Source organism: Azospirillum sp. B2RO_4 (genome assembly GCF_051124815.1).
Taxonomy (GTDB): Bacteria; Pseudomonadota; Alphaproteobacteria; order Azospirillales; family Azospirillaceae; genus Azospirillum.
Genome location: NZ_CP118488.1, coordinates 477,501 through 645,000, shown reverse-complemented (window position 1 = coordinate 645,000; position 167,500 = coordinate 477,501). Strand labels below are relative to the sequence as shown.

The following is a 167,500-nucleotide window of genomic DNA, read 5'->3' as shown; positions in this document are numbered from 1 at the left end:
ACATCTAAGTAGCCGGAGGAAAGGACATCAACCGAGACTCCGCTAGTAGTGGCGAGCGAACGCGGACCAGGCCAGTCATCTTGTCTACATAACCGGAACCGTCTGGAAAGTCGGACCACAGTGGGTGATAGTCCCGTATGGATAAACCGGACAAGATGCACGAGTAGGGCGGGGCACGTGAAACCCTGTCTGAACATGGGGGGACCACCCTCCAAGCCTAAGTACTCCTCAGTGACCGATAGTGCACCAGTACCGTGAGGGAAAGGTGAAAAGCACCCCGACAAGGGGAGTGAAACAGTTCCTGAAACCGGATGCCTACAAGCAGTCGGAGCCTCTTCATGGGGTGACGGCGTACCTTTTGTATAATGGGTCAGCGACTTAGAGTATGCAGCGAGCTTAAGCCGGTAGGTGGAGGCGCAGCGAAAGCGAGTCTGAATAGGGCGACCGAGTTGCATGCTTTAGACCCGAAACCTGATGATCTAGCCATGGGCAGGTTGAAGGTGCGGTAACACGCACTGGAGGACCGAACTCACGCCTGTTGAAAAAGTCGGAGATGACCTGTGGCTAGGGGTGAAAGGCCAATCAAATCAGGAAATAGCTGGTTCTCCGCGAAAGCTATTTAGGTAGCGCGTCGGATATCACCTGCGGGGGTAGAGCACTGGATGGGCTAGGGGGGCGCGAGCCTTACCAAACCTAACCAAACTCCGAATACCGCAGAGTGCAGTCCGGCAGACAGACGGTGGGTGCTAAGGTCCATCGTCGAGAGGGAAACAGCCCAGACCGCCAGCTAAGGTCCCCAAATCACGGCTAAGTGGGAAAGGATGTGGGAAGGCCATGACAACCAGGAGGTTGGCTTAGAAGCAGCCATCCTTTAAAGAAAGCGTAATAGCTCACTGGTCTAGTTAAGCCGGCCTGCGCCGAAAATGTATCGGGGCTCAAGCCGTGTACCGAAGCTGCGGATGTGATCTTTGATCACGTGGTAGCGGAGCGTTCCGTAAGCCTGCGAAGGGTGTCCGTGAGGCCGCCTGGAGGTATCGGAAGTGAGAATGCTGACATGAGTAGCGACAAACAGTGTGAGAAACACTGTCGCCGAAAGTCCAAGGGTTCCTGCGCAAGGTTAATCCACGCAGGGTGAGCCGGCCCCTAAGGCGAGGCCGAAAGGCGTAGTCGATGGGAACCACGTTAATATTCGTGGGCCTGGCGGAGGTGACGGATCGGAAAGCGTGTATGTCCTTATCGGATTGGACATGCTGTGGACCGGTTCCAGGAAATAGCCCCGCCGTATAGACCGTACCCCAAACCGACACAGGTGGACTGGTAGAGTATACCCAGGCGCTTGAGAGAATGGTGTTGAAGGAACTCGGCAAATTGCCCTCGTAACTTCGGAAGAAGAGGGCCCCGTTTGGACGCAAGTCCAGGCGGGGGGCACAGACCAGGGGGTAGCGACTGTTTACTAAAAACACAGGGCTCTGCGAAGCCACACAAGGCGACGTATAGGGTCTGACGCCTGCCCGGTGCCGGAAGGTTAAGAGGAGAGGTGCAAGCCTTGAATTGAAGCCCCGGTAAACGGCGGCCGTAACTATAACGGTCCTAAGGTAGCGAAATTCCTTGTCGGGTAAGTTCCGACCTGCACGAATGGCGTAACGACTTCCCCGCTGTCTCCAACACCAACTCAGCGAAATTGAACTCTCCGTGAAGATGCGGAGTTCCCGCGGTCAGACGGAAAGACCCCGTGCACCTTTACTACAGCTTTGCAGTGGTGCTAGGGACTTCATGTGTAGGATAGGTGGGAGGCTTGGAAGCATGGGCGCCAGCTCGTGTGGAGCCATCCTTGAAATACCACCCTTGAAGTCTCTGGCATCTAACCGTGGCCCGTGATCCGGGTCCGGGACCCTGCATGGCGGGTAGTTTGACTGGGGCGGTCGCCTCCCAAAGTGTAACGGAGGCGCGCGATGGTGGGCTCAGAGCGGTCGGAAATCGCTCGTCGAGTGCAATGGCATAAGCCCGCCTGACTGCAAGACTGACAAGTCGAGCAGAGACGAAAGTCGGCCATAGTGATCCGGTGGCTCCACGTGGACGGGCCATCGCTCAACGGATAAAAGGTACGCCGGGGATAACAGGCTGATGACTCCCAAGAGTCCATATCGACGGAGTCGTTTGGCACCTCGATGTCGGCTCATCACATCCTGGGGCTGGAGCAGGTCCCAAGGGTTCGGCTGTTCGCCGATTAAAGTGGTACGTGAGCTGGGTTTAGAACGTCGTGAGACAGTTCGGTCCCTATCTGCCGTGGGTGTCGGAGTTTTGCGAGGATCTGTCCCTAGTACGAGAGGACCGGGATGGACATACCTCTGGTGCACCGGTTGTCACGCCAGTGGCATGGCCGGGTAGCTAAGTATGGACGGGATAACCGCTGAAAGCATCTAAGCGGGAAACCCACCTCTAAACCAGAGCTCCCTTGAGAGCCGTGACAGACCATCACGTCGATAGGAGGCATGTGGACGGGCAGCAATGCCTGAAGCTAAGCCTTACTAATCGCTCGATCGGCTTGATCTCACCCCCACAAACCGCGCCATGCGCAGCAGCAAGCCTGCTCAAAACAGCAAGCTTGACAGCACGCACCGCAGTTCGATACATCCTCCCTCACTTGCACTGAACAAGCGAAGCTTTCGGATAAGCGTCGGTCTTGAGCCTTGGTGACCTGGTGGTCATGGCGAGGTGTCAAACACCCGATCCCATCCCGAACTCGGCCGTGAAAAGCCTCCGCGCCAATGGTACTGCGTCTTAAGACGTGGGAGAGTAGGTCGCCGCCAGGTCACTCAGGCTCAAGAGACGCTAATCCATAAGCACAAGCTTGCATCGTCACCGTCCGTCACCCCATATCAAGAACATCCGCGGGGTGGAGCAGCCCGGTAGCTCGTCAGGCTCATAACCTGAAGGCCGCAGGTTCAAATCCTGCCCCCGCAACCACCGATGCTTGACAGCCCGCCTCCAACGAGGCGGGCTGTCGGCGTTTCGGGTCCGCTTCGGCGCACGCCTCCAGGATTGCCAGCAGGTCGCCATGAAGCTGCGCCTCCAGCCCGGCGCCCGGGGGGGCAGGGGGACAGCACGACGCGGTCGACCATGGACCGGATCATCTCCATCGCGGCCATCCCCTCGTCGCCGTCGCCGAGCACGGACTCGAGCTCTGCGATCTTCCGCCGGTACAACTCCGGCAGGCACCGGGCGGTTGTGACCACCAGATTCTGCAGAGTTCAAAGCGAAGATGGCGCTGGAGGCGATCCGGGGCGAGCTTACGGTATCGCAGTTGGTCTCCAAGCACGGCGTACACCAGACGTTGATCAACGCCTGGAAGAAGCAGGCGAAGGAGGGGATGGCCGGTGTGTTTTCCGGCAAGGCTGAGGCCGCTGAAACCAGCCATCAGGGCGAGGTGGAGAAGCTGCACGCAATGATCGGCCAGTTGGTGGTGGAGCGGGATTTTTTGCGCAAGGCCTCCGGTCGATGAGCATCGGTCGGAGGCGGGAACTGGTCGAGGCGGATCATCCGCGTCTGTCGATCACCCGCCAGTGCGAGCTGGTTTCGATCAGCCGGTCCAGCTACTACGGACCGGCCAAAGGCGAGCCGGCCGCGAACCTGGAGCTGATGCGGCTGATCGACGAGCAGTTCCTGGAAACGCCCTGGTACGGCAGCCGGCAGATGACCCGGCATCTACGCCGGCACGGCCACCAGGTCAACCGCAAGCGGGTTCGCCGCCTGATGGTGCGGATGGGCTTGCAGGCGGTTTACCAGCGCCCGAAGACGACAGTGACACACCCCGAACACAAGATCTGGCCGTACCTGCTGCGCGACCTGACCATCGACCGCCCCGATCAGGTGTGGTGCAGCGACATCACGTACATTCCCATGCGCCGCGGCTTTCTGTACTTGGTGGCGGTGATGGACTGGGCATCACGCCGGGTGCTGGCGTGGCGGCTGTCGAACACCATGGACGTTGAGTTCTGCATCGAGGCCATGGAGGAGGCGATGGCGTGGCACGGCCGGCCGGGCATCTTCAACACCGATCAGGGCAGCCAGTTTACCAGCCCGCGCTTCACCGGGCTCTTGACCGCGGCCGGCATCCGGGTGTCGATGGACGGGCGCGGCCGGTGGATGGACAACGTCTTCATCGAACGGCTCTGGCGATCGATGAGATACGAATGCGTCTACCTCCACGCCTTCGAAACGGGAAGCGAGGCCAGAGCCGGGATCGGCCGCTGGATCGATTACTACAACGCCGAACGCCCACACTTGGCGCTCGGTGGAAGAACCCCTGCAGAGGCCTACGAGGGAACATTGCACCGGGTCAGATTGGCGGCATAACAGAAACCTGAACCAAGCTTATTCCAGCCGCCAAACTGTCCGGGAAACGGGGACCATCTCATGGCAATCTCGCCGACGCCGGTGAGCACCTGCTGACGGTATTAGTTCCAGTTGAGCATCATGGCCCGTGTCTCCCGTTGTCTCGGCGCCGTTGTCGAGCGCGCCGGTTCGGTGTCGCCACGCTATGGTCCGCCGTGGCCGCGATATAGAAGGATGCGTCCGTTTTTGGGACGGCGCTCCGTAAGCGTCAACCGATGCGTTCGATGGCGATGGCCGTGGCCTCTCCACCGCCGATGCACAGCGAGGCCACGCCGCGGGTCAGCCCGCGTGCCGCCAGCGCATGCAGCAGCGTCACGATCAGACGCGCACCGGTGGCACCGATGGGATGGCCGAGCGCGCAGGCCCCGCCATTGACGTTCAGCCGGTCGGTGGCGATGCCCAGGTCGCGCTGTGCCGCCATGGCGACGACGGCGAAGGCTTCGTTGATCTCGAACAGGTCGACGTCGTCCACCGACCAGCCGACCTTGTCCAGCAGCTTGGCGATCGCCGGAATGGGGGCTGTGGTGAACCACGCCGGATCCTGGCTGTGGGTCGCATGGCCGCGGATCTCGGCGAGGATAGGCAGACCGGCGGCTTCGGCGACGGAGCGACGGGTCAGCACCAGCGCCGCCGCACCGTCTGCATTGGCGGACGAACTGGCGGCGGTGATCGTGCCGTCGCGGCGGAAGGCCGGTTTCAGCGCCGGGATCTTTTCGGGCGAGACCTTCAGCGGGTTCTCGTCCTGCTCGACCAGCCGGTCGCCGCCTTTGCCGGGCACGGAGACGGGCACGATCTCCGCCGCGAAGGCGCCGCTTTCCACCGCCGTTCGGGCGCGGGTCAGCGTTTGGGCCGCATAGGCGTCCTGATCGGCGCGGGTGAAACCGTACGCCTCCGCGGTCGCCTCGCCGAAATCGCCCATGGCCCGGCCGCCCTCGTAGGCGTCCTCCAGCCCGTCCAGCATCATGTGGTCCAGCAGCCGGTCATGTCCGATGCGATAGCCGCCACGCGCCTTCGCCAGCAGATAGGGGGCGTTGGTCATCGACTCCATGCCGCCGGCCACCACGATGTCGGCCGACCCGGCACGGATCAGATCATGGGCCAGCATGGTGGCCTTCATGCCCGAACCGCAGACCTTGTTGGTGGTCGTGGCCCCAACCGCATCGGGCAGTCCGGCGCCGCGGGCCGCCTGCCGGGCCGGCGCCTGCCCCTGTCCCGCCGGAAGCACGCAGCCCATCAGCACCTCGCCGACGCTGGCGGGCGGCAGGCCGGCCCGTTCCACCGCCGCGGCGATGGCGCGGGCGCCCAGTGCGGTGGCCGGCAGCGCCCCAAGCTCTCCCTGGAAGCGCCCGAGCGGCGTGCGGACGGCGGACACAATGACGACGGGGTCCTGGCTGGAAAGGGGTGTGGACGGGGTGTGCATGATCTGGTCTCCGGCTCTGCAACCCGACTGGGAAATATTAGATGATGATCGTCATGTTTGCATAATTGATGATGATCGTCATATAATTTGTCAATGGGTCTTCGGACGATTTTCGGAAACGGCACCGGTCATGATCCGGTCACGGAAGGTGCATCATGCGGGTGAGCAAGGAGCAGGCGGCGGAGAACCGGCGCCGGGTCGTGGAGGTGGCGAGCGCGCTGTTCCGCGAGCGGGGATTCAACGGGATCGGTGTCGCCGACCTGATGAAGGAGGCCGGGCTGACCCATGGCGGGTTCTACGGCCAGTTCGCATCCAAGGAGGATCTGGCGGCGGAGGCCTGTGCCCGCGCGATGGAAGTGATGGCGGAACGATGGGACGATGCGGCGGAGACGCCGCCGGGAGACGGGGCGCTCGCGGCAATGCTGGAGGGTTACCTGACGCCGCGTCACCGCGACCACAGCGCCGCCGGCTGTCCCATTGCCGCACTCGGCGTCGATGTGTCCCGGCAGGGCGGGGCGGTGCGCGGCGCCTTCACCCGGGGCCTGCGCCCGTTCATCGACAGGCTGCAGCGGCTGGTGCCGGGCCGCTCGGCGGAGGCGAAGCGCAGGGCCGCCCTCGCCACTTTGTCGGGGATGGTCGGTGCCCTGATCCTATCGCGCGCCGTCGATGATCCCGCCCTGTCGGAGGAGATTCTGGACGCGGCGCGCGAGAGTCTCGGCAGGGCGGGAGCGGCCGGCGAATAGCCGCCCTCTTGTCTCAGGCGATGCGGCGGAGCAGCTCGATCCGCAGCGGTTCGCCCAGCAGCGTGTCGAACTGCGCGGCGAGGCCGGTGAAGGCCGCAGCCTTCGCATGGGTGTCGAGGGCGGCCTGATCCTGCCAGACCTCGTACATCACGATGGTCCCCGGCCGTTCGCGGTCGACATGGGCGGAGTAGGCGAGGCAGCCGGGCTCCTTCAGCACGGCCGGGACGATGGCGGTGATGGCGTCGGCCAATGCCTGCTCCTGACCGGGCTTGGCGACGAGGTAGGCGACGAGTTGCACCTGATCGCTCGGCGGAACGCTCATTGCGGTGTTTCCCTTGTGGGTGGCTGGCGGAACGGCGGCTGCGGCGAGTCTGGCCCATCGACAGGGGATTGGCAACCAGCTGCGGCGACGTGAGACCAAGGGGTATTTCCGGACATCCATCCAGACGAAAACGGACATTCCGCCCGGCGGCGATGGCCGGATTCGTGGTGTCTTTGACATTCCAGACGGAGCGATCGCCGCATAGTCTGTGGTCGGCCGTCACGCTCTTCGGGCTTGCGGCCTGGAAATGGGACAGGGCAGGCGGGGGCGGAGAGGGACATGCTCACCATCGGTTTCGTGGTGTTCGACGATTTCCAGGTGATGGGAATGGCCGCGCTTTCGGCGTTCGAAATGGCGAATCTCGTGCTTGGCCGGCAGGCCTATCAGGTCACCGTCCTGTCGGAGCAGGGTGGTCCGGTGCGCAATTCCCTGGGCTTCGCCGTCGAGACGCAGCCGTTCGGCGAGGGCTTTTTCGACACGACCGTCACCATTGGGTCGCTGCGCGTGAAGCCGTCCACCCCCGACCTGCTGGCCTATCTGCGCGATGCCGCCGCCGCGTCGCGCCGGATCGCCGGCATCTGCACCGGCGCCTATGTGCTGGCGGAGGCCGGCCTGCTCGACGGACGCCGTGCCACCACCCATTGGAGCCATGCCCGGACCCTGCAGCGCCTCTACCCCGCCGTGAAGGTGGAGGAGGACCGCATCTTCAGCATCGACGGCAATGTCTGGACCTCGGCCGGGATGACCGCCGGTCTCGACCTCGCCATGGCGCTGGTGGAGGATGATTTCGGCGCGGAGGTCGCCAAGGCGGTGGCGCGCAAGCTGGTGGTCTATCTGCGCCGGCCCGGTGGGCAATCGCAATTCTCCGCCCTGCTCGACCTGGAACCGCGCTCCGACCGCGTGCGGCGCGCGCTGGTCCATGCCAAGGAGAATCTGAGGAGCGAGCTGTCGGTGGAGGAACTGGCGGAAGCGGCGAACCTCAGCCCGCGCCAGTTCAGCCGCCTGTTCCGCCAGGAGACCGGCCAGACACCGGCCAAGGCGGTCGAGCATCTGCGGCTGGAAGCGGCGCGCGTGATGATGGAGGAGGGACGCCATTCGATGGACGTCATCGCCCGCGAAACCGGCTTCGCCGACCGCGAGCGCATGCGCCGCGCCTTCCTGCGCGCCTATGGCCAGCCGCCGCAGGTGATCCGCCGCTCGGTGGAAAGCGGGCGCGTATCGGCGCTGGACTAGGCATCACCCCGGCCTCGGCCCGGGTTGGAACAGTTAATACCTAGATATGGCTCCGCAGATACTTGGACTGCGGTAGCTTTTCACATCACCAGAAACACGGCGACCGTGGGGAGTATTCGATTTCCCCTGGCGCACCCTCTTGCCCACTTTTCCTATAGAACGGACATCCAGCCATGCAACTCACCGGCAACACCATCTTCATCACCGGCTCAACCTCCGGCATTGGCCGCGGGCTGGCCGAAGCGTTCCACAAGCTGGGCAATCAAGTCATCATCGCCGGCCGGCGCAAGGCCTTGCTGGATGAGGTGACCGCCGCCAATCCCGGCATGAAGGGCATCGAACTGGACATCACCGATCCGGTCAGCATCCAGGCCGCTGCGGAGCGGCTGGTCGCCGAGAATCCGACGCTGAACGTCCTCATCAACAATGCCGGCATCATGCCGTTCGACGACGCGTCCGGCCCGGTGGACGACGCGCAGGCCCAGTCGATCATCACCACCAATCTGCTGGGTCCGATCCGCATGACCTCCGCGCTGATCGAGCATCTGAAGGCGCAGCCGCGGTCTGTGATCGTCAACAACACCTCGGTGCTGGCCTACACGCCGCTGGCGACCACGGCGGTCTATTCGGCCAGCAAGGCGGCGCTGCACAGCTACACGCTGTCCCAGCGCTTCATGCTGCGCAACAGCAGCGTCACGGTGCAGGAAATCGCGCCGCCCTGGGTCAACACCGATCTGATCAAGAAGGGCGACGACCCGCGTGCCATGCCGCTGGATGCCTTCATCGAACAGACGATGGCGGCGCTAGGCACGGACGCCGAGGAAGCCATCGTCGAAAGCGCCCGTCCGATGCGCGACAATGCCGGCCCGAACGAACATGCGCTGGTGATGGGCTTCAACAGCTACATCGCAGAGAACCCGATCCCGGTCTGATCGGCTCCGTCCTCATATCTGCGCGAGGTTCGGCCGCCATGGCGGCCGGACGCTCCAACCCTGGCCTGTCGGTAGTCGTCGGTCTTGCCTACGGGGTATGCCGTCGCAGAGTGTTTGAATGCGTGACAAGAGGCTTTTCCCGCCTGTTGTCCTCGGATCGCCCATCCACGCATTCATCCAACGCCCCAGGAGACCATGGATTTTGTCGAATGCAGCGCGCAAGCGCCCGCAGACCGCCGCGGACGGACGAACCGCCTTTTCACCACCCTGATCTGCCTCATTTTGCTCTGCCTGTCCGTCGTCGCAACGGCAGGCCCTGCCTGCGCGCAGGCAATGCCGGCAGCACCCGCGCCGGAACAGGACCCGAGCCCGAAAGAGATCGGACGCCTGATCGATTCGCTTGAGACCCCGGCCAAGCGCGAGGCGCTTCTCGATCAGCTCAAGGCCTTGCAGCAGGCCGAACAGGCGGTGAAGCCCGACCGCGAGCCGGAGGGGCTCGGCACCCGCCTGCTGACCGTGCTGTCGTCGCGCCTGGATGATTTGGGGGAGGAGGTCCGGACGACCGGCGAGGTGGTCCTGAACGCTCCGCAGGGCATGCGCTGGCTGCAGCGGCAGGCGATGGATCCGGCGCGGCAGGCGACCTGGGCCTGGCTGTTCGCCGAACTTGTCCTGGTCGTTTTGGCGGGGCATGCCGCCCGGCTGGTGGCGACGCGCCTGCTGCGCCGGCCGCGGTCGGTCCTGGCGGCACGGCCGTTCGGTTCGGCCATCGCCAAGATTCCGCTGCTGCTGGTCCGCGCGCTGATGGATCTGGCGCCCATCGCGGCCTTCGCCGTCGCCGGCTTCGGCGTGCTGGTGCTGATCGACCCGCCCGGCACGGTGCGGCTGCTGGGCGTTGCCTTCCTGAACGCCAGCCTGTTCGTGCAGGTGGTGGTCCTGGTGATGCGCGGGCTTCTGTCGCCGCGCTCCACCAACCTGCGGCTGATTCCGATGGATGATGCCGCGGCGCGGCGGCTGCTGGTGTGGAGCCGCGCCATCGCCGTCTCCACCGTCTACGGCCTGTTCGCGGCCGGGACGGCGCGCACGCTGGGACTGCCGGAGCAGTCCTACGACACGCTGGTCAAGCTGGTCGGCCTTGCCGACGCCATCATGCTGATGGCGCTGGTTCTGCAAAGCCGTTCAGCCGTCGCCTCCTGGCTGCGCGGAGAGATTTCGGCCGCTCCCGCGCCGGTGGAGCATGGACAGGGTGCGGTGCCGGCAGCGAAGACGACCCGGCCCGGGCGTCTTCTGCGTGCCGCCGGCCGGCGTCTGGCCAATGTCTGGCATGCCGTCGCCATCCTCTACATCGTCGCGCTGTTCGGCATCTGGGCGCTGGAGGTCGAAGGCGGGCTATGGTTCGTTCTGCGCGCCACCGCCGTGTCGCTGGTCGCGGTGGCGATTGCCCGGATGATCGGGCGCGGGATCGCGCGCGGCTCGACGGCTCTGCGGCTCCGCCTGGACCGCCAGCGATCGACCTGGGGCGACCGGCGGATCAAGCGCTACATCGGGCCCGGCACGCGGGTTCTGCATTGGGTTCTGGCAGGGGTGACCGGGCTGGTCGTGCTGGACGCCTGGGGGCTGGACGTACGCGGGACGCTGGAAACGGCGATGGGCTGGCGGTTCCTGGCCTCCGGCCTCGCCATCCTGTTGGTGGCGGCCATCGCGCTCGCGGTTTGGGAACTGACCAACGCCGTGATCGAGCGGAATCTGGCGACCACCGACCGCTATGGACATGCCATCCAGCGAAGCGCGCGCATCCGCACGCTGCTGCCGTTGCTGCGCAACGCCCTGATGGTGGTGCTGCTCACCTTCGTGACGCTGATCACCCTGTCGGAGCTGGGATTGGACATCGGGCCGCTGCTGGCCGGTGCCGGCGTCGTCGGTCTGGCCGTCGGCTTCGGTGCCCAGACGCTGGTGAAGGACGTCATCACCGGCCTGTTCATCCTGTTCGAGGACACCATCTCGGTCGGCGACGTGGTCAATGTCGGCGGCAAGGGCGGACTGGTGGAGGGCATCACCATCCGCACCATCCGCCTGCGCGATTTCGACGGAACGGTGCACACCGTGCCGTTCAGCGCGGTGACCAGCATCTCCAACATGACCAAGGACTTCAGCTTCTACGTGTTCGACGTCACCGTGGCCTATCGCGAGGATGTCGACCGCGTGGTGTCGGTGCTGCACGAGATCGGGGCGGGAATGCGCGCCGACCAGCGCTTCGCCCCGCTGATCCTGGAACCGCTGGAGGTGCTGGGCGTCGATGCCTTCCAGGACTCCGCCGTCCTGATCAAGGCGCGCATCAAGACCCTGCCGATCCAGCAGTGGAATGTCGGCCGCGAATTCAACGGCCGCATGAAGAAGCGTTTCGACGAACTGGGGATCACCATCCCGTTCCCGCAGCGCACCCTGCACATCGCGCCGGGAAGCCTCGCCAAGGCCAGGGCCTACGGCGAAGCCGCCGAATGACGGTGGTGGGCGTGCATGTCGCACCCGCTCCAGCCTCAAGTGGGCCAACGGGGCCGGGGGCACTGACCGAAAGTACAGGAGTATGCAGCCGTTCGTTGTCGGCTCTGCACCGAAGGCATGTTGCCTTTTTCGCGCGATGACAAGCTTTTTAATTGGAATAATTTAAAGATGAAAAGTTAGCACCTGAACGGTTCAGAGTTCCTCCAATGGAGAGGATCGGCATGTTGCAAATCGTTTTCCGCAGCCAGCTGACGAGGTTGTTATCCTACACTGACATTCAAAGGTTGTGTCTGGTCGCCGCCAGGAACAACAGGAGGGCCGGGGTGACGGGTTTCATGGTCGAATGCGGCGGGGTATTCCTGACGGCTGTCGAAGGGGAAACCCGTGAAGTCGACGAAACGTTCGATCGAATCAGCCGCGACACGCGGCACGACCATATGAAGGTCGTCTATTCGGAAAACGGACTGGAACGGCGACGGTTCGGGGCCTGGTCGATGAACGTGATGTTCCTGGACGATGACGCATTCTGGCAGACGGTGTTCGGGTCTGGCTTCTCCTGCGACGAATTGCTGTCCAACCGCGCACTGGAACCGGCCTTTGCCCTCGGGTTGCTGGCCATGGCCTATCAGTACGCCTGCGCGCAGGCCAAGATGGAACCGCATCCATCGGGCACAAAGCCGGGACGGATTCCACGGATCGGCCACATGTTCCGTCGTTGACGGCGTGAACTCCCGATCTGCGCTTTTTTCTGGTGGGGCGGGCACCGGCAGGATCAGCAGCGCGGCGAAGCCGGCCACCAGCGCGCGACGGTGATGGCGAGCGCCCGCATAAGCGAGCACTGCGCTCGCCAGCCGGTAGATGACCGAGTTGAAGGTCGCCCCGACATTGATCTGGGTGACGAACAGGGCCGAGATGACCGCCCAGGATGCCTGCGGCAATCCCAGGACGGTCATCAGCGCAGAGGAGCCGACGGCGGCGAGGAAGCGGGATGGTGACGGCATGCTGCGTCAACACCACACCGGGCGGTCTGTCCTGCCGCCGGCTCAATCCCCCCCGGAACTTCTGACCATGGTCCAATACGGTGTGCACGAGCATGCGGTGGGCAGCATTCTCGGCATCACGCCGGAACTGGTGGCGGAGGAGGCGCGGGCCCGGCTTTAGCGATCCTCAGATCTCGCGCTTGCCCATCTGGTCGGCGATGTAATCGGCCTGCCGGATCGCCAGCGCGACGATGGTCAGGGTCGGGTTCTCCGACCCGCCGCTGGTGAACTGGCTGCCGTCGGACACGAACAGGTTCTTGACGTCGTGCGCCTGTCCCCACTTGTTGACGACGCCGTCGCGGGCGTTGGCGCTCATGCGGTTGGTGCCGAGATTGTGGGTGGAGGGGTAGGGCGGGGTGTGGATGGTCCGCACCGCCCCCACCGCATCATAGACCGCCGACCCGCGGCCATAGGCGTGGGTGCGCATGGCGATGTCGTTGGGATGGTCGTCGAAATTGACGTTGGGGATGGGCAGGCCGAACTTGTCCTTCTCCGACGCGTGCAGGGTAACGCGGTTGTCCTCTCGGGGCATGTCCTCCCCCACCAGCCACATGCCGGCGATGTGGTCGTAGGCGTCCAGCGCCGAGCTGAAATCGCGGCCCCAGGCACCGGGGTCGAGGAAGGCCGCCATGAAGGGCACGCCCAGCGACAGCGTTTCCATCTCATAGCCGCCGACGAACCCGCGGCGCGGGTCGAAGCGGGATTCGTCGCGGATGATCCCGGCCATGGTGGTGCCGCGATACATGTGAACCGGCTTGTCGAACATCGCATAGACCGAGCCGGTCATGTGCCGCATGTAGTTGCGCCCGACCTGACCCGACGAGTTCGCCAGCCCGTCGGGGAACATCGTCGAGGCCGAGTTCAGCAGCAGGCGCGGGCTTTCGATCGAGTTGCCGGCGACTGCGACGATGCGGGCCTTCTGCCGGTGGATGGCGCCGGTGCTGTCGGCATAGAGCACGGCGTTGACCTTGCCCTTCGCGTCATGCTCGATCTTCAGCACCTGTGCGTCGGGCCGGACCTCGAGGTTGCCGGTGGCCTCGCCCTTGGGAATCTCGGTGTAGAGGGTGGACCATTTCGCACCCGACTTGCAGCCCTGGAAGCAGAAACCGATCTGCTGGCAGGAGCCGCGGCCGTCGCGCGGCTTGCTGTTGATCGACATGTTGCCGGTGTGGAACTCGGCATAGCCCAGCTTCTTGGCGCCGGCCGCCAGCACCTTGTAATTGTTGTTGCCGGGCAGGCGCGGGATGCCGTTGGTGCCGGTCGTTCCCATCTTGAACTCGGCCTTGTCGTAATAGGGCTCCATCTCCGCCAGCGTCACCGGCCAGTCGAGCAGGTTGGCGCCTTCCACCTCGCCATAGGTCGTGCGCGCCTTGAACTCATGCTCCTGAAAGCGCAGCGAGGCGCCGGCCCAATGGATGGTGGAGCCGCCGACCGCCTTGACGATCCAGGCCGGCAGGTTGGGGAAGTCCTTTGCCACCCGCCAGCTGCCGGACGTGGTGCGCTTGTCCAGCCAGGAGATTTGCGAGAAGCTCTTCCATTCGTCATTCACGAAATCCTGGATTTCGTGACGCTTGCCAGCTTCCAGGCAGACGACCTTGATTCCCTTCTGGGCCAGCTCGTTCGACAGGGTGCCGCCGCCGGCACCAGATCCGATCACCACCACGACGCTGTCGTCGTCCATTGCGAATTTCGCGACCATGTCTCGGTCCTCCCCCATTTTTCGGGTATTGAGTGGGCGTTCATTCAGGCCGGCCGCCGGTGCCGTCAGGCGTCCTCGCCGTCAGGCGTCCTTGATCCAGTCGATGTCGTCGAAGCCGCGGTGGATGTAGCCGCCATATTCGGCCGACGCCCCTTCGTAGCCGAGCTTCGCCCACACCTCCGGCTGGTTGTAGAGAGCGACCACCATGTCGCCGCGGACCTTGGCGAAGAAGGGCGTGGTCTCGATCGATTTCAGCACCGAGACGCGATCCGCCTCGGCCTTGACGTCGGCGTAGGGTTTGCCGTGCAGCTTGCGCGCGGCGGCGTCGAGGGCGACCGCACCTTCGTTGAGCTGGCCAGCCAGGGTGGCGTCCTTGGCCGCCGCCTGGTCCATCGAGGCCACCGCCTTTTCGTAATAGGCGTCGCCCAGCCGGTCGTGCGGATAGAGGTCGCGCACCATCACCAGCAAGGTCCTGGCGGCGTCGGGCTTGACGGCGGTCAGGGCCTCGGCCCAGGCCGGTGTCGCGGTGATCGACACCATGCCGCCGGAAACCGCGCCGGCCGCCGCCATCGACGCGGCGGAGGTCTTCAGAAAATTGCGCCGGTTGAGCCGTATCCGTTTGTCGAGAACGCGCATGATCGACGTCTCCTTCCCTTGGTTCGGTTGTTCTTGATGTCCGGATTCAGCGGTAGCGGCCGTGGCGTTGCAGGACCTCGGTCTTGTAGCCGTCCGGATCGGTGATGAAGAAAAAGCGGGCCAGCAGGGTGCCGCCGGGGGCGAACTCCTTCACCGGCGTCACCGGGAACCCCAAGGCCGACAGCCGGGCGTGTTCGCTGTCCAGATCGTCCACCGCCACCGCCATGTGGCCGTAGCCGTCGCCGTGAGTGTAGGGCGCGGTGCGGTCGTGGTTGACCGTCAGTTCCAGTTCCATGTCGTTTTCGGCGTTGCGCAGGTAGATCAGCGTGAAGCCGTCGAACGCCAGCCGCTCGGCCGGTTCGAGCCCGAAGGCCTTGGCGTAGAAGTCCAACGACCGCTGTTCGTCGAGGACGCGCACCATCATGTGGATGATCTTTGCCATGATGTTTCTCGCGAAATCGTTGAGGGACGGCGTTACCCCTTGGTTTTGCTTTCCAGGAACTGGACGATGCCCTTGCGGATGGCGTCATCGTCCTGGCGGTAGTTCATGTAGCTGCCGGGAATGAATTGGTTGGAGTTCGCCAGCCAGCGTTCCAGATGGCCGGCGTCCCAGGCGAAACCCGCACCACGCAGCGCATCCGAATACTCGAAGCCGTTGGCCGTGCCGGCCTTGCGGCCGATGACGCCGTAGAGCGGCGGTCCGGCGCGCGGCCCGTCGTCCTTCTTCACCGAATGACAGGTTCCGCATTGCTGCCGGAACAGCGTCTCGCCATCCGCCGCCGCGGATTTCCGCGTGAAGGGCGAGAAGGGTATGGACAGAAGGAGCAGCAACATCACCCAGCGGTGCGGCGACATCCTCGCGTGCATCGCATGCCTCATCGTTTGAAAATCCTCCCGAAGCGGGGCGCCGGCATTTTGGGCTGGCCGGGGTGCGGACCAGCCGGAGCGGCGCCGTCGATGGGGTAGAGCAAGGGGCATGCCACGCTGTGGAAAGCCGCGCCGGACTGGGCCAGGGCGGGGTGCTCACATCAGGAAATTGGAGCCTACATAAGGAAGCCCGTCATTCCCGCGAAGGCGGGAATCCAGCCGTTTCAGCCATTTCCCACAGGAGTTTCCTGGATCCCCGCCTTCGCGGGGATGACGGGAGGCCCGTCATGGGGACTTGGCTGCCGAATACGATTTCCAAGTGGTTCTGCCAGATCTGCCCGATGCCGACTGTCCCGACTGTTTCATTTTGGGACACCGCGGCGCGACAGATCGTCCTGTATTGAGACAGTGCGTGCTTCAAACCTTCTTTAAAATCGGCGATCCTCGGCGATTCGGGCTTCTGGCACGCCGGTTGCTTTATGGGGCTGGCGATGCGGCTGCCCCGGTTCGGCGGTCGCAGGCGGCCTGAGGCCGCGCACCACATCGTCGCACCGTCACCGTCGCGCCATTGCCGATCCCGCCCTTGGGACAGCCGGTGTCCCGTCATCCGGCATGCGCGGCCGACGCGATCCCTCAGGCCCGATCCATAAGCCCGACCATCGGAACACCATCATCAAAATCATGGGGAGAGACGACATGCCGGATGGATTGACGCTGAACAAGATCACCAGCCAGAAAGGCATCGGCATCAGCGAGGCCGCGCGCCGCGTCGCCGATCTCGGCTGGACGCCGTCCTACGTCAAGGAGGCGATGGCCTTCCCGACCGACTACAAGATCTCCAAGGCGCCGCGCGACCCGATGAAGCAGGTCCTGCGCTCCTACTTCCCGATGCAGGAGGAGAAGGACAACCGCGTCTATGGCGCGCTGGACGCGGCGCTGCGCGGCGACATGTTCCGCAATGTGGAGCCGCGATGGATCGAATGGATGAAGCTGTTCCTGGCGATCATCCCCTTCCCGGAGATCTCGGCGGCGCGGTCGATGGCGACGCTGGGCCAGCTGGCGCCGGGCGACGATCTGCGCACCGGCTTCACCATGCAGATGATCGACGAGTTCCGGCACTCGACGATCCAGATGAACCTCAAGAAATGGTACATGGAGAACTACATCGACCCGGCCGGCTTCGACATCACCGAGAAGGCGTTCGGAAAATGCTACGCCACCACCATCGGCCGGCAGTTCGGTGAGGCCTTCCTGACCGGCGACGCCATCACCGCGTCGAACATCTACCTGCAGGTCGTGGCGGAGACCGCCTTTACCAACACGCTGTTCGTCGCCATGCCGTCGGAGGCGGCGCGCAACGGCGACTATGCCCTGCCCACCGTCTTCCTGTCGGTGCAGAGCGACGAATCCCGTCACATCGGCAACGGCCATTCCATGCTGATGTCGGTGCTGAAGGAGCCGGACAACCACCTGCTGCTGGAACGCGACATCCGCTATTCCTTCTGGCAGAACCACATGATCGTCGACGCCGCCGTCGGCACGATCATCGAATACGGCACCAAGCACCGCGACAAGAACAAGGAATCCTACGCCGAGCTGTGGCACCGCTGGATCTTCGAGGATTACTATCGCACCTACCTGCTGCCGCTGGAGAAGTACGGCATCAAGATCCACCATGACGACGTTCACGAAGCCTTCGACAGCATCGTCAAGAAAAACTACGTCCACAAGATCGCGCAGTTCTTCTCGGCCGGCTGGTGGGCCAATTTCTGGCGCATCGAGGCGATGACCGAACGCGATTTCGAGTGGTTCGAGAGCAAGTATCCGGGCTGGTACGACGAATTCGGCATCTGGTGGGAAAATTACGCCAAGCTCAGCAAGCCCGGCAGCGTGCCGATCACTTTCGCCGACACCGGCTACGTCTATCCGCACCGCTGCTGGTCGAGCCTGGTGCCCTGCGTCATCCGCGAGGATTTCCAGGTCGATGAGGTGGATGGCGAGCTTTACACCTACGCCTCCGAGGTCGACCGCTGGACCCACAAGGAGGCGTTCGCCGCCGAATACCAGGGCCGCCCGACACCCGCGATGGGCCGCTTCTCCGGCCGGCGCCAGTGGGAGGAGGTCTATGACGGCTGGGACCTCGCCGACGCCATCCAGGACATGGGCTTCGTCCGCCCCGACGGGAAGACGCTGGTCGCCCAGCCGCATCTGTCCTTCGAGGAGAAGGACATGTGGACGCTGGACCATGTGCGCGGCCACACCATCCGCAGCCCGCTTCTGGCCCTCCGCGAGATGACGCCGCAACAGCGTCAGGCGCATGTCGAGGAATACCGCAAGGGCTTCAAGATCCGCCGGGTCTGATCCCCGCCCATTCACTCGGGCCCGCCCCGTTTCCTGATCACGTGATGCACGCATCTCCGAGCCTTGGTTGAGCCTCTGGAATCAAGAGAACTCTGCGTCATCCCCGCGAAGGCGGGGATCCAGAAAACTCCGCGGATGGGCCGCTGAGCCGGCTGGATTCCCGCCTTCGCGGGAATGACGACCAAGAAAGTTGTTCAATTTCAGTTCCTTACACAATGCCGAGATGTGTGCATTCCGTCGCCTTTCCCAACCGAAAAGGCGGGAACGGACTTCACAGGCGGACATCACCGCGGAGATCGACAGACCATGACCGCACAAGCGCTGCACAACAGTCCGGCCGTCCACACGGTGCGGCTGGAGCCGGTCGGCATCGAAATGGAGGTCGCGGAGGGGGAAACCATCCTCGACGCGGCCTTCCGCCAAGGCGTCTCGCTGATGCATGGCTGCAAGGAGGGGCAGTGCTCCGCCTGCAAATGCCTGCTGATCGACGGCGACGTGGAGATGCTGAAATACTCCACCTTCGCGCTCTCCGATCCGGAGCGCGACAGCAACCACATCCTGCTCTGCCGCTCGCTGGCCTACAGCGACGTGGCGGTGGAACTGCTGAACTACGACGAGGATCTGCTGTCCCGCTCCATCCCGGTGAAGGACTTCGACGCGCGGCTGGCGGCGGTGGAGCCGCTGACCCACGACATCGTCGCCATTGCGCTGGAGCTGGACCAGCCGATGAAGTTCTGGGCCGGGCAATATGCCGACATCACGCTGCCCGGCATCGGCCTGACCCGCTCCTTCTCGATGGGCAATCCGCCGGCCGACGGCAACCGGCTGGAGTTCATCATCAAGAAATACCCGGACGGCGCCTTTTCCCGCCAGCTGGACGGCGGCCTGTCGGTCGGCGACCGGGTGAGCGTCCGCGGTCCCTACGGCACCTGCTTCCGCCGCGAGGGGCGGGAGGGGCCGATGATCCTGGTCGGCGGCGGGTCGGGCATGGCGCCGCTGCTGTCGATCCTGCGTGATCAGGCTACCAGCGGCGAGACGCGGCCGGTGCGCTTCTTCTACGGCGCCCGCAGCCGCAGGGACCTGTTCCACCTCGATCAGTTCGAGGAGTTCGCCCGCAGCCTGCCGGACTTCGCCTTCATCCCCGCCCTGTCCCATGCGGAAGAGGGCGACGGCTGGACCGGCGAGACCGGCTTCATCCACGAGGTGCTGCGCCGGCACCTGTCCGACATGGGCGACGTGGAGGAGGCCGACGTCTTCTCCTGCGGGCCGCCGCCGATGATCGACGCGGTGCTGCCGGTGCTGCAGATGGCCGGCGTCGATTCCGCGCGCGTCTATTTCGACAAATTCACCCCCGCCACCCGCTGAACCGGGATTTTGCAAATACGGGAGGAAAGATGATGACCATGCAGGAAACCGAAACCAAATCCGCCGCCGCCGGAGCCAAGGCCTTTCCCGGTTCCGACAGCCGCCGTTACAATTACTTCGAGCCGAAGGGCCGCAAGGCGACCCATTACGAGGACGTGACGGTCGACGTCCAGCCCGATCCGGAACGCTATCTGCTCCAGAACTGGATCATCTCCTTCGGCGACGGCACGCCCACATATTCCAAGGACTGGACCGCGCTGAAATGCACGGACTGGCACGGCTTCCGCGCCCCCGACCAGGAATGGGAACGCACCCACTACCAACGCCAGTCCACCATCGTCGGCATGATCCAGAACGTGGTGGAGAACGCGCGCCGCGCCGGTGCGCCCCAGCGCTTCGACAAGGCCTGGGTCGCCGTGCTGCAGAACCATGTCGGTGCCTTCAAGCATGCCGAATATGGGCTGGGCACCGCGCTGATGCGGGCGCAGCGCTACGGCTACACCCAGATGGTGAACAACGCCATCCTGACCAACGCCTCCTACAAGCTGCGCTTCGCTCAGGATCTGACGCTCTATCTGGCTGAGGTCGGCAGCGACATCGGGACATTCGATCTCGACGCCGGCAAGGCGCACTGGCTGGAAGACCCGATCTGGCAGCCCTGCCGCGAGGCGGTGGAGCATATCCGCGCCGCAACCGACTTCCTTGAACAGTATTTCGCCGTCAACCTCGTCTTCGAACCGCTGGTCGGCGAGCTGTTCCGCAGCGGCTTCGTCATGCAGGTGGCCGCGGCGCAGAACGACTTCTCCACCCCGTCGGTCATCTCGGCGGCGGAAGCCGATTATGAACGGAACCTCGCCAACGCGGTGGAGCTGTTCGCCCTGCTGCTGCGTGACCCGGCGCATGGCGAGGACAACCGGACCATGCTGCAGAGCTGGTTCGCCCATCACGGCGGGCTGGCGGTGAAGGCGGCGTTGCAGCTTCAGCCGCTGTGGTCGCTGCCCAGGGTGAAGGCGGCGAGCTTCGCCGACGCCTTCGAGCGGGCGAGAGGCCGCGTCGCCGCCATCGGGCGCGAGATCGGCATCGACACCGACCTGCCGGCCCTGCCGCCGGTCGAGGTCGGGCAGCCGGCCGCCGCTGCGGCCATCACCGACGCCGCGGCCGAGTGATCCTTCCCGCACCTCCGCCACAAGAGGACGAAAACCATGAGCGTCACCACCGTGCAGCAGCTTTTCAAGCCGCTGAAGGACATCACCCAGGACGGCACCATCTCCCACCAGTGCGGCGTGACGATGAACGACAGCGTCGAGGCGCGCTGCATCGCCGAGGTGATGGAGAGCAAGCCCGGCATCACCGTCACCTATCTGCCGGCGATGATCCGCATCGACGGCGAGGGCAAGATCGAGTTCAAGATGAGCGAGATCGGTGAGGCTCTCGGCCGCGAGATGACCCCGCACATCTTCGAGATCTCCACCTCCACCCACTATGGCCGCATGGTCATGATCGATGAGGACACGGTCGTCCTCTTCGGCAACATGGATGACGCGCTGGCCTACGAGTGATGCGTGAGATCTCCCTCTCCCCCCTGGGGAGAGGGTCGGGGTGAGGGGGATGCATTGCGTGGCTATCCCGAGAATCCACGCCGTGTTCCCCCCTCACCCTAACCCTCTCCCCGCTTTCGGCGGACCAAAGGTCCGCCTGTCGCGTCAGCGCAAACGAAGTTTGCGCGTGAGCGGGGGGGAGAGGGGATCCTTTTCAAATCCGCAAAATTAAAAATGGGAGGGACAGACGCCATGCCGAAGATGATGCTGCACCGTGCCGAGGCGCGGGCCGCGCTTGCCCGTGGGGTGGGCAAGCTGGCGCTGGCGGTGCGCGGCACGCTGGGGCCGAAGGGGACGAACGCGATCATCGACCGCCCCATCGGCACGCCGATGATCTCCCGCGACGGCGTCAGCATCGCCGCCGAGATCGAGCTGCCCTGCCGCTTCGAGAATATGGGCGCCCAGGTGGTGCGCGAGGTGTCGAAACAGACCAACGACGTGGCCGGCGACGGCACCACCACCGCCACCGTGCTGGCCGACGCGTTGATCCAGGACGGCGTCGCCGTGCTCGCCGATGGCCATGGTTCGGTCGAACTGGTCGAGGGGATGGAGCGCGCCTGCGGCTTTGTCGTCGACCACCTCCGCGGCATGGCCCGGCCGCTGGAGCGCGATGCGCAGCTGGAGCAGGTGGCGACGGTCGCGGCGACCGATCCGGTGCTGGGCCGGCTGGTGGCGGATGCCCTGCGCCGGGTGGGGCCGGAGGGCGTGATCGACATCGAATACGGCCAGCCGGGCGCACCGACCGCGCTGCATGTGCTGGAGGGCATGGTGCTGGACCGCGGCTTCCTGTCCCATCATATGGCGACCGAGCCGACCGGCCAGACCGCGGTGCTGGAGCGGCCCCGCATCCTGATGACCGACCACAAAATCGTCGATCCGGAACCGCTCCTGCGTCTGATCGACCGCCTTGGCGACAAGCGTCCCCTGTTGGTCGTCGCCGACAGCGTGGCGCCGGAGGTGGTGGCGGCGCTGATGGCGCTGCGCCGTGACGGTCGCGCCACCGCGGTGGCGATCAATCCGCCGGAATTCGGCCATTGGCGTCAGGCGATGATGGAGGACATGGCGATCCTGACCGGCGGGCGTGTGATCGCCCGCGACCTCGGCGGACGCCTCGACAGCGTTACGGCGGAGGATTTGGGGAGCGCCGACCGCATCGAGGTGTCCGCCGGCCGCACCACCCTCCTGCGCGGCCATGGCGATCCGGACGCGCTGGCCGCCCGCCGCGCCCTGGTGCAGCGCCAGTGGGAGGAGGCGCCGCCCAATATCGAGCGGGACAAGCTGTCCCAGCGGCTGGCGAAGCTGACGCACGGCACCGCGCTGATCGAGGTCGGCGGCGCCACGCCGGTGGAACAGAAACGCACCGCCCAGCTTCTGGAGGATTCGCTCGCCGCCGCCCGCGCGGCTTTGGCGGAGGGCGTGGTGCCCGGCGGCGGCACTGCGCTGGCCCGTGTCGCACCGCTGCTCGACCGGCTGGCCGAGGATGTGGGGGAGGGCGAGCGTGCCGGCGTGAAGCTGGTGCAGCGGGCGATGCTGCAGCCCCTGATCTGCATCGCCGAGAATGGCGGGCTGGATGGGTCCGGCGTCGCCGCCCGGATCGCCGAGCTTCCCGAAGGGGCCGGCTTCGACGCCCGCACCGGCCGGTTCGGCGATCTGTTCGCCGCCGGGATCATCGATCCGGTCAAGGTCACCACGCTGGCATTGCTGAACGCGGTGTCGGTCGCCAAGCTGATCCTGACCACCCACACCCTCGTCGCCGACATCCCCGACGACGTCGATCCCACCGCCGGCCCGGCCCGCGGCGGCGGAATGGAGCGGTATGGGCGCAGTTGACCGTGCCTTGCCGTGACGGTTCACCTCCACCTTCGGGGAAAAACACAGGAAAAAGGCCATAGAGTATTCCGCTACTACCGCTCCCGCTTCAGTCCGGCTTATGATTTCTTATACAAACAATCGTGGATGCGGAGCATTTCGGGGCGAGTCTCCGCACCCCCGTTCAAGGACAATCGGCGCCACGGGAAAACCGCGAAAGACGCCGGGAAGCAGGGAGGGGACTGTGTTGGCCAATGAGCAGGTCGGTATCGGCCGTCTGGCCGTTGCTTCGTCCGGTCCGGCGTTCCATGCGCTGGTGGACGGCGAAACGGCGACGATGAAGGCGTGGGAGGATTTCGTCTCCGGGTCCCGGCGGGAAAATCTGCCGGTCCGCGACGTGGTCATCCGATCCTGGGCACGCTGCCAGAGCTTCCTGGTCGATGCGCGGGCGGATGCGGCGCCTGTGGTCGGCAGCGACCTTGTCGAGGCTCTGCGTCGCGACAACCGCGATCTCCTTCAGGCCGCCGCCACGACCCTGGCGGAGGCGGCGAACCTGCTGGCCGGAACGCGGACGGTGATGCTGATCACCGATGCCAACGGCGTGGTGCTGGAGGCCGCCGGCGACCGCGCGACGATGAATGCGGCCCGCGACATCAGCCTTGCCTGCGGCGGCCAGTGGGGCGAGACCTGCGCCGGCACCAACGGCATCGGTACGGCGCTCGCCTCCAAGCAGCCGGTGCTGGTCCAGTCGGCGGAGCATTACTGCGCCGGCATCAAGGGGTGGAGCTGCGCCGGCGCGCCGATCCATGACCCGGTCGACGGATCGGTCGTCGGGCTGCTCGACATCTCCGGCCTGAAACAGAGCTTCAGCGGGCAGGCGCTGGCACTGGCCGTGGTTGCCGCCCGGCAGGTGGAATGGAACCTCGCACGCCAGACGGAGGCGGAGCATGTGCGGCTTCTGGAAGCCTGCCTGGAAGACAGCCAGAAATACGCCGGGGAGGGGTTGATCGCACTGGATGTGCGTGGGCGTCTTCTCTTCGCCAGCCGCAAGGCGGCGCATCTGCTGAAGGCGAGCCTCGGATCGGAGCTGCCGCCGCTGAACCGGGGGACGAAGCTGCCTCTTGTCGGATTGGACGGCGGCGCCGGCGGCCGGCTGCCGGTCCCGTCCGACTGGGTCCGTCCGCTGATGCTGGACGGCGAGCGGCGGGGGACGCTGCTGGTCATTCCCGGTTCGGCGTCGTCCCGCCCCTCCGCCGGGCGCCGGGCGGTGCCGGACGAGTCCGACCACAGCCGCTGCCGCTTCGCGGACATCGTCGGGGCGAGCGACAGCCTGCGTGCCGTGATCGGGCAGGGGGAGCGTCTGGCGCCGCTGCCGGTCCCCATCCTGATCGAGGGCGAGACCGGGGTCGGCAAGGAGCTGTTCGCGCGCGCCGTCCACGGTCACAGCGCGGTGGCCGGCGGCCCCTTCGTGCCGTTCAATTGCGGTGCGGTGTCGCGCGAGATGCTGGGCAGCGAGCTGTTCGGCTATGTGCGCGGCGCCTTCACCGGCGCTGCGGCGGAGGGGCGGATCGGCCGGTTCGAACTGGCGGACGGCGGCACGCTGTGCCTGGACGAGATCGGCGAGCTGCCGCTCGATCTTCAGCCCTATCTGCTGCGGGTGCTGGAGGAGGGGGTGCTGTATCGCATCGGCGACAACGTCCCACGCCGGGTGTCGGTGCGGCTGCTCGCCATGACCAACCGGAACCTGCGGCAGGAGGTCGCCGCCGGCCGGTTCCGCCGCGACTTGTACCACCGCCTTGCCGTGACGGCCCTGCGGGTGCCGCCCTTGCGCGAGCGCCATGGCGATGTTCCGCGCCTGATCTCCCACTTCAACGGCGTGCTGGCGGAGCGGCATGGCCGCGCGCCCGTCCGTTTCACCGCCGATGCGTTGGATCTGCTGCAGGGCCACGACTGGCCGGGCAATGTGCGGGAACTGCGCAATGTGGTGGAGCGTGCGATCCTGCTGTCCACCGGTGGAACCGTCGATGTTCATGATCTGCCGGACGAACTGCGCGACACCTGCGGCTGTCTGGAGACCGGCGGGTGGCCCTCGCCCTATCCGGCGGTTGCGGGGCCGGCAAGCCCGGTGCCTATGTCGCTGACGGTCACCGAGCAGCGGACGATCGAGGATGTGATCGCCGCCACGGGCGGCAACCTGTCGGATGCGGCGGCGGTCCTGGGGATTTCACGCAGCACCCTGTATCGCAAGATGAGCCAGCACGGCATCCAGCGGGGCGCGGTTCGCAGGGGATGAGCCGGCTTCGATGAGGAACAGGTCCATCGTTGGAGGAGTGTCGGCGCATGTGCCAGATCTTTGTCAACACCGACCCGATCCTGTACGAGGCCCGGTCCCGGTCGGTCCGCATCCATGGGATGGTGACCAGCATCCGGCTGGAGAACCTGTTCTGGAACGTCCTGGCCGGCATCGCCGCCGAACAGGGAACCACCACCAACCGCCTGATCGTCACCCTCTATGACGAGGTCGTGGAGGTTCACGGCAGCGTCCAGAACCTCGCCTCCTTCCTGCGGGTCAGCTGCGTGCGCTATTTGACCCTGACCCCCGACGCCGCCGCGGATGACGTCGCCGGAGAAATGAAAGCCGTCGCTGCCGCATCGGGCGGCGATGGCGCATCCGTCGTTGCCCTCCGTCCGGGCCGCGCCCGTTCCCGCTGAAAAGGCCCGGGTGCGGCTCGCAACCGTTGGCGCTCCCAACATCGCTGTTGACCAAAGCTGTATTATCCATCATACAGGTTCCTGTCTGGTGAATAGACAGCCAACGGTTTCCGGTGAAGGGGAGGCGGAGTGCTGTGAAGTCGGCGGTCGAACCCCTGAAGGCGCGCAGGATCTATCTGCTGCTGCGTGACCGTATCGTCGCCGGCGAACTGCCGCCGGGCGGACGCCTGCCGGGCGAACCGACGCTGGCGGCCGAACATGCGGTGTCGCGGGTCACCGTGCGCCGTGCGCTCGACCTTCTGGAAAAGGAAGGGCTAGTGCAGCGCAAGGCCGGCTCCGGCACCTTCGTCCACGACACGCGCGCCGTCCGTCCCATCGTCGCCGATCTGTCGAACGTGCTGTCGCACCTGATCGACATGGGCCGCAGCACGGACGTGAAGCTGCTGTCCTTCGGTTACGGCATTCCTCCTGAATCCATTGCGGAGAGCCTGGGGCTGAAACCCGGCGAACGGGTCCAACGGTCGGTGCGCGTGCGCCTGATCGACGGGGAGCCGTTTTCCTACCTGACCACCCATGTGCCGGAATGGATCGGCCTGACCTATTCGGAGGCGGAACTGGCGGCGCGTCCGCTGCTGGAACTGATCGAACGGTCGGGCGTGTCGACGGAGCGCGCCACCCAGGCGATCAACGCGACGCTTGCCGGCCCCGAAGCGGCGGCGGCACTGGATCTGGAGATCGGATCGCCGCTGCTGACCCTGACCCGTATCGTCTACGAGCCGTCGGGCCGCGGCGTCGAGCATCTGCACGCGCTGTACCGGCCCGACCGCTACAGCTTCCACATGGATTTGGTGCGCACCGGCGGCGACGGCGAACGGCGCTGGAGCCCTGCCCTGGGCTGGCCGCGGACCGATAAAGGCAAGACCGAAAAAAGCAAAACCGACAAAAGCAAACCGGGTGAAAAGCCCACCCGCAGCACGCGGGCAATCAAACAGAGGAGTTGAGCGTTATGGGACGTTCGGTTCAGGACTCCGCGATCTCCGGGATCTCCCGCCGCACGGTGCTGAAGGCCGGCGCCGCGGCAGCCGCTTTCGTCACCGTGCCGGTGGCCGCTCCGTCGATCCTGCGGGCGCAGACTTCGGCGGTGAAGGTCGGCATCCTCCAGCCGGTGACCGGTGCGCTCGCCCATGACGGCGACCTCGGCCGGCTGGGCGCGGAAATCGCCATCAACGAGATCAACGCGGCCGGCGGCATCAAGTCGCTGGGCGGCGCCAAGCTGGAGATGGTGTTCGGCGATGCCCGGTCCATGCCCGAAGCCGGCACGCAGGAGGTGGAGCGCATGCAGGCCGACGGCGTCTGCGCCATCGTCGGCGGCTTCGCCAGCCCGATCTGCCTTGCCGCCTCGCAGGCGGCGGCGCGCTACGACCTGCCCTATCTGGTCGATGTCGGCGTATCCGACCAGATCATGTCGCGCGGCCTGACCAACACCTTCCGTTTCAGCCCCGGCTTCGGCAAGGTCACGCAGGTCGCGCTCGACAATCTGACCGCCATCAACGACAAGGCGGGCAAGCCGGCCAAGACCGTGGTGCTGGTGCATGAGGACGGGCTGTTCGGCTCCGGCCTCGCCAAGCTGCTGCAGGCAGAGTTGCCGAAGCGCGGCTTCGAGGTTCTGGAGACCATCGCCCATCCGACGCCGGCGCGCGACATGTCCAACGTGGCGCTGCGCATCCGCTCGCTGAACCCCGATCTGGTCATTCCGTCCAACTACTATGGCGAGTTCGTGCTGCTCGCCCGCACCATGCAGCAGCAGCGCATCAAGCTGAAGGGCGTCTACGCGATCCTGGGCGGGGCGGCGTCGAACGGCCGCTTCGTCAAGGAATTCCCGCAGGCCGCCCAGAACGTCATCGACTGCAACCACTGGCACGATCCGAAGAACCCGAAGGCGCTGGCCCTGCGCAAGACGGTGGAAGGGCAGGGAAAGTCTTTCGCCTACAATGTCTCGCTGAACTATTCGAACGTGCTGCTTCTGACCGACGCCATCGAGCGGGCCGGCTCCACCGACCGCAAGAAGATCATCGAGGCGCTGAACGCCTCCACCTTCGCCGGCCACATCATGCCCTATGGCCCGACGCAGTTCGTCAACGGCCAGAACCAGGGCGCCACCCCGATCAACACCCAGATCCAGGGTGAGGACATCAAGGTGATCTATCCGGAGGCATTCGCCGAGGCGAAGGCCAACTTCCCGGCGGCCTGATCCATTTTTCGCCGTCGCATCTCCGCATTCCCCCCACCCGCCCGCGACGCCGCAAACCGGCACATCGCGGAGCGGGTGAGGGGACCATTCCCCTCATGCGCGGGCTGCCATGTATTCACCTCAGATCATTCTGGAAGCGTCGCTGAACGGTCTGATGACCGGCGCGGTCTATGCCCTGATCGCGCTTGGCCTGACGCTGATCTACGGCGTGCTCCACATCATCAACTTCGCCCATGGCGCGCTGTTGACCTGCGCGATGTTCGCGGTCTGGATCGCCTGGGCGGTGTTGGGGATGGACCCCTATCTGGCAATCCTGCCGCTGGTGCCGCTGATGTTCGCGCTCGGCTACGGCCTGCAGCGCTTCGTCATCGGGCCGGCCAGCCATGGCGACGACGGCAACATCCTGCTGGTCACGCTGGGCCTGTCCATCGTGCTGGAGAATGTGCTGCTGGCGCTGTTCCAGTCCGACACCCGCACGCTCGACACCGATTATTCCTTCCAGGTGGTGGCGCTGGGGCCGCTGCTGCTCAGCTACCCGCGCCTGATCGGGCTGGGGGTGGCGGTGGTGGTGACGGGGCTGCTGTGGCTGGTGCTGAACCGCACCGACACCGGCAAGGCGATCCGTGCCGTCGCCAAGGAGAAGCTGGGCGCCAATCTGGTCGGCATCGATGTGCCGCATGTCTATGCCGTCACCTTCGGGCTTGGTTGTGCCTGTCTTGCCGTGGCGGCGGGGCTGCTGATGCCGACCTTCTACGTCAACCCGCGCATCGGCGGCGCCTTTGTGCTGGTGGCCTTCACGGTGGTTGTGCTGGGCGGCATGGGATCGATCCCCGGCGCGCTGCTGGGTGGCCTGTTCATCGGCGTGGTGGAAAGCCTGTGCGGCCTGTTCCTGGGCGACAGCCTGGGCCAGATCGGCATCTTCCTGATCTTCATCGCCGTGCTGCTGGTGCGGCCGACCGGCCTGTTCGGAGCCAAGGCATGACCGCGCGCGACCTGATCCCGATCGCCGTCCTCGCCATCCTGGCGGCGTTGCTGCCGCTGGTGGTGACCTCCAGCCCGGTGTTGAACTTCCTGGTCTTCATGCTGATCGTGTCGCTGGGCGCGCAGGGCTGGAATATCCTGGGCGGCTTCGGCGGCCAGTTCAGTTTCGGCCATGCCGCCTTCTTCGGCACCGGCGCCTATGTGACGGCGATCCTGCAACTGCGCTACGGAATCAATGCCTGGGCCGGGCTGGTGCTGGCGACGGTTGCCGGCGGTGTGGTCGGCTGGGTTATCGGCTTCCTCAGCTTCCGGTCGGGCCTGCGCGGCTCCTACTTCGCGCTGGTGACGCTGGCCTTCGCCGAGGTGTTCCGCATCCTCGCCAACGCCGCGTCCTTCACCGGCGGGGCCGCCGGCCTGCTCATCAAGCTGGACGTCCGTGCGGTCAATCTGCAATTCGACGACCGCGCCGTCTTCTATTGGCTGGTGCTGGCCTTCGTTGCCGCGGTGCTGCTGCTGACGCGCTGGATCCAGCGGTCGCGCTTCGGTGCGCAACTTGTGGCGGTGCGCGAGAACGAGGATGCCGCCAAGGCGTTGGGCGTCGACTCCCTGAAGGTGAAGCTGCGCGCCATCGCCCTGTCCGGCGCGGTGACGGCGCTGTCCGGCTGCCTCTATGCCCAATACTTCCTCTACATCGACGCCAACATCGCCTATGGCAGCTGGATTTCGGTGGAGCTTCTGCTGGCCCCGATCATCGGCGGCGTCGGCACCGTCTTCGGCCCGGTGGTGGGCGCGCTGACCCTGCACGGTCTGGGCGAGGTCGCCAAGCAGTTCGCCGGCCGCATTCCCGGCATCGACCTGATCGTCTTCGGCGGCGTGCTGGTGCTGGCCGTGGCCTTTGCCCGCGGCGGCATCCTGGGACTGCTGGAGCGGATGCGCGACCGTGGCCGGGGGATGATGGCGCGCGGACCCAAGGAGGTTTCCCATGCTGGCCGTTGAGAGCGTTTCCAAGCGTTTCGGCGGGCTGATGGCGGTGGACAACGCGACGCTGTCGCTGCAGCCCGGCGGAATCATCGGGCTGATCGGCCCGAACGGCGCCGGCAAGACCACACTGTTCTCAATGATCTCCGGCTTCATCGCTCCGACCGACGGACGCATCCGCTTCGAGGGCGCCGACATCACGGCGGAGGAACCGCATCGCCGGGCCGAGCGCGGTATCGGCCGGACCTTCCAGATCGTCCAGCCCTTCGCCGGGTTGACGGTGTGCGAGAACATCGCGGTCGGCGCCTATCTGCGCCACGCCAAACGGGCCGACGCCACCGCCAAGGCACGCGAGGTGGCGCGCCGGGTGGGCTTGGGTTCCGAGCTGGATCGGCCTGCCGGCGGGTTGACGGTTGCCGGGCGCAAGCGGCTGGAGCTGGCCCGCGCGCTCGCCACCGAGCCGAAGCTGCTGCTGCTGGACGAGGTGCTGGCCGGGCTGAACCCGTCGGAGATCCGCGACATCATCCCGGTGATCCGGGGCATCTGCGACGAAGGGGTGACGATCCTGATGATCGAACACGTCATGCAGGCGGTGATGAACCTGTGCGAGCGCGTCTATGTGCTGGCACAGGGCCGCATGATCGCCGAGGGGCCGCCCGCCGTCGTCTGCGCCGACACCCGGGTGATCGAGGCCTATCTCGGCCACGGCGCCGCCGCCCGGTTGAAGGCAGAGGGGGCGGCCCATGGCTGAGCAGCTTCTGGAAATCCGTGGGCTGAAGACCGGCTATGGCGCCACCGAGGTGCTGCGCGGCATCGACATGGCGGTGCATGCCGGCGAGATCGTCACGGTGCTGGGCTCCAACGGCGTCGGCAAGACGACGCTGAACAAGGTGCTGTCGGGCGTTCTGCCGCCCTGGACGGGCGAGATCCATTTCGGCGGCAAGCGCATCGACGGCAAGTCCGCCGCGCGCATCGTCGAGGAGGGGCTGATCCAGGTGCCGGAAGGCCGCAAGATCTTCCCCAACCTGTCGATCCGCGAGAATCTGGAACTCGGCAGCTACCGCCGGGGCAAGCCGAACCGGGCGCGGAACCTGGAGCGCATCTTCGCGACATTCCCCCGCCTGAAGGAGCGCGAAACACAGTTCGCCGGCACCCTGTCGGGCGGCGAGCAGCAGATGCTGGCAATCGGCCGCGGCATGATGGCGGAACCGCGCCTGCTGATCCTCGACGAACCCTCGCTCGGCCTCTCGCCCCTGGTGGTGGAGGAGATGTTCGGGCTGATCCGCAAGCTGAATGGCGACGGGCTGGCGATCCTGTTGGTCGAGCAGAACGTCGTCCAGTCGCTGGAGGTCGCCCGCCGGGCCTACATCCTCGAAAACGGCGTCTTCGCGCTGTCGGGACCGTCCGACGAAATCGCGCGCGACCCCGAATTGAAACGCACCTATCTGGGACTGTGAGCGATGCCCGCTCCGGCCCTCCCCCGACATCTTCCAACCCTGACCCGGTGGTGCGCGACGGCTTCGCGTTTCGCCGCCGGGGGGAGCGCTTGACATGACCGTCCCCAGCATCAGTTTCCGGGACCGACTGGCCCAGGACCGGGTCGTCCTGGCGCCCGGAGTCTATGACGCCTTCACCGCTTCGATGGCAACCGCAGCCGGGTTCGAGGCGCTGTATCTGTCCGGTGCCGCCATCGCCTACACCCGGCTTGGCCGGCCCGACATCGGGCTGGTCTCGGTCAGCGAGGTGGCCGATACCATCGCCCTGGTGCGCGACCGGGTGCCGACGCCGCTGATCGTCGATGCCGATACCGGATACGGTAACGCGCTGAACGTCCAGCGCACCGTGCGCATGTTCGAACGGGCCGGCGCCACGGCGTTGCAGCTTGAGGACCAGAGCTTCCCCAAGCGTTGCGGCCACCTGACCGACAAGGCGGTGATCCCGGCCGGCGAAATGGCCGGCAAGATCAAGGCGGCGGTCGATGCCCGCATCAGCGAAGACACCCTGATCGTCGCCCGCACCGATGCGGTGGCGGTGGAAGGCGTCCCGGCGGCGCTGGACCGCGCCCGCCTCTATGTCGAGGCCGGTGCCGACGTGCTGTTCGTCGAGGCACCGAAAAGCCGGGAGCAGCTGTCCGCCATCGCCACCGACCTGGGCGGCATCCGCCCGCTGCTGGCGAACATGGTGGAGGGCGGGCAGACGCCGATCAGCTCCGCGTCGGAGTTGGGTGAACTGGGCTATCGGCTGGTGATCTTCCCCGGCGGCATCGTGCGGGCGCTCGCCCGGCAGGCGCAGGACTATTACGGGTCGCTGGCGCAGCACGGCACCACCCAGCCCTTCCGCGACCGCATGTTCGATTTCAACGCGCTGAACGAGCTGATCGGCACGCCGGAAATGCTGGCGCTCGGCGAAACCTACAAGGACTTCACACCCGCCAAGCGGGAGGACGCAGCATGACCATGAAGACCGCCACCATCGACCCCGTCACGCTCGCCGTCCTGAAGGGCCGGCTGGAGCAGATCGCCGACGAGATGGACGCGACGCTCTACCGTTCCGCCTTCAATCCGATCATCGCCGAGGCGCGCGACGCCTGCCACGGCCTGTATCATGCCGAGACCGGCGCCACGCTGGTGCAGGGCACCAACGGCCTGCCGATCTTCGTCGGCGCCATGGCCTTCGCGGTCAAGGCGGTGATCGACAAGGTGGCGCGCGAAGGCGACCTGCATCCCGACGACATCTTCCTGTTCAACGACCCCTATGACGGCGGCACCCACCTGAACGACTTCCGTCTGGTGCGGCCGATCTTCCGCCATGGCCGGCTGTTCTGCTGGATGGCGTCGGTCGGGCACTGGCTCGACATCGGCGGCAACGTGCCGGGCAACTTCAACGCCCGCGCCACCGACAGCTTCCAGGAGGGCGTGCGCATCCCGCCGGTCAAGCTGGTCAAGGCCGGCGTGATGAACCACGACCTGCTGGCGATCCTCGCCGCCAATTCGCGTGTGCCGGTGTCGAACTACGGCGACCTGAACGGGCAGCTGAACGCGCTGGATCTGGGTGTGCGCCGCCTGACCGAACTGCTGGATGAGCATGGCGAGGAGACGGTCGCCGCCGCCTTCGACGCCTTCACCGCGCGGGCCGACGCGCTGATGCGCAGCGCCCTGTCGAAGCTGCCTGACGGCACCTACAGCTTCGAGGACTATCTCGACAACGACGGCATCACGGCGGACCGGCTGCGCATCGCGCTGGACCTGACGATTGCAGGTGACCGGATGACGTTGGACTTCTCCCGCTCGTCGGCTCCCTGCGCCGGGCCGCTGAACATCGCCTATTCGACCGCGGTCGCCTGCTGCTACGTCGCGCTGAAGCATGTCTTCACCGACGTCCCGGCCAATGCCGGCTGCCTCAACCCGATCACCTTCGTCATCCCGGAAAGCACCCTGCTGGCGGTGAAGCCGCCGAAACCGGTCGGCGGATACACCGAGACGATCCTGCGCGTTATCGGCGTGGTGTTCGGCGCGCTGGCGCTCGCCGATCCGGCCCGCGCAACCGCCGCTCCCTTCGGCACCATCAACGCGCTGTCGCTCGCCGGCCACCGCAAGGACGGCTCGCGCTGGGTCATGTTCTCCTTCTTCGGCGGCGGGCTGGGCGGCAATCCGGAGACGGATGGGCTGAACCACGCCAACAACCCGATCTCCACCGCCACCATCCCGCCGGTGGAAATCCTGGAAGCGGCCTATCCGGTCATGTTCACCCAATGGGCGCTGCGCCCGGACTCCGCAGGCGCCGGCCTGCATCGCGGCGGGTTGGGCGCGGTCTATGAGATCGAGGCGCTGACCGATGCCGACGTCTTCCTGCTGGGTGAGCGCGGCGTCTTCGCGCCCTTCGGCGTGGCCGGCGGCAATCCTGCGGCGCTGAACCGCTTCACCTGGCAGAGCGACGATGGCGAGAAGTCGCCGCCGCTCGCCTCCAAGGTCACCGACGTGAAGATCCGCGACGGCCAGCGCGTGCGGCTGGAGACGCCGGGCGGCGGCGGCTGGGGCGATCCGAAGCGGCGCGATGCGGAGGCCGTCGCCCGCGACGTGCGGCTCGGCTATCTCGGCATTGAGGCGGCGCGCAGCGCCTATGGCGTGGCGCTGACCGACGACGGCGGGCTCGACATCGCCGCCACCGCCACACTGCGCGAATCCCCCGCCGCCTGACGAACCCGGAATCAAGACCATGAGCAACGGCATTTCCAAGGGTGCAATCGTCGGCGTCGATGTCGGCGGCACCTTCACCGACCTGTTCCATTACGACGAGGCGCGCGGCAGCTTCCGTACCGCCAAGGTCCCGTCCAACCGTGGCGACGAGGCGGTCGGCTTCCTGGCCGGCCTGCAGAGCTTCGGCCCGGTCGCGGACCTGGGCTCCATCGTCCACGGCACCACCGTCGGCACCAACGCGCTGCTGGAGCGCAAGGGCGCCAAGGTCGGCCTGATCACCACCGCCGGCTTCCGCGACGTGCTTGAAATGCGCCGCCGCGACCGCCGCCACACCTGGGGCCTGTGGGGCGATTTCGTCCCCGTGGTCGACCGCGACATGCGGCTGGAGGTGGCGGAGCGCACGCTGGCGGACGGCACGATCCGCACAGCCATTGACCCGGAGGAGGTCCGCGCCGCCGCCCGCCGGCTGGCCGACCAGGGGGCGGAGGCGCTCGCCATCGTCTTCATCAACGCCTATGCCAACCCGGCCAACGAGCTGGCGGCGCTGGAGGCGGCGCGCGAGGTCTGGTCGAACGCCAACCTCGAATGTTCGTCGCGCATCCTGCCGGAAATCCGCGAGTTCGAGCGCACCTCCACCACGGCGCTGAACGCCTATCTCCAGCCGGTGGTCGGCAGCTATCTCGCCAAGCTCGACAATGCGCTGGCGGGGGAGGGGTTCGGCGGACGTTTCCACATCGTGCAGTCGAACGGCGGCGTGATGTCCACCGACACCGCAAGGCGGCTGCCGGTGCGCACCGCCCTGTCGGGGCCGGCGGCCGGCGTCATCGCCGCGGCGGCGATCTCCAAGGCGGCGGGCTTCCCCAACGTCATCACCGGCGACCTCGGCGGCACCAGCTTCGACGTGTCGCTGGTGGTGGAGGGGCAGACCATGCTGGCCGCCCAGACCACCATCGATTTCGGTCTGGTCGTCCGCACCCCGATGATCGAGATCACCACCATCGGCGCCGGCGGCGGCTCCATCGCCGGGGTCGATCCCGGCGGCATGCTGCAGGTCGGGCCGGAGAGCGCCGGCTCGCGGCCGGGACCGGTCTGCTACGGCCAGGGCAACACCCGCCCGACCCTGACCGACGCCAACGTGCTGCTCGGCCGCATCAATGCCGAGCGTCCAATCGGCGGCAAGCTGGCGCGGCTGGACGTCGAGGCCGCCCGCATCGCCATCGCCAAGCATGTCGCCGAGCCGCTGGGCCTCGACGTCATGGCGGCGGCGGAGGCGGTGGTGCGCATTGCCAACAGCAAGATGGCCGGCGCCATCCGCCTCGTCTCCATCGAGCGCGGCCATGATCCGGCCAAGTTCGCCGCGGTGCCCTTCGGCGGCGGCGGTGCACTGCATGTCGGCGCGCTGATCAAGGAGGTCGGGCTGAAGGCGGCGTTGGTGCCGCGCTTTCCCGGCGTGACCTCGGCGCTCGGCTGCGTCATCGCCGACATCCGCCACGATCAGGTGCAGACGGTCAATCTGCCGCTGGCCGGCATCGACGCCGGATCGCTCGACCGCCGCATGGTGGAGGAGGCCACGGCCGCCCGCGCCGTTGTGGAGTCCGCCGGGCTCAGCGTCGAGCGCATCGACCTCGTCTTCGAACTCGACATGCACTACATCGGCCAGACCCACACGGTCGCCGTGCCGCTGCCGGTGTCGGTCGAGAACGGTAGCACGGGGATCGACGAGGCGACCATCCGTGCCGCCTTCGAGCGTGCCTACCAAGCCTCCTTCAGCCGGCTGCTGCCGGGGGTGGGCGCCAAGATCGTCAATCTGCGCACCGCCGCCATCGGCCGCCGCCCGCATTTCGATCTCTCCGCCCTGGCTCCGGCGGCCGGGACGACGGTGGAGGGCGCCTATGCCGGGTCGCGGCCGGTGTGGTTCGATGGGGCCTGGCACGAGACGGCCGTCTACAACCGGCTGGTGTTGCCGGTCGGCGCCGTGATCCAGGGGCCGGCGATCCTGGAGCAGCCGGACGCCACCACCGTCATCGATCCCGACCTCAGTGCCCGTGTCGACGGCTTCGGCAACGTCATCGTGGAAAGGAGCGCCCGATGAGCCCCGCTGCGGTTCCGATGGAGCGCACCGCGCTTCTGGTCTGCGACCTGCAGAACGACTTCCTGCATCCCGAGGGAGCCTATGGCCGCGCCGGGCAGACGGCGCCGGAGATCCTGGCACTGCCGGAGCGGGTGAAGCCGCTGGCCGATCTGCTGCGCTCACGCGGCGGCTGGGTCATCTCCACCAACTTCACCCTGGTGCCCGGACGCGGTGGGGAGCCGATGATCTCACCGCATCTGAAGGCACTCCGCCCCTTCCTGACCAAGGGCGATTTCATGCCCGGCGGCTGGGGGCATCGCACGGTGGACGCGCTCCAGCCGGTCGATGTGGAGGTGGAGAAGGTCGCCTATTCCGCCTTCTACATGTCGCGGCTGGAATGGGTGCTGGCGAAATGCGGGGTCGAGCGGCTGCTGGTCTGCGGCATCGTCACCAATGGCGGCGTCGCCTCGACCGTGCGCGATGCCCATGTCCGCGATTTCGACACGGTCGTGTTGGAGGACGGCACCGCCGCCTTCTCGCCTCAGTTGCATGAGGTTTCCATCGCCGCCCTGCGCCCGGTCTGCCGGGTTGCGACCGTCGCCGCGATGCTGGAGGAGGTGGCAAGCTCATGAGCCGCATCCTGCCCGCCGACGGTGTGGAGTTCGAATTCACCGTCCCCGTCGTCGTGATCGGCGGCGGAGCGGCCGGCATGATTGCGGCGCTGGCCGCTCATGAAGAGGGAGCCGGTGTGCTGGTGCTGGAACGCGACGCGCTGCCTCAGGGCTCCACCGCCCTGTCGGCCGGTCTGATCCCGGCGCCGGGCACCCGCTGGCAGCGCGACGCTGGGATCGAGGACAGTCCGGAGCGCTTCGCCGCCGACATCATCGCCAAGGCGAAGGGCGAACCGGACCCGGCCAAGGTCGCCCGCGTCGCGCAGGCGGTGGGGCCGGCGCTGGAATGGCTGGCCGACCGCTATGGGCTTCCCTTCTCGGTGGTGGGCAATTTCAGCTATCCCGGCCACAGCGCCCGGCGGATGCATGGTCTGCCCAGCCGGTCTGGGGCGGAACTGATCGACCGCTTGCGTGGGGCCGTCGAGGCCGCCGGCATCGACGTGCTGTGCGAGGCGCATGTCACGGCGCTGTATGCCGATGGCCCGGTGGTGCGAGGTGTGGAAATCACCCGGCCCGACGGCAGTGTGGAGCGGGTCGGCTGCGGCGCGCTGGTTCTCGCCTGCAACGGCTATGGCGGCAACAAGGCGCTGGTTGAGCGCCATGTGCCGGAACTGGCCGATGCGCTCTATTTCGGCCATCCCGGCAACCAGGGCGACGCGCTGCTGTGGGGTGAAGCTTTGGGCGCGGCCACCCGCCATCTGTCGGGGCACCAGGGCCACGGCTCCGTCGCGCATCCGGCTGGGATTCTCGTCACCTGGGCGACCATCACCGAGGGCGGCGTGCAGGTGAATGCCGAGGGCCGGCGCTTCTCCAACGAGGCACAGGGCTATTCGGAACAGGCCGCAATCGTGTTGCGCCAGTCGGACGGCATCGCCTGGACGGTCTTCGACGAGCGGATCGCCGCCATCGCACGCCAGTTCGAGGATTTCCGGCAGGCGGAGGCGATGGGGGCGGTGCTGAGCGCCGACACGCCCGCCGAGCTTGCCCGTCTGATGAAGATCGACGCGGACGCTCTGACTGCGACTCTCGCCGACATCGATCGGCTGAAAGGGGAGGGTGGAACCGACGGCTTCGGCCGCGGTTTCGCCGGTTCGGCGCCGCTGGTTCCGCCTTACCGGGCCGTCCGCGTCACCGGTGCGCTGTTCCACACCCAGGGCGGGCTGGTCGTCGATGATGACGCGCGCGTTTTGGATGCCACGGGGACGCCGCTGCCCAACCTCTATGCCGCCGGTGGGGCCGCCTGCGGCGTATCGGGATCCAAGGCGTCCGGCTATCTGTCCGGCAACGGCCTGCTGACCGCGGTGGCGCTGGGCCGCATCGCCGGGATGGCCGCGGCCGGTGCCGTCGTCAAGGAGAAAACCCAATGACGCAACAGTCACGCAGCCTGTTCGAGAAGGTCTGGGACGCCCATGTCGTGGCGACCCGGCCGGACGGTCAGGCCCTGCTCGCCATCGACCGCCATTTCCTGCATGAGGGCTCCTTCCACGCCTTCGGCATGATCGACCATGCCGGCCGCAAGGTGCGGCGGCCGGAGCTGACCTTCGCCGTCGCCGACCATTACGTGCCGTCGCACAGCCGGTCCAGGCCGATTGCCGATCCCGAGATCGCCAACATGGTGACGATGCTGGAGGCGAATGCCGGCCGCCACGGCCTGCGCCATTTCGGGCTGCACGACCCGGCGCAGGGCATCGTCCATGTGCTGGCGCCGGAACAGGGCCTGACCCTGCCCGGCCTGACCATCGTCTGCGGCGACAGCCACACCTCCACCCACGGCGCCTTCGGCGCGTTGGCCTTCGGCATCGGCGCCACCGAGGTGTCGCATGTGCTGGCGACCCAGACCCTGTGGCAGCGCCGGCCGAAGACCATGCGAGTCACCGTGGACGGCGTGCTCGGGCCGCATGTGACGGCCAAGGACCTGATCCTGGCGGTGATCGCCGCCATCGGCGCCGACGGGGCCGCCGGCCATGTCATCGAATATGCCGGCAGCGCCATCCGCGCCCTGTCGATGGAAGGCCGGCTGACCGTCTGCAACATGTCGATCGAGGCCGGTGCCCGTGCCGGCATGATCGCCCCTGACGACACCACCTTCTCGTGGATCGAGGGGCGGCACTTCGCCCCCAAGGGTGCGCTGTTCGACCGGGCGGTGGAGCATTGGCGGACCCTGCCCAGCGATCCCGGTGCCGTCTTCGACCGCGAGGTGACGCTGGATGCCGCCGCCATAGCGCCGGCCGTGACCTGGGGCACCAGCCCGGAAACAGCGGTTCCGGTGACGGCGGCGATCCCCGATCCCGGTGCCGAGGCCGACCCGGTGCGCGCCGGCCAGATGCGCAAGATGCTGGACTACATGGGCCTCGCCCCCGGCATGCCGCTGGAGGATGTGTCGATCGACCGCGTCTTCATCGGTTCCTGCACCAATGCCCGGCTGGAGGATCTGCGCGCCGCCGCCAATGTGTTGCGCGGCCGGCGCGCCGTGGTGCCGGGGCTGGTGGTTCCCGGCTCGGTTCCGGTGCGTCGGCAGGCGGAGGCGGAGGGGCTGGACCGCGTGTTCATCGACGCCGGGCTGGAATGGGGGGAGCCTGGCTGCTCCATGTGCGTGGGCATCAACGGCGACCTCGTTCCGGCGGGGGAGCGCTGCGCCTCCACCACCAACCGCAACTTCCCCGGCCGCCAGGGGCCGAATGCCCGCACCCATCTGATGAGCCCGGCGATGGCCGCCGCTGCCGCCGCTACCGGCAGGCTTACTGACGTCCGCAAGCTGGGAGCCGTATGAATGGACCCCTTCGTCACGCTGACCGCACCGGCGGTGCCGCTCGACATCGCCAACATCGACACCGACCAGCTTCTGCCGGCCCGCTTCCTGAAGAAGCCGCGCAGCGCCGGCTACGGCAACTTCCTGTTCCATGACGAGCGCAAGCCCGGCTTCCCGCTGGACGATCCGGCCTATGCCGGGGCGGCGGTGATGGTGACCGACCGCAATTTCGGTTGCGGGTCCTCGCGGGAAGGGGCGGTCTATGCGCTGGTGGATGGCGGCTTCCGCTGCGTCGTCGCCCCCAGCTTCGGCGACATCTTCGCCGCCAATGCCGCCAAGAACGGTCTGCTGACCGTCACCCTGCCAGAAGATGCGGTTGCCACCCTGCGCCGCCAGCTTCAGGAAGCGCCGGGCGCCGCAGTCACCGTGGATTTGCCGGCCCAGACCCTGACCGGTCCCGACGGGCGGGCGCTGCCCTTCGCCATCGACGCCTTCAAGAAGGAGTGTCTGATCGAAGGGCTCGACGACGTCGCGCTGACCCTGCGCCACCAGGACGCCATCGACCTCTTCGACCAGCGCGACGCCGAGCGGCGGCCCTGGGTGGTGCCAGGGGTGGTGCCGGGCGTGGTCTGAACGGCGGCGCCTTACCCCTGGCCGCTCCGCTCCTCATCGGAAACGCCGGAAACCGACAGGTCGGGCTCGATGCCCAGCACCTCCGCGGCGATGCGGGCGACATTGCCGTTGACGGGGGGCGGGGCGATGTTCACGCCCTCCTTCAGGGCATTGGTGACGATCTCCAACACCTTGATGCGGGCATGCCATTTGGAGTTCGCCTCCACCGCGTGCCAGGGTGCCTGCGGGGTGGAGGTGCGGTCGAACATCGCCTCCGCCGCCTTGACGTAATCGTCCCATCGGGCGCGGTTGCGCAGGTCCTCCTCCGTCAGCTTCCAGCGCTTATAGGGGTTCTTCATCCGCTCGCGGAAGCGTTCCAGCTGCTCTTCCGGGGTGATGTGCAGGAACAGCTTGATGATGCGCACGCCGTCGTCGGTCAGCAGCCGTTCGAACTCGTTGATCTCGTCATAGGCGCGCTTCCATTGCTCCTTGGTGGCGAATTTCTCCACCCGCTCCACCATGACCCGGCCATACCAGGACCGGTCGAAAATGGCGAAGGTGCCGGCCGCCGGCAGCTTGGTCCAGAAGCGGTACAGGTAATGCTTTCCCTGCTCCTCCGCGGTCGGGGAGGAGATCGGCCAGACATGGAAGCCGCGGGGGTCGAGCGGCTCGGTCATGCGACGAATGGCCCCGCCCTTGCCGGCGGCGTCCCAGCCTTCGAACACCACGATGGCGCGGCGTCTTTCGTGCCAATAGGTCTGCTGGATGTGCAGAAGCTCCTTCTGCAGCTTGCCGAGTCGGCGGTCGTACTCCTCCGCCGTATCGATCCGCACCGTCTTCTGGTCCAGTTTTCCGAGGCGGATTTTCGGGACCTTACCGGACTTCTCGGCCATTAGGTGCATCCTATGCTGGTCATATCGGTTGCGGGTTGCCATATGCGGCAGGCGGAACCTTCACCGCCCCGGCCGGTTACCGGCGGGAGCAAGGTGTCGGCCGCAGTATAGGCATCGGCGCATTCCGAAGGGGAACTGCACCGATGTCGCTTCGTCGATCCCACAACGGGGACCGGCGGCTGTCAACGGAGAAGCAGGCCCAAGGAAGGGGGTTCCATGAGCATCGTCGGACCACGCATCTACAACCTGTTTCCGACCCTGGTCGGCCCGGTCCGCGATTGGGCCGGACACCTTCCACGGATCCAGGGGATGGGATTCGACTGGATCTTCCTGAACCCGATCCATCAGCCGGGATTCTCCGGCAGCCTCTATGCGGTGAAGGATCCTTATCGGCTGCATGACGCGCTCCGCGGCGGCTCGCACGAGAGCGACGACGAACTGCTGCGCCGCTTCATCGGAGAGGCCGGTGCGCATGGCCAGTCGGTGATGATGGACTTCGTCATCAACCACACCTCCCGCGACGCGTTGCAGGTCGATCAGCATCCCGACTGGTACAAGCGCGGCCCCGACGGCGACCTGCACCGTCCTGGCGCCGTCGATCCCAACAACACCGCCAACGTCACGGTGTGGGGCGACCTCGCCTCGCTGGACTATGACCGGGCGGAGTCGCGCGCCGGGCTGATCGGCTACTGGTCCGACTATCTTCGCCACTATATCGGGCTGGGCGTGAAGGGCTTCCGCTGCGACGCCGCCTATCAGGTGCCGGCGGAGGTGTGGAAGAGCCTGATCGACGCCGCCCACGCCGTGAACCCGGAGGTGAAGTTCTTCGCCGAGACGCTGGGCTGCACGGTGGAGCAGGTGCGCGAGCTGTGCGGCGCCGGCTTCGATTTCCTGTTCAACAGCGCCAAATGGTGGGACTTCAAGGCCGACTGGCTGCTGGACCAGTATGACGAGTTCCGCTGGATCGCGCCGTCCATCGCCTTCCCGGAAAGCCACGACACCGACCGGCTGGCGGCGGAGGTCGGCAGCCAGGACGCGGTGCGGCTCGCCGCCCAGTTGAAGATGCATTATCTGTTCGCCGCCAGCTTCTCCACCGGCGTGCTGATGCCGGTCGGCTATGAATACGGCTTCACCCGCAAACTGGACGTGGTGCGGACCAGCCCCGCCGACTGGGAGCAGCCGAAGCTCGACCTGACCGGCTTCATCGGCGCCGTCAACGCCATGAAGGCCGCCACCCCGGCCCTGAACGTCGAGGGGCCGCAGCGCCGCGTGACTTCGCCGCACAGCCCGGTGCTGGGATTGATCCGGCAGGTGGACGGTGCCGCGCTCGACCAGCCCGACGGCTGCGCCATCCTGGTGTTGAACCCGGACGAGAACCGGCCGCACATGCTGGACGTCGGCCCGATCCTGGCCGCCACCGGCGGCACCTATGAGGCGTTCGAGGACGTGACGCCGGAGGCGGAGCCGCTGCCGATGGAACCCGGCGCGCCGATGATGCTGCGGCCGATGGAACTGCGCGTCTTCCGCGCCCGCGCCGCCCGCAGCCACCCGGTCGAACTCCACGACGTGGAAGAGCGGGAATGGATGGATTCCATCGCCGCCGGCCGCATGACCATCGAGAACGTCTATCCGGAACTGGACGGCGGCCGCTTCCCCATCAAGCGCGCGGTCGGCGACGTGATGGAGGTGTGGGCGGACATCTACACCGACGGCACCTTCGTTCTCGCGGCCTCCGTCATGTACAAGGCGGAGGGCGACGAGGAGTGGAGCGAGGCGCCGATGCGCCTGCACGAGAACGACCGCTGGGTCGGCCGCGTGCCGCTGACCCGCAACGCCCGCTACACCTACAGCATCGAGGCGTGGCGCGACGTTTGGGAGAGCTGGCGCGCCGACTTCAAGAAGAAGGTCGACGCCGGCATGGTCGTCGATCTGGAACTGGTGGAGGGCCGCCGCTTCGTCGAGCAGGCGTTGGACCTGAACCATGGTGACGGCCGCGCCGCGCTGGAGGCGGTGATCGAGCGGATGCAGTCGCTGGCCGGTCGCGAGGCCATCGACTACGCCCTGTCGGACGAGCCGCGCCGCGTCATGAAGCAGTATGGCGAGCGGCAGTACAAGTCGCGTTATGTCCGCGAACTGGAAGTCTATGTCGACCGCACTGCCGGCGCCTATTCGGCGTGGTTCGAGATCTTCCCGCGTTCCGCCTCGCCGGATCCGTCGCGGCCGGGCACCTTCGACGATGTGGTGAATTTGCTGCCCATGGTGCGCGACATGGGTTTCGACGTGCTGTATTTCCCGCCGATCCACCCGATCGGCCGCGCCTTCCGCAAGGGCAAGAACAACACGCTGAATCCCGGTCCCGACGATCCCGGCGTGCCCTATGCCATCGGCGCGGAGGAGGGAGGGCACGACGCCATCGACCCGATGATCGGCGACTTCGACAGTTTCCGCCGGCTGGTGCGCGAGGCCAAGCGCCATGGCATCGAGATCGCGCTGGACTTTGCGGTGCAGTGCTCCCCCGACCATCCCTGGGTGAAGGAGCATCCGCACTGGTTCTACTGGCGGCCCGACGGCACCATCCGCTATGCCGAGAATCCGCCGAAGAAGTACCAGGACATCGTCAATGTCAGCTTCTACCGCCAGTCCTACCCGGACCTGTGGTACGCGCTACGCGACGTGGTGCTGATGTGGTGCAAGGAGGGGGTCCGCATCTTCCGCGTCGACAACCCGCACACCAAGCCCTTCCCCTTCTGGGAATGGATGATCCGCGAGGTGCAGGACCGCTACCCCGACGCCCTGTTCCTGGCCGAGGCCTTCACCCGGCCCAAGCTGATGAAGCGGCTGGCCAAGGTCGGCTTCACCCAGTCCTACAGCTACTTCACCTGGCGCACAACCAAGCCGGAGCTGACCGAGTATCTGACGGAACTGACGCAGGGTGAATCGCGCGAGTACATGCGGCCTAACTTCTTCGCCAACACGCCGGACATCCTGCCGCCGATCCTGACCCATGGCGGCCGGCCGGCGCACATGATGCGGGCGGTCCTGGCGGCGACGCTGGCCGGCGTCTACGGCCTCTACGGCCCCTACCTGCTGTGCGAGGCGGAAGCCTATCCCGGCAAGGAGGAATACAACCACTCGGAGAAGTACGAAGTCCGGCACTGGGACTGGGACCAGCCCGGCAACATCCGCGACTACGTCACCGCCATCAATCGGATCCGTCGCGAGAATCCGGCGCTGCAGCAGTTCACCAACCTGCGCTTCTACAACGCCTTCGACGACAACATCCTGCTCTATGGCAAGATGACGGCGGCGAAGGACAATGTGATCCTGATCGCGGTGAACCTCGACCCCCACAACGGCCATGGCGGGACCATCGAGATTCCGCTGTGGGAACTGGGGCTGCCCGACGGCGCCCATGTCCAGGTGGAGGACCTGTTCAGCGGCCACCGCTTCACCTGGATCGGCAAGTTCCAGCATGTCTGGCTCGATCCCCACCGCAACCCTGCGGCGATCTGGCGGATCGTGCCGCCGGGGGTGTGAAGTCACTCACTTGCCCCCACCCCAACCCTCCCCCGCTGGGCGGGGGAGGGAGCAGGTGCTTATGCGGGAGAGTGGCGGCAGTCCCTCCCCCGCCCAGCGGGGGAGGATAGGTGGGGGTCTAACTTCTCCAAAAAGGCAGATAAGAAAAAAGCGGCCCAGCAGGACCGCTTTTTCTCAATCCCGTCCGTCCAGCGACGTCACCGCCGTCGGATCATCGTCACGCCACCGACGGTCTTGTCGAGGAAGGCGATCATGGTGTCCGGCTTCGGCCCGACCGAAGAGGCGGCGAAGGCCATCCACCAGCGCGCCATCGGGGTGGTCCAACCGTATCGGTCGGCGATGACCTGGACATCCATGGTAGAGGACATGGTCGACTGGGCGGTCGTCGGCGCGCGGGGAGCGCCGGACGGAGTAACCTGGGATTCGACGCTTTGCATGGTTCCTCCCAACGGGGACGTTCGGTGTCCGCTTATGCGGTACCTTAGACCTCAACCGCTGAAAGTGGCAGGGTTGCTTTGGTCCTAAGGGGTACTATACCTTTGGCTGCAAAGGTCCCATGCCGCCGAATGCGCCTTTCAGGTAGGCGGAAGCGGCAATCCGCTGGCCCAGGCCACCATCGCCACCAGGGCCGCGCGGTTCGCCGGCCGGAACAGCAGCGCCAGCCGCACCCACAGCGGCGAAACCTTGAATTCCGCAGCCATTTCCTCGACTTCCGCCGCGGACAGCCGCAGTTCGGGAGCGGGGTCTTCACTCAGGGTTTCACGCATTGGCAGCCCTCCGCGAATGCCGCAGGTCACGATGGACAAGAAACAATCCGTCTGACCGGCAATCGCCACGGCTGACTGTGACAAATTGCAGCAGCCCTTTACTTGGCCGCCAGCAGCGCCCTGGGCGCCCTGTCGGCGCCGCTGGCCAGCGGAACCTTGGGGTTTCCGATCCAGGCGATGACGTCGTTGACGACCAGCTTGCCCTTCAGGTCGCGCAGCAGCATGTGGTAGCCGTCGGGATAGACGGCGACGACATGACGCCCGCCGGCCTCGAAGTCTTTCAGCGCGCGCTCCACCGGCCGCGGCGGCAGAACCTCCTCATGCGCGCCGTAGAGCACCAGCGAGGGGGTTTGCAGGCGCTGGCAGGCGTCGAGCGCGGCCCCCATCAGATCGGTCAGCCCCTCCAGCGCATCGACGCGCGAGCCCTTGATGACCATCGGGTCGCGGCCCAGCGCCCGCAGCATCTCGATGTTGTCGGATGGATGGATGCCCAGATCCTGCGGCGGGTGCACCACCATGCCCGGCACGAGGTTGTAGGTGATCCACAGGGCGGCGCGCGGGAAGAAGCCCATCGCCTGCCGGCCCCAGACGGCGGGGGCGACCAGGATGGTGCCGTCGACCTTGGGCGGGTTGGGGCCGGTCATCGCGGTCAGCACCACCGCCCCGCCCATGCTCTCGCCCATCAGATAGACCGGGACGCCGGGATGGCGCCTGCGCACCATCTCCACCGCGGTGCGGGCGTCGCTGACCAGGGTTGGGGTGCCTGCCCAGACGCCGCGTTCGCGGGTGGCGCCGAAGCCGCGCTGGTCATAGGCGTAGGTGGCGATGCCGGCCGCGGCGAAATCGCGGCCGGCTCCGTCGAAGGCGTTGGAATAGTCGTTGTAGCCGTGCAGAGCCACCACCACGGCCCGCACCCGGCCGTCGGTCGGAAGCCAGGAGCGCATCGGCAGCTCGAAGCCGTCGGCGGCGATCAGCACGCGGTCGTTCAGCTGCGGCTGGACAACGGCCGTTCCCATCGGTTGGAAATCCGCGGCACAGCCGCCAAGAAGAAGCCCCAACCCCAGAACAGCCGCCAAGCCGACAGCCGCCGATCCGCTATGCCGCATGGATTACCCCTGTGTCGCTGTGCGCACCACCCGTCAGTTGGAGGAATATATCCTCGAGATCCGATTCCTCGGTCGTGACATCGACGATCCCGATTCCGGAAGCGGCGAGAGCGGACAGGATGGCGCCGGCGCGCTGTCGGCTCGGCTGATAGCGGACGACCAACCGCCGCGGCTCCGGCAGTTCGACAGTATAGCCTTCCAGCGACGGCGGCGGGGCGGTCAGGTCGCGCTCCAGCGTCAGGCACAGCGACTTGTTGTCAACCCGGCGCAGCAGGGTCGTCTTCGGCTCGCACGCAACCACCTGCCCGTGATTGATGATGGCGATGGTGTCGCACAGTTCCTCCGCCTCCTGCAGGTAATGGGTGGTCAGCAGGACGGTCGTGCCGGACTTGTTCAGCGTGCGCACATAGTCCCAGAGCTGGCGGCGCAATTCCACGTCGACGCCGGCGGTCGGCTCGTCGAGGATCAGCACGGGCGGGGTGTGGACCATCGCCTTCGCCACCATCAGGCGGCGCTTCATGCCGCCGGAGAGCGACCGGGCATGGGCATCGGCCTTGTCGGCCAGCCCGACCGCCTCCAGCAGTTCGTCCGTCCGGCGTTCTTTCTTCGGCACGCCGTAGAGGCCGGCCTGAAGCTCCAGCATCTCGCGCGGGGTGAAGAAGGGGTCCATGTTCAGTTCCTGCGGCACCACGCCGATGGAGGCGCGGGCGCGGCGCGGATGCTCCGACACCTCGTGGCCCCAGATGGTGGCGGTGCCGCCGGTCTTGTTCACCAGCCCGGCGAGGATGTTGATCATCGTCGACTTGCCGGCGCCGTTGGGGCCGAGCAGCCCGAACAGCGACCCGCGCGGAATGGCGAGGTCGATGCCCTTCAGCGCATGCTTCGGCCCGGCCTTGCCGGTCGGCTGGTAGATCTTGGTCAGGCCGCGCAGCTCCACGGCGTTGGCCGGAAGCGAGACGGGCGTGGGGGTATCGGAGGGCGCGGCCATTGATCCTGAACCATGATGATTGCGGTTGACGAAAAAGCCCGCGAGTCCGGTGGTTTCCCCCGTTGATCCGCGGCGCGCGATGGGTATCATCCGGCCCGCGCGCGCGGAACCCCGATCGGGGGGCCCGGACAGCGGGCGTGTCCACGATGGCGTGAACCGGCGCGCCTGTCAAAACAGAGGATGACTGCCATGCAGCCGACCGAGACGATCCTTGTAGAAACCTCGACCGTCGGGTGCGACGGCGGCGGCGGCGCGCTGGGCCATCCGCTGGTCTATCTGACGCTGGATCACGAAGGGCAGGTCGAATGCCCCTACTGCTCGCGGCTCTACAAGCTGAAGGAAGGCGCGAAGGTCGCCCACGGCCACTGAGAGCGCTCCGGTCCTGCCGGCGGGCCGATCAGACCCGGCCGGCCAGCAGGACCAGCACCGCCAGCGCCAGCAGTGCCGACAGCCCCTGCCAGAAGGCCAGCGGGTTGCGGTCGACCAGCGGCTGGCGCCGCGTTCCCGCCGCATGCTTGCGCGGGTGGCGCAGGTCGTACAGGAACTCCGACAATTCCTGATAGCGCTTGGCCGGGTCCGGATGGACCGCCTTGCGCAGCACCGCGTCAAGCCACGCCGGGATGTCCCGCTGGTCGCTGAGCGCCGTGCGGTAGACCAGCTTGCGCTGGCGCGCCCGCGTGGTGGCGGTCGCCGCGTCGGCGCCGTAGGGCAGGCGGCCGGTCAGCATCTGATAGGCGATGACCCCCAGCGCATAGAGGTCGGAGGCCGCCGTCCCGCCCTCGCCCAGCAGATATTCCGGGGCGGTGTATTGCAGGGTGCCGAGGATCTCGCCGCGGTCGGCGTCGGGCATGGTCTCCAGAATGCCGGGCACCAGGACCGATCCGAAATCGACGATCTTCACCGTTCCGTTCCGGTCGATCATCACATTGTCGGGCCGCAGATCCTGGTGCAGCATCTCCAGCCGGTGGAAGGCCTGCAGCCCCTTGCCGATCTGCTCTACGATGGCGCGCACGGTGGGCAGGTCCGGGCCGGGGTGGTCATGCATCCATTGGGTCAGCGTCTGCCCCTCCAGATACTCGGTGACGACATAGAGGTGGCGGCGCGGCCGGGTCTGCGGCGGCGCCTTCAGCACGTGCGGGCTGTTGATCCGCCGGGCGATCCACTCCTCCATCAGGAAGCGGCGCAGATGGGCGCGGTCGTCGCGCCGGTCGATGGCCGGCACCTTCAGCGCCACCGCGGGACCGCCTGCGCCGTCCCGGGCCAGATAGACATGGCTGCGGCTGCTGGCGTGCAGTTCGCGCAGGATGCGGTAGCCCTCGAACTCGGTCCCCGGTTCCGGCAGCGGCGGCGGGGGCAGGTCGGACAGCCGGGACAACAGGTCGTCGGCCCCCGCATCGGGGACGGCATCGATTCGCACGATCTGGAGCGTCAGATTGTCGGTGCTGCCCCGCCGCAGCGCCTCCTCCACCGCGAGCCGGGCCGCGCGGTCGAGGTCGTCGGCATGGTCGGCGATGGCGTTGATCAAAAAATCGGCATCGACATGCTCATAGACACCGTCGGTCGCCAGCAGGAAGATGTCGCCGGCCTCCACCGGCAGCTCCCGGCAATCGATTTCCACATGCGGCACCACGCCCATCGCCCGGCCGAGATAGCTGACTTCCGACGACACCACCACCCGGTGGTCGGTGGTCAGCTGTTCCAGCGCGCGGCCGGCGATGCGGTAGATGCGGGAGTCGCCGACATGGAACAGATGCGCGGTGGCCGATTTCAGCACCAGGGCGCTGAGCGTGCAGGCAAAGCCACGGTCCTGGTCGTAACGGTATTCGCTGCGCCGGTTCTGGGCGTGCAGCCAGGAATTGGCCGCCGCCAGCACCCGCTGCGCCGAGGTCCTCACCGACCAGCTTTCCGGTGTGCAGTAATAATCGGTCAGGAAGCTTTTCACCGCCGTTTCGCTGGCGATGTGGCTGACCCGGCTGCTGCTGATGCCGTCGGCCAGCGCCACCGCGATCCCCTTCATGCCCAGCAGCGGCGGCGTCGGGATCAACACCCCGTGGAAATCCTGGTTGGACTCCTTCCGCCCCTTGTCGGAGCACTGGCCGATGGAGATCCGCAGCTTTTTCACGATGTCGGCACTTGGCACGATGTCGGCCCTTGGCAAGAAAAACCCCGGCCCAAGGCGGACCGGGGTGGTGACGGGAGGGCGGGCGGGGCGCCTTATTCGGCGGGCTGCAGACCGGCCTGATGCAGGCGGCGCTTGGGCGCCGTGCGGACATGGGTGGCGTAGAGCGTCAGCCCGGTGAAGGCCAGACCGCCGACCAGGTTGCCAAGCACCGTCGGCAGCTCGTTCCAGATCATGTAGTCCATGATCGAGAACTTGCCGCCCATCAGCATCGCCGAGGGGAACAGGAACATGTTCACCACCGAATGCTCGAAGGTCATGCCGAAGAACAGCATGATCGGCATCCACATGGCGATCACCTTGCCGCTGACCGAGGTGGAGATCATGGCGCCGACGACGCCGGTGGAGACCATCCAGTTGCACAGCATGCCGCGCAGGAAGATGGTCAGCATGCCGGCCGCGCCATACTGGGCATAGCCCAAGGTGCGGTTCTCGCCGATGTGGGAGATGACGGTGCCGACCTTGTCCGGCGGGGTGGAGAAGCCATAGGTGAACACCACCGCCATCATCAGCGCGACCGTCAGCGCCCCCAGGAAGTTGCCGATGAACACCAGCCCCCAGTTGCGCAGAACGCCGCCGATGGTGACGCCCGGCCGCTTGTCGATCAGCGCCAGCGGCGACAGCACGAACACGCCGGTCAGCAGGTCGAAGCCCAGCAGATACAGCATGCAGAAGCCGACCGGGAACAGGATGGCGCCGATGATCGGGAAGCCCGTCTGGACCGTGACCGTGACGGCAAAGACCGCCGCCAGCGCCAGGATCGCCCCGGCCATATAGGCGCGGATGACGGTGTCGCGGGTGGACATGAAAATCTTGGATTCGCCGGCATCCACCATTTTGGTGACGAACTCGGAGGGCACCAGATACGACATGACGTGTCCCCTTGGAACAAGCGCTGCCCTTGGAACAAGCGCAGAAGGAGCGGCACGCAGCGTCCGATGGAGCCCGCGCGGCACCGGTCCGGTGCGGGGCGGGGGAGGAAGGACGCGTTGCGTGTGATTTGGGTGCGGGCCCCGGTCTTTGGCCCCGCGCGGGTCAAACCGCCGTTGGCTTGAACGGGAAGACATGATGCATGGCGTGTGCCAAACGCATGGAGGCCGGCAATCGGCCAATCTGCTGGGTTCCTCCCTCCTCATCGCCCTGAGGTGAACTGCCGCATTGCCCAAAGACTGTGCGGTGTTGAATAAAAATTAATCGTTCGTATAGCAATGACTGTGAGGCTGAACAGATCGGCCGACGGTTCGGGCCCGGCAGTCCGCTCCAAATCTTTCCGTTTTTTAACGTTGCTGCGGCGAACTTCTCTTTCCGTTCAATGCCTTGGCAGCGAATAACAGTCCGGAGTGCCGGCATGGGTCAGGAACGGTTACCTTTTTGTTATATTTTCCCCTCATACTATGAGACAGTGTCGGCGATGTCGCTTGACGGGACTCTCCGAACCGGCGTCTACTTTGCCGCATTGCGGAAAAGTGGAAGTTCCACAATCGTTGTTTGAGTTGCAGGCTTATGTTTTTTCCAGGCGGTTCGGGATTGGCGTCGGATGAGGCGCGCACCATGAGTCACGAGACGGAAGAACAGTATCGCAGCATCTTCGAAAATGCTGTGGAAGGCATCTATCAGACGACGGTCGACGGACGTTACCTGCGGGTCAATCCGGCACTTGCCGATATCTATGGCTATGCTTCGCCCGAAGACCTGATCGCCAACCTCACCGACATCGCCTGCCAGCTCTATGTCGATCCCGGCAAGCGCGAGGCCTTCGCCGACCTGATGGCCCGCCAGGACCGGGTCCACAGTTTCGAGGCGCGCGTCTTCCGCCGCGACGGTTCCATCATCTGGATCGCGGAGAGCGCGCGTTGCGTTCGCGATGCCGCCGGCCGCATCCGCTATTACGAAGGCACCGTCCAGGACATCACCGAGCGCAAGCAGCATGAGGAGAAGATCCGGCTGCTCGCCACCGTGTTCGACAGCGTCGCCGACGGCATCCTGATCGTCGATCCCGAACTGACGGTGCAGGCGATCAACCCGGCCTACGAGATCATGACCGGTTTCCAGCGGGAGGAACTGCTGCGCCGGCCGCTGGTCCTGTTCGCCCCCGGCTCGCACGAGCGGGAATTCATCGATGCCATCTGGACCACCGCGCGGCAGGCCGGGCGCTGGCAGGGGGAGGTCACCAGCTTCCGCCATTCCGGCGACGCCTTCGCCGCCGCCTTGTCGGTGACGTCGGTCCGTGCGCCGAGCGGCGTGCTGGAACATTATGTCCTGACCATCGCCGACATCAGCCAGCGCAAATCGCAGGAACACCAGATCCGCTATCAGGCCAGCTTCGACCGGCTGACCGACCTGCCCAACCGCTGGCTGGTCTGCGAAAGGCTGGAGGAGGCGATCGTCCGAGCCCAGCGCGGCAAGAGCAAGGTTGCCGTCGCCTTCCTCGACCTCAACCGCTTCAAGCAGGTGAACGACACGCTGGGCCACCATGCCGGCGACGAACTGCTGAAGCTGGTGGCCCGACGCCTGCGCAACTGCACCCGCATGACCGACACCGTCGGGCGGCTCGGCGGGGACGAGTTCCTGATCGTCGCCCCGGACGCCGCCGACCGCTCCGCCGGCGCCCGGCTGGTGGAGAAGGTGCTCTATTCGATGGCGGAGCCGTTCAGCGTCCATAACCAGGAGCTGTTCTGCGGCGCGTCCATCGGCATCGCCTTCTACCCCGACGACGGCGAGACGGCGGACCAGCTTCTGCGCAACGCCGATCTGGCGATGTACCATGCCAAGCGCAACCCGGAGCACAAATACGTCTTCTACGACAACGGAATGCGCGAGCGGTCGGGCTTCACCCTGGGGCTGGAGAGCGACCTGCGCCGCGCCAGCGGCGGCGACGAGTTCGAACTGCATTTCCAGCCGAAGATCGACCTTGCCGGCAATCGCACCATCGGGGCGGAGGCGCTGATCCGCTGGCGCCACCCGGTGCGCGGCATGGTCAGCCCGGCGGAGTTCATTCCGCTGGCCGAGGAAACCGGTTTGATCTGGGAAATCGGCGCCTGGACGCTGATCGAATCCTGCCGTCGGCTGGCGGGTTGGATCGAGCGCGGTCTGCCGATCCCGTCGGTGTCGGTGAACCTGTCGCCGCGCCAGTTCCAGGACGCCCGCCTCGTCGGCTTCGTCCGCAGCGTGGTGGAGTCCGCCGGGATCCCGGCCGACCGGCTGGAACTGGAACTGACCGAAGGCGCCATGATCGGCGACATCGAGAAGGCGGTGACGATCCTCAACGGGCTGAAGGACATCGGCGTCCGGTTGTCCATCGACGATTTCGGCACCGGCTATTCCTCGCTGGCCTATCTGAAGCGTTTCCCGATCGACACACTGAAGATCGACCGCAGCTTCGTCCGCGACATCGTCAAGTCGACCACCGATCCGGCCATCGTCGGCACCATCGTCAATCTCGCCGAAAGCCTGGGCTTCGACACCATCGCCGAGGGGGTGGAGACGCAGGAGCAGGCCGACATGCTTCGCCTGCAGCGCTGCACCCGCATCCAGGGCTATCTGATCAGCCGGCCGCTGCCGGTCGACCAGTTCGAAACCTTCCTGACCAACAGCGTGGTGCCGGCCTGAGGCCGGGAAGGCACAGGCGCCGCCATCCTGGCGCCCGTTCCTGTTCCCCGGCGACCTTACGGTGACGTCCTTTCCAGGAAATACTCCATCTCCTGGATGATTCCGCTCTGCGCGGCCCAGAGGGCGGCCTGGGTGCGGTTGCGGACGTTGATGGTCTGCATGATGTGACGGACATGCAGCTTCACCAGATCCTCGGTCATTCCCATTTCGCGCGCGATCTCCTTGTTGCTGCATCCGTCCATGATGAGCTTCAGGATGCGGGCGTGGCGCGGATAGAGGCCGGGATAGCCCAGAAGTTCGCTTTCATGCTGGGCCAGCGCCCCATCCTCTCCGCCCCGGCGGAGCGCCGTGGGGGAGAAATAATCGAAGCACTCCTCCGGCACCACCGGCTCACCGGCATGAATCAGGCGCAGGGACAGCACGAAGGCAGTAGGGGCCATCCGGTTCAGCAAATAGCCGCGCACGCCGAAGCGCAGGGCCATCCGCATGTGGTGGGCGGAGAATTCGTCGGCGATCATCGCCAGCTTGGCCTGCTCGCCGTACCAGCTGCGGAAGTTCCAGGCGTCGGTCTTCAGGGAGGCGAGGTCGAACAGAACGATGTCCGCCGTCCGTTCGGAACTGCCGTTGCCGGCCGGCGGTTCCAGCGTGACCACGGCCCCGCCGGCCGACATGCCGTCGGAATAGCGGTCGGGGACGCCATTGGCCCGGCCGTTCCACGTCGTCTTTGGTGAAAGTCCGGTTGCGAGGCGGCTCTGCGGATCGATGACTTCGAAGCAGTCGTCCAGGATGTTCAGGATGGATTCACGCAGCAATCGGCTTTGATTGTGAACAATCACACGAATGCGATCGGACATGTCCGTCTCCCCCAAGAAATAGACGAATTGGCGGACGGTATCGCGCGGCCGGAAGGCAAGGTTTCCCCCCTGGACGCTTTGCTTCGACGTCGACGGCACCGATGCATGGCAATTCGGATCTGCCGGATTCTCGCGCCCGGCGTACAACCCTCGGCCCCCCGTTCGGGCCGTTGCCACCATAGTCTCCGGTACCTCCGCGCCTGGCCGCGCAATGCCGCATATCCGATGGACGGTGCACGTTGTATCGGTCTGCTCGTGCTCGCCCGTTCGAATTTAGATCAAACTATGATCCGGCACTCACGGCATTGTCTGCTGCACTTCTGGAATGATTCCAGGCTCAGTTGGGTGTGCACTCATACTGTCCGGGCAGAGTCCTTCGTCAGAAGGCCGGCAGTAATAAGTCATCCTTGCGCGCGAATATGGAAGTGATTACCCGGTAAAGAGAGACTGCTCTCCGGCGGATTGCGCCAAGCGGGGAGGGTCCGAAGCAAAGGAAGCCAAACGATATTGCCGTTCAAAGAAGAAAAAGTTCTTTGCGAGACAACTTCTGTTAGAGGCTTCGACTTGAGGTCAATCTGCTCTCGGCCATTTCACTGACGATAATATAGACTCTTAAACAGACTTTGCCAGGACATTTTTCACTGAACATCGAAACGAAAACGGAGCCCCGCCGGAACGGGGCTCCGTTTTCGTTCGACAGCTTGCCGTCGGGCGGCCGCCTTACGCCGCCATGTCGTGGCTGATGGCGAAGACGCCGGTGTCCCAGCGGGCGATGGTGGTGTCGAAGCCGCCGACGCCGTTCACCACGTCGAAGCTCTGCGTGGTGTTGTGGATCAGGTCCTGGACCGTGTAGTGGCCGTTGGCGAGCTGAAGCTCCACATGGGTGTCGACCGCCTTGCGTGCCGCGGTGTCGTTGAAATCGACGCGGTCGGAGGCAACGACGATCAGCCGGTCCTTCTGGTCGTAGAAGCCATAGCCGGTGATCTGGGCGTCCGGATCCTTGTCGGTGAAGGTCAGCGGGTAATGATAGTTCAGCGCCTCGTCGCCGATCAGGACCGGCGCCTTGGCCTTCAGCGCGGCGATTTCGGCGTCGCTGAACAGGTTGTGGCCGTTATAGGTCGCCTGCGGGATGATCCAGGCGCTGGGCGTGCTGGCCTTGGTCATCGACGACAGGGCCGCGTCGCTGACGTAATAGCCGAAGGTCGCGCCGGCATCATGCAGCTTGGTGATCGGCTCCAGCAGTTCGCCGAGATAGGCGTTGCCGATGGAGTTGCCGGCCGGCTCCAGCGCGTTCATCGCCTTTTCGGCATTGGCGCTGTAATAGAGCGCCGGGCCGAAGGGACGGGTCGGCACGATGTCGCGCAGCATGTCCAGCCAGGGCTGCTTCACCTCGCCCCAGTCGTGATAGCTGCGCGACCACTGCTCCGCTGCGCGGCGGACGCCGCCCTGGTCGTCGGCGATCATGGTCCAGCCGCTCTGCAGCCAGGTCTGCTCCAGGCGGCCCCAGCCCAGCTCCTCTCGCACCGTGCCGGTGACGCCGGTGTAGAGGCTGTTCACCGCACCCCAGTAATCATCCTCCGACGAGGACATCATGTGGCCGAAATGGGCGTCGGGCGCGCGGGCGGCATGGATGCCCAGCATCGCCTGCTCGTAGGAGGCCGGCGCCTGCTTGTGCTGCATCTCGAAGCGTTCGAGGGTCTGCACGTTGAACAGGATGTCCTTCTCGTTCATCGTGTCGGCGATCACGCGGGCATCGACACCGGCGAATTCACGCATCGCCGCCGGGGTGAAGGACACCTGGGTGGTCAGCCATGCGGCGTGGCCGGTGTTCTTGACGATGGCGTCGTCCAGCGCCTTCCAGCCATAGGCCCAGCCGTCGACGAAGTAGTCCAGCCACTGGGTCGGGTGGTTGTCGACGATGTCGGCCGCCTGCTGCGCCAGCGTGGAGCCCGCCACCTTGATGCCGGTCTTGGCGCTGAACTCCGCAATCATGCGGCTGTTGAAGAAGTCCATCACGCCGGAATGCGGGCTGCCGTCGAAGAAGTCGGCCAGTTCATAGCCGCGGGTGCCGGTCAGGGCGGACAGGCGGCCCAGCTTGTCGGCCATCCAGTCGGCGTAATGGGCGGTGCCGCCGGTCCAGCCGGCCGGCGCGTCCTTGGCGTCCAGCGGCATCAGCGGGCTGACATAGCCCCAGCCATAGGGATTGCTGCTGTCGGCGTTCAGGACGTTGCCGTCGGCGTCGCGTCCCAGATACTGCTGGTGCGCCTTGACCCAGGACACCCAGGCCTTGTGGCCGCCCAGGCTGGCGAACTCGCCGCCGTTCTGGGAAGATTCAAAGGTATCCTCCCACAGCTGCAGGCCGATCAGCGGCATCACCCCGTCGGACAGATGACCGGCGGCGACGTCGCGGGTTTCCTTCAGGTGCGACGCGTTGGAGTAATCGGGCACCGATTCCCAGAACAGGTGCTGCGGCGCCAGCCCGCGGTCGGCCCCCCAGGAGATGGTCGACACGTCGGACATCAGCGGCGGCCGGTCGCTGCTGACCCCGGCGCTGGCGCTGTGGTCGTTCTTCGGCAACGTTGCGGTCGGCGCGGTCGGCGCCGGCGTGGTGGGGGTGGGAGCGGTCGGTGTGGTGGGCGTGGTCGTCGTGCCGCCGGCGAGCATGTCCTTGGTGACGGGAACGCTCAGCGTGCCGTTCCACCACAGGCCCTGCTGGCCGGAGATGACGTCCTTGCCGTCCAGCGCACCGCGGTCATAGGTGACCCCGGCGGCGGTCGAGGCGACGCTGTGCCCGTTCACCACCACGGAGCCGACATAGAGGCTGCGGTCCTGGCCGTTGACGACGGCGTCGTTGTCGTACTGGACCTGGACCTTGTGCGCCTGGGTCGGGTCGAGATCAACCGTGAATTTGTAGGCGGTCTGGCTGGTGGCGGCCACCTTGGCGTCGCCAACCGCCTTGCCGTCGACCAGAAGCTTGAAGTGCGGCGGCACCCCGCCGGCGCTCTTGCCCCAGGCGTTGACGACGACGCTGTAGGACTTGGTGGCCGCCGGAGCCGCGTCGACAGCATCGGCCATCGGGAACAGCGATGCCGGCAGCGGCACGTTCAGCGCACCGCCCCAGTACAGGGCTTCCTGCCCCTTCACCACGTCCTTTCCGTCGACCGCACCCTTGTCATAGGTGACCGACGGGTCGGTGGCGGCGATCGACGTGCCGTTCACGGAGATGGCACGGACGAACAGGTTGCGGTCGACGCCGCCCGACAGGCCGTCATTGTCGTAGACGATCTGCAGCTTGTGTGCGCTGTCGGCGGCCACCTTGGCGGAGATGGTGTAGCGCCCCAGGGTGCTGCTGTTCACCGTCGCCTGACCGATGGTCGCGCCGTCGAGCTTGAGCGCCAGATGCGGCCAGACGCCGCCGGCTGCTTGTCCCCATGCGTCGATCGCAAAGGTGACATCGATGAGATTGGACCCGGTGGACGACATCGGCACGACTCCCATTAATCGGATATTAAGATCTCGCTAGGTCGGGTTAACCGTATCGGTTGGATTACCCTGCTCGTTAGGAGTAGTCGCACAGAATTCGCCACAAAAAGGAGAGTCAATCTTGGGACATGACTCTGACTCATCTTTGACTCTTCCAAAAAAATCGATTTTGAGTCCGCGAATGTTTTAGTGTCGGAAGGACTGATTCCGACAACGGCAGTCTTAAGCCTGTTGTGTTGTGTCCGTATCTTTCGTTTGTTTGGCGTAGGTGCCGGCGCCGTGGTCCACTTCGGCACGAACCGCCGCAAATACCGCCGATCAAGCCGGGCAGGAGATCGCCTTATGCGCACCGCTTCCCTGCGCATCGCCGTCGTGACGCAAAAGATTGTCCGGCATGACGGACAGGGGCGCGTGAACGCAGTCGTGGTCGACGAACTGCTCCGCCGCGGTCATGAGGTCGTCGCCATCGCGTCGGAATTGGCGGAGGAGTTGGCACGTCATCCGCGCTTGCGCTGGGTGCCGGTCAGCGGCGGCGGCGTGCCGACGCAATTGGCGAAGGACCAGTTGTTCGCCTGGCGGGCGAGCCGGGCCTTGGCGCGGGAACGACAGGCCGGATTGGACAGGGTGGTGGTGAACGGCTTCGTCAGTTGGGCACGGTCGGATGTGAATGCCGTGCATTTCGTCCACTCCGCCTGGATGCGGTCAGCCACCCATCCGATCCGCAAGGGTGCCTCGCCGCTGTCGCTCTATCGGGCGCTCTACACCCTGCTGAATGTCGGGTTCGAGCGCTGGAGCTTCCGCCGCGCCGGCCGGCTGGTGGCCGTCTCACGGACCGTTGCGGACGAACTGCGCCGGGACGGTGTGGAGCCTGCCCGGCTGCGGGTGATCGACAATGGTGTCGATGTCCGGGAGTTTCATCCGGGCACATCCGATCAGGCGCTGTTCGGCCTGCAGCCGGGTCGGCCGGTGGCGCTGTTCGTCGGCGACGCCCGCAGCGACCGCAAGAATTTGGATGGGGTGCTGCGCGCGCTGGCCGAGGTGCCGAATCTGGCGCTGGCGGTGGTCGGCGACGAGCGCGGCGGCCCGTTTCCGGCGATGGCGCGGGAACTGGGGGTGGAGGATCGGGTCCGCTTCCTCGGCCACCGGCGCGACGTGGCGGCACTGATGCGGGCGGCCGACCTGTTCGTCTTCCCGACCCGCTACGAACCCTTCGGTCTTGTCCTGCTGGAGGCGGCGGCCAGCGGCCTGCCGGTCGTCACCACCCGGCTTGCCGGCGCCGGCCGTCTGCTGGAGGACGGGGCCGCCATCCTGTTGGACGACCCGGACGACCATGCCGAACTGGTGCGGGCGATGCACAGCCTTGCCGCGGACCCGACATTGCGCCGCCGCATGGGCGAGCAGGGCCGCCACATCGCGGAGAGCCAGGACTGGTCGGTGACGGCGGGGCAGTATGCCGATCTGTTGGAGGAGCGAGGCCCGGCGGATCGGGCGGTCGACAGGCGGCGGCTGTTGGCCGGGTCGGCGTCCTGACCGGCCGCCCTTACCGCAATTCCAACCGCAGTTCCATGACCACGCTGTCGGTTCCCGCCGCCGCATCCGCCGCCGCGATGCCGACCGGGGCTGCCGATCCGGGGGTGGGATCGGCCCGCTGGGGGGTGCCGCTGCCGGGGCGCAGGACGGTGCCCATGCGGACAGCGGCGCGGGTCTTGCCGACCGACACGGTTCCGGCAGTAGCGACGGGAACGATGCCGCCGGCGGCAGCCGTGGTCAAGGCCACCCCGTCGGCCGGGCGGTCCGGCTCCAGCCGGCGCACCCGGTCGTAGTCGCGCTGCACCAGATTGCCGGCATCGACCCCGCCGGCCCCGACCTTGCGGAACTCGCCGGAGCAGTCCAGCGCCTCGAACCGGTTGGCGCGGCAGGTGCCGGAAACGGCGAGAGCCGGGGCGACGCCGTCGCGGCCGAGGCGGATCAGCCGCTCCGCATCGTCGAACCGGTTGCCGACGGCGGAAGCGGCGACGATGGCCGCGGTCTCGATGTCGGCGGCGCGGTCGTTGGTGCCGTCGCCGAAGCTGGCGCTGCCGCCGGTGAACTGGTTGCGCTCCAGCGCCCGCACCACGATCAGGCCGGTGACCGGCCGTTTGGGCAGGCGATAGGCGGGCAGCAGCGATCCGCTGCAGCCGATCAGGACATTGCCGTACATCTCCGCCATCGGCCCTTGGATCCAGCCGTTGCCGCAGGCCTCGAAGGCGCAGTCCAGGAACTTGTTGTTGGACAGGAAGGTCCGCGTCGCCCGCCCGTCCTCCGCCAGGAACGCGTAGGGCGAGAAGCCGAAATGGCAGGAGATGAAGCTGGAATGGTCGATGCCGTTCTCCGGCGCCACGGCGATGGAGGCCAGCGTGTTGCCGGCGAGATCGGTGTCGAGGAACAGATGATCGCCGAAACTGTCGGTCCCCGCCGACCAATAGGCACCGATGTGGTTCTTGGTCAGCTGACAGGAGATCAGCGAGGAATGGTCGCGCCAGACATCCACCCCGGCGCGGAAGCCGAACACCCCGACCCGCTCCAGCAGGAAGCGGGAGGTCAGCGCCAGCCCGTCCATGCCCGGCGGCGGATCGCCCGGCCGGTTGCCGGGTTTCGGCCCGCGCAGGCTGATGTTCGCGATGCGGCTGCGCTGATAGCCCTTGTTGTCGTCGCGCACCCCTTGCCGGCTGCCGGCCCGGATGGCGAAGCGGCCCGGCCCCAGATCCTCCGGCCAGGACAGCAGCGAGGCGCGCATGCCGGCGCCGACGATCTCCACCTCGTTGAAGGCGTCATCGTAGCGGTCGAGGTTGGGCAGGACGATCTCGCCATCCAGCCGGTAATCGCCGGGCGGCACCAGCACCGTCCCGCCCTGTCCGCTGCGCGCCAGTTCCAGGACAGCGCCCTGCAGAGCCGCCCAATCGCATTCCTGGGCGAGGGAGCGGACATGCGGATGAACGCGCCGTGCCGCCTCCAGGCTCTTGTAGCGCTCCGACAAAGGATGGCTGCGCCCGTCGCCTATGGCGCCGCGCTCTCTGATCGACAGGGCTGGGCCGCTTCTCGGCGGCGGGTCCGGTACCGGGCGCAAGGGCTTGTCCTGGGCGGCCTGGGCGACTGCAGGCAAGGCAAGGGCGGCGCCCAGCAGCGCGCGTCTGCCGATGCGGCAGCCTGCGCCGCCGCTCATGGCGCGCAAGCCCGCGCCGGATGATGGAGCCGGCCGCTGACGGCGCTGCGATAGACCTCCTCCAGCCGGTCGAGATGGCGGTCCAGCGTGAAGGGCGCGCGCCAGTATCGCTCATGGGCGTTGCGGCCCATCCGCTCCACCTCCGCGTCGTGGGACAGCAGCCGGAGGCAGCGGGCGAGGTCGGCGGCGTCGCCGCTGCGGAACAGGAACCCGTTCTCCCCCGGCAGCACCGCCTCCGCCGCCGCGCAATTGTCGCTGACGACGACGGGAACGCCGTTCGCCAGCGCCTCAAAGGCGGCGAGCCCGAACGTCTCGTACCACAGCGACGGGACCACCAGCGCCCGCGCCCGCCGCACCTCTTCCAGCACGGCGTCGGGCGGCAGCCAGCCGGCAAGCTCCGCATTGGGGTTCAGCCGGCGCACAGCATCCGCCTCGTCGCCATCGCCGACGAAGCGCACCGGGCTGCCGGCCTGTGCCGCCGCCTTGGCCAGCAGAGCGGCCCCCTTCTCGCGCGACAGGCGGCCGACGAACAGCACCGGGCGGTTGCCGGCGACCGGAGCGGGGCCGCGGTCCTCAACTTCAACCGGGTTGGGGACGGGGAGCGTGATGGTGCCGGGCGGCAGATGAGGGGCGATCACCGCGCGCTGCCGGTCGCTGAGCGTCACCAGCGCCATGCCGCCGGTGAAGCCGCCGGCCAGCGCCCCCGCCGCATGGCGGGCGGCGCGCCACCATTTGTGGTGCCGGGCGCGGGCATCGCAGTCGGTGGCGAGGCAGCCGGTGGACAGCGCCCGGTGCGGGCAGTTGACGCCCTCGGGAAAGACGAAGAAGGCACCGTTGGGACAGAGCGGGAAATAGTCGTGCAGGGTCAGCAGCACCGGCAGGCCGGATTTCCGGCAGACCGGGAAGACGCTGGGCGACAGCGCCTTGGCCCAGCCATGGATATGGACCAGCGTGTCGTTGGCTGGGCAACGGCCGAGCAGGCTTTCCAGCGTGCGCGCGGCCTCCCGGTTCCAGATGCCGCGGAGCGCCGCCTGCACGCGGTCGGCATTGCCCTTCAGGTCGGGCTGCTCCAGGCAGTGGACGGTGATTCCATCGGAAAGCAGGGCGGGGTCGATGGGCGGGACGGCGGTGAAGAAATGGACCCGGTGTCCGCGCCGGGCCAACCCGACGGCGCCGGCGATGGCAACCTTCGCCAGTCCGCCGCTGGGGTGGGCATGGTCGCAGAGGATGACGATGGTGCTCATCGCAGGATGCTCATTGCAGGGCGCCGCGATAGACGGCGGCGGTGCGGGCGGCGATGACCGGCCAGTCGAAGCGGCTGCGCACCAGCGCCCGGCAGGCGTCGGCGTCGGGCAGCCGGCGGACGCCGGTCAGCGCTTCCGCAAGGCCGATGCCGATGGAGCGTGCGTCGATCCCCGAGAGCACGAGGTCGCCGTCCAGCCCCTCCACCACCTCGGGCAGGCCGCCGACCGGCGTGACCATCACCGGCGTGCCGGCCGCCAGAGATTCCAGCGCGGTCAGGCCGAAGCCCTCCAGCGCCTGCGACGGCATCACGCACAGGTCGGCGGCGCGATAGGCGAGGGGAAGATGCGCGTCGGGAACGAAGCCCAGCAGCCGGACATGCTCCTCCAGCCCCAGCGCGCCGATGCGGTCCTGAAGCGCCGCCGCCTCCGGCCCGCGTCCGGCGACCACCAGAAGCACGTCGGGCACCCGGCGGCGCAATTCCACCATGGCATCGACCAGCGCGGTCAGCCCCATGCGCTTCACCAGCCGGCGCACCGTCAGCAGGATGGGGCGCCCCTGCGGCCAGCCCAGGCGGGCGCGCGCCTGATGGCGGCTGTCGGGAAGGTCGTAGCGCTCGGCATCGACCCCGCCCGGCACCCGGTGGATGCGTTCCGGCTGCACGCCGTAGCGCTCGGCCAGGATGGTGGCGAAGGACTGGGACAGGACGACGAAGCGCGCGGCGCGGCGATAGACCAGCCGCTCCACCATGAACTTCAGCCGCACCGCCAGCGGGCCGGCGCCCTCGGCGGCGCTTTCCAGCGCCCAGGGGCCGTGGAAATGGACGACCAGCGGCCGGTTGCGCAGGGAGGGCAGGGCGCCCACCGTGTTCAGCGCGAAATGCGAGGCGACGAGGTCGGGCGCCTGCCGGCGCAGTGTCTCGGCGATGGCGGTCCGCGCCGCCGCCACCCGGCGCGGTAGCGAGGCGGTCGGCGGTGCGAAGCTGTCGATGCGGGCGCCATTGTCCAGCGTCTCGGAAACGGTGCCCAGCACCAGCCCGGACAACGAGATACCCTGCTGAGGCAGGTGACGGGCGAGGTTGTAGAACATGTTCTCCGCCCCGCCATGGGTCTCCGGGAACCAGCCCAGCCCAAGCTGAAGCACGCTGGCCTCCCGCATCTCCCCCGGCAGCGCGCCGGGCAGGATCAGGCTTCCGTCCATTGCTTGTCCTCTTGGAAGTGATGGGAGGGGACGGTCGCCGGGGCGGCGCTCTGCAGACTGGCGAGCCCGTAATTCTTGGCCGCCATCGCCATGCCCAGGAAGAACCAGAAGCCGACGCCGGTGACCTTCACCAGCGTGTGCTCGAACACCATGCAGGCGAGGATCGTCAGCGCCGCCGTTTCGGCGCAGCGGGCGAACGGGTCGGGCGGTGCACCGCCCCGGCGCAGCATTCCTGCCGTCAGCACGATCAGGCCCGCGACATAGCCCAGCGTGCCGGGCCAACCCAGCTCGTAGGGCACGCGCAGGATGCCGCTGTCGAAATAGGCCATGGCGCCGAGCTGTCCGTCCTCGTTGGTCAGCTTGGTCGCCGTGTCGACGGTGCCGAGCCCGGCGCCGCGCACCTCGGTCAGCGCCTGGATCAGGAAACGGCCGTAGAACTCCTGGCGCTCCTGATAGCTGCGGTCGTTCTCCATCGAATTCAGCGTGTCGAAGCGGGAGACGATCGCCTGATTGACCCTCGGCACGCTCAGCAGCGGCAGGGAGCACAGGACAAGACCGACACCGACCGCGATCAGGCGCATCCGGTGGCGGCCGGGCATGGTCAGCAACAGCCACGCGAAGGTGAACAGACCGGCCAGCCAGGCCGCGCGCACCAGACTGAGCAGCAGCGATCCGAGCGCCAGTGCGCCGGCGACCGGAACCAGGATGCCGCGCGCCGCCGGCAGCAGGGCCAGCCCGGTGACCAGCAGGAAGGCCAGCGGGCCGGAGGAGTTCAGTGTGCTGAACACCCGCACCTGCATCGGCAGCGGCATGCCCTGGTTCGTCATCCCGACATTGATGAGCCATCGCGCATCCCAGGCCGGCATGACGAAATACTGGATCAGGCCATAGCCGCCGACCAGCGCCAGCCCCAGAACGAAGGCGCGCAGCACCGCGTCGCGCATCTGCGGGTAGATCGGCCAGTGCAGGGCGACATAGAGCCCCAGAATGACCGGCACCACCCAGTTCAGCAGTGCGAAGGTCGCAGCCGCCACACCCGCCTGGGAGATTCCATTGAAGTAGGCGTAGGAGATGCCCAGCATCACCGGCAGGAAACCGAAATAGGCGCGATAGCGCAGCATCGGCAGATATTGCGCGATCACCAGCCCGGTCATGGCGCCGACGGCGAAGGGCGTCACCATGATCGGGCTGATGACGCTCCAGCCCGATTGGTAATCGACCAGCCGGCGCACCTCCGGCGTCAGGAACCACAGCCACCATGTGAAGGCGGCGAACCGGGCCGGGTCTCGCGTCACCAGCAGCGCACCGACGGCGATCGCCCCCACCGGGAAGACGATCTCCAGCACGCCGGCCCTGCCCATCAGCACCGGGACCGCCACCAGGAACCAGAAGACCGGCGCCGCCAACCTATTCAGGGACGGCAGGCCGCCGGTGGCGTGATGGCCCATGCCGTGATGGTCATGCTCGAAGCCGGTGGTGGCGAAGGTCATGCCGCCGTCTCCCGCCAGTCGCGCATTCCCTCCAGCCGGCCGCGCAAGGTGGCGCGCAGCTTCGCCCCGGCATGGCGGTCGCCGCGCAGCGCCAGCCGCGCCCATTGCACCAGTCCGGGAAATTCGCAGGTCCCCACCAGCATGGCCCAGGCGGCGAAGGCGACGCGGTTGGCCGGGCCGAAATGGGCCATCAGGGCCAGCGTGTCGTTGAAGGTCGCGTTCTCCTGCGCCAGCGGGTGGAAGTGGTTCGCGCCGCGCTGGTCGATGTCGAAACGCACGGCGGGGAAGTGGTCGACCGCCACCAGCGGGTCATAGACCAGCCGCCAGCCCTGGCGGGACAGACGCAGGCAGAAATCCACCTCGTTGCGGACCTGGGCGCCGCTGCCGCGCAGCCGGGTGTTCAGCCGCTGGCCGGTGATCGCCGCGCGGCGGAAGCTCCAGTTGGCGCCTTTCAGCACGTCGACATCCCGGGCCGGGCCGACGCCGAGATGATGGTTGCCGATGACCCTGCCGAACCATTGCAGCCGGCCGACGACCCGGGCTTCCCCGGTTTCAGGCACGGTGCCGTGATAGACATGGTCGCGGCCGCCGACGCCGCCGATGCGAGGATCGGCGCGATACCACGCCTCGATCCGCTCCACCCAGTCGGGATGGGGAACGGCGTCGTCGTCGGTGATGGCGACGATGTCGCCGCGGGCGTGGTCCATGCCGCGGTTGATCGCCGCCACCTGCCCCGGCACGTCGATGCCGGCGACCTCGACCGGCAGGGCGGAGGCATAGCGCCGGGCAACCTCGGCGGACTCGGGATCGGTGTCGCGCACGGTGACGACCACCTGGACCGGCGCCAGCGTCTGCCGGACCAGACCGTCCAGGCAGCCGGCCAGCTGGTCCGGCCGGCGATAGGTCGGGACGATCACGGTGACGCCCAGCCTCTCCACGGCATGGGGATCGATCGGGACATGGGGTGCGGGGCGGGGCATGCCGGTGGGAGTCTTGGTGATGCTCATGCCGGAGCCAGCTCCCGCCCGCGGGCGTCGTTGGCGGCGGCCCGTGCCGGGGCCAGGGCCGGTTCCTCGCCGTTCACCCAGCTGTCGATGGTCTCGCGCAGCCGCGCCTTGAAGACGGAACGGTCGAAGCGGGCGGCATAGGCCTGGATGACGGTGGGGTTGAAGCGGCGCTCCTGCGCCTCGAAGCGCTGCACCGCCTCGATCAGCGCCTCCGGCGTCTGCTGGTCGAAGAACAGGCCGGACATCCCATCCCTCACCGTCTCGGTCGCGCCGCCACGGTTCAAGGCGATCACCGGCCGGCCGGCGGCCATCGCCTCCACCGGAACGATGCCGAAATCCTCGTTGGCGGTGAAGATCAGGGCGCGGCAGGCGGCATATTGCCGGTCCAGCTCCTCGGCGGAACAATGGCCCAGCAGTTCCACCGTCGGCCCGGCCATCTGCTTCAGGCGGCGGTACTCCTCGCCCTCGCCGACGACGACCAGCTTGCGGCCCATGCGGTTGAAGGCTTCGATCGCCACGTCGGCGCGCTTGTAGGAGACCAGCTGACTGACGAACAGGTAATGATCACCGGGCGGCTCCGCGGTGGCGAAGCGCCGGGTTTCCACCGGCGGGTTGATGACGGTGGAGTCGCGTCGGTAGACCCGCCAGATGCGCTTCGCCACCGTCTCCGAATTGGCGATGAAACGGTCGACCCTCGCCGCCGTCGCCAGATCCCATTGCCGCAACCGGTGGATGGCATAGGGCATCAGTGGCCGGATCATCGGCCCGGCCGAGTGCAGGTAATCGTGATAGCCGCTCCACACATAGCGCATCGGCGTGTGGCAGTAGCAGACGTGCAGCGCATCCGGCCGGGTCAGGACCCCCTTCGCCGGCCCGGATTCGCTGCTGATGACGAGGTCGTAGGCGCTGAGGTCGAGTTGCTCCAGCGCCAGCGGCATCAGCGGCAGGTATTTCTGATACATCCTGTGGGCCATCGGCAGCCGGTCGATGAAGGTCGTGGTGACCCGGTGGCTGCGGATGATCGGGGAGATGCGTTCCGGCCGGTAGACGTGGGTGAAGACGTCGGCCTCCGGATACAGCTCGCACAGGGCTTCGATAACCTTCTCCCCCCCGCGCATCCCGACGAGCCAGTAATGGACGATCGCGACTTTCATTGTGGGTCCTCCGGCAAGGGGCAGGCCTTCGACTTCGGCCGAGGGCTTTTCAGGCTCAGGCGATGCGGCGCAGGCGGTAGGAACGGCCGCTGGGCGGACGGGCGCCGTATTCCAGGTTCGCGTGGTCGCGGGCGTTGACCATCGACAGCACCGCGCCGCCGATCCGCCCGCCGACCTGCCGCACCTGCTTGATGCCGGCGCCGGCTAGGCTGGTGGCGGTGCGCGCCCAGCGCACGACATAGAGGACGCGGTCGGCCAGCGGCGCCAGGATCAGCGCGTCCGAAACCGACAGCACCGGCGGCGTGTCCAGGACGACGACGTCATAGCGTTCGGACAGCTCGACCAGCAGCGACAGCATGGCCTTGGAGCCGAACAGGATCTGCGGGCGGTCGACCGGCCGGCCGGCGGTGATCACCGCGACCCGGCGGCGGTCGTCGATCTGCACCACCTGATCCAGCGTCGCATCGCCTTCCAGCAGGTCGGTCAGCCCCTTCGGCGGCCGGGTGCCGCCGAGAAGCCGGTGCACGGCGGGGCGGCGGGTGTCGCAATCGACGATGACGACCCGGCGGCCGGTGTCGGCCAGGAAGGCGGACAGCGCCACCGCCAGCGTCGTCTTGCCCTCGCCCGCGACCGACGAGGTCAGCATCACCACCTCGCCGCCCTTGACGGTGGCCGGTTCGGCACCCGTGCGGACCAGATGCAGGCGGGCGCAAAGCCGCCAGACCGCCTCGGCGAATTCGCCGCCGCCGGTGTTGGAATAGGGATCGCCGTTGGCGTCGGAGCGGGCGGACCGCTTGACCCGGCCCAGCAGCGGCACGATGCCCACCGCCGGAAGGCCCAGAACCGCCTCCACCTGATGGGAGCTGTAGACGCCACGCTGGCTGGCGGTCCGCACCAGCGCGATGCCGGTGGCGATGGCGCCGCAGACCACCGCGGCCAACGCCGCCAGCACGGTCTTGCCCGGCCCGACCGGTCCCATGGGAACGTCCGCGGTGGACACGATCCGCACGTCGGGCGTCATCTCCAGGGCCTGGAGCACCTGGGTCTCCTTCAGGCGGGTGACGGCGCGGCGATAGTTGTCGTCGGACGCGTCGGCCTGCCGCTGAAGTTCGCGCAGCTTCACGTCCGCCTGCAGGTTGTCGAAGGATTCCGTGCGCAGGGTCTCAAGCCGGCGGGACAGATTCTGGATCTTGGCGACCTGCTGTTCCACCTCGCCCCGCAGGCTGCGGACGACCCGATCCACCTCGGTAGCCAGAACGGCATTGAGTTCGCGCAGCTCCGCAGTGGGCCGGGCCAGCGCCGGGTGACGGTCGCCATACTGGGCGCGCAGTTCCGCCAGTTGGGCGCTCAGCGCAGTCTGACGCTGGCGCAGGCCGGTGATCAGCGGATCGCCGCCGATGTCGGCGCCGGTCAGCGATTCCGGGTTGCCGGGCTGCACCGACTGCAGCTGGCGCAGCCGGCCCTGGGCGTTGGCCAGGGCGGTGCGCGCCTCCGTCAGCTGGGCGTTCAGCGCCGACATCTCCTCGTTCAGCAGCGGAGCATCGCGGCCCTTGGCCATGCCGGTTTCTGAGCGCATCGCCTCGACGGCTGCACGTCCGGTGGCGGTCATGTCCTGGCGCAGTTCGTCCATCCGGCTCTGCAGCCAGTCGCTGGCGTTCTGGGTGGCTTTGCGCTTCGCATCCACCTGGATGGCGATGTAGGCGTCCGCAACGGCATTGGCGGCGCGGGCGGCCAACTGCGGGTCCTTGGCCTCGACCGTGATGCGGATGGCGCGCGACTGCACGCCGGGGCTGATGCGCAGGTTCTTCTGGAAGGCGGCGATCAGGCGGGCGGTTTCCTTCTCCTCCACGCTGCCGGTCGGAGCGGCCGGGCGCGGCGGCGGCGTCAGCAGGGCGGGCAGCGGTTCGGGAAGAACGGCCGCCACGTCCGTCAGCAGGGCGCGGCCTTCCTCCCACAGAGGGGTCAGAAGGCCAGGCTTGGCGATCGTCGCAGCGTATTCCGGCTCCTGCCCGAGATTCAGCATCTCCACCACACGGAGGGCGAGGTCGCGGGACCTCAGGATCTCGACCTCGGTGTTCACGGTGTCGAGATAGATCCCCATCGGCTCCGAGACAGAGGGAATATTGATGACCCGGTTCGGATGAGGATCGATCACCACGACGGAGGAGGCGCTGTAGAGCGGCGTCATCGAGTTGATCAGCATCACCGCGGGCAGCCACAGGACAGCGGTCAGCCCAAGGATCAGCCATTTCTGGCGCCACAGCGTCTGTACCAGCCGGCCTACATTGACCTTGTCGGCGCCCGTTCCGACCGGCGGTGCGACAAAGCCGGAGGGGATACCGGCCGTGCCTGGCGGCAATCGGTGTTCCGGTGCGTCCATGGGCTGAACTCCTTCATCTCGACAATCGGTGCGTGGAGGTGCGATGCGGCCGTATTGGTTCAGGCGACCTCTGCCGGGTCACGGGTGGGCTGGCGGTGGGAGGAGGGAGCGTCCGGCGCCGGGTCGCTGCGGGTCTCGGCCGGCGACTCCGGGCTTGTGGGGATGCCCCGTCCGGTCTTCGCCTCCGCCAGGATGCGGGCGTAGCGGGCGACTGTGTTGGGCGTGACGTTGACCAGCGCTCCGCTCCCGCCGCCGCCGGCGACCAGCCGGGCAACCTGGAAAAGGGCGCGCCCCTTCTCGAGCACCTCGCCCGGCAGCATCCACAGGATGGAATCGATGTTGGACGCCAGCCATCCCGGCCGCCCGCCGCGGGTCAGCCGGCGTTCGGCCGCCCGCACCTGGGCGGTGTTGCGGATGGTGTAGAAGGGCGACCAGCCGTCCCAGTCGCCGGCGGTGAAGGGCAGGGCCACGAACTCCCCGTCGACCAGCGCCGGCTCCGCCGGGCCGAAGGAAGCCTTGGTCCACATGTAATCGAAGCCGGCTGAGCGGACGGCGGCGGCGACGTCCCGCCGCAGGGGGCCGGGGCGGGCGCTGTCATAGGGCCGCCACGCCTCGTAGAAGCGGTCAAGCCGGTAGCGGCGCAACGCATTGCCGATCATGCGCCGGGCGTCCATGGCCGGAGCCCCGGCCCGCGTCGGCGCCTTGCGGGGGGTGCCCTCCGTCGTGGCCTCCACGCTGGCGGCCGGGGTTTCCGACGGGCGCGGACGGGGTGAGATGCGCAGGACGGGCCGGCCCTCCTCCCAATGCAGGCGCGGGGTGCGGCCCGGCACGAGGGGCGAGTCGACCAGCGGCCACCAGCCGCGTGGCATCAGCCCCGGCGGCAGCATGGTCGCCATCTCCGCACGGGCGTCGGTCAGCAGGCGGGCAAGCTCGATGCTGGGCATCTCGCCTTCGGCGCAGACGCCGCGGCCGGTGCTGCCCAGCAGAAGCTCCACCCGGCCCAGCACGCCGCCACGCTCCTCCGGCACCGACAGCAGCGCAAGGTCGGCGGGGCTGGACTGGGTCAGGCTGTCGACGGTGACCACCAGCCCGCAACGCAGGCCGGTCGCCGCCACCAGATCGAGGATGCGCGGGATGCAGTGCAGTTCGCGGATCATGCCGGACCACAGCACCAGCGTGGTCAGCACCCGCCCCTCCGCCGCCCAGCGGCGCAGGGTGGCGTCGTCCGGCTCGTAATCGGTGAAGGGGCGCGGCGGCTCCGCGATGCGCAGCGGCACGTCGGCCGTGCTGGCGAAGGGCGGATCGGGATCGACGATCTGCAGCCCGCGGCCCAGGCGGCCAAGGGCGAAGAAGTCGTGGTCGTCGAACTGCCGGCCATAGACCGGGTCCGCCCCGTTGCGGATCAGGTCGGCGGCGCGCTCGATCACATCGGTCTGTGGCCGGCCGTAGAGCGGCAGCAGGCGTTTGGCCGCCGCCAGCGGCAGCTGCGCCGCGATCAGATCGGGATCGCCCAGGAACGTTCCGCGGCCCCAGCCGGCATTGCGATGGGCCAGCGCGGCGCTGAAGCTGGCATAGCTTTCCCCCGCCACCCGGCCTTCGACCGCGTCGAGGCCGCCGGGGAAGTGGCGCGCCCGCACCGGATCGACGCAATGGCCGGTGAAATGGCGGGCGCCCAGCGCCTCCAGCCGCTGCCGCAGCCCGGCATCGGCGCCGACATCGATGCCGAGGCAGGGCTTCGCCATCAGCAGCGGATAGAGAAACGGTGCGGCGACGATGCCGAGCGGGGTCTGCGGCGCCATGTCCAGCACCGCGACCTCCGCCGGGATCGGCTGCTCCAGCAGGCGGAAGGCGGCCTCATAGAGCGCGGCCGGGTCGGTGCTGCGCAGGGCGCACTCGCCCCCCGCCTCCACCACCGGCCACAGCGGGGAGGCCGGATCGCCCAGCGCCACGACGCGGTAGCGGGTGGTCAGCCACAGCGCATGGTCCAGGTGCCGGCCGCCGGCCATCAGGCTGCCGGTGCCGGTCGCCTCGGTGCGGTTGCCGTCCTCCCAGCCGCCGAAATGGCGACCGCTGCGCCGCCCGTCGTAATAAAGGTCGAAGGCCCAGCCGGCGCGTTCCGCCGCGGCGGCCAGCACCGGGGCGATGGCGACGCGGTGCGGGTCGGCGCCATGAGCAAGGTAAAGGAGCAGGGGCGGTTTGGTCACGATGCGTGCCCCTCCGTGCCCTTGCCGCCGCGCCGGCACCACCACAGGTGCCATTTCGCCACCCCCGGCGGTCCGAAATGATCGGTCTTCTGCAGGGTCAGGCCGGTGGCGGCGATGGCCTTGCGCATCTCCGGCGCCCAGTGGTGACGGACCAGCGCCTTCCATTCCGGCAGGACGCCATGGCAGCGCATGGTCGCCAGCAGCCGGTCGGGCCGCCAGCGGTAGTAGCGGGGATAGGCGATCACCCACAGCGGGTTGGCGTTGGTGGTGTCGCAGACGATCCGTCCGCCGGGCTTGACCACCCGCTGCAGCTCGCGCACGCCGGCTTCAAGGTCGGGCAGGTGGCAGAGCAGGTCCATGGCGATGACGATGTCGAAGCTGTCGTCGGCGAAAGGCAGCTTGCGGGCGTCGGCCTGCTGGACGGTCAGGGCCGGGAAACGCTCCTTCGCCTCCGCCAGCATCTCGTGCGAGATGTCGACCAGCGTCACGTCGTGACGGCCGGCGAAGGGACCGGTGATGCGGCCATAGCCGCCGCCGACGTCGAGGATGCGCATCCGCGGCAGCCGCTCCAGCTCCGCCGCCACGGCGCGCCGCTTCTCGTCATAGATGCGGTAGAAGGGGGTCGTCGGGTGGTCGGGGCGGAAATGGCGGCGGTAGCCGTTGTTGTAGATGCCGGATCCGGCGGCCTGCGACCGCTCCGCCTTGGCATTCTCCAGCAGGGCGGCGACCTGGGCGGCGACCGTGTCGACGTCGAAGCTCTTCGCATGCTCCAGCCCCGCCACGGCGGCGGCCCTCAGCCCGTCGGGGTCGGCCAGCCGGGCGATCAGCATGTCGCGCAGCGGCTCCGCCTCCCCCGGCGGGACCAGCCAGCCGGTGCGGCCATGCTCGATGATCTCCGGGAAGCCGCCGCAGTCGCTGGCGACCACCGGCACGCCCAGCGCCATCGCCTCCACCACCACGAAGCCGAAGCTTTCCCACAGGGAGGGGACGACCGCCATTTCCGCCCGCGCCACCACGGCCAGCGCATCGTTGCGCGGCAGGGCACCGGTGAAATGGACGCGGTCGGCGACCGGTGCGACGTCGCGGCGGAACTGGTCGATGATCGCGGCGCTCGCGGGGTCCTCGCCGCCGATCATCATCAGGTGCAGGTCGGGGTTGGCGGCCAGAACGCCGGGAATGGCGCGGCCCAGCGTGGCGATGCCCTTGCGCCCCTCCAGCCGGCCGAAGAAGGCGATGAAGCGCTTCGGCAGCGGCATCGGCGGCTCGGCCGTCCGGTTCGCCGCCACCGCGGCGAGGTCGATGCTGTTGGGGATGACCTGGATCAGCTCCGGCGGGATGCGCCAGTAATCGGCCACCCGCCGGGCGATGGCGCGGGTGGAGGCGTAGATCGCCGCGCTGCGCTTGGTCTGGTCGCGTTCGAGCGCGTTCAGCAGGTGCGTGTGCGGCACCCAGGGCTGCGTGTTGGTGTCCATCACCAGCCCGGTCGGCGTCGCCAGCCGCGTCACCACGGGAATGGTGCTGAAGCAGGTCAGCCACCAGGCGTCGGCATCGAACTCGGCGGCATGGACCACATCGGGACGGAAGGCGCGGACGGCGTCGGCCAGCCGGCGGTTCGTCCGGAAGCGGTCCACGACCGCATGCAGGCGCGGCCCCGGATCGACGCGGTTCACCGTCACGCCGTCCTCGATGGTGGTGCCGGCCGGCAGGCCGCCGGCCTTCCACGGGGTCACCACCTGGACGGCATGGCCCAACCGCGCCAGCCCGCGCGCCATCGTGTGGGTGTGGGTGGCGATACCGCCGAGCTTTTCGCCGGGTGGGTATTCGGGCGTCAAGAGCGACAGTCGCATTGCGGGTCCCCCAAATCCTGTAGGTTCGGTCATTTGCCTGCGGGTCCGGCCGGAGCGGCGGTCGCCGGAGACGGTTTGGCGAGAGCGAGCAGGCGCCGCGGCAGGGCCGCGAGGATCGCCGGATCGGGAAGGAAGACACGCCAGGGCAGTCCGGTCGCCCGCCGGTACAGGGTCGCCGCGGTGGCGAACACCAGCGTATAGGCCACCGTGGAGACGATGGCCGCGGCCAGGATCCCGCCGCTGCGCAGGAACAGCAGCAGGCCTCCCAGCGTGACCAGCATGCCCAGCAGGTTGGCCATGGTGGCGGTGAAGGGCCGGTTCTCCGCATAGAGCCCGTTCAGCAGGATCGACGCGGCGGCGTAGAGAACGGCACCCGGCAGCAGAAGCCGCAGCGGAAGCGCGCTGTCGGCGAAGGATGCGCCGTAGACCAGCCCGATGGCGATGTCGGCGAAGACGAACAGCCCGCCGCCGAGCAGCCCGCCGATGGCGAAGGTCACCTGCAGGCTGTTCAGCACCAGCGCCCGTCCCGACTGGCCCCGTCGGGTGGCGGCGGGCATCACGACGGTGGCAAGCGCGCTGGACAGGCTGACGATCAGCCAGGACAGGCTGGTCGCGAGCGCGTAGAGCCCGACCTGGACCGCCGGCAGAAAGGCGGGGATGATCAGAAGATCCAGCCGCTGGGTGATGACGCCGCCGACCACGTCGCCATGGGTGCGCAGCGCGTACCAGACGGTCTGCCGGCCTAGTGCCGGGTCGGGACGGCCGATCCCGTGGCGGCGGACCAGCAGGACCGTGGCCACGACCAGCACCAGCGTGCTCATTGCCGCCTGCACGATGACGGCGGCCTCCACCGTGAAGTGGCCGGCAACCCAAAGGATGGCGTAGAGGGTGGCGACGCCGGCCGGCTGGATGAAGTTCAGCGCGTTGAAGCTGCGGAAGTCCTGATCGCCCAGGATCAGCCCCAGCATCAGCTCCGCCAGCAGGGCCATGGCGATCATCGGCAGGTAGAGCCGCGCCAGTTCCAGCGTCTGCACCGGCTGCGCGGCCAGCAGCAGCGGCAGCAGCAGATAACCGGTGGCGATCGCCAGCCCCGCCAGCGGCAGCAGGATCAGCACCCAGGTGCTCAGCAGCCGGCCGCCGGCCGAATGGTCCCGCGACAGCGCGTAGGTGACCGCCTTGCCGCAGCCCATGCCGAACAGCCAGCCCAGCATCTGTATGGTGGTGAGGACGGCGGTCAGCGCCCCCCGACCCTCCGGCCCGATGGTGCGGGCGACGAGGATTCCCGTCAGCAGCCCGAGCGCCATCGTGGCGGCGGTGACGAGTACAGTCGTCACGCCGTGCCGGGCGAAGCCGCCCCCTATCGCCGCCGCCTTGCGTCCGGTCAGACCTTTCAGCATCGCGCCTTCACCCCCGTCGAAGTCCCTGAAGTGTGCGCACCGCGTCTTCCCCCGAATCCGTGTTTCTTGTTTTGTCGGCAGGCTGGCCGCCATCGGCGGACGACCATCATGGGTCATGAAAGCCATCAAGATTTAGTTGGATGCCCCAACATTTACTTGGTTAGCTTAAAAATTCCCGCGGAGTGGAACAGTGATTTATGGTCACCGTTATTAGCTCAGGCGAGCATTTTTGTTGTGCATTGCAAACTGAACGGTAGTGGGGTGTTGGACGACGGTCAACGCCGCTTTCGGAACTGTTCTTCCCGCACACCGGGGGAGTATTTTTCTTTGATCATCCGTTGCCGGGAACTGGGGGTATTAGCGTATCTTTCGGGCAACGGTTATCGGCAACGCCCATGTTCCGGCATCGGGAGTAGTCCATTGCCGGGCGGGCGGCACACGAGAGGGGAGGGGAAAGCGCGGTTGCGTTTCGCTGCCGGGTGCAGCGAAGCTGTCTCAGCCCGTTCGATGCGGGCACCGGATCCCGCCCGGTCGGAGCGGTCCACAAAAGGTTGCGGCGGGGCCGTTCGCCCGCTCGCGGCGGGACGTGCCGGTTCAGTCCTGCCGGTTCAGTCGGCGTCGGCCATCCGCGCGGCGGTTGAGCCGCGCACGATGCAGGTGCCGCCCAGGACGAGGCGGCGGCGGGGGCGGTCCGGCGCTTCCAGCCGTTCGAACAGCAGGGCCATCGCCGACTGGCCGATGTCCTGCACCGGCTGCTCGATGACGGTCAGGCCGGGGCCGACCAGTTCGGTCCAGGGTTCGTTGTCGAATCCGGCAACCGCCAGCCCGTCGGGGATCGGCAGTTCCAGCCGGCGGGCAGCCTTCACCACACCCATCAGGAACAGGCTGTTGCTGACGATGAAGGCCTCCGGCCGGTCGCGCTCCGCCATCCAGTCAACCACCGCCGCCTCCGCCGCATCGGCATAGGGAGCGAGGAAGCGGGCGGCCGGCGCCAGGCCGCGGGCCGACATGGCGGCGCGATAGCCCTCGTACCGCTCCTGTCCGGTGGTGCTGGTGTTGCCGAACAGGCCGGCGATGCGGCGATAGCCTTGGGCGTGCAGATGCTCAACCAGCATGGCCGCGGCGCGCGGGTTGTCCAGGACCACGGCGTCGTGGCGGGCGGTCGGCGCGTTGCGGTCGATCAATACGACGGGAAAGTCGAGGTCGAGCGTGTCGAGCCGGTCGAGCGTCGCGCGGGTCGGGGCGAAGATCAGGCCGGTGATCCGCTCCTCCTGCATCAGGCGCAGGTACAGTTCCTCCCGCTCCGGATTCTCGTCGCTGTTGCACAGGATCACGCGCATGCCGGCGCGATAGGCCGCATCCTCCACCGCGCGGCTGACGGCGGTGAAGAAGGGGTTGCGGATGTCGGACACCACCAGCCCGATGGTCTGCGAATGCTGCGAGCGCAGCCGCCGTGCCGACAGGTTGGGGCGGTAGCCGGTGGCGCGCACCGCATCCTCCACCCGCTTGCGCAACGCCTCGCTGACCGGGCCGTTGCTCAGCACCCGCGACACGGTGGCGACGGATACGCCGGCGGCCAGGGCCACGTCCTTGATGCTGGCGGTCTTGCCGGAGGCGTTCATCTGCAAACCAGTGGTGGTAGGGAATGCCCCGTAAGGGGAGGCGATCTTAGCCGTGCGCGGCCCGCCATGACCAGAACAGGATCGGACAACGGCGATTTCTGAAAACGTTTCCAGTTAGATGCCGGAAGCATTCCTCATTTTAGCGTGATTGACAAGCAGCTCATCCAAAAAAGTGCCGATGTTGCATTGCGGCAGCCGTTGACAGTCCGACTGTAATCGTTTTCACTGAGCATCAAGAGGACAGACAAGAACCCTGCGGAGGAGACGGTTGCCATGGCCACCGACACGCACCCCTTGAGCCTTCCCCCCGATCTGATCCGCCTGGGCGCCGCCCCGGCCGGGAAGGAGGCGGCGATCCGCGAGGCGGCGCAGCTGCTGATCGCCGCGGGCTGCATCGACCCCGCCTATGCCGACAGCATGATCCGCCGTGAATCGGTGGCGAACACCTTCCTCGGCCATGGCGTCGCCATTCCGCACGGCATGGTCGACGACCGCAATCTGGTCCGCCGCAACGGCATCGCCATCCTGCAGGTGCCGGACGGCGTGCTCTGGAACGACGGGCAGACCGCCCGGCTGGTCGTCGCCATCGCCGCCCAGTCCGATGCCCACATCGCCATCCTGCGCCGCCTGACCCGCCTGATGCAGGACGAGGCGCGGCTGAACGCCCTGTTCACCACAGCCGATCCCGCCGACCTCGCCGCCGCCCTGTCGGACGAAAGCGCCGCGCCGGCCACGCCCGCGTCAGAGGCCGGCGACCTCGCCGAGAGCTTCGAATGGGTGGTCGATTACCCGACCGGCTTGCATGCCCGCCCCGCCGCCGCCTGGGTCGAGACCGCACGCGCCGCCGCCGGCCGGGTCCGCGTGCGCCACGGCGAGGAAACCGCCGACGGCAAGACGCTGGTGGCGCTGCTGCAGCTTGGTCTGCGTCCCGGCGACCGCATCACCGTGTCCGCCGACGGCCCCGAAGCGCGCGCCGTGCTGAACCGCCTGCGCGCCACCATCACCGGCCTGAGCGCGCGGGAGAAGGCGGACGCCGCCGCCGCGGCGCGCAAGGCGAAGGCGGTGGTGCAGGGCTGGACCCCGCCGCCCGCGGCCGGGCGCGAGATGCCGGTGGTCGCCGGGGTCGGCGCCAGCCCCGGCCTTGCCATCGGGCCGGTGCATGTGATGCCGAAGGCAGACCTGACGGTTCCTGACCGTCCGGCTCCGCTGCTGGAAGGCGGCAACCGCCTGCACGAGGCACTGAACCTGACCCGCCAGCAGCTGAAGGCGCTGGCCGACGACACCGCCCGCCGGCTCGGCCCCGCCGAAGCGGGAATTTTCGCGGCGCAAGCGGAGCTTCTGAACGACACCGACGTCATCACGCTCGCCTGCCAGCTGATGGTGGAGGGGCATGGCCCCGGCTGGTCGTGGAACGAGGCGGTGGAGCGCAGTGCCGCCAAGCTGGCCGCCAACGCCAACCCGGTGCTGGCCGGCCGTGCCGCCGACCTGCGCGACGTCGGCCGCCGGGTGCTGACCCGCATCGATCCGGACCTGCGCGGCGGCTCCATCCGTGACCTGCCGGACACCCCCTGCATCCTGGTCGCCGACGACCTGTCGCCGTCCGACACCGCGGCACTCGACATGGGCCGCGTCATCGGTCTGGCGACGGCGCAGGGTGGTCCGACCTCCCACACCGCGATCCTGGCGCGCACGCTGGGGATGCCGGCCATGGTGGCGGGCGGCGGCGCGCTGACCGAGATTGCCAACGGCACCACCGCCATCCTCGACGGCCAGTCCGGCCGCCTCTATCTGGAGCCCACGGACGCCGACCTCGCCGCCGCCCATGGCTGGATCGAGGAACAGCGCGTGAAGAAGGCTCAGCAGGAGGAACGGCGCGGCCTGCCCGCCCGCACCCGCGACGGCCACACGGTGGAGATCGGCGCCAACGTCAACCGTCCGGATCAGGTGCCGGTGGCTCTGTCCCAGGGTGCCGAAGGCGTCGGCCTGATGCGCACCGAATTCCTGTTCCTGGAGCGCGGCGACGCCCCCAGCGAGGAGGAGCAGTACCAGACCTACCGCGCCATGCTGGAGGCGCTGGACGGCCGTCCGCTGATCGTCCGCGCGCTCGACATCGGCGGCGACAAGCAGGTGCCGCACCTGCAGTTGCCGCACGAGGAAAACCCCTTCCTCGGCGTGCGGGGCGCCCGCCTGCTGCTGCGCCATCCGGAACTGCTGGAACCGCAGTTGCGCGCCCTCTACCGCGCCGCAAAGGGGGCGAAGCCGGATGCGCTGCTGATCATGTTCCCGATGATCACCACGCTGCGCGAGATCGAGGCTCTGCGCGCCGTCTGCGACCGCATCCGGGCGGAACTGGATGCCCCGGCGGTGCCGCTGGGTATCATGGTCGAGGTGCCGGCCGCTGCCATCCAGGCCGACGTGCTGGCCCGCCATGTCGATTTCTTTTCCATCGGCACCAACGACCTGACGCAATACGCGCTGGCCGTCGACCGCCAGCATCCCGAACTGGCGGCGGAAGCCGACAGCCTGCACCCGTCGGTGCTGCGCCTGATCCGCATGACGGTAGAGGGGGCCGAGAAGCATGGCCGCTGGGTCGGCGTCTGCGGCGGCATCGCCGGCGATCCGTTCGGCGCCGCCCTGCTGGCCGGCCTCGGTGTCCGCGAGCTGTCGATGACCCCGCGCGACATTCCCGGCGTCAAGGACAAGCTGCGCGACAGCGACCTCGCCGGACTGCGGGCGCTGGCCCAACGGGCGCTGGACTGCGAATCCTCCGACGAGGTGCGCGCGCTGGAGGGAGAGGCGTCATGAAGAATCCCGTCGTCACCGTCACGCTGAACCCGGCCATCGACCAGACCATCACGGTCGAGGCGCTGAAGCCCGGCAGCGTCCATCGCGCCAAGGCGGTGCGTCACAATGCCGGCGGCAAGGGCGTCAACGTCGCCAGCTGCCTCGCCGACTGGGGCACGCCGGTGGTCGCCACCGGGCTGCTCGGCGCCGACAACGCGGCGCCGTTCGAGGCGCTGTTCCAGGCGAAGGGCATCGCCGACGCCTTCCTGCGGCTGCCGGGCGAAACGCGCGTCAACATCAAGATCGCCGACCTTGCGGCGAACGACACGACTGACATCAACCTGCCGGGACTCACCGCCGACCCCGGCGCGCTCGGCCGCGTGCAGGAAGCGGTCCGTCGGCTGGCGGAGCCGGGCATCCCGGTCCTGCTGGCCGGCAGCCTGCCGGACGGGCTGCCCACCGACAGCTACGCCGTGCTGACCGCCGATCTGACTGCGGCCGGGGCCCGCGTGGTGCTGGACAGCAGCGGGGCGCCGCTGACGGCGGCATTGGCCTCCACCGGCGCGCTCCCCCATTGCATCAAGCCCAACCGGCACGAGCTGGAGGATTGGGCCGGCCGGCCGCTGCCGACCGATGCCGACCTTCTGGACGCCGCACGTGGACTGCAGCGGCGCGGCGTATCGGTGGTGGTGGTGTCGCTGGGGGCGGACGGCGCTCTCTTCGTGGATGGCGCCCGCGCCCTGCATGGCCGGTTGCCGCCGGTCCAGGCGCTGAGCACCGTCGGCGCGGGTGACGCGATGGTGGCGGGACTGATCGCTGCCTTCCAGCAGGATGGCGGGCTGGAGGATGTGGCCCGGCTGTCGGTGGCCTTCGCTGCCGCCAAGCTCGGCTGCTTCGGTCCCAACCTGCCCGATCCGGCGACGGTGCGGGCGCTTGCGGCACAGGTGACCCTGACCGGGCTGGACTGACCCGGCTCACCTGGCCGGCCGGCGGCATCGGACACAATTCAATAGAGCGACAGGCGGGGGCACAAACCCGCGAGGAGGAAACAATGGCGAACCTGTTGGCAGTGATCGCGGCGGGAGACCTCACCACCCAGGCTGTTCTGGCCGCTGAAGCGTTGCGCAAGGCGGCATCGTCGGCCGGCCACCGAATCCAGGTGGAAATCCGCACGAGCCTCGGCATCCAATCGCCGCTCGATGCCGCAGCACCGGCGACGGCGGACGGCGTGATCCTGGTCGGCGGCGGCGATCTGGATGAGGCACGATTCGGCGCGGTCAAGCGCGTTTCCGCGTCGCTGGACGAGGTGCTGGGCAACCCCGGCGCCGTGCTGGACAGCGTGCTCGGTTCCGCCTCTCCCGCTGCCGCTCCTTCGGCGGCATCGGCGTCGCGCAGGATCGTCGCCATCACCTCCTGCCCGACGGGCATCGCCCATACCTTCATGGCGGCCGAGGGCATCCAGCAGGCGGCGACCGCTCTGGGCCACAAGGTCCGGGTCGAGACGCAGGGTTCCGTCGGCGCTCGCGACACGCTGACGGACGACGAGATCCGCGAGGCGGACGTCGTGCTGATCGCCGCCGATACCCAGATCGACCTGTCGCGCTTCGTCGGCAAGCGCGTGTTCCTCAGCGGCACCAAGCCCGCCATCAACGACGGCAAGGCGCTGGTCAACCGCGCCCTGGCCGAGGCGAAGACGCACGGCTCGGCAGTTCCCTTGGCCGACGCCGTCGCCGCCGGCAAGGCGGAGCGGTCGGCCCAGCGCACCGGCCCCTACAAGCATCTGATGACCGGCGTGTCCTTCATGCTGCCCTTCGTGGTGACGGGCGGCCTGCTGATCGCGCTCGCCTTCGCGCTGGGCGGCATCTACGTCTATGAGGAATCCAACGCCGGGACGCTGGGCTATGCCCTGTTCCAGATCGGCGCCAAGGGGGCCTTCGCCCTGATGGTGCCGGCGCTGGCCGGCTACATCGCCTATTCCATCGCCGACCGCCCCGGCATCGCCCCCGGCATGGTGGGCGGCATGCTGGCGGGCAGCATCGGCGCCGGCTTCCTCGGAGGCATCGTCGCCGGCTTCATCGCCGGCTACGGCACCGCCTTTCTCAACCGGCACATCAAGCTGCACCGCAACCTGGAAGGGCTGAAGCCGGTGCTGATCCTGCCGCTGCTGGGATCGCTGCTGACCGGCCTGCTGATGATCTACGTCGTCGGCACCCCCGTCGCCGAGGCGCTGGCCTGGATGAGCGCCTGGCTGAAGGGCATGCAGGGCAGCAGCGCCATCCTGCTCGGCCTGCTGATCGGGGCGATGATGGCCTTCGACATGGGTGGTCCGGTCAACAAGGCGGCCTATGCCTTCTCCACCGGTCTGATCGCCTCGCAGGTCTATACCCCGATGGCCGCCGCCATGGCCGCCGGCATGGTGCCGCCGCTGGGTCTGGCGCTGGCCACCAAGCTGTTCGGCGACCGCTTCACCCCTGAGGAGCGCGAGGCCGGCAATGCCGCCGCCGTGCTGGGCATCGCCTTCATCACCGAAGGCGCCATTCCCTTCGCCGCCCGCGATCCGCTGCGCGTCATCCCGGCGCTGATGATCGGCGGCGCGCTGACCGGCGCCATTTCCATGGCGGTGGGGGCTGAGTTGAAGGTGCCCCATGGCGGCATCTTCGTCCTGCCGATCCCGAACGCGGTGACGCATCTGCTGGGCTATGTGGTGGCACTGGTGGTCGGCACCGTGGTGACCGCGCTGGCGTTGCGCATCCTGAAGAGGCCGGTGGCCGCGACGGCGGCGGCGCCGAAGTCTGCGGTCCAGGGGGCCGGTGCGCACGCCTGACCTCATTCCCTTTTTTCTCTGGCCCTTTCCTCTCGGGCGTCCTCCCGACCCTGGCCCCTTTCCGCACCCGCGGGGAGGGGCCTCTTTTTTTTGCCGATGAATTCGCGCCAGCTTTCGCCCCGCCGTCCGTGTGAAGCGTCAAGACATCGCCCGGAGTGACGGACCCATGCTCGACGAGAAACCCGATGTGATGCTGGGCAACATGCTGCTGCATGTGAACCTGCTGGCGCTTGGCACACTGATGACCAAGATGATGGCGGAGATGTTCCGCAAGGACGACGATCCGGCCGGCAAGGCCGACGAATGGCTGCGCCTGTTCGAAGCGACCGCCGCGCAGATGACCTTCGCCGGCGAGACGCCGGAATGGAGCGACCTGACCGCGCAGGAGTTCCGCGACGTGCTGATGCAGCACATCCATCGAGCCCGCGCGATGGCGCTGGGCGAGCTGTGCGATCCGAACGCCTACCTGCGCCACCATGGCTGAGCGGGCTGCTGACCGGAAATCAGGCGACGGCAGCCAGGACCGCGACCGCCGCCATGATGCATAGGACGGCAAGCAGCAGGTGCAGCCGCAGCCCGCGCGGGCTGACCAGGGTCGGCGGCTGGTCGATATCCTCGGTTGTCGTAAGACGCTCCAGCGCCTCGCGGCGGAACAGCCGTTCGGCACCCTGCGGTCCGGCTTCGGTCCGGCTCACTCGACACCCTGTCCTGCCGGCTTCGGCATGCGCGCCGGCGTTGAATCGAAAGAAATTTCGTTGTGGAGCTGAAACAGTTCCATGTCAGTCCTGACACCGCTTATTGCTTGCAACCCTTTGTTTCGCACGCATAATGGTTAGAGAGCATCCGGATTGTCCAGCGGACTTCGCAGGGTCTCCATCTCTTCCAGAGTGTGCATGATCGGGATCGCTGGCGTGAAGGATCGGGTTGGGATGAACGATGTCACGGCGCCGAATGGCGGCATTGCCGGCCTTCACGTCGCGCCGTTGTCCGGCAATGCGGTCGCTTTCGCCACTCTCGGTTTTCCCCGGCTGGCCCCGGTGCTGGATCATCTGGAGGCGCCCTGGGTGGCCGTCGGCGCCACGGTCGGCGGGCTGCCGGCCGGGCTGGCGCTCGGGCAGATCCAGGATGATGGGGCAAGGCTGCTGTCGCTGACGGTCGCGCGCAGTCTGCGCAACCGTGGCATCGGCCGGACTCTTGCCGCGGGGTGGGGGAGGGCCGCCGCGGCGGCGGGGGCCAGCGGTCTGATTACCGCCTTTTCGGACAAGCTGCCGGAACGCGCCGCACTGGCCGCGACCCTGTCGGCGGCCGGCTGGACCGCGCCGCGCCTGACCCATGTCCGGGCGATCGGAGAGGCGGCGCCGATGGTGGAAGCGGTCGGCAACTGGCCGTCGCTGGCCGGCCGGCTGCGCGATCCCGGCGGGTTCAGCTTCGATGCCTGGCGGACGCCGGACGCCGACGACCGTGCCGCCGTCGCCGCGCTGGCGGCGGAGCCCGACCATCATCCCCTGATGCATCCCGATGTCCGTGCCGAGCGGATCGAACCCGCCTGTTCCATTGCTGTGCGCCGGCAGGGCGTCCTGGTCGGCTGGGTCCTGGCGGAGCGGGCGGACAGCGTGCCGCTCGACGGCTATCGCGACCGGCCGGCGATCGATTACCGCAGCGCCTATCTGGCGCGGTCGCTCTGGCATACGGGAATGCTGGTCGGCGCCTATTGGCACGCCTATGCTCGACAGGTGGCCGCCTTCGGTCCGACCTCCATCGCAATGTTCGGCACCATGTTCCCCCGCATGATGTCGCTGGTCCGCCGCCGCTTCGCCCCGATTTCGCTGCGGGTGGACGAGACCTTCGAGATGATCCGCCAACCCGCGGCCGGGTCGCCGTAACCGCGCCGCAGAGTGTCCATCAGCCTTTCATCCAATCGCCAACTGGAGTGTTTTCGAAATGAGCAGCATTGACTTCGAAAAGATGTACGGCGCCGATGCCATCGCCGCAGCGGCGGAGCGTCTGAAGACCGACGATGCCTTCCGTGCGGAGGCTCAGGCCGACCTGAACGCGGCCGTGAAGCGCCATTACGACGTCGATCTGCCGATGCCGATGCGGCTGGTCGAGACCGATGGGGAACTGCTCGCCGTTCCGGCCGAAGACAGCCAGTCGGAACTGAGCGACGAGGAACTGGACATGGTCGCCGGCGGCTTCCCGCCCGTCGGGTTCGGCCAGAAGGACGTGAAGAAGGGTTCCGGCTTCGGCCGCTGAGGTCTTCCGAACCGGCAGGCGTTGCGTCCTGCGGAGTGTATCCACGCGGACGCAACGCCCGGCAAGAATGAGCAACTTCCCACCATCGGGTTTTTCCCGCCTAGGTCAAGGGCATGGCCGGAGACGGACGGCGACGCCCGAACTGCGCCAGGGCGAGATCGCGGAGTGCGGTCTGGCCGCGCTCGGCATCATGCTGGCCCATCGCGGCCGGCCGGTGCCGCTGGAGCAGCTGCGGGCGGAAGCGGGATCGACCCGGCTCGGCGTCAATGCCCGCACCCTGATCCGCATCGCCCGCGACCACGGCATGGTCGCCCGCGCCTTCCGCAGCGAGCCGGATCGCCTGTCCTCCCTCGGCTTTCCCCTGATCGCCCACAGCCGCTTCATCCATTTCGTGGTGGTGGAGGCCGAGACCCGCGACGGACTTCTGGTCAACGACCCCGGCGGCGGCCCGCATGTCATGGGCTGGGACGAGGTCGACTGCTCCTTCACCGGCATCGCCATCACCATCCAGCCGCCGGAGCCCGGCGCACACCGTCCGCAAGGGGCTTGGCGTCCGCTTACACCGGCGCGGGCGCTGGCAAAACGGCTTCGGCCGCAAGCGGGCACCGTTGCCGCCATTCTGTTGTCCGCCGCCCTTGGCCGCGCCGCCGTTGTGGGAGCCGCAGTCGCGGCCGGGAGTTGGGCCGAAGGCGCCACCGGCCTGATCCCGCTGACGGGCGCTGGTGCCGCCGTGGTCGCCGCCGGCTGGGGCCGGGACCGGCTGACCGCGTTTTTGGGGCGGCGGCTCGTTGACGATAGCGCTGCCGGCGTGTTCGTCCGGCTTCGGCGGATGCCCGCCGTCTGGTTCGCCCGCCGGGATGCGGCACAGGTGCTGGAGGTGCTGCTGGCGGGCGGCGCGCTGCAACGGCACATCGGCGCCATCATGCAACTGGTGGAACTGCCGCTGCTGGTCCTGCCGGTCGGTGCCGCGCTTTGGATCGATGGGTGGGCCGGGGCGGCGTTGCTGCTGAGCGTCATCGCGGCCCTGACCGTACTCGGCGGGGTCCATCTCCGGCGCGGTGCCGTGGCAGCACGCGGGCATGCTCCGGCACCGGTGGTTCCGGATGGCGGAACCATCACGACACTCGACACCCACAGGACCGGCGGCCGCGATGGCGAGGTTCTGGCCCAGCTTGCCGGCCGTCATGCCATGCAGACCATCTGGGGGCAGAAGTCGGTGGCCCGCCATGCGCGGCTCATGGGCGCGCTCACCGGCATCGCCGGTGTTGGCCTTGCCGCTGTGTTGCTGACGAGCCTCGCCGCCGGACGGATCGGCAGCGGTGGAGTGGTGACCCTTGCCGCGCTGACACTGGCGGCCCATCGGCAGCTCCTGCGTCTGGACCCGATCATGCCGGCGTTGCAGGATTTGAAAGCCGCCCTGCATCGCCTCGACGATCTGGAGGCGGCGGCAACCGAGGCGGAGCATCCCCCGGCGGCGGAGCGCCCGGCCGCCCGGCTGTGCATCCGGTCCGCCGGCTTCCAACCGTCGCCGCAGGGGCCGCCGGTCCTGTCCGAAGTCGAACTGCACCTCGAACCGGGAGAACGGCTGGGGGTTTGCGGCCCCTCCGGTTCCGGCAAGTCGGTGTTGGCCAAGCTCGCCTGCGGCCTGCTGGACCCTTCGTCCGGATGCGTTCTGCTGGACGGTCGGCCGGTGGCGATGGTTGCCCGCCAATGTCCCGGCGCGGTGGCCCTGGTCGACCGCTCCAGTCCGGTGATCGCCGGCACGGTCGCCGAAAATCTGCGGGTCGGCGACCTCTCCGCAACCGATGCGGCGTTGGTGGCGGCGCTGGAACAGGTCCGGCTGTGGAGCGATCTGGAGCCGCGCGGCGGCCTTTCCCTGGAACTCGCGGAAGGCGGCCCGGAACTCAGCGGCGGACAGCGGCGCCGGCTCGCCCTGGCGCGGGCGCTTCTGCGCAACCCGGTCCTGCTGGTGATCGACGATGCACTGGATGCGCTGGAGCCCGATCTGGCGTCTTCGATCCTCGACGGGATGCGGCGAATCGACCGCGTCATCCTGGTGACCAGCCGTCGCCCGGAGACGCTGGAGGGCTGTGAACACCGCCTTGACCTCGACCAACCGGCGGCCGGGGCGGAGAGGACGTCGTGATCGGTGGGGCAGACGACATCGTCGACGGACTGCGCAAGCTGATCCGCCATGGCGGCCGGGAAGCGGCATTGCGTGCGGCGGCCCCGGCCTTCGGACTGCGCCTGCGCCGGGTGCGCTTGTCGCCGGGCAGCCGGGGAACGACGCCCTGGTGGCAGCGCGACCAGGGGCCGCTTCTGGCCTTCCGGCAGTCCGATGGCGGAGCGGTGCTGCTGCTCCCCGACCGGCGTGACGGCTATCGCCTGGAGGATGCCGACGGCCGGTCCCGCCCGCTGGATGCCACTCTCGCCGCCACGCTTTCCCCCGATGCCTGCGCGCCCGTCCGCGCCGGAGGTGTCGAGCCTCTGGCGCCTGAGCGCTGGCTGAGGGGTGCGCTGTCCGAGGGTCGTGCCGACCGGATGCTGGCGGTCCTCGCGGCGTCAGGCGGTGGCGTGGCGGCGGTGCTGCCGGCAGTGGCGGTGCTGCTGCTGGGCGAGCGCGCCTTGGCGGGCGGTGCGACGGCGGTCGCGGCCCTGACTGTGGTTCTCCTGCTCGCGGCGTCAGCGGCCGGACTGTGCGAACGGGTGCGGCGGGTGGCCTCGGCACGCTCCGGCGCTGCATCCGACCTCGGGTTGCATGGCCTGCTGTGGGAGCGGCTTCTGGCCGTCCTGCCCGGCATGCTGCGGGCGGTCCCCGGTGCGGTTCAGGAAGACCGGCTGCGCGACGGCATCACCGCGATGCAGCAGGCGGTCGCACGTCGCCAAGCATTGATCGAGACATTGATCCGGCTGGCGCCTGCACTGGCAGTGATGGGGTGGGTTGCGCCTTGGCCGGCGTTGGCGGGCGGATGCGTTGCCGTCGTCGGCGGGCTGCTGCGCGCGTGGCTCCTGCGACGCTCCGCCCGGGCACGGCGGGTGGGGAGGGATGCGGCGGCGGCTTCCTGGCACCGGATCGAGTTGCCCGCCGCCAGCCTGCCGCAGCTTCGCCTGCTGGGGACCGATTCGTGGGCGACCGATCGGGCGATGTCGGCCTTGCGCAGGCTGTCCGCCCAGGTCGGCCTCGCGGCGGCATGCAGGGCAGACGCCGATGCGGTCGCACAGGCCCTGATGCTGGGAGTGCCGCTCCTGATCGGCGGACTGGCGATGCCGGAGGGCAGCGGCCTGCCCGTCGCAGCCGCCGCAGCCTTGGCGGCGTTGCCGGCGGTGCGGGCGGTGCTGGGCTTGGCGGAAGCGTTCGGCCAGCTTCCCGATGACGAACTGATCGCCCCCCTGCGCCCGCTGCTGGCGGCGGCGCCCGACAGTCCGCCCGGCGCGCCCGATCCCGGACCAATTGAGCGCCTGGCCCTCTGCGACGTGACCTTCACCCATCCGGGGGCGCCGGCACCTTGCCTGCGCGGCGTGTCGCTCGGCCTTGCGCGGGGACAGGTGGTTGCGGTTTCCGGCCCGTCCGGCTGCGGGAAATCGACCCTGATCGCGCTGGCCCTCGGCCTGCTTCGGCCGGATTCGGGAATTGTGCGGGTCAATGGCCGCGACCTTCGCAGTCTGAATGCCAGCGCCGCCCGTGGCCGCGTCGGCGCCGTTCTGCAGGACGAGCGGATCGGGGTGGCGACCATCAGGTCGGTCATCCTGGGCATGGCGCCGCTGCCGGCTGAGCGTGCGTGGGAGGCGGCGCGGCTGGTTCGGCTCGACACCGACATCGCGGCCTTGCCGATGGGCATCCAGACGCTGGTGGGCGAGGACTCATTCCCGGCCGGGTTCATGCAGCGGCTGCTGATCGCCCGCGCGATGGCCCGCGATCCGGACCTCCTGGTTCTCGACGAGGCGACCGCGGCGCTGGACGAGGATATCCAGGCCGCCCTGTTCGCCGACCTGCGCGCCCGCGGCATCGCCGTGCTGGTGGCGAGCCACCGCCCGTCCACCCTCGCGCTCGCCGACGAAGTACTCGACCTGTCCGTCCCGCCTCGGGGTTGACCGGTTGGATGAGGATCAGCGGTATTCCGGCCGCCGCGCCAGCCCGTCCTTCAGGTGGCGTATGGCCGCATGCACCTTCGCCGGCACATGCCGTTTCTGCGGATAGACCGCCCACACCGCCGTGTTGGGCGGCCGGTGCCGGTCCAGCAGGGAAACCAGCCGCCCCTCCGCCACCGGCCCGCGCACGTAATAGTCCGGCAACTGGCACAGCCCGAACCCGCGCAGTGCCGCGTCCAGCACCGAGAATCCGCTGTTGCAGCGCCAGCGCCCGCGCGGACGGAACAGCCAGTCCTGACCGTTGTCGTCGAACAGCCAATGGTCGGTGGTGCCGATCAGGCATTGATGGGTGCCGAGGCTCGCCAGACTGTCGGGCGCGCCATGACGCTCCAGATAGGTCGGGGCGGCGCACAGATGCATGACGCGCGGGGCGATCCGCGTCGCCACCAGACTCGATTCGCTGAGGCGGCCGAGCCGGATCGCCAGATCGTAGCCCTCCTGCACCAGATCGAGCTGGCGGTTGGTCAGCTCCACTTCGATGCTCAGTTGCGGGTGGCGCTCCATCAGGTCGTTGATCAGCGGCATGATGAACTGCTCGCCATAGGCGGTGGCGCTGGTCATGCGCAGCAGCCCCTTCACCTCGCTGTCGCCGCCGCCCTGCAGCGCGCCGACCGCCAGGAAAGCATCGTCCCGCTGTTCCGCCAAGCGCTGGCAGCGGGCGAGGAAAGCCCGGCCGCTCTCGGTCAGGCTGACCTTTCGGGTGGTGCGGTAGAACAGGCGGGCCTGCAGCCGGTCCTCCAGCCGCGCCACGCTGCGGCTGACATGGGAGGAGGAAACGCGCAGCCGCTCCGCCGCGCGGGAGAAGCTGCCGCTCTCCGCCACCGCCACGAACTCGTCGATGCCGTCCCAGCCGCTCATCGAATTACACCCTGAACCCGCAGCATTATCCCCGTACCGCAAAAATCTATTCCCGAAATCGCCGTTCTGGCAATGACCCGAGGCGTTTACACTGTGGGAATCAAAAAGCCATCCGCATTGGGGAAGGAAACCCACATGGTTCTGTCACGCGCCGCCGTCGCCTGGGAAGCCAACCGTCCGCTGGAGATCGAAGAAGTCGAGGTCGCGGCGCCCAAGGCCGGCGAGGTGATGGTCCGCATCGTCGCCACCGGCGTCTGCCACACCGACGCCTACACGCTGTCCGGCAAGGATTCCGAAGGCGTGTTCCCCTGCATCCTCGGCCATGAGGGCGGCGGCGTGGTGGTGGAGGTCGGCCCCGGCGTCACGTCCGTGGCGGTCGGCGACCACGTCATCCCGCTCTACACGCCGGAATGCGGCAAGTGCAAATTCTGCCTGTCCGGCAAGACCAACCTTTGCCAGGCGATCCGCGCCACCCAGGGCAAGGGCCTGATGCCGGACGGCACCAGCCGCTTCTCCCTGAAGGGCAAGGAGATCGCCCACTATATGGGCACCTCGACCTTCTCCGAATACACGGTGCTGCCGGAGATCGCGCTCGCCAAGATCAACAAGGCCGCCCCGCTGGAGAAGGTCTGCCTGCTGGGCTGCGGCGTCACCACCGGCATGGGCGCGGTGATGAACACGGCGAAGGTGGAGCCGGGTTCGACGGTCGCCGTCTTCGGCCTGGGCGGCATCGGCCTGTCGGCCATCATCGGCGCCACCATGGCGAAGGCCAGCCGCATCATCGGCGTCGACATCAACCCGTCGAAGTTCGAGATCGCCAAGCAGCTGGGCGCCACCGACGTCATCAACCCGATGGACTACGACCGCCCGATCCAGGAAGTGCTGGTCGAACTGACCGACGGCGGCGTCGATTACAGCTTCGAGTGCATCGGCAACGTCAAGGTGATGCGCGCCGCGCTGGAATGCTGCCACAAGGGCTGGGGCGAGTCGGTCATCATCGGCGTCGCCGGCGCCGGCGAGGAGATCTCCACCCGTCCGTTCCAGCTGGTCACCGGCCGCGTCTGGCGCGGTTCGGCCTTCGGCGGCGTCAAGGGCCGGTCGGAGCTGCCGGAGTATGTGGAGCGCTACCTGCGCGGCGAGTTCGAACTGGACACCTTCATCACCCACACCATGGGGCTGGAGGACATCAACCACGCCTTCGACCTGATGCATGAGGGCAAGAGCATCCGCTCCGTCATCCTCTACAATCAGTAAGGTGACGAGGGCTCCCTTCTCCACACCGGGCCACCGCACCGGGGAAGGGAGCCTTCCCGCCATCGATTTTTCAAAAGGCGTTTCCATGACCGACCCCCTGACCACCCTGTCGGAAACCCGCGTCTTCGGCGGCCGGCTGAAACGGGTGCGGCACCAGTCCGCGGCGGTGAATTGCGAGATGACCTTCGCGATCTTCCTGCCGCCGCAGGTGGAGGACGGCGCGAAGGTTCCGGTGTTCTACTGGCTGTCGGGCCTGACCTGCACCGACGAGAACTTCACCCAGAAGGCCGGCGCCTTCCGCGTCGCCGCGGAGCTTGGCCTCGCCATCGTCGCCCCCGACACCAGCCCGCGCGGGGAGGGGGTGCCCGGCGATCCCGACGGCGCCTGGGACTTCGGCCAGGGCGCCGGCTTCTATGTCGATGCGACCGAGGAACCCTGGGCGCGCAACTACCGCATGCATGATTATGTGACACGGGAACTGCCGGCGCTGATCGAGGCGAATTTCTCCGTCACCGACCGCCGCTCCATCGCCGGCCATTCGATGGGCGGGCATGGCGCGCTGGTCTGCGCACTGAAGCACCCCGGCTTCTACAAGGCGGTGTCGGCCTTCGCCCCCATCGTCAATCCGGCGGCGGTGCCGTGGGGCGAAAAGGCCTTGGGGCGCTATCTGGGGCCGGACCAAGGCCGCTGGCTGGAGTGGGACGCTTGTGCGCTGATCAGGACCGCGACGGAGCGGCTGCCGATCCTGATCGACCAGGGCGACCGCGACAGCTTCCTGGAGGCGCAGCTGAAGCCGGAGGCGCTGGTCGCGGCGGCGCAGGAGGTCGGACACCCGGTCACGCTGCGCATGCAGCCGGGCTACGACCATAGCTATTTCTTCATCAGCACGTTCATCGAGGACCATCTGCGCCACCATGCGGCGGCGCTGGTGGGGTAGGGCGCAGGCTTCGAATGCCCCCACCCCAACCCTCCCCCGCTTCGCGGGAGAGGGTGCCTTACGCGAAGCGGCGGCAGTCCCCTCTCCCGCCAAGGGCGGGGGAGGGTTAGGGAGGGGGCAGAACGCCGCCTCTTAAAGCTCTCCCCTCAAGCCACCCGCCGCGTCAGGTGGTTGTCCCAACGGAAGGCCGGCGCCTTGCGCTCCGGTCCCGCTTCAGCGCTGGCCGACACCGGCTCGATCACGCCCAATCCGCTGGTCGCCAGATAGCCCTCGCCGTTCGGCGCGAGGCCGCAGCCGTCGGCCAGCGCGGTGGAGCCCAGCCACGCCCCGTCCGCCGCGTTCCACAGCCCGATGAGTCCACCCATCGGTGAACTGGCGGCCACCGTCCTGCCGTCCGACGCGACACTGCCGATGTAGCCCTGCATGCGCGACAGCACATCCTCGGGTGCGTCGAACAGACGAACCGCGCCACTACCGGGACGGTGGGCACCGGCCAGGGGCTGCAGCATGCCGATGGGCCGCTCGTCCTGCACGCCGAAGGCGACCCCGCCGTCGTCCAGCAGGGCGATGTGGCGGATGCCGAGATTGGCGTGCTCTTCCGGCAGGCGGACCTTGTCGAGCAGCTTGCCGGTCGCCGCCTCGACATAGGTCAGCGAGCTGTCCATGCTGTCGAGGTTCAGCTTGGCCCGGCCAGTGTCGGGGTGGGTGATGACGCCGCCGTTGGCCACGGCCAGCGTCGAGCCGTCCCGCATCAGGATCAGTTCGTGCGGACCAAGTCCATGGGTCGGGATGACGCCGATCCGGCGATAGCCGTCGGTGGCGTCATAGACGCCGATGGCGCCCTCCTCGCGCGGGACGTCATCCTCGGCGACATAGAGGATGCGGCCGTCTGCGGAATAATCGCCATGGCCGGTGAAGCGGCGGTCGTCGGGTGCCCGCACCACCGGGCCGGGCGTGCCGTCGGCCAGCGACAGGGTCTGAAACCAGCGGCCGGGCCGGCGGGCGAAGACGACCGCCTCGGCGACGCCAGGGCGCGGCATGATGGCGTGGGCGCGGCCGGGCGTGGCGGTGGTGAACAGTACCTTGCCGGTTTGATCCAGCGCCGCGACGCCGAAGCTCGGCTCCGCCCCGGCGGTGGCATAGGCGTTCAGGTAGAGCGTGCCCGCGTCCGCCGCATGGGCCTTGCCGGTCAGCACGGCCAGCAGCCCGCCGACAATGCGCCCACCCAGAGCGCGCCCACCGAAAACCGGCCCGGCGACCATGCCCAGGATGTTCCTGCGGTCCATCGCCATGGTCAGTCTCCGTCCAGTTCGTTGAAGCCCAGCGTGATGTCCAGCAGCGGGGCCAGCGTGCCCAGCATCTCCACCCGCGCCGCCTTGACCAGCCGCAGCGCGCTCTCCGTCTTCTTGCGGGTCGCGGGGTCGGTCACCGCCTTGTCCAGCGGGCCGGGGATCGCCTCGACGGCGCCGATGGCGGCGGCGAAGCTCTCGTCGATGGCCTGCTTGGCGGTGGCGCCGTCGTCGTTGGCCGGCAGCAGCGAGACGAAGCCCGGCCCGCCATGCTCGCCCATCAGCAGGGCGCGCAGCCCCTCCAGGTTCAGCGCGATGTTGCGGAGCGACCGGCCGCTGCGCAGCGCCTCCACCACCAACGGCTTGGCGTCCTCGATGCTGCCACCGAGCGGAGCCATCAGCTTCTGGTCGATCACCACCTGCATGGCGGTGATGGCGGCGGAATAGAGCGTGTTGACCGCTTCGGAGGCGGTCGGGCCGAGGACGGTCGGCTGGCCGGCGGCGAGCGGCGCCTCCAGCTCCTTCCAGCCGTCGCGTGCTTCGGCCGCGATTGCGGCGATGTTGCGGGCGGCGGCGACGGCCAACTGCCCGCGGTATTTCTTGGCGTCGCTGCCGGTGAAGTTGTCGGCGGTGACGCCCTCGTCGAACAGCAGCCGCTCCAGCACGGTCAGACCCTGCACCGCCGCGCTCTGGCGGGCGAGCGCACCCGGCTGCAGCAGCTTCGGGTCATGGTCGCGCAGGATCTGGCCGATCTGGCGCTGGACCACGCCCGGCCGCTCCGGCCAGAAGGACATGCGGTCGGCCCGCAGGTTCATCGTCAGCGGACCGGGCCGCAGATGCTGAACGGAGGCCCAGGCATCGGTGACCTTGGTGTGGGCCGCACGCGCCTCCTCCAAGCCGCCGGCAGTGGGATCTGCTGCGAAGCGGTCGAGCGTGTCGACATAACCATTGGCAGCGGCAACCAGCGCGTCGAAGCGCGGCAGGGCATGGGTGCGGACCATGCCGCCCAGGAAGGCGGCGTCCTTGTCGGACTGGCGGGCGGCGAAGGCCGGCGTCCGCGGCAGCAGAGCCGCCACTGCGGCGGCGGCCGACATCAGTCCAAGCACTATGCGGCGTCGCATACGATCAAATCCCTTCTGCCGTTGAGGCTGCCGTTGGTGTGGATCGAGGCCCCCGCCCTTCCTTTACAAACCCAGCACGTAACGCACCAGCCGTTTCCGCTCTTCGCCCGGCAGCGACATGAATCGCTCCTTCGCCCCTTCCGCCTCGCCGCCGTGCCACAGGATCGCCTCGGTGACGCTGCGGGCGCGCCCGTCATGCAGGAGCGAGAGCTGCCCGTCCCTGGCCGCCAGCCGGTTCAGCCCCCACAGCGGCGTGGTGCGCCAGTCCGATCCCTTCGCCTCGCCCATCGGCAGCTCGTCCCCCAATGCCGGGCCGAGGTCGTGCAGAAGCATGTCGCTGTGCGGGAAGATCGCGCGGTTGGACAGGGCCGGATGGGCCGGGTCTTCCGCCGTGCGCCAGGACGGACGGTGGCAGGCGGCACAACCGGTGTCGGCGAACAGCTTGGTCCCCGCCTTGTCCTTCGGCGCCTTCAGGCTGCCGTCGGGCGGCAGGTCGCGCAGGTAGCCGTCGATCAGGCCGATGATGGTGCTGGGAATTTCCAGCCCCTCGAATTGCTTGGAATCGCCGTGCGGGGCCTCGCGGCAGGCGGTCTGCGCCGGGGTGCAGTCGCCCCAGGGCTCGCGATAGGCCGGGGTCGACATGCCGATGTCGAGGCTGAAGGCCTCCGCATCCTGATGGTCCAGCGTGGGATGCATCGCCTTCCAGCCGAAACGGCCGACCTGACGCTTGCCGTCCACCGTCACATGGTTCACCCGCCCGGCGACGGGACCGCCCGACGCTTGCTGCCGCGCGGCTTCGGCCTCGATGGCCTCGGCCGGAATGCGGTCGAGCAGGCCCATGCCGTGGACGCGCGGCGGCACGCGGGCCGACATCACCGTCGCCTCGGCCAGCGGGCCATAGCCGAGATCCTCGATGACCGGCGTCGGGTGGCGCAGGCGGACGGTCTCGCCGTCGGCGAAGCGGACCTCCTCCTCGCGGTAGGTGACGCGGGGACGGCCTTCGATCACCTGTCCGAGGGTGGCGTTTGACTGGATCTGCCGGCCATAGACCGGGTCGCTGTTCAGCTTGATCGCATAGCCGACGCCCTGGTCACCCTCCACCGCCGGATCGGGCGGCCGGCCGCCGCCGGCGCGCGGATGGCAGGTGGCGCAGGAGCGGGCGTTGTAGAGCGGTCCCAGTCCGTCCGCCGCCTGGGTCGCGGTGGGCGCCGCCACCCACATGCGGCGGAACAGCGCCTCGCCGATGCGGTTGTCGAGGCTGTCGGCGTGGGCGGTTGAGGTGAGGAGGAGGAGGAGGGCGGCGGTAAGGGCGGAGCGAAGCGACATACCCTCTCCCCCCCGGGGAGAGGGGGGGACCCGCGCCGCAGGCGTGGGGAGGGTGAGGGCCGGCGCGCTGTCGCGCGCCGCCAAGGGGCATTCTGCCCCTTGGCAATCCCCTGGCATGGGCGGGCGCCCATGCTGCCCCCTCACCCTGACCCTCTCCCCGGGGGGGAGAGGGAAATCTGCTCGCATGAATAGATTCTCAAGCAACGCGGATGTATCCCATCATGCCGGTGTCCTGGTGTTCGATGATGTGGCAGTGGAACATCCAGTCGCCGGGATTGTCGGCCTTGATCGCCACGCGCAGCCGTTCCTTCGGTTCCAGCAGCACCGTGTCGGCATGGTGGGGCACCACCTTGCGGCCGTCGGACGACAGCACCTTGAAGGTGTAGCCGTGGATGTGGATCGGGTGCAGGTGCGGTGTCAGGTTGGCCAGTTCGAAGATGTAGCTGCGGCCCTTTTCCAGCGTGACCAGCGGCGGGGGCAGGCGTTCGTGCCCGCCCTCCGGCCAGCTCTGCTGGTTGATCGCCCAGAAGGTTTTCGCCGACAGGCAGAGCGCGTCGGCATAGGGCAGGCCGGCCAGCACATCCGGGGCGAAGCTCTGCGCCACCGCGGTGGCGGAGAAGGCCATCGGGATGATCGGCGCGTCCTTCAGGTCCGGCTCCGGAATGGCGGAGGCGGGCAGGGCGCGCGGCTTGAAGCGCTTGTTCGGCCGGGCGGGCCCGACGGCGCGGAAGGTGGCGAGCGGCCGCGGCTCGGCCGAATAGACGTTGGTCAGCCGCAGGGTCTGGCCAGCCTTGGCAGGCGCCCGGAACAGCACGTCGATGCGCATCGCCGGACCCATCGGCCAGCCGTCCAGCGGGCGGGGCGGCAACGGGTTGCCGTCGACAGCGATGATCCAGGCCTCCGCCCCCTCCACCCGCAGATCGACGACGCGGGTGTTGTCGATGTTGTAGAGGCGGGCACGGATGTCGCCGTTGGTGGGCACCTCGATCACCGGGTCGATGGCGCCGTTGACGGTGGACACGCTGCCGAAGGTGCCCGCGCGCGAGGCGCCGCGGTCGGTCTGGAAAACGCCGAACCTGCCGGTCTTGTCCAGCTGCCAGTCCTTGACCAGACAGACGAGGTCCGCGTCGAACTTGGGCGCGTCCGGCTCCTCGACGATCAGGACGCCGGCAAGTCCGCGGCCCAGCAGTTCCACCGTGTTGCAATGGGGATGGAAGAAGAAGGACCCGGCATCCGGCGGCGTGAACTCGTAGACATGGCGCTCGCCCGGCCTGGTCGGCGGCTGGGTCAGGTAGGGCACGCCGTCTTCCAGATTCGGCAGGCGGATGCCGTGCCAGTGTACGGAGGTGTGCTCGTCCAGCTCGTTCACCAAGGTGGCGCGCAGCCGCTGGCCCTTGCGCATGCGGATGATCGGGCCGGGGAACTGGTCGGCATAGGTGATGAGCGGCGACGGTTCCGCCGGTTCGGGCAGAATGCGCTGCATCCGCTGCTTGGCGACCAGTTCGACCTCGACCAGATCGCCGGCCGACGCGACGGGCGTCGGGCCGGCAAGGCCGGGCTTCAGCGCGCCCGCATCGGGGGCCTTCAAGCCGGTCCCGCCGAGCGCCGTCGCCGCGACGGCGGCACCTCCGGCACGCAGGAGGGCGCGGCGGGACAGCGGAACGGCGAGATGATGCGGCATGACGGCGGTCCAGAAACTTCAGGCGGGAAAAAAGACCGGCCCCGATCCCGCTTCCGCCCCTCGCCGGATCGGCCCGGAAGGGAAGCGCGGGTGGTTCGGTCATGCGCGGGACGGCGCGGGACCGGAGCCGGGCAGAAGGGCTTACTTGCCGACCTTCGACGGATCGTCGAGGCTGTCGGAGCCCTGGACGCTGACCGAGACGCCCAGCGCGGAGACGGCGCCTTCCAGCGCCTTCTTCTGGTCGACCAGACGGTCGACGGCGGTGGCGATCAGCTTGTTGCCTTCGTCGTTGTCGGCGGCGATCATCTGGTCGTAGGCCATCTTGCCGCTGTCGGCGGTGTCCTTGATCGCCTGCATCGCCTTCATGGTGTTGCCCATGGCGGTCTTCACCGCGGCGTCGGCGTCGGCGGACTTGGCGGCGACCAGCTGCGACAGCGAGGCGCCCGACACGGTCTTGCCGTCGGTGCGCTTGTAGCTGCCGTTGTAGACGTTCACCATGCCGACTTCGTCGTAATAGTGAGAGTTGTGGGTGTTGTCGGAGAAGCAGTCATGCTCCTCCTCCGGGTCGTGCAGCATCAGGCCGAGCTTCATGCGCTCGCCGGCCAGTTCGCCGTAGCTCAGCGAGCCGAGACCGGTCAGCATCCGGGCGACGCCTTCGCCCTCCGGTGCCTTGGCGATGGAGACGCGGGCCTTGCCCTTGGCGGCCCAATCGGCCGTCATCTCGGACAGATCGTCGACCAGCATCTGGGTGGCGACCTTCAGATACTGCGCACGGCGGTCGCAGTGGCCGTTGGTGCAGTCCTTGCCCTTGGCATAGTCGGTCGCCTTGCGCTCGCCGGCGCCCGGACCGGTGCCGTGCAGGTCCTGGCCCCACAGCAGGAACTCGACAGCGTGGTAGCCGGTGGCGACGTTCGCCTCGACCTTGCCGGCCTCGTGCAGCTTGTCGGCCAGCAGTTCCTTGGTGATCTTGGTCGCGTCGATGGTCTTGCCGCCGGCCGTGATCTTCGGGTTGGCGATGACGTTCGCCTTGGCGTAGGGGTTGCTTTCGCCGCCGGCATAGCCCTCGTCGACATAATCGATCAGGCCCTCGTCCAGCGGCCAGGCATTCACCTTGCCTTCCCACTCGTCGACGATGGGATTGCCGAAGCGGAAGGCTTCCGTCTGCATGTACGGAACGCGGGCGGCCTTCCAGGCCTCGCGCGCCTTCGCCAGATTATCCTCGGTCGGGTTGGCGACCAGGGCGTCCACCGCCTTCTTCAGCGCCTTGGCGCCGTTGGTGGCGTCCTGGTAGGCGGCATGGGCGATGTCGGCGTAATTCTTCGCCACGTCCTTGTAGGCCGGGCCGGCCGCCTGGGCGGCGAACGGCAGCAGGGCAACGACGGCTACGGCGGCGAAGCCGGCAGCGCGCTTCGACATGGAGGTCTCCTCGAACGTCGGTGGTCGGTGTTTGACAGCAAGTGCGACTTATTCTCAGCGAATAACGTCGCGAATCATTCTCACTGTCAAGCCCTATCCGCGTTGGGGGTACTCGGAAAAGCGCATGCCGCCGGTGCCGCGTCGATATGTCCCGGGGCTCAGCCCTGGCTGAGTGCCTTGCCGAGCGCCTGATCCAGGTCGTCGTAAAGGTCGTCGGGCGACTCCAGGCCGACCGACAGGCGCAGCAGGTCGCCCGGCACGGGGGAGGTCGGGCCTTCGATGCTGGCGCGATGCTCGATCAGGCTCTCGACCCCGCCGAGCGAGGTGGCGCGGCGCCAGATGCCGACATGGGCGGCGGTGTCGATGGCGGCCTGGGTGCCGCCCTTCACCCGGATGGACAGCATACCGCCATAGCCGCCGGTCATCTGGCGCGAGGCGATGCCGTGGCCGTGGAAGCCGGGCAGGCCGGGATAGAGCACCTCCGCCACCCGCGGATGGGCGGTCAGCCGCTCCGCCAGGGTCATGGCGGCGGCGCTCTGCCAGCGGACGCGGGCGAACAGGGTGCGCAGGCCGCGCTGCAGAAGCCACGCCTCGAAGCTGCCGAGGATGCCGCCCTGCTGGCTCTGCACCGCCTTGATGCGGCCCCAGAACTCGTCCTTGCGGGCGGCGGTCAGGGTGCCGGCGACGACGTCCGAATGGCCGTTCAGATATTTGGTCGCCGAATGCATGACGATGTCGGCGCCCAGCTCGATCGGCCGGGTCAGCACCGGCGTGGCGACCGTGCTGTCCACCGCAAGCCATGCCCCGGCCTCGTGCGCCAGTTCGGCGACGGCGGCGATGTCGGTGACGGTCCACAGCGGGTTGGCCGGCGTCTCCACCCAGACCAGTCGCGTCTGTCCGGGGCGGAGGGCCGCGCGCACCGCGTCGGTGTCGCTGGTGTCCACCCCCTCGACCTTCAGCCCCCAGCGGGTGGCGGGGCCGTGCACCCAGTTGCGGAAAGCCCAGTACATGACGTCGGGCACCAGCACATGGTCGCCCGGATCCAGGGCCTGGAACACCGCGGTCGCCGCCGCCATGCCGGAAGCGAACAACAGCGTGTCGGCGCCCTTTTCCAGTTCGGTGATCGTTCGCGCGGGAATGTCGAAGGTGGGGTTGTCGGCGCGGGCATAGACCCGGCCGCGGCCATAGCCGTTGTCGGGATCGCGGACATAGGTCGTGGACGGGTGGATCGGCGGGATGACCGCGCCGCTGGCCGCATCCTCGAAGCCCAGGGCGCCGGCAGCGATGGTTTCGGGACGGTGGGGACGGTCGGACATTGCCGCGGCACTCCGGTAGCGGGCCCGGGATCGGGCATGAGGGGGGAACCAAGGATACGTCCAGCGGATGCAGGGGTGCAACGGCCCTGCGGGTACCCGGCAGGCCATCGGACTAGCCAAGCGGCCGATTGAACGGAATAGCCAAAAAACGTATTTAGACGAAGACGTCGCATCGGGACGCACCGACGGAGATATGCCTTGCCCCCCAGCGACATCGGCACCGGACAAGATTTGTCGTTGCGGGACACCGTCGTGGGCTCTCTCATCGCCGACTTCGATTGGTCGAGCACATGCCTCGGGCCGATCGAGAGCTGGGCAGGCAGCCTGAGAACGATTGTCGACCTGATCGTTCATTCTCCGATCCCGATGGTGCTGATGTGGGGTCCGGAACACCGGATGATCTACAATGACGGATACGCCCTGATCGCCGGCGGCAAGCATCCGCAGGCACTGGGCGGCACCGTGCCGGGCATTTGGCCGGAGATCTGGGACTGGAACCGCCGGATTCTGGAGAAGGGTTTCCGGGGAGAGGTGCAGACCCACACCGGACATCTCTTCATGCTGGAGCGCAACGGCCCGCCGGAGGAGGTGTGGTGCGACCTGTTCTACAGCCCGGTGCCGGACGAGACCGGACGGGTGGCCGGCGTGCTGTGCACCGTCATCGAGACGACGGATCGCGTGAAGGCAATGCAGGCCACCGAGCGGAGCGAGGCCCGCCTTCGCCGCACGCAGGAGGCCGGGCAGGTCGGGGGCTTCGAACTGGACCTCACCACCTATCGGGTTGAAGGTTCCGACATGTTCTTCGACCTGTGGGGACTGTCGCCCATGAAGTCGGCACCGTCTTCGCTGTTCCGCGATCTGGTTCATGCGGATGATCGCTGGATGGCGGCCGATGCCTTTCGCGGCGACGAGAAGGGGCCGCAACTGTTCGCGGAATACCGGATTCGCCGCGCCGACAGCGGGGAGGAGCGCTGGATCGCCCGGCGGGCCAGCATCGAATACGATGCCGATGGCCGGCCGGCCCGGCTGGTCGGAACCCTGCACGACATCACCGATCTGAAGCGGGCGGAGATAGCGCTCCGCCGTCTGAACGGCGAACTCGAAGAGCGCGTTTCCCAGCGCACCCGCGAACGCGACCGCATCTGGACGGTGTCGCAGGACCTGCTGTGCGTGGCGGATGCGAGCGGTACGATCATCAGCGTCAACCCGGCCTGGACCCGCACGCTCGGCTGGGAGGAGGAGGAGATCGTCGGCCGCCGTACCCGGTGGATGGAGCATCCCGACGATCACAGCCGCACGGCGGCGGAATTGACGCGGCTGGCGAAGGGTGTGACCACGCTGCGTTTCGAGAACCGGTTCCGCTGCAAGGACGGCGGCTATCGCTGGCTGTCCTGGACCGCGGTCCCGGCGGAGGGGTTGCTCTATTGCGTCGCGCGCGACGTCACCGCGGAACGGGATCGCGATGCCGAGTTGGAGCATGCCCGCGACCTGCTGCGCCAGAGCCAGAAGATGGAGGCCATCGGCCAGCTGACCGGCGGCATCGCCCATGACTTCAACAACCTGCTGCAGGCGGTGTCCGGCTGTCTGCAGATGATCGGCCGGCGCGCCGGCCTGCAGCCCGGCATTCCGCCGCTGCTCGACGCCGGGCGGCAGGCGGTGGACCGCGGCGCGCGTCTGGTCCAGCAGTTGATGGCCTTCGCCCGCAAGCAGAGCCTGCGCCCCGAACCGTTCGACCTGCGCAACCGCCTGCTGGGCATGAACGGGCTGCTGGAACGCGCCTTGCGCGCCGACATCCACGTGTCGATGGAACTGGCGCCCGGCCTGTGGGGGGCCGAGGCCGATCCGGTTCAGTTCGAACTCGCCATGCTGAACCTTGCGGTCAATGCGCGCGACGCCATGCCGGGCGGAGGCCGGCTGATCGTCTCCGCCGCGAACGTGACTTTCGAAGACCGCACGCCCGAGGGGTTGTGCGGCGACTTCGTCCGCGTCCGCGTGTCCGATACCGGAACCGGCATGTCACCCGACATCGCCGCCCGGGTCTTCGAGCCCTTCTTCACCACCAAGGAGGTGGGCAAGGGAACCGGGCTCGGTCTGTCGCAGGTCTATGGCTTCGCCCGCCAATCAGGCGGTACGGCATCGGTGGAAAGCCGGCCGGGGGAGGGGACGGTCGTCACCCTGCTGCTTCCGCGGGCGCAATTGGACGCCATGGAACCCGGCATCGTTGCCGAGCGCGCGACATCGCCCGGACAGGGTGTCCGCATTCTGCTGGTTGAGGACGATCTGGTGGTGGCGCCGGTGGTCAGCGCGGCGCTGACCGACATGGGCTATGCCGTCGCCCATGCCGCGACCGGGCGCGAGGCGCTGGAACGCCTGCGCAATGGGGAGGCGGCGGACCTGCTTTGCACCGACGTGGTCATGCCGGGCAACCTCAACGGGGTGGAACTGGCGCGCGAGGCGCAGAAGCTGCGCTCCGGCCTGCCGGTGGTGCTGACCACCGGCTATGCCGAGGATGTCGGCGGCATGGACGGCTTCCGCGTGCTGGCAAAGCCCTATCGCATCGAAGATCTGGCCGCCGCCATCGAAGCCGAGCTGGTTGCGCACGCGGGCAGCGGACCCCGCAGGATTCAGGCGTAACGGGCGATCAGCCGGGCCATCGGCGGCCCGGACAGCACCACCACGAACAGCCGCAAGGTCTGCAGCGCCAGCACCAGCGGCAAATCCACGCCGGTGCCCAATGCGATCACCACCACGGAATCGAGCCCGCCCGGACTGGTGGCGAGGAACGCGGTCAGCGGGTCGGTCGGCAGCAGTGTGACAAGCACCCAGGCCGACAGGCTGCACAGCGCGATCATCAGCCCGGTCGACAGGAGCATCTGCGGCACGGCGCGCATCGCGTGGCGCAGTACCTCGCGGGTGAAGCGCAGGCCGATGCTCCAGCCGATGACGGTATAGGTGACCGTAAGCAGCAGGTGCGGCAGTTGCAGGGTCACGCCGGCGCCGGCCTGGACCAGCGCGCCCAGCACCATCGGCACGAGAAGCGCGCCGGAGGGAATGCGGAAGCGCTGGCCGATCCAGCCGCCCAGCCCGGCGACCAGCAGCGTCGCCGCCAGCCCGCGCAGGTCCAGCGCCTCCACCGGCGCCACCGGCAGGGCGCCGCCGTCCGGGGCGGCGGTCAGCGCGTGCGTGACCAGCGAGGCGCTGAGCACCACCAGAACCACGCGCAGATACTGCATCACCGCCACCAGCCGGGCGTCGGCCCCGTATTCCCCGGCCATGGCGACCATGGCGGCGGCGGCACCCGGCGACACGCCCCAGGCGGCGGTGGTGCCGGGCAGGCTGCCGTAGCGGACGAACAGCCAGCCGACGATGCCGCTGACCACCACCGTCAGCCCGACGGTCCCCAGCATCAGCGGCCAGTTCCGCGCGATGGACAGCAGGATCGACGCGGTGACGGCGTGCGCGACGAGGCAGCCGATGATCGCCTGGGCCATGGTGAAGCCCGACGGCGGCACCCGGATGGAGGCTCCGCCGACGCCGAGCGCAATGGCTCCGATCATCGGCCCGATCAGCCAGGCGGCCGGCAACCCGACCGCTTCCAGTCCCAACGTCACCGCGGCCGACAGGGCGAGCAGTCCCGCCCATTGCGCCATCGCCCGCGCGCGGAGCTTCGGCCAGCCCCCCTCAGCCCCGTGCCTTGTCCAGACCACGAACTCTTACCTGTACAAATGATTTGCGTCCCCGGCATGCTGCCTGCCGCCGGCCATGCCCGTCCAGCAGGTGAACGGGCGCGGCAGCCATGCGCGGCGGGTGCGCAGATCAGCGGGCGGTGCGGATGCGGGTCAGGAAATCACCGACGCCGCGGTTCAGGTCGTCCGCCTGCCGGTGCAGCAGGCCGGCGGCGGCCAGCACCTCCTGGGCGATGCCGCCGGTCTCCGACGAGGATTGCGTCACCTGACCGATGGAATCGGTGACACGGCGGGTGCCGACCGCGACCTCCTGCACGTTCCGGGTGATTTCCTGGGTCGCGGCGGTCTGCTGCTCCACCGTGGCGGCGACGGTGGTGACGATCTCGTTGATGTGGGTGATGGTGCGGCCGACCGCGTGGATCGCCTCGGCGGCATTGCCGGCGGCGCTCTGCATGCCGGCGATCTGGCTGGAGATGTCCTCCGTCGCCTTGGCGGTCTGGTTGGCGAGGTGCTTCACCTCGTTGGCGACGACGGCGAAGCCCTTGCCCGCCTCGCCGGCCCGCGCCGCCTCGATTGTAGCGTTCAGCGCCAGAAGGTTGGTCTGGCTGGCGATGTTGCTGATCAGCTTGACCACGTCGCCGATGCGCTTGGCCTCCTCGACAAGCCCGCTGACGGTGCTCTTCGTCCGCTCCGCCTCATCGACCGCGGAGGAGGAGATGCGGGACGATTCCGTGACGTGGCGGCTGATGTCGGAGATGGAGATGGAGAGCTGTTCGGTCGCCGCGGCCACCGTCTGCATGCTGGCCGAGGTGACCTCGGTTTCCGACGCCACGTCGGAGGAGCGGCGGCTGGTGCTGCTGGCGATTTCCGACATGCGCTGGGCATGGGCCTGCATCTGGTTGGAGGCGGCGACCGTGCCCTCCACGATGCCCTTCACGCTGTCCTCGAAAGTACCGGCGAGCCGGTCGAGCGTGGCGCGCTTGCTCTCCTCCTCCGCTGCCTGATAGGTCTCGAGAAGCAGCTCTATGTCGAACCAAGCGATCTTGTTAAGCGTCTCCAGTTGGGCGGCGCGGGTTCGGCGGGCGGCGGCACCGAACAGGTTGGCGGCAAGACCGTCATCGCCGCCGGTCAGGCCAAGCTCACGGGCGATATTGGAACTGACGATGTAATGGCAGATCGACACCGCGTAGGCCGGAACGCCGTTCCGATAGAACAGGGTCGCGAGCCGCTTTGCGGATTCGGTGAACTCCGCATCGATCCGGCCGGACGCCGCCCGCGTCCAGTGATCCAGACGGGCGGCGTGCACGTCGGGCTGCTTCAGCGCCGCCTGGATCTCCGGCCAGGCGTCGAAATGCTTGTGCCACTCGTCAAGAAGCGCGGGGAGCCGCCGCTCCGCGAATTCGCGGTTGCCCCGCAGCCGGGCCAGATCGTCATCTGTGATGGAGAAGGTGGCAAGACGCTTCGCCTGCGCATCTGTCAGCTTGACGGTCATGATTTTGGACGATCCTTGGTTCAGGTGCCTCTCAAGGATCGTTCTACGCAAACTTGGCCGTTGCGGATTGCCGGCAAACGGTCGCGGATGACCCCTTTTTCTTCATACCCAGATATGCGTAGGAGGTAGTTCAGCGGCCGATCATAGACGTGTCGATTCCAACGATTCCCGCACTTCCGGCCTATCATTCAGGCCGCGGGCGCAGGCCGTTCAGCAGCAGGGCGATGGATTGGCGGGAGATCTCCGCCGGGTCCAGGTCGCCGTCCGGACGATACCAGCGCGCGACCCAGCTGAGCGCACCCGACAGGGTGAAGGCGGCGATCTTCGGATCGCAGGGGGCGATGCTGCCTTCTGCGATGCCACGCTCGATCAGGCTGCGGAATTTCAGGTCGATGCGGCGCTTCAGACCGCGCAGGGTGCGGCGGCTCTCCTCGGTCAGCGGCTCCTCGCCGACGCGGATCACGCACATACCGAAATCCATGGTGACGATGCCGACATAAGTGGTCATCACCGCCACCAGCTCGTCATAGGCGCTGCCGCCATGGCCGATCATTTCGCTTGATGCGTTGTCGAGCAGTTCCAGCCCGATCCGCACGCACTCGAACAGGATCTCTTCCTTGTTCTTCACGTAATAATAGATGGTCGGCTTGGTGACGTTCAGCCGGCGGGCGATGTCATCCAGCGAGGTGGCGTGGTAGCCAAGCTCGTTGAACGCCTGCGCCGCGGTTCGCAGCACGGCGACCCGCTTTTCCTCGCGCTCGCTGCGGCGGTCGGCGGCAGTCTTCCATGGCGAGTCCGACATGCGGCGCAGGCTCCCTTCGCTCAATTCCCAAAACCACTCCCCGGGGCTTCCCGGCCCCCCGCTTTCCCACTTGCCGGTGCCGATGTCCAGGGGCAGCTTTTGTCCGTTGGTTAAGCAAACTTGTTTCCGATCCTACTTTCAAGTAACTTTGGTTCCCAGCAGTAAAAATGAAGAATACCGGGAGGACACGCATGCCTATGGACGTTGCGAACAACGCGATCGCCGCAGCGCGCGGCATCAGCATCGGCGGCGCTCTGGCGCGGGCGGCGCGGCGGCATGGCGGCCGTATCGCACTCCGCTTCGAGGGGCGGGAGTGGAGCTTCACCGACCTGCACACCGCCGCGAAGCGGGTGGCGCGGCGGTTCACCGACATGGGCCTGAAGCGGGGAGACCGGGTCGCGGCCTTCGGGCGCAATTCCGACGCCTATGTCGTGGCGTGGCTGGGCTGCGCGGTCGGCGGCTTCATCCATGTGCCGGTCAATTACGCCCTGACGGGGGAGGAACTGTCGTACATCCTGACCCAGTCCGGCGCGCGGATGGTGCTGCACGACGCCGATCTCGCCGGTCCTCTGGCCGATGCCGGTGACGCCGCGCGGCTGGAATGGACCGGGACGCTGGCCGCCGGCAGCGGCGAGTTGGACGTGCTGGCCATCGCGCAGGATGCCGGCGCATCGGCGGACATCGAGGTGGTGGTGGATGCCGACACGGTGGTCCAGCTTCTCTACACCTCCGGCACCACGGCGGCGCCGAAGGGCGCGATGATGACCCACGGCAGCCTGCTGGCGGAGTATGAAAGCGCGATCCACGACTGCCGCTTCGCCGAGAGCGACCGGGCGTTGGCGGCGCTGCCGCTCTACCATTCGGCGCAGATGCATGTCTTCCTGATGCCGCAGTTGATGGTCGGCGCCACCACGCAGCTGATCCAGGCCCCGGCACTGAAGCAGTGCCTGGAACTGATCGAGGCGCACCGGATCACCTCCTTCTTCGCGCCGCCCACCGTATGGGTCGGGCTGCTGCGCCATGCCGATTTCGACGCGCATGATCTGGGATCGCTGGGAAAGCTCTATTACGGCGCCTCGATCATGCCGGTTCCGGTGCTGCAGGAGCTTCGCCGGCGCCTGCCCAACGCCCGTGCCTTCAACTGCTACGGCCAGAGCGAGATCGGTCCGCTCGCCACCGTGCTCTCGCCGGAAGAGCACGAGGAACGCCCCGCCTCCGCCGGCCGCCCGGTGCTGAATGTCGAGACGCGGGTGGTCGATCTGGATATGAACGATGCGCCGCCGGGCACCCATGGCGAGATCGTCCACCGCTCCCCCCAGCTGATGGTCGGCTATTGGGACAAGGAGCGTGAGACGGAGGAGGCTTTCCAGGGCGGCTGGTTCCATTCCGGCGACGTCGGCTATCTGGACGAGGCCGGCTATCTCTACATCGTCGACCGCATCAAGGACGTCATCAACACCGGCGGCGTGGTGGTCGCCAGCCGCGAGGTGGAGGAGGCGATCTACACGCACCCCGCCGTCGCCGAGGTCGCGGTGGTGGCTCTGCCCGACCCGAAATGGATCGAGGCGGTGACCGCCTTCGTCGTGCTGCGCAGCGGCCAGAGCGTGGACGCGGAAGGGCTGATCGCCCATTGCCGCGGCCATCTGGCGCCCTTCAAGCTGCCCAAGCAGGTGCATTTCGTCGACACCCTGCCGCGCAACACCGCCGGCAAGCTGCTGAAGCGCGAACTCCGCCGCGCCTATGGCGAATCCGTGGGCAGCGAGACCGCCGCATGAGCGCTTATGAACCGCCGCTGCAATCCGTCCGCTTCCTCGTCAACGAGGTGCTGAAGGCTCCCGACGCGCTTGCCGCAGCGGGTTGGGAGGACGCGACGCCCGACCTGCTCGACGCGGTGCTGGCCCAGGCCGGGCGGCTGGCAGTGGACGTGCTGCTGCCGCTCGACCGTTCCGGCGACGAGGAGGGAGCGCGGGTCGAGGGCGACGGCGTGCGCATGCCCGCCGGCTTCGGCGAGGCGTGGCGGCATTGGCGCGAGGGCGGTTGGAACGGGCTGGCCGGCGACCCGGACTATGGCGGGCAAGGGATGCCGGCGTTGCTCGACACGCTGGTGACGGAGATGGTCTGCGCGGCGAACCTCGCCTTCAGCATCACCCCCGGCCTGACCCAGGGCGCCATCCGGGCGCTCGCCGCCCATGGCGACGCGGCGGTGAAGGAGCGCTGCCTGCCGCCGATGCTGGCCGGCGACTGGACCGGTGCCATGGCGCTGACCGAACCGCAGGCCGGCACCGACCTGGGGCTTCTGCGCACGCAGGCCGTGCCGGTGGGCGACGGCAGCTACCGGCTGGCCGGGCAGAAGATGTTCATCTCCTCGGCCGACCATGACCTGACCGGGAATCTCGTGCATCTGGTGCTGGCCCGCCTGCCCGATGCACCGCCGGGCACCCGCGGCATCAGCCTGTTCGTGGTGCCGAAGCGCCTGCCCGATGGCGCCCGCAACGGTTGGTCGGTGCTGTCGGTCGAACGCAAGATGGGGCTGCACGCCTCGCCCACCTGCGTGGTGTCCTATGACGGGGCCGTCGGCTGGATGGTGGGAGAACCGCACCGCGGGCTCGCCGCCATGTTCACGATGATGAATCACGAACGGCTGTTCGTCGGCATCCAGGGTATCGGCGTGGGGGAGCGCGCAGCGCAGGCGGCCCTGGCCTATGCGCGGGAACGCGTACAGGGCAGGACGCCCGGCGGAGGTGATGGCGACCCGATCCTGCATCATCCCGACGTGCGGCGGATGGTGCTGACCGCCCGCGTGCTGACCGATGCCGGACGGGCGCTCGCCGGATGGGTGGCGCTGTGGCTCGACCGCGCCGCCAAGGATCCGTCTCTGGCGGAGGAGGCGGAGGATTGGGCGGCGCTGCTGACGCCGGTGGTGAAGGCCGCTGGCACCGACTTCGGCTTCGAGGCGGCGGTGCTGGCCCAGCAGGTGATGGGCGGCCACGGCTATATCCGCGACAACGGCGTCGAGCAGCTGGTCCGCGACGTGCGGGCGACGCAGATCTATGAGGGGACCAACGGCGTCCAGGCGCTCGACCTCGTGCAGCGCAAGCTGGGTCTGCATGGCGGCCGGCCGCTGAAGCGGATGCTCAACGCGGTGGAGGATGCCGCGGCGACGCTGGCCGACGATCCGGCGACCGGCGACTTGGCTGAGCCATTGCGAAGTGCTGCCGACCGGCTGCGCGGCTTGGCCGGCTGGCTGCGCCAGGAGGGGCGCGATCCGCGAGACGGGGCGGCTGGGGCGACCGACCTGCTGCGGCTGACCGCGCTGGTCGCCTATGGCTGGATGTGGGCTCTGACCGCCTCTGCCGCGGCCCGGCGACCGGACGGCTACGACCCGGTGTTCCTCGATGCGCGCATCGGATTGGCCCGCTTCCACATGACCCGTCTGCTGCCCGAGACCGCCATGCTGGAGGCACGCATCCGCAACGGCTATGCCGGGTTGGATGCGGGACTGTCCGACCGGCTGGAGGGCGTCGACGGATAGAGATCCGTCACGCCGCCGCGACGATCAGTACGGCCGCGACCAGCGCCACCGCGTCTTCAATCAGGGCAGCGGGGCGGTCGCGGCCGAAAGCGGCGGCCATCCGCATGCGCATCGCATGGCCGAAGAGCGTGCCTGCGACGGCGCCGATGCCGCCGGCGACCAGTCCGCCGACCCAGAATCCGGCATTCGCCCCGATGGCGGCCCCGGCGATGGCTCCGCCGGCGATGCGGCTGGCGAAGGGGAAGGGCAGCTTGCGGCTGGGAGTGGTCGGCAGCTTGTCGACGATCAGCTCCACCACCGCCAGGGCGGTGAAGACCCAGGGCGACACCGGGTGCGCCAGGAAGAACAGCCAGCTTCCCGACAGGTCGAGCCAGCCGCCATAGGCACCCCAACTGACGGCAGCCGGAGCGAGCAGCGTGCGCGAACCGGAGACGGCACCGATCAAAAAGGCGAAGATCAAGGCAAGCATTCTGTCATCCACCGTCAAATACAGAATCGTCAAATACGGGATCGTCCACGCACCGCCTGCACCATCCGCCGGATCGCATCGGTTCGGGTACCGGGGCCGCCATGGAACAGGCGCAGGGCCGCCAGTATCAGCGCGTCGTCGCCCTCGCGCGGAGCGTCGAGATGCGGGCGCAGCCGCCCCCTGCGCACCGAGACGGTCTTCACCTGCGTCATCTCCAGCAGCCCTTCGGCCCCGCGCGTGACGCCCCAGCCGCTGGCATGCCGTCCGCCGAAGGGCAGGCGCGGGTCGGCGGTCGGCACGATCAGGTCATTGATCGTCACCGTCCCGGCATCGATCCGTCCCGCCAATTCACGGGCCTGCGCCACCGGTCCGAAGACCGACGCCCCCAGCGCGTAGGGGCTGCGCGCCGCCGCCTCCAGCGCCTCCCCCATGTCCCGAACCGGGACCAGCGACAGGACCGGGGCGAAAATCTCCTCGCGCAGCAACGCCATGCCGGGCCGTGCGTCGGCAAGGATCAGCGGTGTCATGGCGGGGTGCTCCTCCGTCGGCACAATCCCCAGCGCACGCGCCCCCTCCGCCACCGCATCGCGCGCCAGGGTGGCGAGCCGGCGTCTCACCGGCAGGGAAACCGGCACCGGCGGAATCGCGGCGACCTGCCCCACGAGAGCATCCTCCAGACCTGCCGCCATCCCTTGCGGAACGAAGACCCGGCGGGGGGCGATGCATGTGGCGGAGCCGTTGAGCCGCAGGCCGAAGGACAACGCGCGGGCGACCTGCTCGACCTCCGCACCCGGCAGAACGAAGACGGCGTCGTTGCCCGACAGCTCCATCGTCGAGGGCACCAGATGGCGGCCGAGAAGTTCCGCCACCGCCCGGCCGGTGTCGGCGGATCCGGTCAGCACCAGCTTGTCGATGCCGGCCGCGATGGCTTCTGCGACCGCCCCGGCGGACTCGTCCAGCACCCGGAACAATCCCGGCGGCAGACCGGCCTCCGTGAGCCATTCCCCCAGCAGGACCATCGGCGCGCCGCAACCCGGCGCCGGCTTGACCAGCACCCGGTTGCCGGCCGCCAGCGCCTGGACCGCCTGCACGCCCGGCAGCAGCAGCGGGTAGTTGGACGGCCCGACGATCAGCACCCTGCCAAGCGGCTCCCGCCGCACCTCCGCCTCCACGCCGAACAGCCAGACCGGGCGCCCGCGCCGTCCCAGCCGCCTGGGTGCCAGCAGGCCGGCCGCCTCGCGTTCCAGGAACCGGCAGGCCTCCGCCAGCGGCAGGATTTCGGCACTGACGCTCTCTGCGGCACATCGGCCCGGCCGTGATTCCAGTGATCGCACGAGCCTTTCGGCATCGGCCGCGATCCGGTGGCGAAGTCCGCGAATAACCGAAAGTCGTAGCGAAATGCCTTGGGCGCTCCACGCCGTGTATTCGGCGGACGAGCGGCATTTTTCATTTCTTACCGAAAGGGTTACGACATCAGGAGGGGGACTGTTGTTGCGATCCATTTTCGACCCGGCTTCGTAACCATCACGACAGAGTTCGGCAGCGCAGGAGCGTTTGGCAAGCGCATGGAACGACAAGTCGTGATCATCGGCGCGGGACCGGGTGGATTGGCATCCGCGATGCTCCTGGCGCTTACGGGTGCGAAGGTGACGGTGCTGGAACGGCAGGACCGCATCGGCGGCCGGTCGGCAGGCTTCTCGATGGATGGATACCGCTTCGACAGCGGCCCCACCTTCTTCCTCTATCCCCGCATTCTGGAGGAGATCTTCGAGGCCTGCGGTCGGCGTTTGTCGGACGAGGTCGACCTGATCCGCCTCGACCCGCTCTACCGGCTGGTGTTCGAAGGCGGCGGCGAACTGCGCGTCCAGGCCCAGATGTCGGCGCTGATGGCGGAGATCGCCAAGCTCAGCCCGCAAGATGCCGAAGGACTGCCGCGTTTCCTGGCCGACAATCGGGAGAAGATGGAGCGCTTCCGCCCGGTCCTCGAATCCGACTTCTCAAGCCCCTGGGCATTGGCCTCGCTGCCGATGCTGAAGGCGCTGGGCCGGCTGTCGCCGCACCGGTCGGTGGACCGCGACCTGTCCCGCTACTTCCAGGACCCGCGCATCCGCCTCGCCTTCTCGTTCCAGAGCAAATATCTGGGCATGTCGCCCTTCCGCTGCCCCAGCCTGTTCACCATCCTGTCGTTCCTGGAGCATGAACATGGCGTCTTCCATCCCCGTGGCGGGACGGAGGCGGTGATGGAGGCGATGCGCCGCGTGGCGGAAAGCCTGGGCGTCACCGTGCGGCTGAACGAGACGGTGCGCCACATCAAATTCCAGGGCCGCCGCGCCGTCGGCGTGCGGACCGAGGCCGGTGACTATCCCGCCGACGCGCTGGTCATCAATGCCGACTTCGCGCGGGCGATGACGACGCTGGTGCCCGACGACCTGCGCCGGCGCTGGAGCGACGCCCGCCTCGCCACCAAGAAATTCTCCTGCTCCACTTTCATGCTGTATCTCGGCATCGAGGGGAAGGTGGACGGGCTGGACCACCACACCGTCTATCTGGCGGAGGATTACGCCCGCAACCTCGCGGAGATCGAGGAATGCCGGGAACTGCCGCGCCGCCCGTCGATTTACGTGCAGAACGCCTGCGTCACCGATCCGCAGATGGCGCCACCCGGCGGCAGCACGCTCTACATTCTGGTGCCGGTCGGCCACCAGCGCGGCCACATCGACTGGAAGGCGGAGGCGCCGCATTTCCGCCGGCTGGTGCTCGACCGGCTGGCCGGCTTCGGGCTCGGCGATCTGGAGCGTCGCATCCGGGTGGAGCGGGTGGTGACCCCGGCCGACTGGGAAAGCCGGTTCGCCATCCATCGCGGCGCCACCTTCAATCTGGCGCACAGTCTGGACCAGATGCTGCACCGCCGGCCGCGCAACCGGTTCGAGGACCTGGACGGCGTCTATCTGGTGGGCGGCGGCACCCATCCCGGCAGCGGATTGCCGGTCATCTTCGAAGGCGCACGCATCACGGCGCGGCTGCTGGCCCAGGAACTGGGCCTGCCGACGCCCTGGCGCACAAAGACCATGGGTTTGTCCGGCATGCTGCGGCAGGCCGTTGCAGGGGGAATGGCATGACGGATCGGATCGCGGTGATCGGCGGAGGCCTGGGCGGGCTGGCGGCGGCGGTGGTGCTGGCGGCGCGCGGGCACAAGGTGACCCTGCTGGAAAAGAACGGCTGGGTCGGCGGCAAGGCGGCGGTGCTGGAGGACAGCGGCTTCCGCTTTGACATGGGGCCGACCATCCTGACGGTGCCGCGCGTCCTGCGCCGCATCCTGGAAGAGGCCGGCTGCGACCTCGACCGCGAATTGGAGATGGTGCGGCTGGAACCGCAATGGCGCTGCTTCTTCGACGACGGCACGGTGCTGGACCTGTCGGAGAATGTCGGGACCATGGCGGCCGAACTGGACCGGCTGGCACCCGGCAGCGGAGCGGGGGAGGGCTATCGCCGCTTCCAGGCAATGTCGGAACGGCTGCATGGCATCTCCGAACGCTTCTTCTTCTGGAAATCGGTGGAGGATCTGGGCGACACGCTGAACTTCCGCAACAGCTTCAACGCCAGCACCCTGTCGGACGTGCTGGCCCTGCGCATGGGCAGCACGGTGGCTGGCACCATCCGCAACCATGTGCCGGATGCGCGGGTGGCGCAGATGCTGGACCATTTCACCCAGTATGTCGGCTCCTCCCCCTACGGTTCGCCGGCGGTGCTGTGCGCCATCGCCCATATGCAGACCAACGACGGCGTCTGGTACCCGATGGGCGGCACCCGCGCCGTTCCGGCGGCCCTGGAACGGGTCGCGGGGCGGCTCGGCGTCGACATCCGCACCAACACCGGCGTCCGCCGCCTGCAGGTGGAGCGCGGGCGCGTTGTCGCGGTCGAGACCGACGGCGGCGAGCGCATCCCGGTCTCCGCCGCGGTCTCGAACATGGATTCCGTCCGGACCTATCAGGAACTGGTCGGCGGGCAGCCGGCCAAGCGGTTCGCCAAACGCCGCAGCTACGAGCCGGCCTGTTCCGGCGTGGTGTTCTATCTGGGGCTGGACCGCGCCTATGATCATCTGCTGCACCACGACTTCGTCTTCTCCCGCGATCCGGAGGAGGAGTTCGACTGGATTTATGGCCAGGGGGAGCCGGCGCCCGACCCGACCTGCTACATCGCCGCCCCGGCCCGCACCGAACCCGGCGTCGCGCCAAGGGGTGGGGAGGCGCTGTATGTGCTGGTCCACACCCCCTATCTGCGCCCGCGCCATGACTGGAGCCGCATGCTCCCGGCCTATCGCCGGGTGGTGTTCGACAAGTTGAAGCGCACCGCCGGCATGCCCGATCTGGAGGACCGCATCCGGGTGGAACATGTGCTGACGCCCCAGGACATCCACGACCGCTACAATGTGCTGAACGGCGCCATCTACGGCTTGGCGAGCCATGGCCGCTTCATGGGGGCCTTCAAGCCCGGCAACCGCTCGCGCGATGTGGAGGGGCTGTATCTGGCCGGCGGGGCCGCCCATCCGGGGCCGGGCATGCCGATGGTGCTGATGTCGGGCTGGATCGCCGCCGACAGCCTGGACCAAGACCTGCGCGGCGCCAAGGCTGACGCCACTCGCGCCGTGGCCTGACGGAAGGCGGCGGGAGGCATGGCGGAAAGGATGACCGACGATCCGGTTGCGTTACGGTCGCGGCTGCTCTGCTGGTTCTTCGGCGGAGTGATGGCCCGGCGCTTGCGGCGCGGCTTCCATGCGGTGCGGCTGGCGCGGCCGGGCTGGCCGGTGCTGCCGGCGGGCCGGCCGGTCATCGTCTATCTGAACCATCCGTCCTGGTGGGATCCCGCCCTGCTGATCGTGATGGGGACCACCCGGTTCCGCGGCCGGCCGGGCTTCGGGCCGATCGACGCGGAGATGCTGCGACGCTACCGCTTCATGCGCTGGATCGGCCTGTTCGGGCTGGAACCCGGCCGCAGCGGAGCCATCACCTTCCTGCGCACTGCCGAGCATATCCTGGCCGATCCGCGTGCGATGCTGTGGATCACGGCGGAGGGCGACTTCACCGATCCGCGCCGCCGCCCGGTGACCCTGCGACCGGGAATCGCCCATCTGGTCCGCCGCATGCCCTCGGCCCTGGTGGTGCCGCTGGCGGTCGAATACCCGTTCTGGGACGAACGCACGCCGGAGGCTCTGCTCCGCTTCGGCGAGCCGATGGAGGCCGCCTGCTTCGCCGACCTGCCGGTGCCGGAAATCGCGGCGGGTCTGGAAGGGCGGCTGGAGGCGGTGATGGACCAGCTGGCGCTCGACGCGCAAAGCCGCGACCCGGCGCGCTTCCTGACGCTGATCGAGGGTACGGTGGGGATCGGCGGGGTTTACGACCTGTGGCGCCGGGCGCGGGCCTGGGCCGGCGGACAGGCTTTCTCCGCCGCACACAGCGATGGACCGAGGCGGATGCCGCAGCGGGAGGTGAAACGGCCATGAGCAGCATCATCGACCTGATCGCCGGGCTGTCGCTGGTTCTGGCTCTGCTGCCGCTGGGGCAGGGAATCTTCAACCTGTATCTCTATCGTCGTCCGACCGCCGCCCCGCCGCTGGGCACCGCCGTCAGCATCCTGATCCCTGCCCGCAACGAGGAAGCCGGCATCGCTGCCGCGGTCGATGCGGCGCTGCTCAGCCGCGGCGTCGAAGTGGAAGTCGTGGTGCTCGACGACCACTCCACCGACCGCACGGCGGACATCGTCCGCAGCATCGCCGCCCGCGACCCGCGCGTGAGACTGGAGCCCGCACCGCCGCTGCCGCCGGGCTGGTCGGGCAAACAGCATGCCTGTCAGGTGCTGGCATGTCTGGCGCGCCATCCTGTGCTGCTGTTCCAGGATGCCGACGTGCGGCTCTCCCCCGCCGCCGCCCGGCTGACCAGCGGCGCCCTGCTGTCGGGCGGAGACGGTCTGGTCAGCGGCTTCCCGCGCGAGGAGACCGGGACACTGGCCGAGGCGCTGGTGATCCCGCTGATCCATGTCCTCCTGCTCGGCTACCTGCCGATGGCGGGAATGCGGCGCTCCACCGACCCGCGCTTCGGCGCTGCCTGCGGCCAACTGATCGCGGTGAGGAAGGAGGCCTATCTTGCGGCCGGCGGCCATGCCGCCATCGCCGCCTCGCTGCATGACGGGGTGACTTTGCCGCGGGCTTTCCGCCGGGCCGGGCAGGGGACCGACCTGTTCGACGCCACCGGCCTTGCCCGCTGCCGGATGTATCGCGGCTGGCGCGAGGTGTGGTCCGGCTTCTCCAAGAACGCGACGGAGGGGATGGCGACCCCGGCGGCCCTGCCGGTCTGGACCCTGCTGCTGTTCGGCGGCCATGTGATGCCCTGGGTCCTGCTGGGCTGGGCGGCTCTGCACCCGATGCCCGTGGCGGCGGTCGTCCTGGCCGGGCTGGCGGCGGCGGCCGGGCTGATTTTCCGCCTGCTGTTGGCCGTCCGCTTCCGCCAGAGCGTCGTTGGCGCCCTGATGCACCCGCTCGGAATCCTCATCATGCTGGCGATTCAATGGTCGGCGCTGCTGCGCGCCCGCCTTGGAAAGCCGGCCGAATGGCGGGGCAGGGCCTATCCGGCCGGGCCGGGACCGGACGCGCCATGACCCCCTGGCTGCGCCGCAATGGCCACCGCATCTTCCACCCGTTGGCGGGAGCCGACGCCGTCACTCTGGCGGCCGTTCTGCGCGACGGCGGCGGTGTCGGGCCGCTGCACCTGCACCGCGTCGCGACCGCGGTGGGGGCCGCCGCTATCCGCGCGCCGCTCGACCTGCTGGAGCAGCGGCGGGTGAAGCGGCTGAGGCGGCAGGGCAGGGCCGCAGGGCCACCGCCGCTGTTCATCCTCGGCCACTGGCGCAGCGGCACCACCCATCTGCTGAATCTGCTGGCGCAGGACCCGCGCTTCGCCGCCCCAGATCCGCTGGCGGTCGGCCTGCCCTGGGGCTTTCTGGGCCTGAGTTCCTTCTGGCGGTCCCGGCTGGAGGAATGGCTGCCGCCCGACCGCATCATCGACGCCATGCCGGTCGACCCCACCTCCCCGCAGGAGGACGAACTGGCCCTGGCGCTGATGCAGCCGCTGTCCTACTACCACGGCATCTTCTTCCCCAAGCATCTGCGACGCGCCTTCCGCGGGGGCGTGCTGTTCGAGGATTGCCGCCCGGAGGCCGTCGACCTGTGGCGCCGCCGGATGGACCTCTACCTGACCAAGATGCAGATCTATTGCGGCGGCCGGCGCCTGCTGATCAAGAATCCGGCCCATACGCCCAAGCTGGCGGAACTGCTGGCCCTGCGCCCCGACGCGGTCTTCGTCCACATCCACCGCGACCCCTACGAGGTCTTCAGTTCCACCCGCCGAATGCTGCTGACCCTGCTGCGGGAGTTCTCGCTGCAATCCTACGATCCGCAGGCCGTGGACGGGCTGGTGTTGGATCTCTATCCGGCGATGATGGCGCGGTTCGATCGCGACCGGGCGCTGCTGCCGCCCGGCCGGCTGGTGGAAATCCGCTATGACCGCTTCGTCGCCGATCCGCTGGAGACGCTGGGAGAGATCTATGACGGGCTTGAACTCGGCCCGTTCGAACCGGTGCGGCCGCGGGTGGAGCGCTACCTCGCCGAGGTGCGCGACTACCGCCGCGCCCGTCACGATCTGGAGGATCCGGCCCGCAGCGCCGTGCGCCGGCGCTGGGCCTTTGCCTTCGACCGCTGGGGCTATTGAGTCGTCAGACTTCGCCGCGTTCCTCGCGCTTTGCCTGCTGCCACAGCGATTCCATCTCGTCCAGCGTGGCATCCTGCGGCTTGCGCCCCACGGCCGACAGCAGCGCTTCGATGCGGTGGAAGCGGCGTTCAAACTTGGCGTTGGTACCGCGCAGCGCCGCTTCCGGCTCCACCTTCAGCCGGCGGGCGAGATTGACCAGCGCGAACAGCAGGTCACCCAACTCGTCGGCCACCCGTTCCTGAGCCGAACCAGCGTCCATTTCCGCCCGCAACTCGTGCACTTCCTCCTCGATCTTGTCGAGGATGTCGCGGGCATCCGTCCAGTCGAAGCCGACGCGCGCCGCACGGTTCTGCAGCTTCAGCGCGCGGGTCAGCGCCGGCAGTCCGGCGATCACGCCCTCCAGAGCCGACGGCGCCCGGCCTTCCTCGGCCGCCTTCGCCGCGCGCTCGGCCGCCTTGTGGTCCTCCCAGCGCGAGGTCTGCTGGTCCGACGATTTCACCTCTTCCGGTCCGAAGACGTGGGGGTGACGGCGGATCATCTTGTCGGTGATGACGCCGGCCACCTCGTCGAAGTCGAACAGCCCTTCCTCGCGCGCCATCTGGCTGTAATAGACGACCTGGAACAGCAGATCGCCCAACTCCTCGCGCAGGGCGACCTTGTCGTCCTTCTCGATGGCGTCGGCGACCTCATAGGCCTCTTCGATCGTGTGCGGCGCGATGGAGCGATAGGTCTGCTCCAGATCCCACGGACACCCGCCGTCGGGATTCCGCAGCCGCGCCATCACGTCGAGCAGCCGGTCGATGTTGCGGGTCATGTCGTGCCGTCTCCGAGTGCGGGGAGGGGAAAGTCCGCGACGATAGCGGACGGGCGGTGGCGGGGGAAGTTTCGCGGCACCGGCACTGACATTCCTACTTTGCGGGCACCGCTTAGACGCATAACTTTCGTTATGGAAATTGCTTGTCCGGACGGTTGAGGTCGGCTTGATCCAAGTCTCACAAGGCGCTACTGTATTCCGCAGGGCGTTGACGTGAATTGTTGCGATACCGGGTAGCCTTCGGGTCCGCTGGGGTGCTTCGCTCCCAGGTCAACTCCCTGTCCCTTCAGAGTTTCAACGCTTGCCTGACCAAGCTTCCCTTTATGGGGAAGTCAATCACCTGCTTCTTGCGCATTCGGTGCAAGGACGAAAGGTAGACCTCATTCAGATTGCTGGTCACCTTGAGAATGGCACAGCGCCATACTCCATGGAGATGAGCAACTACAACATGTTTATCGCGGTCGGTCCGAACCTCTCCTCTATCTAGAATTTCTTGAAGATGATCGAAGTCTTCACTTGTCCATCGATGCTTCTCATGGGAATCGCGGGTGTCGGATGAGAGAAGCACGCGCGTCGTCTTCGCCTTCAGATGCGTCTGTATATCAAGCGGCAGCTTGGCGACCACGATCACGCCGGACGCATCTCCCTCCAAAAAGTCCTTCACGCCAACCGGTCCCCAGCACGGTATTCCGGCGTGACGCTAGCGCAGCCGACGGAGAGGCGAAAGCCCACGCCTGCATACAACCGCGCGACAAATGGCCCATCCTTCTCCTTCCGCAACGCAGCAATCCAGCCATGCGGCAAGCGGGACCGCAGGCGCACCCTGCCCCCTTGCCGAAATTAGATAGCAAACCTATTAAATAGGGATGCTACAAGATAAGCCTCTGCGCCTTCCGCCCAATTTCGGCCTGCACCTGTTCCGCGCCTCCCATTTGTGGCGGCGGGCGGCAAACAAGGTCCTGGCGGACAGCGGGTTTTCCACCTCGGCCATTGCGCCGCTGATGCTGCTGGCCGAACTCGGCGACGGGCTGCGGCAGCGCGAACTGGCGGAAGAGATGGCGGTGGAAGGCCCGTCGCTCGTCCGTCTGCTCGACGGGCTGGAAACGGCTGGGCTGCTTGAACGGCGCGAGGATGCCTGCGACCGCCGGGCGAAGACCCTGCATATGACCGACGCAGGCCGTCTTCTGCTGGTTCAGGTGAACGAGGCTTTGAACGACGTCCGCCAGCGGTTGATGGCAGAAACGACGGAGGCCGACGTCGAGGCCTGCTATCGCGTGCTTTCCGTCATCGAGGCCAATGCCAAGCGTGAACAGACTTGACCGCGGAGCGTTACCGGAGCAGCGCCACGGCCGGGACCGGCCGCGCTGCGCCTCCGGTCGCATCGCCCGCGGTGATCGAGGAATCCAGACCGTGACATTTCTTCCTTCCTTCCGGGCCATGGCCCGGATCGCAGTGACCCTGCTGGTGACCGTGGCGGCGGTCGGCGGCGGACTGTGGCTGTGGGATTACTACATGAACGAGCCCTGGACCCGTGACGGCCGCGTCCGCGCCGACATCGTCCAGATCTCCTCCGACGTCGCCGGTCTGGTGACCGACGTGCGGGTGTCCGACAACCAGCTGGTCCACAAGGGCGAGGTGCTGTTCGTCGTCGATCCCGGCCGCTATCGGCTGGCGGAGGAGCAGGCGCAGGCCAACCTCGACAGCGCCAAGGCCGAATTGGCCTATCGCACCGCCGAGGCGCACCGGTACGAGCAGCTTGGCAACAACGTCGTCTCCACCGCTCAGCGCCAGGAGGTGATGTCGGCGATGGCCAAGGCCGCCGCCGCCGCAAAGCAGGCTGAGGCCGCACTCGATCTCGCCCGCTTCAACCTCGGGCGCACGGAGGTGAGGGCGACCGTCGACGGCTATGTCACCAACCTGCAGATGAAGGCAGGCAATTACGTCGCCGCCGGGCAGGCGGTGGTGGCGCTGATCGACAGCCATTCCTTCTATGTGATGGGCTATTTCGAAGAGACGAAGCTGCCGCGCATCCATGTCGGCGCTCCCGTCTCTGTCCGGATCATGGGTGTGGGCACCGAACTGCACGGCCGGGTCGACAGCATCACCCGCGCCATCGTCGACCGCGACCGGGCGGAGGGCACCGGTCTGGTCGCCAACGTCAACCCGACCTTCAACTGGGTGCGGCTGGCCCAGCGCATCCCCGTGCGCATCGCCCTGGACGAGGTGCCCGAATCGCTTCAGCTGGTTGCCGGGCGCACCGCGACGGTGTCGGTGGTGGGCGCGCCCGACGGCACGCCGAAGGTCGCCCAGCTGCCGGCCGGGCAGTGAGCGCACGCCGATGCCCAAGGCCCCCACCCTCGACGAGCTGGTCTTTTCGCTGAAGTCCTTCGCGGCCTCCATGCTGGCGCTCTACATCGCCTTCGGCATGGGTCTGCCGCGTCCCTTCTGGGCGATGCTGACCGCTTATGTGGTGTCGAGCCCGCTGTCGGGCACCGTGCGGTCGAAGGCCGTCTATCGTGTCGCCGGCACGGTGGTCGGCAGCATCGCCGCCATCGTCCTGACGGTGGAACTGGTCAATGCGCCGGAACTGCTGTCGCTGGTGGTCGGGCTTTGGGTCGGCGGCTGCCTGTTCGTCTCGCTGCTGGACCGCACGCCGCGCAGCTACGCCTTCATGCTGGCGGGATACACCGTCGGGCTGATCGTCTTCCCGGCCGTCTCCAATCCGGAGGCGATCTTCGATACCGGATTGGCGCGGGTGGAGGAGATCATCCTCGGCATAGTCTGTGCCACCGTCATCCACAGCGTGATCCTGCCCCGCGGTATGGGGCCGGTGCTGCTCGGCAAGCTCGATGCCGCCCTGCGCGATGCGGAGCGCTGGACATTGGACGCTTTGGACGGCGCCGGAATGGACGCCCGCCTGCGCGACCGCCACAAGATGGCGACCGACCTGACCGAAATGCGGGTGATGACCACCCACTTGCCTTACGACACCTCCGACCTGCGCTGGATGACCCGGCCGATGCGGGCGTTGCAGGACCGGATGGTCTATCTGCTGCCGGTGCTGACCGCGGTGCAGGACCGGCTGATCGCGTTGCGTGGCCCGCATGGCGATCTGCCGGCCGACATGGCGCCGGTTCTGGCGGCGACGCGCGGCTGGATCGCTGCCGGCGCCGATGCCGACCCGGAGGAGGCCGGGCGGCTGATCGGCTGGCTCGACCGGCTGGAGGCGGATGAGGCGGGGCGCGCTTCGGCCGGCTGGCAGGCGGCGACACGCTTCAGCTTCATCCGGCGCCTGCGGTCGCTGGTGGAGATCCACCGTGACTGCCGGACCCTGCGGGCGCACATCGCGACCGGCGACCAGGACCTGCCCGACCATCTCGACCCGCTGGCCCGCAAGCGCTCGCGCGGCGTCTTCCATCTGGACCACGGCATGGCGGCATGGTCGGCGGCGGCGGCCCTGTTGGGCATCACCACCGTTTGCGCCTTCTGGATCCTGACCGGCTGGTCGTCGGGGTCGGCGGCGGCGATGATGGTGGCGGTCTTTACCTGCTTCTTCGCGTCCTTCGACGATCCGGTGCCGGGCATCCGCCTGTTCCTGGTCTACACGCTGGCCTCCATTCCGCTGTCGGCTTTCTATCTGCTGGTGGTGCTGCCATCCTTCGACAGCTTCCCCATGCTGGTGCTGTGCCTGGCGCCGACGCTGGTGACGCTGGGCGTCTTCGTCGCCCGGCCGGCGACGATGGGCAAGGCGATGGCGCTGATCTTCGGCGTCGGCGGTTCGCTCAGCCTGCTCGACACCGGCAATGGCGATTTCGCCTCTTTCCTGAACAGCAGCACCGGGCAGATCGTCGGCATCGTCACCGCGATGCTGGTCACCCGCATGTGCCGGTCGGTCGGCGCGGCCTGGAGCGCGCGGCGCCTGCTCCACATCGGATGGCGCGAGATCGCCGATCTGGCGCGGATGCGCGGGGTTCCGGCGAATGACGGCTTCGAAAGCCGCATGCTGGACCGTGTCGGGCTGCTGTCGGCCCGGCTGGCACAGGCGGGCGGAACGGTGGATGTCGACGCCATCGACGCGGTGCGCGACCTGCGGGTCGGGCTGAACGTGGTCGAGCTTCAGCGGGCACGCCCGGTTCTGGGGGTGGCCGGCGGGGCGGCTCTGGAGCGTCTGCTGCGTGGTGTCACCGATCATTTCCGCGCCCTGTCCGCCAAGCGGCCCGACCCGGCGCCGGCCGGGCTTCTTGACAGCATGGACGACCTGCTGTCGGCCATCGACGCCGCCCCGCCCTGCGCCGAGCGGGACCGCGCGGTGGTGGCGCTGGCCGCCCTGCGGCGCGCCCTGTTCCCGGACGCAGCCCTTGAGGCCCTCCCATCGACCCTTGAGCCGCTGCATCAGGAAAGGGCACGCGCATGATCGGTGAAATCGACGTCTACGGCCTGTTCCTGCCGCCGCTGCTGATCCTGGCCGTGGTGGCCTGGGCGGTATCGGCGCTGCTGCGCCGGGGTCTGCGCGCCATCGGCGCCTATGGCTGGGTCTGGCACGCGCCGCTGTTCGACTTCGCGCTCTATGTGCTGGTGCTGAGCGGCCTTGCCGGCCTGTGGTCGATCTGGTCGGCCTGAAATCGTCCACACCATGACGGTTGCGGCGTGCTAGTCTGCCCGCCATGACCGCCCCGCTGTCGCAGCCATTTTCCATGCCCGGCATGACGCCCGATGCCGACGCCGAGAGCGCCTGGATCGAGGTGATCCGGAAGATGGACGAGACCTATGCCAATCTCGTGACGCAGCAGGTGGAACTGGAACGCAAGAATGCCGAGCTGGAGGAGGCGCAGGCCTTCATCGCCAGCGTCCTCGGCTCCATGACCGACGTTCTGATCGCCTGCGACCGCGACGGCCGGATCGAGCAGACCAACCCGGCGGCCGAACGGGCGTTGGGCTGTGCCGGGCGCGAGTTGACCGGGCGGCCATTGCGCGATTTCCTCGACCCCGCCTTCCATCCCGACTTCGTCCGCCTGTGCAGCGCCGCCCTTCAGCGCGAGGAGGTCAGCGATGTGGAACTGTCCCTGCGCGGGCCGGCCGGCCCCTTCCCCATCGCGGTCAACAGCACGGTGCGCTACGACCAGCGCGGCCACGCCATCGGGCTGGTTCTGGTCGGTCGGCCGGTGGGCGAGTTGCGGCGCGCCTATCGCGACCTCGCCGCCGCCCATGAAGGGCTGAAGCAGACCCAGCAGCAGCTCGTCCATTCTGAAAAGATGGCGTCGCTCGGCCGATTGGTCGCCGGCGTGGCCCATGAGCTGAACAACCCGATCTCCTTCGTCTATGGCAATGCCCACGCCATGCGCCGCTATGTCGACCGCATGACCGCCTATCTCGACCGCGTCCATGAGGGTACCGCCCCTGCCGAACTGGCGTCCCTGCGCAAGGAGCTTCGCATCGACCGCGCCCGCGCCGACGCCGCGGCGACCCTGGACGGCATGCTGGAAGGGACGGAGCGGGTGCGCGACATCGTGGCGGAGCTTCGCCGTTTCTCGTCGGAACAGAAGCACGCCTCGGAACGCTTTGATCTAACAGGGCTTCTACGCTCCGCCGTCACCTGGGTCGCCAAGGCGCAGATGCCGGACCTGACGGTCGTCTTCGACCTGCCCGACACGCTGGACATCGCCGGCCATCCCGGTCACCTGCATCAGGTCGCCATGAATCTGGTCCAGAACGCCATCGACGCCATGGCCGGCGCGGTGGTCAAGCGGCTGGAACTGCATGGCCGGGAGGAGGCGGGAACGGTCGTCGTCACCATCCGCGACACCGGCCACGGCATTCCCGACGGGATCGTGGGCCGCGTTTTCGACCCCTTCTTCACCACCAAGCCGGTCGGCAAGGGCACCGGGCTCGGCCTGTCGATCAGCTACCAGCTGGTGCGCGACCATGACGGCGATCTGGCCGCCGCGAACCATCCCGATGGCGGGGCCCTGTTCACCCTGACCCTGCCGGCCGCCGGAGGCCTGGCCAACGGCCGCGAAGGAGCCTCACGATGAGAGAGCGTCCGCTGTCGGTGCTTTGGCTGCAATCGGGTGGCTGCGGCGGCTGCACCATGTCGCTGCTCTGTGCCGAATCCCCGGATCTGCTGACGCTGCTGGAGACCGCCGGCATCCGTCTGCTCTGGCACCCGAGCCTGTCGGAGGAAAGCGGGGCAGAAGCGGTGGACCTGTTCGAGCGCATCCTGTCGGGGGCCGAGCCGCTGGACGTGTTGTGCGTTGAGGGATCGCTGCTGCGCGGACCGAACTGCACCGGGCGCTTCCATGTGCTGGCGGGCACCGGGCGGCCGACCATCGACTGGGCGCGCGATCTGGCCGCCATGGCCAGAACCGTGCTCGCCGTCGGCACCTGTGCGGCCTTCGGCGGCATCACCGCGGGGGGCGAGAACATCGCCGACGCCTGCGGCCTGCAGTATGAGGGCACGCAACGCGGCGGCGCCCTGGGGGCGGAGTTCCGGGCGCGCGGCGGCCTGCCGGTGGTCAATGTCGCCGGTTGCCCGACCCATCCCAACTGGGTGACCGAGACGCTGATGCTGCTGGCCGAGGATGCGCTTGCCACCGCCGATCTGGACGTCTACCAGCGCCCGCGCTTCTACGCCGACCATCTGGTCCACCATGGCTGCCCGCGCAACGAGTATTATGAGTACAAGGCCAGCGCCGAAAAACCGTCCGATCTCGGCTGCCTGATGGAGCATATGGGCTGCCTCGGCACCCAGGCACATGCGGACTGCAACACCCGTCTGTGGAACGGCGAGGGGTCCTGTACCCGAGGCGGCTATGCCTGCATCAACTGCACCGCGCCGGAGTTCGAGGAGCCGGGGCACCCGTTCCAGCAGACGCCGAAATTCGCCGGCATTCCCATCGGCCTGCCCACCGATATGCCCAAGGCATGGTTCGTGGCGCTTGCCTCGCTCGCCAAGGCGGCGACGCCGGAGCGGGTGCGCCGCAACGCCGCCGCCGACCGCATCGTCGTCGCCCCCACCGTCCGCCCCACCCGGAAAGGCTGACCCGGTGAGCGAAGAACCCAAGCGCCGCCTGATCGTCGGACCTTTCAATCGTGTAGAAGGCGATCTTGAAGTCAGACTTGAGGTAACCGGTACAAGTGTTTCTGCTGCCTATGTGAATTCGCCGCTTTTCCGTGGATTCGAGCGAATTCTGGAGGGGCGCGACCCGATGGACGCGCTGGTGGTGGCGCCGCGCATCTGCGGCATCTGCTCCGTCTCGCAAAGCCATGCGGCGGTACTGGCGCTGGCCGGGGTGATGGGGCTGGAGATGCCGCGCAACGGCGTGCTCGCCACCAACCTGATGACGGCGACCGAGAATGTCGCCGACCATCTGACCCATTTCCACCTGTTCTTCATGCCCGACTTCGCCCGGCCCGCCTATGAAGGGCGCCCCTGGTTCGAACGGGCGGAGACTCGCTTCAAGGCCGCGCAGGGCAGTGCCGTGCGCGCCGCCGCCGCAGCGCGGGCGGAACTGTTCCATGTGCTGGGCATCCTGGGCGGCAAGTGGCCGCACACGCTGACGCTCCAACCCGGCGGCGTCACGCGGGCGGTGGATGCGCGCGACCGCGTGCGCCTTCTCGCCACCGTCCGAAGCTTCCGCCGCTTCCTGGAAGACAGCCTGTTCGGCGCGCCGCTGGAGCGCGTGCTGGCGCTCGCCGCACCGGAGGATCTGGAGCGCTGGCGGCTGTCCGGTCCCGTCGGCGACTTCCGCCTGTTCCTGGAGATCGCCGAGGATCTGGATCTCGCGCATCTCGGCCGCGCTTATGGTCGCTTCCTCAGCCACGGCGCCTATCCCGATGCCGACGGCGGGCATCTCTACCGCCGCGGCACCTTTGCCGATGGGCAGGACGCTCCCTTCGATCCGGCCCAGGTGGCCGAACATCACCGCTTCAGCCGCATGGCCGGGCAGGACCGCCCTCACCCGCCTTTCGCCGGCTCGACCGTGCCGGATGGAATGGACGAAACGGGTTACAGCTGGTGCAAGGCGCCGCGGCTGGCCGGCCTGCCGTACGAGACCGGCGCGATTGCCCGGCAGCTGATGGACGGGCACCCGCTGATCCGGGCGCTGGTGGCGCAGGATGGAGGATCGGTGCGCAGTCGCGTGGTCGCCCGCCTGCTGGAACTGGCCCGCACCACCGACGCGATGGAAGGCTGGCTGCGCGCCATCGATCCGGCCGCCCCCTGGTGCGTGGCTTCCGAGATGCCGGACAGTGCTCAAGCGGTGGGATTGACGGAAGCGGCGAGGGGAGCGTTGGGACACTGGTTGAGGGTGGAGCGCGGGCGCATCGCCGGCTACCAGATCATCGCCCCCACCACCTGGAACTTTTCACCGCGCGACCTTGACGGGGTGCCCGGTCCGCTGGAGCAGGCCCTGGTCGGTGCGCCCGTGCAGCAGGGAGAGCGCACGCCGCTGTCGGTGCAGCATATCGTCCGGTCCTTCGACCCCTGCATGGTCTGTACGGTGCATTGAGCCGGCTTGCGGCGAATGCCAAAGCCGTTCGTGGTTACGATGCGATGAACGCCGCATAAGACATGACGCAGATAAACATCAACAATGAGACCAACGGGGCCATCTGAACCTCCATCCATGAGCAACATGGTTCGATGGAGTGTTTTTTATGCCTCGAATCGACTCAGATAAATATCCGGATCCTGGATTTACCGTTCGCGTTTCACGAACAATGAACGGCGGCGGCGACCTCCTCGGAATTTAAAATTTCTCATTGGCTCTGGAAAGGAATGGGAGAAAGCGAAAGTACAGGTTTTCACCTATCCGCTACATCTCAGATTTTTTAAAGAGTTTCCATTATAATTAGCTTAAGATTTGGTTGAGAAAAATTTTTAGCCATGGCAGTTTTTATTTAATTATCTGAGGAAAGGTATTTTTAATAATCCCATAACTCCGAGGTGCCGGATAACTAATCCGGATTTCTGAAAGAGGAGACGTCCGAAATGATTGCCAACTCTCTCGACGATCTGGACGTAACGACTGAGGATGCCATCGCCATTCCTAGCGACAAAAAAACTTTGTTGCGGAAAATCCTTGCTGGAAATGGCCGTTGCACCGCAGGAGCGATACAGTTGATCGGCCTCACCTCCCTGCGCAGCGAAATGGGAGAACGTTGGAACAGCGTCAAGGCGCGTGTCCATGAGCAAACGGAACGCCTGCTCGACCGCCATTTGCCTCCATCGGACGTCTGGTTGCGAGCAGATGAAGAAAATTATCTCGTCATATTCGCTACATTGGATCGGCAGTCCGCTGAACTCGTCTGTGGCCGGATCGTTGCGGAACTTCACCGAATCATGCTTGGAAGCAGCGATTCCAGTCGGATCATCGTCCGCAGTATCGTCGCCGAAATCGACGGCACCCTCACTGTCGAAACCGCTTCGCTCGATCAGTTGATTGCGAAGGCCATGCAGCAGGGCATTTCATCGCACCAACCCGCTCCGGCTGATTCCACCGACGAAGTTTCGACCGGCGCCGCCACCTCACAGCACGCAGAAGTGTTTCAACCCGGAATCTGTTTCCGGCCGGTGTTCGACGCATCTCACAAGGTTCTGTCCACCTATGTCTGCCACGCAGATGATGATACGAAGCGGATTTTGGGCGCGATCCCATACGATGATATCGCTGGAGAAGAGTATCGCTTCATGAGCGATGTTAATATTATAAATCAGTCAATGGAAATCTATGACGATCTTTATCGGAATAATTTCCGATACATACAGAACATGACGGTTAACTTCTCAACCTTGTCGATCGGCCGATACCGACGCGATTACATTTCGGCTTGTCATTCAATTCCCTTCCATTTGATCCCATTCATCGTATTCGTTCTGCAAGGTGTCCCGTCCGGCGTCCCTCACAGCAGAATTGCCGAGATAACGGCAGTTCTGAAACCGTATTCGCGGGCGGTTCTCGTGCTGTTCGACGACGGCGTGCCCAATTTCGCGACCTTCGCCCAAGCTGGAGTTCGCGGATTGGGGTTGATTGTGCATCCGGGAGAATCCGATACACGAGCCGCCGCCCGAATCCACAGCTTCGGTACACAGGTGCGACGACACGGAATGATCTTCTTCGTCGATGGAATCCGAACCGCCTCGCTGTTGCGCGCCGCGGAAGAGGCCGGTGCATCCTATGTCGCGGGTCCATTGATCGGGACCGTCACCGACCTGCCTGGACACATGAAGCATGTTACCGAACGGGAACTGATACAGCGATCCGCGAAACTGCCGCGGCATATTTGATCGGCAAGCGTTCAGCCATAGCGGCAAGTTAGTTGCCACTTTTCATGCGTGCTGTAATGTTGATGTCCACAATCGCTGCTATGTCGAGCGGTGAATCCAGGAATATCCAATCTGATCAATGCATTAAACGAATCGCCCGTCCTGGCATGGAACTTGTACGAACGACGGTTCGGCGGCAGGGCGCCGCTCCATCGGACAAATGCCGGGGCACGGGAATGGATTTGGCGGGGGACGAAAGCGGTCGCGGGGCAGCGCGTATCCTGGTGCTGGGCATCGGCAACATCCTGTGGGCCGACGAGGGCTTCGGTGTCCGCACGGTGGAGCGTCTGGCGGCCGATTGGCGCTTTTCCGACAGCGTTACCCTGATGGATGGCGGAACCCAGGGTCTGTACCTGCTGCCGCATCTGGAAAATGCCGACGCGCTGATCGTGGTCGACGCCATCGACTATGGCCTGCCGCCCGGCACCCGCCGGGTGTTCCATGGCGACGACGTGCCGGCCTTCCTCGGCGCCAAGAAGATGAGCCTGCACCAGACCGGCTTTCAGGAGGTGCTGGCCAGCGCAATGCTCCTCGGACGCTGCCCGCAAAAGCTGATCCTGGTCGGCGTCCAGCCGGAATGCCTGGAGGATTACGGCGGCGGTCTGACCGACACCGTCGCCGCGCAGGTCGCCCCGACCATCGAGGTCATCCTGACCCTTCTGCGCGACGAGTTCGGCATGGAGGGCACGCCCCGTGACGCCGCCGCCGACATTGCCGCCCCGGCCATCGCCCGCGATGCCTATGAGGGCGGGCGCCCGAGTGCCGATGAGGCCTGCCGTATCGGCGATTCCCGCATTCTGGCGGCGCTGTCCGCTCCCGAGACCTGAGCGGAGCGCCCGACCATGTGCATCGGCATTCCCCTGCGGCTGACCACTGTCGATGGCATCGCCGGCCGGACGGAGGACGGGTCGCTCATCGACCTGTCGCTGGTCCCCGAAGCCGGTCCCGGCGACTGGGTGCTCGGCTTCCTCGGTGCGGCGCGCCGCCTGCTGGAACCGGACGAGGCCGCGCAGATCCTCGACGCGCTGGCGGCGATGGCCGCGGCGCTGGATGGGGAACGTCTCGACAGCGCCTTCGCCGACCTGACCCACCGCGAACCGACCCTTCCCCCCCACCTGGAGGCGGCCCGCGCGGCCGGCCTGACGGAGGCCTGACGCCCATGACCGACCTTGCCCCGCCGCTTGCCAAGCCGCGGCTGCCCCTGCCCCCGCTGGTCGATCTGCTGACCGACGTCCATGGCTATCTGCGGCTCGACCATGCCGACGACCAACCCTGGCTGGGCCATCCGACAAAGGATTGGGTGGTCTTCCTGCCCGGCCACGGCAAGGGCAATGCCGAGACCGCCGATGTCGCCGTCATCCTGCCGGAATTGGTTCGCGCTCTGCAGCCTCGCCTGACGCCGGCGGTGGCAGGCGAGGCGGCGGAGCGGGCGATCCTGGCGCTGACCGGCATGATGAGCCTTCCGGCCCTGGTCTTCCTGCGCGGCGACCGGTTGCTGGGCAGCATCCCCCGCGTGCGCGATTGGGACGATTATCTGCAGCGGATCGGCGAGATTCTGGAAGGCGCTTCGGAAGGCGGTGCGGCATGAGCTCCCTGTTCGGCATGACCCATCCGCCGGTCGGCTTCGGCCCCGGTAGCCAGCCCGACGCGACCGAGGAAGGGCTGGAATATTTGCCGATGCCGTCGGGCATGCGCGTCTACGAACCGCATTTGCCGGAAGTCGCCGACCCCGCCCGCGCCGCCGCCGCCCGCGCCGTGCTGACCCGCATCCACGAGGCGCTGGCCAACTGGACCGTCGGCGAGGAAATCCGCATTCCGGTCGATGACCTCGACGCACCCGTCCTGGCCCTGGTCGACGAGGCGCTGGGCGAGGGCGAAGTCGCGGTCATGGTGCAACGGGCCGGCGATCGGCTGGAGATTCAGGAGGCGTCGCTGGCCGGCGTCTGGCGCGTGCGTGGCTTCGGTGACGGGCCCGTGCGTGAAAGCCTGCTGGTCGGCGCCTTCCCGCGGGTGGCGCTGAACCGCGCCTTCACCGCCGTCGCCACGGTCGCGACCGGGCCGGCGCCGGCCGGGCTGATGAACGGCCAGCCGATCCTGACCGAGTTGCTGGACCGCAGTGCCGCATGGCGCCGCGGCGATGGCCCCCACGCGGTCAATTTCAGCCTGCTTCCCCACACGCCGGAGGATCTGGCCTTCATCGAGCAGCGGCTGGGTGTCGGCGCCACCACCATCCTGTCGCGCGGCTACGGCAATTGCCGCGTCACCGCCACCGCGACGCCGAATGTCTGGTGGGTGCGCTATTACAACTCGGTCGACACGCTGATCCTCGACACGGTGGAGATCGTCGACGTGCCAGCGGTGGTCTGCGCCGCGGCGGAGGACATCGCCGACAGCGCCGAACGGCTGGCCGAGATCCTCGACGCGCTGGCGACCGATCTGGAGAGGGTGCGATGACCGCCGCCGCCTCCCGCTTCGAAGGGTCCTATCTCGGCGACGCCACGCGCATCGGCGCGGCCACCCGGATGGAATGCAAGATCTGCTGGCATGTCTATAATCCGGCGGAGGGCTGCGAACACTGGCAGGTGCCGCCCGGCACGGGCTTCGCCGCCCTGCCCGACCATTGGCGCTGCCCGGTCTGCGACGGTGCCCGCGACCAGTTCATGGCCCTGGACGGCGAGCCGGTGGCAATGGAAACCTCCGCCCTGCCAGTGGTCGCAACGCCGGCGACCGGCCCTGCCCTGCCGACCGAGACCATCGCCCGGCTGGAAGCAGCCTTCCGCGAGATCCACACCGCGCAGATGCGCGGCCTGCCCATCGTCAACGACGCGCTGTCGGTGAAGGCCGTCGGCTTCCGCCGCCATGGCGAGCGCTGGCTCGGCGCGCTGGTGACGCCCTGGTTCCTCAACATCATCCTGCTGCCGGGAGACGGCGACGACTGGTCGGGGTTGGTGCCGGGCGCCAAGGAACTGATCGAGTTCCCGTCCGGCCGCTACGAATTCGTGCATGCCAACCGCAAGGGCGTCGGCGCCTACAAGGCCTGCTCCCTGTTCTCGCCGATGTTCGAGTTCGCCTCCATGCTGCAGGCGACCGAAACGGCCTCGGCGGCTCTGGTTTCCCTCTTCGACCCCTCCATCCGCGAAGACGGTGCCCAGACCGCCGAGATCCGCCGCCGGCGGGAAGAAGAACTGGCACCGCCGCCTGAGCCCGCTCCAGCCCCAAACGAGCCGGTGCGCCCGTCCCGGCGAGCGCTGCTCGGCATGGGGTCCGCAGAGGCCGCCGATGCATGAGATGGCGCTCTGCGAAAGCCTGCTCCAGGCGATGGAGGAGGCCGGGCGGACGAACGGCTTCAGCCGTGTGACAAAGGTCCGGCTGGAGATCGGCCGCTTCGCCGGGGTGGAGGTGGAGGCGTTGCGCTTCGGCTTCGACGTGGTGACGCGGGGATCGCTGGCCGACGGGGCGGAACTGGTGGTGCTGGAGGTGCCGGGCCGCGGCTGGTGCTTCGACTGCAACGACACGGTGGATCTGGACGACCGGCTGTCGCCCTGCCCAAACTGCGGCGGCAGCAGGCTGCATCCCAATGGCGGCACCGAGATGACGATCAAGGATCTCGAGGTCGAATGAGGCGGGTCGAATGAAGAAGGAGTCCGTGCGATGACCGATCCCGCCCGCCCCGGCATCCTGGTGGTGGATGACGAGCCGCGCTCCGTCGAGGTCATCGCCCGCCTGCTGGACGAGGAATTCGAGGTCTTCACCGCCCTGTCGGCGGAAGACGCCCTGCGCCTGCTGGAATCCGAATGGATCCAGGTGGTCTTCTCCGACCAGCGGATGCCGGATGTCAGCGGCGTGGAATTCCTGACCCAGGTGCGCGAACGCTGGCCCGACGTGGTGCGCATCGTCATCACCGGCTACATCGACCCCGAGGACATCATCGGCGCCATCAACACCGCCGGCATCCACCAGTTCATCACCAAGCCCTGGCACCCCGACCATCTGCTGCTGACCGCCCGCAACGCTGCAAAGCTCTATCAGCTCCAGCGCGAGCATGACCGGCTGACCAGTGAGTTGAAGCTGCTGCCGCCGCTGGCCGAAACCCGCGTGGCGACCAAGCGGGAGCGGGTGCGCCAGTCCTACCGCTTCGACGGCCTGATCCGTGCCGAGGGCAGCCCGGTTGAGGAGGTCTGCCGGCAGGCGGAGCGGGTGGCCGGCTTCAACGTGCCCGTCCTGGTGCTGGGCGAGACCGGCACCGGCAAGGAACTGCTGGCCCGCGCCATCCATTACGGCAGCCCGCGCTCCGACCAGCCCTTCTACTGCGAGAATTGCGGCGCCATTCCGGACGAACTGCTGGAAAGCGAACTGTTCGGTCACAAGAAAGGCGCCTTCACCGGTGCCCACACCAATCGTGTCGGCCTGCTGGAGCAGGCGGACGGCGGCACCATCTTCCTGGACGAGATCGGCGACATCAGCCCGGCCTTCCAGGTCCGGCTTCTGCGCTTCCTGCAGGAGGGCGAGATCCGGCCGGTCGGCTCCAACGAGACGCGGCGGGTCGATGTCCGCGTCGTCGCCGCCACCCACCGCGACCTGACCGCCGAGGTGAAGGCCGGCCGCTTCCGCGAAGATCTCTATTACCGGCTCAGCACCATGACGCTGACCATGCCGCCGCTGCGTGACCGGCCGGACGACATCCCCGTGCTAGCGCGCCACATCCTCGACCGGCTGTCCGCCGCCCATGGCAAGCCTGTTGCCGGCTTCGCTCCCGACACGATGGCCTGCCTGGAATCCTATGGCTGGCCCGGCAACGTGCGCGAGTTGCAGAACGAGATCATGCGCATGCTGGTGCTGTGCGAGGGCGACATTCTGGGTGCCGACCTGCTGTCCGACCATGTGCTGCGCGGCGCGGCGCTGAACGCCCGCCCGGCCTCGCCGGAGGATGGACCGCTGCCTCCGCCCGACCTGATCGGCCAGGGCGGACCGCTGAAGTCGCGAATCGAGCGGGTGGAGGCGGGCATCCTGATGGAAACGCTGGTCCGCTGCCGCTGGAACAAGAGCAAGGCCGCCGACGAATTGGGCCTGTCGCGCATGGGCCTGCGGGCCAAGCTGGAGCGCTACGGCATCGAGCGCGGGCCGGCGCAGCGGCATTAGTATCCTCCCACTCCCGCCCCGGGAGAGGGAAGGGGCCCGCCGCGAAGCGGTGGGAAGGGTGAGGGGTACGACAAGGATCGGAAATCCATGTCCGGAATGCCCCTCACCCCCCCCACTCCGTGGGGCCCCTCCCTCTCCCGGGGCGGGAGAGGGCATGTTCCGATCACCAAAACCACAAGAACCCCGAGGAGCCGTTCGATATGTCGAAGATCACTCGCCTTGCCGTCCTCTCTGCGGCCATCGCGCTTGCCGCCACACCTGCTCTCGCCCATCCCGGCCATCTCGCCGGGGCCGGCTTCCTCGACGGCGCCGCGCATCCGCTGGGCGGGCTGGACCACCTGATCGCCATGGTCACCGTCGGCGTCTATGGCGCGACCATCGGCGGGCGCGCCGTGCTGGCGGTGCCGGGGGCGTTCCTGGCCGCCATGCTGGCCGGTGGCCTGTTCGCGCTGACCGGCGGGGAGTTGCCGCTGGTCGAGCCGACCATCTACGCCTCCACCGTCGTGCTGGCCCTGCTGTGCGTCATGCCGATGTCGCGCAACGGCCTGATCGGCGTTGTCTTCGCCGCCGGCTTCGGCCTGTTCCACGGTTTCGCCCATGGGGCGGAGATGCCGGCCGACGCCGCGGCGCTGGGCTATGCCGCCGGCTTCCTCGCCAGCACCGCCGGGCTGCATGCGGCCGGCATAGCGATTGGCTACGCGATCCACCGCCTGATCGGCCGGCCTGAAGAGAGCGGCCGGACTGCCTGACCCCACCGGCAACTCTCCTTCCACCCCGGCCGCCGTTTCGGCCGGGGAGTTGCCAGCGGTCGAGGCCCCTGTCCCTTTGTGACCGTTGGTTTGCCCAATGTTCGTACTACGGCACGATTGTTGCCTATGGCCCGCGGAGAAGCGCACCGGATCCTCGCACGCCGGTGCCGCCCGACGGGAGAAAACAAACCGATGGCAACGCTGGAAACCTTCTACGAGGTGATGCGGCGGCAGGGGATCACACGCCGTTCGTTCCTGAAATACTGCTCGCTGACCGCCGCGGCGCTTGGCCTCGGGCCGGAACTGGTGCCGCAGATCGTTCATGCCATGGAGACCAAGCCGCGCACGCCGGTGCTGTGGCTGCACGGGCTGGAATGCACCTGCTGTTCCGAATCCTTCATCCGCTCGGCGCATCCGCTGGTGAAGGACGTGGTGCTGTCGATGATCTCGCTGGACTACGACGACACGCTGATGGCGTCGGCCGGTCATCAGGCCGAGGCGATCCTCGACGAGGTGATGGAGAAGTACAAGGGCAACTACATCCTGGCGGTGGAGGGCAATCCGCCACTGAACCAGGACGGCATGTCCTGCATCGTCGGTGGCAAGCCCTTCACCGACCAGCTGCGCAAGGTCGCCAAGGATGCAAAGGCGATCATCTCCTGGGGCTCCTGCGCCTCCTTCGGCTGCGTCCAGGCGGCGCGTCCGAATCCGACCCGCGCCACCCCGGTGCATGAGGTCATCACCGACAAGCCGATCATCAAGGTCCCCGGCTGCCCGCCGATCGCCGAGGTTATGACCGGCGTCATCACCTACATGCTGACCTTCGACCGCATTCCGGAACTGGACCGCCAGGGCCGGCCGAAGATGTTCTACAGCCAGCGCATCCACGACAAATGCTATCGCCGGCCGCATTTCGATGCCGGCCAGTTCGTGGAGTCCTTCGACGACGAGGGCGCGCGCAAGGGCTATTGCCTCTACAAGGTCGGCTGCAAGGGTCCGACCACCTACAACGCCTGTTCCACCGTCCGCTGGAACGAGGGCACCAGCTTCCCCATCCAGTCCGGCCACGGCTGCATCGGCTGCTCGGAAGACGGCTTCTGGGACAAGGGGTCCTGGTACGCCCGCCAGTCCGACATCCTCCAGTTCGGGATCGAGGCCAACGCCGACGAGATCGGCACCACCGCCGCCGTCGGCGTCGGCAGCATCATCGCCGCCCACGCGGCCGTCAGCGCCCTGAAGCGCGCGCAGCACAAGGGAGACGTCTGACCATGGGCATCGTCCAGACCCCGAACGGGTTCTCGCTCGACAATGGCGGCAAGCGCATCGTCGTCGATCCGGTGACCCGTATCGAAGGCCACATGCGCTGCGAGGTGAATGTCGACAGCGACAACATCATCCGCAACGCGGTGTCGACCGGCACGATGTGGCGTGGGCTCGAAGTCATCCTGAAGGGCCGCGACCCGCGCGACGCCTGGGCGTTCGTGGAGCGCATCTGCGGCGTCTGCACCGGCTGCCACGCGCTGACCTCGGTCCGCGCGGTGGAGGATGCGCTTCAGATCCGCATCCCGAAGAACGCCCACCTGATCCGCGAGATCATGGCGAAGACGCTGCAGGTCCATGACCACATCGTCCATTTCTATCACCTGCACGCGCTGGACTGGGTCAACCCGGTCAATGCGCTGAAGGCCGATCCGCAGGCGACCTCCGCACTCCAGCAGGCGGTGTCGCCGCGCCACGCCAAGTCCAGCCCCGGCTATTTCCGCGACGTTCAGACCCGCCTGAAGAAGTTCGTCGAGAGCGGCCAGCTCGGCATCTTCAAGAACGGCTATTGGGACAACCCGGCCTACAAGCTGTCGCCGGAAGCCGACCTGATGGCGGTGACCCATTATCTGGAGGCGCTCGATCTCCAGAAGGACATCGTCAAGATCCACACCATCCTCGGCGGCAAGAACCCGCACCCGAACTACATGGTCGGCGGCGTTCCCTGCGCCATCAACATGGACGGAACGGGATCGTCGGGTGCGCCGCTGAACATGGAGCGGCTGAACTTCATCCGCGCCCGCATCCAGGAGGCGACGGCCTTCGTCGAGAACGTCTATCTGCCGGACGTGCTCGCCATCGCCAGCTTCTACAAGGACTGGCTCTATGGCGGCGGGCTGTCGGCGACCAACGTGATGGACTACGGCGACTACGAGAAGGTGCAGTACGACCATTCGACCTGCCAGCTGCCGGGCGGCGTCATCCTGAACGGCAACTGGAACGAGGTCCATCCCATCGACCCGCGCGACCCGGCGCAGGTGCAGGAGTTCGTCGCCCACAGCTGGTATCACTACGAGGACGAGAGCAAGGGCCTGCACCCGTGGGACGGCGTGACCGAGGCCAAGTTCGAACTGGGCGCCAACACCAAGGGCACCCGCACCGACATCAAGGAGCTTGACGAGGCCGCCAAGTATTCCTGGATCAAGGCCCCGCGCTGGCGCGGCCATGCGGTGGAGGTCGGTCCCCTGCCCCGCTACATCCTGGCCTATGCCCAGGGTGTCGGTTACGTGAAGGACCAGATCACCGAATCGCTGGGCGCCTTCAACAAGCTGGCCGGCACCAGCTTCACGCCGCAGCAGGCGCTGCCGACCACCATCGGCCGCACGCTGGCCCGCGCGCTGGAATGCCAGTACTGCTGCACCATGATGATGGACGACTGGAACGCCCTGATCGCCAACATCAAGGCCGGCGACACCGCCACCGCCAATGTCGAGAAGTGGGACCCGAAGACCTGGCCGAAGGAGGCCAAGGGGGTCGGCACCGTCGCCGCGCCGCGCGGGGGCCTGGGCCACTGGATCAAGATCAAGGACGGCAAGATCGACAACTACCAGTGCGTCGTCCCGACGACCTGGAACGGCAGCCCACGCGATCCCAAGGGCAACATCGGCGCCTTCGAGGCGTCGCTGCTGAACACGCCGATGGCCCGCCCGGACGAGCCGGTGGAGATCCTGCGCACCCTGCACAGCTTCGACCCGTGCCTTGCCTGCTCCACCCACGTGATGGCGCCGGACGGCGCCGAACTGGCCCGCGTCACCGTGCGCTGACCGGCAACCGAAGAGGATTACGTCATGGCTCCTCTCGACGACGCGAAGCCGGTCGCGACACCGGACGAGGAAGGGACGGCCGCTCCGGCGGCCGGACGCTTCCTGAAGGCGATCTATGTGTACGAAGTGCCGGTGCGGGTCTGGCACTGGGTCAACGCGCTGGCGATCATGGTGCTGTCGGTCACCGGCTACCTGATCGCCAACCCGCTGCCGACCATGCCGGGCGAGGCCAGCGCCAATTTCCTGATGGGCTACATCCGCTTCACTCATTTCGCGGCGGCCTACATCTTCGCCGTCGGCTTCATCGGCCGGCTCTATTGGGCCTTCGCCGGCAACCACCATGCCCGGCAGCTGTTCCGCTTTCCCTTCTGGGATCGCCACTGGTGGGGGGAGCTGTTCCTGGAGGCCCGCTGGTACCTGTTCCTGGAGCGCAAGCCGAAGCTGTATGTCGGCCACAACCCGCTGGCCCAGTTCGCCATGTTCTGGGCCATTGCGGTCGGCAGCGTCTTCATGATCGTCACCGGATTCGCGCTCTACAGCGAGGGCGCCGGCCAGGGCAGCTGGCAGGACCGGCTGTTCGGCTGGGTCATCCCGCTGTTCGGCCAGAGCATGGACGTCCACACCTGGCACCATCTGGGGATGTGGGCGATCCTGCTGTTTGTGATCGTCCACGTCTATGCCGCGGTGCGCGAGGACATCATGTCCCGCCAGTCGATCATCTCCACCATGATCAGCGGCGTCCGCACCTTCAAGGACAGCGAAGCCCCGGCGGACGAGGAGCATGAGCGGCCGGTGAAGAAGGCCGCGCGCGCGGGGTAAGCGAGGTTCGCTAAAGGGCCATCGCTGCGATCCATGCCTGACCGAGGCTGAGCCCGCCGTCATTGGCAGGCGCCAGCCTCGGCAGCAGCGCCTCCACCCCGGCGGCGCGGAAGCCGGTGACAAGTTCCTCCGCCAGCATCGCGTTCATCAGGCAGCCGCCGGACAGCACCACCCGGCGGAAGCCACAGGCGCGCAGTGCCGGCAGCGTCCAGTCGATCAATGCCGCCGCCAGCGTGCCGTGGAACAGTTCCGCCCCCTCCGCCGCGTCGGTCACGGTCAGCAGGCGCTCCAGCAGGGGCGTCAGATCCAGTTCGCCTTCCTCGACCCGCCAGGCGCCGTCCGCCACGCGCGGTCGGCGCACAAGCGATTCCAGCGCCATCGGCGCCTCGCCTTCGAAGCCCGCCACGGCGCGGACGCCCAGCAAGCCGCAGGCGGCATCGAACCAGCGCCCGCAGGAACTGGTCAGTGGGGCGTTGATGCCGCGCTCGATCATCCGCCGCACGCCCTCGGCCGGTCCATGGCCGGCGAAGCGGGGAACGATCTCGTCGGCACGCCCCATGCGCACCAGGGCGGATGCCGCCATCCGCCAGGGCTGGCGGGCCGCGACGTCGCCGCCGGGCTGGGCCAGCGGGGCGAGGCTGCCAAGCCGTTCGGACCGTATGCCCTCGACCAGCAGCATCTCCCCACCCCATGACCCGCCATCCTCGCCCAGCCCGAACCCGTCGAGCGCGAGGCCCAGCGCCGGCCCTTCGATCCGGTGTTCGGCCATCACGGCGGCGACATGGGCATGGTGGTGCTGGACCGCGATGGCGGGCAGGCCAGTACGCTCGGCGAAGCGGGTGGACTGGAAATCCGGGTGCTTGTCATGGGCGACCGCCACCGGCTCCACATCCAGGATGTGCAGCAGATGGGCGACGGTCTCCTCAAGGAAGTCCAGCGTCGCGGCGTTGTCGAGGTCGCCGATGTGCTGGGACAGGAAAGCTTCGTCGCCGCGGGTGACGCAGACGGTCGCCTTCAGGTGCCCGCCGACCGCCAGGATCGGCGGCACGGGGCGGGCCAGCCGGATCGGCTCCGGCACATGGCCGCGGCCGCGGCGCAGGAAGGCGGGCGCGCCGGCCAGCTTGCGCACCACGCTGTCGTCGGCGCGGATGACGATGTCGCGGTCATGATCGACGATCAGGTCGGCGATGCCGTCCAGCCTCTCCCGTGCCTCGTCGTTGCCGATGGCCAGCGGCTCGCCGCCGGGGTTGGCGGAGGTCATGACCAGCGTCAGGTCCTGCGGCTCGTCCAGCCAGCCGGTGCCGTCGGGCCGCCCGGCCGCCTCGTGGAACAGCAGGTAATGCAGCGGCGTGTAGGGCAGCATCACGCCCAGCCATGCCAGACCGGGGGCGATGTCGGGCGCCAGTTCCGGAGCATCCTCCCGCCGCCGCAGCAGGACGATGGGACGCGCCACGCCCTCCAGCATTGCGCGTTCCTCGGCGTCCATGCTGACATGGCGGGCGGCGGACATCGCATTGGCGACCATCAGGGCGAAGGGCTTGCCGTTGCGCTGCTTGACCCGCCGCAGCCGTTCGACCGCATCCGCCCGCATTGCGTCGCAGGCGAGGTGGAAACCGCCCAGCCCCTTGATGGCAACGATTTTGCCATCCCGCAGGGCGGCGAGGATGTCCTCCGGCGGGTGTGACAGCCGGGGACCGCAAGCCGGGCAGGCGATCGGCTGGGCGTGGAAGCGGCGGTCGGCCGGGTTCTGGTATTCCGACAGGCAATCCGGGCAGAGCGGGAAGCCGGCCATCGCCGTCTGCGGCCGGTCATAGGGAAGCCGCCGCGTGATGGTATAGCGCGGGCCGCAATGGGTGCAGTTCAGAAAGGCGTAGCGATAGCGGCGGTCGGCCGGATCGAACAGTTCGGCGAGGCAGGCTGGACAAACCGTGGCGTCCGGCCCGATGCCGGTGGCGACGGCGCCCGCGGACCCGCTGTGGCGGATGGTGAAGGAATCCTCGTTTTCGTTTGCAAGCGGGGCGATGGTCTCGCACTCCACCGCATCGATGCGGGCCAGTGGCGGCGCCTCAGCGGTCAGCGCTGTGACGAGATCAGCGGCGGCGGTGCCCTGCACCTCGATCAGCACGCCTTGCGGGTCGTTCAAAACCCAGCCGGTCAGGCCGAAACGCCGGGCGAGCGCATGGACATGCGGACGGAATCCCACACCCTGCACCCGTCCCCGCACGCGGATGCGCAACCGCTTGTCGTCGTAGGGCATGAAGGCCTGTCGCATAATCTTCGGCTGCGCCGATCCTCCCTCATCCTAACCTTCTCCTCAGGGGGGAGAAGGGATATTCGCACCGACAGGCGTGCGGTACCCAGGGTCAAGGGGCGGCGCTCGCAGGGGCGCCGCCCATTCCGATTCCCGTCTCTTTTCCGTCAAGCCAGGATCGGCAGGGTTGCCGCGCCTGCGGCAATCTGTTACGTCTGCAGCCATGCTGCACCGCGTCACGCCGCCTTGACGGCCTGCTCACCGCATTGACCTGAAGCCCGGCGGCCCTTTTCCGGGCCGATTGCCGCTTCGCAGCCATTCCATTCTTCCGATTCCAATTCCCGCGATGCGACCCACCGCCCGGCCCGATGCCGGATCGCGGCGTCGGCCGCCATCGCGCGCTTCAAGCTTGCGAGACCCATGACCATCGATCTGCAACGGCTCCGTCAGGAGTGGTTCGGCAACACGCGCGGCGACCTGCTGTCCGGGCTCGTCGTCGCCCTCGCCCTGATTCCGGAGGCCATCGCCTTCTCCATCATCGCCGGCGTCGATCCGAAGATCGGACTTTACGCCTCCTTCGCCATCGCCATGACCATCGCCATCGTCGGTGGCCGGCCGGGCATGATCTCCGCCGCCACGGCCGCCACCGCGGTGCTGATGGTCACGCTGGTCAAGGACCACGGGCTGCAATATCTGCTGGCCGCCACCGTGCTGGCCGGCGTGCTGCAGATCGGCGCCGGGTTCCTGCGGCTGGGGGCGCTGATGCGCTTCGTGTCGAAATCGGTGATGACCGGCTTCGTCAACGCGCTCGCCATCCTGATCTTCCTGGCCCAGTTGCCGGAATTGGTCGGCGTACCAAGCGTCACCTATGCGCTGGTCGCGGCCGGGCTGGCGATCATCTACCTGCTGCCGCGCCTGACGAAGGCGGTGCCGTCGGCGCTGGTCAGCATCCTGGTGCTGACCGCGGTCACCATCGGCTTCGGCATCGACGTGCGCACCGTCGGCGACATGGGGGAGCTGCCCAGCACCCTGCCGGTCTTCCTGCTGCCCGACATTCCGCTGACGCTGGAGACGCTGCGCATCATCCTGCCCTATTCCGCCGGCATCGCCGTGGTCGGGCTGCTGGAATCGCTGATGACCGCGGCAATCGTCGACGACATGACCGACACCGGCAGCGACAAGAACCGGGAATGCGTCGGCCAGGGCGTCGCCAACATGGTTTCCGGCTTCATCGGCGGCATGGCCGGCTGCGCGATGATCGGCCAGTCGGTCATCAACGTGAAGTCGGGCGGCCGGGGCCGGCTGTCGACCTTCTGTGCCGGGCTGTTTCTGCTGTTCCTGATCGTCGTGCTGGGCGACTGGGTGAAGCGGATCCCGATGGCCGCCCTGGTGGCGGTGATGATCATGGTGTCGGTCGGCACATTCAACTGGCGGTCGCTGCAAACGCTGGTGACGCACCCGCGCAGCTCCAGCGCGGTCATGCTGGCGACGGTGGTCGGCGTGGTCTTCACCCACAATCTTGCCGTCGGCGTGCTGATCGGCGTGCTGCTGTCCGGCATCTTCTTCGCCGGCAAGGTCGCCCGGCTGTTCCGCGTCACCTCCACCCTGTCGGAGGACGGGCGCACCCGGACCTATCTGGTGGAGGGACAGCTGTTCTTCGCCTCGGCCGATGATTTCTCCGCCGCCTTCGATGTCCGGGAAAAACTGGACGCCGTCGTGATCGACGTGTCCGGCGCCCACATCTGGGACATCTCCAGCGTCGCGGCGCTCGACAATGTCGTGCTGAAGTTCCGCCGCGCCGGGGTGGAGGTGCGGCTGGTCGGACTGAATGCCGCCAGCGAAACCATCGTCGACCGGCTGGCGATCCACGACAAGCCGGGCGCGGAGGAACGGGCGATGGCCCATTGACGGATTTTTGCCGGCGGCCATTTACCAGGGGTTGCCCATCGGTTGACATCATTCTTGCCCAGGTGCGGCCGCGCGCCCGAAAGTCGATAGACTTTTGAGCAGGCGGGCGCCGGCGCAACGGCCGCACAATATTCCTGTTGTCTGATATGGCGGGATCACCGCCCCGCCCGTGGTTCCACCGGACGGCAGCATGCAGGAGGCAGGATGTCACCCGATCCGCGGCTGTTGTCGGTCGCAACGGCGCTACCGCCCCACCGGTTCGAACAGGCGGAGACTCTGACGGTCGCCCGATCGGTGTTCGCCCATCGCCTGCGCGATTTCGACCGGCTGGCTCCCGTCTTCGCCAACACCGGCATCCGCACCCGCCACGCCGCCTGCCCGCTTGACTGGTATCTGGAACCGCATGGCTGGGGCGAGCGCGCCGCCGTGTTCGAACGGGTGGCGCTGGATCTGTTGGAAGAGGCGGCGGGCAAGGCGCTGTCCGCTGCCGGCCTGCGCCCCGCCGACGTTGACGCCATCGTTTGCGCCACCACCACCGGCATCGCCACCCCCAGCCTGGAAGCACTGCTGCTCGACCGCATGGGCTTTCGGCCCGACACGGTGCGGCTGCCGGTCTTCGGGCTGGGCTGCGCCGGTGGAGCGCTGGGGCTGGCGCGGGCCGGCATGATGGCGCGTGCCATGCCCGGCCGCACCGTCCTGTTCCTGGTGGTGGAGCTGTGCACCCTGTCGCACCGGCCGGAAGAGGCCACCGCCACCAATGTCGTGGCCAGCGCCCTGTTCGCCGACGGTGCCGCCGCCGCACTCCTGCGGACCCCGGCGGCCGGTGACGGCGCCCCCGGACCACGCGTCATCGACAGCGCCGAGCACACCTGGCCCGGCACGCGGCGGATCATGGGCTGGCGCATCGAGGACGAAGGCTTCGGCGTCGTCTTCAGCCAGGACATCCCCCGCCTGATCCGCGAAAGGCTGCCCCCGGTGATCGACGGCTTCCTGACCGGCCGCGGCATGAGCCGCGCCGATCTGGCCGGCGTGATTTGCCACACCGGCGGCGCCAAGGTCCTGCAGGCGCTGACGGAGGTGCTGGATCCCGCCATCGCCGGTATGGAGGAGTCCTGGGCAGCGCTGGGCGACTGCGGCAACATGTCGGCCGCCAGCGTGATGTTCGTGCTGGACCGGCGGATGCGCAGCGGGGCGACCGGGCCGCATCTGATGCTGGCGCTCGGCCCCGGCTTCACTGCCGGCCTCACCCTGCTGGATCTGTGACCATGGATGCACTCGGCTGGCCGCAGATCATCCTGCTGGCGGTGGCGGCGCAACGGCTGCTGGAGCTGGTGATCGCCCGCCGCAACACCGGCCGGCTGCTGACCGACGGCGCGCGGGAGGTCGGAGCGGCGCATTACCCGCTGTTCGTCGCGCTGCATGCCGGATGGCTGCTGGCGTTGTTCGTCATGGTACCGGCCGACGCGCCGGTGAATGGCTGGCTGCTGGCGCTGTTCCTGCTGCTCCAGGCCGGGCGGGTCTGGGTGATCGCGACGCTCGGCCGATTCTGGACGACGCGGATCATCACGCTGGACGGCGCGCCGCTGGTCCGCCGCGGCCCCTTCCGCTGGGTCCGGCATCCCAACTACCTCGTGGTGGCGGGAGAGCTTGCGGTGCTGCCGCTGGTCTTCGGCGAGATCTGGATCGCCGTCGCCGCCACTCTGTTGAACATCCCGCTGACCCTGCACCGCATCCGGGTGGAAGAGCGGGCACTGAGCGGACGTGACGGAACCGGGACCGGTGCCGGGAGTTGGACAGGATGGAGCGGCAGACGTCCACCCCCCAGGCCACCCTCCGGCCAACCCCCGACCGCTTCTGAGGCGCAATAAGAACAGGACCCTCGCCATGTACCCGACCAAGGGCCTCCCCCATTCCCCTGTCGTCTGCATCACCGGCGCATCCGCCGGGGTCGGCCGCGCCACCGCGCTGGCCTTCGCCGCCTACCGTCAGGCGTCCATCGGTCTGATCGCCCGTTCGTCCGACGCTTTGGCGGAGGTGAAGGCCGAGGTCGAACGGCTGGGCGGCCGGGCGCTGGTCCTGCCGCTCGATGTCGCCGATCCCGACGCGCTGGAGGCCGCCGCCGACCGGGTGGAGGAGGCTTTCGGCCCCATCGACGCCTGGATCAACGTAGCGATGGTGACGGTCTTCGGCCCGGTCCATGCCGTGACGCCGAAGGAGCTGAAGCGGGTGACCGAGGTGACCTATCTCGGCTCGGCCTTCGGCATCCAGACGGCTTTGCGCCGGATGCGGCCGCGCAATGCCGGAACGATCCTGCAGGTCGGCTCGGCTCTGGCCTACCGGTCGATTCCGCTGCAGTCGGCCTATTGCGCGGCCAAGCATGCGATCACCGGCTTCATCGACAGCCTGCATTCCGAACTGATCCACGAGGACAGCGGCGTCAGGCTGACCACCGTGCATCTGCCGGCGGTCAACACGCCGCAATTCGACTGGGCGCGCAGCCACATGCCCCGCCGGGCGCGGCCGATGGGCACAATCTTCCAGCCGGAGGACATCGCCCGCGCCATCCTTCACGCCGCCGAGAATCCCCGCCGCGAATATTGGCTGGGCTGGTCGGCGATGCAGGCGATCCTGGGCAGTTTCCTGGCGCCCGCCTTCGCCGACCGCTACCTCGCCAACAACGCGGTGGACGGCCAGATGACGGAGGAGCGCGAGACGCCCGGCCGGCCCGACAACCTGTTCCACCCCGTCGACGGGCTGCACCGCACCCGCGGGCGCTTCGGCCTGCCGCACAACACCTTGCGGCTGGAGGCACCAAGCGCCGCCGCCCGCGGCGTCGCTGTGGCGGCCGGCTTCCTGCTGGCTGGCGGATTGGGCTTCGCCATGAGCCGGATGACCCCGCGCCTCCGCTAGGCGGTGGAGCAGCGATGCGGCAAGGGCCGGCCTTCGCGATCCGCGGGCCGGCCTTTTTCATGACGAAACAGTCCGGCGCCAACATTGGTGGAATGCGAACAGTCCGCCCGAAACGCTATTGCCAACCGGCACCATGCATACTACCATACCAGTGACTGAACAAGCTGGTCGTCGGCCATCCCCATCCCTGCTGGACCGCCCCTTGAACCGGGGGCGTTCGCCGGTGTCCCGGCGGCGGGCCGAACATGCACCAGTCGAATGCCGGCCGTCGGTCGCCGGCGGTCCATATTGCTGGGAGGAAAAGGAATGTCTGTCATGGCGAACGCCGTGCGTACGGCGCTGTTCGGCGCGGTGGTTTCCCTGGTCTCGTTCGGCGCTTCGGCGGCCGACTACACGCTCAGCGTCAACACGGCGCTGTCGCAGCAGGACCCGCTCTACAAGGGCCTGGAGGAGTTCAAGGCCAATGTGGAGAAGCGGTCGGCCGGCAAGATGGCCGTCCGCCTGTTCCCCGCCTCGCAGTTGGGCAAGGACGAGGATCTGCTGGAACAGGCCCGTGCCGGCGCGCCCGTCGCGGTGGTGGTGGACGGCGGCCGGCTCGCCGTGTTCGTCAAGGAGTTCGGCGTGCTCGGCGCGCCCTACATCGCCCAGGGCTATGGCGGCATCCGCAAGGTCGTGACCTCCCCGATGTTCGAGGAGTGGGTACAGAAGCTGCGCAAGGCGTCCGGCCATCAGGTGCTGTCCTTCAACTGGTGGCAGGGCGAGCGCCACATGCTGACCAACAAGCCGGTGAAGGTGCCGGCCGACCTGAACGGCGTCCGCGTCCGCACGCCGGGCGCGCCGGTGTGGATGGAGACCATCCGCGCCATGGGCGCCACCCCGACGCCGCTGCCCTGGTCGGAGGTCTACACCGCCATGCAGCAGCAGGTGATCGACGGCGCCGAGGCGCAGGACCCCGCCATCTACGGCTCGCGCCTGTACGAGGTGGCGAAGTACCTGACCAAGACCGGCCACATCAACCTGATCACCGGCATCGTCACCAGCGCCGCCTGGTTCGACAGCCTGCCGAAGGACATGCAGACCATCCTGCGCGAGGAGTCGCTGAAGGCCGGCGACGATGCGTCAAAGGCGACCGAGGCATCCCTCGCGGACTTCGAAAAGCAGATGACCGAGAAGGGCATGCAGGTCGTCAGCATCGACGTCGCGCCCTTCCGCGAGGCCACCGCGTCCGTCTATGACAAGCTCGGCTATGGCGAACTGCACAAGCAGGTCGACGCGCTGCTGAAGCAGTGACCGGCCGGCCTTCCCCGTCGTGACCGGGGCGGGGCCGCCTCTGCCGGGCCGCCCCGTTCCCCACCCGCAACCGACGCCCGCACCCCACGCCCACTGCGCACCACCGGCGCACGCCCGCGGGCCGGACCGGAGCACCCCCTTGCGATGAAATCCCTATACGTCAAGGCGGAGACGGTGCTGGCGACCGCGCTGCTCGCCGTCATCGTCCTGCTGGTCTTCGTGGCCGGCATCAGCCGCTGGTTCGGCTATCCCCTGGTCTGGTCGGTGGACGTCGCGCAGCTTCTGTTCGCCTGGGCCAGCTTCCTCGGCGCCGACCTCGCGCTGCGCAAGCATGCCCATATCGGCATCGACTACATCGTCAAGCGCCTGCCGCCGCGCGTGCGCGCCATCCTGGACATTCTGCTGGCGCTGCTGGTGCTGGCCTTCCTGCTGACGATGGCGGTCAAAGGCTACCAGCTGACCATGCTGAATCTGGAACGCCAGTTCGGCGACAGCGGCATCAGCTATGCCTTCGTCACCTCGGCGGTGCCGGTCGGCTGCCTGCTGCTGTCCTTCACCCTGCTGGGGCAGACGGTGGCCGCCATCGGCCGGCTTCGCCGCACCCCGCGCCCGATCTTCAACACGCCGTCGGACGTCCCGGCGGCGGAGGAGGTGATGCCGTGATCCTGCTCGCCCTCACCTTCTTCGTCCTGATGGCGCTGGGCGTTCCCATCGCCTTCGCCATCGGCATGGCCGGCTTCACCTTCTTCCTGACCAACGGCATCATCCCGGTGTCGATCGGGGTGCAGCAGGTCGCCACCGCCTCGCAGAGCTTCCCGTTGCTGGCCGTCCCCTTCTTCGTGCTGGCCGGCCACATGATGAACCGCACCGGCATCACCCACCGGCTGATCGGCTGTTCCAACGTGCTGGTGTCGTGGATGTCCGGCGGGCTGGCGCAGGTCTGCATCGTGCTGTCCACCCTGATGGGCGGCGTGTCCGGCTCCGCCGTCGCCGACGCGGCGATGGAAGCGCGCATCCTGGGACCTGACCTGATCCGCAGCGGCTATTCGAAGGGCTTCACCTCGGCCGTCATCGCGGTGGGATCGCTCATCACCGCGACCATCCCGCCCAGCCTGGGCCTGATCCTGTACGGCTTCGTCGGCAACGTCTCCATCGGCCGGCTGTTCCTGGCCGGCATCGTTCCCGGCTTCCTGATGATGGCCGTGCTGATGGTCACCGTCTGGTGGATCGCGCGCCGCCGCGGCTATGGCGCCGCCACCACCCAGCGGCCGACCGGCAAGGCGATGTGGGAGGCGGTGGTCCACGCCAAATGGGCGCTGCTGTTCCCGGTGGCCCTGCTGGTCGCCATCCGCGGCGGCCTGTTCACCCCGTCGGAGGTCGGCGCCTTCGCCGTCATCTATGCCGGCGTCATCGGCTTCTTCGTGCACAAGGAGCTGACCCTCCGCGACATGGCCGACGCGCTGGTGGAGGCGGTGACCGACACCGGGCTGATCCTGCTGATCATCCTGTTCTCCGGTATGGTCGGCTACGCCATCGTCTTCGAACAGGCGCCGCAGAGCATCGCCGCCGCGATGACCGGCCTGACGCGGGAACCGGCGCTGGTCGTCACCCTGATCCTGATCTTCCTGTTCATCGCCGGCCTGTTCATCGAGAGCACGGTGCTGGTCCTGCTGCTGACGCCGATCTTCCTGCCGATCGTCCAGCCGCTGGGCGTCGATCCGGTGCATTTCGGCATCCTGATGATGACCATCGTCACGCTGGGCTCGATGACCCCGCCGGTGGGGGTGGCGATGTATACCGTGTGCAGCCTGCTGGACTGCCCGGTCGAGGAATACATCGTCGAATCCATCCCCTTCGTCCTGGCCGTGGTGGCGCTGGTCGTGGTGATGCTGCTGTGGCCCGGCCTGGTGCTGTTCATGCCGAATATGCTGATGTAAACGCCCCGCTGAATGTCACAGCGGAGCGGTCGGAAATCCGACTTGCAGCACTCGCGAAAGCTCCTATATGCTGTGCCGTACGCCAACAACAGAAAGGAGGTGATCTCGTGTCTCATTGTCCGTCTCACTCGTCGTCGAGCGCCAAGGCCGAGGTCTCTTTCTTCGCGGAAGGGATTTCGGTTCGCTGAGGACTGCGCCGTGGTGTCGACGACACACGGATTGACAATGGAAGGGCTGCCGGAAACGGCGGCCCTTCTTTGTTTTTCGCACATCTGCACCTGCTCCGCCGCCCATTGACGCCGATGGACGGCATGGTCACGCTGCTCCGCGTCAGGACAGGAAGAGGCATGACGATGCGCGGCGAATTGGGACCGGTGGACTGATGGCCGAACTTGAAGGCGACGACCGGCCGTCGCCCGACGCGCTGCTGGAGGAGGCGAACCGCGAGCGGCGCGGACGGCTGAAGATCTTCCTCGGTGCGGCACCCGGCGTCGGCAAGACCTATGCGATGCTGGAGGATGCCCGCGCCCGCCGGCGCGATGGCACCGACGTGGTCGTCGGCGTGGTCGAGACGCATGGGCGACGCGACACCGAAGCCCTGCTGGACGGGCTGGACCTGCTGCCGCGGCGGCGGATCGAGTATCGCGGGCGGCCCTTCCAGGAGATGGACCTGGACGCCATCCTGGCCCGCCGGCCAAAGCTGGTTCTGGTGGACGAGCTGGCCCACACCAACATCCCCGGCAGCCGCCACGTCAAGCGCTGGCAGGATGTGGACGAGATCCTCGACGCCGGGATCGACGTCTTCTCGACGCTGAACGTCCAGCATCTGGAAAGCCTGAACGACGTCGTCGAGCGCATCGCCGGGATCAAGGTGCGCGAAACTCTGCCCGACGGCGTGCTGCAGCGGGCCGACGAGATCGCGCTGATCGATCTGCCGCCGCAGGAACTGATCCGGCGCCTGCAGGAGGGCAAGGTCTATGTGCCCGAACAGGCCAAGCGCGCGGCCGACCATTTCTTCTCCGCCGGCACGCTGACCGCGCTGCGCGAAATGGCGCTGCGGCAGGCGGCCGAGCGGGTGGACGCGCAGATGCTGCGCTACATGCGCGCCCACGCCATCGCCGGCCCCTGGCCGACGCGCGAGCGCATCCTGGTGTGCATCGGCGACGGGCCGCAGGCCTTGCGGCTCGTGCGAACCGCCAAGCGGGCGGCGGAGCGGCGGGATGCGCCGTGGGTGGCGCTCTATGTCGAGACGCACCGCGACCATGCCCTGTCGGAGGAGGACAAGGACTGCATCGCCCAGGCGCTGCGGCTGGCCGAACAGCTGGGCGGTGAGACGGCGGTGGTCCAGGGAGAGCGGGCGGCGGCGGAGATCCTGGCCTTCGCCCGCGCCCGCAACGTCAGCCAGATCATCGTCGGCCGCGCCCACCCCCGGAGCCGGCTGCGCGCGCTGCACCAGTCTGTGACCACCGACCTGCTGGCCCGAAACGAGAATTTCGACGTGATGGTGGTGGCCGGCGAGGACGAGCGGCCGGCGCGCAGCCTCGACACCAGGGCTCCCTCCGCCGCCTTCGACTGGCCGGCCTACCTTATCGCGACGCTGACCGTCGCGGCGGCAACGGCCTTGGGGCTGCTGATCGACGTCTGGCTGCCGCTGCCAAACATCTCGGTCGCCTATCTGATCGGCGTGCTGCTGGTGGCGATCCGGCACGGGCTGGCGCCGTCGATCTATGCATCGGTGCTGAGCTTCCTCGCCTTCAACTTCCTGTTCACCGAGCCGAAATACACCTTCGCCATCACCGACGTGCAGAACATCATGACGGTGTTCTTCTTCCTGGTGGCGGCGGTCATCACTTCCAACCTCGCCGCCCGCGTCCGCGCCCAGGTGGAGGCCACGCGACTGAGCGCCCGGCGCACCGCCAACCTCTACGACTTCAACCGCCGCATCTCGGCGGCGGTCGGGCTGGACGACGTGCTGTGGGCGGTGGTGCATCACGTCGCCGCCACCATGAACGGCCGCTCGCTGGTGCTGCTGCCCCGCGACGGCCGGCTGGAGGTCGCCGCCGGCTATCCGCCCGAGGATACGCTGGACGAGAAGTCGATGGCGGCGGCGCGCTGGTCGTGGGAGAACGGCAAGACCGCCGGCCGCGGCTCCACCACCCTTCCCGCCGCCGACTGGCTGTTCCTGCCGCTGCGCACCGGGCGCGGGCCGATGGGGGTGCTGGGCGTCCAGATGACGGAGGGGCAGCAGTTGCTGTCGCCGGAACAGGGACGGCTGCTCGACACGCTGGCCGATCAGGCGGCCATCGCCATCGAGCGGACGGCGCTGGTCGCCGACATCGAGGCGGCACGCGTCGCGGCGGAGACGGAGCGGCTGCGCTCCGCCCTGCTGTCGTCGCTGTCGCACGATCTGCGCACGCCGCTGGTCTCCATCCTGGGGGCGTCGTCCAGCCTGACCAGCTATGGCGAGGCGCTGGCCCCGGCCGAGCGGACGGAGCTGGTGCAGACCATCCAGGAGGAGGCGGAGCGGCTGAACCGCTTCGTGCAGAACCTGCTGGACATGACGCGGATCGGCTCGGGCACGCTGAAGCCGCGCACCGACTGGGTCGATCTGGCCGACGTGATCGCCGCGGCGCTGGACCGCGCGAAACGGATGCTGGAGCACCGCCCGGTGCGGCTGGATCTTGAGCCGGGGCTGCCGTTGCTGCGGCTCGACCCCATACTGATGGGGCAGGTCTTCTTCAACCTGATCGACAATGCCTGCAAATATTCGCCCAACGGCAGCCCCATCGTCATTCGGGCGCGGCGGAGCGGAGGCGAGGCGCTGATCGAACTGTGCGACCAGGGGCCGGGCATCCCGGAGGCCGACCGCGAGCGCATTTTCGACATGTTCTACCGGGTGGAAGCGGGCGACGCCCAGACCGCCGGGACCGGCCTTGGCCTTGCCATCTGCCGTGGTATCGTGGAGGCGCATGGCGGCAGCATCCGGGCGCTGCCCGGCCGCCATGGTCCCGGCACCTGCATCGCCATCCTGCTGCCGGTTCCGGCCGGGCCGGAGATCGCCGGGATGGAAGGGGACAGCACGCGTGGCTAAGATTCTGGTCATCGATGACGAGCCGCAGATCCGCAAATTCTTGCGCATCAGCCTGTCGGCCAACGGCTATGAGGTGGTGGAGGCGGAGAGCGGGCGCGAGGGTGTCGAGGCCTGCGCGCGGCATCGGCCCGATCTGGTGATCCTCGACCTCGGGCTGCCCGACCTCGACGGCCAGGAGGTCATCAGCGCCGTGCGCGAATCCTCGCCGGTGCCGATCATCGTGCTGTCGGTGCGCGCCCAGGAGTACGACAAGGTGGAGGCGCTGGACCGTGGCGCAGTGGATTATGTGGTCAAGCCCTTCGGCGTCGGCGAGCTGATGGCGCGCGTGCGCGCCGTCCTGCGCCAGCGCCCGGCCGATGCGGAGCCACCGACCACCGTCACCGCCGGCGCCGTCACCATCGACCTCGCCCGCCGGGTGGTCGGGCGCAACGGCGCGGAGGTCCACCTGTCGCGCAAGGAGTACGAGCTTCTGGCGATGCTGGCCCGCCACGCCGACCATGTCCTGACCCACACCGAACTGCTGCGCGAGGTCTGGGGGCCGGCGCATGTCCACGACACCGCATATCTGCGGGTCTATGTGAAGCAGCTCCGCCAGAAGCTGGAAGCCGACCCCAATCTGCCGGCGCTGATCGTGACGGAGCCGGGGGTCGGCTACCGGTTCAGGACGGACGCCGATTAGGTTCTTCCCGCCGGTCAGCGCTTTTTATCTTTGCCGCCATGCGGCAGGTAGCTTTCGACCAGATCCTTGGCGGTGTCCTTCAGCATGTCCCACACCTCCGGATCGCCCTTTGCCAGCGTCGCCATCATCGCGGCGGCGTTCTTCAGCGAGATGTGCGGCGGCAGCGGCGGGACGTTGGGATCGGTGTATGCCTCGACCAGCACCGGGCCGCGGGTCGCCAGCGCTTCGTCCCACACCTTGCCGAGATCCTCGGGCTTGTCGACGAACAGGCCCTTGAAGCCCAGCATCTCGGCATAGCGGGCATAGGGAACGTCGGGAAGCTCCTGCGATGCCTCGAACTTCGGATTGCCGGCCTGTGCGCGCATCTCCCACGTCACCTGATTGAGATCGCGGTTGTTCAGGACCAGCACGACGAAGCGCGGGTCGCTCCACTGCTTCCAGTATCGCGACAGGGTGATGAGGGCGTTCATGCCGTTCATCTGCATGGCACCATCGCCGACGATGGCCAGAACCGGGCGGTCGGGGTATGCGAACTTGGCGGCCAGCGCATAGGGCATGCCCGGCCCCATGGTGGCGAGGCCGCCGCACAGGCTGGCCTTCATGCCCCGCCGGATCTTGATGTCGCGGGCGTACCAGTTGGTGCCCGATCCGGTGTCGCAGGCGATCACCACGTCGTCAGGCAGCCTCGGCGACAGTTCCCAGAAAACGCGCTGCGGGTTGAGCGGCGTGGCGTCGTTCATGGCGCGGGCTTCCAGCACCTTCCACCAATCGGCGACGCCGGCCTCGATCCCCTCGCGCCAGGAGCGGTCCTGCTTGCGTTGCAGCAGCGGGATCAGCTCGCGCAGGGTGCCGGCGCTGTCGCCGACCAGATTGACCTCCATCGGATAGCGGATGCTGAGCATCTTGGGGTCGATGTCGATCTGCACGCCGCGCGCCTGCCCCTCCTTGGGCAGGAACTCCGAATAGGGGAAGCCGGAGCCGATCATCAGCAGCGTGTCGCAGTTGACCATCATCTCGTAGCTGGGCCGGGTGCCGAGCAGACCGATGGAGCCGGTGACGAAGGGCAGGTCGTCGGGCAGCGCTGCCTTGCCGAGCAGGGCCTTGGCGACGCCGGCGCCGAGGATGTCGGCCACCTCGATCACCTCGTCGGTGGCGTTCAACGCCCCGGCGCCGACCAGGATCGCCACCTTGGAGCCGGCATTCAGCACGTCGGCGGCCCGGCGCAGGTCGGCCTCCGCCGGGCGGACGACGGGGGCGGCGTAGCCGACACCGGAATGGATGGTGCCGTGGGCGCGCGGCGGCGTCTCCACCGCGTCCATCTCCTGCAGGTCGTTGGGCAGGATGATGCAGGTAACCGTCCGCTCGGCCTTGGCGATGCGCACCGCACGATCGATGAGGTGCCGCACCTGGGCGGGCGTGGAGGCCATGTGGACATACTCGCCCGCCACATCCTTGAACAGGGAGACGAGGTCGACCTCCTGCTGGTAATGGCCGCCGAGCGCGGTCAGCGCCTGCTGGCCGACGATGGCGAGCACCGGCTGATGGTCGAGCTTCGCATCATAGAGGCCGTTCAGCAGGTGGATGGCGCCGGGGCCGGAGGTCGCGAGGCAGACGCCCAGTTCGCCGGTGTATTTGGCATGCGCGGTCGCCATGAAGGCGGCCAGCTCCTCGTGGCGGGCCTGGACGAAATCGAACTGGTCGCCGGTGCGGGCGAGTGCCCCGACCAACCCATTGATGCCGTCGCCGGGATAGCCGAAGACCCGCTTCACCCCCCATTCGGAGAGCCGCTGCCAGAAGAAATCACTGACGTTCGGAGCCATCGTCGCCTCTCTTGTCTCTGGTCGTGTTTCACCGCCGTGTCTGTTTCAACTGCGCTCCGTCCCTTCGGTTCGCCCGAAGGGTTCGCTTTTTTTGCAGCCCTGCCCCGTCAGGCGGAGGCGGCGAGCCGCTCCAGCTTCGCCGGAATTCCCTGGCGCACTGCGGTCCCGGCGATCGGATCGACCCACACCGACGCCCCGGCGCGGGACGGGTCGGCGATGCCGAGGTCGTTCAGGTTGATGCCCGCGCCGATCTCCGGCACCGAAGGCTGGCTGTGGTCGCCGATCCGGTGCGGACGGGCGCCAAATTCGCGATGGCCGAAGCCATGCTCCACCGCCAGCACGCCGCGCATCACGCCGTGACGGACGATGGCGGTGGCGTCCTGCATCCCGCCCGGCGTGGCGATGCGGATGCGGTCGCCGGTCTCGATGCCGAGGCGGCGGGCATCCTCGGCGTTGATGCCGACCGGATTCTCCGGATGCAGGTGGCGCAGCCGGCCGGCGGCGATGGTGTAGGCGCTGACCAGCACCGATTTGGAGCTGACCAGCTGGAACGGCCACTCATCGGCCGTGTGGTGCTTATGGACCGGGCTGCCGTCGGCGAAGACCGGCTCCATCCAGGTGGCGGTGCCGGTCCAGCGCCGGCCGGTGATGCTGCTCTTCGCCGTTCCCACCGCCTCGTTGTAGACCTGCAGCGGCTTCAGGAACTTGTGGGCCGCCTTGTCGCCCTCGAAGCCTTCGGCCTGATTCTGGTAACGGCCGCCACGGGCCAGAATGTAGGCGACCTTGCGCCATTCCTCCGGCTTCAGCGTGGCCTGCAGCGCCGGCATCACCCGTTCGACGCCGGACAGGGCGATGTCGCGGTCGTCGGCGTCGGCGACCGGCTGCTTGCCGAGCCACGCGATGTTGGCGCCGCCGCGCAGATACCAGTCCTCCGGCCGGTCGAGCGGATGGAGCCTGCCGTCCATGTCGGCGATGGCGTCGGCGCCGAAGCCGGGCAGGCCCAGCCGCTTGGCCAGCGCGATCAGGAAGGTTTCCATCTGCACATGCAGCCCGTCGGGCAGCGCCTGCGTGCGCGGCTCCACCACCGGCCAGCGCGCGGTGCTGGTCTTGGTCGGCACGCCGCCCCAGGGCGACGCCCAGCCCCAGGTCTCGTACAGCACGGTGTCGGGGACGATGTAGTCGGCGAAGGCGGAGGATTCGTTGATGAACGGATCGATGGAGACGATCAGCGGCAGCGTCTTCGGATCCTTCAGCGCCGCCTCGGCCGCGGCACGCACACCGGGGATGCCGTAGACCGGGTTGCTGTTCCACAGGAACAGGGCCTTCAGTCGATAGGGATAGCCGTCGGCGAGACCGCTGGTCAGATACTCGGTGGTCAGCTGCGGCGCGGCCGGATACCACGGCGCCTTGGCCGGATAGGGTTTGCCGGCTGCCTTGTTGCGGGCAAACTCGCTGGATTTCTCGTAAGCGACCGGACGGCTGATCGGGATGCCGGACGGCTTCACCGCGCCGGGGAAGCTGGCCAGCTTGTAGCGCGGGCCGTCCTGTTCGTCCGGGAAACGGCCGCCGCCGAAGATGCTGCCGCCCTTCCAGTTCAGGTTGCCGATCAGCGTGTTCAGGGTGACGACGCCGAAGGCGTTGTAGAAGCCGTTGCCGGCCATCATGCCGCCATGGGCGTTGGCGGCGGCCTTCTTGCCGTGGCTGGTGAATTCCCGCGCCAGACCGGCGATGATGTCGGCGGGGATGCCGCAGGCGTCGGCATAACCGCGCAGCTCCATCCGCATCGCCTCCTCGCGCAGCAGGGTCAGGCTGGTCTTGACCGCGATATCGCCGGCCGGCGTCGCCACCGCGCCGTCATGGAACAGTACCGCCGGACCACCCAGCGCATCATGCGCCACCGGCTTGCCCTCCGGATCGAGCACGACGAAGGCGTCCTTCTCGCCATAGCGCTCCTTCTCGTCCAGCTCGACCCAGCCCATGTCGGAAGCGCGCAGCATCCGGCCGTCGCGCAGGTGGCCCTTCTGCCGGATCACCAGATGTGTGGCGTTGCACCATCCGGCCTCGCCTGCCGCCGTGGCGGCCTTGGCGTTGGGCTGGGACAGATAGCGGCTGTCGATGCGGTCGTTCTCGAACATCCAGCGCATCATGCCCATCACCAGCGCACCGTCGGTGCCGGGGCGGATCGGGATCCAGTTCGACCGCTCTCCGGCCGCCCGGTTGTCGGCGTTGGTCAGAACCGGGTCGACCACCACGTAATTCAGCACGCCGTCGGTGCGCCCCTTGGCGACCAGCATGGCCTGCCGCTTGAACGGGTTGCCGGCGTTGGAGGGCGCGGTGCCGATGAACAGCACGAATTCGGCATTCTGCAGGTCGGGCTTGGCGTGCGGCATCGCCTTCAGGTCGCCGAACACCGCGCCGGAGCCGGAGCGATAGGCGCCGCCGCAATAGGCGCCATGGCCGGCATAATTGATGGTGCCCAGCGCCTTGTTGAAGAAGCGCCGCACGAAGGCGTCCCGCCCGTCATTGACGGAGGCCAGCAGCGCCACTTGGTTGACCTTCGGCCCCAGTTCGGGCGAGGCGGGGTCGATGGGGGTCTTGAGGTCGCGCAAGGCGCGCAAGCCCTCCACCGGCCCCTCGCCGAACAGGTCGCCGCCCTCGGCGATCTCCTCCACCAGCTTGTCGAACGAAATCGGCTCCCATTGCCCGGAGCCGCGTGGGCCGACGCGCTTCATCGGCGTGGCGATGCGGAAGGGGGAGGTCAGCATCTCCAGCGCCGCGTTGCCGCGCCCACAGGCGGTGGAGCGGCCCTGCAGCCCCTTCTCGTCCAGCCGCGACAGCGAGCGGAAACTCTCCTCGATGGGGGTGGCATAGGGCAGGAACGGGTCGGTGGACAGCGGGCTGTAGGGGTTGCCGGCCACCCGCAGCACGCGGTTCCGCTCCACATCCACCCGCACGCGGACGCCGCACAGCGTGGTGCAGCCCAGACAGGCGACGTTGGCGACGATCTGGCCCGGCGTCGGCTCCACGGCGCCGGTCGCCGGATCGATGCGGAATTCGGGTTTCCGCGCGTTGCCGCTGATGGTGTCGTCGGGCCGCTCGCCGGCCCAGGCGCCCTTGACCAGCTTGCGGCCGGTCTCCGAGAAGCCGCCGGCGAAGGCGGCCAGCGCGCCGCCCGCGGCGGTGGAGGTCAGGATGTGGCGACGGGTGATGGACATGGTGGACACTCCGGTCTTCGCGAGCGGGGCTCAAGCGCGGATTGAATTTTGTCGGGCCGGCTATTCGGCGGCGGTCAGGTGGCCACCGGGATGGCCGGAGGCATCGGCGGGACGGCCGGCGGCAGGAACGGGCGAGACCGGCAGCAGCGCCGTCATCAGGATCAGCAGGAACAGCCACAGCCCCGCGGTGCCGACGATGCCCATCAGCCCGTCCGGGCCGGCCGGCAGCGCGTAGTCGTAGAAGCCCGCCCCGGTTTTCGGCACCGACTGGCCGCCGATGAACACGGTCCAGCGGAACATCCAGGCGCTGTGTACGGCGATCAGCCCGGTCAGCAGCCCGGTGCCGGCCGGGCGGGCAATGGCGATGACGAAGGGCACCACCGTCGCGGCCACCGCCCAGATGGCGGTCACCCGCCACGCCTCCGACCCGGCCACACTGTCCAGCGCCGCCGCATGCCCTGCATCCAGCCCCGACAGGCCGAGCGCCAGCCACAGACCGCCGCACAGCATCACCGCGGCCAGCACAGCGGCGAGCAGCCGGTTGCCGAGTACCTCAACGGCGCGGTCGGCGGTGCCGACGACGCGGTTGAGGATCAGCACCAGCCCGATGGCGCCGGCCAGCGCCGTGGTCAGGAACTGCACCGGCAGGAAGGGCGTGTGCCACAACGGACGGGCCTTCACCACCGCCACCTCGACGCCGGTGTAGAGCGCCACCAGCGCCGCCCCGGCCAGCACGAACAGCCCGGCGGCACGGATCAGCCGGTCGTCACGGCCACCGCCCAGCGCCGCCAGCCGGTACAGCCCGGCAAGACGGCTGTCGACCCGGCCATGCGCCTGTAACTCCTCGCGCAGGCAGGCCCAGCCATAGACCAGCAGGCCGGCGATGTAGAACGGGATGAACAGCGATCCCCACCACATCCAGGAGGTCGGCCGGAACACCACGTAGAAGTGCCAGAAGCGGCCGGGTTGGTGCAGGTCGGACAGAAGGGCCACCGGCGCCGCCAGCCCGCAGGTCAGCGCCACGATCAAGGCGAGCCGCCCCAGCGGGCGCCAGCCGTCACGGGCGAAGGCGTAGCCGGGCAGGCTGAGCAGCAGGCCGCCGACCGACAGACCGATCAGGAAGAAATACTGCACGGCCCAGGGAAGCCACGCGACCTCGCGGGTCACGTTGATGACTTCGACGATGTGCGTGTCCATCATGCATGCTCCTTATCGGCATGCGGCGCCGGCCGCCACAGGGTCGGTGTGCCGTCCACCTTGCCCTGCATCTTGGGATCGAGGCCGATGTAGAAGACCCGCGGCTGAGTCCCCATCTCGGGCTTCAGCACCTTGGGGTTCTGCTCGCGCACCAGCTTCGACACCGTGCTGTCGGGGTCCTTCAGGTCACCGAAGATGCGGGCGCCGCCGACGCAGGTCTCGACGCAGGCGGGCAGCAGCCCGGCTTCCACGCGATGGACGCAGAAGGTGCATTTGTCGGCGGTCTGGGTTTCGTGATTGATGAAGCGGGCGTCGTAGGGGCAGGCCTGGACGCAATAGGCACAGCCGACGCACACCGAATTGTCGACGACCACGATTCCGTCCCGCCGCTGATAGGTGGCGCCGGTCGGACAGACCGGAATGCAGGGCGGATCCTCGCAATGGTTGCACAGGCGCGGCAGCATGGTGGAGCCGGCCCGGCCCTGCTCCGTCACCTCGTAGGTGGAGACGATGGTGCGGAAACTGTTTTCCGGAACGTCGTTCTCCATGATGCAGGCGACCGTACAGGCCTGGCAGCCGACGCATTTGCGCACATCGACGACCATGGCCCAGCGGTGCGCCGCGTCACCGGTCGCCGAAACGGCGCCGGCGTCAGCGGGTACGGCCGCCAGCGTGGCGGCGCCGACGGTCGCGGCTCCGGCGCCCAGGCAGAAGTTGCGTCGTGATCGGTCCATGGCAGGCTCTCCCGGCACCCATTCCCAGCCCGCAAAGGATGCGGGCCGATCTCAGGGCCAAGGATAGCCAGGGGCACCGCGGCGCCCCATTGCGGTGTTCCCCACACTTCTTAGGGTTTTCCCCCGCGACGCCAAGCCGCAGGCTGCTATTCCGCTTCCAGCAAAAGGCGGGTCAGGTCGGCGACCGACGTGACCTCCAGCTTGTCCATCACATTGTGGCGGTGGACCTCGACCGTCTTCATCGACAGGTTGATCTCGGCGGCGATGACCTTGTTGGGCTTCCCCGCGACCACCAGCGCCGCCACCTGCCGTTCGCGCGGGGTCAGCCGGCCGATCAGCGCGCGGACGGCACGCTTGCGCTCCGCCGCCTCCCAGGCGCGCCGCGACTTCTCCAACGCCTCATGCACGCGGTCGAGCAGGAGTTGGTCGTTGAATGGCTTCTCAATGAAATCGACCGCCCCGGCCCGCAGCGCCCGCACCGCCATCGGCACGTCGGCATGGCCGGTGACCACCACCACGGAGAGCAGCGACCCCGCCCGCGCCAGCGTGTCCTGCAGTTCCAGCCCGCTCATGCCCGGCATGCGGACATCGGTGACGAGGCAGCCCGCCCGGTCGGGTTTGAGCGCCCGCAGGAACTCCTCCGCCGAGGCGAAGCTCTGCACCTCCAGCCCCAGCGAGCCGATCAGCCAACCCAGCGAATGACGCATCGCCGGATCGTCGTCCACCACATAGACGGTGCGCGGCGGGGCCGAACTCTCCGCATCATGGCTCATGGGTTTTCCTGCTCCTGTGCCGCCGGCAGGACGAAGCGCATCTCCACGCCGCCGCCGGGATTGTCCGCGGCCCACAGATGGCCGCCATGGGATTCCAGGATGGTCCGGCAGATCGACAGGCCCAGGCCCATCCCCTCCGGCTTGGTGGTGAAGAAGGGGTCGAACAGCCGCTCCCGTGCCTCCGCACTCAGGCCATGACCACAGTCGGCCACCGTTACCCTCACCCGCCCCTCGCCGTCGAGCCCGGTGCGTACGGAGATCCCATCGGCCGGCGGGCAACCCTCCATCGCGTCCAGCCCGTTCTTCATCAGGTTGAGGACGACCTGCTCGATCTGCACCGCATCGGCGGCGACACGCGGCAGCCTTTCGGCCAGATCGAGCGTCACCGCGATACCGGCGCTGCGCGCCCGGTCGGCGCACAGGGCGGCGGCGGCGCGGACGGCGTCGTTGATGTCCACCGGTTCGATCTGCGGCGCGCGCTTGCGCACGAAGTTGCGGATGCGGGCGATGATGTGGGCGGCGCGGTCGGCCTGATCGGCGATGGCGCGGGTGGCGTCGGCCAATTCGGCGGGCCGGCCGGTGCCGGCCTCCAGCCGGCGGGTGCAGCCGCGCGCATAATTGGCGATGGCACCCAGCGGCTGGTTCAGCTCATGCGCGAGGTTGCTGGCCATTTCCCCCAGGATCGACAGCCGGGCGACATGGTCGATCTCGCGCTGGCGTTCGCGGGCATTCTCCTCGGCGCGGCGACGCTCCGCCATTTCGCGGACAAGATCGCGGTTGAGGGCCCGCAGTTCCGCGGTGCGGACCTTGATGAGATGCTCCACCCGCAGCGAATGGATCGTCCACCACAAGAGCGCCAACGCCGCCAGAGCCAGCCAATGCCAGTTCTCGCGCGCCAGATCGACCAGCGAGACCTCGCGCAGCGAGCGGTAGGGACCGATGCGCAAGGCGCGGAACAAGGCATGGACCGGCTGGTAATCGCGCGGCACCGCCCAGCCCTGGTAACCGCCGGCCTGTGCTGCGGGATGGTCCGGCGGCATCTGGAACAGGGCGACCACCGCCTGCTTCGCCAGTCCTTCCGGCGTGCCGGCGAGACGGGCCAGCGGCCAGTCGGGATAAAGGTCGGTGGAATGGGCGCAGGCGAATTCGGGCGCGGTCCGGGAGCCGAGGACGCGGAAGGCCGCCGGGTCGATCCGCCCCTCCGCCGCCAGTTCCTCCAGCACGCAGGCGCGCAGCACGCCGGCGTCCACCGTCCCGTCGCGCACCGCGAAGGCGACGCGGTCCACCGGGAAGCCGGAAAAGCGCAGGTCCTTCAGGTCGCGGAAGGGATCGACCCCGGCATCCAGCAGTTCCCCCCAGGCAACCTGGAAACCGCCGAAAGCATCGGGGTCGATGGCCATCAAAGTCCGGCCGCGAAGGTCGCGCAGATCCTTCAGGTCGCGGCGGTCGGAACGCACGATGATGGCCGAGCCGATGGCGTTGCCGGAGGACCGGCCGGACTGCAGGGTGGCGATGCGGGTGACGCCGTACCGCGCCTCCAGATCGACATAGTTGCCGGTGTTGGTCAGGATCAGGTCCACCGTCCGGTTCTGCACGGCGGCGTCCATCCCGGCGAGGTCGAGCGCCACCATCTCCGCCCCGCGGCCGGGGAAATGATCGCCGAGATAGCGGATCGTCGGTTCCCACACCGCCGCCGCATGCTCCTCCCCCCGATAGGCGAGCACGCCGACCCGGACCGGCGGCTCGGCAGCCCATCCGTGCGACGACAGCAGCAGCAGGAAAGCGAACAGCAGACGGGCGACCATGGTGGCTGATCTTGCAAGGGCGTTCAGCCCTTTAGCGCGTCCGCCGCCCCGGCACAAGGCGGCGCGCAGTCGCTGTGCCGCGCGGGTGCGATGCGCAAGCCCAAATCGAACGCCGTAAGAAATGGACGAACGCCCTCCTCCCCTGAGGGAAGAGGGCGCTTCGCATAGTCATGCCATACGTGACGATCAGGACGCCGGCATTTCGCCGGTGACCCAGTAATCCACGCGCTGCTTGTGCTTGGCGATGTAGTCGTCGATCGCCTTCTCATAAGAGCTGTTGTCGGCCTCCAGCATGATCGCCTGCAGCTCGTCCAGCGGCAGATACATGCGCGTCAGGAACTCGGCCACCTTCGGATAATCCTGGTAGAAGTTCTTGCGGGCCATGACATGGACACGCTCCAGCCCGCCCAGCACGCCTTCCGGATCCTCCAGATAGCGCAGCTTCCACTTGGCGAACATCCAGTGCGGGCTCCAGGCGGTCACGACGATCCATTCGTCGCGCCGGATCGCGCGGCCGAGAGCCGCCGTCATCGCCGCACCGCTGGCCGACACCAGATTGTAGTCCTTCAGGCCGTACTTCTCGACCGCCTTCTCGGAGGCCTGCATCAGGCCGGCACCGGGGTCGATGCCCTGGATCTTGCCGTCCAGCTTCTTGCGCACCTCCGGCTTCGCCAGATCGGCGATGGTGCGGACCTGATCGGCCGGGACATAGTCCGGAACCGCCCAACCCAGGCGGGCGCGGGTGTAGAGGATGCCGAGCGGCACGATGTCGTCGCCGACCTTCTCAAGGTAGGAGCCGTGCGTCGTCGGCAGCCAGGACATCATCATGAAGTCCAGATCGCCCTTGCTGAGGCCCTGATACTGCAGGCCGATGTCGGCCAGCACCAGCTCGACCGGCTGGTGCAGCCGGTCCTCGATCAGGCGCTTCGCAAGCTTGGTCACCGCCTCCGCGTCGGACCAGGCGGTCCAGCCGATGCGGACCGGCTCCTTCTTGTCGGCGGCGAGAACGGGCGACGCCAGCGTTGCGGTCCCGACGACCGCGGCAGCGGCGACCGCCAGCATTTTCAGAAACGTACGTCGCATAAGGCTTGTCCTTTTTGGTGTCTTTTTCTTGTTTGGGTGGGGCGACCAGGAGGTCAGCCCGCTTCGATGGCTCCATCCGCAGGGCCGGATTTCTCGGTGCCGGCCTTTCGCCGGGCCGCCAGGGCGGACCAGGGGAACAGGGACTTCCGATCCTCGGGCTTGCGGCTGCCGAAACTCTGGGTGATGCGGTCGAGCAGGACGGCGAGGATCACCACCGCCAGCCCGCCTTCGAAACCCTGGCCGATGTCGAGCCGCTGGATGCCGCGCAACACCTCGTTGCCGAGGCCGCCCGCGCCGATCATCGACGCGATGACCACCATCGACAGCGACAGCATGATCGTCTGGTTGATGCCGGCCATGATCGACGGCAGGGCCGTCGGCATCTGCACCCTGACCAGAAGCTGGCGCGGCGTGCAGCCGAAGGCGAGACCGGCCTCCACCAGTTCGTGCGGCACCTGCCGGATGCCGAGGCTGGTCAGGCGCACGACCGGCGGCATGGAAAAGATGATCGTCGCGATGGTGCCGGGAACCCGGCCAAGCCCGAACAGCATCGCCGCCGGGATCAGGTAGACGAAGGCCGGCATCGTCTGCATCAGGTCGAGCGCCGGGCGCACCACCGCTTCGATCCGGTCATTGCGCGCCGACCAGATGCCCACCGGGATTCCCAGGATCAGCGCCACTGTGGTCGCGGTCAGCACCAGCGCCAATGTGTCGACCATCTGGTCCCACATGCCGAGCCCGGCGACGACCAGCAGCGACAGCGCCGCGAACAGCCCGAACCGCCAGCCGACCCGCCACAGCCCGATCAGCACCACCAGCCCGGCCAGGACCACGCCGGGCAGCGAGGTCAGGGCGGTCTGCACGCCGTCGGCAACGGCGCCGATCGCCACATCGATGCCGTCGAACAGCCATTGCGCATGGTCCAGCAGGAACAGCACGACCGCTTCGGCCCAATCTCCGAAAGGAAGTTTGAAATCCATCGGTCAGCGGCTCCGTCCAAGGGTTTCCAGATAGGCGGTCTTGGAGATCGCCCCGACATAGGCACCCTGCCCGTTCACCACCGGCAGGGGGCAGGCGCTGGATGCGACGCGCGGCAGAACCTCCTCCATCGGCAGATCGTCGGCGATCGGCTCGATCCCCGGCAGCAGCGCGTCGTCCAGGGTGGTGGAGCCGTTGCCGCGCTCGATGGCCGACATCAGGCTCTCCACTGACACCACGCCGTGGAACCGGCGGCGCGCGTCCTGGACATAGCCGAACTCGCGGTCACGCTCGCGCAACTGCCGCACGGCGGCGCGCGGGCCGTCGCCGGTATGACGGGTCAGCGTCACCTGATCGCGCCGGGCGATGTCGCCGGCCGTCAGGATCTTGGTGACGTCGATGTTGCGGAAGAAGGAGCGGACATAGTCGTTGGCCGGCTGCTTCAGGATCTCGTCCGGACGCCCGACCTGCACGATCCGGCCGCCCTCCATGATCGCCAACCGGTTGCCGATGCGGATCGCCTCGTCGAGATCATGGCTGATGAAGACGATGGTGCGCTGCCGTTCGGCCTGAAGCCGCAGCAGTTCGTCCTGCATTTCCGAACGGATCAGCGGGTCCAGTGCGGAAAAGGCTTCGTCCATCAGCAGGACCGATGGCTCGTTGGCAAGCGCGCGGGCCAGCCCGACACGCTGCTGCATGCCGCCGGACAGCTGGTTCGGCCAGCTCTCCGCATAGGCGCCGAGGCCGACCGCCTCCAGCGCCGCCTGCGCCTTGTCTCGACGGGTCCGCAGATCCTCGCCGGCGATCTCGAGCCCGAAGGCGGCGTTCTGCCAGACGCGCATGTGCGGCATCAGGGCGAAGGACTGGAACACCATGCCGAGGTCGCGGCGCCGCAAGTCGGTCAGTTCCGCCCGCGACAGCTTGGTGATGTCGCGCCCGTCGATCAGGACTTCACCGGCGGTGGGGTCGATCAGGCGGTTGAGCATGCGGACCAGCGTGGACTTGCCGGAACCGGAGAGACCCATCACGACGAAGATTTCGCCGGCCTCGATCTCCAGACTGGCGTCCTGCACGCCGACGGACTGGCCCGTCCGTTTGAAAATCTCCTCTTTGGAATGGCCGGCTTTCAACAGATCGAGCGCCTGCCGGGGGTGGTTTCCAAAGATCTTCGTAACGCCTTTTACGGCGATTTTTGCGGTCATGCGCTGATGCCTCCGGTTTGGCAAGACGCGAACGGCACCGGACCCTGTCGGGGCCGGTTCTGGGATGCAGCCTTCGTGGAAGCAGGAGCGTGCCGCGGATCGAGGGGCACGCGAGAGGGATTTCAGTCCGCAGCCGGTTTCGGCACCCTGCGGCAGGACAACCAGCCCATCGCAGTCACGGCGAACATTTTTCCCGCATAACGACTGTGTTTACTGCACTTGCTTAGAATACAGAAGGCTTACAAATCACAATAAAACTATAGCTCTATAACTTCGTCATAACTTGTTCTCCGCGTTCTGCGCCATTATGACGCATTATTGATTTTCTGTCCGCGCCGCTCACGCAGGTCTGTGGGATCGAGCCCCCACCGCGGAGCCAAGGCTAACAAGATCTATCTTGGATTTGAAGCCTTTTTTGCCACAGCTGGATTTCCTCCCTTTCCGATAGGGAAAAAACAACGTGCTTTAGGATCTATTTCCTTGCTCCAAATCCGCAGTAATTCTGCCTTCGGCGGCGCCTCGCACGGACCAAAAATCCGAGCCAGGATGCTGTTTGAAATCCGGCATCGGCGAACGATGAGTGAGGGCGCCAACACCGCGGAAACCGGGAAGATTTGAATTGTGCGAAGCGGCTTTAAGAGGCTGGCGCCTCGCGGCTGGTCCGTCCGTTCGATACCGTCGCAAACAAAACGAGCAATTGCCGCGAAGCCAACCGCCCTCCCGATGGATTTGGGAAAATGATCATTCAGCAAGGCCGCGCCATTGGCGCCTTCTGTGCGTGCAAAATGTTGGTGCTGACGGCCTCCAAAGGGACGAGATGACGAAGGAAAAAGGCCCCGATGTCGGCAGGAATCCGCTCGTGCCGGGAATTGCTGCTCGCGGATGGGTGTACTGACTGCGGCAAGAAGCCGCTCAGCAGCGCGCTGATGCGACCGCCGGCCTTCCAACCGGCGGAGAGGCCAAGAACCACTGGCACGATCGGCACCGCCCTCAGCCGGGCGGACACGGTGCCGGAGATCGGTAAGGCGATGTACGGCCTTGCCCTGACCATCGGCTTGACTGGTTGGAGCGGTGTGCGTCGTGCCGAAGGGCGGGAGTATCCGACGGTCGTACCGGGAGCCGAGTGCTCTACGCTGTGCCCGAGACACCTCGACTCGATTGCACGGACCGTTCGCGTCGATGGCGCGTTATCGAATACAGCAACAGGGAGACAGACATGGCCGAGGCCAACATCAACGACCGCACAAGCTTCGAACAGGCTTACGATCGGCACTCCTTCGAACAGGACGCGGCCTCCAACGCGCGCAGCGACACGACGATCGTTCACGGCGTGACCATCCTCTCCGCCCCGGATGCCGAAGGGCGGGTGGAACTGTCCCGTACCTCTCAACATGTGGGGGAGGGCAACCCGGAGGGCGATCCAATCTTCGTCGCTGCCTTTCGGCTCAATGACACCGCCGCTGTGAACGCTGACACCTATGCCGGGTCTGTCGAGCCGGCTGCCGCAGCACGGGGCGATGCCACAGACGACTACAGGGCCTTCATCGACCAACTTCTGGACACGGCCAGCACGGCGCGGTTCAAGCCCGACATCGGCCGGGGAGAAGAGCGGCTCAAGGGCTTTCACGGCGGCTGAGCATCTGCGGAGTGCTGAACAGCAAAACGCCCCGGCTCTGATGAACCGGGGCGTTTCTGAATTGATGAAGATGCAAGCTTGTGCTTATGGATTAGCGTCTCTTGAGCCTGAGTGACCTGGCGGCGACCTACTCTCCCACGTCTTAAGACGCAGTACCATTGGCGCGGAGGCTTTTCACGGCCGAGTTCGGGATGGGATCGGGTGTTTGACACCTCGCCATGACCACCAGGTCACCAAGGCTCAAGACCGACGCTTATCCGAAAGCTTCGCTTGTTCAGTGCAAGTGAGGGAGGATGTATCGAACTGCGGTGCGTGCTGTCAAGCTTGCTGTTTTGAGCAGGCTTGCTGCTGCGCATGGCGCGGTTTGTGGGGGTGAGATCAAGCCGATCGAGCGATTAGTAAGGCTTAGCTTCAGGCATTGCTGCCCGTCCACATGCCTCCTATCGACGTGATGGTCTGTCACGGCTCTCAAGGGAGCTCTGGTTTAGAGGTGGGTTTCCCGCTTAGATGCTTTCAGCGGTTATCCCGTCCATACTTAGCTACCCGGCCATGCCACTGGCGTGACAACCGGTGCACCAGAGGTATGTCCATCCCGGTCCTCTCGTACTAGGGACAGATCCTCGCAAAACTCCGACACCCACGGCAGATAGGGACCGAACTGTCTCACGACGTTCTAAACCCAGCTCACGTACCACTTTAATCGGCGAACAGCCGAACCCTTGGGACCTGCTCCAGCCCCAGGATGTGATGAGCCGACATCGAGGTGCCAAACGACTCCGTCGATATGGACTCTTGGGAGTCATCAGCCTGTTA

General features: G+C 67.7%; 130 protein-coding genes, 1 tRNA gene and 4 rRNA genes (2 of these 135 only partly in view). 81 read left to right on the top strand and 54 right to left on the bottom strand.

All coding sequences use genetic code 11. From position 1 onward, the window contains the following. The 4 genes from PWS46_RS23445 to PWS46_RS23430 all read left to right on the top strand — a co-directional run. Positions 1–2,553 (top strand): 23S ribosomal RNA (locus PWS46_RS23445); it begins 192 nt to the left of the window's first position. Between the two features lie 144 nt (positions 2,554–2,697). Continuing rightward, positions 2,698–2,813, top strand: a 5S ribosomal RNA gene (rrf, locus tag PWS46_RS23440). 77 nt (positions 2,814–2,890) lie between these two features. After that, positions 2,891–2,967: transfer RNA gene (locus PWS46_RS23435), tRNA-Met, on the top strand. Between the two features lie 295 nt (positions 2,968–3,262). Further along, positions 3,263–4,356 (top strand): IS3 family transposase gene (locus tag PWS46_RS23430; RefSeq protein ID WP_434623272.1). Its coding sequence is split into 2 segments (ribosomal slippage): positions 3,263–3,473 and positions 3,473–4,356, totalling 1,095 coding nucleotides; the frame shifts between segments, so codons are not numbered across the junction. A 247-nt stretch (positions 4,357–4,603) separates the two neighbouring features. On the opposite strand, the gene PWS46_RS23425 is transcribed toward PWS46_RS23430, so the two are convergent. Continuing rightward, a complete protein-coding gene (locus PWS46_RS23425) occupies positions 4,604–5,815 on the bottom strand; it encodes an acetyl-CoA C-acyltransferase (protein WP_434623271.1) in 1,212 nt (403 codons plus the stop codon). Positions 5,816–5,970: 155 nt separating this feature from the next. On the opposite strand from PWS46_RS23425, the gene PWS46_RS23420 reads away from it, so the two are divergent. Continuing rightward, a complete protein-coding gene (locus tag PWS46_RS23420; protein ID WP_434623270.1) occupies positions 5,971–6,558 on the top strand; it encodes a TetR/AcrR family transcriptional regulator in 588 nt (195 codons plus the stop codon). Between the two features lie 13 nt (positions 6,559–6,571). Here the strand turns inward: PWS46_RS23420 and PWS46_RS23415 are convergent, their stop codons facing one another. Further along, complete coding sequence (locus tag PWS46_RS23415; RefSeq protein ID WP_434623269.1) at positions 6,572–6,880, bottom strand: putative quinol monooxygenase; 309 nt, start codon at positions 6,878–6,880, stop codon at positions 6,572–6,574. 279 nt (positions 6,881–7,159) lie between these two features. Between PWS46_RS23415 and PWS46_RS23410 the strand changes: the two genes are divergently transcribed. From PWS46_RS23410 to PWS46_RS23390, 5 genes are all read left to right on the top strand, one after another. After that, a complete protein-coding gene (locus PWS46_RS23410) occupies positions 7,160–8,113 on the top strand; it encodes a GlxA family transcriptional regulator (RefSeq protein ID WP_434623268.1) in 954 nt (317 codons plus the stop codon). 173 nt (positions 8,114–8,286) lie between these two features. Next, the gene (locus tag PWS46_RS23405) at positions 8,287–9,045 is read left to right on the top strand and encodes an SDR family oxidoreductase (RefSeq protein ID WP_434623266.1); all 759 of its coding nucleotides are present in this window, start codon (positions 8,287–8,289) and stop codon (positions 9,043–9,045) included. A gap of 333 nt (positions 9,046–9,378) precedes the next feature. Next, entirely contained in the window at positions 9,379–11,544 is a 2,166-nt protein-coding gene (locus PWS46_RS23400) for a mechanosensitive ion channel domain-containing protein (RefSeq protein WP_434623265.1), read from the top strand. A 206-nt stretch (positions 11,545–11,750) separates the two neighbouring features. After that, positions 11,751–12,263 (top strand): BLUF domain-containing protein, encoded by a 513-nt coding sequence (locus tag PWS46_RS23395; protein WP_434623264.1) that lies wholly within the window; start codon positions 11,751–11,753, stop codon positions 12,261–12,263. Positions 12,264–12,402: 139 nt separating this feature from the next. Further along, positions 12,403–12,705: a hypothetical protein gene (locus tag PWS46_RS23390; protein WP_434623263.1), complete on the top strand. Its 303-nt coding sequence runs from the start codon at positions 12,403–12,405 to the stop codon at positions 12,703–12,705. 6 nt (positions 12,706–12,711) lie between these two features. Here the strand turns inward: PWS46_RS23390 and PWS46_RS23385 are convergent, their stop codons facing one another. From PWS46_RS23385 to PWS46_RS23370, 4 genes are all read right to left on the bottom strand, one after another. Then, positions 12,712–14,283, bottom strand: a complete 1,572-nt coding sequence (locus tag PWS46_RS23385; protein ID WP_434623262.1) for a GMC family oxidoreductase — start codon at positions 14,281–14,283, stop codon at positions 12,712–12,714. Between the two features lie 81 nt (positions 14,284–14,364). Next, on the bottom strand, positions 14,365–14,919 hold the full coding sequence (locus tag PWS46_RS23380) for a twin-arginine translocation signal domain-containing protein (protein WP_434623261.1): 555 nt from the start codon (positions 14,917–14,919) through the stop codon (positions 14,365–14,367). Between the two features lie 46 nt (positions 14,920–14,965). After that, positions 14,966–15,361 carry a VOC family protein gene (locus tag PWS46_RS23375; protein ID WP_434623260.1) on the bottom strand — a complete coding sequence of 132 codons (396 nt, stop codon included), beginning with the start codon at positions 15,359–15,361 and terminating at the stop codon, positions 14,966–14,968. A 32-nt stretch (positions 15,362–15,393) separates the two neighbouring features. Next, positions 15,394–15,786 carry a c-type cytochrome gene (locus PWS46_RS23370; RefSeq protein ID WP_434623259.1) on the bottom strand — a complete coding sequence of 131 codons (393 nt, stop codon included), beginning with the start codon at positions 15,784–15,786 and terminating at the stop codon, positions 15,394–15,396. 696 nt (positions 15,787–16,482) lie between these two features. Between PWS46_RS23370 and PWS46_RS23365 the strand changes: the two genes are divergently transcribed. The 20 genes from PWS46_RS23365 (at position 16,483) to leuD (ending at position 40,161) form a co-directional block, all read left to right on the top strand. After that, positions 16,483–18,147, top strand: coding sequence for an aromatic/alkene/methane monooxygenase hydroxylase/oxygenase subunit alpha (locus tag PWS46_RS23365; protein ID WP_434623258.1), 1,665 nt, complete (start codon positions 16,483–16,485; stop codon positions 18,145–18,147). A 306-nt stretch (positions 18,148–18,453) separates the two neighbouring features. Continuing rightward, positions 18,454–19,512 carry an NADH:ubiquinone reductase (Na(+)-transporting) subunit F gene (locus PWS46_RS23360; RefSeq protein WP_434623257.1) on the top strand — a complete coding sequence of 353 codons (1,059 nt, stop codon included), beginning with the start codon at positions 18,454–18,456 and terminating at the stop codon, positions 19,510–19,512. Between the two features lie 29 nt (positions 19,513–19,541). Then, complete coding sequence (locus tag PWS46_RS23355) at positions 19,542–20,678, top strand: aromatic/alkene monooxygenase hydroxylase subunit beta (protein WP_434623256.1); 1,137 nt, start codon at positions 19,542–19,544, stop codon at positions 20,676–20,678. 36 nt (positions 20,679–20,714) lie between these two features. Beyond that, positions 20,715–21,071: an MmoB/DmpM family protein gene (locus tag PWS46_RS23350; protein WP_085086548.1), complete on the top strand. Its 357-nt coding sequence runs from the start codon at positions 20,715–20,717 to the stop codon at positions 21,069–21,071. Positions 21,072–21,302: 231 nt separating this feature from the next. Further along, entirely contained in the window at positions 21,303–22,940 is a 1,638-nt protein-coding gene (locus tag PWS46_RS23345) for a molecular chaperone GroEL (protein ID WP_434623255.1), read from the top strand. Positions 22,941–23,163: 223 nt separating this feature from the next. After that, entirely contained in the window at positions 23,164–25,212 is a 2,049-nt protein-coding gene (locus tag PWS46_RS23340; protein ID WP_434623253.1) for a sigma-54-dependent Fis family transcriptional regulator, read from the top strand. Positions 25,213–25,259: 47 nt separating this feature from the next. Further along, positions 25,260–25,631: a ribbon-helix-helix domain-containing protein gene (locus PWS46_RS23335; protein ID WP_434623251.1), complete on the top strand. Its 372-nt coding sequence runs from the start codon at positions 25,260–25,262 to the stop codon at positions 25,629–25,631. Positions 25,632–25,765: 134 nt separating this feature from the next. Then, positions 25,766–26,632 (top strand): GntR family transcriptional regulator, encoded by an 867-nt coding sequence (locus PWS46_RS23330; protein ID WP_434623249.1) that lies wholly within the window; start codon positions 25,766–25,768, stop codon positions 26,630–26,632. Positions 26,633–26,637: 5 nt separating this feature from the next. Then, positions 26,638–27,882, top strand: coding sequence for an ABC transporter substrate-binding protein (locus PWS46_RS23325; protein WP_434623247.1), 1,245 nt, complete (start codon positions 26,638–26,640; stop codon positions 27,880–27,882). Between the two features lie 109 nt (positions 27,883–27,991). Next, entirely contained in the window at positions 27,992–28,864 is an 873-nt protein-coding gene (locus tag PWS46_RS23320; protein WP_149200950.1) for a branched-chain amino acid ABC transporter permease, read from the top strand. After that, positions 28,861–29,859 carry a branched-chain amino acid ABC transporter permease gene (locus tag PWS46_RS23315; RefSeq protein ID WP_434623246.1) on the top strand — a complete coding sequence of 333 codons (999 nt, stop codon included), beginning with the start codon at positions 28,861–28,863 and terminating at the stop codon, positions 29,857–29,859. The genes PWS46_RS23320 and PWS46_RS23315 overlap by 4 nt, the downstream gene beginning before the upstream one ends. Further along, entirely contained in the window at positions 29,846–30,592 is a 747-nt protein-coding gene (locus PWS46_RS23310; protein WP_434623245.1) for an ABC transporter ATP-binding protein, read from the top strand. Before PWS46_RS23315 ends, PWS46_RS23310 begins: the two co-directional genes overlap by 14 nt. Next, positions 30,585–31,298 carry an ABC transporter ATP-binding protein gene (locus tag PWS46_RS23305; RefSeq protein WP_434623244.1) on the top strand — a complete coding sequence of 238 codons (714 nt, stop codon included), beginning with the start codon at positions 30,585–30,587 and terminating at the stop codon, positions 31,296–31,298. Before PWS46_RS23310 ends, PWS46_RS23305 begins: the two co-directional genes overlap by 8 nt. 94 nt (positions 31,299–31,392) lie before the next feature. Then, a complete protein-coding gene (locus PWS46_RS23300; RefSeq protein ID WP_434623243.1) occupies positions 31,393–32,295 on the top strand; it encodes an isocitrate lyase/PEP mutase family protein in 903 nt (300 codons plus the stop codon). Continuing rightward, entirely contained in the window at positions 32,292–34,037 is a 1,746-nt protein-coding gene (locus PWS46_RS23295) for a hydantoinase B/oxoprolinase family protein (protein WP_434623242.1), read from the top strand. Before PWS46_RS23300 ends, PWS46_RS23295 begins: the two co-directional genes overlap by 4 nt. Before the next feature lie 19 nt (positions 34,038–34,056). Beyond that, on the top strand, positions 34,057–36,129 hold the full coding sequence (locus tag PWS46_RS23290) for a hydantoinase/oxoprolinase family protein (protein WP_434623241.1): 2,073 nt from the start codon (positions 34,057–34,059) through the stop codon (positions 36,127–36,129). Then, the gene (locus PWS46_RS23285; RefSeq protein WP_434623240.1) at positions 36,126–36,740 is read left to right on the top strand and encodes a cysteine hydrolase family protein; all 615 of its coding nucleotides are present in this window, start codon (positions 36,126–36,128) and stop codon (positions 36,738–36,740) included. The genes PWS46_RS23290 and PWS46_RS23285 overlap by 4 nt, the downstream gene beginning before the upstream one ends. Continuing rightward, positions 36,737–38,146: an FAD-dependent oxidoreductase gene (locus PWS46_RS23280; protein ID WP_434623239.1), complete on the top strand. Its 1,410-nt coding sequence runs from the start codon at positions 36,737–36,739 to the stop codon at positions 38,144–38,146. The genes PWS46_RS23285 and PWS46_RS23280 overlap by 4 nt, the downstream gene beginning before the upstream one ends. Then, the gene (gene leuC / locus PWS46_RS23275; protein WP_434623237.1) at positions 38,143–39,549 is read left to right on the top strand and encodes a 3-isopropylmalate dehydratase large subunit; all 1,407 of its coding nucleotides are present in this window, start codon (positions 38,143–38,145) and stop codon (positions 39,547–39,549) included. Before PWS46_RS23280 ends, leuC begins: the two co-directional genes overlap by 4 nt. Continuing rightward, complete coding sequence (gene leuD / locus PWS46_RS23270; RefSeq protein WP_434623235.1) at positions 39,550–40,161, top strand: 3-isopropylmalate dehydratase small subunit; 612 nt, start codon at positions 39,550–39,552, stop codon at positions 40,159–40,161. It abuts the gene before it with no gap. Positions 40,162–40,172: 11 nt separating this feature from the next. Here leuD and PWS46_RS23265 read toward each other — a convergent pair whose 3' ends face one another. Next, a complete protein-coding gene (locus tag PWS46_RS23265) occupies positions 40,173–41,033 on the bottom strand; it encodes a polyphosphate kinase 2 family protein (protein WP_434623234.1) in 861 nt (286 codons plus the stop codon). 216 nt (positions 41,034–41,249) lie between these two features. Here PWS46_RS23265 and PWS46_RS23260 point away from each other — a divergent pair, with 216 nt between their 5' ends. Further along, entirely contained in the window at positions 41,250–44,570 is a 3,321-nt protein-coding gene (locus tag PWS46_RS23260; protein ID WP_434623233.1) for a maltotransferase domain-containing protein, read from the top strand. A gap of 197 nt (positions 44,571–44,767) precedes the next feature. On the opposite strand, the gene PWS46_RS23255 is transcribed toward PWS46_RS23260, so the two are convergent. The 4 genes from PWS46_RS23255 to PWS46_RS23240 form a co-directional block, all read right to left on the bottom strand. Next, positions 44,768–45,007 (bottom strand): hypothetical protein, encoded by a 240-nt coding sequence (locus PWS46_RS23255; protein ID WP_434623232.1) that lies wholly within the window; start codon positions 45,005–45,007, stop codon positions 44,768–44,770. Between the two features lie 138 nt (positions 45,008–45,145). Further along, the gene (locus PWS46_RS23250) at positions 45,146–45,376 is read right to left on the bottom strand and encodes a hypothetical protein (RefSeq protein ID WP_434623231.1); all 231 of its coding nucleotides are present in this window, start codon (positions 45,374–45,376) and stop codon (positions 45,146–45,148) included. 59 nt (positions 45,377–45,435) lie between these two features. After that, entirely contained in the window at positions 45,436–46,353 is a 918-nt protein-coding gene (locus tag PWS46_RS23245; RefSeq protein ID WP_434623230.1) for a lysophospholipase, read from the bottom strand. A gap of 79 nt (positions 46,354–46,432) precedes the next feature. Beyond that, complete coding sequence (locus PWS46_RS23240; protein ID WP_434623229.1) at positions 46,433–47,431, bottom strand: ABC transporter ATP-binding protein; 999 nt, start codon at positions 47,429–47,431, stop codon at positions 46,433–46,435. A gap of 180 nt (positions 47,432–47,611) precedes the next feature. Here PWS46_RS23240 and PWS46_RS23235 point away from each other — a divergent pair, with 180 nt between their 5' ends. Then, positions 47,612–47,800, top strand: a complete 189-nt coding sequence (locus PWS46_RS23235) for a zinc-finger domain-containing protein (RefSeq protein WP_434623228.1) — start codon at positions 47,612–47,614, stop codon at positions 47,798–47,800. Between the two features lie 28 nt (positions 47,801–47,828). On the opposite strand, the gene PWS46_RS23230 is transcribed toward PWS46_RS23235, so the two are convergent. Both PWS46_RS23230 and PWS46_RS23225 read right to left on the bottom strand, forming a co-directional pair. Further along, a complete protein-coding gene (locus PWS46_RS23230; protein WP_434623227.1) occupies positions 47,829–49,553 on the bottom strand; it encodes a protein kinase domain-containing protein in 1,725 nt (574 codons plus the stop codon). Positions 49,554–49,645: 92 nt separating this feature from the next. After that, entirely contained in the window at positions 49,646–50,482 is an 837-nt protein-coding gene (locus PWS46_RS23225) for a formate/nitrite transporter family protein (protein WP_434623226.1), read from the bottom strand. A gap of 679 nt (positions 50,483–51,161) precedes the next feature. On the opposite strand from PWS46_RS23225, the gene PWS46_RS23220 reads away from it, so the two are divergent. After that, on the top strand, positions 51,162–53,219 hold the full coding sequence (locus PWS46_RS23220; protein WP_434623225.1) for a sensor domain-containing protein: 2,058 nt from the start codon (positions 51,162–51,164) through the stop codon (positions 53,217–53,219). Between the two features lie 56 nt (positions 53,220–53,275). Here PWS46_RS23220 and PWS46_RS23215 read toward each other — a convergent pair whose 3' ends face one another. Together PWS46_RS23215 and PWS46_RS23210 are read right to left on the bottom strand one after the other, a co-directional pair. Beyond that, positions 53,276–54,073 carry a LuxR C-terminal-related transcriptional regulator gene (locus PWS46_RS23215; protein WP_434623224.1) on the bottom strand — a complete coding sequence of 266 codons (798 nt, stop codon included), beginning with the start codon at positions 54,071–54,073 and terminating at the stop codon, positions 53,276–53,278. 720 nt (positions 54,074–54,793) lie between these two features. Next, positions 54,794–57,556 (bottom strand): carbohydrate-binding domain-containing protein, encoded by a 2,763-nt coding sequence (locus tag PWS46_RS23210; RefSeq protein WP_434623223.1) that lies wholly within the window; start codon positions 57,554–57,556, stop codon positions 54,794–54,796. 342 nt (positions 57,557–57,898) lie between these two features. Here PWS46_RS23210 and PWS46_RS23205 point away from each other — a divergent pair, with 342 nt between their 5' ends. After that, positions 57,899–59,086 (top strand): glycosyltransferase family 4 protein, encoded by a 1,188-nt coding sequence (locus PWS46_RS23205; RefSeq protein WP_434623222.1) that lies wholly within the window; start codon positions 57,899–57,901, stop codon positions 59,084–59,086. Between the two features lie 10 nt (positions 59,087–59,096). Here PWS46_RS23205 and PWS46_RS23200 read toward each other — a convergent pair whose 3' ends face one another. From PWS46_RS23200 to PWS46_RS23150, 11 genes are all read right to left on the bottom strand, one after another. Continuing rightward, positions 59,097–60,758: a DUF2190 family protein gene (locus PWS46_RS23200; RefSeq protein ID WP_434623221.1), complete on the bottom strand. Its 1,662-nt coding sequence runs from the start codon at positions 60,756–60,758 to the stop codon at positions 59,097–59,099. Further along, positions 60,755–62,002 carry a glycosyltransferase family 4 protein gene (locus PWS46_RS23195; protein WP_434623220.1) on the bottom strand — a complete coding sequence of 416 codons (1,248 nt, stop codon included), beginning with the start codon at positions 62,000–62,002 and terminating at the stop codon, positions 60,755–60,757. The genes PWS46_RS23200 and PWS46_RS23195 overlap by 4 nt, the downstream gene beginning before the upstream one ends. Positions 62,003–62,012: 10 nt before the next feature. After that, entirely contained in the window at positions 62,013–63,200 is a 1,188-nt protein-coding gene (locus tag PWS46_RS23190; protein ID WP_434623219.1) for a glycosyltransferase family 4 protein, read from the bottom strand. Further along, the gene (locus PWS46_RS23185; RefSeq protein ID WP_434623217.1) at positions 63,185–64,690 is read right to left on the bottom strand and encodes an O-antigen ligase family protein; all 1,506 of its coding nucleotides are present in this window, start codon (positions 64,688–64,690) and stop codon (positions 63,185–63,187) included. Before PWS46_RS23185 ends, PWS46_RS23190 begins: the two co-directional genes overlap by 16 nt. After that, on the bottom strand, positions 64,687–65,697 hold the full coding sequence (locus PWS46_RS23180) for a glycosyltransferase family 2 protein (RefSeq protein ID WP_434623216.1): 1,011 nt from the start codon (positions 65,695–65,697) through the stop codon (positions 64,687–64,689). The genes PWS46_RS23185 and PWS46_RS23180 overlap by 4 nt, the downstream gene beginning before the upstream one ends. After that, on the bottom strand, positions 65,694–66,851 hold the full coding sequence (locus tag PWS46_RS23175; protein ID WP_434623215.1) for a glycosyltransferase: 1,158 nt from the start codon (positions 66,849–66,851) through the stop codon (positions 65,694–65,696). The genes PWS46_RS23180 and PWS46_RS23175 overlap by 4 nt, the downstream gene beginning before the upstream one ends. A 55-nt stretch (positions 66,852–66,906) precedes the next feature. Further along, positions 66,907–69,231, bottom strand: a complete 2,325-nt coding sequence (locus PWS46_RS23170; RefSeq protein ID WP_434623213.1) for a GumC family protein — start codon at positions 69,229–69,231, stop codon at positions 66,907–66,909. Between the two features lie 59 nt (positions 69,232–69,290). Continuing rightward, positions 69,291–71,435 carry a hypothetical protein gene (locus PWS46_RS23165; RefSeq protein WP_434623212.1) on the bottom strand — a complete coding sequence of 715 codons (2,145 nt, stop codon included), beginning with the start codon at positions 71,433–71,435 and terminating at the stop codon, positions 69,291–69,293. After that, positions 71,432–73,282, bottom strand: coding sequence for a glycosyltransferase (locus PWS46_RS23160; RefSeq protein WP_434623211.1), 1,851 nt, complete (start codon positions 73,280–73,282; stop codon positions 71,432–71,434). The genes PWS46_RS23165 and PWS46_RS23160 overlap by 4 nt, the downstream gene beginning before the upstream one ends. Positions 73,283–73,311: 29 nt before the next feature. Continuing rightward, positions 73,312–74,679, bottom strand: a complete 1,368-nt coding sequence (locus PWS46_RS23155) for an oligosaccharide flippase family protein (RefSeq protein ID WP_434623210.1) — start codon at positions 74,677–74,679, stop codon at positions 73,312–73,314. A 608-nt stretch (positions 74,680–75,287) separates the two neighbouring features. After that, on the bottom strand, positions 75,288–76,301 hold the full coding sequence (locus tag PWS46_RS23150; protein WP_434623209.1) for a LacI family DNA-binding transcriptional regulator: 1,014 nt from the start codon (positions 76,299–76,301) through the stop codon (positions 75,288–75,290). 273 nt (positions 76,302–76,574) lie between these two features. Between PWS46_RS23150 and ptsP the strand changes: the two genes are divergently transcribed. From ptsP to PWS46_RS23130, 4 genes are all read left to right on the top strand, one after another. Further along, positions 76,575–79,106, top strand: coding sequence for a phosphoenolpyruvate--protein phosphotransferase (gene ptsP, locus PWS46_RS23145; protein WP_434623208.1), 2,532 nt, complete (start codon positions 76,575–76,577; stop codon positions 79,104–79,106). Beyond that, entirely contained in the window at positions 79,103–80,053 is a 951-nt protein-coding gene (gene pfkB / locus PWS46_RS23140; RefSeq protein ID WP_434623207.1) for a 1-phosphofructokinase, read from the top strand. The genes ptsP and pfkB overlap by 4 nt, the downstream gene beginning before the upstream one ends. An 83-nt stretch (positions 80,054–80,136) precedes the next feature. Next, positions 80,137–81,909 (top strand): fructose-specific PTS transporter subunit EIIC, encoded by a 1,773-nt coding sequence (locus tag PWS46_RS23135; protein WP_434623206.1) that lies wholly within the window; start codon positions 80,137–80,139, stop codon positions 81,907–81,909. Between the two features lie 166 nt (positions 81,910–82,075). Next, complete coding sequence (locus tag PWS46_RS23130) at positions 82,076–82,393, top strand: hypothetical protein (RefSeq protein ID WP_434623205.1); 318 nt, start codon at positions 82,076–82,078, stop codon at positions 82,391–82,393. Between the two features lie 19 nt (positions 82,394–82,412). Here the strand turns inward: PWS46_RS23130 and PWS46_RS23125 are convergent, their stop codons facing one another. Continuing rightward, the gene (locus PWS46_RS23125) at positions 82,413–82,604 is read right to left on the bottom strand and encodes a hypothetical protein (RefSeq protein WP_434623204.1); all 192 of its coding nucleotides are present in this window, start codon (positions 82,602–82,604) and stop codon (positions 82,413–82,415) included. A gap of 234 nt (positions 82,605–82,838) precedes the next feature. Between PWS46_RS23125 and PWS46_RS23120 the strand changes: the two genes are divergently transcribed. The 4 genes from PWS46_RS23120 to PWS46_RS23105 all read left to right on the top strand — a co-directional run bounded on the left by PWS46_RS23120 (position 82,839) and on the right by PWS46_RS23105 (position 88,254). Further along, on the top strand, positions 82,839–83,792 hold the full coding sequence (locus PWS46_RS23120; protein ID WP_434623203.1) for a hypothetical protein: 954 nt from the start codon (positions 82,839–82,841) through the stop codon (positions 83,790–83,792). A gap of 58 nt (positions 83,793–83,850) precedes the next feature. Beyond that, positions 83,851–84,162, top strand: a complete 312-nt coding sequence (locus PWS46_RS23115; RefSeq protein WP_434623202.1) for a hypothetical protein — start codon at positions 83,851–83,853, stop codon at positions 84,160–84,162. Positions 84,163–84,229: 67 nt separating this feature from the next. After that, complete coding sequence (locus tag PWS46_RS23110) at positions 84,230–86,308, top strand: cysteine peptidase family C39 domain-containing protein (protein ID WP_434623200.1); 2,079 nt, start codon at positions 84,230–84,232, stop codon at positions 86,306–86,308. After that, positions 86,305–88,254, top strand: coding sequence for an ATP-binding cassette domain-containing protein (locus PWS46_RS23105; RefSeq protein WP_434623199.1), 1,950 nt, complete (start codon positions 86,305–86,307; stop codon positions 88,252–88,254). Before PWS46_RS23110 ends, PWS46_RS23105 begins: the two co-directional genes overlap by 4 nt. A 15-nt stretch (positions 88,255–88,269) precedes the next feature. Here PWS46_RS23105 and PWS46_RS23100 read toward each other — a convergent pair whose 3' ends face one another. Further along, positions 88,270–89,169, bottom strand: a complete 900-nt coding sequence (locus tag PWS46_RS23100; protein ID WP_434623198.1) for a LysR substrate-binding domain-containing protein — start codon at positions 89,167–89,169, stop codon at positions 88,270–88,272. A gap of 135 nt (positions 89,170–89,304) precedes the next feature. On the opposite strand from PWS46_RS23100, the gene PWS46_RS23095 reads away from it, so the two are divergent. Next, complete coding sequence (locus tag PWS46_RS23095) at positions 89,305–90,423, top strand: S-(hydroxymethyl)glutathione dehydrogenase/class III alcohol dehydrogenase (RefSeq protein ID WP_434623197.1); 1,119 nt, start codon at positions 89,305–89,307, stop codon at positions 90,421–90,423. A gap of 85 nt (positions 90,424–90,508) precedes the next feature. Further along, positions 90,509–91,360 carry an S-formylglutathione hydrolase gene (fghA, locus tag PWS46_RS23090; protein ID WP_434623196.1) on the top strand — a complete coding sequence of 284 codons (852 nt, stop codon included), beginning with the start codon at positions 90,509–90,511 and terminating at the stop codon, positions 91,358–91,360. Positions 91,361–91,506: 146 nt separating this feature from the next. Here fghA and PWS46_RS23085 read toward each other — a convergent pair whose 3' ends face one another. The 6 genes from PWS46_RS23085 to PWS46_RS23060 form a co-directional block, all read right to left on the bottom strand. Continuing rightward, positions 91,507–92,652, bottom strand: a complete 1,146-nt coding sequence (locus PWS46_RS23085) for a DUF1513 domain-containing protein (RefSeq protein WP_434623195.1) — start codon at positions 92,650–92,652, stop codon at positions 91,507–91,509. A 2-nt stretch (positions 92,653–92,654) separates the two neighbouring features. After that, a complete protein-coding gene (locus PWS46_RS23080) occupies positions 92,655–93,770 on the bottom strand; it encodes an imelysin family protein (protein WP_434623194.1) in 1,116 nt (371 codons plus the stop codon). A gap of 63 nt (positions 93,771–93,833) precedes the next feature. After that, positions 93,834–95,096, bottom strand: coding sequence for a di-heme oxidoredictase family protein (locus tag PWS46_RS23075; RefSeq protein WP_434623193.1), 1,263 nt, complete (start codon positions 95,094–95,096; stop codon positions 93,834–93,836). A 196-nt stretch (positions 95,097–95,292) separates the two neighbouring features. After that, positions 95,293–96,777 carry a multicopper oxidase family protein gene (locus tag PWS46_RS23070; protein WP_434623192.1) on the bottom strand — a complete coding sequence of 495 codons (1,485 nt, stop codon included), beginning with the start codon at positions 96,775–96,777 and terminating at the stop codon, positions 95,293–95,295. Positions 96,778–96,918: 141 nt separating this feature from the next. After that, positions 96,919–98,193, bottom strand: a complete 1,275-nt coding sequence (locus PWS46_RS23065) for an imelysin family protein (RefSeq protein WP_434623191.1) — start codon at positions 98,191–98,193, stop codon at positions 96,919–96,921. Positions 98,194–98,351: 158 nt separating this feature from the next. Beyond that, on the bottom strand, positions 98,352–99,509 hold the full coding sequence (locus PWS46_RS23060) for a trans-sulfuration enzyme family protein (protein ID WP_434623190.1): 1,158 nt from the start codon (positions 99,507–99,509) through the stop codon (positions 98,352–98,354). Positions 99,510–99,875: 366 nt separating this feature from the next. Between PWS46_RS23060 and PWS46_RS23055 the strand changes: the two genes are divergently transcribed. Next, a complete protein-coding gene (locus tag PWS46_RS23055) occupies positions 99,876–102,143 on the top strand; it encodes a PAS domain S-box protein (RefSeq protein WP_434623526.1) in 2,268 nt (755 codons plus the stop codon). Here PWS46_RS23055 and PWS46_RS23050 read toward each other — a convergent pair. The 3 genes from PWS46_RS23050 to PWS46_RS23040 form a co-directional block, all read right to left on the bottom strand. Beyond that, the gene (locus PWS46_RS23050; RefSeq protein ID WP_434623189.1) at positions 102,134–103,216 is read right to left on the bottom strand and encodes an AbrB family transcriptional regulator; all 1,083 of its coding nucleotides are present in this window, start codon (positions 103,214–103,216) and stop codon (positions 102,134–102,136) included. The genes PWS46_RS23055 and PWS46_RS23050 overlap by 10 nt on opposite strands. A 109-nt stretch (positions 103,217–103,325) precedes the next feature. Continuing rightward, positions 103,326–104,687, bottom strand: coding sequence for a methyl-accepting chemotaxis protein (locus tag PWS46_RS23045; RefSeq protein WP_434623188.1), 1,362 nt, complete (start codon positions 104,685–104,687; stop codon positions 103,326–103,328). Between the two features lie 184 nt (positions 104,688–104,871). Next, positions 104,872–105,489, bottom strand: a complete 618-nt coding sequence (locus tag PWS46_RS23040; RefSeq protein WP_434623187.1) for a TetR/AcrR family transcriptional regulator — start codon at positions 105,487–105,489, stop codon at positions 104,872–104,874. 191 nt (positions 105,490–105,680) lie between these two features. Here PWS46_RS23040 and PWS46_RS23035 point away from each other — a divergent pair, with 191 nt between their 5' ends. Continuing rightward, positions 105,681–107,264: a fatty acyl-CoA synthetase gene (locus PWS46_RS23035; protein ID WP_434623186.1), complete on the top strand. Its 1,584-nt coding sequence runs from the start codon at positions 105,681–105,683 to the stop codon at positions 107,262–107,264. Further along, a complete protein-coding gene (locus PWS46_RS23030) occupies positions 107,261–109,021 on the top strand; it encodes an acyl-CoA dehydrogenase (protein ID WP_434623185.1) in 1,761 nt (586 codons plus the stop codon). Before PWS46_RS23035 ends, PWS46_RS23030 begins: the two co-directional genes overlap by 4 nt. A 7-nt stretch (positions 109,022–109,028) precedes the next feature. Here the strand turns inward: PWS46_RS23030 and PWS46_RS23025 are convergent, their stop codons facing one another. Both PWS46_RS23025 and PWS46_RS23020 read right to left on the bottom strand, forming a co-directional pair. Next, positions 109,029–109,490, bottom strand: a complete 462-nt coding sequence (locus PWS46_RS23025) for a DUF4126 domain-containing protein (protein ID WP_434623184.1) — start codon at positions 109,488–109,490, stop codon at positions 109,029–109,031. A 29-nt stretch (positions 109,491–109,519) separates the two neighbouring features. Further along, the gene (locus tag PWS46_RS23020) at positions 109,520–110,992 is read right to left on the bottom strand and encodes an aldehyde dehydrogenase family protein (RefSeq protein WP_434623183.1); all 1,473 of its coding nucleotides are present in this window, start codon (positions 110,990–110,992) and stop codon (positions 109,520–109,522) included. 63 nt (positions 110,993–111,055) lie between these two features. Here PWS46_RS23020 and crtI point away from each other — a divergent pair, with 63 nt between their 5' ends. Genes crtI through PWS46_RS22995 form a run of 5 tightly spaced genes read left to right on the top strand, consistent with a single transcriptional unit; the run spans position 111,056 to position 117,250 of the window. Further along, positions 111,056–112,609 carry a phytoene desaturase family protein gene (crtI, locus tag PWS46_RS23015; RefSeq protein WP_434623182.1) on the top strand — a complete coding sequence of 518 codons (1,554 nt, stop codon included), beginning with the start codon at positions 111,056–111,058 and terminating at the stop codon, positions 112,607–112,609. Continuing rightward, positions 112,606–114,144: a phytoene desaturase family protein gene (locus tag PWS46_RS23010; RefSeq protein ID WP_434623181.1), complete on the top strand. Its 1,539-nt coding sequence runs from the start codon at positions 112,606–112,608 to the stop codon at positions 114,142–114,144. The genes crtI and PWS46_RS23010 overlap by 4 nt, the downstream gene beginning before the upstream one ends. Positions 114,145–114,174: 30 nt before the next feature. Continuing rightward, positions 114,175–114,990, top strand: a complete 816-nt coding sequence (locus PWS46_RS23005) for a lysophospholipid acyltransferase family protein (protein WP_434623180.1) — start codon at positions 114,175–114,177, stop codon at positions 114,988–114,990. Then, the gene (locus PWS46_RS23000) at positions 114,987–116,141 is read left to right on the top strand and encodes a glycosyltransferase (protein ID WP_434623179.1); all 1,155 of its coding nucleotides are present in this window, start codon (positions 114,987–114,989) and stop codon (positions 116,139–116,141) included. Before PWS46_RS23005 ends, PWS46_RS23000 begins: the two co-directional genes overlap by 4 nt. Then, on the top strand, positions 116,138–117,250 hold the full coding sequence (locus tag PWS46_RS22995) for a sulfotransferase family protein (RefSeq protein WP_434623178.1): 1,113 nt from the start codon (positions 116,138–116,140) through the stop codon (positions 117,248–117,250). The genes PWS46_RS23000 and PWS46_RS22995 overlap by 4 nt, the downstream gene beginning before the upstream one ends. A gap of 4 nt (positions 117,251–117,254) precedes the next feature. Here PWS46_RS22995 and mazG read toward each other — a convergent pair whose 3' ends face one another. Together mazG and PWS46_RS22985 are read right to left on the bottom strand one after the other, a co-directional pair. Next, positions 117,255–118,064 (bottom strand): nucleoside triphosphate pyrophosphohydrolase, encoded by an 810-nt coding sequence (mazG, locus tag PWS46_RS22990; protein WP_434623177.1) that lies wholly within the window; start codon positions 118,062–118,064, stop codon positions 117,255–117,257. Between the two features lie 286 nt (positions 118,065–118,350). Beyond that, entirely contained in the window at positions 118,351–118,728 is a 378-nt protein-coding gene (locus PWS46_RS22985; protein WP_434623176.1) for a hypothetical protein, read from the bottom strand. 202 nt (positions 118,729–118,930) lie between these two features. On the opposite strand from PWS46_RS22985, the gene PWS46_RS22980 reads away from it, so the two are divergent. The 19 genes from PWS46_RS22980 to cybH all read left to right on the top strand — a co-directional run bounded on the left by PWS46_RS22980 (position 118,931) and on the right by cybH (position 138,178). Next, complete coding sequence (locus tag PWS46_RS22980; protein ID WP_434623175.1) at positions 118,931–119,383, top strand: MarR family winged helix-turn-helix transcriptional regulator; 453 nt, start codon at positions 118,931–118,933, stop codon at positions 119,381–119,383. A gap of 91 nt (positions 119,384–119,474) precedes the next feature. Next, complete coding sequence (locus tag PWS46_RS22975) at positions 119,475–120,392, top strand: efflux RND transporter periplasmic adaptor subunit (protein ID WP_434623174.1); 918 nt, start codon at positions 119,475–119,477, stop codon at positions 120,390–120,392. Positions 120,393–120,402: 10 nt separating this feature from the next. Next, a complete protein-coding gene (locus PWS46_RS22970) occupies positions 120,403–122,478 on the top strand; it encodes an FUSC family protein (RefSeq protein ID WP_434623173.1) in 2,076 nt (691 codons plus the stop codon). After that, positions 122,475–122,684, top strand: a complete 210-nt coding sequence (locus tag PWS46_RS22965; RefSeq protein WP_109151982.1) for a DUF1656 domain-containing protein — start codon at positions 122,475–122,477, stop codon at positions 122,682–122,684. The genes PWS46_RS22970 and PWS46_RS22965 overlap by 4 nt, the downstream gene beginning before the upstream one ends. Positions 122,685–122,728: 44 nt before the next feature. After that, on the top strand, positions 122,729–124,096 hold the full coding sequence (locus PWS46_RS22960) for an ATP-binding protein (RefSeq protein ID WP_434623172.1): 1,368 nt from the start codon (positions 122,729–122,731) through the stop codon (positions 124,094–124,096). Then, a complete protein-coding gene (locus tag PWS46_RS22955) occupies positions 124,093–125,103 on the top strand; it encodes a HupU protein (protein WP_434623171.1) in 1,011 nt (336 codons plus the stop codon). Before PWS46_RS22960 ends, PWS46_RS22955 begins: the two co-directional genes overlap by 4 nt. 4 nt (positions 125,104–125,107) lie before the next feature. Next, entirely contained in the window at positions 125,108–126,571 is a 1,464-nt protein-coding gene (locus tag PWS46_RS22950) for a nickel-dependent hydrogenase large subunit (RefSeq protein WP_434623170.1), read from the top strand. 482 nt (positions 126,572–127,053) lie between these two features. Beyond that, a complete protein-coding gene (locus tag PWS46_RS22945) occupies positions 127,054–128,349 on the top strand; it encodes a hypothetical protein (protein ID WP_434623169.1) in 1,296 nt (431 codons plus the stop codon). A 215-nt stretch (positions 128,350–128,564) separates the two neighbouring features. Beyond that, entirely contained in the window at positions 128,565–129,215 is a 651-nt protein-coding gene (locus tag PWS46_RS22940; RefSeq protein ID WP_434623168.1) for a HyaD/HybD family hydrogenase maturation endopeptidase, read from the top strand. 15 nt (positions 129,216–129,230) lie between these two features. Beyond that, positions 129,231–129,542 (top strand): HypC/HybG/HupF family hydrogenase formation chaperone, encoded by a 312-nt coding sequence (locus PWS46_RS22935; protein ID WP_434623167.1) that lies wholly within the window; start codon positions 129,231–129,233, stop codon positions 129,540–129,542. Positions 129,543–129,547: 5 nt separating this feature from the next. Next, positions 129,548–129,976, top strand: a complete 429-nt coding sequence (locus PWS46_RS22930) for a hydrogenase (RefSeq protein WP_434623166.1) — start codon at positions 129,548–129,550, stop codon at positions 129,974–129,976. Then, positions 129,973–130,842 carry a hydrogenase expression/formation protein gene (locus tag PWS46_RS22925; protein ID WP_434623165.1) on the top strand — a complete coding sequence of 290 codons (870 nt, stop codon included), beginning with the start codon at positions 129,973–129,975 and terminating at the stop codon, positions 130,840–130,842. The genes PWS46_RS22930 and PWS46_RS22925 overlap by 4 nt, the downstream gene beginning before the upstream one ends. Then, a complete protein-coding gene (locus PWS46_RS22920) occupies positions 130,839–131,675 on the top strand; it encodes a [NiFe]-hydrogenase assembly chaperone HybE (RefSeq protein ID WP_434623164.1) in 837 nt (278 codons plus the stop codon). Before PWS46_RS22925 ends, PWS46_RS22920 begins: the two co-directional genes overlap by 4 nt. Continuing rightward, positions 131,668–132,009 carry a hydrogenase maturation nickel metallochaperone HypA gene (gene hypA, locus PWS46_RS22915; RefSeq protein WP_434623163.1) on the top strand — a complete coding sequence of 114 codons (342 nt, stop codon included), beginning with the start codon at positions 131,668–131,670 and terminating at the stop codon, positions 132,007–132,009. The genes PWS46_RS22920 and hypA overlap by 8 nt, the downstream gene beginning before the upstream one ends. Before the next feature lie 30 nt (positions 132,010–132,039). Next, positions 132,040–133,527: a sigma-54-dependent transcriptional regulator gene (locus tag PWS46_RS22910; RefSeq protein WP_434623162.1), complete on the top strand. Its 1,488-nt coding sequence runs from the start codon at positions 132,040–132,042 to the stop codon at positions 133,525–133,527. Between the two features lie 200 nt (positions 133,528–133,727). Next, on the top strand, positions 133,728–134,276 hold the full coding sequence (locus tag PWS46_RS22905) for a HupE/UreJ family protein (protein WP_434623161.1): 549 nt from the start codon (positions 133,728–133,730) through the stop codon (positions 134,274–134,276). Between the two features lie 192 nt (positions 134,277–134,468). After that, positions 134,469–135,542 (top strand): hydrogenase small subunit, encoded by a 1,074-nt coding sequence (locus PWS46_RS22900; RefSeq protein ID WP_434623160.1) that lies wholly within the window; start codon positions 134,469–134,471, stop codon positions 135,540–135,542. Between the two features lie 2 nt (positions 135,543–135,544). Continuing rightward, positions 135,545–137,359 carry a nickel-dependent hydrogenase large subunit gene (locus PWS46_RS22895; protein WP_434623159.1) on the top strand — a complete coding sequence of 605 codons (1,815 nt, stop codon included), beginning with the start codon at positions 135,545–135,547 and terminating at the stop codon, positions 137,357–137,359. A gap of 24 nt (positions 137,360–137,383) precedes the next feature. Beyond that, a complete protein-coding gene (gene cybH, locus PWS46_RS22890; RefSeq protein ID WP_434623158.1) occupies positions 137,384–138,178 on the top strand; it encodes a Ni/Fe-hydrogenase, b-type cytochrome subunit in 795 nt (264 codons plus the stop codon). Between the two features lie 10 nt (positions 138,179–138,188). On the opposite strand, the gene hypF is transcribed toward cybH, so the two are convergent. Beyond that, positions 138,189–140,450: a carbamoyltransferase HypF gene (hypF, locus tag PWS46_RS22885; protein WP_434623157.1), complete on the bottom strand. Its 2,262-nt coding sequence runs from the start codon at positions 140,448–140,450 to the stop codon at positions 138,189–138,191. Between the two features lie 215 nt (positions 140,451–140,665). Next, positions 140,666–140,824, bottom strand: a complete 159-nt coding sequence (locus PWS46_RS22880; RefSeq protein ID WP_434623156.1) for a hypothetical protein — start codon at positions 140,822–140,824, stop codon at positions 140,666–140,668. 25 nt (positions 140,825–140,849) lie between these two features. Here PWS46_RS22880 and PWS46_RS22875 point away from each other — a divergent pair, with 25 nt between their 5' ends. The 9 genes from PWS46_RS22875 to PWS46_RS22835 all read left to right on the top strand — a co-directional run bounded on the left by PWS46_RS22875 (position 140,850) and on the right by PWS46_RS22835 (position 152,244). Next, positions 140,850–142,337 carry a SulP family inorganic anion transporter gene (locus PWS46_RS22875; RefSeq protein WP_434623155.1) on the top strand — a complete coding sequence of 496 codons (1,488 nt, stop codon included), beginning with the start codon at positions 140,850–140,852 and terminating at the stop codon, positions 142,335–142,337. Positions 142,338–142,541: 204 nt separating this feature from the next. After that, positions 142,542–143,600 (top strand): type III polyketide synthase, encoded by a 1,059-nt coding sequence (locus PWS46_RS22870; RefSeq protein WP_434623154.1) that lies wholly within the window; start codon positions 142,542–142,544, stop codon positions 143,598–143,600. Between the two features lie 2 nt (positions 143,601–143,602). Then, the gene (locus PWS46_RS22865) at positions 143,603–144,205 is read left to right on the top strand and encodes an isoprenylcysteine carboxyl methyltransferase family protein (RefSeq protein ID WP_434623153.1); all 603 of its coding nucleotides are present in this window, start codon (positions 143,603–143,605) and stop codon (positions 144,203–144,205) included. Between the two features lie 16 nt (positions 144,206–144,221). Further along, entirely contained in the window at positions 144,222–145,247 is a 1,026-nt protein-coding gene (locus PWS46_RS22860) for an SDR family oxidoreductase (RefSeq protein WP_434623152.1), read from the top strand. A gap of 315 nt (positions 145,248–145,562) precedes the next feature. Then, positions 145,563–146,537: a C4-dicarboxylate TRAP transporter substrate-binding protein gene (locus PWS46_RS22855; RefSeq protein ID WP_434623151.1), complete on the top strand. Its 975-nt coding sequence runs from the start codon at positions 145,563–145,565 to the stop codon at positions 146,535–146,537. Positions 146,538–146,681: 144 nt separating this feature from the next. Next, the gene (locus tag PWS46_RS22850) at positions 146,682–147,200 is read left to right on the top strand and encodes a TRAP transporter small permease (protein ID WP_434623150.1); all 519 of its coding nucleotides are present in this window, start codon (positions 146,682–146,684) and stop codon (positions 147,198–147,200) included. Continuing rightward, the gene (locus tag PWS46_RS22845) at positions 147,197–148,474 is read left to right on the top strand and encodes a TRAP transporter large permease (protein ID WP_434623148.1); all 1,278 of its coding nucleotides are present in this window, start codon (positions 147,197–147,199) and stop codon (positions 148,472–148,474) included. The genes PWS46_RS22850 and PWS46_RS22845 overlap by 4 nt, the downstream gene beginning before the upstream one ends. Before the next feature lie 382 nt (positions 148,475–148,856). Further along, a complete protein-coding gene (locus PWS46_RS22840; RefSeq protein WP_434623147.1) occupies positions 148,857–151,565 on the top strand; it encodes a DUF4118 domain-containing protein in 2,709 nt (902 codons plus the stop codon). Then, positions 151,558–152,244 carry a response regulator gene (locus PWS46_RS22835; RefSeq protein WP_434623146.1) on the top strand — a complete coding sequence of 229 codons (687 nt, stop codon included), beginning with the start codon at positions 151,558–151,560 and terminating at the stop codon, positions 152,242–152,244. The genes PWS46_RS22840 and PWS46_RS22835 overlap by 8 nt, the downstream gene beginning before the upstream one ends. Before the next feature lie 14 nt (positions 152,245–152,258). Here the strand turns inward: PWS46_RS22835 and PWS46_RS22830 are convergent, their stop codons facing one another. The 9 genes from PWS46_RS22830 to proV form a co-directional block, all read right to left on the bottom strand. Next, positions 152,259–154,064: a thiamine pyrophosphate-requiring protein gene (locus tag PWS46_RS22830; RefSeq protein WP_434623145.1), complete on the bottom strand. Its 1,806-nt coding sequence runs from the start codon at positions 154,062–154,064 to the stop codon at positions 152,259–152,261. Positions 154,065–154,171: 107 nt separating this feature from the next. Then, positions 154,172–157,279, bottom strand: a complete 3,108-nt coding sequence (locus tag PWS46_RS22825; RefSeq protein WP_434623144.1) for a molybdopterin-dependent oxidoreductase — start codon at positions 157,277–157,279, stop codon at positions 154,172–154,174. A 60-nt stretch (positions 157,280–157,339) separates the two neighbouring features. Beyond that, positions 157,340–158,479, bottom strand: a complete 1,140-nt coding sequence (nrfD, locus tag PWS46_RS22820) for an NrfD/PsrC family molybdoenzyme membrane anchor subunit (protein ID WP_434623143.1) — start codon at positions 158,477–158,479, stop codon at positions 157,340–157,342. Then, positions 158,476–159,210 (bottom strand): sulfate reduction electron transfer complex DsrMKJOP subunit DsrO, encoded by a 735-nt coding sequence (gene dsrO / locus PWS46_RS22815; protein ID WP_434623142.1) that lies wholly within the window; start codon positions 159,208–159,210, stop codon positions 158,476–158,478. The genes nrfD and dsrO overlap by 4 nt, the downstream gene beginning before the upstream one ends. Before the next feature lie 146 nt (positions 159,211–159,356). Continuing rightward, on the bottom strand, positions 159,357–159,983 hold the full coding sequence (locus tag PWS46_RS22810) for a response regulator transcription factor (protein WP_434623141.1): 627 nt from the start codon (positions 159,981–159,983) through the stop codon (positions 159,357–159,359). Further along, entirely contained in the window at positions 159,980–161,788 is a 1,809-nt protein-coding gene (locus PWS46_RS22805; RefSeq protein ID WP_434623140.1) for a sensor histidine kinase, read from the bottom strand. The genes PWS46_RS22810 and PWS46_RS22805 overlap by 4 nt, the downstream gene beginning before the upstream one ends. A gap of 186 nt (positions 161,789–161,974) precedes the next feature. Continuing rightward, complete coding sequence (locus PWS46_RS22800) at positions 161,975–162,871, bottom strand: glycine betaine ABC transporter substrate-binding protein (RefSeq protein WP_434623139.1); 897 nt, start codon at positions 162,869–162,871, stop codon at positions 161,975–161,977. A 53-nt stretch (positions 162,872–162,924) separates the two neighbouring features. Then, positions 162,925–163,851 carry an ABC transporter permease gene (locus tag PWS46_RS22795; protein WP_434623138.1) on the bottom strand — a complete coding sequence of 309 codons (927 nt, stop codon included), beginning with the start codon at positions 163,849–163,851 and terminating at the stop codon, positions 162,925–162,927. Positions 163,852–163,854: 3 nt separating this feature from the next. Continuing rightward, positions 163,855–165,051 carry a glycine betaine/L-proline ABC transporter ATP-binding protein ProV gene (proV, locus tag PWS46_RS22790; protein WP_434623137.1) on the bottom strand — a complete coding sequence of 399 codons (1,197 nt, stop codon included), beginning with the start codon at positions 165,049–165,051 and terminating at the stop codon, positions 163,855–163,857. 1,216 nt (positions 165,052–166,267) lie between these two features. Here proV and PWS46_RS22785 point away from each other — a divergent pair. Continuing rightward, the gene (locus PWS46_RS22785; RefSeq protein ID WP_434623136.1) at positions 166,268–166,687 is read left to right on the top strand and encodes a hypothetical protein; all 420 of its coding nucleotides are present in this window, start codon (positions 166,268–166,270) and stop codon (positions 166,685–166,687) included. 114 nt (positions 166,688–166,801) lie between these two features. Here the strand turns inward: PWS46_RS22785 and rrf (PWS46_RS22780) are convergent. Together rrf (PWS46_RS22780) and PWS46_RS22775 are read right to left on the bottom strand one after the other, a co-directional pair. Next, a 5S ribosomal RNA gene (rrf, locus tag PWS46_RS22780) occupies positions 166,802–166,917 on the bottom strand. Between the two features lie 144 nt (positions 166,918–167,061). Continuing rightward, positions 167,062–167,500, bottom strand: a 23S ribosomal RNA gene (locus PWS46_RS22775) (it continues 2,306 nt past the right edge of the window).

What these genes read in the sequence shown, in the direction of transcription:
- PWS46_RS22965 (WP_109151982.1), top strand. Translation starts at nt 122,475, where the DNA reads ATGATCGGTGAAATCGACGTCTACGGCCTGTTCCTGCCGCCGCTGCTG.
- PWS46_RS23215 (WP_434623224.1), bottom strand. Translation starts at nt 54,073, where the DNA reads ATGTCCGATCGCATTCGTGTGATTGTTCACAATCAAAGCCGATTGCTG.
- PWS46_RS23210 (WP_434623223.1), bottom strand. Translation starts at nt 57,556, where the DNA reads ATGTCGTCCACCGGGTCCAATCTCATCGATGTCACCTTTGCGATCGAC.
- PWS46_RS23095 (WP_434623197.1), top strand. Translation starts at nt 89,305, where the DNA reads ATGGTTCTGTCACGCGCCGCCGTCGCCTGGGAAGCCAACCGTCCGCTG.
- PWS46_RS22945 (WP_434623169.1), top strand. Translation starts at nt 127,054, where the DNA reads ATGATTGCCAACTCTCTCGACGATCTGGACGTAACGACTGAGGATGCC.
- PWS46_RS23085 (WP_434623195.1), bottom strand. Translation starts at nt 92,652, where the DNA reads ATGGCGATGGACCGCAGGAACATCCTGGGCATGGTCGCCGGGCCGGTT.
- hypA (WP_434623163.1), top strand. Translation starts at nt 131,668, where the DNA reads ATGCATGAGATGGCGCTCTGCGAAAGCCTGCTCCAGGCGATGGAGGAG.
- proV (WP_434623137.1), bottom strand. Translation starts at nt 165,051, where the DNA reads ATGACCGCAAAAATCGCCGTAAAAGGCGTTACGAAGATCTTTGGAAAC.
- PWS46_RS22875 (WP_434623155.1), top strand. Translation starts at nt 140,850, where the DNA reads ATGACCATCGATCTGCAACGGCTCCGTCAGGAGTGGTTCGGCAACACG.
- leuC (WP_434623237.1), top strand. Translation starts at nt 38,143, where the DNA reads ATGACGCAACAGTCACGCAGCCTGTTCGAGAAGGTCTGGGACGCCCAT.
- PWS46_RS23240 (WP_434623229.1), bottom strand. Translation starts at nt 47,431, where the DNA reads ATGGCCGCGCCCTCCGATACCCCCACGCCCGTCTCGCTTCCGGCCAAC.
- PWS46_RS23205 (WP_434623222.1), top strand. Translation starts at nt 57,899, where the DNA reads ATGCGCACCGCTTCCCTGCGCATCGCCGTCGTGACGCAAAAGATTGTC.
- nrfD (WP_434623143.1), bottom strand. Translation starts at nt 158,479, where the DNA reads ATGATGGACACGCACATCGTCGAAGTCATCAACGTGACCCGCGAGGTC.
- PWS46_RS23220 (WP_434623225.1), top strand. Translation starts at nt 51,162, where the DNA reads ATGAGTCACGAGACGGAAGAACAGTATCGCAGCATCTTCGAAAATGCT.
- PWS46_RS23175 (WP_434623215.1), bottom strand. Translation starts at nt 66,851, where the DNA reads ATGAAAGTCGCGATCGTCCATTACTGGCTCGTCGGGATGCGCGGGGGG.
- PWS46_RS23300 (WP_434623243.1), top strand. Translation starts at nt 31,393, where the DNA reads ATGACCGTCCCCAGCATCAGTTTCCGGGACCGACTGGCCCAGGACCGG.
- PWS46_RS23025 (WP_434623184.1), bottom strand. Translation starts at nt 109,490, where the DNA reads ATGCTTGCCTTGATCTTCGCCTTTTTGATCGGTGCCGTCTCCGGTTCG.
- PWS46_RS23130 (WP_434623205.1), top strand. Translation starts at nt 82,076, where the DNA reads ATGCTCGACGAGAAACCCGATGTGATGCTGGGCAACATGCTGCTGCAT.
- PWS46_RS23380 (WP_434623261.1), bottom strand. Translation starts at nt 14,919, where the DNA reads ATGCGCGTTCTCGACAAACGGATACGGCTCAACCGGCGCAATTTTCTG.
- PWS46_RS22830 (WP_434623145.1), bottom strand. Translation starts at nt 154,064, where the DNA reads ATGGCTCCGAACGTCAGTGATTTCTTCTGGCAGCGGCTCTCCGAATGG.
- PWS46_RS22970 (WP_434623173.1), top strand. Translation starts at nt 120,403, where the DNA reads ATGCCCAAGGCCCCCACCCTCGACGAGCTGGTCTTTTCGCTGAAGTCC.
- PWS46_RS23005 (WP_434623180.1), top strand. Translation starts at nt 114,175, where the DNA reads ATGACCGACGATCCGGTTGCGTTACGGTCGCGGCTGCTCTGCTGGTTC.
- PWS46_RS23225 (WP_434623226.1), bottom strand. Translation starts at nt 50,482, where the DNA reads ATGTCGTATCTGGTGCCCTCCGAGTTCGTCACCAAAATGGTGGATGCC.
- PWS46_RS23055 (WP_434623526.1), top strand. Translation starts at nt 99,876, where the DNA reads ATGGTGCTGATGTGGGGTCCGGAACACCGGATGATCTACAATGACGGA.
- PWS46_RS22860 (WP_434623152.1), top strand. Translation starts at nt 144,222, where the DNA reads ATGTACCCGACCAAGGGCCTCCCCCATTCCCCTGTCGTCTGCATCACC.
- PWS46_RS22850 (WP_434623150.1), top strand. Translation starts at nt 146,682, where the DNA reads ATGAAATCCCTATACGTCAAGGCGGAGACGGTGCTGGCGACCGCGCTG.
- PWS46_RS23200 (WP_434623221.1), bottom strand. Translation starts at nt 60,758, where the DNA reads ATGAGCGGCGGCGCAGGCTGCCGCATCGGCAGACGCGCGCTGCTGGGC.
- PWS46_RS23100 (WP_434623198.1), bottom strand. Translation starts at nt 89,169, where the DNA reads ATGAGCGGCTGGGACGGCATCGACGAGTTCGTGGCGGTGGCGGAGAGC.
- PWS46_RS23260 (WP_434623233.1), top strand. Translation starts at nt 41,250, where the DNA reads ATGAGCATCGTCGGACCACGCATCTACAACCTGTTTCCGACCCTGGTC.
- PWS46_RS23290 (WP_434623241.1), top strand. Translation starts at nt 34,057, where the DNA reads ATGAGCAACGGCATTTCCAAGGGTGCAATCGTCGGCGTCGATGTCGGC.
- PWS46_RS23310 (WP_434623245.1), top strand. Translation starts at nt 29,846, where the DNA reads ATGCTGGCCGTTGAGAGCGTTTCCAAGCGTTTCGGCGGGCTGATGGCG.
- PWS46_RS23360 (WP_434623257.1), top strand. Translation starts at nt 18,454, where the DNA reads ATGACCGCACAAGCGCTGCACAACAGTCCGGCCGTCCACACGGTGCGG.
- PWS46_RS23235 (WP_434623228.1), top strand. Translation starts at nt 47,612, where the DNA reads ATGACTGCCATGCAGCCGACCGAGACGATCCTTGTAGAAACCTCGACC.
- PWS46_RS22880 (WP_434623156.1), bottom strand. Translation starts at nt 140,824, where the DNA reads ATGGCGGCCGACGCCGCGATCCGGCATCGGGCCGGGCGGTGGGTCGCA.
- PWS46_RS22925 (WP_434623165.1), top strand. Translation starts at nt 129,973, where the DNA reads ATGAGCTCCCTGTTCGGCATGACCCATCCGCCGGTCGGCTTCGGCCCC.
- PWS46_RS23385 (WP_434623262.1), bottom strand. Translation starts at nt 14,283, where the DNA reads ATGGTCGCGAAATTCGCAATGGACGACGACAGCGTCGTGGTGGTGATC.
- PWS46_RS22930 (WP_434623166.1), top strand. Translation starts at nt 129,548, where the DNA reads ATGACCGACCTTGCCCCGCCGCTTGCCAAGCCGCGGCTGCCCCTGCCC.
- PWS46_RS23280 (WP_434623239.1), top strand. Translation starts at nt 36,737, where the DNA reads ATGAGCCGCATCCTGCCCGCCGACGGTGTGGAGTTCGAATTCACCGTC.
- PWS46_RS23070 (WP_434623192.1), bottom strand. Translation starts at nt 96,777, where the DNA reads ATGCCGCATCATCTCGCCGTTCCGCTGTCCCGCCGCGCCCTCCTGCGT.
- PWS46_RS23060 (WP_434623190.1), bottom strand. Translation starts at nt 99,509, where the DNA reads ATGTCCGACCGTCCCCACCGTCCCGAAACCATCGCTGCCGGCGCCCTG.
- PWS46_RS22855 (WP_434623151.1), top strand. Translation starts at nt 145,563, where the DNA reads ATGGCGAACGCCGTGCGTACGGCGCTGTTCGGCGCGGTGGTTTCCCTG.
- PWS46_RS23410 (WP_434623268.1), top strand. Translation starts at nt 7,160, where the DNA reads ATGCTCACCATCGGTTTCGTGGTGTTCGACGATTTCCAGGTGATGGGA.
- PWS46_RS23295 (WP_434623242.1), top strand. Translation starts at nt 32,292, where the DNA reads ATGACCATGAAGACCGCCACCATCGACCCCGTCACGCTCGCCGTCCTG.
- PWS46_RS23170 (WP_434623213.1), bottom strand. Translation starts at nt 69,231, where the DNA reads ATGGACGCACCGGAACACCGATTGCCGCCAGGCACGGCCGGTATCCCC.
- PWS46_RS23115 (WP_434623202.1), top strand. Translation starts at nt 83,851, where the DNA reads ATGAGCAGCATTGACTTCGAAAAGATGTACGGCGCCGATGCCATCGCC.
- PWS46_RS23400 (WP_434623265.1), top strand. Translation starts at nt 9,379, where the DNA reads ATGCCGGCAGCACCCGCGCCGGAACAGGACCCGAGCCCGAAAGAGATC.
- PWS46_RS22840 (WP_434623147.1), top strand. Translation starts at nt 148,857, where the DNA reads ATGGCCGAACTTGAAGGCGACGACCGGCCGTCGCCCGACGCGCTGCTG.
- PWS46_RS23415 (WP_434623269.1), bottom strand. Translation starts at nt 6,880, where the DNA reads ATGAGCGTTCCGCCGAGCGATCAGGTGCAACTCGTCGCCTACCTCGTC.
- PWS46_RS23375 (WP_434623260.1), bottom strand. Translation starts at nt 15,361, where the DNA reads ATGGCAAAGATCATCCACATGATGGTGCGCGTCCTCGACGAACAGCGG.
- PWS46_RS23420 (WP_434623270.1), top strand. Translation starts at nt 5,971, where the DNA reads ATGCGGGTGAGCAAGGAGCAGGCGGCGGAGAACCGGCGCCGGGTCGTG.
- mazG (WP_434623177.1), bottom strand. Translation starts at nt 118,064, where the DNA reads ATGACCCGCAACATCGACCGGCTGCTCGACGTGATGGCGCGGCTGCGG.
- PWS46_RS23315 (WP_434623246.1), top strand. Translation starts at nt 28,861, where the DNA reads ATGACCGCGCGCGACCTGATCCCGATCGCCGTCCTCGCCATCCTGGCG.
- PWS46_RS22905 (WP_434623161.1), top strand. Translation starts at nt 133,728, where the DNA reads ATGTCGAAGATCACTCGCCTTGCCGTCCTCTCTGCGGCCATCGCGCTT.
- PWS46_RS23155 (WP_434623210.1), bottom strand. Translation starts at nt 74,679, where the DNA reads ATGCTGAAAGGTCTGACCGGACGCAAGGCGGCGGCGATAGGGGGCGGC.
- PWS46_RS22920 (WP_434623164.1), top strand. Translation starts at nt 130,839, where the DNA reads ATGACCGCCGCCGCCTCCCGCTTCGAAGGGTCCTATCTCGGCGACGCC.
- PWS46_RS23285 (WP_434623240.1), top strand. Translation starts at nt 36,126, where the DNA reads ATGAGCCCCGCTGCGGTTCCGATGGAGCGCACCGCGCTTCTGGTCTGC.
- PWS46_RS23040 (WP_434623187.1), bottom strand. Translation starts at nt 105,489, where the DNA reads ATGTCGGACTCGCCATGGAAGACTGCCGCCGACCGCCGCAGCGAGCGC.
- PWS46_RS22825 (WP_434623144.1), bottom strand. Translation starts at nt 157,279, where the DNA reads ATGTCCATCACCCGTCGCCACATCCTGACCTCCACCGCCGCGGGCGGC.
- PWS46_RS22895 (WP_434623159.1), top strand. Translation starts at nt 135,545, where the DNA reads ATGGGCATCGTCCAGACCCCGAACGGGTTCTCGCTCGACAATGGCGGC.
- fghA (WP_434623196.1), top strand. Translation starts at nt 90,509, where the DNA reads ATGACCGACCCCCTGACCACCCTGTCGGAAACCCGCGTCTTCGGCGGC.
- PWS46_RS23150 (WP_434623209.1), bottom strand. Translation starts at nt 76,301, where the DNA reads ATGAACGCCTCCGGCAAGACCGCCAGCATCAAGGACGTGGCCCTGGCC.
- PWS46_RS23075 (WP_434623193.1), bottom strand. Translation starts at nt 95,096, where the DNA reads ATGTCGCTTCGCTCCGCCCTTACCGCCGCCCTCCTCCTCCTCCTCACC.
- PWS46_RS23185 (WP_434623217.1), bottom strand. Translation starts at nt 64,690, where the DNA reads ATGACCTTCGCCACCACCGGCTTCGAGCATGACCATCACGGCATGGGC.
- PWS46_RS22935 (WP_434623167.1), top strand. Translation starts at nt 129,231, where the DNA reads ATGTGCATCGGCATTCCCCTGCGGCTGACCACTGTCGATGGCATCGCC.
- PWS46_RS22810 (WP_434623141.1), bottom strand. Translation starts at nt 159,983, where the DNA reads ATGAGCCATGATGCGGAGAGTTCGGCCCCGCCGCGCACCGTCTATGTG.
- PWS46_RS23080 (WP_434623194.1), bottom strand. Translation starts at nt 93,770, where the DNA reads ATGCGACGCCGCATAGTGCTTGGACTGATGTCGGCCGCCGCCGCAGTG.
- PWS46_RS23395 (WP_434623264.1), top strand. Translation starts at nt 11,751, where the DNA reads ATGGAGAGGATCGGCATGTTGCAAATCGTTTTCCGCAGCCAGCTGACG.
- PWS46_RS23135 (WP_434623206.1), top strand. Translation starts at nt 80,137, where the DNA reads ATGGCGAACCTGTTGGCAGTGATCGCGGCGGGAGACCTCACCACCCAG.
- PWS46_RS23190 (WP_434623219.1), bottom strand. Translation starts at nt 63,200, where the DNA reads ATGGACGGAAGCCTGATCCTGCCCGGCGCGCTGCCGGGGGAGATGCGG.
- PWS46_RS23045 (WP_434623188.1), bottom strand. Translation starts at nt 104,687, where the DNA reads ATGACCGTCAAGCTGACAGATGCGCAGGCGAAGCGTCTTGCCACCTTC.
- PWS46_RS23335 (WP_434623251.1), top strand. Translation starts at nt 25,260, where the DNA reads ATGTGCCAGATCTTTGTCAACACCGACCCGATCCTGTACGAGGCCCGG.
- PWS46_RS22940 (WP_434623168.1), top strand. Translation starts at nt 128,565, where the DNA reads ATGGATTTGGCGGGGGACGAAAGCGGTCGCGGGGCAGCGCGTATCCTG.
- PWS46_RS22960 (WP_434623172.1), top strand. Translation starts at nt 122,729, where the DNA reads ATGACCGCCCCGCTGTCGCAGCCATTTTCCATGCCCGGCATGACGCCC.
- PWS46_RS23065 (WP_434623191.1), bottom strand. Translation starts at nt 98,193, where the DNA reads ATGTCGAAGCGCGCTGCCGGCTTCGCCGCCGTAGCCGTCGTTGCCCTG.
- PWS46_RS23195 (WP_434623220.1), bottom strand. Translation starts at nt 62,002, where the DNA reads ATGAGCACCATCGTCATCCTCTGCGACCATGCCCACCCCAGCGGCGGA.
- hypF (WP_434623157.1), bottom strand. Translation starts at nt 140,450, where the DNA reads ATGCGACAGGCCTTCATGCCCTACGACGACAAGCGGTTGCGCATCCGC.
- PWS46_RS23365 (WP_434623258.1), top strand. Translation starts at nt 16,483, where the DNA reads ATGCCGGATGGATTGACGCTGAACAAGATCACCAGCCAGAAAGGCATC.
- pfkB (WP_434623207.1), top strand. Translation starts at nt 79,103, where the DNA reads ATGAAGAATCCCGTCGTCACCGTCACGCTGAACCCGGCCATCGACCAG.
- PWS46_RS22995 (WP_434623178.1), top strand. Translation starts at nt 116,138, where the DNA reads ATGACCCCCTGGCTGCGCCGCAATGGCCACCGCATCTTCCACCCGTTG.
- PWS46_RS23305 (WP_434623244.1), top strand. Translation starts at nt 30,585, where the DNA reads ATGGCTGAGCAGCTTCTGGAAATCCGTGGGCTGAAGACCGGCTATGGC.
- PWS46_RS23345 (WP_434623255.1), top strand. Translation starts at nt 21,303, where the DNA reads ATGCCGAAGATGATGCTGCACCGTGCCGAGGCGCGGGCCGCGCTTGCC.
- PWS46_RS23010 (WP_434623181.1), top strand. Translation starts at nt 112,606, where the DNA reads ATGACGGATCGGATCGCGGTGATCGGCGGAGGCCTGGGCGGGCTGGCG.
- PWS46_RS23180 (WP_434623216.1), bottom strand. Translation starts at nt 65,697, where the DNA reads ATGAGCATCACCAAGACTCCCACCGGCATGCCCCGCCCCGCACCCCAT.
- PWS46_RS22795 (WP_434623138.1), bottom strand. Translation starts at nt 163,851, where the DNA reads ATGGATTTCAAACTTCCTTTCGGAGATTGGGCCGAAGCGGTCGTGCTG.
- PWS46_RS23390 (WP_434623263.1), top strand. Translation starts at nt 12,403, where the DNA reads ATGACCGAGTTGAAGGTCGCCCCGACATTGATCTGGGTGACGAACAGG.
- PWS46_RS22955 (WP_434623171.1), top strand. Translation starts at nt 124,093, where the DNA reads ATGAGAGAGCGTCCGCTGTCGGTGCTTTGGCTGCAATCGGGTGGCTGC.
- leuD (WP_434623235.1), top strand. Translation starts at nt 39,550, where the DNA reads ATGGACCCCTTCGTCACGCTGACCGCACCGGCGGTGCCGCTCGACATC.
- PWS46_RS23000 (WP_434623179.1), top strand. Translation starts at nt 114,987, where the DNA reads ATGAGCAGCATCATCGACCTGATCGCCGGGCTGTCGCTGGTTCTGGCT.
- PWS46_RS22805 (WP_434623140.1), bottom strand. Translation starts at nt 161,788, where the DNA reads ATGGTCGCCCGTCTGCTGTTCGCTTTCCTGCTGCTGCTGTCGTCGCAC.
- PWS46_RS23425 (WP_434623271.1), bottom strand. Translation starts at nt 5,815, where the DNA reads ATGCACACCCCGTCCACACCCCTTTCCAGCCAGGACCCCGTCGTCATT.
- PWS46_RS23355 (WP_434623256.1), top strand. Translation starts at nt 19,542, where the DNA reads ATGATGACCATGCAGGAAACCGAAACCAAATCCGCCGCCGCCGGAGCC.
- PWS46_RS22800 (WP_434623139.1), bottom strand. Translation starts at nt 162,871, where the DNA reads ATGCGACGTACGTTTCTGAAAATGCTGGCGGTCGCCGCTGCCGCGGTC.
- PWS46_RS23325 (WP_434623247.1), top strand. Translation starts at nt 26,638, where the DNA reads ATGGGACGTTCGGTTCAGGACTCCGCGATCTCCGGGATCTCCCGCCGC.
- PWS46_RS22865 (WP_434623153.1), top strand. Translation starts at nt 143,603, where the DNA reads ATGGATGCACTCGGCTGGCCGCAGATCATCCTGCTGGCGGTGGCGGCG.
- PWS46_RS22870 (WP_434623154.1), top strand. Translation starts at nt 142,542, where the DNA reads ATGTCACCCGATCCGCGGCTGTTGTCGGTCGCAACGGCGCTACCGCCC.
- PWS46_RS23405 (WP_434623266.1), top strand. Translation starts at nt 8,287, where the DNA reads ATGCAACTCACCGGCAACACCATCTTCATCACCGGCTCAACCTCCGGC.
- PWS46_RS23030 (WP_434623185.1), top strand. Translation starts at nt 107,261, where the DNA reads ATGAGCGCTTATGAACCGCCGCTGCAATCCGTCCGCTTCCTCGTCAAC.
- PWS46_RS23255 (WP_434623232.1), bottom strand. Translation starts at nt 45,007, where the DNA reads ATGCAAAGCGTCGAATCCCAGGTTACTCCGTCCGGCGCTCCCCGCGCG.
- PWS46_RS23350 (WP_085086548.1), top strand. Translation starts at nt 20,715, where the DNA reads ATGAGCGTCACCACCGTGCAGCAGCTTTTCAAGCCGCTGAAGGACATC.
- PWS46_RS23035 (WP_434623186.1), top strand. Translation starts at nt 105,681, where the DNA reads ATGCCTATGGACGTTGCGAACAACGCGATCGCCGCAGCGCGCGGCATC.
- PWS46_RS22900 (WP_434623160.1), top strand. Translation starts at nt 134,469, where the DNA reads ATGGCAACGCTGGAAACCTTCTACGAGGTGATGCGGCGGCAGGGGATC.
- PWS46_RS23160 (WP_434623211.1), bottom strand. Translation starts at nt 73,282, where the DNA reads ATGCGACTGTCGCTCTTGACGCCCGAATACCCACCCGGCGAAAAGCTC.
- PWS46_RS23110 (WP_434623200.1), top strand. Translation starts at nt 84,230, where the DNA reads ATGAGCAACTTCCCACCATCGGGTTTTTCCCGCCTAGGTCAAGGGCAT.
- crtI (WP_434623182.1), top strand. Translation starts at nt 111,056, where the DNA reads ATGGAACGACAAGTCGTGATCATCGGCGCGGGACCGGGTGGATTGGCA.
- dsrO (WP_434623142.1), bottom strand. Translation starts at nt 159,210, where the DNA reads ATGGACCGATCACGACGCAACTTCTGCCTGGGCGCCGGAGCCGCGACC.
- PWS46_RS23320 (WP_149200950.1), top strand. Translation starts at nt 27,992, where the DNA reads ATGTATTCACCTCAGATCATTCTGGAAGCGTCGCTGAACGGTCTGATG.
- PWS46_RS22910 (WP_434623162.1), top strand. Translation starts at nt 132,040, where the DNA reads ATGACCGATCCCGCCCGCCCCGGCATCCTGGTGGTGGATGACGAGCCG.
- PWS46_RS23245 (WP_434623230.1), bottom strand. Translation starts at nt 46,353, where the DNA reads ATGGGAACGGCCGTTGTCCAGCCGCAGCTGAACGACCGCGTGCTGATC.
- PWS46_RS23265 (WP_434623234.1), bottom strand. Translation starts at nt 41,033, where the DNA reads ATGGCCGAGAAGTCCGGTAAGGTCCCGAAAATCCGCCTCGGAAAACTG.
- PWS46_RS23370 (WP_434623259.1), bottom strand. Translation starts at nt 15,786, where the DNA reads ATGCACGCGAGGATGTCGCCGCACCGCTGGGTGATGTTGCTGCTCCTT.
- ptsP (WP_434623208.1), top strand. Translation starts at nt 76,575, where the DNA reads ATGGCCACCGACACGCACCCCTTGAGCCTTCCCCCCGATCTGATCCGC.
- cybH (WP_434623158.1), top strand. Translation starts at nt 137,384, where the DNA reads ATGGCTCCTCTCGACGACGCGAAGCCGGTCGCGACACCGGACGAGGAA.
- PWS46_RS22980 (WP_434623175.1), top strand. Translation starts at nt 118,931, where the DNA reads ATGCTACAAGATAAGCCTCTGCGCCTTCCGCCCAATTTCGGCCTGCAC.
- PWS46_RS23020 (WP_434623183.1), bottom strand. Translation starts at nt 110,992, where the DNA reads ATGGATCGCAACAACAGTCCCCCTCCTGATGTCGTAACCCTTTCGGTA.
- PWS46_RS22785 (WP_434623136.1), top strand. Translation starts at nt 166,268, where the DNA reads ATGGCCGAGGCCAACATCAACGACCGCACAAGCTTCGAACAGGCTTAC.
- PWS46_RS23120 (WP_434623203.1), top strand. Translation starts at nt 82,839, where the DNA reads ATGAACGATGTCACGGCGCCGAATGGCGGCATTGCCGGCCTTCACGTC.